This window comes from Streptomyces sp. SGAir0957 (genome assembly GCF_043523415.1).
In genome coordinates this window covers 2,233,936-2,464,621 of the sequence record NZ_CP027293.1, presented here as the reverse complement: position 1 = coordinate 2,464,621, position 230,686 = coordinate 2,233,936, and the positions used below count along the sequence as shown (strand labels likewise).

Genomic DNA, 230,686 nt, shown 5'->3' with positions numbered 1-230,686 from the left:
CGCTGGTTCCACTGGACGGTCGCGGAGTTCGAGTCGCTGTCGAACCCTGGGAACGCCGAGATGCGCATGCTCGTTCTCGGGGAGAACGGAAAGTACGCGATGAACCGGCCATTCGATCAGTGGTGCGACCCCCGGTCCTACGGGGCCACCGGATAGAGTGGCAGGGCGATGACCATTGACTCCTCTCCCGACAGGCGCTTGGACCGCGCCCTGTCCAGTCTGCGCGGGCTGTCCGTGGGAGACGCGCTGGGATCGCAGTTCTTCGTGCCGGTGAACTACCCGCTGCTCAAGCGCCGGGCGGTGCCGGACGGGGTCTGGCAGTGGACCGACGACACCGAGATGGCGTGCTCCGTGGTGGCCGTTCTCGCCGCCCACGGCCGCATCGACCAGGACGCTCTGGCCCGGTCCTTCGCCGAGCACCATGACTTCGACCGTGGCTACGGGCCCGCGGTGAACCGGCTGCTGCGGCAGGTCAGGGAGGGCGGCGACTGGCGGACGCTGGCCTCCGCGCTGTTCAAGGGCCAGGGTTCGTGGGGCAACGGGGCGGCGATGCGGATCGCCCCGCTCGGTGCCTACTACGCCGACGACCCGGAGCAGGCCACGCACCAGGCCGAGATTTCGGCGTACCCGACGCACCAGCACCGGGAGGCCGTCGTCGGCGCGATGGCGGTGGCCGCCGCCGCGGCGCTCGCGGCCGACCCGGCCGGGCCGCCGAGCCCGCAGGCCCTGCTCGACGGCGTCATCGCGCTCGTGCCGCGCAGTGCGGTCGAGGCGGGGCTGCGCCGGGCCAAGGACATGCTCGACTACGGCGACCCGGCTACCGTGGCCGCGGTGCTCGGCTGCGGGCGGCGGACCACGGCGCACGACACCGTGCCGTTCGCCCTGTGGTCGGCCGCGCGCGGACTCCAGGACTTCGAGCAGGCTTTCTGGAGCACCGCCCAGGTGGGCGGCGACATGGACACGACGTGCGCGATCGTGGGCGGCGTCATCACCGGGGGCGGGCGTACCCAGCCGCCGACCGCGTGGCTGGAGCGGACCGAGGCCCTGCCGGACTGGGCACCGGCCGTCACCGTCTGATCGAGCGGTAGCCGGTCCGGCGATGACCGGTCTGGCCTGGCCGTAACCGACCCGGCAGTAGCCGACCCGGCGGTAACCGATCCGGCCCGACCGTCACTGATATGGCTGTCACCGTCGTCTGATCCCGGCGCGAGCAGAGGCGTCGTAAGGGCCGACCGGGCCTCACGATCCGGTCGGCACCCACGTCCCCCGCAGGACGGCCGGGCGTTCCCCGCAGGAAGATCAGCCCGCTGCTGACCCTGCCGCGCTCGCGCCGCAGGGAGATCAGCCCGCCGCCGGCCCCGCCGCGCCCGCGGTGCCGGAAAGTGCCGCGAGGTCGCTCTTGCGGACCCTGATCACCAGCAAGGCGACCGCTAGGGCGAGGACCGCCATCGCCGCTGCAGGGATGAAGGCCGTGGAGATGCCGTGCGCCAGGACCTCATGGCTCCAGGGCGCGGGGAGCTCGTGCGTCTTGGCGAACTCGGCCTTCTGTTCCGGCGTCGCGTGGGCCATGAAGTCGGCCACCTGGTTCTTCGCCTCGTCACGGCTCGCCGTACCGAAGACAGTGGTCAGGATGGACAACCCCAGCGAACCGCCCACCTGCTGGGTCGTGTTGAGCAGCCCGGATGCCGCCCCCGCCTCGTGCGGCGCGACTCCGGAGACCGCGGTGAGCGTCACCGTGACGAAGTTCAGGCCCATTCCGAAGCCGAATATGAGCATCGGCCCGAGCACGCCGCTCACGTAGGAGCTGTCGGGGCTGATGAACGTCTGCCAGACGAGCCCCACCACCACGAGAGCCGAGCCGCCCGCCAGGAACGGCTTCGGTCCGAGCACCGGCAGGAACCGCTGCGACAGGCCCGCGCCGAACGCGATCGCCACCGTGACCGGCAGGAAGGCGAGACCGGCCTTGATCGGCGAGTAGCCCAGCACGTTCTGCACGAACAGCACGATGAAGAAGAACATGCCGAACATGGCCGCGGCGAGGCTCAGCATGATCACGTAGGTCCCCGACCGGTTGCGGTCGGCGAACATCCGCAGGGGAGTGATCGGCTCCTTGGCCCGGCTCTCGATGGACACGAAGGCCAGCAGCAGCACGACCGAGGCGCCGAACGACGCGAGCGTCAGGTTGTCCCGCCACCCCTCCTCGGCGGCGCGTATGAACCCGTACACGAGGGCGGCCATGCCGAGCGTGGACGTGAGCGCGCCGGATATGTCGAAACGTCCCGGATGGCGCTCGGACTCGCTGATGAACCTGGGCGTGAGAACCGCGATCAGGATGCCGATCGGTACGTTCACGAACAGCACCCAGCGCCAGTCCAGCCACTCCGTGAGCATCCCGCCGGCCAGCAGGCCGACGGCGCCGCCGCCCGCCGAGACCGCGGCGAAGACTCCGAAGGCGCGGTTGCGCTCGGGACCTTCCGGGAACGTGGTCGTGATGAGGGCCAGTGACGTGGGTGAGGCGATCGCGCCACCGACCCCCTGAAGGGCGCGCGCGGCCAGCAGCTGCCACGGCTCCTGCGCCAGGCCGCCCAGGAGGGAGGCGAAGGTGAACAGCAAAATGCCGGCCATGAAGACCCGGCGGCGGCCGAGGATGTCACCGGCGCGGCCGCCGAGGAGCAGCAGCCCGCCGAAGGTGAGCGTGTAGGCGCTGACGACCCAGGTGAGGTCGGTCGTAGAGAAGCTGAGGGCGTTCTGGATGTGCGGGAGCGCGATGTTCACAATCGTCGCGTCGAGGACCACCATGAGTTGGCAGGCCGCGATGACCGCGAGTGCGATGCCGGGGTGCCCCTCCCGGCGGGCTCTTCCCGGCTTCTGATCATGCGCTAACTGAGAGGTTGACACTATGGATCCCCCACGAGCGATTTAGTGAACGAGCCCGTTCACTGTCGCGTCAACGGTAGTGACTCCCCTACAGTGAACGCAACCGTTCACTGAAATTGCTGCCGTGCGTCTCGTGCCGCTCGCCCCGCTCAACGGAGAGATGACGATGGTTACTTCGCGCTGGACGGCCGATTCCGCTCAGACGGCCGCCTCCATGCGCAGGCGTGGACCCGTGTTGGAACGGGCCATCCTGGACGCCGCGCTGGACCAGCTCAGTACGGTCGGCTGGAACGGCCTCACGATGGAGGGCGTGGCCGCCGGTGCGCAGACGGGCAAGGCCGCGGTCTACCGGCGGTGGCCCTCCAAGGCGGATCTCGTCGTGGACGCCCTGCAGTCGGGGCTGCCCACCCTGGACGACGCCCCGGATCGCGGAAATGTCCGCGACGATCTGCTGGAGTTGTGCCGTCAGATGCGGGCGGCCATGTATTCGCGCCCCGGCTTCGCCATTCGCTCCGTGCTTCACGAATGCGATGCCTTCACCGCCGAGCGGTTCCACGGCGTGATCATCGAAGGTGTCGTCGAACCCAGTGTGCAGATGATCAAACAGGTCCTGCAGCGCGGTATCGAGCGCGGCGAGGTGCGGTCCGATGCCGTGAGCGACGCGGTGTGCGACGTCATCCCCGCGCTGATGATGTACCGCTCCAAGGTGTGCGGCAGCGAATGGGAAGAGGCGGATCTGGTGGCGATGATCGACCAGGTCATGGTGCCCCTGCTCCGGTGTCACGGAGACTGAGGCCGACCGGGTGTCGTGGCGTGACGGCGGCGGCGTACGCTGTATGCCGCCATGCCGTACGAACCACCCACCCACACCGTCGAGCGCTCATTGCGCGCGCGCACCGGAGCCAAGATCGTCGCCGGTGTCGACGAGGTCGGCCGCGGTGCCTGGGCGGGCCCGGTCACGGTCTGCGCCGCCGTCACAGGACTGCGGCGCCCGCCGGATGGGCTCACCGACTCCAAGCTGATCACTCCCAAGCGCCGCGAGGAACTCGCGGAGGTGCTGGAGAGCTGGGTCACCGCACATGCCCTCGGTCACGCCTCGCACGAGGAGATCGACGCCATGGGCATGACCGCGGCTCTGCGTCTCGCCGCCACCCGCGCCCTCGAGGCGCTCCCGGTGCGGCCCGAAGCGGTGATCCTCGACGGTAAGCACGACTATCTCGGTGCGCCCTGGCAGGTTCATACGGTGATCAAGGGGGACCGTTCCTGCGTCGCTGTGGCCGCGGCGTCGGTGATCGCCAAGGTCCGCCGCGACAAAATGATGGCCGAACTGGGCACCGACCATGCACACTTCGGGTTTGCGGCCAACGCCGGATACCCGTCGCCGGTGCACCGTGCCGCGTTGGAGGAGTGGGGGCCCACCCCGCACCACCGGCTCACGTGGGCGTATCTTGATGCGCTGCCCCAGTGGCGGCACCTCAAGAAAGCCCGCAGTTGGGCGGAGGGAAGCGCTCCGGAAATCGAGGGCCAGCTCGGCTTCGACTTCTGACCATTGCCTTCGCATCGATGTGCCACCCGCTGACGCGAACCGCACCCGCGTTTGATAGATATCAGCTCATGCCTCTCATTCCCGAGGAGCCTCAGATTCACGAGAGTGCCCAGGGTCCCCGCACCGCGCCGACCCCTCGCCCTGTACCCGGCCCGCGTCCCGCGGCGCCGCCGCGACCCGGCCGCCCGGGTCCCGCAAGGCCCACCCCGCCCGTGCAGCGCGCCGCGCGCGAGTCGGTGGCCGCCACGAAGCCGGGGCCGCAGGCCCCCGCCGTTCCCTCGACCTCGGCCTCCCAGCCGCAGGTCCAGCTGATCCCGGCCTCGGCCGAGGGCGCGCTGGACGCCGCGGAGGAAGCCGTCGACCTCCTGCTCGACACGGGCCGCGCGCCCGGCGACGTGCTGGTGATCACCACCGGTGACCCGCACCCGTGGGCCGCGCACGAGCTGTCGTTCGGTGAGGACGCCTACTGGGCGCAGCACGATGCGGGCGACGACGTCTTCTACGCCGACGCCTCCGCCCTGAGCCGTGCCGCCGCACGCCCCGTGGTGGTCGTCGCCGTGAACGGCGGCGCCGACGAGGCGGCCACGAAGGCGCTTCCGCTCGCCCTCGGTCGGGCCGGCGCCCTGCTGGTCGTGTGCGGTGACCCGCAGCGCGTGAACACGCTGCTGGGCGCCGGGGTCTGACGCACCGCCCGCCGGCTGCCCGCACCGTCCGACGGTGTCCGGGGAGTCCGGCAGGTCGGTGCCTGACCGCGCCGTGTCAGCGGGCCGCCGCGCGCCGCAGCGTCTCCGTCGCGGCACCACCGGTCCGCGGCGTCGGCTCCCCGTCGCCGCCGAGCACGTCCGTCACCGAGCCGACGCTCGGGCGACGGCCGCCACGGCCCTCGCCGAGCACCTGCCAGCCGTCGCGCGTCATCGTGATGTACGCGCCACAGCGCAGCCCGTGCAACGTGCAGGCGTCCCGCAGCCCCCACATCCACGCGCCGTCCTCCTCCGTCCAGCGGGTGTCGCCCTCGCGGCAGTACAGCAACACCGCTGTACGGACCGGGGTGCGGCGGCGCAGGTCGTGCGGGATGATCCGGCGCAACTGCGCGAGCAGGGAGTTGCGGAACGTCCAGCCGTCGGTACCGCTGTCACGGCGGGTGAACGAGGCGCTGGCGCTCAGCCGCTCCTCCGGGTCGAGGACCGCCACCACGGCGGTCCTGGGTATCGGCCGGTGCCGCGCGTGCAGCCCGCTCACGACATCACGTGGGTCGCGCAGCAGCGGGATCCCCGCCGCCGCCCACTCCGCGGGCTCGAGCAGCCTGGTGGGTCGGTCGGCGGCAGCGGCGCGCATCAAGGACGCGGACATCGACGCAGCCGAGGACGGAGCGAATCCGAAGGTCATGGTCCTCCCTTCGGCTACACGCCCGTACGCGGGCAGGGTCGGACTGGGGGAGCGCACCGCGGCACAGCCCTGCCGGGTCATGGGGGCCACGCGGGGAGCACTGCCAATTCTTCCCGCCGCGCAGGCGCAGGGCAACGAGCAATCGCGGTTCGGTGCCGGTATCTGACGATGCGTCTTCAATGTTCTTTCCCACCGCCGGGGGCTTCGACGCATGAGTCAGCCCTGTACCGCGAGGACCAGCGGCAACACCCCGGTGGCACCCGCCCGTCGAAGCAGACGGGCGGCCATCGCCAGCGTCCAGCCTGTCTCCGTGCAGTCGTCGACGAGGAGCACCGGACCACCCGCGCGGGCAAGCGCCTCGGCCAGCTCGGCGGGCACCGTCAGAGTGCCTTCCAGGGCCCGCAGACGCTGGGCGCTGTTGCTGCGCGGGATGTGGGCGGTGTCGCTGCCCGGCGCGTACTCGACCCGCCCCAGTAGAGGCATGCGGCCCACCTGCGCGATGCCCGCTCCCAGCGATTCGATGAGCTGGGGCCGCGTGTGGGACGCCATCGTGACCACGCCCGCGGGGCGCGGCTGGGCGTCCGGATCCGCGCTCGCCCATCCGCCGGGCCCCTTGGCCCAGTCGGCCAGGACCTCCACGACGGCCCGGGCCACATCGTCGGGCACGGGCCCGTCGGCGGCCTGGGGCGTGAGCAGCGGGCGCAGCCGGTTGCCCCAGCCGATGTCCGAGAGACGGCCGAGCGCCCGCCCCGTGCCGGCTTGTTCGCCCGCCGGGATGCGCCCCTTGAGATCGATGCCGACGGCCGCGAGCCCGGTGGGCCACATCTTGCGGGGCTCCACCTCGACGCCCGGGCGCCCGAGTTCGCCCCGGGCCGCGTCCAGCGCGTCCGGTGCGACGGTGGCCTCGAAGCGGGCCCCCGCGCAGTTGTCGCAGCGTCCGCACGGCGCCGCCGCGTCGTCGTCCAACTGGCGCCGCAGGAACTCCATACGGCAGCCGGTCGTGGTGACGTAGTCGCGCATGGCCTGCTGTTCGGCCTCGCGCTGTTTCGCGACCCAGGCGTAGCGCTCGGTGTCGTACGTCCACGGCCGGCCCGTGGCGATCCAGCCGCCCTTCACGCGGTGCACCGCGCCGTCCACGTCCAGGACCTTGAGCATGGTCTCCAGGCGGGAGCGCCGCAGCTCCACCAGGGGTTCGAGGGCCGGGAGCGAGAGCGGCCTGTCGGACTGCGCGAGCACGTCCAGGGTGCGCCGCACCTGCTCCTCCGGAGGGAAAGCCAGCGAAGCGAAGTAGCGCCAGATCGCTTCGTCCTCCTTGCCCGGGAGCAGCAGGACCTCCGCGTGCTCGACGCCACGCCCCGCGCGCCCCACCTGCTGGTAGTAGGCGATCGGGGACGAGGGGGAGCCGAGGTGCACGACGAACCCGAGGTCAGGCTTGTCGAAACCCATGCCGAGCGCGGAGGTGGCCACCAGCGCCTTCACCCGGTTGGCCAGGAGATCCTCCTCGGCCTGCTGTCGGTCCGCGTTCTCCGTCTTGCCCGTGTACGAGGTGACGGTGTGCCCGCACTGACGCAGGTACGAGGTGACCTCCTCGGCCGCGGCGACCGTGAGCGTGTAGATGATCCCCGAGCCCGGCAGCTCGTCGAGGTGCCCGGCGAGCCAGGCCAGCCGGTGCGCGGCGTCCGGCAGCTGCAGCACACCGAGGCTCAGGCTCTCGCGGTCGAGCGGGCCGCGCAGTACCAGGGCGTCCGAGCCGCCGCCGGTGCCGAGCTGGTCCGCGACGTCCGCTGTCACCCGCGCGTTGGCCGTCGCCGTCGTGGCCAGGACGGGGACGCCTTGGGGCAACTCGGCCAGCATGGTGCGCAGGCGCCGGTAGTCGGGCCGGAAGTCGTGCCCCCAGTCCGAGATGCAGTGCGCCTCGTCGACCACCAGAAGCCCGGTCGCGGCCGCCAACTGCGGCAGGACGTTGTCCCGGAAGTCCGGGTTGTTCAGCCGCTCGGGGCTGACCAGGAGGACGTCGACGTCACCGGCCGCCACCTCTTCCCGTACGGCGTCCCACTCCTCCACGTTCGACGAGTTGATCGTGCGGGCGCGGATACCGGCGCGCGCCGCCGCCTCCACCTGGTTGCGCATCAGCGCGAGCAGCGGGGAGACGATCACGGTGGGGCCGCTGCCACGCTCGCGCAGCAGCGCCGTCGCGACGAAGTACACCGCGGACTTGCCCCAGCCGGTGCGCTGCACGACGAGGGCGCGTCTGTGCTCCGCGACCAGGGCCTCGATCGCGTGCCACTGGTCCTCGCGCAGGCGGGCCGTCCCGGTCGGGTCGGAGACCAGGCGCGCGAGTACGGCGTCGGCGGCCGTCCGCAGATCTTCGTTGCTCATGCCCCTATGCAACCCGATGGGACTGACATCGCGCGAACGAGGGCGGCGACCTGTGGACAACTCGTGTCGTGTCCCTGATCGAGGTTATCCACAGCCAAAACCGGAGGGAGTCGATCCGCGGCATGGTCGTCCCATGACGAATCACCACCAGCCCGCCGGTGCGACCGGCCAGGCCAAGATCACCCTGAGCACGGCGGGCGAACTCGCCGAGGCGCTTCCGTACTTGCTCGGGTTCCGCCCCGACGACAGCGTCGTCCTCGTCGCCCTGCACAAAGGGCGCTTCGGCGGCCGCGTACGTCTCGGAATTCCCGAACGCCCCGAGGACTGGCCGTCCGTGGCGGAGCAGCTGGCCCACTGCCTGATCGGCGAATGCGAGCGGCGGGACGGGAAGCCGGACAGCGTCGTCGCCTTCCTCTGCCAGGACGCGACGGACGCGGCGCCCGACTCCGCGCAGCGCGTCATGGAGCGGCTGCGCCCCTTCGCGCAGCTCCTGCGGACCACGTGCGGCTGCCTGGACGTGCCCGTCACGGAAGCGCTGTGCCTCACGAACGGCAGGTACTGGTCCTACTGCTGTCCCCGCCCCGAATGCTGCCCGCCGGAGGGCAACCCGATCAGCACGGGCGGGACGTCGGTGATGGCGGCGACGGCGGCGTACGCCGGTATCCACGTCCGCGGATCGGTGCAGGAGGTCCGGGCGCGCCTGGCCCCGTTGCAGACGGCGCTCGTCGCGGAGCAGACGCGGGCGCTGGACGCGGCCGCGATGGTCCTCGTGCCGAGGATCTTCGCCGGTGTACCTCGGGAGGAGGTCGAGGCGGAGACCCTCGATCTCGCCCGCCGCGTCATGCGCCGCCTCCTGGACGCGCCCGCGGGGGACGCGCCCGGCGAGGACGCGGACCTGGAGGCCGATCTCCGGGACGACGAACTGCTGGCCCACGACGAAGCCGCCACCCTCATTCTCGGTCTCCAGGACCGGGAGACCAGGGACCGGGCGGCCGAGTGGATGGAAGGCGCGGAGGCCCACTGCGCCCTGCGTCTGTGGAGGGCACTGGCACGCCGTTGTGTCGGCCCTACGGCGAGCACGCCGCGGCGCCGCTGTCCCTCGCGGGCTGGATCGCCTGGTCACTCGGCGACACCGTCGAAGCGGACCAGGCACTCGAGATGGCCCTCACCGTCGACCCCCGCTATGTCTTCGCCCGGCTGCTCAACGCGGCGAGGGCCGACGGTGTCGACCCGGAACCGGTACGACGTTCGCTGCGCGGACAGCGGGTCGACCGGGAACAGAGCGCTGTCGCGGCCCCGCGCGCGCAGGACCCGGAGCCCGCGCAGGGCGGGGGCGACACCGGGGAGGACGCCGGTGCCGAGCGTTCCGGAGTTGCCGTGGACCCGGGGGCGTCGCGGGCGGCCCGCGGTCTGGAAGCCGCGCTACGGCGTCGCGGTGAGCGCCGCCCAGGCGCGGGGACCCGTCCCGCGCGGGCAGGGGGCCGGGCACCTCGACGCCCTTCCGGCAACCGCCGCGGCACGAGGCAGCGCACCCGGGACGACGGATGAGGAGCGCCGTAGCGCGGGCCCGTCGACCTGAGGGCGGGTGGTTCGCTCCTCTGTGGCGTTACTTGCCACGGGGCGGCTCCGTTCATCCGGGTGTCGGTCACGGCGGCCGGACCTCTTCGGCGCGCCGAGCAGCCCGGCAGGACGCGGACACCACCGGCGACCGCGCGACAAGGGAGGCGCCCCATGCGGGAGTTGAAGCGAAGGCCGGTCGTTGGCCGAGGGATCTTCTGTCGGCGTCGGTGCGGCGGTGGTGTACCAAGCGACCTGGCCAGCCGGACGAGGTGGAGTCCCGCCGCGCGGCACGCGCACGAGTACGGCCTCACGGGCAGGCGGTCGTCGTGACAGCGGACGTCTCAAGGCAACCCATGGCGGGGCCTTCCCAGGAAGGGGCTCCTCCGACGAAGTCGGCCGATCACGGGATCAGCCCTGTGCTGAGTGCTGGGCCGCCCCAGGTGGGCGTGCATTCTGGCGCGGCAGGCCCGCACAAGGAGACCGACCTGTTGCCGTCCCGGCAGGGCAGCTCCCCACCGCAGCCCCTGCGGAGTGCCGAGCCGGGCCGCCGATCAGGTTCCGCCCCTTCCCGGACCGCGTCGAGGCAGCCGGCCCCGACGCCAAGGGCCGCCTCGGAGCTGCCCGCACTCCACCGGACTCTGATCTGCGTAGCCCTGCCGGCGATGGCGATCTCCGCCGAGCACGGGCAACTGACCGGGCAAGGGCTCGAAGGCTTCTACCGACATGGGCGACGACTGCTGTCGCGCTGCCGGGTGCGCGTGGCGGGCCGGGAACCGATCGACGTGCAGGCCCGCATGGTCGCGGCCGACCGCGCCCGCTTCGTGGGCGCCATCCGGGTCGCGCCGGACGCCGGCCCCGACCCGGACGTTCTCGTCGAACGGATCCGGCACGCCGACGGCACGGAACGCATCACGCTGCACAGTTCGGCCCCAAGATCCTTGCGGCTCCCCCTGGAGGTCGCGCTCGGCACGGACCTGGCCGAACTGGGCGCTGTGGCCTCCGGAGACCCGGGCCGAGAGCTGCTCCCGACGGTGCATGACGCGGGGATGCGATGGTCGTCCCCCGCAGGCCAGACCCTGGTGACGGCCGACCCGCCGCCCACGGACGCGCTGGCTTCCGCGGGGTTGCTGCGCTGGGAGTTCGAGCTGCCCCCGGGTGGCACCCGCACCGTGGAGCTGCGGGTACGGGCGGGCGGCGGAGGCATGAGCCGGGCTTCGGGACGCAACACGGTCCAGCCCTTCGCAGCGGCCAGGGCCGAGGGAGACGACCCACGCGTGGGACCGCTGCTGCGCACCTGCACCGACGACCTACAGGCGCTTCTGCTGAGGGACCCCGCACACCCGTCGGACGTGTATCTGGCTGGAGGCGCGCCCTGGCGCTGCGGCATGGCACCGGCCGAGGCGCTGGCAGCCGCCAGAATGGTGCTGCCCCTCGGAACACGGCTCGCCGGAAGCACACTGCGCGCCCTCGCTCGTACACAACAACAAAGCGCGCCAGGACGGGAGTTCGGGCGTCTTCCGGGGCCGCTGCGGCACATGGGTGCGCGACTGCCTCCGAGCTGTACCGGCATCGAGGCCACCCTTCAGTTCCCCGTGCTCCTGGCCGAGGCGCGTCGCTGGGGGCTCGCCGAACGGGAGGTGGCCGAGCTGCTCCCGGCAGCGGAGCGCTGCTTGCGATGGCTGCGCGCCGCGACGGCTGAAAGCACGTACCTGCCCGATCCCGGACCGGGAGCACTCCTGCGCTGCGAGACGCAGGCCCACGCCCACCGCGCCGCCGTCCTCGGCGCCGACCTGCTCGACGCGTACGGCAGACCGGGCGCCGCGGAGCTCCGGCAGTGGTCGAGCGAGTTGCGATCGCGGTTTCGGCAGGACTTCTGGGTCGACGACAGGACCGGCGGCAGACCCGCCGCCGCGCGCACCCCGGACGGTCGCCCGATCACGCACTTGGGCAGCAACTCCGCCCACCTCTTGGATACCGGGCTGCTGGGAGCGGGTGCGTTTGCGCCCGGCCTGCTCGACAAGGTGCAGACCGAACAGCTCGCGCGTCTGCTCGGCTGTCCCGACCTGGATTCCGGCTGGGGGCTGCGGACGCTCGGGGTGAAGGAAGCCTCGTACAACCCGTTCGGCCATCGGGCGGGAGCCGTGCGGGTGCAGGAGACCGCGATCGCCGTGGCGGGTCTGGCCGTGGCCGGGTACGAGAAGGAGGCGTCCTCCCAGCTCGGCGGCGTCCTGGCCGCCGCCGAGGCGTTCACGTACCGGCTGCCGGAGATGTACGCGGGGGAGCGGCGCGCGCCGGGCGGCGCCCCACTGCCGCACCCTGCCGCCTGCAGACCGGCCGCCGTCGCCGCGGCGGCCGGGGTGCACCTTCTGGCCGCGCTCGCGGGCATCCGCCCGGACACCCCCGCCGGAACGGTGACACTGGCCCCGATGAGCAGCGCGCCGATCGGCGAGATCGGCCTGACGGGACTCCGCGTGGCGGGCCATGCCTTCTCCGTACGGGTCAGCCGGCTCGGCCTGGCGATGGTCGAGGAGGCGGCGGACGTTCTGCAGTTGGGCGGATGAGGGCTTGGCGGCGCGGATGAACGGGCGGAACGCCCCGCGCTCCGGGGCGCTGCTCCGCCACAGGCCGCGAAGTGGCCGGCGGGGCGGTTCCGAAACGGCCGCGAAGCGTCCGTAAGGCGCTCTCGAAGCGTCAAAGCAATGAGTGAAGGGAGTGTTTATCGTCAGGCAGACGACTATGATCGTCGCATGTCGCCCTACGACCCGTCGGCCTTCCCGCCCTTCGCTGTCACCGTCGACCTGGTCGTGCTCACGGTGCGCCGGCACGCGCTGTGCGCGCTGGTGGTCCGCCGCGGAGAGCCGCCTTTCCAGGGACGCTGGGCGCTGCCCGGAGGGTTCGTCCGGGACGACGAGGACCTGACCGCGGCGGCCGCGCGTGAGCTGGCCGAGGAGACGGGCCTGTGCGCCCACGACGCGGACGCTCCCGCCCAGGACAACGGGGCGCATCTGGAACAGCTGGGGACCTACGGCCACCCGAAGCGTGACCCCCGTATGCGGGTGGTGAGCGTCGCCCATCTTGCCCTCGCACCCGACCTGCCGGCGCCGCGTGCGGGCGGCGACGCACACAGCGCCCGGTGGGCTCCGGTCGAGGAACTGCTCGACCAGGACAGGTATGGGCGGGACGGCAAGGAGGGCGGACTGACCGTACCGCTCGCCTTCGACCACACGCAGATCTTGTCGGACGGCGTCGAACGGGCCCGATCGAAGATCGAGTACTCGTCGCTCGCCACGGCGTTCTGCCCGCCCGAGTTCACGGTCGGCGAGTTGCGCCGCGTCTACGAAGCCGTCTGGGGCGTCTCCCTGGACCCGCGCAACTTCCACCGCAAGGTGACCGGGACGCCCGGGTTCCTCGTGCCGACCGGGGGCACCACCACGCGCCAGGGCGGTCGGCCCGCGCAGCTTTTCCGTGCGGGTGGCGCCACCTTGCTCAACCCGCCCATGCTGCGCCCGGAAGTCTGACCGGAGCGTCTCGAAGCGGCTCGACTCGCGGGCTTCGCAGGCAGGTTGCGCGGCAGCACGTATCGCACGGCGCGTTCGGCGCGGGACCTGCGCAGACCGGTCACCGGCTTCGTCCGTGCTCGGGGCCGTGCGGTGACCGGTACTCCGTGACGCGCGCGCGACTTTGCGGGCGCCCACGCCCGTTCCCTGCCCGAAAAGCCGGAATTGGCGCGTTATCTTGCTGAAGTACCCACGAGGCTCGCCCTCCACCCGAGCGGAGGGCGGGCTCCGGCCGCCGGGCGGTCGCCCATCCTGTGAGAGAAGCGATGATCCAGGCCATCGGACTGACCAGCAACGCCCGTAAAGGGCGCCCGCCCGCGGTCGACGACGTGTCCTTCGACGCGCAGACGGGCCGCGTCACCGCGCTGCTCGGTGACCGGGGCGCCGGAAAGACGACCGCCGTGCGGCTGATGCTCGAGCTGCAACAAGGCCGTGGCACCACCTACTTCAGGGGCCGCCCTCTGCACCGCCTGCCGCACCCCGTCCGGGAGGTGGGGGTCCTCCTCGGCGATGTGCCCGGCCATCCTGCTCGCACGGTCCGAGGTCACCTGCGCATGTTCTGCGCCGCGGCCGGGGTGCCGGTCCGGCGCGCGGACGAAGTCCTCGAAGTCGTCGGCCTGGTGAGCCTGCGCGACGAGCGCCTTGGCACCCTGTCCCGCGGCATGGACCGGCGGCTCGGCCTCGCCTGTGCCCTGCTCGCGGACCCGCACACACTGGTACTCGACGGCCCCGCCGATGGACTCTCGCTCCGCGAAAATGCTTGGCTGCACGGCATTCTGCGCGCCCACGCGGGACTCGGCGGCACCATCCTCATCACCACGGACGACCCCAAAGAGGCCGCGCGGACCGCCGACCGCGTCGTCACGCTCGTCGATGGCCGTGTGGTCGCGGATCAGGACGCCTCGGATTTCGCCCGCACGCGATTGCGGCCCCGGGTCGCCGTCCGCAGCCCGTACGCCGCGCGCCTCGGCGTCCTGCTGACCAAAGAGGCGCGCACCGCCAGACGCACCGTCGAGGTGGTCGCCGAGGACGGCAGCCACCTTTCCGTGTACGGCAGCACCTGCGCGGAAGTCGGAGAAACGGCGTTCCGGCACGGGATCCTGGTCCACCAGATCGCCGATGAGACGGGGGACACGGGACTGAGGGTGTCGCAGCCGCCTCAGCTACCGCAATCGCTTCAGCTGCCGCAGCCGCCGCAGCTGCCGCAGCCGCTACAGACGCCGGTCGACCCTCGGCCCCCGTCTGTCGATCCGTCGGCACAGTCCACAATGCCGGGGCTGCCCGTCACACGCACTCCAGAGGTCGGGGTCGCCCAGAGGTCGGCGTCCGCCCCACCAGCCACTCCGGGGCAACTCCCGGCGTCTACCTCTACGCCGAGGCTGGAGCCCCCGCAGGCGATCTCGCCCGCGCCGCCCACCGCTCCGGGGCGGCCCCATTCACCTGCGCGGCACCCGGGGCCAGCGCAGGCTCCCGCGCCCGCGCCGCCCACCATGACAAGCGGGTCGGCGACACCAAATCGGCCCACGGCATCTACGCCTACGCCAGGGCCCAAGCTCCCGCAGGCGACCCCGCCCGAGCAGCCCCCCGCACTCCCTGTGGCCAACCCGGGCCCGACCACCCCGACCAGCACATTCGTGCCCCTGATCGACACCACCCCACATCCCGGATCCGCCGACCGCACCCCCAGCACCCCGCGCTCCCCCCGACCCGCCACCCCCCTCTCCCCGCTCCCGCCCCCCATCACCGTCCGCCCGGCGCGCAGCCCTTTGCGCCCCGTCCGCTACGAGCTGCGCCGGGTCACCGGTGTCGCCACCGGATACATCACCGTCGGGCTCGTCCTGGTCGTCTCCGCGGTGCTGTCCGTGCTGCTCGCCCGCGTCGGTCACACGCCGCAACCCCGCCTGCTCGCCGCTTGGCCACGGGAGCTGCCCCTGCCGCCCGCTGCCCTCGGCGCGGGGCTGCTCGGCGCGTTCGCCTTCGGTGACGAGTTCCGTCACCCCGCGCTCGCTGCGGACCGTGGCACCGTTCCCCGGCGTCTGGGACTGCTCGCCGCCAAGCTGCTCGTCAGCGCGGCGACCGCTGTCCTCATGGCCGGCCTTGTGGTCAGCTGCGACGCCGCGTTGCTCCACCTCGTATACGGATCGGAACTCACGGAAGTTCCCGCCGACTTGGCCGCATTGACGGCAAGTTGGCTCGCGCTCCTCATCGCGTGCGGCTGGGCGGGGGTTCTCGCATCCGGAGTCTTCCGTTCCACCGCAGCCGGGCTGGCAGCCGTGGTGGCCGTCCCCATCGTCGTCGTGCCGTTCGTACAAAAGGCCCTTGCAGGTCCTTCTGTGCGAACCGCGACGGGGCTCCCCGCCAGGCTGCGCGACCTCGCCCTGGTGCATTGGCCGTTCGGCGTGGAGCGCATCGCCGCCGGGGCCGTGCGCCTGGTCGCCCAACCCGTGGGCGGCGCCATGGTGTTGTCGCTCGGCGCTCTGCTCTGCGCCTACCTGCTCATGGTTCTGCGCCCAAGGGTGCGATGACGCCGAGCAGTTCCCGGCGACCGCCACCTCGCGGCAGGAACCGGATCGGACGTCGGGCCGACGACCACACCGCGCGGCGAACGCGCAACAGGCCGGACGTCCCTCCGAACGCCTCCAGCGCTCCGCTGTACACAACTCCCCATGTTTCGCCCACTTCTTTCCGATAAGGCGTCAATTGCAGCGAGGGGGGAGATCACCCTTTCGTGTGCTTTTCACCAAAGACCTCAAGGGAGTTGGAGCCAGAGCCGACAACTCATTCCGTGAGTACCCTTGCGCACACCATGATGACCGCCGCCCGCTCCGCCGACTCAGGCCTCGCCGGACCGGGCGAACTCGACCGCTACCCCTACACGGGATCGGGTGCCGACCGCGTCGGCGCCCCCGTCTGGGACGGCCCGGACCAGGATCTCGGCCGTGTGGGCCGACGCGCCGCGGGCAGCCGGGGCCGCGGTCTGCATGGCCAACTAGTTCAGCAACTCGGGCAGATGATCGTTTCCGGCGATCTCGGCGCGGACCGGCCGCTCGTGCCCGAGGAGATCGGCCAGCGCTTCGAGGTGTCCCGCACCGTCGTCCGCGAGTCCTTGCGCGTCCTCGAGGCCAAGGGCCTCGTCAGCGCCCGGCCGAACGTCGGCACGCGTGTGCGTCCCGTCAGTGACTGGAACCTGCTCGACCCCGACATCATCGAGTGGCGCGCCTTCGGGCCGCAGCGCGACGACCAGCGCCGCGAGCTGAGCGAGATGCGCTGGACGATCGAGCCGCTCGCCGCGCGTCTCGCCGCCGGGCACGGCCGCGAGGACGTCCAGCAGCGCCTCGTCGACATGGTCGAGATCATGGGGCACGCGCTGAGCCAGGGGGACTCGATCACGTTCTCCCGCGCCGACGCCGAGTTCCACTCGCTGCTGATCCAGCTCGCCGGGAACCGCATGCTGGAGCACCTCGCCGGCATCGTCTCCGCCGCCCTCCAGGTCTCCGGCGGACCCGTCACCGGCTGTGACCGGCCGAACGAGGCGGCCGTCGCGCACCACGCGCGCATCGCCGACGCGCTCGCCACGGGGGACGGCTCCGGTGCCGAGGCGGCCATGCGCCAGCTGCTCCTCGTCCACCCCGACGTCGAGCGCGTGGTGCCCGCACCGCGTGAGCACTGACCGTCCCGGTCCCGCCGCGGAGCGAGGAGTACGAACCTGGTGTCGCCGGACGGCGCCCGCTGTGCGCCACGCGCGCGTGGACGGGCGCCGTCCGGCTGATGTGCGCCACGCGCGCGGAGAACGGACGCCGTCCGGCTGATCGGCCGTGTGGGTGCGTCGCTCATACCCTGACCTGATCTGTCTGAATCCGTAGGATTTTGACCAAGTACGGGGTGTGACTCGGGCCACGCAGATTGGGCGTAACGCTCCACGGAGCAACGCGATGACCTAAGAGGTGACAGCCGAGGAGGGAATACAGCCGCCGTGCGAGGCGCTGTCCATCTCCCCGGCCCCCGCCCGCGCCGTCGGCCCATCCCCAAGTCGTCGGTCGTCGGCTCCGGTCCACACAGGACGGGGCCGGAAGCCGTTTTCCAACGTTCCGAGAGGTTGTTCGTGTCGGCCAGCACATCCCGTACGCTCCCGCCGGAGATCGCCGAGTCCGTCTCTGTCATGGCGCTCATTGAGCGGGGAAAGGCTGATGGCCAGATCGCAGGCGATGACGTGCGCCGTGCGTTCGAAGCCGACCAGATTCCGGCCACTCAGTGGAAGAACGTTCTGCGCAGCCTCAACCAGATCCTCGAGGAAGAGGGTGTGACGCTGATGGTCAGTGCTGCTGAGCCCAAGCGTCCCCGAAAGAGCGTCGCAGCCAAGAGTCCGGTCAAGCGCACCGCCACCAAGACCGTCGCGGCCAAGACGGTCGCGCCCAAGAAGGTCGCTGCCACGACCGCTCCCGAGCCGACGGCCCCCGAGGCCGGCGCCGAGGAAGCCGAGTCGGTCAAGAAGACCACCGCCAAGAAGACGGTCGCCAAGAAGGCCACCGCGAAGAAGACCGTCGCCAAGAAGGCCACCGCCAAGAAGACGGCCGGCAAGAAGGACGACGAGCTTCTCGAGGACGAGGCCACCGAGGAGACCCCGGGTACGGCCAAGGCCGGCGAGGGCGAGCCCGCCGAGGAGGGCCAGGGCTTCGTCCTGTCCGACGACGACGAGGACGACGCGCCCGCCCAGCAGGTCGCGGCCGCCGGCGCCACCGCCGACCCGGTCAAGGACTACCTCAAGCAGATCGGTAAGGTCCCGCTGCTCAACGCCGAGCAGGAGGTCGAGCTCGCCAAGCGCATCGAGGCCGGTCTGTTCGCCGAGGACAAGCTGGCCAACGCCGACAAGCTCGCCCCCAAGCTCAAGCGCGAGCTGGAGATCATCGCCGAGGACGGCCGCCGCGCCAAGAACCACCTCCTGGAGGCCAACCTCCGCCTGGTGGTCTCCCTGGCCAAGCGCTACACGGGCCGCGGCATGCTCTTCCTGGACCTCATCCAGGAGGGCAACCTCGGTCTGATCCGCGCGGTCGAGAAGTTCGACTACACCAAGGGCTACAAGTTCTCCACGTACGCCACGTGGTGGATCCGCCAGGCCATCACGCGCGCGATGGCCGACCAGGCCCGCACCATCCGTATTCCGGTGCACATGGTCGAGGTCATCAACAAGCTCGCGCGCGTGCAGCGCCAGATGCTCCAGGACCTGGGCCGTGAGCCCACCCCGGAGGAGCTGGCCAAGGAGCTCGACATGACCCCCGAGAAGGTCATCGAGGTCCAGAAGTACGGCCGTGAGCCCATCTCCCTGCACACCCCGCTCGGCGAGGACGGCGACAGCGAATTCGGTGACCTCATCGAGGACTCCGAGGCCGTGGTCCCGGCCGACGCGGTCAGCTTCACGCTCCTCCAGGAGCAGCTGCACTCCGTGCTCGACACGCTCTCCGAGCGTGAGGCGGGCGTCGTCTCCATGCGGTTCGGTCTCACCGACGGTCAGCCGAAGACCCTCGACGAGATCGGCAAGGTCTACGGCGTCACGCGTGAGCGCATCCGCCAGATCGAGTCCAAGACGATGTCGAAGCTGCGCCACCCGTCGCGCTCGCAGGTCCTGCGGGACTACCTCGACTAGTCGAGGACCGGCCGGAAAGCGGCTGTAGGGCTCTCCAGAGGCCTGGCACGCCCCCACTCGAGGGACGTGCCGGGCCTCTGGCGTACGCGGCTCAGGAGCGATCCTCGCGGTGCGGCGAGCACACGGGTCAATCACTCTAGGTGTTTCATAACAACCTAGAGTGAGGAGATTGTATGCGTCGTCCATTCATCAGAGCGCTGACCGTGCCACTGGCCGCGCTGGTCGCAGGGGCCGTGCTGCCCATGGCGTCGCCGGCCACCGCGGTCGCCGACGAGGTGATCATCGGTGGGAGCCCCGTCAAGACGTCCGACCATCCGTGGGTGGTCGCGCTCTCCAGTCGTGACCGGTTCGGAGGAGCGCGCTCGGGGCAGTTCTGCGGAGGTGTGGTCGTCGGCCGCTCGACGGTCGTCACCGCGGCGCACTGCATGAGTGAGGAAGTGCTCGGAGTGCCGCGCATCCGGGTCAGCGACCTCAAGGTGATCGCGGGCCGGACGGACCTGAGCACCTCGGAGGGTGTCGAGATCCCGCTGCGCAGCGAGTACGTCAACCCGGAGTACGACGCGCGCACCAACTCCGGCGATGTGGCGGTCCTCACCCTGTCGAAGCAGTTGCCCGCGGGGGATGTGCTCCCAATGGCCGCTGAGGGCGACCCGGCCTACACGCCGGGGACGGACGCGAGCGTCTACGGGTGGGGCGACACGACCGGGGCCGGTGCCTACTCGGACACGCTGCGTGCCGCCCAGGTGAAGGTGCTAGGGGACGACGTCTGCGAGAAGGCGTATCCCGGCAGCGCGGACGGGAAGTACCTGGCGAAGACGATGCTCTGTGCCGGGGAGTTGGAGGGTGGCAAGGACGCCTGTCAGGGCGACAGTGGCGGCCCGCTGGTCGCCAAGGGCAAGCTCGTCGGCCTGGTGTCCTGGGGGAGCGGCTGTGGGCGCCCCAAGAGCCCTGGGGTCTACACCCGCGTATCGGACGTGGTGAAGGTGATGCAGCAGCACGGCTGACGCGGATACGAGGACGGGCGGCCTCCCCGGGTGGGGGAGACCGCCCGATCACCGGCCTGATGCCGGAGCTGGCTCGTCGTAAGTGCGAGGCGTCAGCGTTCCTCGGTCTCGGCGCTTGCCGGAACGGCGGTGAGCCGCTCCGTCTCGTCCTGTATCTCAGCGGCGATCTTCTTGAGTTCCGGCTCGAACTTGCGACCGTGGTGGGCGCAGAAGAGCAGTTCACCACCGCTGGACAGCACGACGCGCAGGTATGCCTGGGCGCCGCAACGGTCGCAGCGGTCAGCGGCCGTCAGCGGGCTCGCGGGGGTCAGAACAGTAGTCACGTCGCCTCTTCTCTAGCTCGACGAGCTGTCGTACCAGGGTCAACATCCAACCAGGCCGAAAACGTTCCCGCTCGCGGCTTTTCCTCGAAAATTTTCTTCGAGACCGGCTGTTCGTTGCCGGGTGGCGGCGAATGTGCCGTATTGCGTCTCTTGCGTGTACGGGTTCGCGCGTTCTGTCAGGTCGGTCCTCACCGGCTGGCTTGCCGGTTGTTCAAGAGGACGTGCCCGGAGCCTAAATGGTTCATGCCTCGAAGGGAACGTGATGTGAGCGTCACTCCGTCGATGGATCGAACAGGCATACGAGAGTGGATTAGTCTGGGCGGAGGTGAGGGTGGCGTTACAACGGCTCTACCAGGCCTCGGTACCCTCTGACGGGCGACCAGCGCCGGCCCTTTACCCACAAGGGCCCCATCTGAAATTCAGCGAGGAGCGAACCGCGTGACCGCCGACACGTCCGTGCCGTCCACAGCGTTGCTGACCGGAGGAGACCGGGACGGTTCCAACTACACCGCGCGGCACCTTCTCGTCCTCGAGGGGCTCGAAGCCGTACGCAAGCGTCCGGGCATGTACATCGGCTCGACCGACAGCCGCGGTCTGATGCACTGCCTCTGGGAGATCATCGACAACTCGGTCGACGAGGCCCTGGGCGGCTTCTGCGACCACATCGAGGTGATCCTGCACGACGACGGCTCCGTGGAGGTGCGGGACAACGGCCGCGGCATCCCCGTGGACGTCGAGCCCAAAACCGGCCTTTCCGGTGTCGAGGTCGTCATGACCAAGCTCCACGCGGGCGGCAAGTTCGGCGGTGGCTCGTACGCGGCCTCCGGCGGTCTGCACGGCGTCGGCGCCTCCGTCGTGAACGCGCTCTCGGCGCGGCTCGACGTGGAGGTGGACCGGGGCGGGCACACCCACGCCATCAGCTTCCGGCGCGGCGTCCCCGGCGCCTTCTCGAAGCCGGGATCCGACGCGCCGTTCGACCCGTCGGCCCGGCTGAGCAAGACCAAGAAGATCCCGAAGAGCCGCGTCGGCACCCGTGTCCGCTACTGGGCGGACCGGCAGATCTTCCTCAAGGACGCCAAGCTCTCCCTGGAGAACCTGCACCAGCGGGCCCGCCAGACCGCCTTCCTGGTCCCCGGCCTGACCATCGTCGTGCGCGATGAGTACGGGCTCGGCGAGGGCGGCAGCAAGGGCGAGGAGAGCTTCCGCTTCGACGGCGGCATCAGCGAGTTCTGCGAGTACCTGGCCCACGACAAGGCCGTCAACGACGTCCTGCGCGTCACCGGCCAGGGCACCTTCAAGGAGACCGTCCCCGTACTCGACGAGCACGGCCAGATGACGCCGACCGAGGTCACCCGCGAACTCGGCGTCGACATCGCGCTGCGCTGGGGCACCGGCTACGACACGACCATCAAGTCGTTCGTGAACATCATCGCCACGCCCAAGGGCGGCACCCACGTGAGCGGCTTCGAGCGCTCGCTCACCAAGACGATGAACGAGGTGCTGCGCAGCCAGAAGCTGCTCAGGGTCGCCGAGGACGACATCATCAAGGACGACGCCCTGGAAGGCCTCACCGCCGTCGTCACGGTGCGCCTGGCGGAGCCGCAGTTCGAGGGCCAGACCAAGGAGGTCCTCGGCACGTCCGCGGCCAACCGGATCGTGGCCAACGTCGTGGCCAAGGAGCTCAAGGCGTTCCTGACCTCCACCAAGCGCGATGCCAAGGCGCAGGCCCGCGCCATCATGGAGAAGGCCGTCGCCGCCGCCCGCACGCGCATCGCGGCACGTCAGCACAAGGACGCGCAGCGCCGCAAGACGGCCCTGGAGTCCTCGTCCCTGCCCGCCAAGCTCGCCGACTGCCGCAGCGACGACGTGGAGCGCAGCGAGCTCTTCATCGTCGAGGGAGACTCCGCCCTCGGCACCGCCAAGCTCGCCCGGAACTCCGAGTTCCAGGCCCTCCTGCCGATCCGCGGCAAGATCCTCAACGTTCAGAAGTCGTCCGTCTCGGACATGCTGAAGAACGCCGAGTGCGGCGCGATCATCCAGGTGATAGGGGCGGGATCCGGCCGCACCTTCGACCTCGACACGGCGCGGTACGGGAAGATCATCCTGCTCGTCGACGCCGATGTGGACGGCGCCCACATCCGCTGCCTGCTGCTCACACTGTTCCAGCGCTACATGCGGCCCATGGTCGAGGCCGGCCGCGTCTTCGCCGCCGTACCGCCGCTGCACCGCATCGAACTGGTCCAGCCGAAGAAGGGCCAGGACAAGTACGTGTACACGTACTCGGACCGCGAGCTGCGGGAGACACTGCTCGAGTACCAGCGCAAGGGTGTCCGCTACAAGGACTCGATCCAGCGCTACAAGGGTCTGGGCGAGATGGACGCCGACCAGCTGGCCGAGACCACGATGGACCCGCGCCACCGCACGCTGCGCCGGATCAACATCGGTGAGCTGGACGCCGCCGAGCAGGTCTTCGATCTGCTGATGGGCAACGACGTGGCGCCGCGCAAGGAGTTCATCAGCAGCTCCGCGGCCACGCTCGACCGCTCGCGCATCGACGCGTAACCGGCCGCCGCTCGTGCGGCTCCACCCTCGGGTGGAGCCGCACGATCCACCCGGGATCCACCCTGGCTCCGATCCCCTGACCTGCCCCTCTCCGTAGTGTCGAAGGCGTTGCACCACGCCGCTCCCGACCGCTCACGGAGGCCGCCATGTCCGGGATCCCCGAAGTCCTGACGATCGTCGTCGTCGCCGTGCTGGTCCTCGTGCGCCAGTTCAGGACCGCGCGCCTGGCCACGGACCGCAAGTGGTGGCTGCTCCCCGCGATCCTCGGGTTCAGCGCGCTGCACGACGGCTCCCTCACGGACGCGCACCACGTGACGGGATCGGTCGTCCTGCTCGTCGTCGAGCTGCTCGTCAGTCTCGGCATCGGCGTCGGGTGGGCGTTCACGACGCGGATCTGGTCCGACGAGCAGGGTGACGTCTGGACCAAGGGGACGGCGGCGACAGCCGGCACCTGGCTCGGCGGCATAGCCGCACGGGCGGCCGTCGTCGGTGTCGGCCTGGCTCTCGGCATCCACCTCGGCAGCTCCGCGCTCATGCTCGGTTTCGCGCTCTCGCTCCTGGTCCGCTCCGGTGTCCTGATGTGGCGGGCCGGCCTCCTGCGACCCGCGTACGTTGGTCCTCTCGCGCAGCCGGCCTGGGAGGACCACAGGTGAGCCGGGACCACTGGACGACATGGCCGTCGCGGGAGGCGCTCTCCCGCGCGGGACTGACCCGTGCCCGGCGGGCGCTGGCGGGCACGGTCCGCGCGGCGGTGATCGCGACCCTGCTGTGGACCGCCGTCACCCAGCGGGGCGTCCAGGACTGGGCCCTCGTGGCGGCGCCCGTGGCGTTCCTCGCCTGCGCGGTCGCGGCCTGGGCCTTCTACCGCACCACACTCGACCACCGGTTGTGGCCCTCGCTCGGACTGCTCGCCGCGCTCCTGCTGATCGCCACGGGTGCGCAACAAGTCGGGTTCCTCGGCCCGGCCATCGTGCTGTGGTGCGGCTGCGCCGTCTCCGCCCTGGAGCGCATGCCGCTCGCCGCCGGTGTGCCCGCCACAGCGGTCTCGCTCACCGGCTTCGCACTGGTCAACGACGACGCCTGGCTGACGACCGCCGCCATCGCGGCCGGGCTTTGTCTCTCCGGGTACGTATTGCGCCTGGACGCCGAGGCCAGAGGCACCACACAGCGGCTGCTGGTCCAGGAGCGGGCGGCGCGGACCGCCGAGGCCGAGTCGGCGGCGCTCGCCGAGCGGTCCCGGATCGCCCGGGAGATCCATGACGTCCTCGCCCACAGCCTCTCCGCCCAGCTCGTGCACCTGGAAGCGGCCCGACTGCTGATCGAACGCGGAGCCGACCGGGACCAGATCCTGGAGCGCGTGGTGGCGGCCCGCTCCATGGCCCGTGACGGGCTGACCGAGACCCGGCAGGCGCTCTCCGCCCTGCGGGGCGAGATGACGCCGCTCGAGGACTTCCTGCGGGAACTGGTCGCGTCCTGCGACGGCGCCTCCCTGGCCGTCGAGGGCGAGCGCGCGCCCCTGTCCGCCGAGGCCTCCCAGGCGGTGCGCAGAGTGGCACAGGAGGCGCTGACGAACGTACGCAAGCACGCGCCCGGCGCGAAGACCGCCATGCGGCTCGCGTACGACCCTGACGCGGTGACCTTGCAGATACGGGACTCGGGGGCGAGTTGTCCACAGGCTGAACTCGCCGTCAGCGGTTCCGGCTACGGTCTGTTGGGGATGAGGGAGCGCGCCGAGTTGCTGGGCGGTTCGCTGGACGCAGGGCCGTACGAGGAGGGGTTTGTGGTCACGTTGAGGGTTCCCCGGTGAGTGGGGCGGACGCGGAGAGCGCGGCAGGCCGGCCGCCGGCCCGCGTCGTGGTGGTCGACGACCAGACGGTGGTGCGCGAAGGCATCGTGATGCTGCTCGGGCTGCTGCCCGGGATCGAGGTCGTCGGCGCGGGCGGAGACGGTGAGCAGGCGCTCGCACTCGTGGCCGAACTGGCCCCGGACGTCGTACTGATGGACCTGCGTATGCCGCGCTGCGACGGCGCGGAGGCGACGCGCCGCATCCGCGCGGAGTACCCCGGGACGCAGGTCGTCGTCCTGACCACGTACGCCGACGACGAGTCGCTCTTTCCGGCACTCAGAGCGGGAGCGCGCGGCTATCTGACCAAGGACGCCGGGGGCGACGAGATCGTGCGGGCCGTGCAGGACGTGCTCAGCGGGGACGCGGGGCTCTCGCCGCAGATCCAGCGGCGGCTCCTGGAGAGGCTGTCGCAGCCCGAGCCGTGGGCACCCACGGCCGGGAAGCCGCCCGCGTCCAGGGAACTGCCGGACGGTCTGACGGTGCGGGAGGCGCAGGTGCTGGAGCTCATCGCCGACGGCCTGAACAACCAGCAGATCGCCAGAGCGCTGCAGGTCTCGACGGCGACGGTGAAGACGCACATCAACAACCTGTTCGCGAAGACAGGGCTGAAGGACCGGGCGCAGGCGGTCCGTTACGCGTACAGGAACGGACTCGCGAAGCCACCGGAGGCGTCCATCACCTAATGGGGTGAAGGACTTGAGAGGAGAGTCCGGGATCTTCCCGGTCTGTCCATCCTTGGCCACGCGGCCGTGTGGGCCGCGGACAAGGAGAGTTCGGTGGAGAAGCACGACGGGCGCGAGGCGGCGCGGCCCCGGACCGGTGATCGCGGTGGCACGGGCGATCCCTGGAACGACGCGCTTGCCGCGGGGTGGAGCGACTGGGACGGTACAGGGGCACCGGCGCCCTCGGTGCCCCACCAGGCCGCGCACCCGGAGCGGAGCGCGGCGGGGGTCTATCTGGAGGTGCAGCGCAGCGCCGCCTTCCAGGAGGTGCGCGGGCGCTACCGGAGGTTCGTCGTCCCCGCGACAGTGATCTTCTTCGCCTGGTACCTCGCCTACGTCGTGGCCGCCACGAGCGCGCCCGCGTTGATGGCCCGGCCGGTGGCGGGGGCCGTGAACGTGGCGATGGTGGCGGGGCTCGGCCAGTTCGCCAGTACGTTCCTGCTGACGTGGTTGTACGCGCGCCACGCGCGTGTGCGGCGGGATCGCCTCGCGCTCGAACTACGCTGGGATACGCAGGAGTTGACCCGGAGTGTCCGCGATTCCGGGCGGACGGAAGGTTCCCCGCGCATAAACGGTTCCCCGGGCGCGCAGGACACCGCTGGGACGCAGGACGCCGCTGGGACGCATGGCTCCGCTGGGACGCATGACCCCGCAGGAACGGACGGTTCGGTGCGGGGCGAGGGTGGGCGACGGTGAACGGGACGCATCAGACGTTGGCCCTGGTCCTGTTCAGCGCGTTCGTGGCGGTCACGCTTGCCATCACGACCTGGGTGGGGCGCAAACGGCACGGTTCGGCCGAAGAGTTCTACGCCGGCGGCCGCCTCTTCTCGCCGATGGAGAACGGATTCGCCATCGCGGGGGACTACATGTCCGCCGCGTCCTTCCTCGGCATCTCCGGTCTCATCGCGCTCTACGGCTACGACGGCCTGCTCTACTCCGTGGGCTTTCTCGTGGCCTGGCTCGTCGTGCTCTTCCTCGTCGCCGAACTGGTGCGCAACTGCGGGCGTTTCACGATGGCCGACGTCGTGGCGGCCCGGATGCGAGAGCGCCCCGTACGCATCGCGGCGGGAACTTCTTCGGTCACTGTGTCCGTTCTCTATCTGGTGGCGCAGATGGTGGGGGCGGGCAGCCTGGTCGCGCTGCTGCTCGGTGGTGAGAGCGGAGCGGCGCAGGCGTGGACCGTCGTCGGCGTGGGCGCGCTCATGGTGATCTATGTGTCGTTGGGAGGGATGCGGGCCACCACGTGGATCCAGATCGTGAAGGCCGTTCTGCTCATGGGCGGGACGATCACTCTGACCGTGCTCGTCCTGGCGCGCTTCCACGGTGACGTCGACCAGCTGCTGCGCTCGGCCGCGGCGCGCAGCGGGCACGGCTCCGATTTCCTCGTGCCCGGTCTGAAGTACGGCGGCAGCTGGACCGCTCGCCTCGACTTCATCAGCCTGGGCCTCGCGCTCGTCCTGGGCACGGCGGGTCTTCCGCACATCCTGTCGCGCTTCTACACCGTGCCGACCGCGCGGGCAGCGCGTCGCTCGGTCGTCTGGTCCATCGGGCTCATCGGCAGCTTCTACCTGATGACGATCGTGCTCGGGTTCGGCGCGGCGGCGCTCGTGGGCTCCGCCGCCGTACGCGACTCGAACGCGGCGGGGAACACGGCCATTCCGCTGCTCGCTCTGGACCTCGGCGGGGGCGCGGACTCCACGGGTGGCACCGTCCTGTTCGCGATCGTCGCGGCGGTCGCCTTCGCCACCATCCTCGCCGTCGTCGCCGGGATCACGCTCGCCTCCTCGGCGTCCGTGGCGCACGACCTCTACGCCTCGCTGCGGCGTGGGCGTGGGCGTGGGCGCGGGCCTGAGGGTGGGCGGGGCGGGAAGCAGCGCAGCGAGGTCGCGGTGGCGCGGGTCGCCGCGGCCGGTGTCGGCGTGGTCGCGATCGCGCTCGGACTGCTCGCCCGGGATCTGAACGTGGCGTTCCTCGTCGGCCTGGCCTTCGCCGTGGCCGCGTCCGCCAACCTGCCCGTGCTGCTGTACTCGCTGTTCTGGCGCGACTTCACGACACGCGGGGCCGTGTGGTCGGTATACGGAGGGCTCGTGCCGGCGCTCGCTCTCGTCGCACTGTCACCGGTGGTCTCGGGCAGCCCGACGTCCCTCTTCCCGGGGGTCGACTTCCAGTTCTTCCCGTTGGAGAACCCGGGGCTCGTCTCCATCCCGCTCGGCTTCCTGGCGGGCTGGCTGGGCACCATGACCTCCGCCGAGCCACCGGACGAGGCCAAGCACGCGGAGACCGAGGTGCGGTCGCTGACCGGCGCCGGGGCGGTCTGAATCGGCGACGCGCGCGGTGATGTTTACGGCGATGCCCACGGCAATGCGCACGCGGCTGGACCAGGGGCCGGTTCAGCGACCGGCGGCCCACTCGTAGCGGTGCTCGGGCCGCCCCGTGTCGCCGTACTTGAGGCTCAGCCGCACCCGCCCCGTGCGTTCCAGCAGTTTCAGGTAGCGCTGGGCAGTCTGGCGGCTGAGCCGGGTCAGATCGGCCAGCTCCTGCGCGGAGAGCGGCCCCTCGGCGTTCATCATGGCCTTGCGCACGAGTTCGGCCGTGGTGGGGGAGTGCCCCTTCGGGAGTACGGGCGCGGGGGTGGCCGACAGCGCGCCGAACAGCTGGTCGACCTCCGCCTGCTCGGCCTCGCCCCCGCCGTCGAGGGTGCGGCGCAGCGCCGCGTACGCCTCCAGCTTCCCGCGCAGACCCGCGAACGAGAACGGTTTGACGAGGTACTGCAGCGCACCGTGCCGCATCGCCGCCTGGACCGTCGCCACGTCGCGCGCCGCCGTCACCATGATCACGTCGACCTGGTGGCCGCGCTCCCGCACGGCGCGGGCGACGTCGAGCCCCGTCTCGTCCGGCAGATAGTGGTCCAGGAGGACGAGGTCGACGGCGCGGTCCTCGATGCGTTCCAGGGCCTCGGCCGCGCTGTGCGCCTTGGCGGCCACGCGGAAACCGGGCACCTTGGCCACGTAGGCGGCGTTCACGTCGGCGACGCGGGTGTCGTCGTCCACGACCAGAACCTCGATCATCGGACCTCCTCGGCCGCGTTCGGCCCGCTCTCATCGGCGGCCTCGCCGCGAACTCCAGGCCCGCTGATCGCGTCGGCCCGGCCATCGGCCCCACCCGTGACTCCGGTACGGGCGCCGGTCCCACCCGTCGAACCGACGACTCCGGCGCGGGCTCCGGGCCCACCGCCGGCGTCGGCGCGGACACCAGACTCACCGACGACCCCGGTGTGAACACCGGCCCCACCGACGGCCCCGGCGCGAACCGCGTCGACGTCGGTCTCAGGCTCTTCCACAGCCTCGGCGAGAGCCTCCGGCAGGACGACGACGAACTCGGCGCCCCCCGCGGGCGACGCCGTCACCTCGGCCGTACCGCCCTGCCGCTCGGCCAGACGTCGTACGAGGGCGAGCCCGATGCCGCGCTTGCCGTAGGCGGGCGGCTCCTTCGTGGACCAGCCCTCCATGAACACCGCCTCCCGCTGATCGGCGGGGACCCCCGGCCCCGTATCGCGCACCCGCAGCACCGCTGCGCGCCCTTCCGCCCGCAGAACCACCTCCACGCGCGCGTGGCGCCCAGAACCGGCCGCCGCGTCGACGGCGTTGTCGACCAGGTTGCCGACGACGGTGACAAGGCCGCGCGGGTCGACGAGCCGGTCCGGCAGCGCGGTGTCCCGCGAGAGGCCCAGCGCGACCCCGCGCTCCGCGGCGACGGTCGCCTTGCCCACAAGAAGCGCGGCGAGCAACGGGTCCTGGATCTTCTCGGTGATCTGCTCCGCGGTGACCCGGTGCGCGCCCGCCACCTCGCCGACGAACTCCGCCGCCTCCTCGTACATCTCCAGTTCGAGAAGGCCGAGGAGGGTGTGCATCCGGTTGGCATGTTCGTGGTCCTGGGCGCGCAGGGCGTCGATGAGCCCGCGCGTGGAGTCGAGTTCGCGGCCCAGCTGTTCCAGTTCGGTGCGGTCGCGCAGGGTCGCTACGGCGCCGCCGTCGTCGGTGGGCATGCGGTTGGCGACCAGGACGCGTTGACCGCGCACGGTCAGCAGATCGGTGCCGGAGACGTGGCCCGCGAGCACATCCGTCGTACGCCCCGGTCCGAGCGCGTCCTCCAGGAGCTGCCCGGCCGCCTCGGCGCCGACGCCGAGGAGACGCTGTGCCTCGTCGTTCAGGAGCCGGATCCGTCCGGCGCGGTCCAGGGCGACAACGCCCTCGCGGATGCCGTGCAGCATCGCCTCGCGCTCGGCCAGCAGCGCGGAGATGTCGGAGAACGCCAGGTCACGGGTCTGCCGCTGGACACGTCGCGAGATCAGGTAAGCGGCGAGCGCACCCACGGCCAAGGCGCCGCCCGCGTACGCGAACAGGCCCGGGATCGCGTGGATGAGGCGGGCGCGGACGCTGTCGTACTCGATGCCGACCGACACCGCGCCCACGATGGCCCCGTCAGCGCCCCTCAAGGGCACTTTGCCGCGCGCGGAGCGCCCGAGGGTACCGTCGTCGATCTCCATCACCGCGCGGCCCGCGAGAGCGTCGCTGGGGTCCGTCGAGACGACCCGGCCGATCTGGGCGCGGTCGGTGTGCGACCAGCGGACCCCCGCCTTGTTCATGATCACGACGTATTCCGCGCCGCTGGCCCGCCGGATCCGCTCCGCCTCGGCCTGCACGGGACCATCCGCCGTCGGCCGCGAGGACCGCAGGTCGGCGGCGATCTGCGGCTGCGCCGCCGTGGTCTGCGCGATGGCGAGGGCGCGCCGCATCGCCTGGTCGTCGAGCTGATCGCTGAGCGGGGCGAGGAACAACCCCGTAGCCAGCACTGCCACCCCGGCGGCGATCGCCACCTGCATCAACAGGACCTGCGCGAACACCCGCCTCGGCAGACCGAGACGCAGACGGCGGGCGGGGGAGGACGGGCTCATGGTGACGAACGGTACGGGCCCTTCCACCCCCGTTCGAAGCCCTTGTGGCACGGATCTCGTACGACGACGTGCATCTCGTACGACGACGTGCATCTCGTACGACGACGTGCATCTCGTACCGCAACGCGGATCTCGTACGACGACGCCGATGTCGTCAACGTGCGGGTCTTGTACGACGGCGCCGATGCTCAGGGGAGCCGGTCCGCGCGGGCCGCCGCCGTCCTACGGACCTACGGAGTCACTCCTCGTCCTGGCCGGGCGGCGACGGCAAGGGCTGGGGCGGGCGCGGGCCGACATAGTGGCCGGTGGGTCGCATCCGCAGCGGGCGTTCCTTGTACTCCTCCAGGGCGTGCGCGATCCAACCCGCGGTGCGCGCCACGGCGAAGATTGTCTCGCCTGCCTCGGGCGGCATCCCGAACGTGGCGGTGAAGGCGGCGAGGGCGAGGTCCACATTGGCGTGCAGATCGGTGTGGCGGGCGGTCGTCGCCACGATGTCGCGGGCCGCTGCGAGCGCGGAGTGCGCGGCGGGCAGGTCCTCCATGGCGGCGAACAGGGCACGCGCGCGTGGGTCCTCGCCCTTGTAGAGGCGATGGCCGAGGCCGGGTACACGGCGACCCGCCCGCAGCTCGTCGGCGACCACCGGACCGGCGCTGCCGCGGTCCAGCACGTCGAGGAGCATCCGGTGCGCCAGGCCGCTGGCCGCGCCGTGCAGGGGGCTCTCCATGACGCCCAGGCCCGCGGAGACGGCCGCGTAGGTGTGCGCCCTGGCCGAGGCGGCGACGCGAACCGCCAGGGTGGAGGCGGCCAGATCGTGGTCGACCAGCAGGGCGAGCGCCATGTCCAGGACGCGCAGGGACGCCTCGTCGGGCTCCTGGCAGGACAGGCGGCCCCACAGGCGGCGGGCGATCGGCTCGCCGTCCGTGTACGTCGCGCGTTGCAGGGGCTGTGCCGCCGCGAGCGTCGGGATGAGGGAGCGCGCGGCGCCGAGCACGGACTGTTCGGACAGGTCGTAGCGCATGGGGTCGGCGGTGGCGGCGGCGACCGCGGCCACCCGCAGCCGGTCCACCGGGCTGCTGTGCTCGGGCAGACCGTTCACCGCGCGCCGGGCCGACGCCAGGGACTCCTTAGGGGCGACGAAACGGGCGCCGGGACGCAGGGTGCCCGTCCACAGCCACTCCGCGACCTCCTCGTACGAGTGACGGGCCGCCAGCTCCGCCGCGTCGACCCCCCGGAAGAAGTACCGGTCCGCGTCGATGAGCGTGATCCGGGTGCGTACGGACAGTTCGTCGGGGCTCGAACTCGGCGCGCTCTCCCGCCTGTTGCGGTGGGCGAGGGCCTCGACCTCGGCGGCGTCGAAGGTGCTGCCGCGTCTGCCCTGGCCGCGTCGGCTGGTCAGCTGTCCGCGGCTCACGTAGGCGTACACCGTCTCCGGCTTCACGCCGAGCAGTTCGGCGGTCTCCTGAGTGCTGAGTCGGCGGGTGGTCGCCTGGGCCGGGGCGGGTTCTTGATCCCTCATGCGCGTCACCGTATCCGCATCGTCTTGTATTGATTCAATCAATATTGACAGAGATCTAGTCAAGCATGGACAGTCGAATCAAGTTCAGGGAGGAAACATGCCGAAAAACGGGGCCTCGCCCACCGCCGTGACCACCGCCGCCACCGCAGCTACCGCTGCCTCCACCACGGCCACCCCCGCCATCGACGTCCCGCGCGGCCTCGCCGGCGTCGTCGTCACCGACACCGCTCTCGGCGACGTCAGGGGGCGGGAGGGCTTTTACCACTACCGCCAGTACTCGGCCGTCGAACTCGCGCAGACCCGCGGCTTCGAGGACGTCTGGTACCTGATGGTCCACGGCGCACTGCCGGACGCGGCACAGTCCGCCGCCTTCGCGCGCGAGACCGCGCAGCTGCGGGCCCTGCCCGAAGAGGTGCGGGCCGCGCTCCCCGCCATCGCCCGCGCCGGAGCCGTGTCCGGGCCGCTGGCCGGACTGCGGACGGCCCTCTCGCTGTTCGGCGCCTCGCAGGGTTTCCGCCCCGTCTACGATATCGACGCGGACCGGCGCAGGGCGAACACGCTTGCCGCAGCCGCGGTCGTCCCGACGATCCTCACCGCTCTGCACCGGCTCGGCGAAGGACTTGATCCGGTGGAGCCGAGGGTTGATCTGCCGTACGCGGCCAACTACTTGTACATGTTGACGGGGTCGGAGCCGGAACCCGCCCACGCGCGGGCTGTAGAGCAGTACCTCATCTCCACCATTGACCACGGTTTCAATGCGTCCACCTTCACGGCGCGCGTGATCACGTCCACCGGTGCCGACATCGTCGCCTGCCTTGTCGGTGCGGTCGGCGCCCTGTCGGGCCCCCTGCACGGCGGAGCACCCAGCCGCGCGCTCGACACCCTGGACGCCATCGGTACCCCGGACCGCATCGATCCCTGGATCCGTGAACGGGTCCTGGCCGGCGAACGGATCATGGGGTTCGGGCACCCCGTCTACCGCACGGAGGACCCGCGCTCACGGATGCTGCGCGGCATCGCCGAGGGGTTCGGCGGTTCGCTGGTGGAGTTCGCCGTCGAGGTCGAGCGCCGGGTCGAGGCGATCCTGGCGGAGTTGAAGCCCGGCCGTGAGCTGCACACGAACGTGGAGTTCTACGCGGGCGTGGTCATGGAGCTGTGCGGGCTGCCGCGCACGATGTTCACGCCGACGTTCGCCGCGGCCCGCGTGGTCGGGTGGAGCGCCAACATCCTGGAGCAGGCCGAGGACTCGAAGATCATCCGCCCGGCGGCGCGGTACGTGGGGGCGGAGCCGCCGGTGGCCGTGCCCGCTCTGCACTGAGCGGCCGGGACGGCCGACGACGTAAACACTGTCGGCGGCCGTCATGGGGCTCCCAGCGGGTCTAGACGGTCCCCCAGCGAGCCCGGGCGATCCTCAAGCGGGCCCGGGCGATCCTCAAGCGGGCTCGGGCGGTCCCCAGGCGCGACCCGGACGCCCCTCATAAGCGAGCCGGGGTGGCCCCCAAGGGCCCTAACGCCCCGCCCCAAGGCCCCCAAGGACCCTAAAGCCCCCGCCTCAAGGCCCCCTAGGACCCGAAGGACCCCTACGACCCCAACGACCCGAACGACCCAAAGAACCCCGAGGGACCCCCACCAACCGCAGCCGCCCAGAAAGCGCCCATCAGGCGTCGGGAATGTCGCTCTTGGCGCGCAGCAGAGTCTCCCGGTTCACGATCACAATGCGTTCGTACTCGGCGACCCCCGCGTCCGCCGGGAGTTCCTTCTTCAGCTCGGCGGTCGCCTCCGTGCCGATCACGGCGAAGTTCCCGTCGCTGAGTTCGAAGACATCGGGGCAGGTGGCGCCGGAGGCGCTTCCGCGAGCGCTCGGGGGCACCCCGATGCGACGTACGATTTTCAAGGGGACCGGTTCCTTCTGAGGAGAGCGATGCGTCGGGCGCCACAGTAGGGGCCGAACGACGCTGGATGGTACCGATCCCCGTGCGTACAGCGGGAGTTGACCCATATTTTCACTGAGACGGGTGAGCGTCGGGGGAAGCGCTTGATTCAGCGGGGCGGGGGTTCACCCACGACCCACCACTCGTCGGTGTCCGCTTCGTCCCGCTCCTGAAGGAGCGTTTCAGCGATGTGCCCGACCTCCGCCTCCGTGGAGTTCGGGTCGAGTGAGGCTCGGTGGTGGCGGGTGGCCTCCCAGTACTCCCTGATGTAGGCGCTCTGGAAGAGTTCGCGCAGATGCCCCCGGAGCTGGCGCCGGTCCAGGAGGCCGGCCTCGTAGAGGTGGAAGGCGTTCACGTACCAGAGATTGGCGTAAAGATACTGACGCCGTCGCTCCGGTGAGAGGTCCTGTCCGTAGCCGTCGATCACGACGGCCAGGGAGGGGTCGTCGATGGCCTTGCTCAGCAGCTCCCAGTGCATGTGCTGCTGATGGGCGCGGGCCAGTCGGCGTCGCTCCGCCGCCGTCCCCGCGCGGCCGGGGCCGTGCTGCTGCCACAGATGTGCCGTGGCGGTGCCCGCGAGCGCACCCGTGATCATTGCAACGACCACGGGACGCCACGTCCTCAAGTTCTGTGTGGCCATGTCAACCCCCGATTCAGGCGTCCGCCCGCCGGTCGTCGCCGGACGCGGGTCGACGGGCTTGCGGACCGGCGAGCGATGCGATGGGCGGCGCGCTTGCCGTCTCCCCAGGGTGCCGAGCGGCTCCGATCGGCTGGGAGGCGGAGAGGAGGCGCACGGAAGCATGCCCGGGTCGCGAATACCTGCGCCATATCGAACGTCTGCCCAATGGGGGCGCTAACAATCGTTCACTTCGCGGCCCGTCTCCACCTCCCGCCCCGCCTAAGGTGGGGCGGCACAGTAGTCGTACGAGAGCGGGAGAGAGCACGTTGATCAAGACGAGCAACCCGGGCAGTGCGGGTGGGCAGATCCCCGTCGTCGTCCTCGCGGGGTTCCTCGGATCGGGCAAGACCACTCTGCTCAATCACCTCCTGCACCACAGCGGCGGCTCCCGGATCGGGGCGATCGTCAATGACTTCGGGGCAATCGAGATCGACGCCATGGCGGTGGCGGGACAACTGGGCGACTCGACGGTCTCGCTCGGCAACGGGTGTCTGTGCTGCGCTGTGGACGCCGGTGAACTTGATGTCTATCTGGACAAGTTGACCCGACCCGTCAATGACGGTCATCAGATGGATGTCATCGTGATCGAGGCGAGCGGCATCGCGGAACCGCAGGAAATGGTCCGCATGGTGCTCGCCAGCGAGAACCCGCGCATCGTGTACGGCGGGCTGATCGAGGTCGTGGACGCGGCCGAGTACGACGCCACCAGGGAGAAGCATCCCGAGGTGGAACGGCACCTGGGCATCGCGGACCTCGTCGTCGTCAACAAGGCCGACCGGGTCACTGGCGCGGAGTGGGAGCGCGTCCTGGCGGCTGTCCGCGGGGCAGCCGGGCCCTCGGCCGTGGTCCGCGCCTCGTACGGACGCATCGACCCGGAGCTGCTCTTCGACTGCCGTCCCACGGCGGAGCGCGTCGGACAGCTCTCCTTCGACGACCTGCACCGCCACGACGACCTGGACGGCCACGACGACCTGCACCGCCCCGACGACCTGCACCGCCCCGACGAGAGCGACACCGGGGGCGAGGCGCACGCCGCGCACCTGCACTCCGCCTACGACAGCCTTGCCTTCAGCTCCGACGTGCCCATGGACCCGCGGCGGCTGATGGACTTCCTCGACGGGCGTCCCGAGGGGCTGTACCGCATCAAGGGGTATGTCGACTTCGGCGCCGCCGACCCGGCCAACCGCTACGCCGTGCACGCCGTCGGGCGGTTCCTGCGGTTCTACCCGGAGCCCTGGCCCGTCGGCGCCGACCCCGACGGTGAGCCGCGCCTGACCCAGCTCGTCCTCATCGGGGCCGGGATCGACACGGCGGCGCTCCGCGCCGGGCTCGAGAGCGCCAAGGGCACGGAAAACGCCCCGCACACCGTCGACGAGCACGGCATGTGGGGCGTTCTCCGCTACGTACAGGACAAGGGCGAGGACCCCGACGTGCCCGAGGACGCCGGGGTCTGACGGGCTAGACCGGCCCCGCCACCGCCGCGACCGTCTTCGGCAGCGAGATCCCCGAACCGTCGCGGCGCGGGTCCATCTCGGTGAGTTCGGCAGGCATCCCGTTCTTCTGCGCCGCGCGGGCGGGTGCCGGGCCCGCCCAGGCCAGGCTCAGGCAGTCCTCGCCCTTCAGGAAGCGCTGGCAGCGGACGCCACCGGTCGCGCGGCCCTTGCGCGGGTACTGGTCGAACGGGGTCAGCTTGGCCGTCGTCTGGACCGAGTCGTCGAGCGTGCCGCGCGAGCCCGCCACCGTGAAGACGACGGCGTCGGCCGCCGGGTCGACCGCGGTGAACGAGATGACCTTCGCGCCGGTCGCCAGCTTGATGCCGGCCATGCCGCCCGCGGGACGGCCCTGCGGGCGCACCATGGAGGCCTGATAGCGCAGCAGCTGTGCGTCGTCCGTGATGAAGACCAGGTCCTCCTCGCCGGTCCGCAGCTCCATCGCGCCCACGATGCGGTCACCGTCCTTGAGGGTGATGACCTCCAACTCGTCCTTGTTGCTCGGATAGTCGGGTGTCACGCGCTTCACGACGCCTTGCTCGGTGCCGAGGGCGATGCCCGGCGACGACTCGTCGAGGGTCGTCAGGCAGACGACCTTCTCGTCCGCGCCGAGGGTGGAGAGGAACTCGGAGAGCGGGGCGCCGCCGGACAGGTTCGGCGCGGAGGCCGTGTCCGGGAGCTGCGGCAGATCGATCACGTTCATGCGGAGCAGGCGACCCTCGGAGGTGACCGCGCCGATCTCGCCCCGGGCCGTCGCCGGCACCGCCGAGACGATCACGTCGTGCTTGGTGCGCTTGGCGTTCTCGTCCGCGGCGAAGGGCTCGCCGTTGGCCGTACGGGCCAGGAGCCCCGTCGAGGAGAGCAGCACGCGGCACGGGTCGTCGGCGACCTGGAGCGACACCGTGGCCAGGGCAGGGCCGGACGACTCGAGCAGCACGGTGCGCCGGTCGGTGCCGAACTTCTTGGAGACGGCCGCCAGTTCCGCCGAGACGAGCTTGCGTAGTTCGGCGTCGGACTCGAGGATGCCCGTCAGCTCGTCGATCTCGCCGTTGAGCCGGTCGCGCTCCGACTCCAGCTCGATGCGGTCGAACTTGGTCAGGCGGCGCAGCGGCGTGTCCAGGATGTACTGCGTCTGGATCTCGCTCAGGCCGAAACGGCCGATGAGCCGCTCCTTGGCCTGGGCGCTGTTCTCGCTGGAGCGGATGAGGCGGATGACCTCGTCGATGTCGAGCAGGGCGACGAGGAGGCCGTCGACCAGGTGAAGCCGGTCCCGCTTCTTGGTGCGGCGGAACTCGCTGCGGCGGCGCACGACCTCGAAGCGGTGGTCCAGATAGACCTCGAGCAGCTCCTTGAGGCCCAGGGTGAGCGGCTGGCCGTCCACGAGAGCCACATTGTTGATGCCGAAGGACTCCTCCATCGGCGTCAGCTTGTAGAGCTGCTCCAGGACGGCCTCCGGGACGAAGCCGTTCTTGATCTCGATGACCAGGCGCAGGCCGTGCTCGCGGTCGGTGAGGTCCTTGACGTCGGCGATGCCCTGGAGCTTCTTGTTGCCGACGAGCTCCTTGATCTTCGCGACGACCTTCTCGGGGCCCACCGCGAAGGGCAGTTCGGTGACGACGAGGCCCTTGCGGCGCGCCGTGACCGTGTCCACGGCGACCGTGGCCCGGATCTTGAAGGTGCCGCGCCCGGTCTCGTACGCGTCCTTGATGCCGGACAGGCCGACGATCCGGCCGCCCGTGGGCAGGTCGGGGCCCGGCACGTACTTCATGAGCGTCTCGAGGTCGGCGCCCGGGTGCTTGATCAAGTGACGGGCAGCGGCGATCACTTCGCCCAGGTTGTGCGGCGCCATGTTGGTCGCCATGCCGACCGCGATGCCCGACGCCCCGTTCACCAACAGGTTCGGGTACGCCGCCGGGAGGACCAGGGGCTCCTGCTCCTGTCCGTCGTAGTTCGGAGCGAAGTCGACCGTGTTCTCCTCGATCGACTCCGTCATCAGGCCGGCCGCCGGGTCCATGCGGCACTCGGTGTACCGCATGGCGGCCGGGCGGTCGTCGTTGCCCAGTGAACCGAAGTTCCCGTGCCCGTCGACCAGGGGGACGCGCATGGAGAACGGCTGGGCGAGGCGCACCAGGGCGTCGTAGATCGACGCGTCGCCATGGGGGTGCAACTTACCCATGACCTCGCCGACGACGCGGGCGCACTTCACATAGCCGCGTTCGGGGCGCAGGCCCATCTCGTTCATCTGGTAGACGATCCGACGGTGGACGGGCTTCATCCCGTCGCGGGCGTCGGGCAGGGCGCGCGAGTAGATGACCGAGTACGCGTACTCCAGGTAGGAGCCCTGCATTTCGTCGACCACGTCGATGTCGAGGATCCTCTCCTCGAAATCGTCGGGCGGCGGGGTCTTCGTGCTGCGGCGGGCCATCGCTGCTGCGGCTCCTTCACCAACATCTACGGGAACATGTACGGGAACTGTCGCGGACCATTGTGGACCGCCCCACTGACAACGCTGATCGCGACCCGTCCGAACGGGGTCGCCGACGGTCCGCGCCGAAGCCGCCGTGCTCGCTTACGGCGTACCCGGAGCGGGAACTTCGCCAGGTGGCTGCAGGCTTGCATACAGTGGCAGGACCGGCAGCGGTTTCGCCTTCACACAGTGGTCCGCGTCCGCAGTGTTTCTCAGCGTCACCAGCGTTACCAGCGGTATCAGTTTCTCAGCATTTCCGAGGTTCACGGTTCCCACCGCGATCGAAGGGACGTACATGCCCATGGGTCACACGGCCACCGCCGAGGCCGGCTCCGGCGGCCTGACAGCGACCGAGCACCGGCTGGCCAACGGCCTGCGTGTCGTGCTCTCCGAGGATCACCTGACCCCGGTCGCGGCGGTCTGCCTCTGGTACGACGTCGGCTCGCGCCACGAGGTCAAGGGCCGTACGGGCCTCGCTCACCTGTTTGAGCACCTGATGTTCCAGGGCTCCAAGCAGGTGCACGGCAACGGTCACTTCGAACTCGTCCAGGGCGCGGGCGGCTCGCTCAACGGCACCACGAGCTTCGAGCGCACGAACTACTTCGAGACCATGCCCGCCCACCAGCTGGAGCTCGCGCTCTGGCTGGAGGCCGACCGCATGGGCTCGCTCCTGACGGCCCTCGACGAGGAGTCCATGGAGAACCAGCGCGACGTCGTCAAGAACGAGCGCCGCCAGCGCTACGACAACGTGCCCTATGGCACCGCGTTCGAGAAGCTGACCGCCCTCATGTACCCCGAGGGCCACCCGTACCACCACACGCCCATCGGCTCCATGGCCGACCTGGACGCGGCCACCCTCGAGGACGCGCGGGCCTTCTTCCGCACCTACTACGCGCCCAACAACGCGGTGCTCTCCGTGGTCGGCGACATCGACCCCGAGCAGACGCTCGCCTGGGTCGAGAAGTACTTCGGCTCGATCGCGGGACACGACGGCAAGCCCGCCCCGCGCGACGGCTCCCTGCCCGACGTGCTCGGCGAGCAGCGCCGCCAGGTCGTCGAGGAGGAGGTCCCGGCGCGCGCCCTCATGGCGGCCTACCGGCTGCCCGAGGACGGCACGCGCGCGAGCGACGCCGCCGACCTCGCCCTGACCGTCCTCGGCGGCGGCGAGTCGTCCCGGCTCTTCAACCGCCTGGTGCGCCGCGACCGGACCGCCGTGGCGGCCGGGTTCGGCCTCCTCCGGCTGGCCGGCGCGCCGTCCATGGGCTGGCTGGACGTGAAGACCTCCGGCGATGTCGAGGTGCCGGTCATCGAGGCCGCCGTCGACGAGGAGCTCGCCCGGTTCGCCGCGGAGGGCCCCACGCCCGAGGAGATGGAGCGCGCGCAGGCCCAGCTGGAGCGCGAGTGGCTGGACCGGCTCGGCACCGTGGCGGGCCGCGCCGACGAACTGTGCCGCTTCGCCGTCCTCTTCGGCGACCCGCAGCTCGCCCTCACCGCCGTCGGCCGCGTCCTGTCCGTGACCGCGGAGGAGGTCCAGGAGGTCGCCAAGGCCCGCCTGCGCCCCGACAACCGTTCGGTCCTCGTGTACGAGCCGACGGCCCCCGCCGACACCGATGACGAGAGCGACCCGAGCGACGAGGAGGCGGGCGCGTGACCGAGCAGCTCGCGACCATGGACTTCCACCCCCAGCCCCAGGCGGGCACCGCCAAGCCCTGGGCGTTCCCCGCCCCCGAGCGTGGCGAGCTGGCCAACGGCCTGACCGTGCTGCGCTGTCACCGCCCCGGGCAGCAGCTCGTCGCCGTCGAGATCAACCTCGACGCGCCGCTCGACGCCGAGCCCGCGGGCCTCGACGGCGTCGCCACGATCATGGCGCGCGCCTTCACCGAGGGCACCGACAAGCACTCCGCCGAGGAGTTCGCGGCCGAACTGGAACGGTGCGGCGCCACGTTGGACGCCCACGCCGACCACCCCGGCGTCCGGGTCTCCCTCGAGGTGCCCGTCTCGCGCCTCTCCAGGGGCCTCGCGCTGCTCGCCGACGCCCTGCGTGCGCCCGCCTTCGCGGACAGCGAGATCGAGCGCCTGGTGCGCAACCGGCTGGACGAGATCCCGCACGAGAGCGCCAACCCGGCCCGGCGCGCCGCCAAGGAGCTCTCCAAGCAGCTCTTCCCGGCCGACGCGCGCGTGTCGCGCCCGCGCCAGGGCACCGAGGAGACCGTCGCCGCCATCGACGCGGCCGCCGTACGGGCCTTCTACGAGAAGCACGTACGCCCCGCCACCGGCACGGTCGTCGTCGTGGGCGACCTGGCCGACGTCGACCTCGACGCCCTCCTCGAGGACACGCTCGGCGCCTGGACCGGGAACACCGCGGAGCCCCGCCCGGTCCCGGCGGTCACCGCCGACGACACCGGCCGCGTCATCATCGTCGACCGTCCGGGCGCGGTGCAGACACAGCTGCTCATCGGCCGGATCGGCCCCGACCGGCACGACCGCGTGTGGGCCGCGCAGGTTCTCGGCACGTACTGCCTGGGCGGCACGCTCACCTCCCGTCTGGACCGCGTCCTGCGCGAGGAGAAGGGCTACACCTACGGTGTGCGGGCCTTCTCCCAGGTGCTGCTCTCCGCGCCGGACGGTACGGGCGCCGCCATGCTCGCCATCAGCGGCTCCGTCGACACCCCGAACACGGGTCCGGCCCTGAACGACCTGTGGAAGGTGCTGCGGACCCTGGCCGCCGAGGGGCTGACGGACGCCGAGCGGGACACGGCCGTGCAGAACCTGGTGGGCGTGGCGCCACTCAAGTACGAGACGGCCGCGGCCGTCGCGGGCACCCTCGCCGACCAGGTCGAGCAGCACCTCCAGGACGACTTCCAGGCGCAGCTGTACCGCCGGCTCGCCGAGACGGGCACCGTGGAGGCCACCGCGGCCGTCGTGAGCGCCTTCCCGGCGGACCGTTTGGTGACGATCCTCGTGGGCGACGCCGCGCACATTGCGGAGCCCGTCCAGACGCTCGGTATCGGCGAGGTGACCGTCGTCGCGGGCTGACCCCCTCACGACCTCTTCGCTCACGGAAGGAGCCCCGGCAGCCCTCACGGCCGCCGGGGCTTCTTGGTGTGCGTTCGGCATGAACCCCGGCATATGCCCGTTTTGGTATGGAGGTTGCCTGTCTGGCCTGTGGTGTGCGCTACAAAACCCGGGTTCCGTTTGTCGAACAAATGAGGTGCCGCTTAGCGTCGGTGCGGCTGTCCGCCCGTCATGCGTCGCGCCCGCGACACCGGACAGTCATCGCCGAGTCCCCCACGGCGCGAGCCAGGGGAGCCGGGGACCCACCGCAGTCCCTGGGGTGAATCGGGCGCTCTTCCGGCCGTGAGGCAGGGGAGAGGGCCCGTAGGAGACCTTCCTGCTCCGAACCCGTCAGCTAACCCGGTAGGCGAGAGGGAAGGAAAGGATCAGCCACCGCATGGCGTTCACCCGTGCCACCGGGAAGCACCGTCGTCCGAGCCGTCTCACGCGCACCACCGCGCAGGTCGCGGGCGTCGCCGCGCTCACCACGACCGGTGTCGTCGGCGGCCTCGCCGCCCCCGCACTCGCCGCCCCCGCGGCGCCCGAGCAGAACGGCCTCACCCAGGCGATCGCCATCGGCGACTCCATGGCCGCCCAGATCGACGCGCAGGCCACCGCTCAGAAGAAGGCCGCCGACGAGGCGGCCGCCAAGGCGAAGGCCAAGGCGAAGGCCGAGGCCGAGGCCAAGAAGAGGGCCGAGGAGGCCAAGCGCCAGGCCGAGGCGAAGGCCGCCAAGGAGCGCGAGGCCAAGGAGCGCGCCGCCCGCGAGGCCGAGCGCAAGCGCCTCCTCAACAGCTTCGTCGCCCCGATCTCCGGCTCGTACGTCTCCACCGGCTACCAGGCCAGCAGCGGCCTGTGGTCCTCCGGCAGCCACACCGGCATCGACTTCCACGCGGCGAGCGGCACGTCCGTGCACGCCGTCGGCGCGGGAACCGTCGTCGAGGCGGGCTGGGGCGGTGCCTACGGCAACAACATCGTGATCAAGATGAACGACGGTACGTACACCCAGTACGGTCACCTGTCGTCCATCGGCGTCTCCGTCGGTCAGTCGGTCACCCCCGGCCAGCAGATAGCCCTCTCCGGCGCCACCGGCAACGTCACGGGCCCGCACCTGCACTTCGAGGCCCGCACGTCGCCCGAGTACGGCTCCGACATGGACCCCGTCGCGTACCTGCGCTCGCACGGCGTCAACGTCTGACACACGCTTCCGCGTCTGACACACGCTTTCGCGTCCGGCATGCGCCTACGCGTCCGGCGCACGCCTCCGCTCAGCAAGCCCCGGCTCACCGAGCCGGGGCTTTCGCGTGCGATCGCACCGTCCGGCGGACTTCCTGACCTGGCCAAAAAATATCCATGAATTCCGGTCCCCCGTCGGAAATTCGAGAACCGTGGAATAGAGTCGGGACGAAGTTGCAGGGAGCGCGCCCGCACGGGCGTCGGTCGACCGCGTTGCGCGGGGATCAAAAGCGGAGGTCGAATCATGCGGATTCCCGCGCACTCGGTATGCACCGCGATTCGCGATGACATCGTCGCGGGTGTCTACCCGCGCGGCAGCAGGCTCACTGAGGAGCTGCTCGCACGCCGCTACGGTGTCTCGCGCGTGCCCGTGCGCGAGGCGCTGCGCACGCTGGAGGCCGAGGGGTTCGTCGTCACGCGCAGGCACGCGGGCGCGTGCGTGGCCGAACCCACCGGGCAGGAGGCCGCCGACCTCCTTGAGGTCCGGCTGCTGCTCGAACCGCTGGGTGCGGCGCGGGCGGCGCAGCGCCGCACCGAGGCCCATCTGAAAGTCCTGCGCGGCCTGGTCAGGCTGGGTCAGGAGCGCTCCAGGGCGGACCGGAACGAGGATCTGCGCTCCCTGGACGGCTGGTTCCACGAGACCTTGGCGCAGGCCTCCGGCAGCCCCGGCCTGATCGCCCTGCTCACCCAGCTCCGGCACAAGATCGCCTGGATGTACGCCGTGGAGGCCCCGGACCGGCCGGCCGAGTCGTGGGCCGAGCACGGTGCCATCGTCGACGCCGTGGCGCGGGGTGACGCCGAGCGGGCCCGCACGCTGACCGCCCGCCATGCCGAGCGCGTCGCCTCCGCCCACAGGCTGCGCGTCCCGCGCGCGGGCGGCCCGGTGAGGACTTCGCAACATGCCGTAAACACGGCGGGTCTCCGGAATTAACAGAAAGCCCGTATACAAAGCGTTGGGGAATTCCGTGGCATTCGCGGGATTGAATTGACGCTAATCAGGAAACAGTGAAGCCGCGCGCCCCGAAGGGAAACGCGCGGCTTCGCCGTGAGAAACGGATCAGACAGTCTCGGGCAGCTCGTCGAGGCCCTCGGAGACCAGCTTCGCCAGACGGTCGAGCGCGGCGTCCGCACCCTCGGCGTCGGAAGCGAGGACGATCTCCTCGCCGCCCTGGGCGCCCAGGCCGAGCACCGCGAGCATGGAGGCGGCGTTGACGGGGTTGCCGTCGGCCTTGGCGATCGTCACGGGGACGCCGGCCGCGGTGGCCGAGCGGACGAAGATGGAGGCGGGGCGGGCGTGGAGGCCCTCGGCCCAGCCGACGTTGACGCGGCGCTCAGCCATGTGATGCTGCCCTTCAGATGTTCCAAGGTTGTCTAGACCATTCTCACACACCGGGGAGCGGCGATCGACGAGGACCCGGGTCCCGTCGCCGCACCGCCTCCCGGCCATGCATAGCCTGCCTCCCACGCGCGCGGGACGCGACCCGTACGGATGTCGGTGCCTCGCGCGGGACGCGACCCGTACGACTGTCGGTGCCTCGCTCTACCCTTGCGCCATGGAGACCGGTACGGAGACCCCGTCGGACGGGCACGCCTACCCCGCCCACTGGGAGGCGGACGTGGTGCTGCGCGACGGCGCCACCGCCCGCGTCAGGCCCATCACCCCCGCCGACGCCGAGCGCCTGACCAGTTTCTACGAACAGGTCTCGGACGAGTCGAAGTACTACCGCTTCTTCGCGCCCTACCCGCGTCTGTCCGCCAAGGACGTCCACCGTTTCACCCATCACGACTACGTGGACCGCGTCGGGCTCGCCGTCACGGTGGGCGGCGAGTTCATCGCCACCGTCCGCTACGACCGCATCGACGCCACCGGACGCCCCGCCTCCGCCCCCGCCGACGAGGCCGAGGTCGCCTTCCTCGTCCAGGACGCCCACCAGGGCAGGGGAGTGGCGAGCGCCCTCCTGGAGCACATCGCGGCCGTCGCGCGCGAGCGCGGCATCCGCCGGTTCGCCGCCGAGGTCCTGCCCGCCAACACCAAAATGATCAAGGTGTTCCGGGACGCCGGATACGTCCAGAAGCGCAGCTTCGAGGACGGCGTGGTCCGCCTCGAGTTCGGCCTGGAGCCCACCGAGGCGTCCCTGGCGGTGCAGCGCGCGCGTGAGCAGCGTGCCGAGGCCCGCTCCGTGCAGCGCCTCCTCGCGCCCGGCTCCGTGGCCGTGATCGGCGTGGGGCGCGCGCCCGGCGGCGTCGGCCGCGGCGTCCTCGACAACCTCAGGGACGCCGGGTACACCGGCCGCCTGTACGCCGTGAACAAGGCGTTCCCCGAGGACCTGACCGAGATCGACGGCGTCCCCGCCCACCGGCGCGTGCGCGACATCGACCCCGCCGACCGCGTCGACCTGGCCGTCGTCGCCGTCCCCGCGCCGTACGTGCCCGAGGTCGTCGCCGAATGCGGTGAGCGCGGCGTACAGGGCCTGGTCGTCGTCTCCGCCGGCTACGCGGAGAGCGGCGCCGAGGGGCGCGAGCGCCAGCGCGAACTGGTCCGCCAGGCCCGCTCGTACGGCATGCGCCTCATCGGGCCGAACGCGTTCGGGGTCGTCAACACCTCGCCCGACGTCCGCCTCAACGCCTCGCTCGCCCCCGAGATGCCGCGCCCAGGGCGCATCGGCCTGTTCGCCCAGTCCGGCGCCATCGGTATCGCCCTCCTCGCGCGCCTGCACCGCAGGGGCGGCGGCGTCACCGGCGCCACCGGCATCTCCACGTTCGTCTCCGCGGGCAACCGCGCGGACGTCTCCGGCAACGACGTCCTGCAGTACTGGTACGACGACCCGGACACCGACGTCGCCCTCATGTACCTCGAATCCATCGGCAACCCGCGCAAGTTCACCCGCCTCGCCCGCCGCACCGCCGAGGCCAAGCCCCTGGTCGTCGTGCAAGGCGCCCGGCACAGCGGCATCGCCCCCACCGGGCACGCCGTACGGGCCACGCGCCTGCCGTACGCGACGGTCTCCGCGCTGCTGCGCCAGGCGGGCGTCATCCGCGTCGACACCATCACCGAACTCGTCGACACGGGCCTCCTCCTGGCCCGCCAGCCGCTGCCCGCCGGGCCGCGCGTCGCCATCCTCGGCAACTCCGAGTCGCTCGGCCTGCTCACCTACGACGTGTGCCTCTCCGAAGGACTGCGCCCCAAGTCGCCCCGCGACCTGACCACGGCGGCGACCCCGGCGGACTTCCGCGCCGCGCTCGACGCGGCTCTGGCCGACGACAAGACCGACGCCGTCGTCGTCACCGCCATGCCCGCCGTGGGGGAGGACCCGGCCGGGGACGCGGAGCTGGCGGCCGCCCTCAGCGCCGCCGCAGCGGCCGCGCCGGCCAAGCCCGTCCTCGTCGTCCACGTCGAACTGGGCGGCCTGGCCGAGGCGCTCTCCGCCGCGGCCAGCACCGGCCCCAACGCGCCGGACACGACCGGCACGCGCGCGTCCACGCCGACGCCGGCGCCCGACAAGGCAGCCGAGGACACCCCGCGCCTCATCCCCGCCTACCCCGCCGCCGAGCGCGCCGTCCGCGCCCTGGCCGAGGTCGTGCGGTACGCCCAGTGGCGGCGCGAGGCGGCCGAACCCGGCAGGGTGCCCGAGTACGAGGACATCGACGAGGCCGGGGCCGCCGCCCTCATCCGCGAACTGCTCGCCAAGGAGGACGACCCGCGCGGCCTCGAACTCACCACCGAGCAGGCCCGCGAACTCCTCGCGCACTACGGCATCGCCATCCGGCAGACCCTGCCCGCGCCGGACGCGACCGGCGCCGCCGACGCCGCCCGCGCCCTCGGCTACCCCGTCGCCCTCAAGACGACCGCCCCGCACCTGCGCCACCGCGCGGACCTCGGCGGCGTACGCCTGGACCTGGCCGACGAGACGGACCTGCGGCGTGCCTACGAGGAGTTGACCGAGCACCTGGGCAGCCCGGCCGAGCTGCGGCCCGTCGTGCAGTCCATGGCCCCGCGCGGCGTCGACACCGTCGTACGGGCCGTCATCGACCAGGCCGCGGGCGCGGTGCTCTCCTTCGGCCTGGCCGGCGCCCCGTCCGAGCTGCTCGGCGACACCGTGCACCGCCTGGTCCCGGTCACCGACCGGGACGCGCAGTCGATGGTCCGCTCCATCAAGACGGCCCCGATGCTGTTCGGCTGGCGCGGCGCCGCGCCCGTCGACACACCGGCCCTGGAGGAGCTGCTCCAGCGGGTGTCCCGGCTCGTCGACGACCATCCCGAGGTGGTCGGCGTCACGCTCGAACCGGTCGTCGTCGCGCAGCAGGGCCTGACCGTGCTCGGCGCCACGGTCCGCCTCGCCCCGCCCCCGGCCCGGGACGACCTCGGGCCCCGCACCCTGCCCGTCGCCTATTGACACCGGCCCGCGGTGGTTATCCACAGGCGCAACCGCAGTCCCCGTCCGGCCTTAGGATGGACCTCATGGCCAAGACCAGTACGACGACCCAAGGGCTGCGAGCGGCGATCGAGCGCAGCGGCTACTACCCGGCCCTCGTGGCCGAGGCGGTGGAGGCCGCGGTCGGCGGCGAGCCGATCTCGTCGTACCTCGTGCACCAGGAGACCACGTTCGACGCGAACGAGGTCCGCAGGCATGTCACCGTCCTGGTCCTGACCGGCACCCGCTTCATCGTCAGCCACACCGACGAGCAGGCCGCCGACACCACCTCGCCGACGCCGTACGCGACCACGTCCACGGAGTCCGTGAAGCTCGACCGGATCTCCTCCGTCGTGCTCAGCCGCGTCGTCGCCAACCCGGAGAAGTACGTGCCGGGCACGCTCCCGCGCGAGGTCGTGCTCACCATCGGCTGGGGCGCCGTCTCCCGCATCGACCTGGAGCCCGCCGCCTGCGGCGACCCCAACTGCGAGGCGGACCACGGCTACACGGGCAGCTCCACCGCCGACGACCTGAGCCTGCGCGTCAGCGAGGCGGGCGACGGACCCGAGACCGTGCGCCAGGCGCTCGCCTTCGCCCAGGCCCTCTCCGAGGCCACCGTGGACGCGGGACGGCGATGACCCAGGCCGCCTGGGACGACGTAGAGCCGCTGCCCGTCCACACCGCTCCCGTCCCGGCGTACGGCTCCGGATCGCTCGCCGACCTGCTGCCCACCCTCGGCTCCCACCTGGGCGTCCCCGGCTGCGAGGCCGCGATCCCCGAGCTGGCCCCCGCGGACCGCGCCTGCGTCTTCCTGATCGACGGCCTCGGCTGGGAGCAGCTGAAGGCGCACCCGGGCGAGGCCCCGTTCCTCAGTTCGCTAGTCGCCTCCTCGCGCGGCGGCACCGGAACCCCGATCACCGCGGGCTACCCCGCCACCACCGCGACCTCCCTGGCCTCGGTCGGCACGGGCCTGCCGCCCGGCGCCCACGGCCTGCCCGGCTACACGGTGCGCAATCCCGCCACCGGCGAGCTGATGAACCAGCTCCGCTGGACCCCGTGGACGAAGCCGCAGGTCTGGCAGCCGTACCCGACGATCTTCCAGCGCGCCCACGAGGCCGGCGTCCACACGGCCCAGGTCTCCGCACCCGCCTTCCAGTCGACACCCCTCACCAAGATCGCGCTGAGCGGCGGCACCTTCCACGGCCGCCTCTCCGGCGAGGACCGGATGGACCTGGCCGCGGCCCAGCTCGCCGAGGGCGACCGCTCGCTCGTCTACACGTACTACAGCGAGGTCGACGGCAAGGGCCACCGCTTCGGCGTCGACTCCGACCCCTGGCGCGGCCAGCTCGGTTACGTCGACCGGCTCGCCCAGCGCCTCGCCGAGCAACTCCCGCCGCGCAGCGCCCTGTACGTGACTGCCGACCACGGCATGCTCGACATCCCCTTCGACGAACAGTCCCGCATCGACTTCGACGAGGACTGGGAGCTGAGCGCGGGCGTCGCCCTGCTCGGCGGCGAAGGCCGCGCGCGCCATGTGTACGCGGTGCCCGGCGCGCAGGGCGACGTGCTCGCAGTGTGGCACGAAGTCCTCGGGGAGCAGTTCTGGGTCGCGAGCCGCGAGGAGGCGATCGCCGCGGGCTGGTTCGGCCCGCAGGTCGACGTACGGGTCCGCGACCGGCTCGGCGACGTCATCGCCGCCGCCCGCGACGACGTACTGATCACGGCCTCGCGCACCGAGCCGAAGGAGTCCCTGATGGTCGGCAACCACGGCTCCATGACCCCGGCCGAACAGCTCGTACCGCTCCTCGAAGTACGCGCCTGAAGCCCGCTCTCCCTTGTTCTCCGTCCCGCGGTCTTCCGTCCCACGGTTTTCCGTCTCACGCGAAAGGCGCTCGAACCCCCATGCCCGAGCTGGTGTTCTTCTCCGGAACCATGGACTGCGGAAAGAGCACGCTGGCTCTGCAGATCGAGCACAACCGCTCGGCCCGCGGACTGCAGGGGATGATCTTCACCCGTGACGACCGGGCCGGCGAGGGCAAGCTCTCCTCCCGCCTCGGCCTGGTCACCGACGCCGTCGAGGTCGCCGACGACCTCGACGTGTATGCGTACGTCGTGGACCGCCTCTCGCAGGGCGGCAAGGTGGACTACGTGATCGCGGACGAGGCGCAGTTCCTCGCGCCCGGCCAGATCGACCAGCTCGCCCGCGTCGTCGACGATCTCGACCTCGACGTCTTCGCGTTCGGTATCACCACCGACTTCCGCTCCAAGCTGTTCCCCGGCTCGCAGCGCCTGGTCGAACTCGCCGACCGCGTCGAGGTGTTGCAGGTCGAGGCGCTCTGCTGGTGCGGCGCCCGCGCCACGCACAACGCCCGCACCATAAACGGCGAGATGGTCGTCGAGGGCGCCCAGGTCGTCGTCGGCGACGTCAACCACGCCGAGGACGAGATCGGCTACGAGGTGCTGTGCAGGCGCCACCACCGCAAGCGCACGACGAGCGCCACGGCGCACGCGGCGGCCCTGTCGCCCGACGTGCTCCCGGTAGCCTGACATCCCGTTCGGCGAGCCGCCGCGCAGAAACGATCAGGACGGGGCCGACGTCACCAGCGCGAACTCCGCCCCCTCGGGGTCGGCCACCCGCGCGACCCGGCCGAGGGAGCCGTTCCGCGCGGACGTCACGGTGTGGCCGCCGAGGTCGGCGACCTGCTCCACCGCCTCGTCCACGTTCCTGACCTCGAAGTACGTCGTCCAGTGCGATCCGCGATGGCGCGGCAGGGCATGTCCCACGCCTTGCACGGAGGCCACCGGACGCCCCTGCACGAGCAGCGTCAGACAATCGAAGTCGGCGGAGACGACGGCCTCCTCGGTGTAGCCGAAGACCGACTGGTAGAACTTCGAGACGCTGGAGGTCTCCCGCGTCACCAGCTCGTTCCACGCCACCGCGCCGGGCACACCCGTCACCGCCATGCCCAGATGCTCGGCCGCCTGCCAGACGCCGAACACGGCGCCCGACGGGTCCGAGCCGATGGCCATCCGGCCCGCCTCGCCCGCGTCCAAGGGGCCCACGCCGACGGTGCCGCCGCACTGCCGCACCGACGCGGCCGTCTCGTCCACGTCGTCCGAGGCCAGATAGGGGGTCCAGGCGATCGGCAGGTGCCGTCCCGACGGCAGACTGCCGATGCCGGCCACCTCCTTGCCGTCGAGGAGGGCCCGCGCGTACGGGCCGAGCTGCTGGGGGCCGGGCCGGAACTCCCAGCCGAACAAAGCCCCGTAGAACTCCTGGGTCGCGGCCATGTCGTGCACCATCAAGCTCACCCAGCAGGGTGTCCCCGGCGCACGCCTGGCTGCTGCCTCGGTCATCGTCACTCTCTCCTCGGAACGGAACCCGCGGAACGGAACCCTCAAGGCCCGCGGTCGGGAATCCTCGTGTCGTCGCGCCCGTGCTCGATGGTGGCACTCCGTGCCGCGGGGCGCTTCCTGGCCGCGCCGAATCCGCTGGGCTCCGCACAGAGAATGCCCGAAACGTTGTTTCGCCGACGTTTCCGCGCCACGGCCCGGCCGTGTCCGACCGGATGACGCTCGGTAGTCGATCGAGCACGCTATCCGAAGGCGGGCGCTCGGGCCAGACCATGAGCAAGGATGGCCCCCATGAATGCCATCATCACCGCATCCGACCTCGCGAGCGAGCTGGCGGGGGATCACCCGCCCGTGTTGCTCGACGTCCGCTGGCAGCTCAGCACCGCGAAAGCCGCTGGAGAACCGGCGTTCGACGGCCGCGCCGAGTACGGAGCGGGCCACCTCCCCGGCGCGGTCTTCGTCGACCTCGACGCGGAGCTCGCCGGTCACGCGGGCGCGGGCGGCGGCAGGCACCCGCTGCCCGACCTGGCCGACTTCGGCGCGGCGATGCGCGCGGCGGGCGTGTCGGCCGACCGCGACGTCGTCGTGTACGACGGCGGACAGGGCTGGGCTGCGGCACGCGCCTGGTGGCTGCTGCGCTGGACGGGGCACCCCTCCGTACGGGTCCTGGACGGCGGCCTCGCCGCCTGGGACGGCCCGCTGGAGGAGGGGCCCGCGGCACCTCGCGAGCCGGGCACCTTCGAACCTGCACCGGGTGCCACCGGCCTCCTCGACGCGGACGGCGCCGCCGCCCTGGCCCGTTCCGGTCTCCTTCTGGACGCCCGTGCCGCCGAGCGCTACCGGGGCGACGTGGAGCCCATCGACCGCGTCGGCGGCCACATCCCGGGCGCCGTCTCGGCGCCGACCACGGAGAACGTCGGGGCGGACGGCCGGTTCCGCCCGGCCGCCGAACTCGCCGACCGCTTCAAGGCCCTGGGTGCGACCGGGGGAGCGGGCGAGGTCGGCGTCTACTGCGGCTCGGGCGTGTCCGGCGCCCACGAGGTCCTGGCGCTCGCGGTGGCGGGCGTCGACGCGCAGCTGTACGTGGGGTCGTGGTCGGAGTGGTCCGCGGACGAGTCCCGCCCGGTGGCGACGGGCCCGGACCCGCAGTAACGGTCACGCGTACGTCGTAGGGGCCCGCGCCGACCGATCGGCGCGGGCCCCTACGACGTAAGACGTACAGCGGTACGCAGCAGTACTTAATGCCGGCACTCACTGCCAGCACGTACTGTCGGCCGCTTACTTACTCCTGCTTCTTGCGGCGCGTGCCGAAGACGATCTCGTCCCAGCTCGGCACCGCGGCCCGGCGTCCGGGGCGCACCCCGTCGGCCTCGGCCTGGCGGTCCGTGGTGCCGGTCAGGCGGTCCCGGTGGCCCGCGACGCTGCGCGGCATCAGCACGTCCGCGTACGCGGCTCCCGCGCCCGCAGAGGCGGCGGGCGCGGCGGGCTCCTCCAGCTCGACGGCGGCGGGCGGCTCGGGCTCCTCCTGCGGCGGCTCGGGGGCCGTCGTCGGACGCTCGGGCACCACGATGTCGCCGCGGTAGCTGGGCACGGCCTCCAGGAGGCTGGTCAGCGAGTCGCGCTCCGAGGAGGAGGCGATCGCCGGCAGGTTGTCCTCGGCGGCGGGCGGCTCCGGCGGGGCGGGACGCTCCAACTGCCGGTCGAGGGCGCGGTCCAGCGGACGGTCCCTGGGCAGCCGGGCGATCCTCGGCACGAACGGGAACGTGGGTTCGGGCGCGCCGATGTCGTCGGACTCGCCGATCAGCGAACGCGCCTCGTCGTCCACGGCCTGGACGAGCCTGCGGGGCGGGTCGTAGGTCCAGCTCGCCGAGTGCGGTTCGCCCGCGACCCGGTAGACGAGCAGAACCTCCCAGGTGCCGTCGTCGCGGCGCCAGGAGTCCCACTGCACGGTCTCCTTGTCGGCGCCGCGCAGCAGCAGCCGCTCCTGCACCGCCTCGCCGAGCTGCGGTCCGGTGTTCTCACCGGGCCTGCGCACAGGGGTCTTTCTGGCCCGCTCGGCCATGAAGGCGCGCTCCGCGAGCACGGGGCCCTCGAAGCGGCGTACGCGATCCACCGGGATGCCCGCGAACTGGGCGACCTCCTCGGCGGACGCGCCTGCCCGTATACGCGCCTGAATGTCGCGTGGGCGGAGGTGGCTCTCCACCTCGATCTCGATCTGGCCGAGGCGCGGACGATCGCCGCGCACGGCGGCCCGGAGGCGCTCATCGATCGGAAGCGTGTACTCCGTGCTGTCCGCAGCCTTCAGCACCAGCCGTGTGCCGTCGTTAGAGACGGCCACGACACGCAGTTCGGGCATGGGGACCTCCCGGGTGGTGCCTGCCGACGTCACGTGCGTCGCTGCTTCCGCTAGTCGAGTGTGGCCTGCCCGGGTGCAGCCTGCCACAACCTTGCCGAGTTGCCCGGCGTGTCGGGCATCGACCCGAGAGCGCCGTTATGGCACGGTTATCCATTCGCAACGCTAAGTGACCGAAGTCGTCACCCTGTGCAACGAGCCCCCTCCCGGTGGTCCTGGAAGGCCCCGGACACCCTGGCGGGAGACCGGACCCAGGGCTCGCAACAGTACTCCATTCGGGCCACTCGCGTGGATCGGCGCGCCGCCGAAGTTCTCGTGCCGTGCGGGAGTTGGGCCCGGGGCGCCTTGGGGGTGTGCCCGATTCGCGACGGATGCGCGTGGCGTGCTTCACGGAATCTCCAGAAACGGAACTGACGGCTTCGGCCATACGTCCCTTTCTCATGCGGCACAGGAAGTTCGCGTAGCCTCGGGAGCTTCGGTGCGAAAACGGGCGGTATGTCGAGAAAGGCTGGTCGGAACCGGAGATGGGTGTGAGGCCGGACAACTTCCGCGACGAGCAAGGCGGGCAGGGTGTGCCCCAAGGGAAGAAGCGGCTGGATCTGAGCGTGCCTCAGGTGGCGGGCAGTGCCGTCGCCGCGGTCGTGGCCGCCAAGCTCGCCTCCAGTTTCGGCGTCTACGGCACGATCCTCGGCGCCGGTGTGGTCAGCGCCATCGCCACCTGCGGCGGCACCGTCTTCCAGCACTTCTTCCGCCGCACCGGCGAGCAGATACGTGACGTCGCGGTGCAGACGAAGCCCAGGGGGCGGCACATACCGGTCACGGCGCAGGGCCGTCCCGTGCCGCGCACGTTCCGCTCGGACGCCACCATGGACGCCACGATGGACGCTCCGATGGACGCGACGCCGGGTGGCCCTGCTGACGCCACGCAGGCCATGGCGCCGGGTGTCCTGCCGACCACCACGACGTGGGGTACGGGGGCGGAGGTGGCGGCCGCCGAGGGCCCGGAGAGCGAGGCGACCCAGCTCTTGGGCGCGGCCGACCCGGAGCGGACCCGGCTGCTCGGCACCGTGGCATCGGACCCGCAGCTCGGTAAGGCCGGCCCGCAGCTCGGTACGGCCGGCCCGGAGTTCGGTTCGGCCGGTCCGGAGTTCGAGAAGACGCACCTGCTTGGCGCGGCAGGCCAGGACCCCGACAAGACGCAGTTGCTCGGCGCCGCGGATTCCGACAAAACACAATTGCTCGGCGCCGCGGACCCCGACAGGACGCGACTCCTCAGGGTCGGCACGCCCCACATCGACGACGCCACGCGCGCGTTGCGGCCCGCGACGGATATGCCGCCCGCCGACGAGGAGTTCACCGAAGGCACCGTCCACCGGACCCGCGTCAAGAGCTGGAAGCGGCCACTGATCGCCGCCGCCGTCGTCTTCGGCGTCACCATGGGCGGCATCACGACGTACGAGCTGGTCGCGGGGCACAGCTTCAGCGGGGACAGCGGCAGCACCACGTTCCGGGACGCCTTCAGCGGGCACCGGTCGTCCGGGGACGGTGACGGGGGCGGCGACTCCACCCCGGGCACCACGGAGCCGTCCGACGGCAGCAGCAGTGGCTCCGACGGCGGTGTGCGGAAGGGCGACGGCTCGTCCACGGGCGACAGCGGGACGCCGACCCCGACGCCGAGCAGGAGCGGCGGCTCGGACGACGGCTCCGGTACGGGCGCGGACACCGGCTCCGGAACGGGGTCGGACCAGGGCTCGGACAGCGGCTCCGGCTCCGGTGACGGGAACACGACGCCGACCCCGACGCCCACGCCGACCCCATCGCAGAGCGCGGGGCAGGGCGCGGGGCAGGGCGCGGACACGGGATCGGGCACGGGCTCGGAACGGCAGAGCCCGGACCAGTAGCGGACCGTCAGTCGCCGAGGACCCGGCGCAGGTAGGCGTTGCCGAAAAGACGGTCCGGGTCCAGGCGGTCACGCAGCGCGGTGAACTCGGCGAAGCGCGGGTACGCCTGCGCGAAGTACGCCGCGTCGCGCGTGTGCATCTTGCCCCAGTGCGGACGCCCCTCGTGCGCGGTGAAGATCCGCTCGGCGGCCGTGAAGTACCGCTGGTACGGGGTGCCCTTGTACATGTGGACCGCGATGTAGGCGCTCTCGCGGCCGGACGCGGTGGACAGCGCTATGTCGTCGGCGGGCGCGGTGCGCACCTCGACCGGGAAGCTGACCCGCAGGGTCGAGCGGTCCACCATGGTCTTCAGCTCGCGCAGCGTCTCCACGAGCGCCTCGCGCGGAACGGCGTACTCCATCTCCACGAAGCGCACCCGGCGCGGTGATGTGAAGACCTTGTAGGGGATGTCGGTGTAGGTCCTCGCGGAGAGCGCCTTGCTGGAGATCTTGGCGATCGTCGGGATCGTGGCGGGCACCGCGCGGCCGAGCGAGTTGACCACCTGGAAGAGGCTGTTGGAGAGCAGCTCGTCCTCGATGAAGCCGTTGACCCGCGAGACGGGCGCCTCGGGACCGGCGCTGCGGTTGTTGCGCTTGGTGTTGCAGTTGCCGGTGTGCGGGAACCAGTAGAACTCGAAGTGCTCGTTCTCGGCGTGCAGCTCGTCGAAGTCGGCCATGACCCGGTCGAAGGCCATCGGCTCCTCCCGCGCGGTCAGCAGGAAGACCGGCTCCACGGCGAAGGTGATGGCCGTGATGATCCCGAGCGCGCCGAGGCCGATCCGGGCGGCCGCGAAGACCTCCGGGTTCTCCTTCTCGGAACAGGTGAGCAGCTCCCCGCTCGCCGTCACCAGTTCGAGCCCCTTGATCTGCGCGGCGATCGAGGCGGAGTCGCGGCCCGTGCCGTGGGTGCCGGTGCTGGTGGCGCCGGAGACGGTCTGCTCCATGATGTCGCCCATGTTGGTGAGCGACAGGCCCTCACGGGCGAGGGCCAGGTTGAGCCGCTTGAGCGGAGTGCCCGCCTCGACCGTGACCGTCATGTTGGCGCGGTCAATGGTGCGGATACCGGTCAACAGTTGAGGGCGTACCAACACTCCGTCCGTGGCCGCGGTCGCCGTGAAGGAGTGGCCCGTGCCGACGGCCTTCACCTTCAGGCCGTCCCGCGCCGCCCCGCGCACCGCGGCGGACAGCTCCTCCACGGACGCGGGCGTCACCTCCCGTACGGGGCGCGCGGTGACGTTGCCCGCCCAGTTACGCCACGCCGCGCCGCTCTTCGCGCCGCTGCTTCTCTGCGCCGTGCTCATCGGTAGTTCCTCCCCGCCGCGGAACCGGCTGCTTCAGCCGGCGGTAGCCGAGGAACGCGACCAGGACCGCGACGGCGCCGGCGATCCCCGGAACCCCGTACCCGGCCTTCGCACCGGCGGCGTCGATCACCCAGCCGGCCGCGGAGGAGCCGAGCGCGACACCGACCGCGAGCCCGGTGCTCACCCACGTCATGCCCTCGGTCAGTTTCGCGCGTGGTACGTGCTGCTCGACGAGGGCCATCGTCGTGATCATCGTCGGCGCGATGGACAGGCCCGCAACGAAGAGCGCCACGGCCAGAAACGCCAGGTTCCCGACCAGTTGGAGGGGGATCATACTCACGGCCATCGCCACCACCCCAAGGAGCCACCTGCGCGCGGGCGCCCCCTTGAAGTGCAGCAGGCCGAAGACGGCGCCCGCGACACAGGACCCGGCCGCGTACACGGCGAGCACCACACTGGCCAGGGACTTGTGCCCCTGGTCCTCCGCGAAGGCCACCGTGACCACGTCGACCGCGCCGAAGATCGCGCCCGTCGCCACGAACGTGGCCACCAGGACCTGCAGCCCACGCGCGCGGAGCGCCGATCCGCCGCCATGCTGCGCGCGCGGGTGCGGCACCGGCTCCGTGGCGCGCTGCGCCGTCAGCCAGAAGACGCCCGCGGCGAGGAAACAGCCCGCAAGGAGCGGCCCCGCCTCGGGGAACCAGGCCGTGGACAGACCGATCGAGATGATCGGCCCGAAGATGAAGCACACCTCGTCGATCACGGACTCGAAGGAGTACGCCGTGTGCAGCCGGCGCGGGGTGTGCTCGTACAGGACCGCCCACCGGGCGCGGATCATCGAGCCGACGCTCGGGACGCAGCCGATGAAAGCGGCGCACAGGAACAGCGTCCAGTCCGGCGCCTCGTACTTGGCGCACAGCAGCATCCCCGCGACCGCGACGAGCGAGACCAGCGTGGCCGGGCGCAGGACGCGCCGCTGGCCGTGCCGGTCGACCAGGCGCGAGATCTGCGGCCCGATCACCGCGGCGGACAGCGCCACCGTCGCCGACAGGGCGCCCGCGAGGCCGTAGCGCCCGGTCAGCTGCGAGACCATGGTCACGATCCCGATGCCCATCATCGACAGGGGCATCCGGCCCAGGAACCCGGCCAGCGAGAAGCTCTTGGTGCCGGGGAGGTCGAAGATGGCGCGGTAGGGGCTGGGCAAGGGGGTCTCCGGCGAAAAGGTGCAAGGCGCGAAAGGTGCAGGGCGTAAGGGGTGAGCCGCATACGTGGCCGATACAGCTTACGCGTGTCGGGCGCGGGGCGGCATGGCAGTTTTCCGCCTGTCAGTGGCGGGTGGCAGGATCGAAGACATGCCAGACGCGCTCGCTGCCAGCCTTGATGCCCGCCCCTACGACGCTTTGCTGCTGCTCTCGTTCGGTGGCCCCGAGGGCCCCAACGACGTCGTCCCGTTCCTGGAGAACGTGACACGGGGCCGCGGCATCCCCAAGGAGCGGCTCAAGGAAGTGGGCCAGCATTACTTCCTCTTCGGCGGGGTCAGCCCGATCAACGACCAGAACCGGGCGCTGCTCGACGCCCTGCGCAAGGACTTCGCCGAGCACGGCCTCGACCTGCCGGTCTACTGGGGCAACAGGAACTGGGCGCCGTACCTGACCGACACCCTGCGCGAGATGGTCACCGACGGCCACCGCCGCGTCCTGGTGCTCGCCACCAGCGCCTATGCCTCGTACTCGGGGTGCCGCCAGTACCGCGAGAACCTCGCCGAGTCGCTCGCCGCACTGGAGGCCGAGGGCCTGGAGCCGCCGAAGATCGACAAGCTGCGGCACTACTTCAACCACCCCGGCTTCGTGCGGCCCATGGTCGACGGCGTCCTGAAGTCCCTCGCCGACCTGCCCGACGAGGTCCGCGACGGCGCCCACATCGCGTTCAGCACCCACTCCATCCCGAACGCGGCGGCCGACGCGTCCGGCCCGGTCGAGGAGCACGGGGACGGCGGCGCGTACGTGAAGCAGCACTTGGACGTCGCGCGGCTGATCGCCGACGCGGTGCGCGAGGAGACCGGCGTCGACCACCCCTGGCAGCTCGTCTACCAGTCGCGTTCCGGCGCCCCGCACATCCCGTGGCTGGAGCCTGACATCTGCGACCACCTGGAGGAGCGGCACGGCGCGGGCGTACCGGCCGTCGTCATGGCCCCCATCGGGTTCGTCTCGGACCACATGGAGGTCCTGTACGACCTCGACACCGAGGCCACCGCCAAGGCCGCGGAGCTGGGCCTTCCGGTGCGCCGCTCCGCCACCGTGGGCGCCGACCCGCGCTTCGCCGCGGCCGTACGGGAACTGGTCCTGGAGCGGGCCGCGAAGGAGAGCGGGAAAAACGTCACACCGTGCGCCCTCGGCGCGCTCGGCCCCAGCCACGACCTGTGCCCCGTGGGCTGCTGCCCCGCCCGCGCCCCCAAGCCCGCCGCCGCGGGCGCCGACAGCCCGTACGCGTAAGGAACCGCCGTGACCGACCGCAAGGCCGCCGTGACCGACTCCGGGGCCGCCGTGACCGCCCTCAAGGCCGAACTGCTCGACGTCGCCCTGGAGGCGGCCGCTCGCGCCGGGGCCTTCCTGCGGGACGGGCGCCCCGCCGACCTCGGCGTCGCCGCCACCAAGACCAGCGCCGTCGACGTGGTCACCGAGATGGACATCGCCTCCGAGAAGCTGATCACGGACTACCTGGCCGAGCGCCGCCCCGACGACGGCGTCCTCGGCGAGGAGGGCGCCTCCCGGGAGGGCACCAGCGGCGTCCAGTGGGTGATCGACCCGATCGACGGCACCGTCAACTATCTGTACGGGCGTCCCGACTGGTCCGTCTCCATCGCGGCCCGCAAGGACGGCGAGACCCTCGTCGGCGTCGTCGCCGCGCCCCTGCGCGGCGAGACCTACCGCGCCGTCCTGGGGGAGGGCACCTACGTCAACGACCGTGCCGCCCACGCGCGCGTGGCGCCGCCTTTCGCGCAGGCCCTCGTCGGCACCGGATTCGGCTACCTGGAGACGCGCAGGGCCCATCAGGCCGACGTCGTACGGGAGTTGGTCCCCCAGGTGCGGGACATCCGGCGGGGCGGGTCGGCGGCGATCGACCTGTGCGACGTGGCCCTGGGCCGCCTGGACGCGTACTACGAGCGCGGCCTCAACCCCTGGGACTACGCGGCGGGCGACCTCATCGCGCGCGAGGCGGGCGCCCTGACCGGCGGCCGCCCCGGCGAGCCCGTCTCGCCCGAGCTGACGATCGCCGCGCCGCCCGGCCTCTTCGAGCAGCTCAGGGACCGCCTCGAGGAGCTCGGCGCCTGGCACGACTGACCCCGGACACGGCGAAGGGCCCCGGCGCCCGCCTGGATCGATATCAGGCGCCGGGGCCCTTCTGTGCGGCCGTACGGATCGTGCGCCGAGCGCTGGTCAGGCGCTCGCGGCGTGGATCTCCACGCCGTGTTCCGCGGCGAGGCGGTGGAGGTCGTCCAGCTCGCCCTGCTCGACCTCGGCAAGGAAGTCGTCGCCGGTCTCGCGCGCCAGCGTGAGGTCGGACTCGGCCGCCTTTATGCGCTGCAGAAGTCCTGCGGTGAATGCGTCCATGGTTGCGCCCCCTCGTCCTGGGTCGTGGGTCGGTGGCACGGGGGTGTGCCCTGTGGAAGGGGCGATCACGTCCCCAGCCGCCCCGCGGCTGGCAGCTCGTGGCACGCCACATACAAAGCGTGATCGCGGGTGTAAACCCGTCCTCCCCCCCGACCCTTCCGGGGAAACCTCGATGCGCCCAGAAAAACCGGCCCCGCCGGTGCGCCTGGTCGCCTTACAGCCGGTTTATGGCCGAAAGGGGCAGGATGGAGGCCCACACCCCGTGAAACAGATCCGCCCGCGCGCGCCCGAACCCGCCCGCGGGCGGCCAGAGGAAGGACAGCGACGTGCGCGTACTCGTCGTCGAGGACGAGCAACTGCTCGCCGATGCGGTGGCCACCGGACTGCGCCGGGAGGCCATGGCCGTCGACGTCGTGTACGACGGTGCGGCCGCCCTGGAGCGCATCGGCGTCAACGACTACGACGTGGTCGTCCTCGACCGCGACCTCCCGCTCGTGCACGGCGACGACGTCGCCCGCAAACTCGTCGAGCTGGGCATGCCCACCCGCATCCTGATGCTCACCGCGTCCGGCGACGTCAGCGACCGCGTGGAGGGCCTGGAGCTGGGCGCCGACGACTACCTGCCCAAGCCCTTCGCGTTCACCGAGCTGACGGCCCGAGTCCGCGCCCTCGGACGCCGTACGAGCGTGCCGCTGCCGCCCGTCCTGGAGCGCGCGGGGATCAAGCTCGACCCGAACCGGCGCGAGGTGTTCCGCGAGGGCAAGGAGATCCAGCTCGCCCCCAAGGAGTTCGCCGTCCTGGAAGTACTGCTGCGCAGTGAGGGCGCCGTCGTCTCCGCCGAGCAGCTCCTGGAGAAGGCCTGGGACGAGAACACGGACCCGTTCACCAATGTCGTGCGGGTCACCGTCATGACGCTGCGCCGCAAGCTCGGCGAGCCCGCGGTGATCGTCACGGTGCCCGGCTCCGGCTACCGGATCTGATCCCTCCATGGCCGCCGCACCAGCGCCCCCCAGCGCGCCACCGAAGCCCACCTGGAAGCCCGGCACCAAGGTCGACCCGCCCTTCCCCTGGCTCCGCCCCACGATCCGCATACGGCTCACGCTGCTGTACGGCGGCATGTTCCTCATCGCGGGCATCCTGCTGCTCTCGATCATCTACATGCTCGCGGCGCAGGCGCTCAACGTGGGCAGCGAGCTGCCGTTCAAGATCATCAATCACAACCTCGTCAGCTCCGTCTGCACCATCCCTGCCGCCCCGACGGACAACCAGCTCAACGACGCCCTGAACGACTGCGTCAACCAGCAGCGCCAGCACGCCCTGGACGTCCTGCTGAGCCGCTCCCTGATGGCGCTGCTCGGCCTCGCGATCATCGCGTTCGCCTTCGGGTACGCGATGGCGGGCCGGGTCCTGTCCCCGCTCGGCCGCATCACGCGCACCGCGCGCCGCGTGGCCGGCTCGGACCTGACCCGCCGCATCGAGCTGGACGGCCCGGACGACGAGCTGAAGGAGCTGTCGGACACCTTCGACGAGATGCTGGACCGCCTGGAGCGGGCGTTCACCGCACAGCAGCGTTTCGTCGGCAATGCCTCGCACGAGCTGCGCACCCCGCTCGCCATCAACCGCACCCTCCTGGAGGTCCACCTCTCGGACCCGGGCGCCCCGGTCGAGCTCCAGCAACTCGGCAAGACGCTGCTCGCCACGAACGAGCGCAGCGAACAGCTCGTCGAGGGGCTGCTGCTGCTCGCCCGCAGCGACAACCAGATCGTCGAGCGCAAGCCCGTGGACCTCGCGGAGGTGGCCACCCAGGCGATCGATCAGGCCAGATCCGAGGCCGAGGAGAAAGGCGTGGAAATCCGCGGCGAGCGCAAGGAGGCGGTCGTCCAGGGCAACGGCGTCCTCCTCGAGCGCATCGCCATGAACCTCGTGCAGAACGCGATCCGGTACAACGTGGCGGAGGACGGCTGGGTCGAGGTCCACACCGACGCCCAGCACGGTCAGGCCGTCCTGCTCGTCACCAATACGGGGCCCGTGGTCCCCGCGTACGAGATCGACAACCTCTTCGAGCCGTTCCGGCGGCTGCGCACCGAGCGCACGGGCAGCGACAAGGGGGTGGGCCTCGGGCTGTCCATCGCCCGCTCGGTCGCCCGCGCCCACGGTGGCCGGATCAGCGCGGTTCCCCGCGAGGGGGGTGGCCTGGTGATGCGTGTCACGCTGCCGATCTAGCCGGGTTCGACGTGCGACGGGCGGAGGGATCTGACATGCTTCCGCCGACGCGCCGCAGGGGTTCGCTTATAGCGGAATTTTCCGGAGTTGAGTCCGGAGATGCCGTGTGTGATCGATCACAAGGCCGATATTCCCGTACTCCACGCTCCGTGATCGTAAAAGCCGCCTGAAAGCCGGAAAATCCGAGTTTTCGGGCAGCTTGATCACGGGAAGTACACGGGGTGGCGCCCGTGCGGAGCGAAATCGGACGGTGTACGGTCCGGTTCGCCACCCAAGCCGATCACTACAGAGGGGTCCGGTTGGGTGTCGATTGAGTAACAGACCTTGATGTGAGGCAAAATCTCCGCCTCAGGTCGGGCACAAGTCCGGCCTCTCATGCGTTACGTGCGCTGAGACACCGCATACACCCAGAGGGGGAGAGCGCGACATGGCAACGGATTACGACACCCCACGCAAGACCGATGACGACCTCAACGAGGACAGCATCGAAGAACTGAAGTCCCGGCGGAACGACAAGTCGGCGTCCAATGTGGACGTGGACGAGTTCGAGGCGGCCGAGGGCCTGGAGCTCCCGGGCGCCGACCTCTCGAACGAGGAGCTGGCCGTCCGTGTCCTGCCCAAGCAGCAGGACGAGTTCACCTGCATGAGCTGCTTCCTGGTGCACCACCGCAGCCAGCTCGCGCGGGAGAAGAACGGCCAGCCGATCTGCCGCGACTGCGACTGAGGTGGGGTCGGGCATGAGTGGCTCGACCCCGCCCTGGAAGCGCCGCGTCCGGATCAGGCGCTGGAACGCGGCACAAGGCCCGTCAAAGGCCGTGCGTGACGACGACGAGCGAGGCTCTTCCACCGGTGACATCGGTGCGGGCGCCTCGCTCGAAGTGGCTCACGCGCGCGAGAGGACGGGCGAGCCGGCGGCGGCCGGCGTCGTGGACCAGCACGACGCCGACGCGGCCGACGCGATGGACACGGCCGGCCTCGAGGCACGGCCGGCCCGCCGCCGGGCGAACGCCGTGAGGGACGGCGTCCGCAGGACCGGCAGCGTGGCCAGAACGGGGATGGTCAAGGGCGGCAGCGCCGCCAGGACCGGAATGGTCAAGGGCGGCACCGCCGCCAGAGCCGGGATCGGCTACCTCGCCGACCGGATCATCGACATCGCGCCGCGGGTGCCCGTACGGGACCTCGCGACGCTGCGCAAACAGTTCCCGGGGCTCGGCCCCGAAGACCTCGCCGACAAGCTGGTCTCCGGAGCGGCGGCCGCCACCTCCACGGTGGGCGCCGGAGTGGGCGCGGCCGCGATGCTGCCCGTACCGCCCGCGATGCCCGCCGAGCTGGCCGCGGAGATCACGGGCGTCGCCGCGATCGAGCTGAAGCTGATCGCCGAACTGCACGAGGTCTACGGGGTGCGGCCCAAGGGCGGCCTCATGGACCGCAGCGGCGTCTACCTCTCCTCCTGGTCGCAGGAGCGCGGCATCGACATCGCGAAACCCACGACGTTCGACCGTGCGCTCGGCGGTCAGATGAAGCGCGAGCTGCGCCAGCAGATCATGAAACGGATGCTGCGCGACCTGCCGATGCTCATGCCGTTCCTGGTCGGCGCCGCGGTCGGCGGCGCGATGAACCGCCGGGACACCAAGCGCCTTGCGGAGCGGGTGCGCAAGGACCTGCGGCGCTTCCAGGTGCCCTGGGACGCCCTGCCGGAGCTGCCGCCCCTGGCGACCCCCGAGGACGCGCTGGAGATCGACGACTGAGCGGTCTCGCGGCCCGACGGCTGAGCGGTCTCGGGACCCGACGACTGAGCGGTCTCGCGACCAGGCGACGCCTCAGGCGCCCAGAGCCTTTGCCAAAGTTTCAGGTTCGCGCGTCGACAGGTAGACGTACGGCGTCGGGTCCGTCGGATCGGTGATCTCCGCGCGGACCGCCGTGGGGACGTAACTGCGCAGCACCATGAACGCGCGCGGATCCGCCTTGTACGTACGCCAGGCGCGGGCCTCCTCCGCGTCCAGGATCTCCACCGTGCCCAGCGCCGAAAGCGGGATCTTCGCGTCGCCCGCGACCAGCGAACCGGCCACCACACGGATACGGATGGAGCCGTACTGGCTGGTGACGACCGCCGCCACGAGCAGGCCGCCGACGAAGCCGCCGAGCAGCGGGAGCGTGCCGAAGGGCAGCAGCGTCAGACCGCAGGCGACACCCACCAGAAAGGTCACCAGCCACCACGAACGGGGTGCGGTGAGGCGTTCTTCGTAAGGCGTCGTCGAGAGCTCCATGGAGCCAAGCTTGGCACGATGCATGACTGCATAGGGCGCGCGGGTAAGGTCTGCGCCTGTGAGTGGTACTTCAGCAGCTCTGACGCCCCCCGCCGACGCCATAGCGCCCGAGCGGCACCCCGACGCTCCCGCCCCGGGAGAGCTCCTCGGCGCGCACTACGGACACTGTTTCGGCTGCGGCGGCGAGCAGCCGCACGGACTCCACCTGGAGGCGCGCGCCGGTGACGGCGTGAGCGTCACCGCCGAGTTCACCGTGCGCGCCGCCCACCAGGGCGCACCCGGCCTCGCGCACGGCGGCATCCTCGCCACCGCGCTCGACGAGACGCTGGGTTCGCTGAACTGGCTGCTGCGCGTCATCGCCGTCACCGGGCGCCTGGAGACGGACTTCGTGCGCCCCGTGCCCGTGGACACCGTGCTGTTCCTGTCCGCCGAGGTCACCGCGGTCGCCGGGCGCAAGATCTACTCGACCGCCACGGGCCGGATCGGCGGCCCCGACGGGCCCGTCGCGGTCCGCGCCGAGGCCCTCTTCATCGAGGTGAAGGTCGACCACTTCATCGACAACGGCCGCCCGGAGGAGATCCAGGCGGCCATGAGCGACCCGGACCAGGTCCGGCGCGCCCGCGCCTTCGAGGTGAACCCGTGACCCAGCCGTTGGACGTGCTGATCCGGCGCGTCGATGCCGACGTACCGCTGCCCGCGTACGAGCACCCGGGCGACGCGGGCGCGGATCTGCGGACCACCGAGGCGTGCGAACTCGCCCCCGGCGAGCGCGCGATCCTGCCCACCGGGGTGTCTGTCGCGCTCCCCGAGGGGTACGCGGCCTTCGTGCACCCGCGGTCCGGCCTCGCAGCGCGCTGCGGTGTCGCTCTGGTGAATGCCCCAGGGACGGTGGATGCCGGGTACCGTGGGGAGATCAAGGTGATCGTGGTGAATCTCGACCCGCGCGAGAGCGTGCGGTTCGAGCGTTTCGACCGGATTGCCCAACTGGTCGTCCAGCAGGTCGAGAGGGTGCGCTTCCACGAGGTGGCCCAGCTTCCCGACTCCGCTCGGGCCGAGGGGGGCTTCGGGTCCACGGGCGGACATGCCTCCGTGGGCACGGACGGTCAAAAGGGTGGGAATCGATACGCTTCGGTCGTATCCGACCGGGAAGGACAGTGACGTGTTCGGACGTCGCAAGAAGAACAGCTCCGCTGAAGACGCAGTGGACGCGGCGGGCGAGGCCGAGCAGGTCGACGGTGTCGACAGTGCCGACACGGACGCCGAGGGGGAGCCGGAGCGCGTCCGGCTCGAGCCCGAGCCGCGCCCCGACGGCCCCTGGGACTCGACCGAGGTCCGCGAGCCCGGCGAGGGCCGGGTCGACCTGGGCGGGCTCTTCGTGCCCGGCGTCGAGGGCATGGAGCTGCGCGTGGAGGTCGCGGGCGACGCGATCGTGGCCGCGACCGTCGTCCTCCAGGACAGCGCCGTGCAGCTGCAGGCCTTCGCCGCCCCCAAGAAGGAGGGCATCTGGGGCGAGGTCCGCGAGGAGATCGCCTCGGGCATCACGCAGCAGGGCGGTGTGATCGACGAGGTCGAGGGCCCGCTCGGCTGGGAGCTGCGGGCCCAGGTGCCGGTGCAGCTGCCGGACGGCACGGGCGGCTTCCAGGTCGTCCGGTTCATCGGTGTGGACGGCCCGCGCTGGTTCCTGCGCGGTGTGATCTCGGGTCAGGGCGCGGTGCAGCCGCAGGCCGCCGGCCTCCTTGAGCAGATCTTCCGGGACACGGTCGTGGTCCGCGGCGAGGGCCCGATGGCCCCGCGCGACCCGATCGTCCTGAAGCTCCCGGAGGACGCCCAGATGGTCGCCGAGGGCGTCGGGCAGGACACCGGCGAGGGCTCGCGCTTCTCCGGGGGCATGGGGCAGCTGGCCCGTGGCCCGGAGATCACCGAGGTTCGCTGACTGCGTTCATCCGTACGACGGCCGGGGCCGCGCATCCCACAGGGTGCGCGGCCCCGGCCGTTCGTCGTGCGCGCCGTGCCGAGCCCTTCGGGCCCTGTGCGCCTTGCGGGCCGTGCGCGGTGCGCCCCAACTGCGTTTCTTTTCTCAGTACTTGACGGAAGTCTGGTCCGTACCTAGGGTCACCGGCCAACGCCGTGTTCATATCGGCGCCCGACGTTCACATACGAGAACGGATGGCCCCCACCATGCAGGCTCGTCCCACGCAGCACCGCAGAACGCGTCCCGCCCTGCTTGCCACGCTCGTCACCGCCGTCACCGCCCTGGTGGCCGGCGTCGTCACCGGGCCCGGCGCCGAGCGCGCCGACGCCGCGCCCGCCACGTTCGCCCACCCCGGCGTCACCGTCTCCAAGGGGCAGCTCGACTTCACCAAGGCCAAGGTCGACGCCGGGGCGCAGCCCTGGAAGAGCGCCTTCGACCAGATGATGGCGAGCAAGTACGCCGATCTGAACCGCACGCCCAAGCCGCGCGCCACCGTCGAGTGCGGCTCGTACTCCAACCCCAACTACGGCTGCACCGACGAGCGCGAGGACGCGATAGCCGCCTACACCGACGCGCTCGCCTGGTACTTCACGCGCGACGAGCGCTACGCGAAGAAGTCGATCGCGCTCATGGACGCCTGGTCCGCAACGATCAAGGACCACACCAACAGCAACGCGCCGCTGCAGACCGGCTGGGCCGGCTCCTCCTGGCCCAAGGCCGCCGAGATCATCAAGTACACGTACAGCGGCGGCTGGGCCAACGAGAGCCGCTTCCGGACCATGCTGCGCGACGTGTACCTGCCCAAGGTGATCAACGGCTCCAACTCCAACGGCAACTGGGAGCTGTCGATGATGGAGGCGGCCGTCGGCATCTCCGTCTTCCTCGAGGACAAGACGTCGTACGACAAGGCGATGGCGAAGTTCCGCACGCGGACGGCCGCGTACGTCTACCTGGAGTCGGACGGCGCGCTGCCCAAGACGGTGCCGAGCCAGAACCTGGATACCAAGGCGAAGATCGTCAACTATTGGCAAGGCCAGTCAACCTTCATGACCGGGTTGACGCAGGAGACGTGTCGCGACTTCACCCACACCGGATACGGCATCTCCGCCATCTCGCACATCGCCGAGACCAGCCGCATCCAGGGCCAGGACCTGTACGGCACCGACGTCGGCGAGCGGCTTCGGCAGGCGCTCGGCTTCCAGGCCAAGTACGAACTCGGCACCGCTGTCCCGAGCACACTGTGCAACGGCAGCGTCAACCGCGGCCTCGGCCCCGTCACCGAGGTGGGCTACAACGCGCTGCACACCCGCCTCGGCACGGCCATGACCAACACCCAGAAGCTGACCGAGCAGCAGCGGCCCGCGGGCTCCAACAACCTCTTCGTCGCCTGGGAGACCCTGACCCACGCCGAGAACCCGAGCTAGGCCGGCCTTTTCGCGAGCCCCTTCGCGACCGGCTGCGACCATTGCCCGGCCGGGCGCCGCGTGACCATACTGACGCCCGGCCGGGAACGTACGTACGGGGGAGCAAGGCGCATGAGCGAGAGCACCGAGGCGGGGACCGCCGTCCTCGACCAGGACGGCCGCGGGCCGATGGTCGTCGTGCGGGACCTGCACCGCTCCTACGGCAGCGGCGCCGCCGCGGTGCACGCCCTGCGCGGCGTCTCCTTCGAGGTGCCGCGCGGCGAACTCGTCGCCCTCAAGGGCCGCTCCGGCTCCGGCAAGACCACCCTGCTCAACCTCGTCGGCGGCCTCGACGAGCCCGACAGCGGGCGCATCGAGGTCGACGGGCGCAGCCTCGCCGACCTCGGCGAGAACGGGCTCCTGGAGCTGCGCCGGGACCGTATCGGCTTCATCTTCCAGTCCTTCGGGCTCATCCCGATCCTCACCGCCGCCGAGAACGTCGGCGTGCCCATGCGGCTGCGCAAGGCGCCGGCGCGCGAGCGCGAGGAACGCGTCGAGCTGCTCCTCGGCCTCGTCGGCCTGGCGGACCACGCCAAGCAGCGGCCCGGCGAACTCTCCGGCGGCCAGCAGCAGCGCGTCGCCATCGCCCGCGCCCTCGCCAACAAGCCGGCCCTCCTCATCGCCGACGAACCGACCGGGCAGCTCGACGCCGAGACCGGTCTCGCCGTCATGGAGCTGCTGCGCGCCGTCGTGCGCAGCGAGCACGTGACCGCGCTCGTCGCCACCCACGACGCGGCCCTGCTCGACCTCGCCGACCGCGTCCTGGAGCTGAGCGACGGCGAGATCGTCGAGCGCTGAACCCGCCGCCGTGCGGCCCGCGCGGCATCAGGGTTGTGTCAAAGACACCCGCCCACCAGGCATCCGTCCCGTTTTACCGGCGCGCTGACCGTAAGGTCGTGACGTAGCGAGCAGGAAGACGAAGAGGCCATGGGACGCGGCAAGCTCCGGATCTATCTCGGTTCCGCACCGGGCGTCGGCAAGACGTACGCGATGCTGTCCGAGGCGCACCGCCGTATCGAGCGCGGCACCGACTGCGTGGTGGCGTTCGTCGAGCACCACCGGCGGCCACGGACCGAGGTCATGCTGCACGGCCTCGAACAGGTCGCGCGCAGGGAGATCGAGTACCGCGGCTCCGTCTTCGAGGAGATGGACGTGGACGCGGTCCTCACCCGCGCCCCTGCCGTCGCCCTCGTCGACGAACTGGCGCACACCAATGTGCCGGGCTCCCGCAACGCCAAGCGCTGGCAGGACGTACGTGTACTGCTTGACGCGGGCATTGACGTCGTCTCGACAGTCAACATCCAGCACCTCGAATCACTGGGTGACGTGGTCGAGGCGATCACCGGCGTACGGCAGCGCGAGACCGTCCCCGACGAGATCGTGCGCCGCGCCGACCAGATCGAGCTGGTCGACATGTCGCCCCAGGCGCTGCGCCGCCGCATGGCCCACGGCAACATCTACAAGCCGGACAAGGTCGACGCGGCCCTCTCCAACTACTTCCGCCCCGGCAACCTCACCGCCCTGCGCGAACTCGCCCTCCTGTGGGTCGCCGACCGCGCGGACGAGTACCTGCAGCAATACCGCGGCGAACACGACATCCGCTCCACCTGGCAGGCCCGCGAACGCATCGTGGTCGGCCTGACCGGCGGCCCCGAGGGCCGGACGCTGATCAGGCGCGCGGCGCGGCTCGCCGAGAAGGGGGCCGGGGGCGAGGTCCTCGCCGTCTACATCGCCCGCAGCGACGGCCTCACCGCCGCCTCGCCCAAGGAGCTGGCCGTCCAGCGCACCCTGGTCGAGGACCTCGGCGGCACCTTCCACCACGTCATCGGCGACGACATCCCCGCCGCGCTCCTGGCGTTCGCCCGCGGCGTCAACGCCACCCAGATCGTCCTCGGCTCCTCGCGCCGCAAGGCCTGGCAGTACATGTTCGGGCCCGGCGTCGGCGCGACCGTCGCCCGCGAGTCGGGGCCCGACCTCGACGTCCACATCGTCACGCACGAGGAGGCGGCCAAGGGGCGCGGACTGCCCGTCGCGCGCGGCGCCCGGCTCGGCCGCTCCCGCATCATCGGCGGCTGGCTCATCGGCGTCGGCGGCCCCGCGCTGCTCGCGCTCGTGCTCACCCATGTCGACGCCGACCTGGGCCTCGCCAACGACATGCTGCTGTTCCTGTCGCTCACCGTGGCGGCGGCGCTGATCGGCGGGCTCCTGCCGGCCCTGGCCTCGGCGGCGTTCGGCTCGCTGCTCCTGAACTACTTCTTCACGCCGCCGCTGCACCTGTTCACGGTCGCAGACCCGAAGAACCTCGTCGCCATCGTGATCTTCTTCAGCGTCGCCGTCTCCGTCGCCTCCGTCGTCGACCTGGCCGCCCGCCGCACCCACCAGGCCGCCAGGCTGCGCGCCGAGTCCGAGATCCTCTCCTTCCTCGCGGGCAGCGTGCTGCGCGGCGACACCAGCCTGGAGGCGCTGCTCGAACGCGTACGGGAGACCTTCGCCATGGAGTCCGTGGCCCTCCTGGAGCGCGAGAGCGACACCGCGCCATGGACCTGCGCGGGCAGTGCGGGACCGCGCCCGGACGGCCGCCCCGAGGACGCCGACGTCGACGTCCCCGTGGGCGACCACATGGCGCTCGCCCTGTCCGGACGCGTCCTGCCTGCCGAGGACCGCCGGGTCCTGGCCGCGTTCGCCGCCCAGGCTGCCGTCGTCGTGGACCGGCGCAGGCTCCAGTCCGAGGCCGAGCAGGCCCGCACCCTCGCCGAGGGCAACCGCATCCGCACCGCCCTGCTCGCCGCCGTCAGCCACGACCTGCGCACCCCGCTCGCCGGGATCAAGGCCGCCGTCTCCTCTCTGCGCTCCGAGGACGTCGACTGGTCGCCCGAGGACCAGGCGGAGCTGCTGGAGGGGATCGAGGCGGGCGCCGACCGCCTGGACCACCTCGTCGGCAACCTGCTCGACATGTCCCGCCTCCAGACCGGCACCGTCACCCCGCTCATCCGCGAGGTCGACCTCGACGAGGTGGTGCCGATGGCGCTGGTCGGTGTGCCGGACCCGGAGCGCAGTGTCGACCTCGACATCCCCGAGTCGCTGCCCATGGTCAAGGTGGACAAGGGGTTGCTGGAGCGGGCCGTCGCCAACATCGTCGAGAACGCCGTCAAGTACAGTCCACCCGATCAACCCGTCCTCGTCTCCGCCAGCACCCTCGGCGAACGGCTCGAACTCCGCGTGGTCGACCGCGGACCCGGCGTCCCGGACGAGGCCAAGGAGCGCATCTTCGCCCCGTTCCAGCGCTACGGGGACGCTCCGCGCGGCGCGGGCGTGGGGCTCGGGCTCGCCGTGGCACGCGGCTTCGCCGAAGCCATGGGCGGCACGCTCGGCGCGGAGGACACTCCAGGAGGCGGCCTCACCATGGTGCTCACCTTGCGGGCCGCGGGCCGCGCATCCGAACCGCAGGACCAGACGTTGACCCCTACGGCGGCTCCGGGGGCACCGGTGACCCCGGCGGCCGCCATCGAAGGGCCGCAAGACCCGTACGGGCCGCAAGGGCAGCAGGACCCGTACGGGCCGCAAGGACAGCAGGACCCGTACGGGCCGCAAGGACAGTAAGACCCGTACGGGCCGCAAGGACAGCAAGAAACGCAGAGAGGCAGGCACGCATGACCCGGGTGCTCGTGGTCGACGACGAACCGCAGATCGTGCGCGCCCTCGTCATCAACCTGAAAGCGCGCAAGTACGAGGTGGACGCCGCGTCCGACGGCGCGGGCGCCCTCCAGCTCGCCGCCGCCCGCCACCCCGACGTGGTCGTCCTCGACCTCGGGCTGCCCGACATGGACGGCGTCGAGGTCATCAAGGGGCTGCGCGGCTGGACCCGCGTACCGATCCTGGTGCTCTCCGCACGCCACTCCTCCGACGAGAAGGTGGAGGCGCTCGACGCGGGCGCCGACGACTACGTCACCAAGCCGTTCGGCATGGACGAGCTGCTGGCCCGGCTGCGGGCCGCCGTGCGCCGCGCGGAGCCCACCGGCGGCCCCGAGGACGGCGGCATCGTCGAGACCGACGACTTCACCGTCGACATGGCCGCGAAAAAGGTCCACCGGGACGGCCGCGACGTACGCCTCACCCCCACGGAGTGGCACCTGCTCGAAGTGCTCGTGCGCAATACCGGCCGCCTTGTCAGCCAGAAGCAGCTGCTCCAGGAGGTCTGGGGGCCCTCCTACGGCACGGAGACCAATTACCTGCGCGTGTACATGGCGCAGCTGCGCCGCAAGCTGGAGACCGACCCCTCGCACCCGCGGCACTTCATCACCGAACCCGGGATGGGCTACCGGTTCGAGAAGTAGGTGCCGCCCCCGAGTGGCGGGGGCCCGGAAACCGGGTACACCAGCGAGTACGACCGTGTCAGCGGCCCCGGGTACGCTTCCTGTATGAGTGCTGTTCCTCGTTCCGACAGGGCGTCCGAGAAGCCGGCGGGCCGTTTCCGGCGCATGCTCGACCGACTGTCCACCTCGCAGGAGGATCTGGAGTCGGAGGAGCTGCGCGAGGACTCGGAGACCACGGGCTGCACACGCATCGGTGACTGCCATGACCGCCAAGTCGTCTCGGTAACTGGTACGTTGCGCACGGTGACCCTGCGACCACGCGCCGGAGTTCCGGCCCTGGAAGCGGAGTTGTTCGACGGCTCGGCCGCGCTCGACGTGGTCTGGCTCGGGCGACGCTCGATCGTGGGCATCGAACCCGGCCGCAAGCTGATCGCTTCGGGACGGATCTCGATGAGCCGGGGCCGTAGGGTGCTGTTCAACCCGAAGTACGAACTCAGACCGCTCGGACGGGAGTAGCCGGTGACGTCCCTCGACAAGCCGACCGACCGCGAACAAGAAGCCGATCGAACTGTTGACGGCTCCACCGCCTCCAAGGCGGTGACCGAAGCCGCGCTCTTCGAGGCGTTCGGCGGCGTGCGGGGCATGGTGGAGACGGTCGTCCCCGGCCTCCTCTTCGTGACCATCTTCACGATCAACAAGGACCTGCACATGTCGGCCATCGCGGCCCTCGCGGTGTCCCTGGTCCTGGTCGTGGTCCGCCTGGTCATGAAGGACACCGTCAAGCACGCCTTCAGCGGCGTCTTCGGTGTCGCGTTCGGCGTCGTCTTCGCGATGATGACCGGCAATGCCAAGGACTTCTACCTGCCCGGCATGCTCTACACGCTGGGGCTCGCGCTCGCCTACATCATCACCACGCTGTGCGGTGTTCCTCTGATCGGGCTCATTCTCGGGCCGGTGTTCAAGGAGAACCTGTCGTGGCGTACGCGCAACCCCGGGCGCAAGAAGGCGTACGCCAAGGCGAGTTGGGCCTGGGGGCTCATCCTGCTCGCCAAGTGCGCGGTGCTCTTCCCTCTGTACTGGTGGGGCGACACGACGCAGTTCGGCTGGGTCCTCATCGCGCTGAAGATTCCGCCGTTCCTGCTTGCGGTGTGGCTGACCTGGGTGTTCCTGGCGAAGGCGCCCGCGCCTATTGATGTGTTCGCCGAGATGGAGGCCGCGGAGGCTGCCGAGAAGGCGGAGAAGGCGGCCCGTGCGGAAGGCGGGGCCCCGCGGCACCGTCGTGAGGCCTGAGGCCGTCTTGCGGGTGCGGACCGTGCGTGGTTGCTCGCGCCGTTCCCCGCGCCCCTGAAATGCAAAAGGATGGCCCGGCGAGCTTTCGCTCGCCGGGCCATCCTTTTGCATTTCTTTACGCGTCCTCGCGGCGGACCGACAGCAGGTCTTCCAGCTGCTCCTCGCGCGCCTGGGCCGCCACGAACAGCAGTTCGTCGCCGGCCTCCAGGGAGTCCTCCTGGCTGGGGGCCAGGACGCGGGTGCCGCGGATGATCGTCACCAGGGACGTGTCCTGGGGCCACTGGACGTCGCCCACGCGCGTGCCCGCCAGGGCGGACTCCGGCGGGAGCGTCAGTTCGACCAGGTTCGCGTCGCCGTGGCTGAAGCGGAGCAGGCGGACCAGGTCGCCGACGCTCACCGCCTCCTCGACCAGGGCCGACATGAGGCGCGGGGTGGAGACGGCGACGTCGACGCCCCACGACTCGTTGAACAGCCACTCGTTCTTCGGGTTGTTCACGCGGGCGACGACCCGCGGAACCCCGTACTCGGTCTTCGCGAGCAGGGAGACGACGAGGTTGACCTTGTCGTCGCCGGTGGCCGCGATGACCACGTTGCAGCGCTGGAGCGCCGCCTCGTCCAGGGACGTGATCTCGCAGGCGTCGGCGAGCAGCCACTCCGCCTGCGGGACGCGCTCGACCGAGATGGCCGTCGGTGCCTTGTCGACGAGGAGGACCTCGTGGCCGTTCTCCAGGAGCTCGCCCGCGATCGAGCGGCCGACCGCTCCGGCTCCGGCAATGGCGACCCTCATCAGTGACCGCCTTCCTCGGGGCCTTCGGCGAACGCCGCCTCGACCTTCTCGACCTCGTCCGTGCGCATCATCACGTGCACGAGGTCGCCCTCCTGCAGCACCGTCTGCGACGTGGGCAGGATCGCCTCGCCGAGCCGGGTGAGAAACGCCACGCGCACGCCCGTCTCCTCCTGGAGGCGGCTGATCTTGTGCCCGACCCAGGAGTCGGAGGCGTGCACCTCGGCGAGCTGCACCCCGCCGGTCGGGTCGCGCCACAGCGGCTCCGCGCCCGACGGCAGCAGGCGGCGCAGCATCTGGTCGGCGGTCCAGCGGACCGTGGCGACCGTGGGGATGCCGAGGCGCTGGTAGACCTCGGCGCGGCGGGGGTCGTAGATCCGCGCCGCCACGTTCTCGATGCCGAACATCTCGCGGGCCACCCGGGCGGCGATGATGTTCGAGTTGTCACCGCTGGAGACGGCGGCGAAGGCGCCCGCCTCCTCGATACCGGCCTCGCGCAGGGTGTCCTGGTCGAAGCCGACCCCCGTGACGCGGCGCCCGCCGAACCCGGAGCCCAGACGGCGGAAGGCCGTCGGGTCCTGGTCGACGACGGCGACCGTGTGGCCCTGTTGCTCCAGGGTCTGGGCGAGCTGGGACCCCACTCGGCCACAGCCCATGATCACGATATGCACGGACCTACCCCGCACTCCTCATAGGCCTACTGACCTGCGTAAAAACCCTGCTCATGACTCTCTCTCGCGGCTCGGTCCGACCGGTGCGGCTCGATCTCGGGCGCGACGCCGGATTTATTCCCCGTCGCGCGCTCGGCACCACCGTAGCGGCAATGCGGGCGAAGTCCTCCTTCGCGTCGGGCGCTAGATCGTCGGGGCTTTCCGGGCCGGTGGCGTGCCCGGTACGAGGGGGCGCGGTGCCGATTCGGGGTGGTGGGTGGGCGGCCCCCCTTTCGAACGCTTACGATCCTCTGCGTGTCCAAACTGACCGACGTGCCCAAACGGATCTTGATCGGGCGCGCACTGCGCAGTGATCGGCTCGGGGAAACGCTCCTGCCGAAGCGCATCGCTCTCCCCGTCTTCGCTTCCGACCCGCTGTCCTCCGTGGCGTACGCGCCGGGCGAGGTCCTGCTGGTCCTCTCCATCGCGGGCGTGTCGGCCTATCACTTCAGCCCCTGGATCGCCGTCGCGGTCGTCGTGCTGATGTTCACGGTCGTCGCCTCCTACCGGCAGAACGTGCACGCCTACCCGAGCGGCGGCGGCGACTACGAGGTGGCCAACACCAACCTCGGCCCGAAAGCCGGGCTCACAGTCGCCAGCGCCCTGCTCGTCGACTACGTCCTCACCGTCGCCGTCTCCATCGCCTCCGGCATCGAGAACCTCGGCTCGGCGATCCCCTTCGTGGTCGAGCACAAGGTGCTGTGCGCCTGCGCCGTGATCGTCCTGCTGACGTTGATGAACCTGCGCGGCGTCAAGGAGTCCGGGAAGCTCTTCGCGATCCCGACGTACGTGTTCGTCGCCGGCGTCTTCATCATGATCGCGTGGGGTGCCTTCCGCGGCATCGTCCTCGACGACTCCATGCGGGCACCCACCGCCGACTACCACATCAAGGCCGAGCACCAGGGGCTCGCGGGCTTCGCGCTCGTCTTCCTGCTCCTGCGCGCCTTCTCGTCCGGCTGTGCTGCGCTCACCGGTGTCGAGGCGATCTCCAACGGCGTCCCCGCGTTCCGCAAGCCCAAGTCGAAGAACGCGGCGTCCACGCTCGCGCTCATGGGCGCGCTCGCGGTCACCATGTTCTGCGGCATCATCGCGCTCGCCATGGCCACCAAGGTCCGGATGGCCGAGCACCCCGCCACGGATCTGATCCACAACGGCATCGCGGTCGGCTCCGACTACGTGCAGAACCCGGTGATCAGCCAGGTTGCCGAGGCCGTCTTCGGCAAGGGCAGCTTCCTGTTCATCGTCCTTGCGGCGGCCACGGCCCTCGTCCTCTTCCTTGCCGCCAACACGGCGTACAACGGCTTCCCGCTGCTCGGCTCGATCCTCGCCCAGGACCGTTACCTGCCGCGCCAGCTGCACACCCGTGGTGACCGCCTCGCGTTCTCCAACGGCATCGTGCTGCTCGCGGGCGCGGCCATGCTGCTCGTCGTCATCTACGGCGCGGACTCGACCCGGCTGATCCAGCTCTACATCGTCGGCGTGTTCGTCTCCTTCACGCTCAGCCAGACGGGCATGGTCCGGCACTGGAACCGCCACCTGGCGACCGAGCGCGACGCCGACAAGCGCCGCCACATGATCCGCTCCCGGGCGATCAACGCGTTCGGCGCCTTCTTCACCGGCCTCGTCCTCGTCGTCGTCCTGGTCACGAAGTTCACGCACGGTGCCTGGGTCGCGCTGCTCGGCATGTGCATCTTCTACGCGACGATGACCGCGATCCGTAAGCACTACGACCGGGTCGCCGAGGAGATCGCCGCGCCGGAGACGCCGTCCGACGACAGCGTCCGCCCGTCCCGCGTGCACTCCATCGTCCTGGTGTCGAAGATCCACCGGCCGACGCTGCGCGCACTGGCCTACGCGAAGTTGATGCGTACGGACACTCTTGAGGCTTTGAGCGTCAATGTTGATCCGGCCGAGACGAAGGCATTGAGGGAGGAGTGGGAGCGTCGAGGTATTGACGTGCCGCTCAAGGTCCTTGACTCGCCCTACCGGGAGATCACCCGGCCGATCATCGAGTACGTCAAGAGCCTGCGCCGGGAGTCGCCGCGCGACGCCGTCAGCGTGATCATCCCCGAGTACGTGGTCGGCCACTGGTACGAGCACCTGCTGCACAACCAGAGCGCGCTCCGGCTCAAGGGGCGTCTCCTCTTCACACCGGGGATCATGGTGACGTCCGTCCCCTACCAGCTGGAGTCCTCCGAGGCGGCCAAGAAGCGGGCCCGCAGGCGCTCCGAGTGGAACGCGCCGGGTGCGGTGCGCCGGGGGCCGGTGGAGAAGCGGCCCAAGGAGCCGAGCGGCAAGTAGCGGCGCCCTGACCGGGGCCCTGGACTCATGGTGAAGGGCCGGGTGACAGCCACGTAGACTGGACGGCTGTTGTCCGGCCGCTTCCATGTGGTCACGTTCCCCCCTTACGTACTGGAGCCCCCGCCATGCAGGCAGAAGAGAAGACGTCACTGGTGGGGGAGGAGTACGAGGTCGAGATCGGGCCCGTCGCGCACGGCGGGCACTGCATCGCGCGTACGGCCGAGGGCCAGGTCCTCTTCGTCCGGCACACGCTGCCCGGCGAGCGGGTCGTCGCCCGGGTGACCTCCGGCGACGAGGGCGACCGGTTCCTGCGCGCCGACGCCGTACAGGTGCTCGACGCGTCCAAGGACCGCATCGAGGCGCCGTGCCCGTACGCGGGCCCCGGCCGCTGCGGCGGCTGTGACTGGCAGCACGCGAAGCCGGGCGCGCAGCGCCGCCTGAAGGGCGAGGTCGTCGCCGAGCAGCTGCAGCGGCTCGCGGGGCTGACCCCCGAGGAGGCCGGCTGGGACGGCACGGTGATGCCGGCCGAGGGCGACAAGGTTCCGGCGGGCCAGGTGCCGCAGTGGCGCACGCGCGTCCAGTACGCGGTGACGGAGGACGGCCACGCCGGTCTGCGCCGCCACCGTTCGCACGAGGTCGAGCCCATCGAGCACTGCATGATCGCGGCCGAGGGCGTCTCCGAGCTGGGCATCGAGCAGCGGAACTGGACCGGCATGGAGTCCGTCGACGCCATCGCCGCCACCGGCTCCCAGGACCGCATGGTCATCCTGGAGCCGAAGCCCGGCGCCCGGCTGCCCCTCGTCGAGCTCGACAAGCCCGTCTCCGTGATGCGCGTCGGCGAGAAGGACGGCGGGGTGCACCGCGTGCACGGCCGCGCCTTCGTGCGCGAGCGCGCGGACGACCGTACGTACCGGGTCGGGAGCGGCGGCTTCTGGCAGGTGCACCCGCAGGCGGCGAACACGCTGATGCGTGCGGTGATGCAGGGCCTGCTACCCCGCAAGGGCGACACGGCGCTCGACCTGTACTGCGGCGTCGGCCTCTTCGCGGGCGCCCTCGCGGACCGCGTCGGCGAGAAGGGCGCGGTGCTCGGCATCGAGTCCGGCAAGCGCGCGGTCGAGGACGCCCGCCACAACCTGGCCTCCTTCGACCGGGTCCGCATCGAGCAGGGCAAGGTCGACGTGGCCCTGCCCCGCACCGGCATCACCGAGGCCGACCTCATCGTCCTCGACCCGCCGCGCGCGGGCGCCGGAAAGAAGACGGTCGCCCACCTCACAACGCTCGGCGCCCGCCGCATCGCCTATGTGGCCTGCGACCCGGCCGCGCTGGCCCGGGACCTCGGGTACTTCCGGGAGGGCGGGTACAAGGTGCGGACGCTGCGGGTTTTCGATCTGTTCCCGATGACGCATCACGTGGAGTGCGTGGCGATTCTGGAGCCGGTCGGGAAGTAGCCGCTGTCGCGGGGGCCGTTATCTGGGGTGTCTGCTGCGGGCGTTCGCCACGGCGAGGAGGGCGCTCAGTAGTTCGTGCGACGTGAGAACGCGGATGTGGTCGGGGGTGGCGTCCCATTCACGGCCACCGGCGAGCGGGCGGAGCTGGATGTACGGCCCCTCGTGGCCCATGACGCGGCCGACGCGGTCGCGGGCGGTGTCGTGGACGACCTTGCCGGTGGTGACGACGACGGGGCAGCGGCCGGGGCGTCGTCGGCTGCGTCCGTCACCCCGCGGTTCCCTTGGTGATCACGTCCGCGAGCAGCAGGGCGACGGAGGCCGAGCACACGCCCAAGTGGACGAGCGCGTACCGGGCTTCGTCCTTGCGGTCGTCCGCCCAAGGAGTGCGGATGTCCATCGCGGGGAGCTGGATACCCGCCCTGGAGAGCGCGGTGGCGAGGGCGTCGCGGGCTGCGACGGCTTCCGCGATCTTGGGTTCGGTGGTGACGCTGCGCGGCGTGGGGGTCATGTGGTCCTCGTCCTTGGGGTTGCGTGTGCGGGTTCCGCTGACTTCATCACCTGGCTGTCCTGCGTGAATTACGCTGCGTAGCCTGGCCGTCACCAGGGTGTCGCCGGGGGCCAGCGACCGCGTTGTGGAGGGGGCGATGGTGCCCCCGTCCGATCACGTGGTTCCACGCGTTCCACATCGTTCATGCGCACGTCCCGGAGGGAGCGGTATGTCGCAACGGCGCGTCATCACCGGCCGCAGTCAGGAGCCACGTCAGCGGTTCGCGGAGGAGTTGCGGCGGTTGCGGGCCGCTAGCGGGACAAGTCTGCGGGCCCTCGGTGAACGGCTGGGCTGGGACTACTCGCTCTTCGGCAAGATGGAGAAGGGCGAGACGATCGGCAGCCCGGAGGTCGTCCAAGCGCTGGACACGCACTACGGGACGCCGGGGCTGTTGCTCGCACTGTGGGAGCTTGCCGCCGGGGACCATACGCAGTTCCGTGAGCGGTACCGGCGATACATGGCGCTGGAGGCGGAGGCGGGGAGCCTGTGGCACTTCGCGGTGAGCGTGCTGCCGGGCCTTTTGCAGACGCCCGGGTATGCGCGGGAGGTTCTCGCGGCCGGCGGGCTCAAGGGGCGGGAGCTTGAGCAGCAGGTCGAGGCTCGGATGGGGCGGCGAGAGTTGTTGGCGGGGGAGGACGCGCCCCCGTTCCGCTCGATTCTGTCGGAAGCGGTCCTGCGGATGCCGTTGCGCGATGTGGGGGCTTGGCGGGGGCAGTTGGAGTATCTGGCGGAAGTGGTCGAGCGGCCGAACGTGAAGATGCAGGTGCTTCCGTTGAACGCGGGGCCGCACGGCTTGATGAACGCCACCGTGATGTTTCTGCGGCTGGCGAGCGGACGTACGGTGGCGTACACGGAGAACGGCTACCGGGGCGATCTCATCGAGGAGAACGCTCCGGTCGAGCGATTGCAACGTGCGTACGATGAGATGCGTGACCTGGCGTTGTCTCCGGCCGAGTCGCGCAAGTTCGTCTTGGCCACGTTGGAGGAAGTGCTGTGCGACCCGTCGACTTGAGTGCCGCAGCTTGGCGTAAGAGCAGCTACAGCAATCAGGACGGGGGCGAGTGCGTCGAAATCTCCGACGATTTCGCTGCCGCCGTTCCGGTGCGGGACAGCAAGGTTCCGCATGGCTCGGTCCTCGTGTTCCCGGCTACCGGCTGGTCCCTTTTCGTGTCGGCGCTCAAACGCGGGCGCTTGGGCGACTGATCAGGCCGCCGTCATCGTTGATCGGCGCGCGGGCGCGCGTGTACGGTGCCGTCCAGTAACGGGTGGGGCAGGTCGGTGATCGTGCGCGTACGGCGTGCTGCCCGGCCGGTCATATACGGGGGCATACATGACGTTCGAGCAGGAATGGGCCGGACTGCGGGCGGCGGCGGCCGAGCGTAGTGCCATGCGGCTCAACGGGATTCCGGCCGACGGCGGCGGCGGAGGTGGCGGCGGGGGTGATCTCGTCGTTCACCGGGACGACCTCGGTGCCATCGGCAGCGACGCCTATGAGTTGCTGGGGCGGGTGCGGAAGGACGGTGACATCGCCCGTGTCTCCACGTCCGACGCGGCAACAGCGCTGACCAACGGGAACTTCGCGAGCGGCGCGGCCGTGCAGAAGGTGCACGACTTCTGGCAGACGCATCTGAAGACGTTGACGGAGTCCTGCGCGCAGATCTCGAACCACCTCGACTACAGCAAGGCCCAGCACGCCAAGGACGAGGCGAAGGTCGAGGGCGATCTCACGCGGATATCCGCCCTCTCGGAATACATGAAGTAAGGCTCGGGGGAGCGCGACACCATGCTGAAGTACGAGGACATCATCGACGCCCCGGTGGGCAAGCTGAAGGCCGCCGCCGACGACTGGTCCGAGATGGCGGGGAAGCTGGACAAGCTCGCCACCGAGGCCGGTGACGGAATGAAGGCCAAGGCGGACAAAGCGGCCTGGGAAGGCGTCAACGCCGGGGTCACCAAGGCGTTCATCGGAAAGACCGTCAAGGAGTTCGCGGACGCCGCCGCCGAGGCCAAGGGCGTGAAGCTGATCCTGGAGGACGGTTACTCGGCCATCAAGAAGGCCAAGGACGACCTCGAGAGCATCCGGGACCACGAGGGGCCCGACGCCGGAATCTCCGTGGACGGCAAGGGCAAGGTCACCGCGCGGCACCCGCTGTCCGAGCAGCCCGGGGCGCGGCACGACCCCGACTACAGCGACCTCCTTCAGCAGGAGCGGAAGAACATCGAGTCGTGGCAGAAGCGGATCGACCAGATCGTCGACGACTGCAACGACACCGACGTCGCCCTCAAGAACAGCCTTGAGGCCAACGTCACCGACCGCAAGGACTTCAGCGCTCCCACATACACGAAGCTGGACCAGGAGGAGGCCGCCCGCGCCGCCGCCCTCGCGTCCAAGGGCCGGGACATCACCCACGCCGAACTTCAGCAGCTCAATGAGTTGTTGGCGGACAACAGCAAGTCGGCGGAGTTCTCCAAGGGGTTCTACGAGAAGCTCGGGCCCGAGAAGTCCCTCGCCTTCTTCGGCCAGCTCTCCACGGACACGTACGAATACGGCAAGGTCGACGCCGAGCGGCTCAAGGACGTTCAGGAACTTCAGCGGAACCTCGGGCTCAACCTGGCCACCGCCTCCCACGACAAGGAATTCAGCGACAAGTGGGGGCCTGAGCTTCGTAAACTGGGTACGGAGCGCATTCCGCTCGCCAAGAACGACTACGGCGGGCCGTTCGGGTACCAGCTGCTCGGCGGGATCATGCGGTACGGGAACTATGACGCGAAGTTCCTCAATCCGATCGCGGAGCATGTGGCGCAGCTGCATGCGAAGGACCCGTACATGTTCGCCGACAACAAGGTGGTGAACAGTCCGTTCAAGGATCCGTTCAACCCTTCCGGGAAGAATGGTGCCGGGTACGACCCGACCACCGCCATGCTCGAAGCGCTCGGCAACAGTCCGGAAGCGGCGAAGAAGTTTTTCACCGACCCGCCGACCGCTTACAACGAGGACGGCACGGTCAACAACGGGGCCACGGCCAACCTCGGGAAGGGCAAGGACGGCCAGGCCTTCGACAACTACCTCGACTTCTTCACCAACGAGGACTGGGAGTCCTTCGGCGACGTCAACTCGCTCGACGAGAAGGAGCTCAAGGGGTCGCTCGACCACATGCCCGACGCCCTCGGACACGCCCTGGAGGCCGCGACCCTCGGCTACCCGGCCGGGCATCCGGACGCCGGTGTGGCGCGGGACGACGACAACGCCGCGATCATGCAGAAGGTCATCGAGAAGTACGGGGCCGATCCGGGGCTGCTCAAGGAGCATCACGAGGCGATGGCCGACAGCCTGGGCACCATGGGCGCCGGTTACATCGACGACATCAACTGGGCGCTGGACAAGAACGATCCGCAGAGTGTGTTCGCGCCGAAGAACGGCGAAGGGCATCTCGACTTCTCGGACACCACGGACGGGAACGGGCGGAGCGCCATCCGCGGCTTTCTCAGCACCATGGGCCAGCACCCGGACGCCTACGCGACGCTCTCGACCGCGGAGCAGGTCTACACCCGCAGCGCGCTGGAGCAGACCGTGGGCGCCGACGGACAGCCGAACGAGGGTGCCGCCAGGGCGACCGTGCGCGTGGGCGGCGAGGTGCAGGGCATGCTCGACCAGTCCCGCGCCGACCAGGTCGAGGCGACGAACCTCAAGACCCACGAGGACTACGAGAAGGCGGTCGCCAAGCGGGCGGGCTGGGTCGAGTTCGGCGCCACCGCGGGCATCGCGGCGGGCGTCGCCTTCCTGCCCGCGACCGCGGCCGTGGGCACGGCGGCGGTACTCATCCCGCTGGCGACCGACACCGCCAGCGGCGCCGCCGAACAGCTCATCGGCCAGATGGTCGGCGACGGTGCCGACAATTCGGTGGACGAGCACAAGGAGAAGGTGGAGGAGCTGACCAGAGAAGAGAAGACCAAGATCTACTCCTCTGGCGAGAGCATGGCCGAGGCCCCGATGGAGGCCTTCCTGCTGAACAACGGCATCGACCCGAACAGCAAGTTCGGCCAGGACCTGAAGGAGTCCATGCTGCTTGGCTACGGGGTCGGCAACGACCGGGAGAACCAGCAGGGCAACGACCCGGAGACCGGCTGAGACCGGTGGTCGGCCGAGGACACATAAGGATGCGGACATTGATCGGTCGTGGGTCGGTACGCGGGGGACTGCTCCTCCCCATGGCCACGTGCGGCGCCCTGTTCCTCGGGGCCACCGGGTGCGGAGGGGACGGGGCGGACGACGGGCTTCCCGACGACTACAAGGTGGTCTCGGCGACGAAACTCTGCGGCGGCCATGCCGTGTCCGCCGAGGCGGCCAAGGCGCTGAAGGTGATCACGGGGGCGTCGCGGTTCGAGGCGTCGGGTGAGAAGAACAACGTTCAGGCGGCCGCGGTGAATCTTGCCGAGGCGGCCCCGCTCGCTTCCCGCACCGAGGACGTCTGCCGCATCTTCACGCCCCTCAAGACACCGCATTTCGAGCTCGGGATCACCTGGGAGTTGGCGGACGACGCCCCGTCGGGCCCCTCGGCCCCCGAGTTCACCGTGCTGAAGATGGGGGAGCGGGCCGTGACGGCGCCGAACAAGTCCTACGTCTTCTTCGCGTGCAACAGCGACAAGCTGCCCGGCCCGTCGAACGCGGCCCACGTCGTCATCGGTGTACGGCCCGGCGGCAAGCCCACGGAACCCGAAGGCGACGACGGCGAGCTCAAGGCCCTCAAAGACGCCTACGCCACCGTCGCCCACTCCTTCTCCCTCGCCATGGCCAAGGAACTGGGCTGTGCGAAGAACGGCGGGTTGCCCGCTCGGGCCGTCCTTAATCCCGTTTGAGCCTCACCCTCCGTCACTCACTCCAATGCACCGCGTCGCCGGGCCCCCGGCAGTCGCCTGGCTGACGCTGGGCGAGCGACACGCCGTCGCCGTGTACCGGAGGAGACCAGCATGATCGCGGAACGGATACCGAGCTGGGGGCATGACTGGGGGCACGCCGTCGTCACCGGCGGCGGGGGGTTCGTGGGGTCGCACCTGTGCACCGCGTTGCTGGCCGGGGGAACCGCGGTGACCTGCGTGGACGACTTCAGTACGGGGCGCCCCGAGAATGTGGAGCCGCTGCTCGACCAGCCCGGGTTCACGCTCGTACGGGCGAACGTGGCCGAGGGGATCGGTGTCGAGCGGCCCCCCGACCTGGTGCTGCACTTCGCCTCGCCGGCGTCCCCCGCCGACTATCTCCGGCTGCCCCTGCACACCCTGGAGACCGGCAGCCTGGGCACGCGTAACGCCCTGCGGCTCGCGCACCGCAGCGGTGCCCGGTTCCTGCTGGCCTCGACGTCCGAGGTGTACGGCGACCCGGAGCAGAACCCGCAGGACGAGCGGTACTGGGGGCATGTGAACCCGGTCGGGCCCCGGAGCGTCTACGACGAGGCCAAGCGGTTCGGCGAGGCGTTCACCACCGCCCACGCCGAGGCCGAGGGCACCGACACCGGCATCGTCCGGCTGTTCAACACCTACGGTCCGCGGATGCGCGGCCACGACGGGCGCGCCGTGCCCACCTTCATCCGGCAGGCGCTCGCGGGCGAGCCGCTGACCGTCACGGGTGACGGGCGCCAGACGCGTTCGCTGTGCTACGTCGACGACACCGTGTCCGGCATCCTCGCGGCGGCCGCCCACGGTATGCGCGGCCCCGTCAACATCGGCAACCCCGGCGAGCTGACCATGCTCGAACTGGCGCGTCTCATCATTGAGTTGACCGGTTCGTCCTCGGACATCCGGTTCATCGACCGGCCCACCGACGACCCCGCCGTCCGCTGCCCCGACATCACCCTCGCCGGTGACAAGCTCGGCTGGCAGCCGCAGGTCGGCGCCGAGGAAGGGCTGCGGCGCACCATCGACTGGTTCCGCGCCACCGAGAGCCGTACGAAGAACTCCGGCCGCTGACTCCAGAGCCCCACCCGCCGACCTCTGTCGCAGCGGCGATGACGCCCCTGACCCCGCGCGTCGTCCGACCGGTGAGCGCCGGTGAGCGCCTGTGCGGCCCACCGCCTCCTCCGACGACGTGTCCCGTGAGCAACACCGAAAGAGACACGGACACACCTCATGCGCATCCTCGGAATCAACGCACTGTTCCACGACCCCGCCGCCGCCCTCGTCATCGACGGGCACACCGTCGCCGCCGCGGAGGAGGAGCGGTTCTCGCGGCGCAAGCACGGCAAGCGGCCGTTGCCGTTCTCCGCCTGGGAGTTGCCCGAGAAGGCCGCCGCCTGGTGTCTGAGCCGGGCCGGACTGCGCCCCGAGGACCTGGACGCCGTCGCGTACTCCTATGATCCTCAACTCGCCCGGCCTGCCGACGTGCTGGGGCTCGACGACCCCTGGGACCATCTCCGGCAGACGTACGCCCGTGAGGCGCCGAACTTCCTCAAGGCGGCGCTGCCCGGACTCGACCCCGGCATCGTCCGCTTCGTACCGCACCACATGGCGCACGCCGCCTCCAGTGCCTTCGCCGCGCCCGACGCCGAGGACTCCTCCGTGCTCGTGCTCGACGGGCGGGGCGAGCGGGCCTCGCACCTCGCCGCGCGCCGCGTCCGCGACACGCTGGAGCCGCTGTACGCGCAGGACCTCCCGCACTCCCTCGGCCTGGTCTACGAGGAGCTGACCGAGCACCTCGGATTCCTGCGCTCCTCCGACGAGTTCAAGGTGATGGCGCTCGCCTCCCACGGCACCCCGCGCATGCTGGAGGAGCTGCGCCGCCACGTGTATCCGACCGGGGACGGCGGGTTCCGGGCCAGTGCGGTGCCGTGGCACGAGCTGTGCCCGCCGCGCGGCGCCGACGAGCCGTGGACCCAGGACCACGCGGACGTGGCGGCGAGCGCCCAGGCCGTCCTCGAGGAGACGATCCTCGATCTCGCACGGTGGCTGCACGGAAAGACCCATCACAGTGTGCTGACGCTTGCCGGGGGCGTCGCCCTGAACTGCGTCGCCAACTCCCGTATCGCCAGGGAGGGTCCGTTCTCCCGCGTGTGGGTGCAGCCCGCGGCGGGGGATGCGGGGACCGCCCTCGGCGGGGCGCTTCTCCTGACCGCCGGGGAAGGGATCCAGCCGGAACCCATGGCCGGGGCCGACCTGGGCCGCGACTGGTCCGACGCCGAACTCGGCGCCTGGCTGAAGACGGCCGCCGTCTCCTTCGAACGGCCGCCGGACATCGCCGAGACCGTCGCCCGGGCCCTCGCCGACAACCGGATCGTCGCCTGGTTCCAGGGCCGCTCCGAGTACGGGCCCCGGGCGCTCGGGCACCGCTCCCTCATGGCCCACCCCGGCCACGCCGGCAACCTGGAACGGCTCAACGACGTGAAGGGGCGCGAGCAGTTCAGGCCCGTCGCCCCGATGGTGCTCGCCGAGCGCGCCCCCGCGATCTTCGACGGGCCGATGCCGAGCCCGTACATGCTTTTCGTGCACGACGTGGCCGAACCCTGGCGGGACCGGATCCCGGCCGTCGTCCATGTCGACGGCACGGCGCGGATCCAGACCGTCGACCGGGGTCAGGAGCCGCTCGTCGCCCGCATGCTGGAGCACTTCGAGCGGTTCACCGGGTTGCCCGTCGTCGTCAACACCAGCCTGAACACGGCCGGCCGGCCCATGGTCGACGATCCGCGTGACGCCCTGGAGTGCTTCGGCTCCTCGCCGGTCGACCTCCTTGCCATCGGCCCGTACGCGATCCGGCGCCAGGACCTCTTCGGGGGCGCAGAGGCGGAGGCGCTGTGATGGCCGGGTACGACGCCGACGACTCCCCGACCACGTACGCGGTCGTGATCCCCACTCTCGGGCGGCCCAGTCTGGAGACGACCCTGCGCGCGCTCGCCGGGGCCGCCGGGCCGAAGCCGGACCGGCTCGTCCTCGTCGACGACCGGCCGCCTGCGCAGGCCGCGTCGCCGCTGCCGGTGGAGGTTCCCGAACCGCTCACCTCCCGCACCACCGTGATCAGCGGCGGCGGGCACGGGCCCGCCGCCGCCCGCAACGCCGGGTGGCGGGCGGCCGGGGACGCGCCCTGGATCGTCTTCCTCGACGACGACGTCGTACCGGGGCCCACCTGGTGCGACGACCTCGCGCTCGACCTCGCCGCCGCGACCTCCGGCGAAGGCGCCGTCACCGCCCGCATCGACGTGCCGCTCCCCGCCGACCGGCGGCCGACGGACTGGGAACGCAGCACGGCAGGGCTCGCGACCGCCCAGTGGATCACCGCCGACATGGCGTACCGCCGCGCGGCCCTCGCGGAGGCGGGAGGGTTCGACGAACGGTTCCGGCGCGCGTTCCGCGAGGACGCGGATCTCGCGCTGCGGGTGATCGGGCTCGGCTGGACGGTCGCCGAGGGCACCCGCTCCACGACGCATCCGGTACGGCCAGCGAGCCGCTGGATCTCCGTGCGGCTCCAGGCGGGCAACGCCGACGACGTCCTCATGACGCGGCTGCACGGCCGAGACTGGTGGGGCCGCGCCGCCGCCCCGCGCGGACGCCTGCCGCGCCACGCGGGGCTGACGGCGGCGGCCACCGGGGCCCTGCTGTGCGCGGCGGCCCGCAAACCCGTCGCCGCCGCGGCCTGCGCCGCGCTGTGGCTGGCCGGCACCGCCGAGTTCGCCCTGGCCCGTATCGCTCCGGGCCCCCGCAGCCGCGACGAAGTGACGGCGATGGCCGTGACCAGCGTGCTCATCCCGCCCGCCGCCACCTGGCACTGGCTACGGGGTCAGCTGCTGCACCGCGACGTGACCCCGGCGGCCCGCTACGGGCAGGGCCCCGGCTCCGACGCCGCGTCCTGCGCGCCGCCGGTACCGGGCGACGAGGAACGGGTGCGGCCGTGACCAGAGACCCGATCGGCCCCGGACCCTGGCTGTTCGACGGCCCGCGCCCCGCGCCGCGCGGGGCCTCTAGGGCCCCCTCGGCCTCCTGCCCGGCCCCTCCCCGCGCCGTCCTCTTCGACCGGGACGGGACGCTCGTCGAGGACGTCCCCTACAACGGGGACCCGGCGCGCGTACGCCTCATGCCCACCGCGCGCGCCGCCGTCGAGGCGGCACGGGCGGCCGGTGTCCCCGTCGGCGTCGTGAGCAACCAGTCGGGCGTCGCGCGCGGGCTCCTGACATGCCATCAGGTCGACGCGGTGCGGCGGCGCGTGGACGCGCTCCTCGGCCCGTTCGCCGTCTGGGCCGTGTGCCCGCACGGCCCGGACGACGGCTGCGCCTGCCGCAAACCGCGGCCAGGGCTCGTACTCGCCGCCTGCGAACGCCTCGGCGTCCCGCCCGGCCGCGCCGTCGTCATCGGCGACATCGGCGCGGACGTGGCGGCGGCCCGCGCGGCGGGCGCCCGCGGCGTACTGGTCCCCACGCCGGTCACCCGCGCCGAGGAGACCGACGCGGCCCCGGCCGTCGCGCCCGACCTGCTGAGCGCGGTCCGGCTCGCGCTGGGCCGCACGGCTCCGGTGGGCTCCGGGGCCCCGGCCGAGGGGGTGGAGCGGTGGTGACCAAGCCCCGCACCCTCGTCGTCCGCCTCGACAGCGCCGGTGACGTGCTGCTCGCCGGGCCCGCCGTGCGCGCCGTCGCCGCCGGGTCCTCGTACACCGCCCTGCTGTGCGGGCCGCAAGGGGCCGACGCGGGGCTGCTGCTGCCCGGTGTCGACGACGTCCTCGTGCACGACGCCCCCTGGGTCGGGCTGGCGCCGGCGCCCGTGTCGCGGGCGGCGACGCGGGAGATCGTCGACGCGGTCGCGGCGGGGCGGTTCGACCGGGCCCTCGTCCTGGTCTCCTTCCACCAGAGCCCGCTGCCCGTCGCCCTGCTGCTGAAGCTCGCCGGGATCGGATGGATCGGCGCCGACTGCGAGGACTACCCCGGCGCCCTCCTCGACCTGCGCCATCACCGCAGGGAGCGGCGCCACGAGGCGACGGCCGCCCTCGACCTCGCCCGCGCCGCCGGATGCGCGCTCCCCGACGGGGACGACGGCGCGCTGCGCGTGACGACACCCCCCGACACCACCGCGCTCACCGGGCCCGGCCCCTACGTCGTGCTGCACCCCGGCGCCGCCGTCCCCGCCCGCGCCTGGAGCCCCGGACGGGCCGCCCGCGCCGCCGCCGCGCTCGCCGCCGACGGGCACCGGGTCGTCGTCACCGGCGGACCGGGGGAGCGGGAGCTGACCGCGAAGGTCGCCGGACGCCACGCCCTCGACCTCGGCGGCGCCACCGACCTGCGCCACCTGGCGGGCGTACTCGCCGGGGCACGGGCCGCCGTGGTCGGCAACACCGGGCCCGGCCATCTCGCCGCCGCCGTCGGGACACCCGTCGCGTGTCTCTTCGCGCCGGTGGTGCCCGCCGAGCGCTGGGGACCCTACGGCGTCCCGCACGTCCTGCTCGGCGACCAGCGCGCCCCGTGCGCGGACAGCCGCGCGCGCCACTGCCCCCTGCCGGGCCACCCCTGTCTCGACGGGGTCGGTGACGCGGAGGTGCTGAAGGCCGTGGCGGCGCTCGCCGACGGCGTCCCCTGCCGGACAACGGAACGAGGAGCGACCGTATGAACATCCTGTTGTGGCACGTGCACGGGTCCTGGACGACCGCGTTCGTCCAAGGGCCGCACACCTACCTCGTTCCCGTGACACCGGACCGCGGTCCGGACGGGCTCGGGCGGGCCGAGACATTCTCCTGGCCCGCGTCGGTGCGCGAGGTCACGCCCGAACAACTGCGGGACGAGGAGGTGGACCTGGTGCTGCTCCAGCGGCCGCACGAGATCGACCTCGCCGAGCGCTGGCTGGGCGGTCGCCGCCCCGGACGCGACGTGCCCGCCGTCTACCTGGAGCACAACACGCCCGACGGCGACGTACCCGACACCCGGCACCCCTGCGCGGACCGCGCCGACCTGACGCTCGTCCACGTCACCCACTTCAACCGGCTGTTCTGGGAGTGCGGCACCACCCGTACGGAGGTGATCGAGCACGGCATCGTCGACCCCGGCCACCTGTACACCGGGCGGATCGCCCGCGCCGCCGTCGTCGTCAACGAACCGGTGCGGCGCGGCCGTTACACCGGCACCGACCTGCTGCCCGCCCTCAGCGAAGCGGCCCCGCTCGACGTGTTCGGCATGCGCACCGACGGGCTCGCCGCACACCTGGGCCTCACCGAGGAGCGGTGCCGCACCGCCGACCTGCCGCAGAGCGAGCTGCACGCGGCCCTCGCCGAGCGCCGTCTGTACCTCCACCCGGTGCGCTGGACCTCGCTCGGCCTCTCGCTGCTCGAAGCGATGCACCTGGGGATGCCCGTCGTGGCGCTCGCCACCACGGAAGCGGTGGAGGCGGTACCGGCCGGCACGGGCACGCTCTCCACCCGCCCCGAGGTCCTCGCCCGCGCCGCCCGCCACTATCTGGAAGAACCGGAGGCGGCGGCCGCCGACGGCGCCCGCGCCCGGCAGGCCGCCCTCGAACGGTACGGACTCAAGCGCTTCCTCGCCGACTGGGAGCGCGTGCTCACGGAGGCGTGCTCATGACCCCGTTCCCCGGCCCCGTCCCCTTCGACAGCGGCTCGTTCGGAGCGTCGCCCGCCGCGAGCGGGGCGCTGTCCATCGCCCTCGTCTCCGAGCACGCGAGCCCCCTCGCCGCGCTCGGCGGCGTCGACGCCGGCGGCCAGAACGTGCACGTCGCCGCCCTCGCGGGCGCCCTCGCCGACCGCGGCCACCGGGTCACCGTCTACACCCGCCGCGACGCGCGCGACCTCCCCGAGGAGACGTCGCTGCGCGCCGGGGTACGCGTCCACCACGTGCCCGCAGGGCCGCCCGAACAGATACCCAAGGACGAACTCCTGCCCCACATGGACGAGTTCGGCCGCTACCTGACCCGCGTCTGGCGCGACCGGCCCCCCGACGTGGTGCACGCACACTTCTGGATGTCCGGGCTCGCCGCCCTGCGCGCCACCCGGCGGCTCGGCCTCCCGCTGCTGCACACGTACCACGCGCTCGGCACCGTGAAGCGGCGCCACCAGCGGCACGCCGACCCCAGCCCGCCCCAGCGCATCGCCCTGGAGACCGAGGTCGGGCTCGGCTGCGAACGGATCATCGCCACCTGCCGCGACGAGGTCGCCGAACTGGTCCGCATGGGCATCCCGGCCGGCAAGATCGGCATCGTGCCCTGCGGCGTCGACACCGACCTGTTCAGCCCGCGCGGACCCGTCGCCCGCCGCGGCACCCAGCGCCACCTGCTGCTCCAGCTGGGGCGGCTCGTGCCCCGCAAGGGCGCGGCGGTGTCGGTCGCCGCGCTCGCCCGGCTGCCCGAGACGGAGCTGATCGTCGTCGGCGGGCCGCCCGCCGAGCGGCTCGGCCACGACCCCGAGGTCCGCCGCCTGCGCGCCCTCGCCCGCCGGGCCGGGGTCGCCGACCGGGTCCGCTTCACGGGCGGCGTGCCCAGCGCCGACGTGCCGTCGCTGCTGCGCGCCGCCGACGTGGTGGTGTGCCCCGCCGACTACGAACCGTTCGGCATCGTGCCGCTGGAGGCCATGGCCTGCGGCAGGCCCGTCGTCGCCAGCGCCGTCGGCGGACAGCTCGACACGGTCGCCGACCCGGCGACCGGCCGCCTCGTCCCGCCCCGCGACCCCGAGGCGCTCGCCCGCGCCGTCGCCGCGCTCCTCGCCGACCCCGTGGCCCGCGAGGCCAGCGGCGCGGCGGGCCGCCGCAGGACCCTGCGGCGCTTCGGCTGGGACCGGGTGGCCGCCGCCACGGAGGCGGCGTACTGCGATGTCCTCGACGCCCTGCCGGTGGTCAGCGGGGTGGGGGCGGTGTGAGCCGGTGACCCCGGGGCGCCCCGCCCCGGCCCCCGTCCGATCTGATCGCCCCCTCGCCCTCTCGAAGGAGGTGCGGGCCCGCCGACGCCCCCGGGCGCGGTACGCCCGACCCGATATGAGCGAATCCCCCGCACTCGACGCCGCCCACACCCACTGCCGGTCGCTGGAGCAGGCCCTCGGCCGGCTGCGGCGGGAGAGCCTCGGCCGGATCGCGGAGTGGGGCGGCCGGCTCGCCGCCGCGCTGCCCGCGGGCAGCCGCCTCCTCGCCGCGGGCAACGGCGGCAGCGCCGCGCAGGCGCAGCACCTGACCGCGGAGCTGGTGGGCCGCTACCGGCACGAGCGCCCCGCGTACTCGGCGATCTCGCTGCACGCCGAGACCTCCGCGATGACCGCGATCGGCAACGACTACGGCTTCGACCACGTCTTCGCCCGGCAGGTCACCGCGCACGGCAGGCCCGGCGACATCCTGCTGCTGCTCTCCACGTCGGGCCGCAGCGCCAACCTGATCACCGCGGCCGTCGCGGGCCGGGCCGCCGGACTGCGCGTCTGGGCGCTCACCGGGGCGGGCCCGAACCCCCTCGGCGAGGCCGCCGACGAGGCGCTCCACATCGACGGCGACACCACGGCCACCGTGCAGGAGACCCACCTCGTCGCCGTCCACCTGCTGTGCGAGGCCTTCGACGCCGCGCTCACCGGTTCCGTCGCGGCCACCGCCCGCAGGGCCGCGCCCCGCGTGGTCCCCGTCCCCGGGACCCTGTCGTGACGCCCCCGAAGCCGCTCGTCGTCGTCGGGGACGTCCTGCTCGACGAGGACATCGAGGGCGTCGCCACCCGCCTCGCCCCGGACGCCCCCGCCCCCGTCGTCGACGTCACCGCCGACCGGCGCCACCCCGGCGGCGCGGGCCTCGCCGCCGCGCTCGCCGCCCGCGGCGGACGCGAGGTGGTGCTCGTCACCGCGCTCGGCGACGACGACGCCAGCGAGGCCGTACGCCGCGCACTCGCGGGCCGCGTCCGCCTCGTGGAGCTGCCCCTCGACGGCACCCTGCCCGTGAAGACCCGGGTCCTCGCGGCCGGCCGGCCCCTGGTGCGCATCGACCGGGGCGGCGGCACCCCGGGCGCCCCCGACGCCGCCGTGCGCGACGCGCTCGACGTGGCCCACGCCGTCCTCGTCGCCGACTACGGGCGCGGCACGGCGAGCGCCGTACGGGACCACCTCGCGGCGGTCGCCGCCCGGACCCCGCTGGTCTGGGACCCGCACCCCAAGGGCGACGCCCCCGTGCCCGGCGCGCGGCTCGTCACCCCGAACGCGGCGGAGAGCCGCGCCCTGTGCCCCGGCGGCGACGAGACCCTCGCCGCGTACGCCGCGCGCGGCACCGAACTCGCCGCCCGCTGGCAGGCCGCCGGTGTCGCGGTGACCCTCGGCGAGCGCGGAGTCCTCCTGACCCGCCCCGGCTCCGGCACGCCGATGCTCGTACCGCCGCCGTACCGCGCGTCCGGCGATCCGTGCGGCGCAGGGGACTGCTTCGCCGCGACGACGGCCGCCGCCCTCGCCGACGGCGCGCTGCCCGAGGAGGCGCTGCAAAGGGCCGTCGCGGAGGCCGCCGCGTTCGTGTCGGCGGGCGGCGCGGGCAACCCGGAGCTGTGGCGTTCGGCGCCCGTGCCCCGCGCCGAGGAGACGCCGGTGACCGACGCCTTCGCCCTCGCCGAACGGGTGCGGGCGCGCGGCGGCACGGTCGTCGCCACCGGCGGCTGCTTCGACCTCCTGCACGCGGGCCACGTCGGTCTCCTGGAGAGCGCCCGGCGGATCGGCGACTGCCTGATCGTGTGCCTCAACTCCGACGCCTCACTGGCCCGCCGCAAGGGCCCGGGGCGCCCCCTCAACCAGGAGGCGGACCGGGTCCGCGTCCTGGAAGCGCTGGGCAGCGTCGACGCCGTCGCCGTCTTCGAGGAGGACACCCCGCAGAAACTCCTCGCGCGGCTGCGGCCCGACGTCTGGGTCAAGGGCGGCGACTACTCCGTCCAGGATCTGCCGGAAGCCCGCACCCTGCGGTCCTGGGGCGGCCAGGCCGTCGTCCTGCCCTACCTCGACGGCCGCTCCACCACCCAACTGGCCCGCCGCGCGGCGGCCGCCACGGTGCCGCCGGGGGCGGCGTCATGAGGACGGCGCGGGCCGGCCGGGACGGGCTCGCGCACCGGCCCCCCGACCACCCCCGCATCCTCGTCCTGCGCGCCCTCGGGCTCGGGGATCTGCTGGTCGTCGTGCCGGCGTTGCGTGCGCTGCGGCGGCGGTGGCCGGGGCACGAGATCGTGCTCGCGGCACCCGCGCGGCTGGCCGCCCCCGCCGCCGCGACGGGGCTCGTGGACCGGCTGCTGCCCACCTCGGCCACCGGCCGCGCGGTCCCCGCCGAACTGCCCTGGAGCGGGCCGCCGCCCGAACTCGCCGTGGACCTGCACGGCAACGGGCCGCCCAGCCACCTCCTGCTCCAGCGCCTGCGCCCCCGGCGGCTCTTCGCGTACGCCCACCCCGGAACCCCCGGCATTGAGGGGCCCGTCTGGCGGGACGACGAGCACGAGCGGGAGCGGTGGTGCCGCCTGCTGTCCTGGTACGGAATCGACGCGGACCCGGCGGATCTGCGGATTCCGCCGCCCGTCACGCCGTCCCCCGCGCCCGGCGCGGTCGTCGTGCACCCCGGCGCGGACGCCGCCGCCCGCCGCTGGCCGCCGGACCGGTTCGCGGCCGTGGCCGCCGCGCTGCACGCCGACGGGCACGAGGTCGTCGTGACGGCGGGGGCGGGGGAGGAGGCGCTCGCGCGGGGTGTCGCGGCGGCGGCCGGGCTGCCGGACGGCGCCGTCCTGGGCGGCGCGGCGGACGTGCCGTTCGACCGGCTGGCGGCGCTCGTCGCGCGCGCCCGCTGCGTGATCGTCGGCGACACCGGTCTCGCCCACCTCGCGACCGCGCTCGCCGCGCCCTCGGCCGTCCTGTTCGGGCCCGTCGCCCCGCGCCTGTGGGGACCACCGCCGGACCCGCGCCACCACGTGCTGTGGCACCCCGGCCCCGACGACGCGCCACGCCCCGGCGACGCCCACGGCGACCGCCCGGACGCCCGTCTCCTGCGCATCACGCCCGCCGAGGTCGTCGACGCCGTACGCGGTCTGCCGGTGCGACAGACCCAGCCGACCAAGACGAGGACGGGGACGAGGACTTCTTAGGCGGCCGTGCCCATCGCGGGCCGCACCGCCGCCTCGTGCTCCTCCGCGCGCAGGGCGACCGGCGCGGTGACCCGGCGCCTGCGCAGCAGGTGGCCCGCCGCGACCGAGACCGCGATGATCAGGCCGCCGGAGACCAGGGCGCCCCGGGCCCCGGCCACCTCCATGAGCAGACCGAGCGCGGGCGGGCCCGCGAGGCCCCAGGCGGTGCTGATGCTGCCCCACACGCCGAGGACGCGGCCCCGCAGGTGCGCGGGCGGGTCCGTCTGCAGGACGGTCGTGCCCGCGGTGTCCGAGACGGTCTCCACGACCGCCATCGGCAGGACGAGGACCAGCAGGACGGCGAAGGAGGGGGAGAACCCCGCCACCGCCTGCAGCAGGCCGCCCGCGGCGGCCAGCGTGCCCACGAGCCGCACCGAGGGGCGCCGCAGCCGCGCGCCGAGGACCGCGCCGAGGATGCCGCCGACGGCGAGGACGGTCGAGACCGTGCCGAACGATCCGGCGCCCCCGGCGAGCGGCCCCGTGACCAGCACGGCGAGGGTCAGGCTGTAGTTCCGGCCGAAGATCGCGCTGATGCCGGTGACACCGGCGAGGGCCACGAGCCGGGGCCGCCGCAGGAAGAACATCAAGCCCTGCCGCACGGTCATGTCCTGCCCGTCCGGTTCCGCGTCGCGGCCCTTCCTCGGAGCGGACACGGCGGCGCGCACCGCCCCGTACGCGGGGCGCAGGAACGGGATCACCGCGGTGACGAAGAGGAACGACACCCCGTTGGCGGCGTACGCGGCGGCCGTGCCGAGGAACCCGACGGTGACGCCGCCGAGCGCCGCACCGGCGAGCCGGCCCGCGCTGTGGACGAGGGAGCCCACCCCGATGGCGGAGGGCACGTCCTGCGGCGGCACGAGGTCGTTGCCGAGCAGCGCGCACGCGGGCCCGTCGACCGTGGCGACGACGCCGGTGACGGCGGCCAGCACCATGAGCAGGGTCAGATCCAGCCGCCCGGTCGCCACGAGCGCGGCCGTCGTGAAGGCGATCGCGCCGAGCAGGGCCTGGCTGACGGCGGCGGTCAGCTTGCGGGGCAGCCGGTCGACGGCCGCGCCGCCCGCCACGCTCATAAGGAGCGCGGGCGCCGCCTGCACCGACATGGACAGGCCGGTCGCGGCGGCGGACCCGGTGATCTGCAGGACCAGCAGGTTCTGCACGGTCAGCTGCATCCACGTACCGGCGTTGGACACGAAGTTGGCCACCGACCACCAGCGCATGCTGCGGTACTTCAGGGACCGCCACGGGGAGGTGCCGGACGGCGCGGCGACGGCGCGCGGGAAGCGCGGGAGACGCGGGAGACGCGACAAGGGAGAAAAAGACACAGGAGCACTCGGGAGACGAGAGGAGACGAGGGGACGAGTCGCGGAGGACTCGGGGAGGGGCGTGCGCCGTGTGCTCGGGGGGCATCACGTGCGGCTCGTCTTTGCGCGGCGGCGGATGCTCGGGAGCACGGCGATGACCATGGTGGCAGACGCACGAGAAGCGCTTCTGGACGGCTCGGGCCCGAGCGGCCCGCAGGGGCCTCCGAACATCCTCAACCAGCCTCCCTGGCAACGGATTTCGCGCTTCTGGTGTGCTTGCTCACACGCTCCCGAAGCGGCTCTCGCCGCCCCTCCCCGCGCCGTATTCCGTGAACGCCGTCACAGCCGCCGACCCCCTCCCGCGGCCCCGCGCCCGACATGCCGTGCGGCGCACCCCGCGTCACAGTGGGAGAGAGAGCGGTCACGGAGCGTGCGCCGCGGTGAGCGGCGCGACGAAAGGCACACAGTCATGGGCGACGCAGCACGGGTCGACCTCCGCGGCAAACAGGCCCTCGTGACCGGCGCGGCCCGGGGCCTGGGCGCCTCGATCGCCCGGCGCCTGGCCGGGGCCGGAGCGGCCGTCCTCGTCGCCGACGTACGGGCGGATCTGGCCCGGGCGCTCTGCGACGAGCTGAGCGGCCAGGGGCAGGACGCCCGGTTCGTGGAGATGGACGTACGGGACCCGGCGGCGGTCGCCGCCGTCTTCACGGGCCTGGAGGAGGCGGGGCGCCATGTCGACATCCTCGTCAACAACGCCGCCGTCGACGTCTCCAAGCCCATCGAGCACCTGACGGCCGACGAGGTGACGCGGGTCATCGGGACCAATCTCCTCGGGCCCATGTACCTGTGTCTGGAGACCTACCGCCGCATGATCGCCCGGGGCGGCGGCCACATCGTCAACATCCTGTCCACCGCCGCCAACCGGACCTGGACCGAGGCGGGGCCGTACGCGGCGGGCAAGTCGGGGCTGCGCGCCTTCACCCACACGCTGTTCCAGGAGGCGCAGCGCGACTGCGTGGGCATCGGGGTCACCGGCATCATCGCGGGCGGCATGGAGACCCCGTTCATCCTGGAGCGCTTCCCGGACGCCGACGTCAGCATGTTGCAGAGCCCCGACATCGTCGCCGACACCGTCCTGTACGCGCTGTCGGTCCCGGCGGGCAGTGTGGTGGGCGAGCTGGTCGTCGTGCCGCGCAGGGAACCGTCCTGGCCCTGATCCGCCTGTCCTCACACCGGCCTCCCCGGAAGGAAGGGTGAGCCATGACGACGCCCGCACTGTTCTCCCTGGCACCGGTCGCCCCGCCGCCCTGGAGCAGGGCCCTGGTGACGGCGGGCACCGGTTTCCTCGGCTCCCACCTGTGCGAGCGGCTGCTCGACGCGGGCGTCGAGGTCGACTGCCTGGCCGGCCCGGCCGCCCTGAGCGGCGACGTCGCGCACCTGGTGGACGGCCCCGGCTTCCGGCTCCTGGAGCACGACCTCGCGCGGTCCGACCGCCCCGCCTCCCCCGCCGGGCCCTACGACCTCGTGCTGCACGTCCCGCCTCCCGGCGCCGACGCGGTGGGCACCCGGACCGCCCTCGCCCTCGCGGAGCGCGACGACGCGCGGTTCCTGCTCGTCTCCCCCTGCGCCCCGCACGCCCCCGAGCGGCTCGCCGAGGCGCTGACCACCGCCCACGCGGCCGACAAGGGGGCCGACGCGGGCATCGTGCGCGCCTTCCCCGCCTACGGCCCGCGCATGGGCCCGCGCGACGGCGGCGGACTGATCCCCGCGCTGATCCGGCAGGCCCTGGCCGGCGGACCCGTGACCGTCCCGGGCGACGGCACCGCCACCCCCTCGCTCTGCTACGTGGACGACCTCGTCGACGGCGTCCTCCTGGTCGCCGCCAGCCGCTCCGTGCGCCCGGTCGACATCGGCGGCGACCCCGGGGCGAGCGTCGAGCGGATCGCCCGCCGGGTGATCGAGCTGACCGGCTCCCGCGCACGCCTGGAGTTCGGCGGCCCGCCCGCCGACGACCCCGAACCGCCCCGCCCCGAGACGGGCTTCGCGCACGAGCTGTACGGCTGGACGCCCAGGATCCTCTGGGAGGACGGGCTCAAGCGCACCCTCGCCGCCTTCCAGGACCGAGGGGACCGAGGGGACCGGGTGGGCCGGGTGGGCCTGGGGGAGGACGGGCCGTGAAGGCGCTCGTCGTGTGCCTCGACGGCATGACCGGGGTCCTCCTGTCCGGCCCCGCGGTCCGCGCCGTCGCCGCGGGGGCCGACCACGTGACCCTCCTGTGCGGCCCGCGCGGCGAGGCCGCCGCCGCACTGCTGCCCGGCGTCGACGACGTCCTGGTCTGGGACGCGCCGTGGGAGGGCGCCCGCCCGCCGACCGTCGACGAGGCCGACGTCGACGGGCTGCTGCGCCGCCTGCGGGACGCGGCGTACGACGTCGCGCTCGTCCTGCCCGTCTCCGCGCGCGGCCCCCTGCCGATCGCGCTCCTGCTGCGCATGGCCCGCGTGCACCGCATCGGGGCCGAGGGCGCCGACCACCCCGCCACCCTCGTCGACGTAGGCCATCCGCGCCTGCCCGGACGCCATGACGCCGAGGCGGGGCTCGACCTCGCCGCCGCCCTGGGCTTCGCCCCGAGGGCCGGGGACGACGGCCGCCCGCGCGTCCTCCCGGCCCCCGACACGAGCGGCCTGACCGGCAATGGCCCCTACGTCGTCCTGCACCCGGGCGCCGGTGCGCCGGAGCGCCGCTGGGACGCCGGGCGCGCGGCCGAGACGGTGGCGCTGCTCGCCGACGCCGGACACCGGGTCGTCGTCACCGGCGGGCCCGAGGAGAGCGGGCTGTGCCACGCGGCGGGCGGCGGCACGGCCGTCGACCTCGGCGGCCGCACCGACCTGCGGACCCTGGCCGGGGTGGTGCGCGCGGCCGACGTCGTCGTCGCGGGCGACACCGGCCCCGCCCACCTCGCCGCGGCGACCGGCACCCCGGTCGTCTCCGTCTGCTCCCCGGACCTGCCGGCCGAGCGCCGGGGCCCCTACGGCGTACCGTCCGTCGTCCTCGGGGACCCGGGCGAGGCCACGGCGCGGGACGTGCTGCGCGCGGTGCAGAAGCTGCACATGGGCGGTGCGGCGTGAGCGCGGCGGGCCCGCCGCGCACCACCGTCGCGGTGATCACGCGCAACCGCCGGGCGAGCCTCGTGCGCGCCCTGGACGAGCTGGCGGCGCTGCCGGAGCGGCCGCCCGTCATCGTCGTGGACAACGGCTCCACCGACGCCACCGTCGAGGCGGTCCGCGCCCATCACGGGGGCGCGCGCGTGGTCGTGGCCGGGCGCAACACCGGGGCCCTCGGCCGCAACCTCGCCGTCCGCCACGCCACCACGCCGTACGTGGCCTTCAGCGACGACGACTCCTGGTGGGCGCCGGGTGCCCTGGACAGCGCCGCGGACCTCTTCGACGCGCACCCGCGCCTCGGCCTGCTGGCCGCCCGCACCCTCGTCGGCCCCGACAGGACCGAGGACCCGCTGAACCATGTGCTCGCCGGCTCACCGCTGCCCGCCGCCGACGATCTGCCCGGCCGCCCCGTCCTCGGGTTCCTCGCCTGCGCGGCGGTCACGAGACGCCGGGCCTTCCTCGACGCGGGCGGCTACCACCGGGTGCTGTTCTTCGGCGGCGAGGAGACCCTGCTCGCCTACGATCTCGCGGCGTGCGGCTGGGGCGTGACCTACGACCCGTCGGTGACGGCCCACCACCACCCCGACCCCGGCGGGCGGCCCGGCCGCACCGTGGTCCAGCGGCGCAACGCCCTGCTCACCGCCTGGCTCCGGCGGCCCCTGACGGTGGCCCTGCGCGGTACCGCACAGCTCGCCTCGGCGGCCGCGCGGGGCGAGCGGGACGCCGCGGGCGCGCTGCGGGGGGTGCTGGCCCGGCTCCCCGCCGCGCTGCGGGACCGCAGCCCGCTGCCCGCCCGGGTCGAGCACGCGGCCCGGCTCCTGGACCGGCCCGTGTCCGGCGTGCGAGGGCGGCGGTGACGACCGGCGCGGCGGGGCCCGACCCCCGTACGGCCGTCGTCGTGATCACCCAGGACCGCCGCCCGGAGCTGCTCCGCACTCTGCGCGTCCTGCGCGCGCTCCCCGAACGGCCGCACGTGGTCGTCACCGACAACGGGTCGCGCGACGGCACGGCGGAGGCGGTCGCCCGGCTCTTCCCCGAGGTCGAACTGGTGCGCCCCGGCCGGAATCTGGGCGCCGTCGGCCGCAATCTGGCCGTCCGCCGGGTCCGGGCGCCCTACGTGGCGTTCTGCGACGACGACACCTGGTGGGACCCCGGCTCGCTGCGGCACGCCGCGGACCTCCTTGACGCGCACCAGGACCTGGCCGCCGTCACGGCCCGGATCGTCGTCGAGCCGTCGGGCAAGGAGGACCCCGTGGTCGCGGAGTTGCGCGACTCGCCCCTGACCGGGCCCGCCTGGCTGCCGGGGCCCGCGCTCGGCTCGTTCCTCGCCGCCGCCACGGTGATCCGCGTCGACGCCTTCCTGGCCGCGGGCGGCTTCCACCCCGGCCTGTTCCTCGGCGGCGAGGAGGAGCTCCTGGCCACCGACCTCCTCACCCGGGGCCACTGGCTGGCCTACGTACCCGAGCTGACGATCCATCACGCCGCCTCACCCGTCCGCGACAGCACCCGGCGGCGCGTCCTCGGCATCCGCAACACCCTGTGGTTCACCTGGCTGCGCCGCCCCTGGCCCGCGGCCCTGCGCCGTACGGGGCACCTGGCGCGCACCGTGCCGCGTGACGCGGCGTCGGCGCGGGCCTTCGCCGAGGCGCTCGCGGGACTGCCCTGGGTGCTCCGGCAGCGGGCGCCCGTCCCCGCGCACATCGAGGCGCGGCTCGTCGCCCTGGAGGAGGCGCGCCGCCATTCGACGGCCCGTCGCTACGTCGGCTGACAGGCGCGCCCGAGAGCCGTTTGCCCGAGCAAAAATGGGCATAGCTTAATAAAACCGAATGAACCGTACCTAACAGAACAGTACCTAACCGAACGGTACCCAAAGGTCGAAGGAGTCGACGCACGTGACGGACACAGCGAGCAAGGGGCCCACCCCGGACGACGGCCGGGAGACGCTCACCAACCGGCAGGGCCACCCGGTCCACGACAACCAGAACCAGCGCACCGTCGGCTCCCGCGGCCCCGCGACGCTGGAGAACTACCAGTTCCTGGAGAAGATCAGCCACTTCGACCGCGAACGCGTCCCCGAGCGCGTCGTCCACGCGCGCGGCGTGACCGCCTACGGGTACTTCGAGTCGTACGGCACCTTCGGCGACGAGCCGCTCTCCCGCTTCACCCGCGCCAAGCTGTTCCAGGAGCGCGGCAAGCGCACCGACGTCGCCGTCCGGTTCTCCACCGTCATCGGCGGCCGCGACTCCTCCGAGGCCGCCCGCGACCCCCGCGGCTTCGCCGTCAAGTTCTACACCGAGGACGGCAACTGGGACCTCGTCGGCAACAACCTGGCCGTCTTCTTCATCCGGGACGCCATCAAGTTCCCCGACGTCATCCACGCGCTCAAGCCGGACCCCGTCACCTTCGAGCAGCAGCCGCGCCGCATCTTCGACTTCATGTCGCAGACCCCCGAGTCCATGCACATGTTGATCAATCTGTTCAGCCCGCGCGGCATCCCCGCCGACTACCGCCACATGCAGGGCTTCGGCGTCAACACGTACAAGTGGGTCAACCAGGACGGCGAGAGCGTCCTCGTGAAATACCACTGGATGCCCAAGCAGGGCGTCCGCTCCATGACCGAGGAGGACGCGGCCAACGTGCAGGCCGACGGGCTCGGCCACGCCACCAAGGACCTGTACGAGTCGGTCGCCCGCGGCGAGCACCCCGAGTGGGAGCTGCTCGTCCAGATGATGGCCGACCACGACCACCCCGAGCTGGACTTCGACCCGCTCGACGACACGAAGGTCTGGCCGGAGCAGGACTTCCCGCCGCGGCCCGTCGGCCGGATGGTCCTGGACCGGATGCCGGAGAACTACTTCGCCGAGAACGAGCAGATCTCCTTCGGCACCGGCGTCCTCGTCGACGGCCTCGACTTCTCCGACGACAAGATGCTGGTCGGCCGCACCTTCTCCTACAGCGACACCCAGCGCTACCGGGTCGGCGCCAACTACCTCCAGCTCCCCGTCAACCAGGCCAAGAACACCGAGGTGCGCACCAACCAGCGCGACGGCCAAATGGCCTACCACGTCGACGGCGGCGGCGGGAACCCGATCGTCAACTACGAGCCGTCCATCACCGGCGGCCTGCGCGAGGCGGAGCACTTCACGCCCGACGAGGTCGGCCCCGAGATCACCGGCAGGCTCACCCGCAGGCGCATCGCCCGCACCAACGACTACCTCCAGGCGGGCCAGCGCTACTGCCTCATGGAGGACTGGGAGCGCGACGACCTCGTCAAGAACTTCACCGACCTGCTGTCCCAGTGCGACCGGCCCGTCCAGGAGCGGATGGTCTGGCACTTCCTCCTCGTCGAGAACGACCTCGGCCTCCGGGTCGGCGAGGGCATCGGGATCTCCCCGCAGGACGTCGCGCACCTCCGGCCGCTGGACGGCCAGGACCTGACCGACGAGGACCGCGCCCGCCTCGCCCGCCTCGGCGACAACCCGCCGCGCGACGTCAGCGGCCTGACGATGACGCACTCCGTCCCCGACGAGCGGCACGTCGTCACCCGCTGACACCGTCGTTCCCCCGACCGGAAGGTAGCAGTGATCATGACGGACATCCCCGAAGCGGAACTGGACGAGCTGTGGAACGAGTTCCACGCGGTGGTCAACATGAACGCCCGCGAACTCGGTGACTGGCTCAGGACCCGCTTCGCCGACGAGACGACGGAGCAGCTTCCCGACCAGGCGGGCACCCAGAACGGCCGCCGTGTCCTCGAGATCCTCGGCAAGCGCCGCAAGGACCTGACCCCGGACGACATCCGCGTCATGCGCAAGGTCGTCGACACGGTCACCGCCGAGCGGGGCGCCGACATGGAGCTCACCGCGGGTGAGCCGCACTGGCGCCACCGCCTGATGTCGCTCGGCCACGATCCGCTCAAGCCGCTCGCCTCCGAGCACGGCGGCGACCGGAACCGGTGACCGGGGGCGCCGGTGGCGGTCCGCTCCCGGGGGTTTGGGGAACGGGCCGCCTCGGCGCGGGCCAGGGGGCATGCTTGAGGGGCGCGTCGGAGCGGAGCGGGGCGCACAGGCTCTAGGGGGAGGCACCGGATTCATGGCTGGCCCGACGGTCGGACGAAGCGGCGGACGTGTGACCCACCGGCCGGAGCCCGCCGTGCTCCCGCCGGCCCCGCGCGCGTGGCTCGGCCTCGTCGCCGTGTGCGCGGCGCTGGTGGTCGTGGTGCTCGGCATCCTGTACGCGGGGCACAGCCGGCCCGGCACGGTGGACCGGTGGTTCGTCGACCCGACGGACGACAGTGTGGGACCGCCTTGGCGCCCCGTCGCCCTCACCGTCGACTTCCTGGCGGAGCCCGCGGGCTCCGTGCTCGTGATGGCGGCTGTCGTGGCCGTCCTCCTGTGGCGCGGGCGTCCGCGCGCCGCCGTGTTCGCCGTCGTCGCGGTCGGCCTCACGGTGGTCGTCGCCACGCTGGTCAAATCCTTCGTGGGGCGCACCATCCACGGCCCGGAGAACCTGTCCTACCCGAGCGGGCACACCGCCTTCCTCACGGCGGTCGCGCTCGTGCTGACCATGGCCCTGGCGCGCCGCCTCGCGTACGTCCTGCTCCTGGCGCTGGCCGCCGGGTCCGTCATGGGCTGGGCGCAGGTCGCGCTGAGCGCGCACTACCCGACCGACGTGCTCGCCGGATGGTGCACGGCCCTCACGGTCGTACCGGTGACCGCGTGGGGCGCGGCCCGGGTGACCGCCCGGCGCACCGGGCGGGCCACCCCGCGCTGACCTGCCGTCAGCTCACACCCGGCGCCGGAACACCGGCTTCACCGGGCGCCCGCCCGTCCAGGCCGTCGGGTCCTGCGCGTCCAGCGCCTTGCGGTAGACCGCGCACGCCTGGGCCACGACCTCCACCGTGCGGTCGATGTCGGCGTCGTCGAGGGCGCTGCTGACGACGAACGACGGGGCCAGGACGCCGCCCGCGAGGAGCTGGCGCAGGAAGAGCGTGCGGTACGGCTGCGACGGCCGCCCGGCCTCGTCGAGGGTGGCGAAGACCAGGTTGCTGGCGCGCCCCCGGACCTGGACGTGGTCGGCGACCCCCATGCTGGCCGCCGCCGCCCGCACCCCTGCCGCCAACCGCTCGCCGAGCGCGTGCAGGCGGGCCGTGATGCCCTCCTCGACGTACGTGGTGAGGACGGCCATCGCCGCCGCCAGGGAGTGCGTCTCCGCGCCGTGGGTGGTCGACAGGAGGAAGACCCGGTCGTCCGCGTGGCGCAGGCCGCCCCGCTCCATCAGCTCGCGGCGGCCCGCGAGTGCCGAGACCGCGAAGCCGTTGCCCAGCGCCTTGCCGAAGGTGGAGAGGTCGGGCGTGACCCCGTACAGGCCCTGCGCGCCCGCCTCCGACCAGCGCAGACCTGTGATCATCTCGTCGAAGACCAGGACGCAGCCGTGCCGGTCGGCGAGTTCGCGCAGGCCCGCCAGATAGCCCGGCGGCGGCTCGACGTGCCCGGCCGGTTCCAGGATCAGGCAGGCGATCTCGCCCTCGTACCGGGTGAGGAGTTCCTCGGTGGCGGGCAGGTCCCCGTACGGGAAACCGACCGTCAACTCGCCGGTCTGCGCGGGGATTCCCGCGGACATGGGCGTCGTCGTGATGAACCAGTCGTCCGTCGAGAAGAACGGGTGGTCGCCGCAGATCGCCACGCGGGGGCGGCCGGTGACGGCGCGCGCGAGGCGGACGGCGGCGGTCGTGACGTCCGAGCCGTTCTTCGCGAACTTGACCATCTCGGCGCTCGGCACGGTCGCGAGGAACCGCTCCGCCGCCTCGACCTCCAGGATGGAGGGGCGGACGAAGTTGCTGCCCCGGTCCAGTTCGCGGCGGACGGCCTCGGTGACGCGCGGGTGGGCGTGGCCGAGGCTGACCGAGCGCAGCCCGGACCCGTACTCGATGTAGCGGTTGCCGTCGACGTCCCACACGTGGGCGCCGCTGCCGTGGCTGATGACGGGGGCCAGGTGTTCGGGGTACTGGTCGTCGCCCTTGGCGTAGGTGTGGGCGCCGCCGGGGATCAGGGCGTGCAGGCGCTCGTTGGCCTGCGCGGAGCGGGGGAGTTCGAACGCGTCCACGTCGGCCTCAGCTCTCTGTGTTCTCGATGTGCTTCAGGACCTCGGCGAGGCTCGGCGCCCGCCGGTCCCGCTCCGAGACGAAGGCGGCCGGGAGCGGCCACGGGATCGCCAGGTCGGGGTCGTCGAACGCGATCGTCACGTCCTCGGCGGGGTCGTGCGCGCGGTCGATGCGGTACGAGGTGTCGGCCGTCCCGGTGAGCGCCTGGAAGCCGTGCGCGCACCCCGCCGGGATGTAGACCGTCTTCTGCGTCTCGCCGGACAGTTCGAACGTGGCCCGGCCCAGATAGGTCGGCGAGCCCGGCCGCAGGTCGACGACCACGTCGAAGATCCGCCCGTACGAGCAGCGCACCAGCTTCGCCTCCCCGGCGCCGGAGCGCAGGTGCATGCCGCGCAGCACGCCCTGCACGGAGCGGGACACGCTGTCCTGGAGGAAGGCGTGCGGGTCGATCCCCACGGAGCGGACCACGTCGGCGTCGAAGGTGCGGCAGAAGAAGCCGCGCTCGTCGGCGTGCGGCGTGGGCTCGAACAGGTACGCCCCGTCGATCTCCGGGACTGCGGTGGCCTTCATCGTGTCTCCTGCGGGGCATGTGCGGGGTCTTCGTGCGGGAACAGAGCGCGGGTCAGGGCTCTGAACTGGTGTTTCAGGCGGTCGCTCGCCGCCGCGTTCCGTTCCTCCAGCGTCTGCCGCAGCTCGGCCGCCCCCTTCTCCAGGGACCGGAACTGTTCGAGCAGGCGGTCCGCGTCGACCTCGCGCGCCGGATGGCAGTAGGCGCCGAGCCCCATGTCGGCCATGAGCGCGTCGCTCTTGGCGGCGTAGCTGAGCGCGAGGGTGGGCGTGCCGGTCTTCAGGGCGCAGACGAGGTTGTGGTAGCGGGTCGCCACCACCGCGTCGGCGGCCGCCGTCTCCGCCATCAGCTCGGCGAGCGAGGCCGCTGCGGAGGCCGTGACCAGCGGGGAGTCCACCGCGGCGAGGATCGACTCGACCACCGGTACGTCGACGCCGTCACCGGTGAGCAGCCGCACCTCGCGGCCCTCCCCGGCCAGCGTCCGGACGAACCGGGTGACGCCGTCCAGGTAGCGCCCGTAGATCGCGTCGGCGCGGTCGCGGTCGTCGTTGGAGCCGTGGAAGGCCATGACGCCGACACAGACGCGGCCCCGCGTCTCCTGGCTCACGCCGGGTGTCGGCAGGGAGAACGCGAGGTCCGGGTAGACCTCGTCGCGCGACGTGTCCACGCCCATGTCCCGCAGCGCGTCACGGGAGAGCGCGTCGCGGTACGAGCGGTACGTGGCGCACCGCGCCGACCAGCGGACGAGGGTCCGTGTCGCCCGCACCCCGATCGGCCCCGCGCCCACGCTGACCAGAGCCACCCGCGTCCGCGTAAGGCGCCCGCCCGCGCACAGCAGGAACAGGGAGTACGGGAAACCCCACGGCCGCAGCGGCAGCGTGGCCTCCAGGACGCCCATGCCGGGGACGATGACGACGTCGTGCCCGCGCACCCAGGCGGCGGTGCGGAACACGTCGACGACCTTGCCGATCCCCTTGCCCGCGATCGCGCCCGCCCGCGACGCGGTCCGGTACTCCCCGCGGTACCAGTGCAGCCGCGTCGCCGGTATCCCGTACCGGGCGCTCACCGTCTCGGGGCCGCCGCACAGCGCGTCCACGACGGCGTCGGGGTGGGCCTCGCGGAGGTGGCCGAGCACGGCTTCCAGCGAACCGTCGTTGCCGAGGTTCCCCGAGCCGAGCAGGCCGAACACCCCCACGCGGACCGGGGGCTTGGTGCCCGCTCTCATGCCTGCCTGCCCTCGCGGCCCGCCACGATCGCGTCGAGGTCGACCGTGAGCAGCGCCGGGTCGACCGGCGCCCGGTCCTCGACGCGCTCGCCCGCGCCGCCAGGCCGGGCCCGGGTCGTCGCCCAGGCCGCCAGGTGGCGGTAGCAGGCGCGGCGGTCGGCGGCGGAGAGCGGGGCGCGCCGGATCGCCGAGACGAAGCCGAGCACGTACTCCGCGAGCAGCCGGGGCGTCGGGTGGAGGACGCCCGCGCGGCGCGGGTCGAGGTTGACGCAGCGGGAGCGCTTGGAGGGGTTCGCGCGCTCGGCGCGGGTGGGGTGGTCGCGGCGGAAGTACAGCAGCTCGGGCACCTGGTGGAAGGGCCCGTGCAGGGCGATCTCGGCGACGAACGTGCGGTCCGCGTGGTGGTAGCTGTCGTGCGGCTTCACGCGGCGCAGCACATCGGCGCGCATGACCCCGTAGAAGTCGTCGCCGCCGGGCTCCATCAGCATGCTGCGGAACCGCTCGGGCGCGCTGGGCGACGCCGTGTTGAGCGTGTACGCGTAGGGGACCGTGATCCGGCCGTCGCCGTCGATGACCGCCTGGTCGGCGTGGGCGAGGACGACGTCGGGGCGTTCGTCGAGCGCGTCGACGCACCGCTGCAACAGGTCGCGGGCGTAGAGGTCGTCGTGCGAGGCCCACTTGAACAGTTCGCCCCTGCACTGCGTGAACACGTAGTTGTGGTTGGGCGCCGCGCCGATGTTGCGGTGCAGCCGGATGTACCGGATACGGGAGTCCTGCGCCTCGTACTTGCGGCAGATGTCCTGGGTGCCGTCGGTCGAGGCGTTGTCGGTGATGACCAGCTCGAAGTCCTCGTACGTCTGGCCGAGCAGCGCGTCGAGCGCCTCGGCCAGATACTCCTCGCCGTTGTAGACGGGCAGGCCGATGCTCAGCCGGGGTTGGGTGGTCAAGGGGTCCTCACTTCGGGGGTGGGGTTCTGGTGGTGCTCACGCAGGCCGGACCGCAGTTGCAGCCACCACACGGCCGAGCCGCACAGGAGCGCGCCGGCGACGCCCCAGGCCGAGCCGGACGTGCCGCCGGCGACCGCCCCGCCGAGGCCGCCCGCGACGTAGAACGCCGAGGCGCAGAGCTGGCTGCGCAGGCTGCGCCGGGCCGCGCCGAGCGCGCGCAGTCCGGCGGCGGCGCCGGTGCCGAGCCCGGCGCCGGCGACGCCGAGCGTGACCGGCACGATGAGCTGGGAGGCGCCACTCCAGACGTCGCCGAGGATGAACTCGCCGAGCCTGTCCGGCATCAGGAGCAGCAGGCCGCCCCAGGCCAGCGCGGCGACGGCCTGGCCGCCGCCGAGGACGAGGCAGAACGCGCCGAGGCGGTGCGGGGCGCGGCGCAGCACCCGGGCCGCCTCGGCGACGGTGACGAGGGACAGCCCCATGAGCACGGCCATGAACGGGCCGAGCAGCAGCTCCGCGCCCCGGACCACGCCGACGGCGCTGACGCCGACGATCGCGCCGAGCCCGTACGCCCGCAGCTGGCTGGCGCCGCTGTTGGTGACGTTCTCCACGAGGTAGCGGTAGCCGAGGTCGCGGTGGGCGCGCAGCCAGGCGCGGGCCTGTGTCGCCCGGGGCCGGATGCCGGACTGGAACCAGCCGTAGAGCGCGGCGACCGCGGCGGAGCCGCCCCAGGCCAGGACGAACGCGGCCACGCTGCCCTGGCGCGCCGCGAGGAACAGGGCGGGGACGAGCGCGACGCCCCACACCAGGTCGTTGACGAACGCCTTGCGGCCGGCCCCCGCGGCGAAGAACGCGAACCGCCACGCGTCCTGGACGAGGAGCCCCGGCAGGACGACGCCGAGGCAGGCGAAGGCGGGCCCGACGCGCCCGCCGACGGCGAGCCCGACCACGAGCGACACCGCGCCGAGCGCGCCGCCGACGGCGAGCGCGGTGCCCGAGGCGCGCGCCGTCGCCGCCCGCCAGGAGCCCTCCGGTACACCGCTGAAACGCACCATGAGCGGGTCGGTGGCCACCCCGCGCGAGACGTTGAGCACCACGCCGTACGTCACCCAGGCCAGGCTGAACACGCCGAACGCGGTCAGGCCGAGGGAGCGGGCCACGTAGATGCCCACCGCGAAGTTGGAGATGCTGGAGGCCGCCTGGTCCGCGAGGCCCCAGGACAGGCGGCCCGCGACGGCGCGGCGGGCCGAGCGGCCCGGTCGCGCCGTCTCCGGCGCCTTCTCCTCGTCGGTGGTCACCGGCGTCATGCCTTGATCAGTCCGGCGCCGTGCAGGGCGTCGGCCGCGGCGGCGACGGTGTCGAACGGCAGCTCGGCCCGCTCGGCGACGTCGAGCAGGCTGTGTTCGCCGTCGGAGAGGCTGAGCACCCACAACATCGCCATCTGCGCCTCCTTGGCGTCGCTGCGCCCGCCGATCGCGTCGTACAGCCCGCGCCGCCCGAGCTGCGGTTCGCCGTACGGGCTGAGGTTCACGTAGGCCCGGTTCCGGTCGAGGACCGCGAACGCCTCCCGGCACACCGTGAGGGTGTCCGCCATCGCCTCCGGGGAGACGAAGTCCGGGTTGTCCGCCGACGTGTGGTACTCGGGGTAGCCCGCGTACGGGGTCCGGCTGAGCGAGCCCACGCCGAGGTCGAACCCGGGCGAGCAGTACTGCCGCTCGTCGTACCCGTACGGAGTGAACTCCCTAATGGTGTGCGGCCGTTCGGAGGTGCTGAGGACGTGCCGCAGCACCCGGTCGATCTCCGCGTTCCCGCGCCGGCTCTGCTTGTACGTGAGCTGCCCGCGGTCGCCCGCGCAGGCGAGCACGAGCCCGTGCTTCACCTGCTCGATGCGCTCCGCGTTGCGTGCCAGCCACGTGATCGCGCCGATGGTGCCGGGCGCGAAGATGAACCGGTAGGTGTAGTACGGCCGGTGCTCCTGCCCGGCGAGGGCCCGCGCCAGGTACGTCGCCACCGCGACGCCCGCCAGGTTGTCGTTGGCGAGCGACGGGTGGCAGACGTGGCAGGAGACGATGACCTCCTCGGGGACCTGCCCCGGGATCACGTGCTCGGCGTAGGTGAGGTGCCCGTCGGCGAGCGTCGAGTCCACCCTCACCTCGTACTCGCCCTCCGGCAGCGCGTCCAGGGTCTCCTGCGCCAGACAGAAGCCCCACTCCGGCTTGTAGTAGCTGGTGCGGTACGGCACCCAGGACGGCTGGTCGGGCAGCGTGTACAGGTGCGGGCGCAGCTCGGACAGCGGCATCGTCGCCGCCATGGGCACGCTGTAGCCGAGGACGTGCAGGCTGGACTCCTGGAAGTCGACGACCCGCCTCCCCGAGGCGTCGGCGACGTAGGCGTCGCGGATGTTCCACTCCTGCGGCACCGTCCAGTCGAGCACCTGCGTGCCCGTCGGTACCTCGTGCACCTGGAGCGGGAGGTACTCGCCGACGATCTCCAGGGTGGCGCGCACGCCGTCCCCGGTGATGCTCCGGCAGAGCGGGTAGAGCCGCTCCACCAGGGCGTGCATCTCCTCGCCCGCGCTCGTCATCGGCGCCACCGCAGGGTGTCGTCGACGGCCCCGGCGTCGGACGCCGCGCGCAGCACGGCGAGCCGGGTGAAGCGCTGGTCGAAGGCGTCCTTGGTCAGGCCGTGCGCCCGGTAGGCGTCGGCGAGTTCGAGCGCGCCCCGCTTGACCGACCACTCGCAGTCGAAGCCGGGGATCGCGGCGCGGAAGCGGGCGAAGTCGACGCGGTAGGAGCGCGGGTCGGCGCCGTTCTCACCGGTGATGTTGACCTTCGCGCCCGGCACCGCGTCGGCGACCTGCTCGGCGATCTCGGCGACGGTGACGTTGTTGGCCTCCGTCCCGATGTTGAACGCCTTGTCGTGCACGGCCTCGCGCGGCGCGTCGAGCGCGGCGGTGAAGGCGCGCGCGATGTCGGCGGCGTGCACGAGCGGACGCCAGGGCGTGCCGTCGGAGAGGACCAGCACCTCGCCGGAGAGCAGCGCGTGACCCACCAGGTTGTTGAGCACGATGTCGGCGCGGAGCCTGGGGGAGTAGCCGAACGCCGTCGCGTTGCGCATGTAGACCGGCGTGAAGTCGTCGTCGGCCAGCGCGTGCAGGTCGTCCTCGACCCGCACCTTCGACTCGGCGTACGGGGTGACCGGGCGCAGCGGGGCGTCCTCGCCGACCAGTTCGTCGCCGCCCGCCGCGCCGTAGACGGAGCAGGTGGAGGCGTACAGGAAGCGGCGCACCCCGGCCTCGCGGGCGAGGCGGGCCAGGCGCACCGAGGCGTGGTGGTTGATGTCGTAGGTGAGCTGCGGCGCGAGCGCGCCCAGGGGGTCGTTGGAGAGCGCGGCCAGGTGGATCACTGCGTCCACCCCGGCGACGTGCTCCGCCGTGACGTCGCGCAGGTCGACCCGCTGCCCCGGCGGGTCGTCGGGGGTGGGGCCGAGGACACAGTCCGCGAACAGGCCGGCGTCCAGGCCGACGACGTCGTGTCCGGCGGCCTTCAGGACCGGGGCCATGACGGTGCCCAGGTAGCCCTGGTGTCCGGTGAGCAAAACGCGCAAGGTTCAATCCCCCAGGTCGAGAGTGAGTTTGGTGACGGCGAAGGCTTCGGCGTAGCGGGCGTGGCACTCGATCCCGCGGATCCGGGCGAGGCCGAGGAAGGCCTCGCGGTCGTACCAGGGGCGGTGGCGCTGGGAGGCGTAGTGCTCCTGGAGGAGGCGCACCTTCCGCTCGGCGGTCTCGTCCGGCAGCGGCTGGTACGCCGCCATCCTGCCGAGATCGCCGTCCCACTTGACGATCTCGTAGCCGAGGACGAGGTGGTCGCGGAAGGCGGTGGTCATCAGCTGCGCCAGGCCCCGGTGGTCCTGGTGCGCGTCGTCGGTGCGGGGCGCGAGCACGAGGTCGGGCTCGGTGCGCGCACGCAACTCCTCGACGGCCGCCTTCGCCTCCTCCCACTGCGCGGGCAGCCGTCCGTCGGCCAGCTTGAGCACGGTCAGGCGCAGGTCCGCGCCGGGGCAGAAGGCGGCAAGGGCTGTCTGCTCCTCCTGCTCCCGCTCGGTGCCGCCGCCGCTGAGGACGAGGGCGTCGACTCTCAGGCCGGGCTGTCTTTCGCACAGGGCGAGCAGGGTGCCGCCCGCGCCGATCGCGATGTCGTCGCAGTGGGCGCCCACCGCGACGACCCCGGCGAGCGGGCGCCCGGCGCCGAGCCGGATCACGCGCGCACCCCGGCGTGCTCCTGCTCCCACACGGCCCACGGGCGGTCGCCGCGCGCGTAGGCGGCATCCAGCGCGGCCCGCTCCTTGACCGTGTCGGTCGGCTTCCAGAACCCGCGGTGCTTGTACGCCACCGCCCGCCCCTGCTTGGCCAGTTGGGCGCAGCCGTCGGCGACCAGGTCACCGTTCTCGGGGATGTGGTCGAAGACCTCCTGGCGGAGCACGAAGTAGCCGCCGTTCTCCCATAGCGGCATGTCGCTGACCGCCGTGATGCCGCCGACCAGGTTGTCCTCGCCGAGGTCCACGCAGTGGAACGAGGACTGCGGCGGGACCACCATCATCGAGGCGCCCGCGTCGCGCTGGGCGAAGTGGTCGATCATCTGCGGCAGCGGCGCGTCGGTGAGCACGTCGGCGTAGTTGGCGAGGAACATCTCGTCGCCGTCCAGGTGGTCGCGGACCCGGCGCAGGCGCTCACCGATCGGCGACTCGATGCCGGTCTGCGCGAACGTGATCGTCCAGTCGGCTATGTCCGTGGAGAGCAGCTCCGTCTTCCCGCCCCGGAGCACGAAGTCGTTGGACGTCGTCTCCTCGTAGTTGAGGAAGAAGTTCTTGATGTGGTGCGCGCCGTAGCCCAGGCACAGGATGAACTCCTTGTGCCCGTAGTGCGCGTAGTAGCGCATGACGTGCCAGATCAGCGGGCGCGGCCCGACCATCGCCATCGGCTTGGGCATGTCGTCGGAGGCGCCGGCGCGCATCCGCAGTCCGTAACCGCCGCAGAACAGGACGACCTTCATGCTGTGACCTCTTTCGCGACGGACTCGACGGACTCGACGGATTCGACGGATTCGACGGGCTCGACGATGCTCAGTTCCGGGATGGGGAAGACCAGGCGGCCGCCCCACTCGTGCACGAAGGAGAGCTGTTCGGTCAGCTCCGCCCGCAGGTTCCAGGGCAGGACCAGGACGTAGTCCGGCCGGTCGGCCTCGATCTGCTCGGGCGCCAGGATCGGGATGCGGGTGCCCGGCGTGTACCTGCCGTGCTTGTAGGGGTTGCGGTCGACCGTGTACGCGAGCAGGTCGGGCCGGATGCCGCAGTGGTTGAGCAGCGTGTTGCCCTTGCCGGGGGCGCCGTAGCCGACGACCGTCCTGCCGTCCTCGGCCGCCTGAACGAGGAACTTGAGGAGGTCGCGGCGGACCTTGGCCACGCGCGCGGAGAACTCCGTGTACCCGGACAGCTCCTGGAGCCCGGCGGCCTTCTCCTTGGCGAGCACGTCGGAGACGCGGCGGCTCGGCTCACCGGCCACCTCGGCGGGGCGCGCCCACAGCCGGATGGAGCCGCCGTGCGTCGGCAGCAGCTCGACGTCCACGAGGGCGAGTCCGCCGCTGGCGAGCGCCCGGATCGCGGAGGCGACCGTGTAGTACTGGAAGTGCTCGTGGTAGATCGTGTCGTACTGGTTCTCCTCGATCAGCGTCAGCAGGTGCTGCACCTCGATGGAGACCCAGCCGTCGTCGGCGACCAGGGCGCGCAGCCCCTGCGTGAAGCCGACCACGTCGGGGATGTGCGCGTACACGTTGTTGGCCACGACCAGGTTCGCCGGGCCGTTCTCGGCGCGGACCTTCGCCCCGGTCTCCGGGCTCAGGAACTCCGTGAGGGTCGGCACCCCCGCGTCCCGCGCGGCGCCGCCGACGTTCACCGACGGCTCGATGCCCAGGCAGCGGATCCCCCGGTCCACCACATGCTTGAGCAGATAGCCGTCATTGCTCGCGACCTCGACCACGAAGGAGTCCTCGCCGAGGCCCACCCGCTGTGCGGCGTCCGCGACGAACGTCCGCGCGTGCTCGACCCAGCTGGTCGAGAAGGAGGAGAAGTACGCGTACTCGCTGAACGTCTCCTCGGGCGTGATCAGCGGCGGGATCTGCGCGAGCCAGCAGTCGGTGCAGACCCGCAGATGCAGCGGGTACGCGGGCTCCGGCGCGTCCAGTTGGTCCGCGGCGAGAAAGCTCTCGCACGGTGGCGTCGCCCCCAGGTCGACGACGCTGGTCAGCGCCGCCGAGCCGCAAAGTCGGCATCTCGTCATCTCGTTCCCCCCATTGCTCTCGACCGGTCCGCGATCACGGCCCGGTACCCCTCCTCCAGGCGTGCGAGGCCGACGGCAGGGCTGAAGCCCTCCTCGTACCGGCGTCGGGCCGCCCGGCCCATCTCCTGGTTGCGTCCCCGCTCCGCCGCGATCCGGCGGATGCCGTCCGCGAGCGAGGCGCTGTCGCCGGGCGTGTGGAGCGAACCCGTCACGCCGTCGTCGACCAGCTCGACAAAGGAGCCGTGCGCGGCGGCGACGACCGGGACCCCGGCCGCCATCGCCTCCACGACCACCAGGCCGAACGTCTCCTGGTACACCGAGGGCGCGAGCACCGCGACCGACCGCGCGACGGCCTCCTGGCACTGCGCGGGGTCGTACAGCCCCGCGTAGCGCACGTCGTCGCGGCCCGCCGCCCAGGCGGCCACCTCGTCCCGCAGCGGTCCCGCCCCGGCGACGACGAGCGGCACGCCTGCCCCGCCGTCCGCCCGGAGCTCGTCCCACGCGGCCATGAGCAGCCGCACCCCCTTGGCCTCGGTCAGGCGGCCGAAGTAGAGGACGTGCTCACCGGTGCCGTTCTCCCGCCGGACGCCGGGCTCATCGACGAAGTTGTGCTTCACCGCGAGCCGTTCGGCGGGCATCCCCGCGCCGACGAGGATGTCGCGCTGCGCGGCGGAGATGCAGAAGAACCGGTCCACCCCTGACCACCAGCGCCGCCGGTTGACCGCGACGCTCACCGCGAGCGGCACCGTCGCGAGCCGCGAGTTCCGGTAGCAGCCGTGCCGGACACCCGCCAGCGGCACCCGCGTGCCGACGCACTCGGTGCACGGCCTGCCGCCGCGCTCCAGCGTCCCCGGCGGGCAGACCTGGTAGTAGTTGTGCAGCGTCGTGACGACCGGCACCCCGGCGTCGGCGCAGGCGGCGATCACCGCGGGCGAAAGCAGCGGAAAGACGTTGTGGACATGGACCACGTCCGGCCGCTCGGCCCGTAACTTCGCCGCCAGCTCCTTGCGGACGCCCGCGTTCCACGGCACCTGGAGCGGCACCGCGACCTTGCCGGGCAGGGAGCGGCCCGCGATGTCGTCGCTGCGCCGCGCGAACACCTCGACCCGGTGGCCCGCCTCGCGCAGCAGCCGCACCTCCTGCTCCACGACCTTGTTCTCACCGCTCGGCTGCGCCGAGACATAGAAGTTGTGCACCACGAGGATGTGCATGGTCAGGTCACCTCCGAGGTCCGGGCCCAGCGCGGGACACGCCGGCGCGGATCCGCGGGCGCCACAAGGGGCGCGGCAGGCGCGGGCGACGCGAGCAGCGACGCGGCCAGCGCCAGGTGCAGCAGGTACGGGGAGGCGTCGCCGAGCCCCGCCTCGGTGTACGACGACATCACCACGTACGTGACGAGGAAGATCGCGCAGGCCCGCGAGAGCGACGGCGGCCGAAGGAGCGCCACGCCGAACAGGACGAGCAGCATCGACGCGACGAGGCCGACGCCGGTCAGGCCCTGCTCGTTGTAGACGGCCAGCCAGCTGTTGTCGATCGGCAGCCCGTTGAACGACTTGTCGCCGAGGCCCGTGCCGAACAGCTGCTCCGCCGTCGACCGGGGCGCCGCGAGCAGCGCGTCCCAGACCTTGGCCCGGCCGGTCAGGCTGGTGAAGTACTCCTTGGTCTGGCCGCGCAGGAACCACGCCTGCACCGCGCCCGCGAACCCCACCGCGGCGACCGTGACGATCACCACCGACCAGGCGAAGAACCGCCGCGCCGCCGCGCTGGTCAGCACGAGCGAGCAGATCGCGACGGCGAGGCCGACGAGCATCCCGACCGTCGCCGTACGGGTGTGGGTCAGCGCGAGCAGGACGAAGGACGGCACGATGATGAACGCCGCGGTCCGCCCGTCGGTCTGCCGGCCGAGCAGCAGCAGTGTCGTCAACCCGATGATCACCGCCGCGTACTGGCCGATCTGCGGCGGCGTCAGCGGCCACAGCGCGCCGACCAGACGCCCGCCGTACAGCTCGGGCATGGCCGCGCCCGGCGAGATCGCGAGCCCGGCGGCGGCCGTCCCGATCGCCGCGAAGTAGAACCGGATGTGGTAGCGGACGAACGTCGTGTCCCCGTTCCACCAGCGGCTGAGCAGCCACAGCGTGGCCACGAAGAGCCCGAGCCGGAAGCAGCGGAACAGCGCCCCGAACCCGGCCTCCAGATGCACGCTGGAGAGGATGCTCGGCACCAGCAGGAACGTCAGGAGCAGCAGGAACGCGCTGGCCCTGATCCGCAGCCGCAGATTGACCGCGAGCGCGAGGGTGAACGCGGCGACCAGCGCGCCCATCGTGACCAGCTGGATGAGGGAGCGGGGCAGCGGAACGATCGTCTTCGCGCCCGCCGAGCCGAGCGTGTTGAGGCCGAGCAGCGCCCAGACGACGCCCACGCTCCTCGGCGTACGCCCCGGCAACAGGTCCTGGACCATCTCAACCACCGGCCTGGACGTCGAAGGTGCTGCCCGCGTCCTGCTCGTACGGCATCGCCTGCCACTGCCCGTTGTCGAGCACCTTGCCCATGTCCTGGGCGACGAAGTGCCACGACCCGACGTAGACGTTGTCGTGCCAGCGGTTGTGCTGCTGGTCGGTGATGGACTTCTGGACCTTGTCGCCCTTGTACGGCGACCAGTTGGGGAAGGTGCCGTAGTTGGACAGCAGCGCCATCCGGTCGCACCGCGACGAGCAGTCGATCTTCGCCTTGTCCAGCACGAACCGGTTGTCGTGGATGTCGACCCGCTGGGTCTTCCACCGGCAGTCGGCGTACAGCGGCTCCGTCGTGATCGCGGGCCGCTTGCAGCGGTCGGTGTCCTTCACGAGCAGCGTGCAGTCGCCGGAGGAGGTGTTGGCGGGGCTGTTGCAGAACCGGTCGGCGCTCTCCCACAGGGTGATGCCGTTCCAGTTGTTCTCCAGCCGGTTGCGGTAGATCTCCACCTTGTCCGTACGGGCGTCGACGCGGGGTTCGCCGCCCGACTCGGAGATGTAGACGCTGCCGTAGGGGAAGGCGTCGCCGCGCTCGGCGGCCCTGCCCCCCTCGACGAGGTTGTTGCGCCGGATCGTGTTGTCCCGGACGACCGCGTTGTAGCTGATCTCGTAGATCAGCGCGGCGCCGTCGTTGGCCTCGATCAGGTTGTCCTCGATGCGGAAGTCGTTGTTGTTGGTGTCCGCCCACAGGCCGGTGCCCCGGTTGTCGTGGACCCAGTTGCCGCGGATGTCGGCCCGGTCGACGGCCCAGAACTTGATGCCGCCGGTGCAGCCGCAGCCCTTCTGCCGCTTCTCCCAGTCGCCGGTGTTGTTGCCGGTGATCTCGTTGCCCTCGACCACGAGGTCGCGGATGGAGTCGCCGTCCTTGTAGGCGTTCATGCCGTACTGCCCGTTGCCGCGCAGGCAGTTGCCGCGGACCTGCTGGCGGGCGCCCGCCATGAGCCCGGCGCCCGAGTTGTACTGGATCGTGGAGTGCTCGACGACCCAGCCGTCGGCCGAGCCCTTGTTGACGACGCCCTCGTTCTGCGGCGGGACGAACCCCTGCACGGTGAGGTGGCTGATGGTGACGCTGGGGGCGTCGCCGCCGAACGCGTACTGGTTCTTCTTCCGCCCGTCGAGGACCGCGCCCGGCGCGCCGATGTAGCGGTCCCCCTTCTTCGGGATGACCTGCGCGTAGCGCTCCGCGGGGAGCCGGTGCCTGCCGGGGCGCAGCCAGAACGTGGTGCCCGGCGGGCTCTCGGCGGTCTTCGCGGCGAGGTCGCCGACCTTGCCGGGGTCGACCTCCACCGCGCCCGCGGGCGGCTTCTCCGGTCCGGCCTGCGGCGCGGCGCACACCCGCGCCACCTGCTGCCGGACACCGGACGTGGACGGTGAGGCGCCCGGCTTCGCCGAGGAGCCCGACGTGCCCGGGCCCGTGCAGCCGGCCGTCGCCAGCAGGGCGAGGGCGAGCGCCAGCGGGGCGGCGGGCCATGCCCGGTGGTGCCACTTCGTCCTCACGCGTCCTCCTCTCTGAACTCTGGCTCCGCGTCGCCGCGGGTACGGGTCGTCCGGCTATGCGAACGTGAGCACGGTCGTGAACGTGTGGGCGTCGCCGACGGAGCCGGGGCCGGTGCCGATCAGCGTGGTGGCCGGCACCTTGCGGCCGAAGCCGGGCGAGTACCAGCCGAGCGGGGGCTCGCTCTCGCCGCGGTGCGCCTGCCAGGTCAGCTCGCCGGGCAGGGCGAGCACCGCCGTCCGGTCCTCGCCGTCCCTGCTCCAGGTGAGCGTCGCCCGGTTCCCCGCCAGGTCGGCCGTGACCGCCGGGCCGAGATGGAACGCGATCCGCACCTGCCCGTGCGGTCCGCGCACCTCGTCCACGATACGCAACTCCCGCCCCACAGAGGCGAGTTCGGCCCTACGGCGGTGAATCGCGGGCCGGTACCCGTCGTGCTCGGCGGACCAGCGGGCCACCTTCGGGTCGGAGGTGTCGGCGACCAGGACGCGGGTGCGGGCGTGCCGGGTCCACAGAAACGGTCCGCCGGAGACGGACTGATCGGTGCCGCCGAGCTCCACGGTGTTGTGGCCGAGCGTGGAGCGGAAGTACCGCCGCCACTCGGGCTGCCCGTGGTAGCAGAACGTGCCCGGGTCGGCGAGCACGTCCACGCCGTCCCGCCGGACCTCCACCGACAGCGCGTCCGCGTGGGCGTGCGCGGCGATCGACAGGAACCCGTGCGGGCCGCCGTCGAGCCGGCACCAGATCCCGTCCGGGCCGCGCAGGACGGTCATGCCCGCGTCGGGGAAGTGGACGGGCCTGCGCGCCGGGCGCCTCGGGGCCGCCGCGTACGGCTTGACCAGCGCGGCGAGCAGCGGCGTACGGACATCCGTACGCGGCACCTCCGGCCACCAGTCGAGGCGGCCGAACACGGCGTCCCCGGTGGCGAGGAGCGAGCCCCAGCGGTCGGTGCCCGCGCCGTCCACGACGAGGCCGTGCCCGTCGTCCGCGTCGCCCTGGCGCGGCGGCCGGAGCCGGTCGTCGACGACGGCGGCGAGCGCGTCGGTCATCCGCAGCAGCACGAGCCGGACGGTCGCCGGGACCTCCACACCCGCCGCGTCCGCCTCCGCGAGCGCGGCGAGCCCCAGTTCGAGGACGAGCCCGTGGTACTCGGAGGCCAGTTCGCGGTTGAGCCCGGAGAGGTAGGTGTTGGCGCGCAGGTTGCGGTCGAGGGAGCGCAGCGCGTCGCTCCGCCAGCGCGCGGAGGACGGGAACCAGCCGAAGGCGCAGGCCGCCGCGAACTGACCGGCCGCCTCCGCGATGACGTGGTTGTTCGCCGACGAGCCCCGGCTCGGGAAGGCGGCCAGCCAGCGCTGGTGGTGCCAGATCTGCTCGACTGCCGCGGGGTTCTCCTCGAACAGCGCGGGCGCGCCCCGCCAGCCGTCGAGCAGCCGGCGCACCCACACCCACGACAGGAGCCGGATGCCCAGCTCGATGCCGCTGACCCAGTGCACCCCGCGCAGCGGCGGGTTGGCCGCCCACCATGACTGGAGGTGCGCGGCGACGCGCTCGGCGTACCGCTCGTCGCCGCTGACCGCGTAGGCGGCGGCGAGCACGGTCAGGTACTGGTGGCGCGAGGGCTCCCAGATCTGCTTGATGTCGCCGACCGTGTCCTCGCTGCGGTAGGGCACGTCGAAGGCGTAGCCGTCGGGGGCCCTGCGCCCGGTCTTCGGGTCGTAATGCCAGTCCGGGTCCACGAGGTCGTCGCGGACCACGCCGAAGAACTCGGCCTGCCCGACCATCAGCCGGTCGGCCTCGGCGAGCAGGCGCTTCACGGCGTCCGGCGCCACGGCGTCGAGGGCGCCCGCGGGCAGCCCGGAGGTGAACCGGACGCCGGTCACGGCCGGGCTGTGCGGCGGCGCGGTCCGCCACTGCCGCCTGCGGACGGCGTCGGCGGCCCGCCCGCCGACCTCCCGCGGGCCCATCCGCGACAGGCGCCGCAGATACCAGGTGGGGCTCATCGTCATCGCGGCGACCTCGCAAGCGTCACGGGCGCACCGCCCGCGAGCCCGGCCCGCACGGCGAGCGTCGCCGCGGTGGTGGCCGCGAGCGACTCCAGCGGTACGGGCATCGGTCCGCCGGTCCGCACCGCCCTGACGAACGCGGCGAGTTCGGCGTTCTGCCCCTTGTCGCGGGCCTTGGGCAGCCGCGAGCTGACCCACTTCTTGCGGCCGTAGACCGAGGCCCGTACGAAGTCGTCGAGGCGCAGCACCTTGCCGTCCGCGATCAGGTCCAGGGTCTCCTTGGGGAACCCGGCGGAGCCGGTGGTGACGTAGCTGATCGTGGCGGTGGACCCGTCGGGGTAGCGGAGCTGGACCTGCAGGTCCTCGCCGCCGGGCGCGGCCGTCGCGTACACCGACTCCGGGTCCGCGCCGAGCAGCCAGCTCGCCGTGTCGATGAAGTGCCCGCCCTCGCCCGCGAACCGGGAGCCCTCGGTGGACTGGCGCAGATACCAGCTGCCGTGGTCGAGCCGCCCCGCGTTGACCAGGTAGCGCAGGCTGGCCGGGCCGGTCCGGGCGCCGAACTCCTGCTTCGCCTCCTGGAGCAGGGGAGCGAAGCGGCGGTTGAAGCCGACCTGGAGCCGGTCGTTGCCGGTCTCCTCGACCGTCGCGAGGACGCTCGCCAGCTCGTCCTCGGTGAGCGCGAGGGGCTTCTCCACGAAGACGGTCTTGCCTGCGCGCAGGGCCTGCTTGGTCAGCTCGGCGTGCGAGCTGTGCCGGGTGACCACGAAGACGGCGTCGATCGACTTGTCGCCGAGCACGGCGTCGAGATCGGTGGTCGCCTCGGCGAAGCCGAACTTGCGCTGCGCGTTGGCGCCGGACAGCGCCGTCGTGGTGACGACGGTCGAGAGCACCACGCCGTCGCGCCCGCTCAGGTGCGGAAGCAGCATCGAGGACGCGTAGTTGCCCGCGCCGATGAACGCGCAGCGCACCGGGGACCCGGTGGCCCGCGCCTGCGCGGGCACGGAGCCGCTCCGCCGCACGGCGGGCACGGCGATCTCGACCGCCTGCGGCTCCACCGCCTCCGCCGGCTGACCCGGGTAGCGGAACAGGACCGCCACCGCCTTCAACTCGCCGTCCTTCAGGCTCTGGTACGTCTCCACGGCGTCGTCGAAGTCGGCGATGTGGGAGATGAGGGGCTCCACGTCGACGCGGCCCCGGGCGACCAGGTCGAGGAAGCACGCCAGGTTGCGCCGCTCGGTCCAGCGCACGTAGCCGATCGGGTAGTCGCGCCCCTCCAGCTCGTACGAGGGGTCGTAGCGCCCGGGGCCGTAGGAGCGCGAGAAGCGGACGTCCAGCTCCTTCTCGTAGTACGCGTTCCACGGGAGGTCGAGGCGGCACTTGCCGATGTCGACGACGCGGCCGCGGTCCCGCGCCAACTCGGCGGCCAGCTCGACAGGTTGGTTGCTGGAGCCACCGGCGGCCAGATACACCTGGTCCACGCCGTGGCCGTCGGTCAGGTCCGCGACGGCGGCCTTCACGGCATCGGAGCCGGGGTCGCCGCAGGCGGCGGCGCCCGCGCGCTCGGCGAGCGCGCACCGCTCCGGGTCCGGGTCGGCGCCGACGACGCGGACGCCCGCGGCGGACAGGAGCTGCACCACCAGCTGGCCGATGAGGCCGAGACCGATGACCAGCGCCACCTCGCCGAGCTGGGGCTCGCCCTGCCGTACCCCCTGCATCGCGATCGAGCCGACCGTGCCGAAGGCGGCGTGCCGGGGCGCGAGGCGCTCAGGCACCGGGACGTACAGGTTCTTCGGGACCCAGTTCACCTCGGCGTGCAGCGCGTGCTCGTTGCCCGCGCACGCCACCACGTCGCCGACCTTCACGTCGTCGACGCCCGCGCCGACCTGCTCGACGATCCCGCACAGCGAGTAGCCGAGCGGCGTGTACGAGTCGAGCTTGCCCATCACCTTGCGGTACGTGGCGGGCACCCCGTTGGCGGCCACGCTCTGCATGACCTTGGCGACCTGGTCGGGGCGCGAGCGGGCCTTGCCCACCATCGACATGCCCGCCTCGGACACCTTCATGAGCTCGGTACCGGTGGATATCAGCGAGAAGGCGCTGCGTACAAGGACGCCGCCCGGCTTGCACCCCGGCGCGGGGACGTCGAGCAGCGCCAGTTCGCCGCTCTTGTAGTTCTGCACAACCTGTTTCACCCGAGCTCCTCTTGTGTTCACGCTTTTCTCAGGCCGCCCGGCTCCGGCCGGAGCCGGAGGTCGCGCCGCGATACCAGTACTCGAGGGTCAGCACATGCCATAGGTGCTTGGAGAAGTCCCGCTGCCCCGAGGCGTCCTCGGCGACCATCCGGGCCAGCGCGTCACGGCGCAGGAACCCGGAGTTGACCAGCACGCCGTCATTGATCACCTCGCGCACGAGGGGTGCCAGGTCCCGGCTCATCCAGGCCCGCAGCGGCGCGCTGAACAGCCCCTTGGGCCGGTACACGATCTCGTCCGGCAGGACGGTCGCGGCCGCCTCCTTGAGCACGGCCTTGCCCTGCCGCCCGGCGATCTTGCGGTCGCCGGGGAACGTAAAGGCCGCCTTGACCACCTCGACGTCCACGTACGGCACCCGGACCTCGGTCGAGGCGGCCATGCTGGAGCGGTCCGTGTAGGTGAGGTTCAGTCCCGGCAGGAACATCCGGGCGTCGCCCAGGCACATCCGGTTGACGAAGTCGTCGAGCTGGTTGTCCTCGTAGACGTCCGCGTGCTCGGTCAGCACGTCGTCGACCGTCCCGGCCAGATCGGGATCGATCAGGGCGAGCAGCTCGTCCTGGTCGTACATGGTGTAGCTGCGCCGGAACGCGGTCTCCTCCGGCAGGTCCGCGAAGGACAGGAACCGCTTGGCGAACCGCACCGAGCGGTACCCGCGCTTGGCCGACGCCACCGGCAGCCGGTCCACCGCCGCCGACACCCCGCGCCGCAGCGGCCCGGGGACGCGCTGGTAGCGCAGCGCCAACGTGTTGGCCAGGTGCTTGCGGTACCCGGCGAACAACTCGTCGGCGCCCATCCCCGACAGCATCACCTTGACCCCGGCCTCACGGGCCGCCGAACAGATCAGGAACGTGTTGATCGCCGCCGGATCACCGATCGGCTCGTCCAGGTGGTACGTCATCTCCGGCAGCAGGTCGAGCACGTTCGGCGCGATCTCGATCTCGTGCAGATCCACCCCGAACCGCTCCGCGACCTGCCGCGCGTAGCGCAGATCGTCCGGCATCGCCTCGAACTTGGCATCCTCCGCGCGGAACCCGATCGTGTACGCCGAGATCCCCGGCCGGTCGCGCGCCGCGAGCGCCGTCAGATAGCTGGAGTCCAGCCCGCCCGACAGGAACGTCGCCACCGGCACGTCGGACAGCAGGTGCTGCCGCGTCGACTCCTCGACGATGGCCGCCAGATCCGGGATCTCCCCGGCCCGCGCCCGCTCCTGCCCCTCCGCCGCGACGTCCCGCAGATGCCAGAACCGGCCCCGCTCCACCCGGCCGTCCGCCCGGCACGTCAGCCAGCTCCCCGGGGGCAGCTTCTCCGCTTCCCGGTACGCGCACCGCGAGTCCGGCACCCAGTAGTAGAGGAGGGAGGCGACGAGCGCCGCCGGGTCCACGTCGAGCGTGCCGCCGGTCGCGGTGGCCAGCGCCTTCAGCTCCGAGGCGAAGACCAGGCCCTCACCGCGGCGCAGGAAGAACAGCGGCTTGATGCCCAACTGGTCCCGGACGAGCGTCAGATCACCCGTGCGCTCGTCGAAGACCCCGAACGCGAACATGCCGCGAAGCCGGGGCAGACAGTCCGTGCCCCAGCGCCGCCACGCCTCCAGGAGCACCTCGGTGTCGGAGGTGCCGCGGAAGCGGACGCCGGACGCGGCCAGCTCGGCCCGCAGCTCCGGCGCGTTGTACAGCTCGCCGTTGTACGTCAGGGCGAGCCCGTCCGAGATCATCGGCTGCGCGCCGGTCTCCGACAGGTCGATGATCGACAGCCGGCGATGCCCGAGGTGCACCTCACCGTCGCCGAGGGAGTGGCGGTAGCGCCCCGCCCCGTCCGGGCCCCGGTGGGCGAGGATGTCGGTGAGCCGGTCGGTGACGGCCTTCCCGTCCGGCCACCGGTACGTGCCTGCGATGCCACACATGTCCTACCGCGCCTCCTGGTCGCTGTCCGGGACCCGCGCGGCCCACATGGGAACGCGCTCGGCGCGCCGCTGCCCCGTCTTGTTCTGCCGGGCGAGGCGCTCGCTCTGCCCGCGCAGCGCAGTGTGCAGGCCGTCCCAGAGCGTGCCGTCGGTCCGGTCCCGCGGATCGGGGTCGATCAGGACGACACCGAGCACCGGGATGTGCTGGTCGGCGAGTTGCCGCGCCACCGTGTGCAGCCACGCGGCACTGGCGTGCCCGGCCCGTACGACGAGCACGGTCTGGCTGCCGAGGTACTGCAGATCGGTCCAGGCGGTGCCCGGCGCGACCGAGCCGACGCCGATCCGGCGGTCCTGCGGCGAGAGCGCCGCCGCCTGCGCGCCGGTGATCACGTTCGGCCCGCCCTGCCGCTCCCGCGCCTTGGCGAGCTGATTCCCGGGCAGCCCGTCGATGATCACCAACGGCCCGTCCGCCGCGAGGGCACCGGCCAGGTTCAGCGCGATGACGCTCGTGGCGCGGGCGCTGCCCAGTTCGAGCAGCGACAGCGGTTCCGCGGAGCCGCGCACGGTCCGCGTGAGCGTCGTCGTCAGCCGGTCACGGGCCGCCCGGACCCGCTTGAGCTGCCACAGCCGGCCCGAACCGGGCGGCAGTTCGGCGATGACCGAGGCGCCCAGGTTCATGGCGACCTCCCGGCGCAGCACCGGCCGGTCGGCCACCACCACACCGACCGCCGAGATCGCGAGCCCGAGGACCAGCCCGAGGACGAGACCGATCGCGGCATTGGTCGCGACCGTCTTCGGCAGCGAGTGCGCCACCGCGCGCGGATCGTCCACGATCTGCGTCCCCGCGAGGAGGCGGGGCGTGCCGACCCGTGCCTCCTCCGCACGCTGGTTGAAGTCCGCGATACGGGAGTTGAGCTCGGCGCGGCGGGCGAAGAGCGACTCGATGCTCGCCGAGTCCGCCGGGTTGGTCTCCGGGGACCGGCCGCCGATCTCGTCGTTGACCTCGGCCAGCTCCTTCTGCATCCGGTCACGCTGCTGGATCAGCGCCTCGGCCTCCGCCTTCGCCGTCTCCTGCATCCGCCGCACGTGGTCCGCGACGAACGCGTCGGCCAGCGCCCGCGCACGGGCCACCGCCTGCGCGTCGGTGTCACCGGTCACGTCGATCTGCATCACGTTGTTGGTCAGGCCCCGGCCCCGGTACTCCTTCATGAAGTCCTCGGGCTTCTGGGACGACTTGAGCGTCTTCAGGGCCCGGTCGGCGATCCGCGTGGTGCCGAGGACCTCGACATCGGTACGGATCAGCGTGCCGGTGTCGTTCGGCTGGTCCTCCGCGTGCGCGACGAGCAGCTTCGTCGTCGCGCTCGGCGCCGGCGGCATCAGCACCGCGAACGCCGCGCCCGCGAGGAGACCGAGCACCGCGAGGGAGCACCACAGGCGACGGCGTCTGCGCACCGCCACCACGAGGGCGTGCAGGTCGAGAAGCGGAGGCGTCGTCGACATTTCCGCGGTCGTGCTGGTCATCACACGGGACCTCCCGTCGCGTGGCCGCGCACGGCGAGCGCGAGCGTGGCGCTCTCCGGAGGCTGGTCGGCGGTCCGCGCCGGCCGGGCACGGACCGCGCCCGCCACGACGACACCGACGACCTCGTGGCCGCCGTCCGCGCACGCCGAGGCGATGCCGCCCAGCTCGTCCGCGGTCCAGCTGCCCGCACTGAGCACGACCAGGACACCGGACTCGGCCTCCCGGTCGGGCACCATCGGATGGGCCACCGAGACCTCCACGACCCGCAGCAGCGGATCGTTCTTCGCCTCGGTGACGAGCTGCTGCGCGGCCCGGCGGGCGATGGTGTCGTCCTCCGGGACGACGATCAACAGCCGCCTGGGCACCGGCAGCTGATGCCGCAGCCGCATGCACACACGCCGGTAACGGACCCGTCTGCTGGTCTCGTCGCCCGACCGGTGCGGGGTGGGGGTGTCCCAGCGCGCGTCGACCCCGAGGAAGCGGCGGACCCTCGCCCGCGCACCCCCCGCCCGCACCGGCTCGGCGCTGCGGCCGTCCGGCACGTCGACCGTCCCGATCGCCGTCGAGCCCAATGCGGCGGCGATCTCCGCCTCACCGCGCAGCCGCCGGTTCATCCGGGCCGCCGTGAGGTGCGCGATGATCGCCACGAGCAGGAAGAGCAGCGCCCCGCCCGCGATGAGCTGGATCCGCGTCGGCGGCGCCTCGCTCGTCGGCTTCGCCGCCGGACCCATCACGACCATGCTGTTCTTGCTGCCGATGGCCGGATCGGCCTCCTCCAGCTGCTTCATGGAGTCCTGCAGCGCCGTCCGCAGCTTCTCCAGCTCCGTCCTGGCCTGCACGCTCTCCACGGTCTGCCCCGGATCCGCCGCGTCGGCGAGATCGCTGATGCGCCGGTTGGTCTGCGCGACCTGCTTGCGCAGCGCCTCGGGGCCGTTCTCCGCGTCGTCGGAGTCGGTCTCGTCGCTCCCGATCCGGGAGGCGAAGCCGACGAACTGCTGCGCCACCTGGTCGGAGAGGCGCTGCGCCTTCTCCGGGGTGTCGGCCGTGCCCGTGATCTTGATGATGTTCCCGTCCGCCGCCTTGGCGGTCACCTGGTCCTGGAGCTCGGTGCCGTCGACACCGGGCCACTTCAGCGCGGCGGCCGAGCGGTCGACCACGGCCGAACTGGTCGCGACCTCCACCTGGGTCAGCAGCTCGCGCTCCTCCCACTGCCCCGCCATGAGGACCGACGCCGACGTGGTCCAGCTCGGCGGGAACAGCAGGGACGCGCCGAGGCCGACGACCGCACCCGCCAGTGTCAGCAGGGTGAGGAGCCGCCAGCGCCGGCGGAGAATCCGTCCGATCGTCGCCAGACGTATCGTGTCCTCGCTCAACGGCGCGGCCTCCTCCCTGTCCGGCCGCGGCAGGCAGCGTCGTAGGCGGCCAGCAGCGCCTGCTGCGAGTTCCGCCAGGACAGCCGCCCGCTGATCCGCTCCTGTCCGATCTTGCCCATCTCGGCGCGCCGCTCGGGGTCGTCCATGAGCTGCGCCGTGAGCCGGGCGAACTCCGCCTCGTCGTTCGCGGGCGCGTACAGCGCGGCGTCCCCCGCGGAGACGCGCGCCTCCCGCAGCTCGAACGAGACGATCGGCCGGCCCATCGCCATGTACTCCAGGACCTTGTTCATCGTCGACACGTCGTTGAGCGGATTGAGCGGGTCCGGCGACAGGCACACGTCCGCCGTCGACAGGTAGCGCACCAGATCGGCGTCCGGTATCCGCCCCGTGAACTGCACCTGGTCCGAGAGCCCCAGCCGCTCCGACAGCTCCACCATCGCGTCGAAGGCGTCCCCGCCGCCGACGAACACCGCGTGCCAGTCGGTCCGGCCGAGCTCGTCGCGGAGCTTCGCCAGCGCCCGCAGCGCGTAGTCCACCCCGTCCTGCGGGCCCATCACCCCGAGGTAGCACAGCAGATGGGGCTTGCCGCGCTTCAGCTCCGGCTCCGGCGGCACCGGCTGGAACCGCTCGATCTGCGGCGCGCTGCGCACCACGAACACGTCCTCGGGACGCTTGCCGCCACGGCGCACCGCGACGTCCTTGTAGCTCTCGTTCGTCGCGAGCACGATGTCCGCCGTCCGGTAGGTGAACCGCTCCAGGCGGCGCACGGCCCGGTAGAGCAGGTCCTCGCCCCGGTCGAAGCGGGACAGGTACAGCTCGGGCACCAGGTCGTGCTGGTCGAAGACGAACCGCGCGCCGAGCCGCTTGAGCCGCATGACGGGCAGGAACAGCAGGTCGGGCGGGTTGCAGGCGTGCACGACATGGACCGGTCCGACCTTGCGGGCCAGCCGGGCCGTATGCCACAGCGCCGTCCCGTACTCGCGCAGATAACCGGCGGGACCGCCGGTGGCGGCGGTGAGCGGGTAGCGGTGGATCCGCACCCCGTCGATCTCCGCCTCCGCCTCGGTGTCCCGCTTGGTGCCCCGCGGGCAGATGACGTGCACCTCCCACCCCGCGTCGCGCAGGGTCAGGCACTCCTGCCACACCCGTCGGTCGAACGGCACCGACAGGTTCTCGACCAGGATCAGCGCACGCCGACCCCGGCCCTCGTCGCCACTTGCACGTGCTGTGTCACCAAGCAAGGCCCACGTACCCCGGTTCGGTCCGGCGCGTGTCCGCGTCGGGAAGGCGGATGAGATCGACGATCACCGGGCCGCCACCGCCGTGCGGCAGCGCCGAGAGAACGTCCGGGTCCTTCGTGCCGACCAGGCACACGTCCGCGTGGTCGAGGACCTCGTCGACGGAGTCCGCGAGCAGCTGCGCGAGGTGCGGAAGGCGGGTCTCGATGTACTCGCGGTTCGCGCCGAGCAGCCGGGACAGGCTCACGTTGGCGTCGTAGATCTTCAGGTCGTAGCCCTTGCCGTAGAGCCGCTCCGCCAGTTCGACGAGCGGGCTCTCGCGCAGGTCGTCGGTGCCCGGCTTGAAGGAGAGCCCGAACAGGCCCGCCTTGCGCCTGCCGGTGCGCTCCACCAGCTCCACCGCGCGCTGCAGGTGGTCCTCGTTGGACGGCAGCACGTGCGACAGGATCGGCACCGACACATCGGCGCGCCGCGCCGCGTGGACCAGGCTGCGCAGGTCCTTGGGCAGGCAGGAGCCGCCGAAGGCGAAGCCGGGCCGCAGATAGGCGGGGCTGATATTCAGCTTGCGGTCGGCCAGGAAGACGTCGATGACCTGGTGCGAGTCGACGCCGAGGGCCTGGCACACCGCGCCCAGCTCGTTGGCGAAACCGATCTTCAGGCCGTGGAAGGCGTTGTCCGCGTACTTGATCGCCTCGGCCGTCGGGACCGGCACCCGGAACACCTCGCCGGGCAGCCCGTCGTAGAGCGCGGCGACCACGTCACCGCTGGCCTCGTCGATCTGGCCGATGACGGTCTTCGGCGGGTCGAAGAAGTCCCGCACACTCGTGCCCTCGCGCAGGAACTCCGGGTTGACCGCGACCCCGAAGTCCACCCCGGCGGTACCGGCGTGCTTCTCCAGGATCGGCACGAGCAGGTTCAGGCAGGTGCCCGGCAGCATCGTGGAGCGGAACACGACGGTGTGCCGGCCCTCGCGCTCCGCGAGCGCCGCGCCGATCTGCTCGGCGACCCGCTCCAAGTAGGTCGTGCACAGGCTGCCGTTGGGCTCGGAGGGCGTCCCCACGCAGACCAGCGACACATCACTGTTCAGGATCGCGTCGCGCACGTCGTCGGTCGCGCGCAGCCTGCCGCCGCGCACCGCCTCGGCGACGTAGTCGCCGATCCGCTCCTCGACCACCGGCGCCTTGCCGTCGTTGACGAGGTCGACCTTGACCTTGCTGACATCGACGCCGATGACCTCGTGGCCCGACGCGGCCAGGCACGCCGCCGACACGCACCCCACGTAACCCAGACCTAAGACGCTGACTCTCATGACTGTTCCTCCCCCCTCGCAGACCCTCGTGGCCTGCTCTGTCGTGCACCGTCCGGACAGTTGTGCCGCAGCCCCCCTGCGGTCTCAGTACGCTCCCTGTCCTCGGAGCACCGCGCGCAGCGTCTTCCACAAGATCACTGAGTCCAGTGCGAGCGACCAGTCCTCCACGTACCGCAGGTCGAGGCGGACCGCCTCCTCCCACGGCAGGTCACTGCGCCCGCTGATCTGCCACAGGCCGGTCAGACCTGGCTTCACGAGCAGCCGCCGCCGGATGTCGGGCCCGTACGCGGCCGACTCCTCCGGCAACGGCGGGCGCGGGCCCACGAGCGACATCGACCCGGTCACCACGTTGAACAACTGCGGGAGTTCGTCGAGCGAGTACTTGCGCAGGACGCTGCCGACCCGGGTCACCCGCGGGTCCCGGCGCATCTTGAACAGCAGGCCCGCGCCCTCGTTCTGGTCGGCGAGCGCGGCGCGCACCCGGTCGGCGTCGGCGACCATCGTGCGGAACTTGAAGATCGTGAACTCCTGGCCGTCCTTGCCGACCCGGCGCTGGCGGTAGACCGCACCGCCCCGGCTGTCGGCGACTACGAGCAGCGCGACCAGGACCATCACCGGCGCGAACAGCAGGATGAGGGCCGCGGCGCCGAGCCGGTCCACGACGCCCTTGATGACCCGGCGGCCTCCGGTGAAGGCGGGCATGCTGACCCGCAGGAGCGGGATGCCGAGCACCGCGTCGACGTGCAGGCGCGGCCCGGCGACCTCCATCAGGACCGGGGCGACGACCATCTCGGCGTCGCTGCCCTCCAGGTTCCAGGCGAGCCGCTGCAGACTGTCGGGCGACCAGTGCGCGTCGGGGGTGACGGCGACGACGCGGTAGCCGTCGCGGTGGACATGGCCCGCGACGTCGGAGAGGCGGCCGACGACCGGCACCCCGTCCAACTGGTCGCTGTCGGGCCCGAGTCCGTCGGGCGTGCACACCGCCTCCACACGCCAGCCGAGGTGCGGGAACTTACGGGTGCGGGTGATCAGGTCGTGCACGGTCTCCGGGCTGCCGGCCGCGAGAACCGGTCTGAGGCAGCGCCCCTCCTTGCGCTGCTTGTGCAGCCACAGGCGGAGCAGATACCGGGCGGTCATGGTGGTGATCGCGATCGCGGGGATCGCGACGAATATCCAGAGCTTGATGTTGCGCGAGGTCAGGGCTATCCCGCCGAGCGCGAGGACGACCGTCGCCGTGAACAGGGAGCGCCCGAACCGGCGGAACTCCTCGGCGCCCTGGCCGAGCACCGCGGGCGCCCATGCCCGGCTCAGCGCCAGGGACGCGAGCACCAGTAACTCGGTGCAGAAGGCGAGAATGCCCCACTTCTCATGCCAGTTGGCCGCGTCACGCGCGCCGAAGAACTGGCCGATCGACGTCACCACCACGGCCGTCGCCACGGTGTCCGCGATGATCACGGTGCGCCGGTACCGCTGCTCCCAGTCGGTCGCGGGCTGACTGAGTGTCCCACTCCCCAGACGCCCGCGGGACGGCGGTAACGGGCTTACTAATTCCCCCTGTTGCACGGACCCCCCCAGGTCACCTGCGGGCTCGACGTGTTCGCTCCACACGGTTCCTCCCCCCCAGGAGGCGCCCCCGCCCCCCGGCACTGTGTTCTCCCCCCGGGAGGCTCCGCCCCCCGTGCCGCACTGTTCTCCTCAGCGGAAGGCCCCCGCCCTCCGCGTCGCACAGTTCTTCCCCCCGGGAGGTTTTCGGCCTCCCGCGCATGACATTTCGGCTGAGCAGCGTCGTTTGAACACCTCGCCCGGGCGGCAGTGGTCTCTTACGGCCCGCCAGGGCATCACGGTGTGCGGAACCCGCCGAAACCCCGGATGCTCCCCACACCCAGGGCCCTGGTCCGGGCCCGAAGAATCGATCACCCCCACGCCTGGCACCGGGGTCCCAGCCACTGGCTGTCCCCGGCGCCCGACTTATAGATCGTCATTTGTCGCCTCGTGTCCACATGTGGAGCACGGTCAATCTAGACCATCATCGGCGCCGTGTAGAGGGGATGTGTGGAACTCGTGCGCATGCTTTCAGACTTGATCCAGATGTCGAACGTGCGTGCTGGGAGGACAGCGCTTTCCCGGTGAGCGATATCAGCCACGTCCACGCTTCGGAACATCGTTCGGCATATCGAACGAATCCGGCGGAATCCGGCGGACGCCGCTATCTGCCGGAATCCGGCGGACGTCGCTATCCGCCGGAATGCGGCGGACGCCGAAGGACGGGAGAGTGAAGGGCATGGCGAAGAAGAAGAATCTCGGCAAGGGCGACAAAGTCAGCTGGAGCAGCCACGGGCAGGACGTCCCGGGAAAGGTGGAGAAGAAGATCACGAAGAATACGGAAGCGGCCGGCCGCACCGTCAAGGCGTCCAAGGAAGAGCCGCAGTACGAAGTCACCAGCGACAAGTCCGGCAAGAACGCCGTGCACAAGCCGGAATCCCTGCGCAAGAAGAACAGCGGCTGATGAGCGGGAAAAGCGACGACGACCGCCAGGACACCATCAAGGAGTTCGACGACGTCGTCAACATGACCCCCGCCGCCCTCAAGAAGTGGCTGGACACCGACGAGTCCAAGAGCGTCGGCCAGTCGGACGGCGGCGGCGAAAGCGTCGGCCACGCCTCCGGGCGCCGCATCATCGAACTGCGGGAGAAGAAGAAGGGCGACCTCACCGACGACGACGTAGCCCATATGCGCAAAGTCGTCGGCTATGTGCACCGCCATATCAAGCAGCGCCCCTCCGGAGACGTCACGGACACCCGCTGGCGCTACTCCCTGATGAACTGGGGCCACGATCCGAAAAAGTGACGAGAGCGAGGACGCCGGCACCCCGCACTGGCTCTTCGGCGACCAGCTCGGACCCCATTTCGTCCCGCACCGCGACAGCCCGCTCCTCATGATCGAGGCGCGCGGTGTCTTCCGGCGCCGCCGCTTCCACCGCGCCAAGGCACACCTGATCCTCTCCGCCATGCGGCACCGGGCCGCCGAGCTCGGAGACCGCGTGCGCTACGTCAAGGCGGACAGCTACCGCGCGGGCCTGCGCGAAGCCGTCGGGGCCGACACCCCGGTCACGGTCCACCACCCGACCTCCCACGCGGCCCGCGCCTTCGTCGACGCGCTGCCCTCCGTACGGGTCCTGCCCGCCCGCGGCTTCCTCGTCCCGCACGACGCCTTCACGGCCTGGGCGGACGGACACGGCACGACCCACCTGCGCCAGGAGGACTTCTACCGCTGGGTCCGCCACACCCACGACCTCCTCATGGACGGCGACCAGCCCGCCGGCGGCCGGTGGAACCTCGACCACGACAACCGCGAACCCCCGCCCAAAGGCGCCGGAACGCTGGACGTACCCCCGCCCTACCGCCCCCGCGAGAGCGACATCGACGCCGAGGTGCGGGCCGACCTCGACCGCTGGGCCAGGGACGGGGACGTGGAGTTCGTCGGCGAGGACGGCCCGCGCCAGTTCCCCGCTACCCGCCGCGAGGCGCTCGCCGCGCTCCGCCGCTTCACCGCGCACCGGCTCGCCACGTTCGGCGCGTACGAGGACGCCGTCCTCGCCGACGACGCGACCATGAGCCACAGCCGGCTCTCCTCCTCCCTCAACCTCGGCCTGCTCGACCCCGCCGAATGCGTGGAACGGGCCGAGGCGTGCTGGCGGTCCGGCGACGCCCCCCTCAACAGCGTCGAGGGCTTCGTCCGGCAGATCGCCGGATGGCGCGAATTCGTCTGGCACCTCTACTGGCACTTCGGCACGGGCTACCGCGACAGCAACGAACTGCGCCACCGCGCGCCGCTGCCCGACTGGTTCACCGAACTGTCCTCGGCGCGGACCGACGCGAACTGCCTGACCCACGCCCTCGACCAGGTCCGCACGACCGGCTGGACCCACCACATCCCCCGCCTCATGATCCTCGGCAGCTACGCGCTGCAACGCGGCTGGGAGCCGCACGCCGTCACCGACTGGTTCCACCGCAGCTTCGTCGACGGCTACGACTGGGTGATGGTGCCGAACGTGGTCGGCATGTCCCAGTACGCGGACGGCGGCCGCATGACGACCAAGCCGTACACGTCGGGCGGCGCCTACATCGACCGGATGAGCGACCTGTGCGGGCCCTGCCGCTACAAGCCGTCCGTACGCGTCGGCGACGACGCCTGCCCCTTCACCGCCGGCTACTGGGCCTTCCTCCACCGCCACCGCGACCGGTTCGAGCACAACGCCCGCATGTCCCAGCCGGTCCGCGGCCTGGACCGCCTCCGTGACCTCGACGCACTCCTGAAGCAGGAGCGCGGGCGGCGGGACTGAGGAGCCTGGAGCGCTGCTCGACCCGGTCACGAACGAAGAAGCTCCGGGGCGCCCGGCCCGTACATACTGCTCCCAGCCGGGCCGCCCGACGTAGGGAGACATGATGACCGCCAAGGCCGAGAAGACCGCTGCGCCGCAGGCCGGAGGGTCCGCGCAGCACGTGGCCGACAGTCACGACCTGATCCGGGTGTACGGGGCGCGCGAGAACAACCTCAAGGACGTCAGCGTCGAGCTGCCCAAGCGGCGGCTGACCGTGTTCACCGGGGTCTCCGGATCGGGCAAGAGCTCCCTGGTGTTCCACACGATCGCCGCCGAGTCGCAACGGTTGATCAACGAGACGTACAGCGCGTTCGTCCAGGGCTTCATGCCGACGCTCGCCCGCCCCGAGGTCGACGTCCTCGACGGGTTGACCACAGTGATCACCGTTGATCAACAGCGGCTCGGCGCCGACCCGCGCTCCACCGTCGGCACCGCGACCGACGCCAACGCCGTACTGCGCATCCTCTTCAGCCGGCTCGGCGAGCCGCACATCGGCTCGCCCAAGGCGTTCTCCTTCAACGTCGCCTCGATCAGCGGCGCGGGCGCGGTGACCGTCAAGCGCGGCGGCCAGGACGTGAAGGAGCGGCGCAGCTTCAGCATCACCGGCGGCATGTGCCCGCGCTGCGAGGGCCGCGGCTCGGTTTCCGACATCGACCTGACCGCCCTGTACGACGACAGCAAGTCCCTCGCCGAGGGCGCGCTCACCATCCCCGGCTACAGCATGGACGGCTGGTACGGCCGCATCTTCACCGGCTGCGGCTTCTTCCCGCCGGACAAGCCGATCGCCCGCTTCACCAAGCGCCAGCTGCACGACCTGCTCCACAAGGAGCCCACGAAGATCAAGGTTGACGGGATCAACCTGACGTACGAGGGGTTGATCCCGCGCATCCAGAAGTCGATGCTCTCCAAGGACGTCGACGCGCTCCAGCCGCACATCCGGGCCTTCGTCGAGCGGGCCGTCACCTTCGCCGTCTGCCCCGAGTGCGAGGGCACACGGCTCAGCGAAGGCGCCCGTTCCTCGAAGATCAAGGGCATCAGCATCGCCGACGCCTGCGCCATGGAGATCCGCGACCTCGCCGCCTGGGTGCGCGAACTGAAGGAGCCCTCGGTCGCCCCGCTCCTTGAGACGCTCCAGCAGACCCTGGAGTCGTTCGTGGAGATCGGCCTCGGCTACCTCTCCCTCGACCGGCCCTCCGGCACCCTGTCCGGCGGCGAGGCCCAGCGCGTCAAGATGATCCGCCACCTCGGCTCGTCCCTGACCGACACCACGTACGTCTTCGACGAGCCGACGACCGGACTGCACCCGCACGACATCCAGCGGATGAACGAGCTGCTGCTGCGCCTGCGCGACAAGGGCAACACCGTGCTCGTCGTGGAGCACAAGCCCGAAATGATCGCGATCGCGGACCACGTCGTGGACCTCGGGCCCGGCGCGGGGGCGGGCGGCGGCAGCGTCTGCTTCGAGGGGACCGTGGACGGGCTGCGGGCCGCCGACACCGTCACCGGACGCCACTTCGACGACCGCGCGACCCTCAAGGACACCGTCCGCGAGCCGACCGGCGCCCTGAAGATCCGCGGCGCCCGCGTCCACAACCTCCAGGACGTCGACGTCGACATCCCGCTCGGCGTGCTGACCGTCGTGACCGGTGTCGCCGGATCCGGCAAGAGCTCCCTCGTGCACGGGTCGATCCCGAAGGGGGAGGGCGTCGTCTCCGTCGACCAGGGCGCCATCCGCGGCTCGCGGCGCTCCAACCCGGCCACGTACAGCGGGGTCCTCGACCCGATCCGCAAGGCGTTCGCCAAGGCCAACGGCGTCAAGCCCGCCCTCTTCAGCGCCAACTCCGAGGGCGCCTGCCCCACCTGCAAGGGCGTCGGCGTCGTCTACACCGACCTGGCGATGATGGCCGGGACCTCCACGACCTGCGAGGAATGCGACGGCAAGCGGTTCGACGCCTCCGTCCTCGATTACCACCTCGGCGGCCGCGACATCAGCGAGATCCTCGCGATGCCGGTGGCCGAGGCCGAGGAGTTCTTCCGCGCGGGCGACGCCCGCACCCCCGCCGCCCACAAGATCCTGGAGCGGCTCGACGACGTCGGCCTCGGCTACCTCACGCTCGGCCAGCCGCTGACCACCCTCTCCGGCGGTGAGCGGCAGCGGCTCAAGCTGGCCGTGCACCTGGGAGAGAGGGGCGGCGGCGGTGTCTACGTCCTCGACGAGCCGACCGCCGGGCTCCACCTGGCCGACGTCGAGCAGCTGCTCGCCCTGCTCGACCGGCTCGTCGACGCCGGGAAGACCGTCATCGTCGTCGAGCACCACCAGGCCGTCATGGCGCACGCCGACTGGATCATCGACCTCGGCCCCGGCGCCGGGCACGACGGCGGCAAGGTCGTCTTCGAGGGCACCCCGGCGGACCTGGTCGCCCGGCGCGAGACGCTCACGGGGCGCCACTTGGCGGAGTACGTGCGCGCCTGACCCCCGGTGACGGTGGCGGTGACGTAAGGGAGGCGTCAAGGGCGCGCACGTCCCCGTATGAGAGGCGTCAACAAGGGCCGGAACCGGTCACGACCGGATGTTTGCTCTAAGCGATCCGGCCGGTTCGGTTCGGTTCCGTCCCTGTCCCTCTCGCACCCATCCGGGAGCCCACGATGGCCGACGTGGCCTTCGTCGTCACCACGGTCGCGGTCTTCGCGCTGGTGGCCCTCGTCGCCAAGGGGGTGACCAAGCTGTGACCGCCGAGACCGTCTTCCACCTGGAGATGGGCGTCGGCCTCGTCGTGGCCGTCGCCCTCCTGGGCTATCTCGTCCTCGCCCTCCTGTACCCGGAGAGGTTCTGAGCGCCGACATGAGCCCCGTACTCGCCGGAGCGCTGCAGTTCCTCGCCCTCTGCGTGGCGCTCGCCCTGGCCTACCGTCCGCTCGGCGACCACATGGCCCGGGTTTACTCCTCCGAGAAGCACCTCCGGGTGGAGAAGTGGATCTACAAGGGCATCGGCGCCGACCCCACCACGCAGATGCGCTGGACCGCCTACCTGCGCGGCGTCCTCGCGTTCTCCGCCGTGAGCGTCCTGTTCCTCTACCTCCTCCAGCGGCTCCAGGGCTCGCTGCCCGGCTCGCTCGGCTTCACGTCGATCGACCCGGACCAGGCGTTCAACACGGCCGCGTCCTTCGTCGCCAACACCAACTGGCAGTCCTACTACGGCGAACAGGCCATGGGCCACGTCGTGCAGACCGGCGGTCTGACCGTGCAGAACTTCGTCTCGGCGGCCGTGGGCATCGCCGTGGCCGTCGCCCTCGTGCGCGGCTTCGCCCGCACCCGCACCGGTGAACTGGGCAACTTCTGGACCGACCTGGTGCGCGGCACCGTCCGCGTCCTGATCCCGATCGCGGTCCTCGGCGCGCTCGTCCTGGTCGCCTGCGGCGCGATCCAGAACTTCTCGGGGATCCACGGGGTCGGCCAGTTCATGGGCGGCTCCCAGCAGTGGAACGGCGGCGCCGTCGCCTCCCAGGAAGCCATCAAGGAGCTGGGCACCAACGGCGGCGGCTACTTCAACGCCAACTCCGCCCACCCCTTCGAGAACCCGAACGGCTTCACCAACCTCTTCGAGGTCTTCCTCATCCTGGTCATCCCGTTCGCGCTGACCCGCACCTTCGGCGTCATGGTCGGCTCGGTCCGGCAGGGCTACGCGATCCTCGCCACCATGGCGACGATCTGGGTCGCCTTCACCGGCCTCATGATGTGGACCGAGTTCGCCCACCACGGACCCGCCTTCGACCTCGCGGGCGGCGCCATGGAAGGCAAGGAGAACCGCTTCGGCATCGGCGGATCGTCGATCTTCGCCGTCGCCACGACGCTGACCTCGACCGGTGCGGTCGACTCCTTCCACTCCTCCTTCACCGGCCTCGGCGGCGGCATCACCATGCTGGGCATGCAGCTCGGCGAGATCGCTCCCGGCGGTACGGGCTCCGGCCTCTACGGCATGTTGATCATGGCGATCATCGCGGTGTTCATCGCCGGCCTGATGGTCGGCCGCACGCCCGAGTACCTCGGCAAGAAGATCGGCACCCGCGAGATCAAGCTCGCCGCCTGCTACATCCTGATCACCCCGGCGCTCGTACTGCTCTTCACGGCCTTCTCCATGGCCCTGCCGACCCCGAAGAACTCCATGCTCAACGGCGGCGCGCACGGGTTCTCCGAGATCCTCTACGCGTTCACCTCCGGCGCCAACAACAACGGCTCCGCCTTCGCGGGCCTGAGCGCCGACACCACCTGGTTCAACACCACGATCGGGCTCGCCATGCTGCTCGGCCGCTTCCTGCCGATGGTGTTTGTGCTCGCGCTCGCCGGTTCGCTGGCCGGGCAACGGCCCGTCCCGGCCACCTCGGGCACCCTGCGCACCGAAAAACCCCTGTTCACCGGCCTGCTCGTCGGCACGGTCGCCATCGTCGCCGGGCTGACCTACTTTCCCGCCCTGGCGCTCGGCCCGCTCGCGGAAGGGCTCGCCTCATGACCGTACGTACGGAGAAAGCCGAGACGACCGAGGCCGTCATGGACACCGCCACAACTCCTAGCCCCTCTGCGACGGGCGGCAAGGTCGGCGCCGGCCTCTTCGACGCCCGGCAGCTGCTCAGGTCGCTCCCCGACGCCTGCCGCAAGCTCGACCCCCGGGTGATGATCAAGTCCCCGGTGATGTTCGTGGTGCTCGTCGGCTCGGTGCTGACCACCGTGTTCTCGTTCACGCACCCCGCCGACTGGTTCGGCTGGGCCATCAGCGCCTGGCTCTGGCTGACGGTGATCTTCGCCAACCTCGCGGAGGCCGTCGCCGAGGGCCGCGGCAAGGCGCAGGCCGACACCTTGCGCAAGGCCAAGACCGACACGGTGGCGCGCAGGCTCACCGGGGCGGCCGAGGAGCGGGTGCCCGGCACCGGGCTGCGCGTCGGCGACCTCGTGGTCTGCGAGGCGGGCGACGTCATACCCGGCGACGGTGACGTCGTCGAGGGCGTCGCCTCCGTCGACGAGTCCGCGATCACCGGCGAGTCCGCGCCCGTCATCCGCGAGTCCGGCGGCGACCGCTCGGCCGTCACGGGCGGGACGAAGGTCCTCTCCGACCGCGTCGTCATCAAGATCACGACGAAGCCCGGCGAGACGTTCATCGACCGCATGATCAACCTGGTCGAGGGCGCCGCCCGGCAGAAGACGCCCAACGAGATCGCGCTCAACATCCTGCTCGCCTCGCTGAGCGTCGTCTTCCTCCTCGCCGTCGCCACGCTGCCGCCGTTCGCGCACTACGCGGGCAAGAACCTCGACATGGTCGTCCTGGTGGCGCTGCTCGTCTGCCTCATCCCGACCACGATCGGCGCCCTGCTCTCCGCCATCGGCATCGCGGGCATGGACCGCCTCGTCCAGCGCAACGTCCTCGCCCTGTCCGGACGCGCCGTCGAAGCCGCCGGTGACGTGTCGACCCTGCTGCTCGACAAGACCGGCACCATCACCTTCGGCAACCGCCGGGCCGCCGAGTTCGTCCCCGTCGAGGGCGTCACCGAGGCCGAACTCGCCGACGCCGCCCAGCTGTCGTCGCTGGCCGACGAGACCCCCGAGGGCCGCTCGGTCGTCGTCCTCGCCAAGGAGAGGTACGGGCTGCGCGAGCGCGGCCAGGGCGAGCTGACCGGGGCCGACTGGATCGAGTTCACCGCCCAGACCCGCATGTCGGGCGTGGACGTCGACGGACGCGCCATCCGCAAGGGCGCGGCCGGGTCGGTTTTGGCGTGGGTCGCGGAGCGCGGCGGTCAGGTGCGGGGCACCACGGGGGAGACCGGGGGCGCCTGGGGCGCCGACCGACTCGTCACGGCCATCTCGGAGGCGGGCGGCACCCCGCTGCTCGTCGCGGTGGAGGACGGCGACGGTGCCCGCGTCCTCGGCGTCATCCACCTCAAGGACGTCGTCAAGGACGGCATGCGGGAACGGTTCGGCGAACTGCGCCGCATGGGCATCAGGACCGTCATGATCACCGGCGACAACCCGCTGACGGCGAAGGCCATCGCCGACGAGGCGGGCGTCGACGACTTCCTCGCCGAGGCCACGCCCGAGGACAAGATGGCGCTGATCAAACGGGAGCAGGCCGGCGGCAAGCTCGTCGCGATGACCGGAGACGGCACCAACGACGCCCCGGCCCTCGCCCAGGCGGACGTCGGCGTCGCCATGAACACCGGCACGTCGGCCGCCAAGGAGGCCGGCAACATGGTCGACCTCGACTCGAACCCGACCAAGCTCATCGAGATCGTCGAGATCGGCAAGCAACTGTTGATCACACGGGGCGCATTGACGACCTTCTCCATAGCCAACGATGTCGCGAAGTACTTCGCGATCATCCCGGCCCTGTTCGCCGCGGTCTACCCGGGCCTCGACAAGCTCAACATCATGCGCCTGTCCAGCCCGGACTCCGCGATCCTGGCCGCGGTCGTCTTCAACGCGCTGATCATCGTCGCGCTCGTCCCGCTCGCCCTGAAGGGCGTCCGGTACCGGCCCGTCAGCGCCGACCGGCTGCTCCGCCGCAACCTCGGCGTGTACGGGCTCGGCGGCCTCGTCGCCCCCTTCATCGGGATCAAGATCATCGACCTGCTTCTCTCCCTCATCCCCGGCCTGTGACTCTCGGAAAGCGTGCTGATCGGCTATGAACACCTCCGTACGAAGCACCGGCCGGCTCCTCGGTGCGGGCCTGCGCGCCCTGCTCCTGCTCACCGTCGTGTGCGGCGTCCTGTACCCGCTCGCCGTGACCGGTGTCGCCCAGGCCGCGTTCCCGCACCAGGCCAACGGTTCCGAGATCAAGGCCGACGGGAAGGTCGTCGGCTCGTCCCTCATCGGCCAGACCTACCTCACGAAAGACGGCAAGCCCGACCTGCGCTGGTTCCAGCCCCGCCCGTCGAACGGACTCGGCACCAACAGCGTCAACACCCAGTACACATTGATCCTGTCCGGCGCCACCAACCTCGCCGGTGACAACCCCGACTTGATCAAGCAGGTCAAGGACGCCCGGGCCGCCGTCGTCGCGGACAACTCCACGGCCACGTACACGGTGCGCGCCTCGGACGTCCCGCCCGACGCCGTCACCTCGTCCGGCTCGGGCCTCGACCCGCACATCTCGCCGGACTACGCCGACCTCCAGGTCCACCGGGTCGCGGAGCGCAACCACCTGCCGGTGGCGCGGGTCCGCGAACTGGTCGACGAGCACACGGACGGCCGGGTGCTCGGCTTCATGGGGGAGCCGGGGGTGAACGTCCTCGAACTCAACGTGGCTCTCCGCGAGTTGACCACCGCCAGGTGAGCGTCACTCCTGGCCGGCCGGTTCGAGGAGCCCGCGCTCCATCGCCACCACGACCGCCCGCGTCCGGTCGCTGACGTCCAGCTTCGCGAAGACCCGCAGCAGATGCGTCTTCACTGTCGCCTCGCCGATGACCAGGCGCTTGCCGATGTCCGCGTTGGAGAGGCCGTCGGCCACCGCCCGCAGGACGTCCACCTCGCGGGCGGTGAGCGCCGCCTGGGCCGGGCGGCGCATCTTCGCCACGAGCTTCTGCGCGACGCGCGGCGCGAGCACCGTCTCCCCGCGCGCCGCCGCCCGGATCGCGTCGACGAGCTGCTCCCGCGACGTGTCCTTGAGCAGATAGCCGATCGCCCCCGCCTCCACCGCGCGCTCGATCTCCGTGTCCGTGTCGTACGTCGTCAGGATCAGCACACGGGTGTCGCTCGGCCCCGCGACGATCCGCTGCGTGGCCGCGACCCCGTCCAGGACCGGCATCCGCAGGTCCAACAGGGCCAGATCGGGGCGCAGTTCCTCGACGAGCGCCACCCCCGCCCGCCCGTCGTCCGCCTCCCCGACCACCTCGATCCCGGGCTCGGGCGCGAGCAGCGCGACGACCCCGGCGCGCATCACGGTGTGGTCGTCGACCACGACGACCCGCAGCGGCCGTGCGGCCTGGTCTTCCGGGGTCATACGAGCTCCTCGCGGCCGGAGGCGGCAGTGGAAGTGGAGGTGGGGGTGGAAGTGGAGATGGGTGTGGGTGTGGTGGGGGGTGCGCTGGTGAGTGCGGTGGTGCTCGGCAGGGAGGCGAGGATCCGGGTGCCGTCCCCGACGGAACTGGTGACGGTCAGCTCCCCGCCCAGTTCGGCGAGCCGCTTGCGCATGCCGTCGAGGCCGAAACCGCGCGCCGCGCCCACGTCGAAACCCCGCCCGTCGTCGGTGATCTCCAGCTCGATGCCGTACGGGTGCGGGGCGAGGACCACGAACACCGTCGAGGCGCCCGCGTGCTTGCGGACGTTGGCGAGCGACTCCTGGGTACAGCGCAGCAGCGCGATCCGGGTCTGCTGATCGCAGTCGGCATCGGCGAGGTCCGCGTCCACCGCGACGCCGGTGTCCTCGGCGAACCGGTCGAGGATGCGGCGCAGGGTCGCGGCGACGGGGCCCTGAACGGCGCCGCCGGGCGGCGGAGTCGCCCCGACGAGGGCGCGGGCCTCCGCCAGGTTCTCCCGCGCGGTCTGCTCAATGGAGGTCAACTGTTGAGCGGCTCGCTCAAGTTGTGGACTCGGTTGTGTATCCAGACGCGCATTCTGGTGCGCATCCCGCTGCGTATCGCCATGCGCACCAAGACCCGCACGGGCGGCCTCCGCGAGCACGATGATCGAGGCGAAGCCCTGCGCGAGCGTGTCGTGGATCTCGCGCGCCAGCCGCTCCCGCTCGTCCGCCGCGCCTTGCCGCCGATGCGCCTCCGCCAACGCGGCCTGCGCGTCGACGAGTTGATCCGCCAACTGTTGAGCCCGAGCCTCGCCCTGCGTACTGATCCGGTGCACGAGAAGGCCGACCCCCGCGCCCACGACGTACCCGAGCGCGACGAAGGCCGTGTCCCCGGTGAGGAGCGCGGGCCCGGGATCGCGTCCGGCGGCGCCCGCCAGCGCGGTGAGGACCGCCGCCGCGCCGCTGAAGGAGAGGGCAGCGGCGGGCCCGGACGCGTAGATCCAGAAGTGCGGCAGCGCCACGATGAACAAGGCGGCCCCGCCGCCCATCACGTAGGCGACGGCGCCGAGCCCGGCGGTCAGGACGGTGAGGTACACCGGCGGTCGCAGGACCGGTTTCGAGGGGAACATCGCCACGGCCGCGTAGGCGAAGGTGAGCGCGGACAGCACCCCGTACACCAGGAGCTTCGGCCCGGCCGCCGCGTCCGAGACGGCGATGGCGGGCGGTACGAGCCCGCACAGCACCCACAGCACGGCGTTCCAGCGGTGCGCGGCGGGGATCTCGGGAGAGCCCGGGACGCTGAGGGCGGCCGGCGGCCGACTGGGGTCCATGGCGGTCAGCCTACGTACGCGGGTGGCGCCGCGACCGGTGCTTCGTGCTCCTGCCGCACCCCGCGACCGTGGCGGCTGCCCGTCCACGACTCGGACGCGGACGCGGATAAATGCGGCGTACAGCTAGTCTCGCCTCCGGTACGCGACGGAGCGGGAGGCGCCATGAACGGAACGGACGAGACGAACGCGCAGGTCGGCGAGGTGCCCGGCGCGCAGGACGGCCGTGTCGTCGCCGCCCTCGACGGTGTGGACATGCGCCGCCTCACCACCGGCCAGGTCATCCTCGACGGCATCGACTGGACCGTCCGCTCCGGCGAGCACTGGGCGCTGCTCGGCCCGAACGGCGCGGGCAAGACCAGCATCCTGCGCCTCGTCGGCGCCACCGCGTTCCCCACCACCGGCACGGTCGAGGTCCTCGGCCACCGGCTCGGCCGCGTCGACGTCCGTGAGCTGCGCGCACTCATCGGCCATGTCTCCACCTCCCAGCGCGTCCCGCAGGACCTCACCGGCCACACCGTCGTCCTCACCGGCCACACCGGCACCGTCCAGCCGCTGTGGAAGTCGTACGACGACGAGGTGCGTGAACGCGCCCACGCGCTCCTCGCCGAGCTGCAGATCAAGGACCTCGCCGACCGCCCGTACGGCGTCTGCTCGGGCGGCCAGCGCGCCCGCGTCCTCATCGCCCGCGCCCTCATGGCCGACCCGGCGCTGCTCCTGCTCGACGAACCGTTCAACGCGCTCGACCTGCCCTCCCGCGAGGACCTCATCGACACCATGCGTCAACTGGCCGTCAACAGGCCCGGGTTGGCGACCGTGACCGTCACCCACCACCTGGAGGAGCTGTCCCCGGCGATCAGCCACGCACTGCTCCTGCGCGAGGGCCGCGTCCTCGCCCGCGGCCCGGTCGAGGAGGTCCTGACGGCCGACCGCATGACCGCCTGCTTCGGCCGCCCCATCGAGGTCACCCGGCACGCGGGCCGCTGGCTGGCCCGCTCGGGCGGCCACCTGTAGAACTCCGTGCGCGGGCTGCCCGCAGGTGCCGGGTGTACCCAGCACCACCCCCGGTCCGGGCCGTACGCCCAATGTGTCGCGCGGCCGTCCTCCCTAGCGTCGAGGGCGAGGCGCACAGGGCGCCGGACGAGGGGATCGGCGACATGCGAAAGCGTCATCAGCACGGGCAGACGACATCCGCGTACGGCCGCGGCGAGGCACTCCGCCTGGTCAGGGTCAGCAAGACGTACGGCGCGACGACACGGGACGGGGACAGGGACGGCGCCAGCGTCGGCGCACCGGGCGGCGGCACCCAGGTCAAGGCGCTCGACGACGTCACCCTGACCCTGCCGACCGGCAGCTTCACGGCCGTGATGGGGCCCTCCGGCTCCGGAAAGTCGACGCTGCTGCACTGCGCGGCCGGGCTCGACCGCCCCGACAGCGGCCTGGTCGTGGTCGACGGCGAGGAGATGACCGGCGGCCCGGGCCCGGCCCGCGGCGAGGCCGCGCTCACCAAGTTCCGCCGCACCCGCATCGGCTTCGTGTTCCAGCAGTACAACCTGTTGCCGACGCTCACCGTCGCGCAGAACACGGTCCTGCCGCTCCGCCTCGCCGGGCGGCGCGTGCACCGGGCACGGGTCGAGCGGATCCTCGCCGACGTCGGCCTCGGCGACCGGCTCGGGCACACCCCCGACCAGCTCTCCGGCGGCCAGCGCCAGCGCGTCGCGATCGCCCGGGCCCTGGTCACCGAACCCTCCGTGATCTTCGCGGACGAGCCGACGGGCGCCCTGGACACCCGCAGCGCCCGCGACGTGCTGCGGCTGCTCCAGGAAACCGTCCGGGTGCACGGCAGGACGGTGGTGATGGTGACGCACGACCCCGTCGCGGCGTCCTACGCGGACTCCGTGCAGTTTCTCGCCGACGGCCGGCTCGCCGGACAGACGCAGGCGCCGACCGTCGACCAGATCGCCGAACGCCTCGCGCACCTCGGCGACGACACCCGTCACGGCGACACGTCCAACGGCAGCCGTCACGGCGACACGTCCAACGGCAGCCGTCACGGCGACACGTCCGACGACACCACCCGCCTGGAGGTGTGAACCATGTTCACCATGCTCGGCCTTGCCATGCGCTCCGTACGGCAGCGCCCCGGCCGCTTCCTGGCGACCCTCCTGTCCGCGTTTCTCGGCGCGGCCATCATCATGACCTTCAACTCCCTGCACGACACGGCGAACGCGAACGACGTCGACAAGGTCAGCGCGGACACGCTGCGGACCGCGGCGAGCGTCGTCGGCGGCTACGGCACGCTCCTGGTCTTCTTCGCGATCGCCTCGACGCTGACGGTCAACGTCCGTCAACGCATGGACGAGATCAACCTGTTGCGCGCCACCGGAGCCACCCCCGCGCAGATCAAGCGCATGGTCGTCGGCGAAGCCACGGTCGTCGCCCTCGTGGCCGCATTGCTCGCCGTCGGCCCTGCCATGCTCGGCGGCACCGTCCTGCTCTCCGTGTTCAAGGACAGCGGCCAGGTCGCCGACTCGGTCGACCCCGCCTTCGGCTCCATCGCCCTGCTGTCGGGTGTCCTCGTCTCGCTCCTCGCGTCGGCGGGCGCGGCCTTCCTGGCGGTGCGCCGCGCCACCAAGGCGACGACGGCCATGCGGACCACGGTCACCCGGCGCAAGCGGAAGGGAAGGTCCGGCGGGGCGCGAAAGGCGGGCGGGGGACGGACGTTCGCGGCATGGGCGGCGCTCGGCGGCGGAGCGCTCACGGCGAGCGCCACCTTTGCCATGGACGCCCGGAACGCCGCTCTGATGGCGGCCCCCGCCTACGGCGCGATCCTGCTCTCCGTGGGCTTCGCCCTCGTCTCCCCGAGCCTGCTGCGAGCCGTGCTGGGCCGCGTCGAGCCACTCCTGACGGCGCTCACGGGCGCGAGCGGATATCTGACTGTGCGCACCATGCGACGCCGGGCCGCCGAACTGTCCGGCATCTTGATGCCATTGATCCTCTTCACCGGCATGGCCACGGCGACGCTGTACATGCAGGCCGTCGAGAATGACGCGATCAAGGCGTCGGGGTTGACCAAGTCAATCGACGACAAGAACCTCGAGACGCTCAACTTCACCGTGGTCGGCATCATCGTCGTGTTCGCCTGCATCATGTTGATCAATTCTCTGTACGCGGCTACGGCCTACCGCGTCCGCGAGTTCGGGCAGCAGCGGCTGGCCGGCGCGACCCCCGCCCAGGTGCTGACGACCGTGGCCGTCGAGGGTGTCGTCCTGACCGTCACCGGAGTGTTCTTCGGCACACTCGCCGCACTCGCCGGCATCGTCCCCTTCACGCTCGTACGCACCGACGACGTGCTGCCCGACCGCGGCCTCGGCATCTGGTGCGGGGTGGTGGCCCTCGCCACCGCCGCCACGCTGCTGACCAGCCTGGTCACCGCCCGCCGTGGCGTGCGGGTACCGGCGGTGGAGGCCGTGACCCTGGCCGCGTAGGGGCGCGTGCGGGGGAAGCTCGCACGCGCGGGACTCCGGTCCGTGTCGGTGTTGGGCTGAACGGGTGACATGGCGTAAGAATTGTTCGGTGCAGACAACAGTGCGAGCCCGGACGGGGTGGGGGCAGTGAACGGCCACGACGTCACCGACGAACAGTGGGAAGGGCTCGCCCAGGTCGTACCGCTGCGCAGCCGCAACGAGTGGCCGTCGGCGGTCGGCCACCGGGCGATCCCCGAACCCGAGACCGAACCGCGCCGCCGCTTCGTCGTCCTGCGGGTCAACATCTTCGGCGACGCGCGCGACGTCGCCGAGACCGTCATGTCCGGCATCCCGGTCCTGCTCGACCTCTCCGGCGCCGAGACCGAAGTGGCCAAGCGGGTCCTGGACTTCAGCAGCGGCGTCGTCATGGGCCTGGGCTGCGGCATGCACCGCGTCGACCGCAACGTCTTCCTGCTCGCGCCTCCCGGCACCGAGGTACAGGGACTGGTGGCGGGAGCGGGCGCCCTCTCCTGACCCCCGACCCGGCGACGCGCCGGGACGGGGCGGGACGGGGCGGACCGGGCCGGGCCACCGTGGAGCAGCGGCGGCCCTGCGGTGGCTCCACGGCGGCCGCACCGTACTTCCAGGGTGGCCCCACACCGCCCCCTGCGATGGCCTTACGCGGCCCCAGTGATGGCAAGCCCGAAAGGCATAGTCCCCCGATCGTAGGAAGGTCCGGCGGATGAACGATTCTCCGGACCCGGGCCCCCCTACTTTCACCGCATGACAGTGCTCCACCGGGGCACGCCCCCCACGCCCCAGGCCCCGTCCCCGGACTCGTCCACGAACCGCCCCCACGTGACCGAACTGCGGCTCTCCGCCTTCGGCCGCCATCGCGCCGCCACCCTTCCCCTCGGCCCGTTCACCGTGCTGACCGGCCCCAGCGGCAGCGGAAAGTCCAGCGCGCTGCGGGCCCTCGAAGCCCTCGCCAGACTCGGCGGCGGAGCCTGCCTGGCCGACGTCTTCCCCGAGCCGAGGCGCTACGTCCCCGAACGCGCCAAGCCCGACGCGCAGCAACGCCGGGGCTTCCGCATCGGCTGCACCGTCGAAGGACCGGCCGGCCCCGTCCACCTCGACCTCGCCGTCCAGGCCGAACCCGAACTCCGCATCGTCGGCGAGCGCCTGACAGGCCCCGACGTCCGCTACCTGGAGACGGCACTGCGCGACCCGGGCCGCCGCGACGTCCAGGCCGCCTGGCACACCGCCGGCTCGGTGCCCGTCACCAGGGGCCCGCTCCCCGACGACTTCCTCGGCACCGCCCTGCTCCCGCTGCGCGTCGCGGGCCGCACCGAGGGCCAGCGCCAGGTCCTGGCGGCGGCCGAACAGGCCGTGGTCGGGCTGCGCTCGGTCTTCCCCTGCGACCCGGTACCGGCCCGGATGCGCACCCCGGCCAGGAGCCGCGCCGACCGGCTGCTCGGCGGCTGCGACAACCTCGCGACCGTGCTGCGCCGCACGCGCACCGAGTGCGCCACCCGGCACTCCCTGCTCGTCGCCGCCGCCCGCGAGGGCCTCGCGGGACCGGTCGCCGACGTGCTCGCCGAACCCACCCCCGAAGGCGCCGTGCGCGCCGTCGTCGACCGCGGCGACGGGACGCTCAGCCCGGTCGAACGGCTGGCGGACGGCGAGTTGCGCTATCTGGCGCTCGCCCTCGTCCTGCTCACCGGGCCCCGCGTCCTCGCCGTGGACCCGGCGGCCGAGGTGCCGGAGGCCTATCAGAGCCTCACCGTCCTCGCGGACCATCTGGACCGCGGCCTCGACCCCGTCCAGTGCGCCCAACTCATCGCGCTGGCCGCCCGCATGTGCGCCCGCGGGCACATCCGCCTCGTCGCGGCGACGGGGGAGAACGGCCCCGCGGTGCAGGAGGCCAGGGCCCAGGGCGCGACGGTGGTAGACCTGAGGGCGTGACAGACAAGATCGATGTGAGGGCGCTGCAGACCAGGCTCGCCCACTTCGCCGCCGCCCGGGACTGGGAACGCTTCCACACGCCGAAGAACCTGGTCGCGGCGTTGAGTGTGGAGGCGTCCGAACTGGTCGAGATCTTCCAGTGGCTGACGCCCGAGCAGTCCGCCCGGATCATGGACGACCCCGAGTCGGCGCACCGCGTCGAGGACGAGGTCGCCGACGTCCTCGCCTACCTCCTCCAACTCTGCGAGGTCCTCGGCGTCGACCCGCTCGCGGCGCTCTCCGCGAAGATCGACCGCAACGAGAGCCGGTTCCCGGTGCCGGGCGCGATCATGCCCGATCGTCACTCTCCGGAGTCATAGAAATATCCAAAGTGGCCTTGTTCTCCACAGATTTCGGGCGACCTCTGGCTTTTCGACTCGGAGGCCCTCACTCTGGGTAGTGAAACAGGGAGAGCGAGACGCGGGACGGGACGGGGAATCGGATGGATGCGGTGCGGCTCATCGGGGTCGGCCGACGGGCCCTGGCGACGAGCCAGGACGCGCCGGACATCATGAGGGAGGCTTGGCAGGCACAAGCGTTGGCACAGGCGATAGGCAGCCGCCTCGCGCTGCTCGGACCCCCGGAATTACGGGGCGACGCGCGGGCGCTAACGGAGGCGGGGACCCGGGGCAGTGGTGGCTCGGTGATCCCGGTGGTGGGCGCGGGCGGCATACGCGCGGCGCAGCTGACCGAACTGGGCGATGTGTACGAGGCGTTGCGCGGCCTCGGCGCACTGCTCGGTGATGTCGGCATCGCGCTCGTGGCGGTGGCGAGCGCCTCGTTCGAAGAGGGGGCCTACTGGCAATGCATGGAAGCGATCGACGCGGCCGACGAGTCCCGGGACCGGGCGCTGGAGATACTGCGCCGGCTCCCTGACTGGGACAGCCGCCCGAGCAGGACGGACCCGGCGCCGGGTTCGGACTCGGCGGCCTGACGCTGCGACCTGATACGGCAGCGCGACGCTGCGACCTGACACGGCAGCCCGATGCTGCCACCTGACACGGCAGCCTGACGCTGCCACCTGACACGACAGCCCGACGCTACGACCTGACGCGGCAGCCTGCCCAGGCGGCCTGTCGCGGCAGTCTGCCCAGGCGGCCTGACGCTGCGGACTGACAAGGCGCACGGCGCCGGGCCGCCCGAAGGGCCCGCGCGGGTCATCCGAAGGGCCCGCGCGAGGGTCCGCGCGGGTCACCCGGAGGGTCCGCGCGACGGTCCGCACGCCGGGCCGTTCCACCGTGCAGGATGGAGGTATGGATCTTCGAATCTTCACCGAGCCCCAGCAAGGGGCCACCTACGACACGCTTCTGACCGTGGCCAAGGCGACGGAGGACCTCGGGTTCGACGCCTTCTTCCGCTCGGACCACTACCTGCGGATGGGTACGTCCGACGGGCTGCCCGGCCCGACCGACGCCTGGATCACGCTGGCCGGTCTCGCCCGGGAGACCAAGCGGATCAGGCTCGGCACGCTGATGACCGCCGGCACGTTCCGGCTGCCGGGCGTGCTCGCGATCCAGGTGGCGCAGGTCGACCAGATGTCGGGCGGCCGCGTCGAACTCGGTCTCGGCGCGGGCTGGTTCGAGGAGGAGCACAAGGCGTACGGCATCCCGTTCCCGAAGGAGAAGTTCGCCCGCCTCGAAGAACAGCTCGCGATCGTCACCGGTCTCTGGGCCACCGAGACCGGCTCCACCTTCACCTACGACGGCACCTACTACCAGCTGACCGACTCCCCGGCCCTGCCGAAGCCCGCGCAGGCCAAGGTGCCCGTGCTGATCGGCGGACACGGGGCGACGCGCACGCCGCGGCTCGCCGGGCGGTACGCGGACGAGTTCAACATCCCGTTCGCGTCGATCGAGGACAGCGAGCGGCAGTTCGGCCGGGTCCGGGCCGCCGCCGAGCAGGCCGGGCGCGCGAGCGGCGACCTGGTGTACTCGAACGCGCTGGTGGTGTGTGTCGGCAAGGACGACGAGGAGGTCAAGCGCAGGGCGGAGAGGATCGGCCGTGATGTCGAGGACCTGAAGGCCAACGGGCTCGCGGGCTCGCCCGCCGAGGTGGTCGACAAGCTGGGCCGCTACGCGGCGATCGGTTCGGAGCGCGTCTATCTCCAGGTCCTGGACCTGGACGACCTGGACCACTTGGAGCTGATCTCCGCACAGGTGCAGTCACAGCTCTAGCGCACCCCGCCCCACCAGGGAAAATCGTTGGCTCGCGGGGCGCTTCGCAAGGGAGACTCGGGTGGTGTTCTTGACGATCAGTACCACCGGCTCCCCGGAACGCCCCGCGACCGACCTTGGGTTCCTGCTGCACAAGCATCCCGAGAGCGCGCAGGCGTTCTCGACCTCCTACGGCACCGCGCACGTCTTCTACCCCGAGGCGAGCGCGGAGCGGTGCACGGCCGCGCTGCTGCTGGAGGTCGATCCCGTGGCACTGGTCAGGCGCGGCAAGGGGAAGGGGCGCGGCGGCGCTCCGGACGCGGCGCTCGCGCAGTATGTGAACGACCGGCCGTACGCCGCGTCGTCGCTGCTCGCGGTGGCGCTGAGCGGTGTGTTCTCCAGCGCGTTGCGCGGGGTGTGCAAGGCGCGGCCCGAGCGCGCGCAGGAGACGTTGCCGCTGCGTGTGGAGGTGCCCGCGCTGCCCGCGCGGGGCGGGCCCGACCTCGTACGGAAGCTGTTCGAGCCGCTCGGCTGGGCGGTGGAGGCCGAGGCGGTGGCGCTGGACGAGAACTTCCCGGAGTGGGGGGCCTCGCGGTACGTGCGGCTCGTGCTGGCCGGGGAGGTGCGCCTCGCGGAGGCGTTGCGGCATCTGTATGTGCTGCTGCCGGTCCTCGACGACGCGAAGCACTACTGGGTGTCGGCGGACGAGGTCGACAAGTTGCTGCGCGCGGGGGAGGGGTGGCTGGCGGAGCACCCCGAGCAGAAGTTGATCACCAGCCGGTATCTGTCGCGGCGCTGGGCGTTGACGCGGCAGGCCGTGGAGCGGCTCGAACTCGTGCGGCTCGCGGACGCCGACGACACGGTCGTGGAGAACCTCGACAATGCGGTGGACGCGGTGGACGCGGTGGACGCGGAGGGCGCCGATGGCGCCGTCGACACCGTTGCATCCGCCGACACCGTTGAATCGGTCGAGGGGCCGAATGAGAGCGGGGAGCGGGGCCTGCCGTTGGCGGTGCGGCGGCGTGAGGCGGTCCTCGCCGAGCTGCGCACGGCCGGGGCGGCGCGCGTTCTCGACCTCGGGTGCGGGCAGGGCCAGTTGGTGCAGGCGCTGCTCAAGGATGTGCGGTTCAGCGAGATCGTGGGCGTCGACGTGTCCGTGCGGGCGCTCACCATCGCCGCCCGGCGGCTCAAGCTGGACCGGCTGGGGGAGCGGCAGGCCGCGCGCGTGCAGCTGTTCCAGGGGTCGCTCGCCTACACGGACAAGCGGCTCAAGGGGTACGACGCGGCGGTGCTGAGCGAGGTCGTCGAACACCTCGACCTGCCCCGGCTGCCCGCGCTCGAGTACGCGGTGTTCGGCGCGGCGCGGCCCCGCACCGTCCTCGTGACCACGCCGAACGTGGAGTACAACGTGCGCTGGGAGACGCTGCCCGCCGGGCAGGTCCGCCACAACGACCACCGGTTCGAGTGGACGCGGGCGGAGTTCCGCGAGTGGGCGGAGCGCGTCGCCGGGCGCCACGGATACCGGTGCGGTACGTGCCCGTCGGGCCCGACGACCCCGAGGTGGGGCCGCCCACGCAGATGGCCGTGTTCAGCCTGGCCGACGACGACCACAGCGCTACGACGAAGAAGGAGGCAGCAGCGTGAGCGCGAGCAGTAGCGACAACAGCGACAGCGACAGCAACCGCACCAGCGACAACCGCACCAGCGACAACCGCACCAACGACCACCGCACCAACGACCACCGCATCGGACAGAGCGGGGGGCGGGCGCTCGCCGTCACCGATCTCTCCCTCGTCGTGCTGGTCGGGGCGTCGGGCTCGGGCAAGTCCACGTTCGCGCGGACGCACTTCGCGCCGACCGAGGTGATATCCAGCGACTTCTGCCGCGGCCTGGTCGCCGACGACGAGAACGACCAGGGGGCGAGCCGGGACGCGTTCGACGTGCTGCACTACATCGCGGGCAAGCGGCTCGCCGCGGGGCGCCTCACCGTCGTCGACGCGACCAACGTGCAGCAGGACGGCCGCCGCCAGCTCGTCGAACTGGCCCGCGCGTACGACGTGCTGCCGATCGCGGTCGTCCTCGACGTACCGGAGGACGTGTGCGCCGCGCGGAACGCCACGCGCACCGACCGCGCCGACATGAAGCGCCACGTCATCGCCCGGCACACCCGCGAACTCCGGCGCTCGCTGCGCCACCTGGAGCGTGAGGGCTTCCGCAAGGTGCACGTCTTGCGCGGGGTCGCCGAGGTCGAGGGCGCGAGCGTCGTGCGCGAGAAGCGGTTCAACGACCTGCGGCACCTCACCGGCCCCTTCGACATCGTCGGCGACATCCACGGCTGTGCGTCCGAACTGGAGTCTCTGCTCTGCGAGTTGGGGTACGTGGACGGGGTGCACCCCGAAGGGCGTACCGCCGTGTTCGTCGGTGACCTCGTCGACCGCGGGCCCGACACGCCCGGCGTGCTGCGCCGCGTCATGGGCATGGTCAAGGCGGGCACCGCGCTGTGCGTGCCCGGCAACCACGAGAACAAGCTCGGGCGCTGGCTCGCGGGCCGGACCGTGCAGCACACGCACGGCCTCGCCGAGACCGTCGAGCAGCTGGAGGTGGAGAGCGAGGAGTTCCGCGCCGAGGTGCGGGAGTTCGTGCGCGGCCTCGTCTCCCACTACGTCCTCGACGGCGGAAAGCTCGTCGTCTGCCACGCCGGGCTGCCCGAGAAGTACCACGGGCGGACCTCCGGCCGGGTGCGGTCGCACGCGCTCTACGGGGACACGACCGGGGAGACCGACGCGTTCGGGCTGCCGGTGCGCTACCCGTGGGCCGAGGACTACCGGGGCAAGGCGGCCGTCGTCTACGGGCACACGCCGGTGCCGACCGCGACCTGGCTCAACAACACCATCTGCCTCGACACCGGCGCCGTGTTCGGCGGCAAGCTGACCGCGCTGCGCTGGCCCGAGCGGGAGCTCGTCGAGGTGCCCGCCGAGCGCGTCTGGTACGAGCCGGCCCGGCCGCTGGCCACCGAGGCGCCCGGCGGGCACGAGGGCCGGCCGCTCGACCTGGCCGACGTGCACGGGCGCCGCACCGTCGAGACCCGGCACACCGGCCGGATCACCGTACGGGAGGAGAACGCGGCGGCGGCCCTGGAGGTCATGAGCCGGTTCGCGGTCGACCCGCGCCTCGTGCCGTACCTGCCGCCGACCATGGCGCCGACGGCGACGTCCGAGGTGCCCGGGTTCCTGGAGCACCCGGCCGAGGCGTTCGCGCAGTACGCCGCCGACGGGGTGGAGCGCGTCGTGTGCGAGGAGAAGCACATGGGGTCGCGGGCGGTCGTCCTCGTCTGCAAGGACGCGGAGGCCGCGCGCGCCCGGTTCGGGGTGGAGGACACCCGGGACACGGCCGTTACCGGCACGGCCGTCAGCGGCACGGCCGTCACCGGGTCGCTGTACACCCGGACCGGGCGGCCCTTCTTCGACAGCCGCGAGATGACCGAGGAGGTGCTCGGACGGGTCCGGGACGCGGCCGGCGCCGCCGGGCTCTGGGACGAACTCGGCACCGACTGGCTGCTGCTCGACGCCGAGCTGATGCCCTGGTCGCTCAAGGCGTCCGGGCTGCTGCGCTCGCAGTACGCGGCGGTCGGCGCGGCCTCCGGTGCCGTGTTCCCGCCCGCGCTCGGCGCGCTGGAGACGGCCGCCGCGCGCGGGATCGACGTCGGCGGGCTGCTCACGCGCCAGCGGGGGCGGGCCGCGGACGCCGCCGCGTTCACCGACGCGTACCGGCGCTACTGCTGGAGCACGGACGGGCTCGAGGGCGTGCGGCTCGCGCCGTTCCAGGTCCTTGCCGCCCAGGGGCGGTCGATGGCCGGCGTGCCGCACGACCAGCAGCTCGCGCTCATCGACCGGATGGTCGAGCACGACGTCAGCGGGCTGCTGCGGACCACGCGGCGGCTGTACGTCGACACGGGGGACCCGGAGTCCGTGCGGGCCGGGGTCGACTGGTGGCTGGAGATGACCGGGCGCGGCGGCGAGGGCATGGTCGTCAAGCCGGTCGGGGCGCTGGTCAGGGACGCGAAGGGGCGGCTCGTGCAGCCCGGCGTGAAGTGCCGGGGGCGGGAGTACCTGCGGATCATCTACGGGGCCGAGTACACGCGGCCGGAGAATCTGGCGGTGCTGCGCCGGCGCTCCCTCGGGCACAAGCGGTCGCTCGCGGTGCGGGAGTACGGGCTCGGCCTCGAGGCGCTGGAGCGGTTGGGGGAGGGGGAGCCGTTGTGGCGGGTGCATGAGGCGGTGTTCGGGGTGTTGGCGCTCGAATCCGAACCGGTCGATCCCCGGTTGTAGCGGGCGTGCGGCGGGGTTCGGCCGGTCGCGCCGTCGTGGCTGCTCGCGCCGTTCCCCGCGCCCCCTTTCGGCGCCGGTTCGCCGTGGTGGCGCGGGTCGTGTGCGGGTGCCGCGCCGTCGTGGTTGCTCGCGCCGTTCCCCGCGCCTCTGATGGGGCAAAGATGTGCTCATGGGATTTCACGTCGACTCCGAAGCCGGGCGGTTGCGCCGCGTCATATTGCATCGGCCCGATCTGGAGCTGAAACGGCTCACGCCGAGCAACAAGGATCAGCTCCTCTTCGACGACGTACTGTGGGTGCGGCGCGCGCGGCAGGAGCACGACGGGTTCGCCGATGTGCTGCGGGACCGCGGTGTCACCGTGCACCTGTTCGGCGATCTGCTCACCGAGACGCTGGAGGGCGACGCCGCCCGGCGGCTCGTCCTGGACCGGGTCTTCGACGAGAAGGAGTACGGGCCGCTCGCGACCGGCGCGCTGCGGGACGCCTTCGAGACGCTGAGCGCGCCGGAGCTGGCCGAGGCGCTCATCGGGGGGATGACGAAGCGGGAGTTCCTGGAGCGGCACGCCGAGCCGACGTCCGTACGGTTCCATGTGATGGAGCTGGACGACTTCCTGCTCGGACCGCTGCCCAACCACCTCTTCACCCGCGACACCTCCGCCTGGATCTACGACGGCGTGTCCATCAACGCCATGCGGTGGCCGGCCAGGCAGCGCGAGACCGTGCACTTCGAGGCGATCTACCGGCACCATCCGCTCTTCCGCGACGAGAGCTTCCACGTCTGGTCGGAGGGGCAGGCCGACTACCCGAGCACGATCGAGGGCGGTGACGTCCTCGTCATCGGGCAGGGCGCCGTGCTCATCGGGATGAGCGAGCGGACGACACCGCAGGCCGTCGAGATGCTCGCGCACAAGCTGTTCGCGGCGGGCTCCGCGCGGACGATCGTCGCCCTCGACCTGCCGAAGCGGCGCGCCCTGATGCATCTGGACACCGTGATGACGATGGTCGACGGCGATACGTTCACCCAGTACGCGGGGCTCGGCATGTTGCGCTCGTACACCATCGAGCCGGGCAGCTCGGCCCGCGAGCTGAAGGTCACCGACCATCCGCCGGAGCACATGCACCGCGCCATCGCCGCCGCGCTGGGGCTCAGCTCGATCCGGGTCCTGAGCGCCAGCCAGGACGTGCACGCCGCCGAGCGCGAGCAGTGGGACGACGGCTGCAACGTGCTGGCCGTCGAGCCGGGCGTCGTGGTCGCCTACGAGCGGAACGCGACCACCAACACCTATCTGCGCAAGCAGGGCATCGAAGTGATCGAGATCCCCGGCAGCGAGCTGGGGCGGGGGCGGGGCGGCCCGCGGTGCATGAGCTGCCCCGTCGAGCGCGCGGCCGTATAGAATTGCGGGACAGCGTATATACTTCCATCTGTCCCGCAAGCAGTTCCCCCGTCGTACCCCAGGAGCGCCCCCATGGCGACTGACCAGCGTCCCGACCTCACCGGCCGCCACTTCCTCAAGGAGGTGGACTTCACCGCCGAGGAGTTCCGCGGGCTGGTCGAGCTCGCCGCGGAGCTGAAGGCCGCGAAGAAAGCGGGCACCGAGCAGCAGTATCTACGCGGGAAGAACATCGCGCTGGTCTTCGAGAAGTCGTCGACCCGCACCCGCTGCTCCTTCGAGGTGGCCGCCGCCGACCAAGGTGCCGCCACGACCTACCTCGACCCTTCCGGCTCGCACATAGGCAAGAAGGAGTCGAGCAAGGACACGGCGCGGGTGCTCGGCCGGATGTTCGACGCCATCGAGTTCCGCGGGGACGCGCAGGAGACCGTCGAGACGCTCGCGGAGCACTCCGGCGTCCCCGTCTACAACGGGCTGACCGACGACTGGCACCCGACCCAGATGCTCGCCGACGTGCTCACCATGACCGAGCACAGCGACAAGCCGCTCACGGACATGGTCTTCGCCTACCTCGGCGACGCCCGTTTCAACATGGGCAACTCCTACCTCGTCACCGGCGCCCTGCTCGGCATGGACGTGCGGATCGTCGCCCCGAAGTCGTACTGGCCCGCCGAGCCGGTCGTCGCCCGGGCACGGGAGCTGGCCGCCCGCAGCGGCGCCCGGATCACGCTCACCGAGTCGGTCGAGGAAGGCGTCGTGGGCGCCGACTTCGTCGTCACCGACGTCTGGGTGTCGATGGGGGAGCCGGAGGAGGTGTGGGACGAGCGGATCGCCTCGCTCACGCCGTACGCGGTGACCATGGACGTCCTGCGGGCGACGGGCAACGTGGACGTGAAGTTCATGCACTGCCTGCCCGCCTTCCACGATCTGGGCACCAAGGTCGGCCGCGAGATCCACGCCAAGTACGGTCTGGAGTCCCTGGAGGTCACCGACGAGGTCTTCGAGTCGGCGCACTCCGTCGTCTTCGACGAGGCCGAGAACCGTATGCACACGATCAAGGCCGTCATGGTCGCCACGCTCGGCGGCAAGTAACCCGGCCCGCACCCCACGAACCACCACACCGGTGGGGCGGAACACCTTCCCGCCCCGCCGGTCCGCGGCCCACCCCCGCCGCGCCGCACCACAGGAAAAGAGCACCACCCCATGTCGCCGTCGCCGACCCCCACCGGCCTGCGCATCAAGTCACCCGAGTCCCTCCTCGCCGAGTCCGGCGCCGATCTGGAGGGGCACGGCCTCCACCGCACCATGGGGCTCTTCCAGCTCGTGTGCTTCGGCGTCGGCGCGATCGTCGGCACCGGCATCTTCGTCGGCCTGTCCGACACGGTCGCCGAGGCCGGTCCCGCCGTCCTCGTCTCCTTCGTGCTTGCCGCGCTGACCTGCGTCTTCACTGCGTTCTCGTTCGCGGAGCTGGGCAGCGCGATCCCGGTCTCCGGGTCCTCGTACTCGTTCGCCTACGCGAGCCTCGGCGAACGCGTCGCCTTCCTCGCCGGCTGGTGTCTGCTCCTGGAGTACGGCGTCTCGGTCTCGGCCGTCGCCGTCGGCTGGAGCCAGTACCTGAACGAACTCCTGCACAGCCTCGTCGGCTGGCGGCTGCCGGACGCCCTGTCGGCCGGACCCGGTGACGGCGGCGTGGTCAATCTGCCCGCCGTGCTCGTCATCCTGATGGCCGCGACGCTCCTGGTGCGGGGCGTCCGCGAGAGCGCGCGGGCCACCGCCGCCATGGCGGTGCTCAAGATCGGCATTCTGGTCGCGTTCTGTGTGATCGGCTTCAGCGCGTTCAAGGCGGGCCATCTGGCGCCGTTCATGTCGGCCGGCGTCGGCGGCGTCACCTCGGGCGCCTCGCTCGCCTTCTTCTCGTACATCGGCTTCGACGCGATCACCACGGCCGGCGAGGAGGTCAAGAACCCGCGGCGGAACATCCCGATCGCCATCCTGATCTGCATCGGCGTCGTCACGCTGCTGTACTGCGCCGTCGCCGTGGCGGCCATCGGCGCGCTCGGCGCGGACGCCGTCGGCGACAAGCCCGCCGCGCTCTCCCTCGTCGTCAACAAGGTCACCGACTCGACCGTCGGCGGCGGCATCATCGCGTTCGGCGCGGTCGTCGCCATCGCGTCCGTCGTCCTCGCGGTGATGTACGGGCAGACGCGCATCCTGCTGTCGATGTCGCGGGACGGGCTGATCCCGCGCGTCTTCGAGAGGGTCTCGCCGAGGACGGCGACGCCCGTCGCCAACACCTGGATCGTCGCGCTCGTCTTCGCGGTCCCGGCCGCCTTCTCGTCGCTCGACGCCGTGGTCGACCTGACCACCATCGGCACGCTCGCCACCATGGCCGTCGTCAACGTGGCCGTGGTCGCCCTGCGCCGTTCGCACCCCGGCCTGACGCGCTCGTTCCGGGTGCCGCTGTACCCGCTGAGCCCGGTCCTCGGCGTCGCGATGTGCCTGTACCTGATCTGGGGGACGGGCTGGACGACGTGGGTCCAGTTCGCCGTGTTCCTCGTGGTCGGAGCGCTGGTCTACGCGTTCTACGGGCGCCGGCACTCGCGGCTCGGCGCCACCGGACCGGCTACTTCTCCGCGGCCCGGCGCTGGCGCGGGATCGCGGGAAGGGTGAACCAGACGGCCTTGCCGGTCGCGGTGGGGCGGTGCCCGCACGACGCGCTCAGCGTCCGGATCAGCAGCAGGCCGCGGCCGTGCTCCTGCCACGGGTCGGGCATCTCGGCGTCGTCCGGGTTGGTGAGATCCGTGGGCGGCGACGGGTCCGGGTCGTGCACCTCGACCTGGCAGCAGGTCTCGAGCAGCTCCACCACCAGCTCGATCGGGGTCTCCCCGGTCGTGTGCTCCACCGCGTTCGCCACCAGCTCGGCGGTGAGCAGCTCGGCGGTGTCCGTATCGGCCGCCGGTGCGTCGATTTCCGCGAGCGCGGTACGGACGAGGGCGCGCGCCACCGGCACGGCGGCGGCCGTGTGCGGCAGGGCCAGACGCCATGAGGTCGGGGTGGGAGGGCCGGTGGGGGAGCCGGATGAAGGAGGCAAGGCGAGTCCTGAGTGGGTGGCTCGGGGACGGGCTGGGGGGGAGCGGACGGGCGACGCGCGGACCAGGACGCCCCACGTCGTCGGAGTGCCGTCCTGACTTCAACTTTATGAATGGTACGGCGTGCGTCGATAGAGGCTCCCGGTGGTGTTCCTCGGGACATTGGGCTCTATGGGCTGATGTGCCCCTTATCTCCCCTGTGGACGGCGGCGGCCGACAGCGGGCAGCGGTGGCCGACAGCGGGTGGCGGCGGCCGACGGCGGCGGAACAACCACGGTTATTGCGTAGTACTGACGCCCGTCACAAAGCGGTGATAGCTTCGAGAGGTATGAGGCCCTTCACCGGCTCCACCGCGCGCACCGAGACCTGGCACCACCTCTCCTACGCCGTGGACGCGACCGGAGTCGCGACGGTCACGCTCGCCCGGCCCGAGAAACTCAACGCCCTCACCTTCGGCGCCTACGCCGACCTCCGCGACCTCCTCGCCGAGCTGTCCCGCGAGAAGACGGTGCGCGCCCTCGTCCTCACCGGGCGGGGGCGCGGCTTCTGCTCCGGCGGCGACGTCGACGAGATCATCGGCGCCACCCTCGCCATGGACACCGCCCGGCTGCTCGACTTCAACCGGATGACGGGCCAGGTGGTGCGGGCGATCAGGGAGGCGCCGTTCCCGGTGGTCGCGGCCGTGCACGGGGTCGCGGCGGGCGCCGGCGCCGTCCTCGCGCTCGCCGCCGACTTCCGGATCGCGGACCCCAGCGCGCGCTTCGCCTTCCTCTTCACCAAGGTCGGCCTCTCCGGCGGCGACATGGGCGCCGCCTATCTGCTGCCGCGCGTCGTCGGCCTCGGCCACGCCACCCGGCTCCTGATGCTCGGCGACACGGTCCGCGCCCCCGAGGCCGAACGGATCGGGCTGATCAGCCGGCTCACGGAGGAAGGCGGCGCCGACGAGGCGGCGCTCGCCCTCGCCCGGCGCCTCGCCGAAGGCCCCGCCCTCGCCCACGCCCAGACCAAGGCGCTGCTCACCGCCGAACTCGACATGCCCCTCGCCGCGGCGGTCGAGCTGGACGCGGCGACGCAGGCGCTGCTCATGCACGGCGAGGACTACGCCGAGTTCCACGCCGCCTTCACCGAGAAGCGGGCGCCCAAATGGCAGGGGAGGTGACGCCGGCATGACCCCGCGCGCGCAGCGCGTCGCCGTCGTCGGCGGCGGTCCCGGCGGCCTGTACGCGGCCGCGCTCCTCAAACGCCTCGACCCGGACCGCGAGATCACGGTCTGGGAGCGCAATGCCCCGCACGACACGTTCGGCTTCGGCGTCGTCCTCTCCGACGAGACCCTCGGCGGCATCGAACACGCCGACCCGGTGATCTACGCGTCCCTGCGGGACGAGTTCGTGCGCTGGGACGACATCGACATCGTCCACCGGGGTGTGCGCCACACCTCCGGCGGCCACGGCTTCGCCGCGCTCGGCCGCCGCCGTCTCCTCCAGATCCTGGAGGACCGCTGCCGCGACCTCGGCGTCACGCTGCGCTTCCGCGCCGAGGCGCCGCCCGTCGCCGAGCTGTGTGCCGCGTACGACCTGGTCGTCGCCGCCGACGGGGTGCGCAGCCGGACCCGGGAGACGTACGCCGACGCGTTCCGCCCGCGCGTCGAGGAGCACCGCAACCGGTACATCTGGCTCGCCGCCGACTTCGCGTTCGACGCGTTCCGCTTCGAGATCGCGGAGACCGAGCACGGCGTGATGCAACTGCACGGCTACCCGTACAGCGGCGACGCGTCCACCGTCATCGTCGAGATGCGCGAGGAGGTGTGGCGGGCGGCGGGCTTCGCGGACCTGGACGTGCGCGAGTCGGTCGAGCGCGCGGCGAAGGTGTTCGCGGACGCGCTGGACGGACGCGGCCTGCGCGCGAACAACTCGTCGTGGGCGCGCTTTCGCACCGTGGTCAACGAGACGTGGTCGCACGGCACATGCGTCCTCATCGGCGACGCGGCGCACACCGCGCACTTCTCCATCGGCTCCGGGACGAAACTCGCCGTCGAGGACGCGCTCGCGCTCGCCGCGTCGCTCCACGAACAGCCCACCGTCGAGGCGGCGCTCACCGCGTACGAGGCCGAGCGCAGGCCCGTCGTCGCCTCCACGCAGCGGGCCGCGCGGGCCAGCCTCGGATGGTTCGAGGACCTCGCGCGCCATCTCGGGCAGCCACCACGGCAGTTCGCGTTCAACCTGCTCACGCGCAGCCGCCGGGTCACGCACGACAATCTGCGGCTGCGGGACGCGGCGTTCACGGCGTCGGTGGAGGAGGAGTTCGGCTGCCCGCCGGGCACGCCGCCGATGTTCACGCCCTTCCGGCTGCGCGGGCTGCGGCTGCGCAACCGGGTCGTCGTCTCCCCGATGGACATGTACTCGGCGGTCGAGGGCGTCCCCGGCGACTTCCACCTCGTCCACCTCGGGGCGCGGGCGCTCGGCGGGGCGGGCCTCGTCATGACGGAGATGGTGTGCGTCAGCCCCGAGGGCCGCATCACACCGGGCTGCGCCGGTCTCTACACCCCCGAGCAGGGCGCGGCATGGCGCCGCGTCACCGACTTCGTCCACACCCGGGCACCCGGCACGGCGATCGGCGTCCAGCTGGGCCACTCCGGCCGCAAAGGCTCCACCCGGCTCATGTGGGAGGGCATGGACGAGCCGCTCCCGGTGCCGGAGGAGAACTGGCCGCTGGGGGCGGCGTCGGCGATTCCGTACCGGGAGGGCGGCCAGGTGCCGCGCGAGCTGACGCGGAGCGAACTCGGCGCCATACGCGCGGAGTTCGTGACGTCGGCGCGTCGAGCGGCGGAGGCCGGCTTCGACCTCCTCGAACTGCACTGCGCGCACGGCTACCTGCTGTCCGGCTTCTTGTCGCCCCTGACGAATCGACGCACGGACGCGTACGGGGGCGCGCTTGCGGGGCGGATGCGGTTCCCGCTGGAGGTGTTCGACGCGGTACGGGAGGTGTGGCCCCGGGACCGCCCGATGACCGTGCGGATCTCGGCGACGGACTGGGCGGACGGGGGGACGGGGCCGGACGACGCGGTGGCCATGGCACGGGCGTTCGCCGCGCACGGGGCCGACGCGATCGACGTCTCCACCGGCCAGGTCGTCTCCGACGAACACCCGGAGTTCGGCCGCTCCTACCAGGTCCCCTACGCGGACCGCATCCGCGGCGAGACGGGGATCCCGGTGATCTCGGTGGGAGCGATCTCGTCCTGGGACGACGTGAACTCCCTGATCCTGGCGGGCCGCACCGACCTGTGCGCCCTCGCCCGCCCCCACCTGTACGACCCGAACTGGACGCTGCACGCGGCGGCGGAGCAAGGGTATGCGGGGGCGGGGGTGGTGTGGCCCGAGCCGTATCGTGCGGGGAGCCGACGGCCGCAGACGGGGCGCTCGGACGCCCCGAAGCCGAGGCTTTCCCTGCCGGGTTGAGCCGGCGTCTGCCCTCTGTTGCCGCGTTGGCGGCTGTCCCGCCACGACGAAACCGTCGATGGCGTCCGGGGTCACCCCACGAACCGCGCCCCCGCCTCCCGCAACCGCGCGTGCAGCCCCCGGAACACCGCTGCCGACCGCACCCCCGGCCACCCCTCGGGGAGCAGCCGCGCGGGGAGTCCCGGGTCGGCGTAGGGGAGGTGGCGCCATGAGTCGAGGGCGAGGAGGTAGTCGCGGTAGGCCTCGCGGGGCGGGGTGTCGGTGCGGGTCTCCCAGGCGCGGAGCACCGGCTCGTGCTCGTCGAGGAACGCCTCGTGCAGCTTGGCCAGGGCTGTCAGGTCCCACCAGCGGGCCACCGCGTCGGCGGTCGCCGCGAACCCGAGGTGCTCCCCGCGGAACAGGTCGACGTACGCGGCGCAGCCGGCCCGCTCCAGGGTGTGCCGCGTCTCCTCGTACAGCTGGGCGGGGGCGAGCCAGACGCCGGGCGCGGCCGTGCCGAAGCCGAGCCCGGTCAGCGTGGAGCGCAGGACGTGCCGCTTGGCGCGCTGCGCCTCGGGCACGGAGAACACGGCGAGCACCCAGCCGCCCCCGCCACCGTCGTCGGGCGCCCCGTACACGCGCCGGTCACCGTCGGCGAGGAGCTGGCGCGCGTCGTCCGACAGGGCGTACCCGGCGGCGCCCGACGCGCTGCGCGCGGCAAGGAGCAGCCCGCGCCGCTTGAGGCGGGACACGGCGGACCGGACGGAGGGCGCGTCCACCCCGGCGGCGCCGAGCAGCCGGATCAGTTCGGCGACCGGTACGGGCCCGGGGAGCCCGCGCCCGTAGGCGCCGTAGAGGGTGACGATGAGGGAGCGAGGGGTGTGCGCCTGCGCCTGGCCGGGGGTGCTGGGGGTCTGCTGCTCGGACACGCGATCACTGTACGGTTCCGGGCCCGTGCCCCGGCCGTGCGGGCTCGCGCAACCTGAACCGCTGCAGCTTTCCCGTGGCCGTGCGCGGCAGCGCGTCGAGGAACACGAACTCCCGCGGGCACTTGTACGGCACGAGTTCGGCCCGGACGAACGCGCGCAGGACGTCCGGGTCCTGCCGTGCCCCGGGCCGCGTCACCACGTAGGCGACGGCTATCTGCCCGCGCGTCGCGTCGGCGCGGCCCACGACCGCCGCCTCCGTCACGTCCGGGTGGCGCAGCAGCGCGTCCTCGACCTCGGGGCCCGCGATGTTGTACCCGGCGCTGATGATCATGTCGTCGGCGCGGGCGACGTAGCGGAAGTAGCCGTCGGGCTCGCGGACGTAGGTGTCCCCGGTGATGTTCCAGCCGTGCCGTACGTACGTGGTCTGCCGCTCGTCGGCGAGGTAGCGGCAGCCGACGGGCCCGCGCACGGCGAGCGACCCCGGTTCGCCGTCCGGAAGTTCGTGCCCCTCGTCGTCCACGACGCGCGCCTGCCAGCCCGGCACCGGACGGCCCGTGGTCCCCGGCCGGATCTCCTCGTCGGCGGCGGAGATGAAGATGTGGAGCAGCTCGGTCGCCCCGATGCCGTTGATGATCCGCAGGCCCGTCGCGTCGTGCCAGGCGTGCCAGGTGGCGGCGGGCAGGTTCTCCCCGGCGGAGACGCAGCGCCGCAGACCGCTCACGTCGTACGTGGACCAGTCCGGGTCCGCGAGCATCGCCCGGTACGCCGTCGGCGCCGTGAACAGGACCGACACCCGGTGCGCGGCGACGGCGGGCAACAGCTGGCGCGGGCCCGCCTGTTCGAGCAGCAGCGCCGAGGCGCCGGCGCGCAGCGGGAAGACGACGAGCCCGCCGAGCCCGAACGTGAAGCCGAGGGGCGGGCTGCCCGCGAACACGTCGTCCGGCGTCGCCCGCACCACGTGGCGCGCGAAGGTGTCGGCGACGGCGAGCACGTCCCGGTGGAAGTGCATGCAGCCCTTGGGCCGCCCGGTGGTTCCCGAGGTGAAGGCGATGAGGGCGACGTCGTCGGCGGAGGTCGCCACGGCCTCGTACGACGCGGGTTTGGCGGGCGTCCGGTGCGAGAGGTCGTCGGGCCCGTCGCCGCCGAACGTCGTGATCCGCAGGCCCGGCACCTCCGCCTTGACCAGGTCGTCGACCGTCCGGGCGTCGCACAGCGCGTGCCGCACCCGCGCGATCGCGCACATCGTCGCCAGCTCGGCGGAGCGCTGCCGCGCCAGCACGGTCACGGCGACGCCGCCCGCCTTCATCACGGCGAGCCAGCACGCGACGAGGCCGGGGGTGGTGGGCCCGCGCAGCAGCACCCGGTTGCCCGGCACGACCCCGAGGTCCTCGGTCAGCACGTGCGCGATGCGGTCGACGCGCTCCCGCAACTCCCCGTACGTGCACGTCGGCCTGCCGGGGGAGTGGAAGGCGGGCCGGTCCGGGCCGAACCGGCGCACGGTCGCGTCGAGCAGTTCGGCGCCGCAGTTCAGCCGCTCCGGATAGCGCAGTTCCGGCAGGTCGAAGGTGAGGCCGGGCCAGAGCGCGGCGGGCGGCAGATGGTCGCGCGCGAACGTGTCGGTGTGGCCGGACGGGTGCAGGGAGAGGGATGGCTGGGTCATGAGGGGCGCCCCCTTGCCATGGCGTGGTCGCGCGGCGAGCCGTGACGGTGCGTCGAACATGTCGAGTCGCGTCGGGGCCCCGGGCAGCCGGAGCCGCGTCGGCGCCCCGGGCAGCTCGAACCGCGTCGGCGCTTCGAGCACGTCGAGTCCGTATCGGCGCTTCGAGCGTATCGTGATGGTGACGACAGTCAACGGCACGCGATACGGTGCGCGGGGACGCCACGGACCCCGGCGTCCCTCCGTCTTGGGAGGAGCTCCGGCGTATGGGCACGTTCTCGCTCGCACCCGACCAACTCGCCTGGTGCGCCGAGCTGCGCGAACTGGCGGAGCGCCGGCTCGCCCCGGTCGCGGAGAAGGGTGAACCGGGCCGCGTCAACCGCCCCCTCGTCGCCGAACTCGGCCAACTCGGCCTGCTGAACCGGCTGTTCACCTCCACCGCGCTCGACCTGTGCCTGATGCGCGAGTCCCTCGCCCAGGTCTGCACCGAGGCGGAGACGGCTCTCGCCCTGCAAGGTCTCGGCGCGCACCCCGTGCACGCGTACGGCACGAAGGAGCAGCGCGAGCGCTGGCTGCCCGAGGTGAGCGCGGGGCGCGCGGTCGCCGCGTTCGCGCTGAGCGAGCCGGGCGCGGGCTCCGACGCGGCGGCCCTCGCGCTCCGCGCCGAGCCCCAGGGGGCCCAGGCAGCCCAAAAAGCTGAGGGCGACCAGGGCGACCAGGGCGACGGCTGGCGGCTGACCGGCGAGAAGTGCTGGATCTCCAACGCCCCAGAGGCCGACCTCTACACCGTCTTCGCCCGCACCGGCGCCCCGGCGGAGGGCGCCCGCGGCGTCACCGCGTTCCTCGTCCCCGCCGACCGGCCGGGGCTGACCGGCGACCACCTCGACATGCTCTCCCAGCACCCCATCGGCCTGCTCACCTTCGCCGGGGTGCCGGTAGGCCCGGACGACGTGCTCGGCGAGGTCGGCGACGGCTTCCGGGTCGCGATGAACACCCTGAACCTGTTCCGGCCCAGCGTCGGCGCCTTCGCCGTCGGCATGGCGCAGGCGGCGCTCGACGCGACGCTCGCCCACACCGCCCGGCGCCAGGCGTTCGGCGGCCCGTTGAAGGACCTGCAGACCGTCGCCCACCAGGTCGCCGACATGGCCCTGCGCGTCGAGTCGGCCCGGCTCCTCGTGTACGCGGCGGCGTCGGCGTACGACGAGGGGGCGGACGGGGTGCCCCGGCGGGCGGCGATGGCGAAACTCCTCGCGACGGAGACGGCGCAGCAGGTCGTCGACGCGGCGGTGCAGTTGCACGGCGCGCGGGCGCTGCACCGCGGCCACCTCCTGGAGCACCTGTACCGCGAGGTGCGGGCGCCGCGCATCTACGAGGGCGCGACCGAGATCCAGCGGGCGATCATCGCCCGGGACCTGTACCGCGAGTCGGCGGAGGCGCGATGACCCTCGAACGCCACAACCCGGCGGAACTCTCCCCGCCCACCGGTTTCTCCCACGCCGTCGTCGCCACCGGGACCCGCCTGGTCATGCTGGCGGGTCAGACCGCCCTGGACGCGGACGGCAAGGTCACCGGCGCGACGCTCCCGGAACAGTTCGAGCGGGCTCTGTCCAACCTCCTCACGGCCCTGCGCCACGCGGGCGGCACCCCGGCCGACCTGGCCCGCGTCACGGTCTACACGACGGACGTACCGGACTACCGCGCCCACGCCCGCGAACTCGGCCTCATCTGGCGGGAGTTGGCAGGCCGCGACTACCCGGCGATGGCGGTCATCGGCGTCGCCCGCCTCTGGGACGAACAGGCCCTGGTCGAGATCGACGGCACGGCCGTACTTCCCTGAGGGCCGGGCCGCCTCAGGGCGCCGGCGGCACCCGGAAGCGCCGCCGGTACTCCGTCGGCGTCGTGTTCAGCCGCCGGCGGAAGGCCCGTACGAGCGTGTCCGTCGTTCCGAACCCGCACAGGGTCGCCACCCGCTCCAGGGTGGCGTCGGAGGACTCCAGCTCATGGCGGGCCTTCTCCACCCGTACCGACTCGATGTAGGCGTGCGGGGTCGTGCCGAGTTCGGTCTTGAAGAGCCGGGTCAGGTGCCGGTCGCTGACGTGGGCGTACGCGGCGAGATCGACGACGGTGAGCGGTTCGCCGATGTGCCGCAGGATGTGATGGCGCAGGTCCTCGATGCGCCGTGTCGTCGACACCTGTTCCAGGGGCACGCTGAACTGGCTCTGCCCGCTGGGCCGCTTCAGGTACATCACGAGCTGCCGCGCGACCCGCAGGGCGACCGCCTCGCCGAGGTCGTCGGCGATCAGCGCGAGCGAGAGGTCGAGGCAGGCGCTGATTCCCGCCCCCGTCCACACGTTGCCCTCGCGGATGAAGATCGGGTCGGCGTCGACCTCGACCGCCGGATGGTCGGCGGCGAGCTGCTGCGCGGTGGACCAGTGGGTCGTGGCGCGCTTGCCGTCGAGCAGACCGGCGGCGGCGAGCAGATGCGCCCCGACGCACACGGACGTGATCCGGTGCGTCCGCTCAGCCAATACCCGCACCCATTCCACGAGCCCGGGTTCGACGAGCGGATGCACACGCCGCTCCTCGTCGAACTCCACCGCGCCCGGCACGATGAGCGTGTCGATGGTGCCCGCGGCGGCCTGCGCGAAGGTGAGATCCGGCAGGATGCGCACGCCCGCGCCCGTGGTGACCGGGTCCATGGTCTCGGCGGCGAGCAGCACTTGGTACCCGGCGGCCTCCTCGGTCTCGCGCAGGGCGAGCGAGAACACCTCCGGCGGCCCGGTGACGTCGAGCAGGTCGACGCCCTCGAAGAGCACGATCACGATGAGCCGTCTGACGCGGTCCGGCACGGAGCCCCCTTCGGACGCATGCCTCTCCCCGGCATGTCGGTATCTGCATGTTAGACGTCATTGCCGACGTCACAGCGGGCTCATAGCGTGATGGACGTGGCCCGGTGACCATCCCGGACCGCGGCTCCCACCCGTATTCCTAAGGCGGTACACCCATGTCCCGAACCACGCTGCGCGAGCTCAACGGCTTCGACGAGACCCCCGCGACCCTGGCCGGCTCGACGCTGATCCTCATCGACTTCCAGAACACCTACACCCGGGGCGTGATGGAGCTCGACGGCTGGGAGGAGTCCCTCGACGCCGCGGCCCAGCTCCTCACCCGGGCACGGGAGGCGGGCACCAAGGTCGTCCACGTCATCAACGACGGCGGCGAGGGCACCCCGTACGACATCCGCGCGGAGATCGGTCGGATCCACTCGAAGCTGACGCCCGCCGACGGTGAGGAGGTCGTGGTCAAGCAGGTCCCGAACGCCTTCGTCGGCACGGACCTCGCCACGCACCTCACCGAGGGCCAGGACGTGATCATCGCGGGCTGGATGACACACATGTGCGTGGCGTTCACCGCGCAGGGCGCCTTCCTCAACGGCAACCGCCCGACCGTCGTCGCCGAGGCCACCGCCACCCGCTCGCTCCCGGTCGCGGGCGTCGACGTCCCCGCCGGGCAGGTGCACCAGTCGGCCCTCGCCACCATCGCCGACCTGTACGGCGTCGTCGTCCCGACCCAGAAGGAGATCGTCTGATGCAGACGGCCAAGAAGCCGAAGCTGTTCCGCACCGCCGCCGCGCTCGGCGCCGCCGCCGTCCTCGCCGCGACCATGACGGCGTGCGGGGGCGACTCGGAGGCGGCGACGCGTACGGACAAGGGCAGTCAGCGGCACGAGAAGAACGACGCGAAGAACTATGCGAAGGACACCACCACCCTCCGCAGCTTGATGAAGCTGGACGAGACCCCGGCGAAGCTCTCGAACGCCACCCTCGTCCTCGTCGACTACCAGAACGTCTACACCGGCGGCGCGATGGAACTGACCGGCTGGCGGCAGGCGGTCGACAACACCAAGGCGCTCCTCGACCGCGCCCGCAAGGCGCACACCCCGGTCGTCCACATCGTCGAGAAGGGCTACGACCTCGACTCGAAGGCCGGCCAGATCATCCCGGCGCTCAAGCCCGCCAAGGGCGAGACCGTCGTCGAGAAGGCCGTCCCCAACGGCTTCCACGACACGAACCTCGACGCCGTGCTGAAGAAGACGGGCCGCGAGAACGTCATCATCTCCGGCTTCATGACGCACATGTGCACCCTGTTCACCACCGAGGGCGCGGTCTACAACGGCTACCACCCCACGGTCGTCGGCGACGCGTCCGCCACCCGCCCGCTGCCCGTGAAGGGCAACCCGCGGGGCATCCCGGCGCAGCAGGTGCACGAGTCGGCGCTGGCCACGATCCAGGACCGGTTCGGCGTCGTCGTCCCGAAGCAGCGCGACATCAAGTGACGTAACGCTTCCCCTCTCCACCCCCCCCACCCCCCACTTCCCCCCATCCCCCCCAACCAAAGGTTTCCCCCCATGCACAAGCACCGGAAATTGAACCCCAAGTCCTCAGGGAGAAAACGAAGATGGCTACGCGCAGAGGCTTCATAGGCGGCGCCACCGGCATCAGCACCGCCGCCCTCATCGGCTACTCCGCGGCCCCGAGCGTCGCGGACGCCGGTGACAGCGCGGCGGCCGCGGTCACCCAGACCCAGGCCCGCGAGTCGCTGTTCGCGGTGAACGCGGGCATGCGCGCCAACTACGCCACGCTCAAGGCGGAGTTGATAAAGCACCTCTCACCGGTCGTCGTCGTCCAGAACGACGCCAAGGGCGGCCGGTTCACCCTCGTGACGAAGGACGGACAGGAGTCCGTCAACCCCGTGTCGCAGACGTTCGAGCTGGCGAAGTCCATCGCCCACGTCCCGCTCGGCATCTTCTCGGTGATCGCCAGCTACCTGGCGGACAAGATCCCGAACCTGCCCAACGCCAACCGGATCGACCCGCACGACCTGGTCATGGTCGCCTTCAACGACGAGTCGTCCACGGCCTGGATCGAGCCGCTGAAGGCGTACGCGGCCAAGCTCGCCACCGCCCGCGCCAACCTGCCCGCCGCCGGTCTGCCGTCCACCCTCGCCACGTCCTGCGCGACGATCCTCGACGGCGGCGTGAAGTTCATCAACGCGTCGATCGCGGCGAAGCACTTCGACATGAAGTCCTTCGAGGACTTCTCCGGCAGCGTCTACCCGGCGATCCGCACCAACATGGAGCACGCCTCGCAGGCCCAGATCAAGGGTGTGCAGGACATCATGAAGACCTGGCGCGCCAAGGTCGGCGAGACGGCGTGGGCCGACCTGTACTGCGTGGTGCTCTCGCAGTGGACGACGAGCGTCCTCAACCAGAACACCATCATCCTCAAGGACTGCATGAACGCGGCGAAGGTGTCCACGCACCTCATCGACCTGCCCGGTCTGGAGCCCCCGGCCGACCCGATCTTCACCGCGCTCGACAACCTCGCCCGCATCGTGCAGGACAACATCGCCGCCGAGATGGTCTTCCCGAAGGACACGACGGTCGCCGACGCCCTCAAGGGCCAGCAGGACCTGCTCTCCGACGAGATCCTCAAGCAGCTCGGCAGCAATTCGGTGACGACGCTGTCCGCGCCGTCCTACAACACGGTCGCCTCGGCCTCCGCCGCCGGGGTGTGCCCGGTCCCGCACTGAAGGGGAAGCGGGCCCACCCCTCGCCGGATCAGATGTCCCGGAACGTCTCGATCTGCGCGCCGACGGAGTTGAGCCGCTCCGCCAGATCCTCGTAGCCGCGGTTGATGACGTACACGTTGCGCAGCACGGACGTGCCCTCGGCCGCCATCATCGCGAGGAGGACGACGACGGCGGGGCGCAGCGCGGGCGGGCACATCATCTCGGCGGCGCGCCAGCGGGTGGGGCCCTCGACGAGCACGCGGTGCGGGTCGAGGAGCTGGAGGCGGCCGCCGAGGCGGTTGAGGTCGGTGAGGTAGATCGCGCGGTTGTCGTAGACCCAGTCGTGGATGAGGGTCTGGCCCTGGGCGGCCGCCGCGATCGCCGCGAAGAACGGCACGTTGTCGATGTTCAGGCCGGGGAACGGCATCGGGTGGATCTTGTCGATCGGCGCCTCCAGCTTGGAGGGCCGGACGGTGAGGTCCACCAGGCGTGTCCGCCCGTTGTCGGCGGTGTACTCGGCGGTGCGGTCGTGGTCGAGGCCCATCTCCTCCAGGACCGCCAGCTCGATCTCCAGGAACTCGATCGGCACGCGGCGCACCGTCAGCTCGGACTCGGTGACGACGGCGGCGGCGAGCAGGCTCATCGCCTCGACCGGGTCCTCGGACGGCGAGTAGTCCACGTCGACGTCGATCGTGGCGAGGCCGTGCACGGTGAGGGTCGTCGTGCCGATGCCGTCGACGCGGACGCCGAGCGCCTCCAGGAAGAAGCACAGGTCCTGGACCATGTAGTTGGAGGAGGCGTTGCGGATGACGGTCGTGCCCTCGTGGCGGGCGGCGGCGAGCAGCGCGTTCTCCGTCACCGTGTCGCCGCGCTCGGTCAGCACGATCGGGCGGTCGGGGGCGACCTCCGGCTGCACCTCGGCGTGGTAGAGCCCCTCGGTCGCGGTGATGTCCAGGCCGAAGCGGCGCAGGGCGATCATGTGCGGCTCGATGGTGCGGGTGCCGAGGTCGCAGCCGCCCGCGTAGGGGAGCGTGAAGCGGTCCATGCGGTGCAGCAGCGGGCCGAGGAACATGATGATCGAGCGGGTGCGGCGGGCCGCCTGCGCGTCGATCGCCTCCATGTCGAGGCGGGCGGGCGGGACGATCTCCAGGTCGACGCCGTCGTTGATCCAGCGGGTGCGTACGCCGATCGAGTTCAGCACCTCCAGGAGGCGGTAGACCTCCTCGATGCGGGCGACGCGGCGCAGCACGGTGCGGCCGTCGTTCAGGAGGGACGCGCAGAGCAGCGCCACGCACGCGTTCTTGCTCGTCTTCACGTCGATCGCGCCCGACAGCCGACGGCCGCCGACCACGCGCAGATGCATCGGTCCGGCGTAGCCCAAGGAGACGATCTCGCTGTCGAGAGCTTCGCCGATTCGGGCGATCATCTCAAGGCTGATGTTTTGATTGCCGCGCTCGATGCGGTTCACAGCGCTCTGGCTGGTGCCGAGCGCCTCGGCAAGCTGACTCTGTGTCCAGCCCCGATGCTGACGGGCGTCACGGATGAGCTTGCCGATACGTACGAGGTAATCGTCTGCCATGGCGGCAGGCTATCTCAGATATGAGATGATGCATCCCGAGGGGGCCGACCGAGTCCCCTACGCGTCAGTGGCGCTTGGCGGAGCGCTTGGCGGTAGTCGTCTTGCGCCAGCCGAACGGGCCCGGCAGGTCCATCGACGTCGTACGCCGGCCGGTGCTGCTGTGCGTGTGGCGCGGGCCGTGCGAGCCGCCGCCGGTCGTGATCGACCAGGACTTGCGGTTGATGTTGAGGCGCACCCCCGGCAGGATCCGGAAGCTCTTGCGGAACGTCAGCGGCATGACAACCCATTCCCCTCCGTCGAGGACCGCGCGGCGTGGACCGTTCGGTGTGGTCCGTTGCGGTCGTCCGTGGAGCCCGCTTACCCGCGCGCGCGGGTATCAGTCGAGCCCTCCGGAGGGCGGGTGTTAGAGTTATCTCGACATCGAGATATCTGCCGAGGCGCCCCGCGGCCGCCCGGCGCCGCCGACTCGGGCGTAAGGGTAGTGAGGTTACCGGTAAGGGTTACCTAACTTAGCCTTACCTCACCGAATCGGCAACGTGGCGTGGCGGCAGGATTGCGGTGGAACGCGCACATCAATGAAGGAGACTGTCGTGTCGGCGAACAGCTTCGACGCCCGCAGCACGCTGCGCGTGGGCGACGAGTCGTACGAGATCTTCAGGCTGGACAAGGTCGAGGGCTCCGCTCGCCTTCCCTACAGCCTCAAGGTTCTGCTGGAGAACCTGCTCCGCACCGAGGACGGCGCGAACATCACCGCCGACCACATCCGTGCGCTCGGCGGCTGGGACTCCCAGGCCCAGCCCTCGCAGGAGATCCAGTTCACGCCGGCTCGCGTGATCATGCAGGACTTCACCGGCGTGCCCTGCGTCGTCGACCTCGCCACCATGCGTGAGGCCGTCAAGGAGCTGGGCGGCGACGCCGACAAGGTCAACCCGCTCTCCCCGGCCGAGCTGGTCATCGACCACTCCGTCATCGCCGACAAGTTCGGCACGAAGGACGCCTTCGGCCAGAACGTCGAGCTGGAGTACGGCCGCAACAAGGAGCGCTACCAGTTCCTGCGCTGGGGCCAGACCGCCTTCGACGACTTCAAGGTCGTCCCCCCGGGCACCGGCATCGTCCACCAGGTCAACATCGAGCACCTGGCGCGCACGGTCATGGTCCGAGGCGGCCAGGCGTACCCCGACACCCTCGTCGGCACCGACTCGCACACCACGATGGTCAACGGCCTGGGCGTGCTCGGCTGGGGCGTCGGCGGCATCGAGGCCGAGGCCGCGATGCTCGGCCAGCCGGTCTCCATGCTGATCCCGCGCGTCGTCGGCTTCAAGCTGACGGGCGAGCTGAAGCCGGGCACGACCGCCACCGACCTGGTCCTCACGATCACCGAGATGCTGCGCAAGCACGGCGTCGTCGGCAAGTTCGTCGAGTTCTACGGTGAGGGCGTCGCCGCGACCTCCCTCGCGAACCGCGCGACCATCGGCAACATGTCGCCGGAGTTCGGTTCGACGGCCGCGATCTTCCCGATCGACGGCGAGACCCTGAACTACCTCAAGCTCACCGGCCGCTCCGAGCAGCAGGTCGCGCTCGTCGAGGCGTACGCCAAGGAGCAGGGCCTCTGGCTCCACCCGGCCGCCGAGCCCGACTTCTCCGAGAAGCTGGAGCTGGACCTCGCGACGGTCGTCCCGTCGATCGCCGGTCCCAAGCGCCCGCAGGACCGCATCGTCCTCGCGAACGCCGCCGAGCAGTTCAAGACGGACGTCCGCAACTACGTCGACTCGGTCGACGAGGCGGGCAAGGAGTCCTTCCCGGCCTCCGACGCCCCGGCCGCCTCGAACGGCGTCCCGTCGAACCCGGTCACCGTGACCGCCCCCGACGGCACCACGTACGAGCTGGACCACGGCGCGGTGACGGTCGCGGCCATCACCTCCTGCACCAACACCTCGAACCCGTACGTCATGGTCGCCGCCGCGCTGGTGGCCAAGAAGGCGGTCGAGAAGGGCCTGACCCGCAAGCCCTGGGTCAAGACCACCCTCGCCCCGGGCTCGAAGGTCGTCACCGACTACTTCGACAAGGCGGGGCTCACCCCCTACCTCGACAAGGTCGGCTTCAACCTCGTCGGCTACGGCTGCACCACCTGCATCGGCAACTCGGGCCCGCTGCCCGAGGAGGTCTCGAAGGCCGTCAACGACCACGACCTCGCCGTCACCTCGGTCCTCTCCGGCAACCGGAACTTCGAGGGCCGCATCAACCCCGACGTCAAGATGAACTACCTGGCGTCCCCGCCGCTGGTCGTCGCGTACGCCATCGCCGGTTCGATGAAGGTCGACATCACCAAGGACGCGCTCGGCGTCGACCAGGACGGCAACGCCGTGCACCTGGCCGACATCTGGCCGACCGAGGCCGAGGTCAACGACGTCGTCGCCAACTCCATCGGCGAGGACATGTTCAACAAGTCCTACTCCGACGTCTTCGCGGGCGACGCCCAGTGGCAGGCGCTGCCGATCCCGACCGGCAACACCTTCGAGTGGGACAGCGAGTCCACCTACGTCCGCAAGCCCCCGTACTTCGAGGGCATGACGATGGAGACGACCCCGGTCTCCGACATCACGGGCGCCCGCGTCCTCGCCAAGCTCGGCGACTCGGTGACGACGGACCACATCTCGCCCGCCGGTGCCATCAAGGCCGACACCCCGGCCGGCAAGTACCTCACGGAGCACGGCGTCGAGCGCCGCGACTTCAACTCCTACGGCTCGCGCCGTGGCAACCACGAGGTCATGATCCGCGGCACGTTCGCCAACATCCGCCTGCGCAACCAGCTCGCGCCGGGCACCGAGGGCGGCTACACCCGCGACTTCACGAAGGAGGACGCCCCCGTTTCCTTCATCTACGACGCCTCGCGCAACTACATCGAGCAGGGCACCCCGCTCGTCATCCTGGGCGGCAAGGAGTACGGCTCCGGCTCGTCCCGCGACTGGGCGGCCAAGGGCACCGCGCTCCTCGGCGTCAAGGTCGTCATCACCGAGTCGTACGAGCGCATCCACCGCTCGAACCTCATCGGCATGGGCGTCCTCCCGCTCCAGTTCCCCGAGGGCCAGAACGCGTCGTCGCTCGGCCTCACCGGCGAGGAGACCTTCTCCTTCACGGGCATCGAGGAGCTGAACAACGGCACCACCCCGCGCACGGTCAAGGTCACGACCGACACGGGCGTGGAGTTCGACGCGGTCGTCCGCATCGACACCCCCGGCGAGGCGGACTACTACCGCAACGGCGGCATCATGCAGTACGTGCTGCGCAACCTGATCCGCAAGTAAGCGATCCGGTAACGCAGTTCAGGGCCGCATCCCCGGTGAACGGGGGTGCGGCCCTGTCGTCGTTGTCGTCGTCGCGTTCTTCATGAGCCCCCGGGCCACTGAGCTCTGGTGGCCTCTCGGCCTTCACTGGACTTCCGAATACGTTCCGAATGAATATTGTGGACGCATGACCATAGCGGCAGACCTCCCCGTGGCGACTCGGCGCTCCTCGGACCTGAGCAAGCACTCCGCCGAGGTCTTCGCCGAGGCCGAGGACCACCCCGTGACGGTGACCCGGCGCGACGGCGAGGCTCTGGTCCTGATGTCGCAGCGCGAGGCCGAGGGCCGTGCCCGCTTGCTGAACTTTGCCGCACAGCTCATCACCGTCACCCTCGACGACCACGGCTCTCTCGCTGAGCGGATGTCCAAGGCCTTCCCTTGGATGCTTGCACTGTCGCCGGCCGACCGGGAGTCCTGTGCGCAGGACCTCGTCGATGCGGCGCGCGCCTCGTTCTCCACCAACCAGCCGCACCTCGCGATCGCGGAGCTGACCTCCTGGAGGGAGACGGCCACCGCCGTTGCAGCCGGGCTCAGCAGCGGCAGCGCCGATTTGGAGTGGCTCGACGACGACGATGAGAGAAGGGATGGCGCGACCTCGTCGCGACGATCCGTAACTCCATGACGGAGGCCTGGGACTTCCTCACGCGGACGCCACTGTCCACGACGCCGACGAACTATCGGCTCAAGGGAGAACTCGGCGTCATCGAGCGTGGCGGCGCGACCCATGAGCGGTGGCAGCACAAACCGACTGCGAAGGGCACCGCGCGCATCTGGTTCTACGTCCACGAGCGCACGGTCTTCTTGGAGCAGGTGCACACGAGCCACCCGAACGAAACGAAGTAGGCGGGCTTCGCAGCCGGGACGACTGGTCTGTCGTAGCGTTCTTTATGCGGCCCATCTTTTCCGGTGCTCGGTGCGGACGTGGTCCCACAGGCGCGCTCGCTCGGCCGCGCCCACGTCATCCAGGTTCAGGTGGAACACGTCGGCGAGTGCGTCGTACCAGTCCTCGGCGACATCGATCACCCGCTCCTCCGTGCCCCCGGCCTCGATCCTGCGCAGCACGCAGCCGCGCAGCATGACGACGCCCTTTGATTCGCGCAGTTGCGCCTGAAAGACCCGGACGAACCCGGACTCGGGCGACGTCGACAGCTCTACGTGCTTCGCCTCGAACGCAGCGATGCCGACGGGCTCCGGGTCGAAGACCATCGTGTCGAACGCGCCGCGCGGGTCGTGCGTGAACCGCCACCCTCCGGGGACCACCGTGGAAGGTGCCATCCCGTACGTGAACGGGCCCTGTGTGTACGTGCCTTGGCGGAGCGGGAGGGGTTCGTGGATGCCGCCTGCGAGTCCGACATCGACCAGCCAGCGTTCGCCGTCCAGGCCGACCGTCAGCGCGAGGTGGTCGCCGCCGGGGCCGTCCGGGTCCTCGACCTCGTCCTGCACCCCGGCCACGTGCAACGTCACGTCATAGCCGAGGGCTTGGAGGAGCGCGGCGAAACCGCCGTTGAGCGTGAAGCAATAGCCGCCGCGTCCTCGGAGGAACCGAGCTGCGGATTCGGCGGGGTCGATGTTCGTGCGCCGACCGAGCTGGTTGTCGAGCGTCTCGTACGGGATGCGCTCTACGTGGGCGCGGTGCAAGGCCCAGAGGGCGTCGGCGGTAGGAGCGGCTGGCCGTGCTGCTCCGAGCACGGCCAGGTATCTGTCTACGTCGATCACGCAGCAGCGCCGCTCAGGAAACCGGCCCAGGCGCCCGGGGTGACGGTGAAGTGGGGGCCGTCCGGGTCCTTGGAGTCGCGGATGTGGATGGCGGTGGGGTGGGCGGATACTTCTACGCACTGACCGCCTTCGTCGCTGCTGTGGCTCGACTTCTGCCAGTCGTGAGCGACTTCGACGCAGGCGCCGCCTTCACTGCCGCTGTGGCTCGACTTCCGCCAGGCGTAGGCGACTTCGAGGCAAGCGCCGCCTTCGTCGCTGCTGTAACTCGACTTGAACCAGTTCAGTGCGGTGCTCATTGCTCTCCTACCAGCCGGTCCAACAGGCCTCTGGTCTCCTTGGGGCTGAGGGCCTGTGACCGCAGCATCGCATATTTGCGTTCCAGGATGGACACCTCGCCCGCGTTGGAAACCCACTGGCTTCCGCGCTGAGATTCGGTATAAGCCAGGCGCTGATGCTCTGCCGTTTCTAGAAGGATGAAGGGCCCCGCAGTACCGGCGTTCTCCTGTGCATCGAGTGCCAGGACCTGCAAGGAAACGCTCGGCAGGTCCGCGCACGCCCGCAGGTGACGCAACTGCTCCGCCCGCACCACCGGTTCCGCGATGCCCATTCTTAGTGCGGGCTCCCACACAACAAAGCTCAGCGTCGGCGGACACTTGCGGCGCAGTATGGCCTGCCGCTCGACACGCCCCGCCGTCCTCGACTCGATCTCGTCCGCGTCGTACGCGGGCACGCGCTGCCCCAGCAGGGTGCGGGCGTAGTCCTCGGTCTGGAGCAGGCCCGGCACGACCAGGGTGTCGTACCAGCACAAGGCGATGGCCTCGCGCTCGTGCTGGATGTACGACTCGGCCCACATGGGGAACTGGTCCACCTCGGGCAGGGCGGCCACCGCGACGGCCAACACCCCCGGCGTCCCGAACAGTTCATCCATCGCGGCGGCCAGTTCGGGTACCAACGGCCGCCGAGCCTGCTCAATCGCAGCGATGGTCGACTCAGCCACCCCCAGCCGTTCCCCTAGCTCAGCCTGGGTGAGCCCGGCGGATCTCCGGAACAGGGCGACAAGGTCGGCAACCATCCTCATCGCCGATGGACTCTTCAGCGGACGCTTCATAGTGCGCACTGCCCCCACCTTCAGGCTCGACCGACCCCGCGCGCACCCCGACGAATAATCCGTCGGGGTGCGCGCACTGTGACAGTCAATCACTCTGCGCAACCATCGCTCGCGTGAACCACGAATCCCGCGAGCGCACGTACCGCCGCGAACGCCAATCCGTCCCCGCAGCCCGCGATTTCACCCGGGCCGCGCTACACGACTGGGGCGTCAAGGACCGCGCGGACGACATCCTGCTCTGCGTCAGCGAACTCGCCACAAACGCGTTGCTGCACGGCGTCCCGCCCGGCCGGGGCTTCCTCCTCCGGGTGCAGCCATTCGCGTACGGGGTCCGCTTGGAGGTCCACGACAGCGGCGACGGCGCCCCCGCCGTGCCGAGCCCGGCGGCCGACGCCGAAGGGGGCCGGGGCCTGCTCCTGGTGACGGCGCTGGCCGACAGGTGGGGCGTAGGGGAGCGGGACCCCGGCAAGGTGGTGTGGTGCGAGATCGAGACCCGCTCACTCCGGAACGCGGCGGACCGACTCGCCGCCTGGCAGGCCACGCGGACGGGCGTCTCCGACGATCTGCGCGACCTGACCTTCGACGTGCTCGACGCGGTTACCGGTACCGGTAGATGATCCGGCCCCGAGTCAGGTCATACGGGCTCAGCTCCACGCGCACGCGGTCGAACGGCAGAACCTTGATGTAGTTTTTCCGGATCTTCCCGCTGATGTGCGCGAGCACTTTGTGGCCGTTCTCCAGTTCCACCTGGAACGTGGCGTTGCGCAGGCACTCCACGACGGTGCCCTCGATCTCGATTCCGGGGTTGGTCTTGGGCATCAGGTGAGTACGACCTCCAGGTTGCTGCCGACGCGCTCCGCGCCGACGCTGTCGAAAAGCGCGGCGGCGGCCGCGTTGGAATGGCTGACCTCGGCGGTGGCGGCGCGAACTCCCGCCCAATGCAAAGGATTCAGCACCTCGGCGAGCAGCGCCCGCCCGATGCCCCGCCGCTGCCGGTCGGCAAGGACGGCGATGAGGCCGATGCGCGGCTGCCGGGGGACCGGCGCCACCCGCACGAGCCCCACGTACCGGCCGCCGTCCTCCTCAGCCACCGCGTACTTGGTCGGGTCGACCACAGTCGCGTCGTCGAGGCGGGGCAGCACCTCGGCCGGCATCTCCTGCCAGCCCACGGTCGCCCCCACTTCGTCCCTGACGGCGCGGTCCAGCACCCGCAGTGGGTCCTTCTCCGCCGCCCCGAGGGGGAGGACGGTCACGCCCGCCGGGGCTTGCGCCGAGCCAAGGCCCGTGATCTCCGGGTCGGTGGGCGCCCGGTACACCCATTCACCGCGCCCGGCCGTGAAGCCGAGCCGTTCCCACCGTGCCCTCAGGGCGATATCGGCCGCGTCGACCATCGTGTGGAGCGGCCTGGGAAGGTCGGCGAGCATGGTGTCGGCGAGCTGGTCGAAGGTCGCGTCGCGCCAGGAGTCGATGCTGACGAAAAGACGGCCGTCGTGCCGCTTCCACGCCTGGGCCCGGCCGACCACCCGGCCGTCCTCCAGCGCCTGCCACTCATTGTTGTCCGTTGGATCCATAGGTCTCTGCCTTTCAGGAGTGCCGTGTTCCAGGCGCTCCCGGCGACCTATGTCATCCGCCCCACCGTGAAGAAGAGGAGAGCACCCACGTGCGTACTGCGTTCATGGGTCCCACCTCCTAGGTCAGTTCACGGTTCAGGCCAGACAGTAAACGCTGGGACGGCGCCCGTCCACCGAATTAAGCGGGCGGGACCCCTGTCCGGGACACGCGGCTGACCTGCCCGGACGTTCGCGGACTGTCCGGGACTGCGGTGAACCATTGCCGGTACTCACGGCGGCTCGCAAAGCTCTGGTCCAGCCCCGACAGACCGCCGGAGCCACACGCTCACCAGTGCAGATCGGAGCACCCATGAACACCCGAACACGTCTCGCCCCCGTACTCCTCGCCGCCACCATCGTCGGCGGACTCGCGACCACGGCGACGGCGCCCGCCCAGGCGCAACCGGCCGCGGCCTCGTCCTACTACCTGAAGTTCAACAAGAGCACCAACACCAACTCCACGCTGTCGCTGATGAAGAGCGTCTCCGGGCCGGACAAGGTGATCAAGAAGTACCGCGCCGGCTCCGGCGTCTCCAGGGACGAGTGCGCCAGCCTGCGGGGCTGGCTGCCCACCAAGACCTACAAGATCAACAAGTGGTACAAGACACTCGACCGCGACAAGATCAAGGGGTACGCGTTCCACCTCAACAACGCCACGTGCAAGAACGGCCGGACGGTCAGGACCGACCTGTTCATCCACAGCGAGATGACGAAGAACGGCGGAGAGGACCGCCGCGACGAGCGCTGGCGCTGGGACGGCAACAGCGACTACAAGTCCGCCGGCTGCATCAAGCTGAAGCCCTCGGACATCAAGGACCTCTACAAGCGCGGCAAGGCCCTCGGGTTCCCGAAGAAGCTCGTGGTGACGAACTGACGCCCCACTCCGACCAACCGCCGCGGGCGGACGTGAACCCTCCACGTCCGCCCGCGACTTCGGTCACCTCACCGCACTACGACAGCAGCTCGACCTCCGCCACCGTCGCGGCCCCGCCCGTGAACACGAGCCGGTACTGCTTGTACGAGCCCGGCTTCGGCACCGTAAAGGCTCGCGTCTGCTTGTCCCAGCTGAAGGACTCGCCGGACCGCTGGTCCACCGTCTTCCAGGACGTGCCGTCCACCGACGCCTCAAGCTTCCAGGCCGTCGGGGCGGACGCCTTGTCGGCCGAAGTCAGCGTGTACTGAACCGCCTTCGTGCCCTCGGCGCCGACCGGCAGATCGACCGACTCCGCACTCGCACTCGTAGCCGACGAGTTGTCGAACAGCGCGCCAGAACCGGTGATGGCGTCCTTGCGCGGCGACGGCACCTTGTCGTCCTGCGTGATCGAGACGGGCGCCGCGTCCTTGCCGGTGCCCCAACTCGACGGCTTCGAGCCCATCGCGAACTCGATCGTGCCGCCCTTGGCGACGACCGAGTGCGGCAGCGACGTCTTGTTCCACGCCTTGCCGTTGACCTTGACGCCCTGCACGTAGATGTTCTGCGCGCTGTTCTTGGGCGCCTTGATGACGAGCTTCTTGCCGTGGTCCAGGTGCAGCGTCATCTTCGTGAACTGCGGGGAGCCGATGGCGTATTCGCCGCTGCCCATGACGAGCGGGTAGAAGCCCATCGAGGAGAAGAGGTACCAGGCCGACTGCTCGCCGTTGTCCTCGTCGCCGTGGTAGCCCTGGCCGATCTCGCTGCCGGTGTAGAGGCGGGAGAGGACCTCGCGGACCTTCTCCTGCGTCTTCCACGGCTGGCCCGCCGCGTCGTACATGTACGTGACGTGGTGCGCGACCTGGTTGGAGTGGCCGTACATGCCCATGCGGACATCACGCGCTTCCGTCATCTCGTGGATGACACCGCCGTACGAGCCCGCCACGTCCGCCGCGCCGGTCTCGGTGGTGTTGAAGTACGTGTCGAGCTTGTTCGCCAGGCCGTTCTTGCCTCCGTAGAGGTTCGCGAGGCCCTTGCTGTCCTGGACGGCCGTGAAGGCGTAGCCCCAGGCGTTGGTCTCCGTGTAGTCGTAGCCCCAGATCGCGGGGTTGAACTTGTCGGAGGCCACGCGCCAGTCGCCCTTGGCGGTCTTGCCCTGGAAGAAGCCGGTGCCCGCCGCCTTGTCGTCGAACATGTTGACGTAGTCGCGGGCGCGGTTGAGGAAGTACTCGGACTCCTCCTTGTACTGCTTCTTCCCGGTCTTCTTGTAGAGCGCCTGGCCCATCTGCGCGATGCCGTAGTCGTTGAGGTAGCCCTCAAGCGCCCAGGAGAGGCCCTCGTGCGTGTCGGTGCTGGTGTAGCCGAGGAAGGGCGAGGTCTCCATGCCCTTGCGGCCCACACCCGACTGCGGCGGCACCACGGTCGCGTTCTTCACGGCCGCCTTGTACGCGTCCTCGGCGTCGAAGTCGACACCCTTGACGTACGCGTCGGCGAACGCGACGTCCGACGACGTACCCGTCATCAGGTCCGCGTAGCCGGGCGAGGACCAGCGGGAGATCCAGCCGCCGTCCTTGTACTGCTGCACGAACCCGTCGACCAGCTCACCGGCCTTCTCCGGCGTGAGCAGCGAGTACGCGGGCCACGTCGTCCGGTAGGTGTCCCAGAAGCCGTTGTTGACGTACGGCTTGCCCTCGACGATCTTCGCGCCCGTGTGGGTCGGGGTGTCGGGGCCGGTCATCGCGGTGAACGGCGAGGCGTACAGGTACTTCTTGCCGACCTTCTCGAAGCCCGAGTTCGGGTACAGGTACAGGCGGTAGAGGGACGAGTAGAGCGAGGTGCGCTGGTCCTCCGTCGCGCCCTCCACCTCCACCTTGTTCATCAGCGTGTCCCACTGCGCACGCGCCGCGTTGCGCACCGAGGTGAAGGACTTCTTCTGCGGAAGCTCCTGCGCCAGGTTGTCCTTGGCCTGGTCGATGCTGATGAGCGAGGTCGCCAGGCGCAGCGTCACCGTGCGGTCCTTGCCCGCGTCGAAGGTGAAGTGGCCCTTCACGCCGGAGGACGCCGCGTCCTTGACGGGCTTGTCGAAGACGCCGTAGACGAACAGGCGGGTGGCGCCCGTCGACAGGCCCGACTTCACGTCCGAGTAGCCGGTGACGACCCCGTTGTCCTTGTCGAGGGTCAGACCGCCCTGCTCGGAGGCGTTGTCGAAGACGACGCTCGCGTCCTTGCCGGGGTAGCTGAAGCGCAGCGCGGCGGCGTGGTCGGTCGGCGCCATCTCCGCCTTGACGCCGTTCTCGAACGTGACGCCGTAGTAGTACGGCTTCGCCGTCTCGTTCTCGTGCTTGAAGGGGAGCGCGCGGCCGGTGCGGGACGTGTCCACCGTGGCGGCGGCCGACGGCATCATCTGGAACGTCTGGCGGTCACCCATCCACGGGCTCGGCTCGTGGCTCGCGGCCAGCGCCTCCATGGTCGGGAGGTTGTCGGCGTTGTTGTCCCGCGCGTAGTCGTACAGCCAGCTGAGCGAGCCGGCGTTGGTCACCGGCGTCCAGAAGTTGAAGCCGTGCGGGACGGCCGTCGCCGGGAAGGTGTTGCCCCGGGAGAAGCCGCCGCTGGAGTTCGTGCCGCGGGTCGTGGACGCGTAGTCGCTCAGATGCGCCTTGGGGCGGACCGGTTCGGCGCGCGCGACGCTGATGTCGTCGACCCAGCCGCGGAACTTCGCCGGGCCCTTCGGCGAGTCGTACGCGACCAGGATGCGGTCGATCGTCTTGCCCGCGGCGACCGAGCCGATGGAGGACTTCACCGCGTTCCACTGGTTCACGTAGAGCCGCTTGGCGGCGCCCTGGCCCTGCGGCGTCATGAGCCCGCCGTAGGAGTCGACCGCCTTGAGGCCGCTCAGGTAGGTGCCGTCGGTGAAGGCGAGGTCGACGGAGACGTTCGTGGCGTCGTAGTCGAGGTCCTTGTCCGCCATCTGCGGGAAGACCTTGTACGACAGCTCGGTGTCGCGCTGCACCGCCACGTCGACGTCGAAGACCTTGTTGTACGAGTACGCGCGCCCGTCGGCCTTGTGCGTACCGGCGTAGCGCAGCGCGCGCTTGCCGGTGAAGCCCGCGCCGGCCTTGGCGGTCGGGGAGCCGCTGGGGCCGCGGTCCACGAGCGAGAGCATGTCCTCGGGCGTGGGGGCCTGGTCGTCGCCGGTCGAGAGCTGGAGGTCGGCGAGCTGGGTGGCGTCGCCCGCACCGTTGTTCTTCGTGAACTCGATCCGGAAATGCGCGTACGCGGCCGGGTCGGCTATCGCGTACGTCTTCGTCTGGAACCGCTCGCCGAACGTCTCACCGGAGCGTGTGTCGAGGGTCGTCCACTCCTTGCCGTCGGCGGAGCCCTTGAGCGTCCAGTCCTTCGGGTCCCGCTCGGCGTGGTCGTTGGCGGAGGTCAGCGCGTACTTGGTGACCTTGGCCGGCTCGTCGAGGTCGTACTCGACCCAGGCGGTCGGCGTGAACGCCAGCCACTTGCTGGTCGACTCGCCGTCGACGAGGTTCTCCTTGGTCTCACCGCCGCCGGAGTTCTCGCCGCTGGCGCGGACCTCGGTGACATGGGCGTTGACATTGCCCGGGATGCCGCCGCTGTAGCCGCCGTCGACACCGCTGGAGCGCTTGGAGCCGTCCTTGGCGGTGTCGACCGTGTTCAGCCAGTCCGGGGCCGGCTGGCCGTCCTCGAAGGAGGAGCTGAACTCCTTGGCGGGACGGGGCTTGTGGGCCTGTGCGGCCGACGCGGCCCCCTGGCCGACCGCCGTCAGTACGAGCGTGGCCGCCCCCAGGGCCGCGGTCGCGGCGTATCTGTGTCTGGCCCGGCTGGACCGGATCGATCTGCCCTGCATGGATGTGCACCCTCCCGGCGCTGTCGACAACGTTGTCAGTTCGCTGCGCAACGTCCAGTAGGGAGCTAAGTGGCAAGCGGTGTCAAGGGTGTTGCGTGTGTCGTCGTATCAGGTGGGGCCAGGTAGGCCCAGGTGGGGCGGGTCATCGCGGCGGCCAGGCGGGGTGGGTGGTCACAGTCACCAGGCGGGGCGGGTGGTCGCGGGCGGCCAGGCGGGAGGGGTGGTCACAGCGGCCAGGCGGGACCGGTGGTCGCGGCGGCCGGGCGGGACGGGTCGTCACAGTCGCCAGGCGGGACCGGTGGTCACATTCGCCAGGCGGGACCGGTGGTCACAGCGGCCAGGCGGTGGGTGGTGGTCACAGCGGCCAGGCGGGACGGGTGGCGGTCACAGTCGCCAGGCGGGACCGGTGGTCACAGCGGCCAGGCGGGACGGGTGGCGGTCACAGTCGCCAGGCGGGACCGGTGGTCACAGCGGCCAGGCGGGACGGGTGGCGGTCACAGTCGCCAGGCGGGGCAGGTGGTCACACCCGGACCACCCAGAGCGTGTCGATCTGGTCCCAGCCCTCCGCGGCGAGCCGCTCCTGCACGCGCAGCCCCGGACAGGTCAGGACGCGCAGCCGCTGCGGCGGGGTGAGGCTGCGGGCTAGCGCGACGAGCGTTTCGAGGGCGCCGTTGGCCAGGTAGTTCACCTGGGTCAGGTCCACCGTGACCTCGTCGTGGGTGCGGCTGTGCTCGGCCACGGCGACCGCGAGGGACGCCTTGTGGGCGCCGACCACCTGGCCGAACAGACGGACGCCGGCCTGCTTGTGGAGGGGAGTGATGAGGAGGAGTTCGTCGACGAAGTAGTTGTTGCGCATGGCGAGTCCCAGTGGCAATGCGCCGTCCGGCGGGAGGCGGGAGCCCGGTGAAGGATGAGCACGGCGGCGCTTATGGAGCGGGAGCGAATTCCCCGCGAAGACAGCCGCTGGCGTAGGGGCATCCTCGGGCCCGAGTGATCGCCGGACGCGCGGCACCGCGCTCACGGCGACGCTCTGTCCACGGACTGACACGAAGCGTACGCCCATGGCGCCGCCCGCGAACAGCCCCGGCGGGGGCGCAACGGTTGCGCTTGGCATAGGCCGGGCGCACGGGACCGGGCGCGTGCCGGACCGGGAAGTGGCCGAAAGGCGCGCCCCGCTCCGGGTGTTCGTTCACATTCCGAACGCAGGGCACCGCACATCGCCCGACTCACGCGCTTTCGCGCCCCTCCTCCCCGCCTGGACGCGTTCACGGCTTCGGGCCGGGGGCGTACCGCTACATCCTTTGTAGGCAAGGGAGTTGAGAAGATCGACTTCTACCGGCCTGCGGCTTATTTCCGGGAGGTCTCAACTCGGAAAAGACCGACGCCCAAACCTGCATTCGATCTTGCCCAGCTCACAGAGAGTGGACTATACCTGTCGGCGTCCGCCCCGGCCGTTCACGGCTCGGTCCCGGAACTTTCCGCACCATCCAGCTCCAATTGCGTTCCCTCGGGACGGAGTATTTCCGGACGCGTTCGTTCCGGAGACGCTTTTACCGCCCCGGGGCCCGGGATTCGGTCCCGGCACGACACAGCACATCACCGCGGTGCCGGGGAGGATCCGGTTCACCGCCTGAGTCCTGGAGAAGGCGAGGACTTGAGCATGGGATCCACTTCCGACGCGAACAACACCGGTGCCGGCACCAACCGTCGCGATCTGATCAAGCGGTCCGCGGCGCTCGGCCTGATCGCCGTCCCGTCGATGGGCTTCCTCTCGGCGTGCGCGAGCGGCGACAGCGGCTCCGACGACAAGGTCGAGAAGGGTACGAAGTCCAAGGCCAACCCGCTGGCGGTCAACGAGAGCGCGGGTCTGTCCGTCGTCATCTTCGACGGCGGCTTCGGCACGAAGTACGCGACCGACGCCAACGCCGCCTACACGAAGGCGTTCCCGAAGGCCAAGGTCACCTTCCACTCGACCCAGAAGATCCAGTCCGAGCTGCAGCCCAAGTTCAACGGCGGCACCCCGCCGGACCTGATCGACAACTCCGGCGCCGAGCAGATGGACATGGGCGTCCTCGTCGGCAAGAAGCAGCTCGCCGACCTGACGCCGCTGCTCGACGCGCCCTCGGTCGACGACCCGAACAAGAAGGTCCGCGACACGCTGCGCCCGGGCATCGTCGAGATGGGCCAGTTCGACGGCGACCCGGTCTGGATCATGTACTACGCGTACACGGTCTACGGCGTCTGGTACTCCGAGACCAACCTGGCGAAGCTCGACGCGACGTACCCGGAGACCTGGGACGACATGCTCGCGCTGTGCGCCAAGGCGAAGAAGAAGGGCATCGCCGGCTGGACGTACGCGGGCAAGTACCCGTACTACCTGCCGTTCTCGCTCTACCCGTTCATCGCGAAGATCGGTGGTCGCGACGTCCTCGACGCGATCGACAACCTGGAGCCGAACGCCTGGAAGCACCCGGCCGTCAAGGCCGCCTTCGACGCGTACTACGAGCTGTACGCCAAGGGCTACATCCTCAAGGGCACGCCCGGCATCGACCACATCCAGTCGCAGACCGAGTGGGCCAAGGGCAAGGCGCTGTTCATCCCGAACGGTTCGTGGGTGGAGAACGAGTCGGCGAAGGTCATCCCCGCCGACTTCAAGCTCTCCGTCGGCGCCCCGTCCGGCCTCGACAAGAGCGACAAGATGCCCTTCGGTACCATCTGGGCCTCCGGCGGCGAGCCCTACATCGTGCCCGCCAAGGCGGCCAACGTCGAGGGCGGCATGGAGCAGCTGCGCATCATGCTCAGCGAGGCCTCGTCGAAGAACTTCACCAGCCAGGTCAAGTCGCTGTCGGCCTTCAACGGCGGCACCGACGGCATCGAGCTGACCCCCGGCCTCAAGTCCGGTGTGGCGGCCCTGGAGAAGGCCGGCGACAACGTCGTCAACCCGCGGATGCAGGACTGGTACGTCAAGCTCCAGAAGGAGCAGATCGGTGTCGCCGGTCTCGGCGAGATGATGGCGGGGCGCCTCACCCCGGCCGAGGCCATCAAGAAGATCCAGGGCTTCGCCGACGCGGCGGCCAAGGACCAGTCGATCAAGCACTACAAGCACCAGTAAGCGACAAGCGGAAGAGCGGCACGTGCGCACACGTCATCAACGGCGGCACCCGCACAGCGATCGGGGTCGGTAACCATGCAACACGGCAAGTACCGCTTCATAGTGGGTTTTTTGGTGGCCCCGCTGGCTTTGTACGCCATCTTCGTCATCTGGCCGTTCATCCAGTCGATCTACTACTCGTTCACCGACTGGACCGGTCTGAGCCCCGACTTCAAGATGGTCGGCTTCGACAACTACTCGCGCATGCTGCACGACGACATCTTCTGGAAATCGCTGCAGCACAGTGTGATGTTCGTTCTGCTGTTGCCGTTGGTGACGCTGAGCCTCGCGTTGTTCTTCTCGTTCATGCTCAACGTCGGCGGGCGGCGCCGTAAAGGCGCCGCCATCGCCGGAGTGCGCGGTTCCGGTTTCTACAAGATCGCGTACTTCTTCCCGCAGGTGCTCTCGATCGCCATCGTCGCCCTGCTGTTCCGCTTCATCTACAACCCCAACGGCGGCGCGCTGAACTCGGCGCTCAAAGCCGTCGGGCTCGGCGGTTTCCAGCCGGAATGGCTGGGCGACCCGACCTGGGCGCTGTGGGCCGTCATGGCGGTCCTCGTCTGGGGCACGACCGGCTTCTTCGTCGTCCTCTTCTCGGCGGGCATGGCCTCGATCCCCAAGGACTTCTACGAGGCGGCCCTGCTCGACGGCGCCAGCCGCGTCACCACGTTCTTCCGGATCACGCTGCCGCTGCTCTGGGACACCATCCAGTCCGGCTGGGTCTACATGGGCATCCTCGCCCTCGGCGCCGAGGCGTTCGCCGCGGTGCAGATCATGACGGTGGGCCCCGGCGGTCCCGACTACTCGACGACCGTCCTCCCGCTGTACGTCTACCAGTCGGCGTTCCGTGACGCGAACGCCGCCTACGCGACCACCATCGGTGTCGCCCTTCTCATCGTCACGCTGCTGTTCGCGGCGATCGTGATGCGTCTTGGCCGGCGCGAGCGGCTGGAGTACTGATGAAGACCACTGACACCCCGCCCCCCGTCGAGCCGCAGGGCGGGCCCGCCGGGCGCGTGCCGGGCCCGCGCGTGGCCAAGCACGACGCCGCGCCGGGTCCGGAGAGGGACGTCACCGGCACCACCCTGAACGTCTTCTCGCACGGCGTCCTGATCATCTGGGCGATCCTGGTGGTGCTGCCGCTGCTCTGGGCGGTCATGACGTCGTTCAAGGACGACAACTCGATCCTCAGCTCCCCATGGTCGCTGCCCGACAAGCTGCACTTCGAGAACTGGTCCCGGGCCTGGTCGCAGGCCCACATGAGCGACTACTTCGCCAACACCCTCATCGTGGTCGGCTGCTCGCTCGTCGGCACGCTGGTGCTCGGCTCGATGGCCGCCTACGTCCTCGCGCGCTTCGAGTTCCCCGGCAACCGGTTCATCTACTTCCTCTTCGTCGCGGGCATGAGCTTCCCGATCATGCTGGCCCTGGTGCCGCTGTTCTATGTGATGAACAACATGGCGCTGCTGAACACGCTGCCCGGACTGATCCTGGCGTACATCGCCTACTCGCTGCCGTTCACGGTGTTCTTCCTGACGTCGTTCTTCCGGACGCTGCCGACCTCGATCGCGGAGGCCGCCTTCGTCGACGGCGCCTCGCACACCCGGACCTTCTTCCAGATCATGCTGCCGATGGCCAAGCCCGGCCTGATCAGCGTGGGCATCTTCAACTTCCTCGGCCAGTGGAACCAGTACATGCTGCCGACGGTCCTGAACACGGACCCCGACAAGCGGGTCCTTGCCCAGGGCCTCGTCGAACTGGCCACCAGCCAGGGGTACAAGGGCGACTGGTCCGGGCTCTTCGCCGGTCTGGTCATGGCGATGCTCCCGGTGCTCGCCGCGTACATCATCTTCCAGCGGCAGGTCGTGCAGGGCCTGACGGCGGGGGCGCTGAAGTAGCACCGAGCGCGACCGCCCGTACGCGTACGGTCCGGCCCCGGGGGGACGCCCTCCGGGGCCGGACCCGTGCGCACGCCCGTTGGAACCGATTTCTGTCAAGGGCTTGACGGCAGATAGCACTTCAGCGGAGCTTGGAGTTCATAACTTGTACAAGGGTCGGTCACCCGTTGTGACGTCATGCGGTGTGATCCGGGCCAGGGGCAGAGGTGGAGAGAGTCAATGGAGACTCCGGGGTCGCAGTCGTCGCTGCACCGGGCCAATCTGGAGCGGGTCGTACGCGCCGTACGGCTCGCCGGTTCGCTCACGCAGGCGGAGATCGCGAGGACGACGGGTCTGTCCGCGGCCACGGTCTCCAACATCGTCCGGGAACTCAAGGACGGCGGGACCGTCGAGGTCACGCCCACCTCGGCCGGGGGGCGCCGGGCCCGCAGCGTCTCGCTCAGCGGTGACGCCGGCATCGTGATCGGCGTCGACTTCGGCCACACGCACCTGCGCGTGGCGATCGGCAACCTGGCCCACCAGGTGCTCGCCGAGGAGTCCGAGCCGCTCGACGTGGACGCCAGCGCCGCGCAGGGCTTCGACCGCGCCGAGGAGCTGGTGGAGCGGCTCGTCGCGGCGACCGGCGTGGACCGCGCCAAGGTGGCCGGGGTCGGGCTCGGCGTGCCGGGCCCCATCGACGTGGAGAGCGGCACGCTCGGCTCCACCTCGATCCTGCCGGGCTGGTCCGGGACGCGCCCCGCGGAGGAGCTGGGCCGCCGCCTGGGCGTCCCCGTGCACGTCGACAACGACGCCAACCTGGGCGCCCTCGGCGAGCTGGTCTGGGGCAGCGGGCGGGGCGTCAAGGACCTGGCCTACATCAAGGTCGCCAGCGGCGTCGGCGCCGGGCTCGTGATCGACGGGAAGATCTACCGGGGGCCCGGCGGCACCGCCGGCGAGATCGGGCACATCACCCTGGACGAGTCGGGCCCGGTCTGCCGCTGCGGCAACCGGGGCTGCCTGGAGACCTTCACCGCCGCCCGGTACGTCCTGCCGCTGCTCCAGTCGAGCCACGGCACCGATCTGACCCTGGAGGGCGTGGTCCGCCTCGCCCGCGACGGGGACCCGGGCTGCCGCCGCGTGATCGCGGACGTGGGCCGGCACATCGGCTCCGGGGTGGCGAACCTCTGCAACTTGCTCAACCCGAGCCGGGTCGTCCTCGGCGGTGATCTGGCCGAGGCCGGGGAGCTGGTCCTGGGGCCCATAAGGGAGTCCGTGGGGCGCTACGCGATCCCCAGCGCCGCCCGCCAACTCTCCGTCCTTCCCGGGGCGTTGGGCGGCCGTGCGGAGGTGCTCGGGGCGCTCGCCCTGGCCCTCAGCGAGATGGGCGATTCGACCCTTTTGGACGGCTCTGTTCCCGCAGTGGCACCTGCCTTCACTTAGAGAACGCATGACACCGTTGCCATCTCGTTAAGGATTTACTCCTTGACGCTGGGGTTGCGGCCGAGTTGACTTCCAGCCACCTCGGCCGCAACGTCGCGGCCTCGTCAGGGAGGTTTCTGAAGTGAACACGCGTATGCGTCGTGCCGCCGTTGCGTTCTGTGCCACTGCCATGGCCGTCTCGCTCGCCGCCTGTGGCTCCGCCAAGGAGTCCAAGGGCGACGACAGCGGCGACAAGGCCTCGACCGGCAAGAAGGGCGACGACATCACCGTCGGCCTGCTCCTGCCGGAGAACCAGACCGCGCGCTACGAGAAGTTCGACAAGCCGATCATTGAGAAGCAGATATCCGAGCTGACCAATGGCAAGGGCAAGCTCGAGTACCTCAACGCCAAGCAGGACGCGACCCTCCAGTCGCAGCAGATCGACACGATGATCACCAAGAAGGTCGACGTGCTGATCCTGGACGCGGTCGACTACAAGGCCGTCGCCAGCGGCGTCAAGAAGGCCAAGGACGCGAACATCCCCGTCGTCGCGTACGACCGCCTGGCCGAGGGCCCGATCTCCGCCTACACCTCGTTCGACAACGAGGAGGTCGGCAAGACCCAGGGCGAGGCGCTCCTGAAGGCCATGGGCTCCAAGGCCACCAAGAGCAGCAAGATCGTCATGATGAACGGCGCGGTCACCGACCCGAACGCCGCCCAGTTCAAGAAGGGCGCCCACTCCGTCCTCGACGGCAAGGTGACGATCGCCAAGGAGTACGACACCAAGGAGTGGAAGCCGGAGAACGCCAACGCCAACATGGAAGGCGCCATCTCCGCGGTCGGCAAGGACAAGATCGCCGGCGTCTACTCCGCGAACGACGGCATGGCGGGCGGCTCCATCACCGCCCTGAAGTCCGCGGGCCTCTCCAAGCTCCCGCCGGTCACCGGCCAGGACGCCGAGCTCGCCGGTGTGCAGCGCATCATCACCGGTGACCAGTACATGAGCGTCTTCAAGTCGTACCCGCAGGAGGCCGAGACCGTCGCCAAGATGGCCGTCTCGATCGCCAAGGACGGCAAGCTGGACAGCTCCATCGCCACCGGCACCGTCGACAGCGGCACCGAGAAGGGTGTCCCCGCGGTCATCGTCCCGGTCGTCTCGCTGACCCAGGACAACATCAAGGACACGGTCATCAAGGAGGGTTACTACACCCTCGACGAGATCTGCACCGCCAAGTACAAGGCGGCCTGCGAGAAGATCGGTCTGAAGTAAACCCCCTGTCCCGCACGGGACTTGCGCGCCCCTTCCGGTAGCGCTCCTGTGTGAGTACGTCCGGCGCCCCGCCGCAAACAGCCCCGCAAGCTCGACGGCGGGGCGCCGGACGGAAACACCCCCCTCAGTCTTCACTTCTGTTCAACCTCCCGCCGGGTCAGGCCTTTGGCGGCGAAGGAGATGGTTCACGTGTCCGCTACGCCCGTGCTGGCGTTGCGCGGGGTCTCCAAGCGATTCGGTGCCGTCCAGGCGCTCACCGACGTAGAGCTTGAGGTCCACGCCGGTGAGGTGGTCGCCCTGGTCGGCGACAACGGTGCCGGAAAGTCCACCCTGGTCAAGACGATCGCCGGGGTGCACCCGATCGACGAGGGCCGCATCGAGTGGGACGGCAAGGCCGTCGCGGTCAACAAGCCCCACGACGCCCAGAACCTGGGCATCGCGACCGTCTACCAGGACCTCGCGCTCTGCGACAACATCGATGTCGTCGGCAACCTGTTCCTGGGCCGCGAGATCAAGCGCCGCGGCGTCCTCGACGAGATCGAGATGGAGCGCCGCTCGCGCGAGCTCCTGGAGACCCTCTCGATCCGCATCCCGAGCGTGCGCATCCCGATCGCCTCCCTCTCCGGCGGTCAGCGCCAGGTGGTGGCCATCGCCCGCTCCATGCTCGGCGAGCCCAAGCTGGTCATCCTCGACGAGCCGACGGCCGCCCTGGGCGTCGAGCAGACCGCCCAGGTCCTCGACCTCGTCGAGCGCCTTCGCGAGCGCGGCCACGCGGTCATCCTCATCAGCCACAACATGGCCGATGTGAAGGCCGTCGCCGACAAGGTCGCCGTGCTGCGGCTCGGCCGCAACAACGGTGTGTTCGAGGTCAAGACGACCTCGCAGGAAGAGATCATCTCCGCCATCACCGGCGCCACGGACAACGCCGTGACCCGTCGTGCGGCGCGCAGCAACGCGGAGGCTCAGAAGTGAGCATCGACAAGACCACCAAGGTCACCAAGGCCCCTGTGGACGCCGCCCCCGCGGCGGCCGGCGCCACCGTGGCCGCCGTCGACCCCCGCCTCCTCGTGCGCGAGCAGGGCTTCGCGGGGTACGTCGGCGAGTTCAAGCGCAAGCTGCGCGGCGGTGACCTCGGCGCGATACCCGTCGTCATCGGCCTCATCGTCATCTGCGTCATCTTCCAGAGCCTGAACTCGGCGTTCCTGGGCGCGCAGAACCTGAACAACATCTTCGTCGCCATGGTCGCGACGGGCATGATGTCGGTCGGCATCATCTTCGTGCTGCTGCTCGGCGAGATCGACCTGTCGGTCGGCTCCGTCTCCGGTGTCTCCTCGGCGATCATGGCCGTGATGAGCGTCACCCACGGGGTCAACGAGTGGCTGGCCGTGCTCACCGCCCTCGCGGCCGGCGCCGTCATCGGAGCCATCCACGGCTTCTTCTTCGCCCGGATCGGCGCCCCCGCCTTCGCCGTGACGCTGGCGGGCCTGCTGTTCTGGAACGGCTTCATGCTCCAGGTGCTCGGCTCCAACGGCACGATCAACATCGACAGCGAAGGCGTCGTCGGCAACCTCACGAACTACTACTTCTCCGACGTCGCCGCCGCCTACGGCCTGGCCGTCGTCGCGGTCGCCGGGTACTTCGTGCCGACGTTCCTCTCCAACCGCCGCCGCGAGGCCGCGGGCATCCCGTCCCGGCCGCTCAGCGACATCGTGCTGCGCACGGTGCTGCTCGCCATCGCCGCGTTCGGCGTCGCGATCATCTTCAACCAGTACAAGGGCCTGCCCCTCGCGGTGCTGCTCTTCGCGATCGTCCTGGTCGGCTCCGACTTCGTGCTGCGCCGCACCTCCTACGGCCGAAAGGTCTTCGCGCTCGGCGGCAGCGTCGAGGCGTCGCGCCGTGCCGGTATCAACGTCACCGCGGTGCGGATCTCGGTCTTCGCCATCGCGGGCCTGTTCGCCTCGGTCGGCGGCCTCTTCTGGGCCTCCAAGATCGCGGCGGCCAACCAGAGCGCCGGCGCCGGTGACCTCCTGATGAACGTCATCGCCGCGGCCGTCATCGGCGGCACCAGCCTCTTCGGCGGCCGGGGCCGCACCTGGAACGCGCTGCTCGGTGTGCTCGTCATCACCTCGATCCAGTACGGCCTGGCCCTGCAGGGCATCGAGACCCCGATCCAGTACATGATCACCGGTGGTGTGCTCCTCGCCACGGTCGTCATCGACTCGATCAGCCGCAAGACCCAGAAGTCGGCCGGCCGCGCCTGACCGCTTCCGACCCGGTTCACCCGGTTCACCAGGGCTGACAGCGCCCGGCGTCAAGGACGACGCCGGGCGCTGTCCTGTGCGCCGGGGCGCCGGTCGGCGCAACGTGCGGCGGTGAACGCCCGGCCCGCCCGCCAGGATCGGGAGCGGAACATTAGACTCGACAAGCCCGGCAAACTCGAACAGCTCAACCAGCTACTCACAGCTCTATCGCAAGGAGGCACGGGTGCCGCTGCTGACCCGCATCACGGGACCGCGCGATCTGGACCGGCTCAGCCTGGAGCAGCTGGACCAGCTGGCAGGAGAGATCCGGACCTTCCTCGTCGACGCGGTTTCCAAGACCGGCGGCCACCTCGGCCCCAACCTCGGCGTCGTCGAGCTGACCATCGCCCTGCACCGCGTCTTCGAGTCCCCCAAGGACAAGGTGCTGTGGGACACCGGCCACCAGTCCTACGTGCACAAGCTGCTCACGGGGCGCCAGGACTTCTCCAAGCTGAAGATGAAGGGCGGCCTCTCCGGCTACCCCTCGCAGGCCGAGTCCGAGCACGACGTCATCGAGAACTCGCACGCCTCCACCGTCCTCGGCTGGGCCGACGGCATCGCCAAGGCCAACGAGGTTCTGGACAGGGACGACCACGTCGTCGCCGTCATCGGTGACGGAGCCCTCACCGGCGGCATGGCCTGGGAGGCGCTGAACAACATCGCCGCAGCCAAGGACCGCCCCCTCGTCATCGTGGTGAACGACAACGAGCGCTCCTACGCGCCCACCATCGGCGGCCTCGCCAACCACCTGGCGACCCTGCGCACCACCGACGGCTACGAGCGCTTCCTGGCCCGCGGCAAGGACCTCCTGGAGCGCACCCCGGTCGTCGGCCGCCCGCTCTACGAGACCCTGCACGGCGCCAAGAAGGGCCTCAAGGACTTCATCGCCCCGCAGGGCATGTTCGAGGACCTCGGCCTGAAGTACGTCGGCCCGATCGACGGCCACGACATCGAGGCCCTGGAGTCGGCGCTGACCCGCGCCAAGCGCTTCGGCGGCCCCGTCATCGTGCACTGCCTCACCGAGAAGGGCCGCGGCTACACGCCCGCCCTCCAGGACGAGGCGGACCGCTTCCACGGCATCGGCCCCATCCACCCCGACACCGGCCTGCCGGTCAAGGCGTCCGGCGCCGACTGGACCTCCGTCTTCGGCGACGAGATGGTCGAGCTGGGCGAGGAGCGCGAGGACATCGTCGCCATCACCGCGGCCATGCTCCAGCCGGTCGGCCTGAAGAAGTTCGCGGACAGGTTCCCCGACCGGGTCTACGACGTCGGCATCGCCGAGCAGCACGGCGCGACCAGCGCGGCGGGGCTCGCCGCCGGTGGCCTGCACCCCGTCTTCGCCGTCTACGCGACCTTCCTCAACCGCGCCTTCGACCAGCTCCTGATGGACGTGGCCCTGCACAAGTGCGGCGTCACCTTCGTCCTGGACCGGGCCGGTGTCACCGGCACCGACGGCGCCTCGCACAACGGCATGTGGGACATGTCGATCCTCCAGGTCGTCCCCGGCCTGCGCATCGCCGCGCCGCGCGACGCCGACCAGGTCCGCGCCCAGCTGCGGGAGGCCGTGCAGGTCTCCGACGCCCCGACCGTCGTGCGGTACTCCAAGGGCGCCGTCGGACCCGCCGTCGAGGCCGTCGGCACGGTGGGCGGCATGGACGTCCTGCGCGAGCCGGGCAGCGACCGGCCCGACGTGCTCCTCGTCTCCGTCGGCGCGCTCGCCCCGATGTGCCTGGAGATCGCCGGCCTCCTCGACAAGCAGGGCATCACGACGACCGTCGTCGACCCGCGCTGGGTCAAGCCCGTCGACGAGGCGATGGCTCCGCTCGCGGAGCGCCACCGGGTCGTCGTGACCGTCGAGGACAACTCGCGCGTCGGCGGGGTCGGCTCGGCGATCGCGCAGGCGCTGCGGGATGCGGGCGTCGACGTGCCGCTGCGGGACTTCGGGATTCCGCCGCGGTTCCTCGACCACGCCTCCCGCAAGGAGATCATGGCCGAGATCGGGCTCACCGCGCCTGATATCGCCCGGCAGGTCACGGGGCTGGTGGCGAAGCTCGACGGCCGCAACGAGCGCGACCACTCCGCGCAGGAGGAGATGGAACCGGCCAGGGACTGAGCCCCGTCAGGGGCGCGGGGAACTGCGCGACCAGCCACGACGACGGGTCAGCCGCGAACATTGGGCCGGATCACCCAAAGGGGGGTCCGGCCCGGCGCTCTTTCGCGTGAACGCGCAGGACTGATCAGCCGGTCGGCGGTTACTTGTCCGAATCATGTCGGAGACGACAGACGACGGAGGTAGCCGGTGAGCACCAACCCAGACGCGCCACGCGCACGCAGCGGGCTGTTCAGAACGAAGTCGATCGAGCAGTCCATCCAGGACACCGAGGAGCCCGAGCACAAGCTCAACAAATCGCTGTCCGCTCTTGACCTCACGGTCTTCGGTGTCGGCGTCGTCATCGGCGCGGGCATCTTCGTCACCACCGGCACCGTCGCCAAGGACTACGCGGGCCCCGCCGTCGCCCTCGCCTTCGTCGTCGCGGGCATCGTGTGCGCGCTCGCCGCGCTCTGCTACGCCGAGTTCGCCTCCACCGTCCCGGTGGCCGGATCCGCGTACACCTTCGCCTACGCCTCGCTCGGCGAGTTCGTCGCCTGGATCATCGGCTGGGACCTCGTCCTGGAGCTGGCGCTCGGCGCCGCCACCGTCGCCGTCGGCTGGGCGGGCTACGTGCAGTCGCTCCTGGACAGCTGGGGCATCCCGCTGCCCGCCTTCCTCGTCGGCCCCCAGGACGGCAAGTTCGGCTTCAACCTCGCCGCCGCGCTGCTCATCCTCGTGATGACCGGTGTCCTGGTCGCGGGCGTCAAGCTCTCCGCGCACGTCACGTCGTTGGTCGTCGCCGTCAAGGTCCTCGTCGTCCTGATCATCATCGCGGTCGGCAGCTTCCACATCGTCGGCGACAACTACAAGCCGTTCATCCCGCCGAAGGAGGAGGTCGCGGGCGGTTCCGGGCTCAGTGCGACGCTCCTCGAATCGATCTTCGGCTACACCCCGTCGGCCTTCGGCGTCATGGGCATCTTCACGGCCGCCGCGATCGTCTTCTTCGCGTACATCGGCTTCGACGTCGTCGCCACCGCCGCCGAGGAGACCGTCGACCCGGCCAAGGACGTGCCGCGCGGCATCATCGGCTCCCTCGCGATCTGCACGGCCCTGTACGTGGGCGTCTCGATCGTCGTCACCGGCATGCAGAAGTACAGCTCCCTCAGCGCGGACGCCCCGCTCGCCGACGCGTTCAAGGCGATCGACCAGCCCTTCTGGGCCGGGCTCATCAACTTCGGCGCGATCATCGGCCTCGTCACCGTCGTCATGATCCTGCTGCTCGGCCAGGGCCGCGTCTTCTTCGCCATGAGCCGCGACGGACTCCTGCCGATGGTGTTCAGCGACGTCCACCCCAAGTTCCGTACGCCGTACCGCTCGACGATCATCCTGGGCATCGCCTCCGCGCTGCTCGCCGGGTTCGTCTCCCTCGAAGAGCTGTCGAAGCTGGTCAACATCGGCACCCTCTTCGCCTTCGTCGTCGTCGCCCTCGGCGTGATCATCCTGCGCCGCACCCGCCCCGACCTGCCCCGCGCCTTCCGCGCACCCTGGGTGCCCGTCCTGCCCATCGCCTCGGTCGCCGCGTCCGTGTGGCTGATGCTCAACCTCTCCGTGGAGACCTGGCTGCGGTTCCTGGCCTGGATGGTGCTCGGCCTGATCCTCTACTTCGTGTACGGCCGCTCGCACAGCAAGCTGGGCGCCGGCACCCCGAAGTGACCTCCGACCCTCCCTCCACCGTGCTCACCGGGGCGCGGGCCTCGCCACCCTCCGTGGCCGGGGCCCGCGCCCCCGGTTCGTGGCGGCGGCTCGCCCCGCTGCTCGCCCTCCTCGCCTGCGCCACCCGCCTCCCGTCCTTCGCGCACCCGCTGTGGAACCCCGACGAGGGCTACCTGGCCGTCCAGGCCCGCCTCCTCGCCGACGGCGGCGCCCTCTACGAGACGGTCGTCGACCGCAAACCCCCGCTCGTGCCGTGGCTCTACGAGGCCGTGTTCGCGGTCTTCGGCTCCGGCTCGCTCACCTGGGTGCGGATCTGCGCGGTCGCGGCCCAGTTCACCACCGCCGTGCTGCTCGCGTCGATCGCCCGCCGCCGCTGGGGCGCCGCCGCCGGGCGCACGGCGGGCGTGCTGTACCTGCTGATCTCCGTCGGACTCAACCCGGAGGACGCGCAGGCGGCGACGTTCGAGGTGTTCATGCTGCCGTGCACGGCGGCGGCCGTGTGGTGCGCGGACCGGCGCCGCTGGGGCGCGGCCGGTACCGCCGTGGCCTGCGCCTTCCTGGCCAAGCAGACCGGGGGAGCGGTGCTCGTGCCGGTCGCCCTGATGCTGTGGAAGGCCGGGGCGCCGCGCGCGGGAGTGCTGCGCTGCGCGGCCGGGGCGGTGCTGCCGGTCCTCGCGGCCGCGCTGGTGACGAACCCGGCGGGCTTCCTGTTCTGGACGGTCACCGGCTCGGGCTCGTACGCGACGCTCACCGGCTCCGGGCTGCACGCGCTGGGCCGGGGCCTCGCGAACGCGGCGATCCTCGCGGTGGCCTGCGCCGGATTCCTGCCCGCGCTCGTCCGGGCCCGGACGAGCGCCCCCGACCTGTGGCTCTGGCTGGCCTCGTCCGGCGTGGCGGTGGTCTGCGGCCTCCACTTCTTCGGCCACTACTACCTGCAACTCACCCCCGCCCTGGCCCTGCTGGGGACGGCGGCCCTGCACACCCTGTCCCGCGAACGCCGCGCCAGGGCGCTGCTCACCTGCGCGTGCGCCTGCGTCCTGTTCCTGACGTGGGGCGCCCTGGCACCCCGCCCCGAACTGGCCCACGCCGAGGCGGTCGCCCGGGACGTACGCGCCCGCACGGCCCCGGACGCCCCGGTGCTCATCTGGGGCATACACCCGGAGACGTACTGGCTGGCCGGCCGCGCCCCCGCGAGCCGCTACCTGACGGCGGGCCTCCTGACGAACTACAGCGGCGGGCGGGACGGCACAGGGGTGGGCGAGGAGTACGCCGTGGAAGGCGCCTGGGCGACCTTCCGCCGCGAGTTCGCCTCCCGCCCCCCGGCGCTGGTCGTGGACGACGCGCGCGGCGCCCCGTACGCAGCCGAGGACCTGCGCTCCCTGCGCGGCCTCCTGGGCCCGTACGAGGTGGCCGCGGAGGTGGACGGGGCGGTCGTGTACGTGCGGCGCGGATGAAGGGCCTGAGGGGCTGTGGGGGGGGGACCTGAGGGGCTGTGAGGGACGCGTGGGGTACGCGAGCGGCTGTGGGGGACGCGAGGGACTACGGGTAGACCGTGCGCGGGCCCACGCACCGCGCCCCCGTCTCCTCCACCCGCCGGCGCAGCTCCCGGTCGGCCGTGACCACCACGCAGGGGCCCTCGGCGGCTGCCGCCACCGCCACGATGTGGTCGTCGCCCTCACCGGGCGCCTCCTCGACCCGGACCCCCGCGACGGGCTCGACGCCCCGGGCACGGCCCTCGACGACCAGGACGACGTCCTCGTCCTCGTGGTCCCGGGCGTAGTCCGCGAGGCGGTCCCGCAGGCGTACGGCGGCGGCGCGGCGGTCGCGCCACCAGCCGTCGGGGACCGAACCGACGACGTTCGCGCCGTCCACCACCACAAGAGTCCTCATGCGCGAACCGTACGTGCCAGGGGCGGCGGCGAAGGCACGCCCCCGCGCCACTTAAAGTGGAACGGTGAACGGTGACTGGCTGATACGCGGACGCGACGGCGGGCTCTGCGCCTACGCGTTCACCCCCGACGGCGACGCGGTCCTCTGCCGCACCGAGCGCACCCCGGGCGGCGCCTGGAGCGACCCCCGCAGGGTCGGCGGCGACCAGCGGCTGCACCCGGTCCTCGCCCTGGCCCGGGCGCAGGCGGGCTACGTCCACCTGGTGTCGTGGCGCCCCACGACCCCGGGCGAGTCGGGCCTCGTCCACTCCACGCACTTCCAGCCGCACCTCGCCGCGCTCGACTGGTCCTCCATCGGCCACCCGAACCGGACCGGCGACCGCACGGGACCGCCCGCCGTGGCCGTCGACGCGCAGGGCCGCGCCCACGTCTTCGTCCGCAACCGGGGCGGCGGCGTCAGCATGAGGGGCCAGCAGGAGAAGGGCGGCTGGGGCCCCTGGCGCGACCTCAAGGGCAAGGGCGTCCGCGGTGAACTCGCCGCCGTCGCCGGGGAGTCGGGCCTGGTCACCCTGTACGCGGCCACCGGCGAATCCATCCTGCGCTGGCGCCAGGAGAAGCCCGGCGCCGTGCCCGTCCTGGACGAGAAGCCGTGCCCGGCGACCGCCCGCCCCGACACCCTGCACGCCCTGGCCACCTCGCCCGAGCACACCACCCTCTTCTACACGGACGAGGACGGCGGCCTGTACGCCTGGCGCGGCGACGACGCCCCCGTACGCCTCGTGGACGCGGCGGGCCCCGGCACCGTCACGGCGATCCGCTGCCTCCTGGACGGCGTCGACTGCACGCTGCTCGCCCAGCGCGCCGACAGCGGCCGTGTCGCCTTCGCCGCGTACCCGACGGAGATGGAGTCGGCCGGCGCCTGGTGGTCGGAGTCGGGCCCGGCGCTGCCCCCGGACACCCGGATCGCCCTGGCGAAGGACGCGACGGACCGCGTGGTCGCGGCCACCTACGTCCCCGGCAACCCGCCCCGGATGCACCTGACCCGCCGCAAGGACGAGCCGGGCCTGGCGATGGAGGCGTGGAACCAGCTGTTCTGACGCCCGCCGCGTCCCCCGGGGACGGCCTCCGCGTCCCCCGGGGACGCCCGCCGCGTCCCTTGGGACCCGGGCGCCGGAAAAGGCGGCGGCCGCCCCCGCGGCGCAGAGCTGCGCGCGGGGACGGCCGCCGGTTTCGAGCGGAGCGGTTACGCGGGGACGGACGCGACGCCCGGCTCCAGGAACCGCTTGCCGGTCACACGCTCCGAGACGCCCTCGCGGTCCAGGTACGGCGTGATGCCGCCCAGGTGGAAGGGCCAGCCCGCGCCGGTGATCAGGCACAGGTCGATGTCCTGCGCCTCGGCGACGACGCCCTCGTCGAGCATGAGCCCGATCTCCTGGGCGACGGCGTCGAGCACGCGGTCGCGGACCTGCTCCTCGGTGAGGACGGTGTCGCCCTGCTTCAGGAGCGCGGCGACCTCGGGGTCCAGCTCCGGCTTACCGGAGTCGTAGACGTAGAAGCCGCGCTTGCCCGCCTTGACGACGGCCGCGAGGTTCGGGGAGACGGTGAAGCGCTCCGGGAAGGCGCGGTGCAGGGTCTCCGAGACGTGCAGACCGATCGCCGGGCCGACCAGCTCCAGGAGGACCAGCGGCGACATCGGCAGGCCGAGCGGCTCGACGGCCTTCTCGGCGACCTCGACGGGGGTGCCCTCGTCGATGACGTTCTGGATCTCGCCCATGAAGCGGGTCAGGATGCGGTTCACGACGAACGCCGGGGCGTCCTTGACGAGGACCGCGGTCTTCTTCAGCTTCTTGGCGACACCGAACGCCGTGGCGAGCGCCGCGTCGTCGGTCTTCTCGCCGCGCACGATCTCCAGGAGCGGGAGGATCGCGACCGGGTTGAAGAAGTGGAAGCCGACGACCCGCTCGGGGTGCTTCAGCTTCGACGCCATCTCGGAGACCGAGAGGGACGAGGTGTTGGTCGCCAGGATCGCGTGGGCCGGGGCGACCGCCTCGACCTCGGCGAACACCTGCTGCTTGACGCCGATCTCCTCGAAGACGGCCTCGATGATGAAGTCCGCGTCGGCGAAGCCCTCGGCCTTGTCGAGCACACCGGAGACGAGGCCCTTGAGGCGGTTGGCCTTGTCCTGGTTGACGCGGCCCTTGCCGAGCAGCTTGTCGATCTCGGCGTGGACGTAGCCCACACCCTTGTCGACGCGCTCCTGGTCGATGTCGGTCAGGACGACCGGCACCTCCAGGCGGCGCAGGAACAGCAGGGCGAGCTGCGAGGCCATGAGGCCCGCGCCCACGACGCCGACCTTCGTCACCGGGCGCGCGAGGCTCTTGTCCGGGGCGCCCGCGGGGCGCTTGGCGCGCTTCTGGACGAGGTTGAACGAGTAGATGCCGGCTCGGAGTTCGCCGCCCATGATGAGGTCGGCGAGCGCCTTGTCCTCGGCGTCGAACCCGGCCTGGAGGTCCCCGCTCTTCGCGGCGGCGATGATCTCCAGCGCGCGGTACGCGGCCGGGGCCGCCCCGTGCACCTTGGAGTCGGCGATGAACCGGCCGCGCGCGACGGCCTGGTCCCAGGCCTCGCCGCGGTCGACGTCGGGCCGCTCGACCTTGACGTCGCCCTTGAGGACCTGCGCGGTCCAGAGCAGCGACTGCTCCAGGAAGTCCGCGCCCTCGAAGAGCGCGTCGGCGATGCCGAGTTCGTAGACCTGCGCGCCCTTGAGCTGCTTGTTCTGGTTCAGCGAGTTCTCGATGATGACCGAGACGGCCTTGTCGGCGCCGATCAGGTTCGGCAGCAGCGCGCAGCCGCCCCAGCCGGGGACCAGGCCGAGGAAGACCTCGGGGAGGGAGAAGGCGGGGAGCGCCTTCGACACCGTGCGGTACTTGCAGTGCAGACCGACCTCGACGCCGCCGCCCATCGCGGCGCCGTTGTAGTACGCGAACGTCGGCACGGCCAGGCCCGAGAGGCGCTTGAAGACCTCGTGGCCGCCCTTGCCGATGGCGAGCGCGTCGTCGTGGTTCTTCAGCAGCTCGACGCCCTTGAGGTCGGCGCCGACGGCGAAGATGAACGGCTTGCCGGTGATGCCGACGCCGACGATGTCGCCCGCCGCGGCCTCCGCCTCGACCTGGTCGATCGCGGTGTTGAGGTTCGCGAGCGAGCCGGGCCCGAAGGTGGTCGGCTTGGTGTGGTCGAAGCCGTTGTCGAGCGTGATGAGCGCGAAGCGCCCGGCCCCGTACGGCAGGTCGAGGTGGCGTACGTGCGCCGAGGTGACGACCTCGCCGGGGAACAGCTCGGCCGCGCCCTTCAGGAGCTCAGCGGTGGTGGTGCTCACTTGTCGCCTCCGGCGTCCTTGTGGTGCGGGTTCTCCCAGATCACCGTGGCGCCCATGCCGAAGCCGACGCACATGGTGGTGAGGCCGTAGCGGACCTCCGGCTGCTCCTCGAACTGGCGGGCCAGCTGCGTCATCAGACGGACGCCGGAGGAGGCGAGCGGGTGGCCGTAGGCGATGGCGCCGCCGTACTGGTTGACGCGCGCGTCGTCGTCGGCGATGCCGTAGTGGTCCAGGAACGCGAGGACCTGGACGGCGAACGCCTCGTTGATCTCGAAGAGGTTGATGTCCTCGATGGACAGGCCCGCCTTGGCGAGCGCCTTCTCCGTGGCCGGGATCGGGCCGTAGCCCATGACCTCGGGCTCCACGCCCGCGAAGGCGTAGGAGACGAGCCGCATCTTGACCGGGAGGTTGTTCTCCCGGGCGAACTCCTCGGACGCGATGATCGAGGCGGTGGCGCCGTCGTTCAGGCCCGCCGCGTTGCCCGCGGTGACGCGGCCGTGCGTACGGAACGGCGTCTTCAGGCCCGCGAGGTTCTCCAGGGTCGTGCCCGGACGCATCGGCTCGTCGGCCGTCACGAGGCCCCAGCCGACCTCGCCCACCTCGGCGTTGGTGTTGCGCACGGAGATCGGCACGAGGTCCTGCTGGATCTTGCCGTTCGCGTACGCCTTCGCCGCCTTCTCCTGGGAGGCGACGGCGTACTTGTCGGCGCGCTCCTTGGTGATCTGCGGGTAGCGGTCGTGCAGGTTCTCCGCGGTCATGCCCATGAACAGGGCGGACTCGTCGACCAGCTTCTCGGAGACGAACCGCGGGTTCGGGTCGACGCCCTCGCCCATCGGGTGGCGGCCCATGTGCTCGACGCCACCGGCGATCACGGCGTCGTACGCGCCGAACGCGACGGAACCGGCGGCGGTCGTCACAGCGGTCAGCGCGCCCGCGCACATGCGGTCGATGGAGTAGCCGGGGACCGACTGCGGCAGCCCGGCGAGGATGCCCGCCGTGCGGCCGAGGGTGAGGCCCTGGTCGCCGATCTGGGTGGTCGCGGCGATGGCGACCTCGTCGATCTTGGCGGGGTCGAGGTTCGGGTTGCGCCGCAGCAGCTCCCGGATGGCCTTCACGACGAGGTCGTCGGCGCGGGTCTCGTGGTAGATGCCCTTCGGGCCCGCCTTGCCGAACGGGGTGCGGACGCCGTCGACGAAGACGACGTCCCTGACGGTACGAGGCACGATGGCTCTCCTCCAAGATGCGGGACGGCACTGCCACGGCGCGCGCCTGAGCGCGCGCTCATGCCCTCATGCTACTTGCGGGTAACCATGCTGCCCAGCCCCCTCGCCCCAAGCGGTGAACGTCACATTGCCGCTCGCGATCATGACAGCCATCGGCGCGGACGAGGAGACGACCTCCCGGACGAAGGCGCGCCGGGTCACCCCGCACCGCCGCAGGGCCGCGCCGTGGTCCGCCGCGACCACCACGGCCGCGCCCGCGAGCAGCGCCCGCCAGGCCGTGGTGACGGCGCGCCGGGCCGGCCGCGGAAGCCGGGCGAAACCCTCGCGCAGGCGGCGGCAGTGGAAGGGGACATGGCGCCGCTCGTCGTCGAGGATGCGCCCGGCCACCTCGGCGAGCAGCGGGTCGGGGGCGCCGTCGCGCAGCGCCCTGTAGTACCTGAGCGCCACGACCTCGGCGACCAGCAGGACGAGCAGCTCCATCCGGAGCCCGAGCAGGCGCCGCAGCCGGACGAACGCGGCGTCGCTCCAGTGCGCACCCAGGGTCTCCGCCCCGGCCGCCGCCAGGACGTGCGCGAGCACGCGCGCGTGGTTCTGCTCCTCGGCGATGAAGAGGCGGGCCGCCGCGGTGTAGGTGGGATCGCCCGCGCGGGCCGCCTTGGCGAGCAGTTCGCCGCCGTCCCCGTCCTCGCCGACCTGGAAGCGCTGCACGCTGCGGACGAGCGCGGCGGGCAGGCGTGCGCCGCGCGACCAGTCCGGGTCGCCTTGCCGCGCGCGGTCGTCGCGGGCGGCTTCGAAGTTCTGGATCCAGTCGCCGTATCCGGGTGCCGGTGCCGGTGCCGGTGCCGGTATCGGTGCCGCGCTGGGCCGTCTGTTTTTGAACACGCTCAAGAACATGTTCAGAACCTAGTGAGTTCTGAACATGTTCAACAGCCTGGTGATGTCCGGATTCGGCAACAGACCGGCGATGCCTGGATGCGGCGACGGCCTTGTGGGCCGCCGGATCAGCTCCCCGCGGAAAGGGCCCGCACCAGGACCGGCGTCACCTGCTCGACCTGCCAGCGCCGCGCCCCGTGCGCGGCGAGCGCCTCCGCCACCGACTCCGGGGTGACCGGCTTCGGCGGCTCCCAGCAGACCCGGCGCACCGTGTCCGGCGTGATCAGGTTCTCCTGCGGCATGTTCAGCGTCTCCGCCAGCGCGGACACCGCCGACCGCGCCGCGGACAGGCGGGCCGCCGCGGCCGGGTCCTTGTCCGCCCACGCGCGGGGCGGCGGCGGCCCGGCCACCTGCTGGCCCGGCTGCGGCAGTTCGGAGTCCGGCAGCGCCCTGGCCCGGTCCACGGCCGCCTGCCACTGCTCCAGCTGACGGCGGCCCATGCGGTGCCCGAAGCCGGGCAGGGTGGCGAGGGCGTGCACATTGACGGGCAGCGCGAGGGCCGCCTCGACGATCGCGGTGTCCCCGAGCACCTTGCCCGGCGACACGTCACGGCGCTGCGCGACCCGGTCCCGCGCGGTCCACAGCTCGCGCACGACCGCCATCTGACGGCGCCGCCGCACCTTGTGCATCCCGGACGTGCGCCGCCAGGGGTCCTTGCGGGGCGGCGCGGGCGGCGCCGCCGCGATCGCCTCGAACTCCTGGTGGGCCCAGTCGAGCTTGCCCTGCCGGTCCAGCTCCTTCTCCAGGGCGTCGCGCAGGTCGACGAGGAGCTCCACGTCGAGCGCGGCGTAGCGCAGCCAGGGCTCGGGGAGCGGGCGCGTCGACCAGTCGACCGCCGAGTGCCCCTTCTCCAGGACGTAGCCCAGGACGTTCTCCACCATCGCGCCGAGGCCGACCCGGGGGAAGCCCGCGAGGCGCCCCGCCAGCTCGGTGTCGAACAGCTCGGTGGGCACCATGCCTATTTCGCGCAGGCACGGCAGGTCCTGCGTCGCGGCGTGCAGCACCCACTCGGCGTCCGCGATCGCCGCGCCGAAACCGGAGAGGTCGGGGCAGGCGACCGGGTCGATCAGCGCGCTGCCCGCGCCCTCGCGGCGCAGCTGCACGAGATAGGCGCGCTGCCCGTAGCGGTAACCGGAAGCGCGCTCGGCGTCGACGGCGACGGGCCCGGTGCCCGCGGCGAAGGCCGCGACCACCTCGGCGAGCGCGGCCTCGTCGGCGATCACCGGTGGAATGCCCTCGCGTGGTTCGAGCAGGGGGATCGGCGCCGTCTCGACGTCGTCCGGAGGAGCGCCTCCGGTGGTGCGCAGTGAACTGTCTGCTGCGGTCTCTTGGGCGTCGGTCACCTGTCAAGGGTATCTGTGAACGGACGGCGCCCGTCGACGGAACGTTCCGTCGACGGGCGCCGAAGAGATGCGAACCGGAAAGATCCGGCCAGAGGTGATCGAAGGGGAGCCGCGCCCGGGTTCAGTGGATGATGCCGGTGCGCAGGGCGACCGCCACCATTCCGGCGCGGTCGCCCGTACCGAGCTTGCGGGCGATCCGGGCGAGGTGGCTCTTGACGGTCAGGGCGGACAGGCCCATCGAGACGCCGATGGCCTTGTTGGACTGTCCCTCGGCGACGAGGCGGAGCACCTCCACCTCGCGTCCGGACAGTTCGCGGTAGCCGCCCGGGTGGCTCGGGGCACCCGGGGGGCGGCGGTGCATACGGGCGGCGGCGGCACCGATCGGGGCGGCGCCGGGCCGGGAGGGGAGTCCTACGTTGGTGCGGGTGCCGGTGACGACGTAGCCCTTCACACCGCCCGCGAGGGCGTTGCGCACGGCGCCGATGTCGTCGGCGGCGGAGAGGGCGAGGCCGTTGGGCCAGCCCGCGGCTCGGGTTTCGGAGAGGAGCGTCAGACCGGATCCGTCGGGGAGGTGGACGTCGGCGACGCAGATGTCACGGGGGTTGCCGATGCGGGGACGAGCCTCCGCGACGGACGAGGCCTCGATCACGTCGCGCACACCGAGCGCCCACAGATGGCGGGTCACGGTGGAGCGGACGCGGGGGTCGGCCACGACCACCATCGCGGTCGGCTTGTTCGGGCGGTAGGCGACCAGGCTTGAGGGCTGCTCGAGGAGAACGGACACCAGGCCTCCTGGGGGTGCGGACTGTGCCGGCTCGGGGATGAAGCCGGGACGAACCGTGCTTTCAAGGTCACAGAGGTCTTCGGCACCAAACCCGCCCGCCTTTAGAGAAAGATCACGATTTGGTGAGTAACAATTCACGCAATTCAGACACAGTATCGATCATCCGAAGATCGAACCGAATCTGAAGCGGAACCTCGGGGGACCGGCCTGTCCCCCGAACGAGCGACGGCCGCGCCGGGCACTCGCCGACGCGGCCGAAAACTTTCCCTGAAAAGGGGTCAGAAGGGGCGGGATGGTGATCAGGAGGGGCGGGTGTCCGGTCAGAGGGGACGCGGGCCCCGGCGCTGGGGCAGCGTGACCACCGCGCCGTCCGCACCGTGCGGACCGTCCGGGCCGGGCCCGCCGGCCACCACCGGCGGCAGACCCGCGACCTGGCAGAGCAGCTCGCACCACGCCGCCAGGTGCGCGGCCGTGTCCGGCACCCCGCCCCGGCCCTCGCGCGGGGTCCAGGACGCGCGGATCTCGATCTGGGAGGCGGCGGGCCGGTCGCCGATGCCGCCGAAGTAGTGCGAACTCGCGCGCGTGACCGTGCCCGACGGCTCCCCGTAGGCGAGGCCGCGCGTGGCCAGGGCGCCCGTCAGCCACGACCAGCAGACGTCGGGCAGCAGCGGATCGGCGGCCATCTCGGCCTCCAGCTCCGCCCGCACCAGGGTCACCAGGCGGAACGTGCCGTGCCACGCCTCGTGCCCGGACGGGTCGTGCAGCAGGACGAGACGCCCGTCCGCCAGCACGTCGTCGTCCGGGTCGGCGTCCTCGGCGGTGTCGACGACCGTGGCCTCCAACGCATAGGAGAAGGGGGCCAGGCGCTGCGGTGGGCGCGTCGGGTCGATCTCGATCTCCGGGCGCAGCCGCGCGGAGCGCAAGGCGTCGACCGCCGTCCGGAAGGGCAGGGGGGTCGACGGAGCCGTACCGTCCTCATGTGCAGCGTTCATGTCCCGAGCGTTCTGCCCCTCCCGCACCGATTCACTCATCCCGTCCGAGTCGCCGTCGTGTCTTCCTGGCCGCTGGCCGGCGTCACCGGGCCGCGGCCATGCGGGGAAGGTTAAGGGGAACAGGGCCCGCGCGGGCAAGGACACCCGCCCGCGACGCCGTAACCGTGCCACTCGCCGCTCGTGCGAGACTTTCGGGTGTGAGTGTCAACACCGAGGCCACGGGCCAGCAGCCGTCAGCGACGCACGACGCCGTCAAGGATTCCGCCTTCCTCAAGGCGTGCAGGCGCGAGCCCGTGCCGCACACGCCGGTGTGGTTCATGCGGCAGGCGGGACGCTCACTGCCCGAGTACCTCAAGGTGCGCGAGGGCATCCCGATGCTGGAGTCGTGCATGCGGCCCGAGCTGGTCGCCGAGATCACGATGCAGCCGGTGCGCCGCCACAAGGTCGACGCGGCGATCTACTTCAGCGACATCGTCGTCCCGCTCAAGGCCATCGGCATCGACCTCGACATCAAGCCGGGCGTCGGCCCGGTCGTCGCGAACCCGATCCGCGGCCGCGCCGACCTCGACCAGCTCCGCGACCTCACCCCTGACGACGTCTGGTACGTCACCGAGGCCATGGGCCTGCTCACCGCCGAGCTCGGCGCCACGCCGCTCATCGGGTTCGCGGGCGCGCCGTTCACCCTCGCCAGCTACCTCATCGAGGGCGGCCCGTCGCGCAACCACGAGCGCACCAAGGCCCTCATGTACGGGGACCCGCAGCTCTGGGCGGACCTGCTCGACCGGCTCGCCGACATCACCGCGGCCTTCCTGAAGGTGCAGATCGAGGCGGGCGCGAGCGCCGTCCAGCTCTTCGACTCCTGGGTCGGCGCCCTGTCGCCCGCCGACTACCGCCGCTCCGTCATGGCCGCCTCGGAGAAGGTCTTCCGGGCCGTCGAGCCGTACGGGGTGCCCCGCATCCACTTCGGTGTCGGCACCGGCGAACTCCTCGGCCTGATGGGCGAGGCCGGCGCGGACGTCGTCGGCGTCGACTGGCGCGTCCCGCTCGACGAGGCGGCCCGCCGCGTCGGCCCCGGCAAGGCGCTCCAGGGCAACATCGACCCGGCGGTCCTCTTCTCCACCCAGGAGGCCGTCGAGACGAAGGCCCGCGAGGTCCTCGACGCGGCGTCCTCCCTCGAGGGCCATGTCTTCAACCTCGGCCACGGCGTCCTTCCGACGACCGACCCGGACGCGCTGACCCGCCTCGTGGAGTACGTGCACACGCAGACGGCCCGCTAGGCACCGGCGCGGGCGGTCACCCGGCCGCCCGCACCGCCGCCACCGCCTTCCTGGCCGCCACCAGGACCGGGTCCCACACCGGGGAGAACGGGGGCGCGTAGCCCAGGTCCAGGGCGGTCATCTCGTCCACCGTCATGCCCGCCGTCAGGGCGACCGCCGCCACGTCGACGCGTTTCGCGGCGCCCTCGCGGCCGACGATCTGGACGCCGAGCAGGCGCCCTGTGCGGCGTTCGGCCAGCATCTTCACGGTCATGGGGGCCGCGTCGGGGTAGTAGCCCGCGCGGCTCGTCGACTCGATCGTGGCCGTCACGAAGCGCAGCCCGGCGCGGTGCGCGTCCTTCTCGCGCAGACCCGTGCGGGCGATCTCCAGGTCGCAGACCTTGCTGACCGCCGTGCCGACGACGCCCGGGAAGGTGGCATAGCCGCCGCCGACGTTGGACCCGATGACCTGGCCGTGCTTGTTCGCGTGCGTGCCGAGCGCGATGTGCCGGTTCCGGCCCGCGACCAGGTCGAGGACCTCCACGCAGTCGCCGCCCGCCCAGATGTCCTCGTGGCCCCGTACGCGCATGGAGAGGTCCGTGAGCAGACCGCCGGAGGCACCGAGGGGCAGGCCCGCCTCCCGGGCGAGCGCCGTCTCGGGCCGTACCCCTATGCCGAGGACGACGACGTCGGCGGGGTACTCGGCGTCCGCCGTGACCACGGCACGGGCCCGCCCGTCGGCCCCCGTGCGGACCTCCGTCACCTCGGCGTCGTCGACCAGGGTGATGCCCATGCCCGTCATCGCCTTGTGGACCAGGCGGCCCATGTCCGGGTCCAGGGTGGACATGGGTTCGGCGCCCCGGTTGACGACCGTCACCTCGTAGCCGCGGTGCAGCAGCGCCTCGGCCATCTCCACGCCAATGTAACCGGCGCCCACCACGACGGCCTTGCGTCCCTCGGTCGCGCGCAGGGTGTCGAGCAGCGCCTGCCCGTCGCCGAGCGTCTGCACGCCGTGGACGCCGGGCGCGTCCATGCCGGGCAGTTCGGGGCGGAGCGGACGCGCCCCCGTCGCGATGACGAGCTTGTCGTACGTGACCCAGGACTCGGCCCCGCTGTCGCGCGCGCGGGCGCGCACCCGCCGCCCCGCGACATCGATCTCCGTGACCTCGGTCCGCATCCGCAGGTCGATGGCGCGTTCCCGGTGCTCCTCCGGCGAGCGCGCGATCAGCTCGTCCCGGCTGTCCACCAGGCCGCCCACCCAGTACGGGATGCCGCACGCCGAGAACGAGGTGAAGTCCCCGCGCTCGAAGGCGACGATCTCCAGCTCGTCGGGGCCGCGCAGCCGGCGCGCCTGCGACGCGGCGGACATGCCCGCCGCGTCGCCACCGATGACCACAAGCCGTTCCCGCGCGGGGGTGTCAGTACTCATGCGCCCACGCTACGACGCCGCTGCCTGCGGGGCCGCAGCCACCGCAGCCACCAGAAGACCAGCAGCGCCAGGACCACCGCGAACGGCAGCACGGCCGCGACCGCGATCACCACCCACCGCAGCGCGGTCACGAAGGCGCTCCAGCCGCCCGCCAGCGCGTCGAGGAACCCGGGGCCGTCATCGTCGTCGTCCGCCGCCTTCGGGGCCGTCTCGGACAGCGTCAGCGTGATCGTCGCGAGCGTCGTGCGGTCCTTCAGGGACGCCTGTTGCGCGAGCAGCGCCTCCAGCTCCGACTGGCGGCTGCTCAGCTCGCCCTCCAGGGTCACCACGTCGCTCAACTTCGTGGCCCGGTCCATGAGTTCCCTGACCCGCGCGACGCTGGCCCGCTGCGTCGCAATGCGGCTGTTCACGTCGACGACCTGGTCGGTGACGTCCTTCGCGCTCTCGGTGCGCCGCAACAGACGCCCCGAGCCGGACAGTTGGCCGAGGACCTCCGCGTACGCGTCCTGCGGCACCCGCAGTGTGAGGCGTGAGCGCTCGCGGCCGTGCGGGTCGCGGTCCGTCGTCTCATTGCCGACCATGCCGCCCGCGTCCTCGGCGGCCGTGCGCGCCTTGTCGATCGCGTCCGGCACGTCCTTGACGCGCACGGAGAGGCTCGCCGTGCGGATGACATGGACACCGGTGAGCCTGGGCGGCTTCCTTGGGCTCGACGAGGCGCCTGATGCGGCGCTCGACTTGCCGCTGTCGCGCCCGCTGTCTGCGGCGTCGCCCGCGTCCTGCCGTGACGCGGCACCGAGATCGCTCTTCGAGCCGGAGTCGTCGTCCCCGCCCGACGAGCAGCCCGCGAGCGCGAGCACCGCGGTGAGCAGCAGCGCGGCGAGCGCCCGCGGACGGGATGGATGGGTGAGGTGCATCGTGGTGGCCCCCGGAGGACGTCGTGGTCGTCTGACGCCCCTACGACGCCGGAGTGGTCCTTCCGGTGGTTGCCGGGCGGTTCCGAACGGGTCACGGTCGGGACTCGGCGGGACGAGGGCCCGGCTCTGAGAGAGTGGGGGTATGCGCGAAACGGACACAGGTACGGGAACAGCAGGGGGCAGGAAAGTCCTCGTCATCGGCGGCGGCATCGCGGGCCTCGCGGCCGCGCACCGGTTGCTCGACACCAGCGGCGACACCCGCTTCGACACCGCCGCGGGCACCGGCGACGGCAGCGGCTCCGACGGCGGCGAACGGGTCGAGGTGACCGTCCTGGAGGCCTCGGAGCGGCTCGGCGGCAAGCTGCTCGCGGGCGAGATCGCGGGCGCCCGCGTCGACTTCGGCGCCGAGTCCATGCTGGCGCGCCGTCCGGAGGCGGTGGGCCTGGCCCGCGCGGTCGGCCTCGCGGACCGTATCCAGCCGCCGTCCACCGCGACCGCCTCGATCTGGACCCGCGACGCCCTGCGCCCCATGCCCAAGGGCCACGTCATGGGCGTCCCCGGCACCGCCGACGCGCTCGCCGGTGTCCTCTCCGACGAGGGCCTGCGCCGCATCGCCGAGGACGCCGAGCTGCCGCCCACGGAGATCGTCGACGACATCGCGGTCGGCGAGTACGTCGCGGCCCGCCTCGGCCGCGAGGTCGTCGACCGCCTCGTCGAACCGCTCCTCGGCGGCGTCTACGCGGGCGACGCCTACCGCATCTCGATGCGCAGCGCCGTGCCCCAGCTGTTCGAGGAGGCCCGCCGCCACCCGTCCCTGACGGCGGCCGTCCGGGCGATCCAGGAGCGCGCCGCGCGGAACCAGCAGACGGGCCCGGTCTTCGCGGGCATCGAGGGCGGCGTCGGCACCCTGCCCGGCGCGGTCGCCGACGCGGTGCGCGCCAAGGGCGGCACGATCCTGACGGGGGAGCGGGCCAGCACCCTGCGGGCCAACGGCACGCCGTCCCCGGCCGAGCCGCTGTGGCGCGTGGTCACCGAGCACGGCCGCACCTTCACCGCCGACCAGGTGATCATCGCGCTCCCGGCCCCCGCCGCCGCCAGCCTCCTGCGCACCGCGTCCCCGCTCGCCTCCCAGGAGCTGCGCGGCATCGACTACGCCTCCATGGCGCTGATCTCCATGGCGTTCCGCAGGAGCGAGACCAGCCTCCCCGAGGGCAGCGGCTTCCTCGTACCGCCGGTCGACGGCCACACCATCAAGGCCGCCACGTTCGCCTCGCACAAGTGGGGCTGGATCGGCGAGCAGAACCCGGACCTCTTCGTCGTCCGCACCTCGGTCGGCCGCTACGGCGACGAGAAGGACCTCGCCCGCGACGACGCGGAGCTCGTCGAGGTGTCCCGGCGCGACCTGCGCGCCGCCACCGGCCTCGCGGCCGCCCCGGTCGCCGCCCACGTCACCCGCTGGCAGGACGGCCTGCCCCAGTACCCCGTCGGCCACACCGCGCGCGTGGCCCGCATCCGCGAGCACATCGCGCAGCTGCCGGGCCTGACCGTGTGCGGCGCCGCGTACGACGGCGTCGGCATCCCCGCCTGCATCGCGAGCGCCCACGCCGCCGCCGACGAGCTGCGCGGCGACTCACGCGCGCGCGGCGAGCTGAAGGCCAACCCGGTGCAGAGCCTGCACGGCGGAGCGGGAGAATGAGGACATGAGCGACGACACCCCCACCACCGACCCGGCACGGATCCCCAACAAGGGCAAGCTGGCCAAGGACCTCAACGAGGTCATCCGCTACACCCTGTGGTCGGTCTTCAAGCTGAAGGACGTCCTGCCGGAGGACCGGACGGGCTACGCCGACGAGGTCCAGGAGCTGTTCGACCAGCTCGCCGCGAAGGACGTGACGATCCGGGGCACCTACGACGTGTCCGGTCTTCGCGCCGACGCGGACCTCATGATCTGGTGGCACGCCGAGACCGCGGACGAGCTCCAGGAGGCGTACAACCTGTTCCGCCGCACCAAGCTGGGCCGCGCCCTGGAGCCGGTCTGGTCGAACATGGCGCTGCACCGCCCCGCCGAGTTCAACCGCTCGCACATCCCGGCGTTCCTGGCCGACGAGACGCCGCGCAACTACGTCTCGGTCTACCCGTTCGTCCGCTCCTACGAGTGGTACCTGCTGCCCGACGACGAGCGCCGCAAGATGCTCGCCGACCACGGCAAGATGGCTCGCGGCTACCCGGACGTGCGCGCCAACACGGTCGCCTCGTTCTCGCTCGGCGACTACGAGTGGATCCTCGCCTTCGAGGCCGACGAGCTGTACCGCATCGTCGACCTCATGCGTCACCTGCGCGCCTCCGAGGCGCGCCGCCACGTGCGCGAGGAGGTCCCGTTCTACACGGGCCGCCGCAAGAGCGTCGCCGAGCTCGTGGCGGGCCTGGCCTAGAGCCTCACCGACGGGACCTCACGGCTTGACCGGTGCCGGTTCGGCATGTGGCGCGCACGTCGCCGCGCGCCGGGCCGGCACCGTGCCGTGCAGCAGGTAGGCGTCCAGATGCCCGTTCACGCACGCGTTGGGGCCGCCCGCCACGCCGTGCGTGCCCGCGTCCCGCTCCGTCACCAGGGCCGAGCCGCCGATACGGTCGCGCAGCTCGCGCGCGCCCGCGATCGGCGTCGCCGCGTCCCGCTCGGCGGCCAGGATCAGCGTGGGCGGCAGCAGGCCGGGCACGGTCCGCACGTCGACCGGTGTCTGACGGGGCGTGGACCAGTACGCGCACGGCAGGTTCATCCACGTGTTGTCCCACGTCTCGAACGGGGCGGTGCGCGCCACGCGCGTGGTGTCGCGGTCCCAGACGCGGAAGTCCGTCGGCCAGGGCGCGTCGTTGCACTCGATCGCCGTGTAGACGGCGGCGCTGTTCTCGCTCTCCACGGCGGCCTTCGGGCCCGGCGGCGCGGCCTGCGTGATCAGCGGCTCCGGGTCGCCCTTCAGATAGGCGGAGAGCGCGGCGGCCCGCCTCGGCCAGTAGTCGTCGTAGTACCCGGCCTGGAGGAACGCCGACTGCAGCTCGCCGGGGCCGACCTTGCCGCCGGCCGGCTTGCGCGTGAGTGCCGCGCGTACGCGCGCGTAGGACCGCGCCACCTTCCCGGGCGTCCTGCCGAGGTGGTACGTGGCGTCGTGCTTGGCGACCCAGGCACGGAAGTCGGCCCAGCGGCGCTCGAAAGCGGCCGACTGCGCCAGGTTGCTGCGGTACCAGATCTTCTGCGGGTCCGGGTCGACCGCCGAGTCGAACACCATGCGCCGCACATGCGTGGGGAACAGGTGCGCGTAGACGGCCCCGATGTACGTCCCGTACGAGCCGCCCATGTAGGTCAGCTTCTTCTCGCCGAGCGCGGCCCGCAGCACGTCCAGGTCGCGGGCGTTGTTCAGCGTCGTGTAGTGCCGCAGCCCCGGATTGCGCTCCGCGCACCCGCGCGCGTACGCCGTCGCCTGCGCGATCCGCTTCTTCTTGTACGCCTCGGAGGGGTGCGTCGGCGCCTGCGTGGGGCCCTTGCCGAAGTTCTTCGGGTCCTTGCAGGACAGCGGCGCCGAGCGGCCGACGCCGCGCGGCGCGTAGCCCACGAGGTCGTAGGCGGCGCCGATGCGCTTCCACTCGGGGATCATGCGGACGAGCGGGAAGTACATGCCGTTGCCGCCGGGCCCGCCCGGGTTGAAGACGAGCGCGCCCTGCCGGGCGATCCGCTGCTTGCCGAGCTTCTTGGTCGCCTTGGCGCGGCTGACGGTCAGCTTGATCTTCTTGCCGTCGGGGTGCGCGTAGTCCAGCGGGACGGAGACCGTGCCGCAGGCGATGGGGGAGGGCAGCTCCTCGGCGGCGGGGCACGTGCCGAACGTGACGCCGGCCGCGGCGGCGCGCTGCGCGGCGACCGCGGTGCCCCGCGCCTCCGGTGCGCCGGGCCACGCCGTGTCGGCGCTCGCGCCGCCCGCCGGGACCGCGACAAGGAGGGACAGGACGAGCGATCCCACGGCGGCGTGGACGGCGGACACTGTTCTCACTCCTTGACGCATGGGCGCATCCCTTTCGTGGTGCTCAGGACCGCCCCGTCGCGGATCGCGGTCAAAGGGATACTTTGTCGGCTCGACGACCGTGGATCAACGACCCCGGATCAACGGCTCCTGCGCGTGGCGGGCGGCAGCGTCAGGGTCGGCGCCGGCGTGAGCGGGGTCGCCGCGGGCGGGGACGGGGTGGGCCCCGGCGGGGCGGGGGAGCGGGTCGCCGGCGGCGGGCTCGCGGTGGCCGCGTCGCGGGCGAGCCCGTCGAAGTCGACGAGCCCGGTCGCCTCCAGGACCTTGATGTGGTCCAGGACGGTGGTGTTGGCGTCGTCGGCGAGCTCCCGCACGAGCGCGTTGCGGGTCGCGGCCCGCACCTGCGCGACCAGCGCGAAGACCCGGCCGTGCGCGCGGCGCAGGATGTTGGCGAACTTCCGCTGGTAGTCGTCGCCCTTCGCCGCGGTCAACGTCCGCAGCCAGCCCCGCTGTTGCGGGTTCGGCTGGTTCGGCAGCTCCAGGCCGAGCCGCGCCGCGACCTCGCGCACCCGGGCGTCCAGGAACGTGTGCCCCTCGACGAGATGCCGGCCCGCCGTCACCACGGCCCGGCTCGGCGCCCGCTCCTCGGCCTGCTGTCCCGCCGGGAGCTCCCAGAGCCCGGCGAGGCGGACCTTCGTGACGAAGAGCCGGTCGGTGGCCGAGAGCGGGCCGTACCTGGTCGCCACCGTCCCGGAGTCGAGCGTGTCGAGCCCGGTGCCGGAGCGGTCGGCGAAGGACCAGACGGGGAAGACGAGCGCGGCGAGGGTCGCCACGAGTCCGGTGACGATGAGCGCGGTGCCGTTGACGCGTAACGATCGCATGGTGCCTCCTGGTGCGGCACCGCACGCTAGTGCGCCGTGGGCGCGGGCCGCCGCGGATCGGCGGCGACTACGCCAGCTGAGGTACGGAGCCTTTTCGGCGCCGCGCGTTCACCCCCGCCGCCGCGCGTTCAGCCCCGGCGCAGCGCGAACCGGGCGGCGCGCAGCGCCCGCGCCATCGGCCGGCCCTTCAGCGACGAGGGGCCGGAGCGCTCCAGCCACCAGTCGGTCAACTGCTTCCGCCTGAACGGTTCTTCGACGCGCTGTCCAAGGAGCAGGTCCTCGGCGAAGTCGAGCGCGTCGCGCCGGTACCCGCCCGTCATGGGCCGCTCCTGCGCGTACGCCAGGAACGCGGTGCGGTACGCGAGGCGGCCCAGGATGCCCGGCAGCTCCGGCGCCACCTTGGCGACGACGTCGGCCCGCTTGGACGCCAGGGCCCGGCTCTGCACGGCGAGCCGCGCCCGGTCGAACCCCTCGGGCACGGGGGTGCCCGCCACGAGGGAGGAGAGCAGCGCGGCCTGAGCGAGCGCGACCCGCTCGCGTACACCGTCCGCGACGGGCGCGACCTGCGGCGCGGACGGCTCGGGCGTGGCGGGCGGCTCGGGCGGCGCGGCGGCGGCCACCGTCTCCCTGATCTTCGTCACCTCCCGCTCCAGCTCCGTCTCGTCGTAGGGGAAGTTCTCGTCCCGCTCAAGCAGCACGCCCGGCGGCGCCACCCGGGAAGCCAGGTCGGCGAGGATGTCGAGCACGGCCCGCGGCACCGGGTGGGCGTGGCTGTCGTGCCAGACGCCGTCCCGCTTGAAGCCGCCCGCGACATGGACGTACGCGATGGCCTCGACCGGCATCTCGCCCAGCGCCCGGCCCGGGTCCTCACCGCGGTTGACGTAGTTGGTGTACAGATTCGCCACGTCGATCAGGAGCCGTACGCCGGTGCGCTCGACCAGCTCGTACAGGAACTGCCCCTCCGACATCTCCTCGCCCGGCCAGCCGAACAGCGCCGCGATGTTCTCCACGGCCAGCGGGACGGGCAGCGCGTCCTGCGCGACGCGGATGTTCTCGCAGAGCACGTCGAGCGCGTCCTTGGTGCGCGGCACGGGCAGCAGGTGCCCGGCTTCGAGCAGCGGCGACGCCGTGCGCTCGCCGCCCGCCCGTACGAACGCGATGTGCTCGGTGACCAGCGGTGCGCCGAGCGCCTCCGCGCGGGCGGCGAGGTCCGCGAGCCGGTGCTCGTCCGGGCGTTCGGCGCCGCCGAGGCCCAGCGAGACGCCGTGCGGGACGACGGTGACCCCGCGCGCGCGAAGCCGCGTGAGCGAGTCGGGCAGATGGCCGGGGCAGACGTTCTCCGCGACGGCCTCCACCCAGTCGATGCCGGGCATGGCCTCGACGATGTCGGCGATCTCCGGCCGCCAGCCGATCCCCGTCCCCAGCCGTGTCAGTCGCTGCATGGCAGTCCCCCTCCTGTGCCGTGCCCGTGCGCTGCCGCGTGCTGGTGTCCTCGCCCGCGACGGGCCGGGCGAACCCTGGAGGGGGCTCGTTCAGAGCAACATTTGAGGTTGCGGACGACTGAGGGTGCGTATGGCGGCGTCCGCGTACGACGGAAGAGGCGCGATGGAAAAGGGAGCGGCCGCCGCCGGCGGCTGTGCCGGCATCGGCGGCGGCCCGTGAGCACGCGAGGACGCGTCTCCCCCGGCGCGGTTCGCGTGCTCATCGCCCTCATCGGCCCGGCGGCGTGCGGGAGTTCGCCCCGGATGTCGGGAGGGCGGGGGCCGGGGCGTGCGTCGGCGAGAACGTCCCGGCCGCCTGTGGCGCTGTGCGCGGTGCGGTCCCGGGGTCTCGGGGGAGTGTGACGGTTCCGGTCGGTGCCGGAGCCGGACCGTCCGTCTGTGAAAGCCCGAACGCTCCGATGCTAGGCCGCCGCACGGTCACTGGCCAGAGCACGAACCTGTCTCTTTCGACGCCGCTTCCGACGCTCGTGCGGCCCCGTCCGCCAGCAGGTGGAGCGGTGACGACGGGGGTGACAGAGGTCGTTGAACGGGGCCCGACCGGACCCCGCCGGTTCAGTGGCGGCCGAGCCCCGACAGCAGGCCGCCGTCCCGGGCGCCCTCCGCCACCACCGTGCACGACCCCGGGGCGATCTCCGTGAACCCGGCGTCCCGCACCACGGGGAGCCCCGCGCGGGTCAGCGAGGGCCAGCGGGCCGGGTCCGCCGGCCGCACCGACAGCGGGAAGCCCGCCTCGCGCCACTCCTTGCGCTGCGCCTCCGACAGCTCCCACCAGGCCAGCTGGGCGCCGTGCCCGGCCTGCGCCATGGCCTTGCCCGCCGTCATGTCCAGGTCGGGGTTGAGCCACAGCACCGGGGCGGCGGGGTCCGGGGCGGACGGCGGCTCCGGGTCGTCGAGATCCGTGCCGGAAACCTGCAACCTGGCCAGGTCCTTGGGCCAGCCGTCTAGCGGGACCGGCGGGAAGACCCGCACCTCGGCGCCGCCGTGACCGGTGACGGTGATGCCGTCGAGCGCTTCCGCGCGGCGCCACTCGGCGCCCCGTGCCCGCCGCACCACCTTGCGGATCCGCGCGTCCTGCCAGTCCCGCATCGCCGCCGCCCACTCGCCGTCGCCGAGCGCGCGCTCGTCGGACAGGATCGTCAGCACGGCACGCGCCGCCGTCTCCAGGGCGTCCGTACGGGCCGGGGGCGCCGCCCGCTCGATACGGACGACGAGCGGCAGCACGAACTGCGGCGCCTCGTCACGCGCGGTGCGCTCGTCGCGGAACGGGCTGTCCGAGGGGCCGGAGGGGGCGGTGGTGGTGGTGTCTTCGCTGCTCACCCCTCCAGTCTGCCAGCAGCCCGGGACGCCTCCCGTCCCGATACAGCGCTAGCCGGAGCAGGCCGTGCGCTGGGCCTCCTGCCATTCACAGGCGGGGCAGAGCGTCGCCCCCTTGGTCGACTCCGGGTACTCGGTGGGTTCCCGGCACAGCACGCACTCGGCGACCGCGGCGTTCTCGGGGGGCTTCTCCATGACGTCAGCGTACGGTCACGCCTTTCGGTCCGCCCCGAGCAGTTCGGAGACGCGCACGAAGCGGTAGCCCTTCGCCCGCAGCGCCGGGACCACGGACCGCACCACCCGCTCCGTCGTCGGCGCCGCGCTGCGCGTGCAGTGCAGGACGACGACCGAACCGGGCCGCACCCCGTCGAGCACCTGCCGCTCCACCGCCCCCGCGTTCGTCGCGAACGCGTCGCCGCTCACCACGTCCCACTGCACGGCGGTGACCCCGGCGGGGGCCAGGGCGCGCAGTGCCGCGCGGTCGTAACAGCCGCCGGGGAAGCGGAAGTACGGCACGACGTGCCCGACGCCCGCCGCGCGGAACGCGGCGAAGGCCCGTTCCACGTCCGCGCGCATCCGCCCGGCGGGCACCCTCGGCAGCCCGTAGCAGTCAGCGGTGAAGGCGTAGTGGCTGTACGAGTGGTTGGCGACCTCGAAGAGCGGGTCGCCGCCGATGTCCTTGGCCTGCGCCGGGTACTGCTCGGCCCAGCGGCCCGTCATGAAGACGGTCGCGGGGACGCGCAGCGCCCGCAGCGCGGCGATGAGGCGCGGGTTGTCGAAGTGCTCCCCGGCGGCGGCGCGGGTGCCCTGGTCCGCGGTCATGTCGGCGTCGAAGGTGAGCGCGACGGTGCGCCGCCCGGGGCGGGCCGCGCTCGCGAAGACCCGGGTCAGGCCCGCCGGGCCGGGGGCGAGGGTGGGCGCGGAGGTGGGCGCGGAGGTGGGCGTCGCTGTGTGCGGCTCCGGGTGCGACGGGCTCGCGGCGGGCCGGGCCGAGCGTGCCGGATGCGGGGCCTCGGTGCCCTCGCCCGAGCAGGCGGCGGCACCCAGGACGACGGCGCCGAGGACACAGGCCAGCGCGGTGCGGCGCAGTGCTGTGCGGCCCAGCGCGGTGCGGCTCAGTACCGTGCGGCGCAGTGCGGTGTGGCGCGGTGCGGTAGGTCGGGGGGTGCTGATCACCCGGCGACGGTAACGCCGATAAACGTACTAATCGGGCACATCTGCGACGGTCCGCCCGCCCCGCCGCGCGACCACGCCCGAACGGCTCAACCCCGCAGCGCGCGGGCCACCTGCTCGAAGAACGCCGTGTGCGCCGCCGCGCTGGCCGCGATCTCGGGGTTCCACGGCAGCACCCTGGCCCGCTCCGTCATCGCCGCCCAGTGCGCGTCCCCCGCGTACTCCTCGCGCGGTGCCGCGTTGGCGCGGGCGTCGACGAGGATCACGTCCGGCGCCAGTTCCGCGGCGTCGGCCCAGGAGCCCGTGTGCCAGTTGGCCCCGGGCCCCTCGGGCGGCTCCACGGTGTGCACCCCGAGGCCCGTCAGCGCGCTCAGGTCCGGCCACTTGCCGGGCCGCGCGAGGTGCACGCCGTCCGGCCCCGCGGGGGAGAGGGCGAGGACTCCGACAGGCCCGGCGTCCCGCGCCGCGAGCGTCAACTCCCGCTCGGCCTGCGCCAGTTCCTCGTACGCCACGGCGCCCTCCGCCACCTGGAGCGAGCGGCCGAGCTCCGCGAACCGCTGCCGTACGGCGCCGAGGCCGCGGCCCTGTCCCACGTCGAGCACGGCGAGCGGGACGTGTTCCTCCAGGTGTTTCGCGACGTCCGGTTCGATCCCGTACACCTGCCCGCCGCCGTATGTCAGCGCGACGACGAGGTCCGGCCGTACCGCGAGCACGTCGTCGAGGCCGAGTCCGGCCCCCGCGCCCAGGTACGCGACCTCGTGGAGCGGCAGGCTGCCGGACTTGGCGCGGTCCGGTCCGTCCCCGTCGTGGTGGGAGCCGAAGACGCCCACCGGGCGTATCCCCAGGTCCCACAGGCTCGCGCCGGCCTGTATGTACGCGACGACACGTTCCGGCGCTTCTGGCGCCACGGCGACGTGCCCCCGGTCGTCGGTGAACTCCCATGCGGTGATCGGTCGTTCGTTCATGCTGGGACCTTGCCCAGGGCCTTCGCGCGCCACGCCGCCCGAAACCGGTCAGGGTGGCAAGAAAGCCTCTCCTGACCGGGGACGGGCGGCACCCCTGTGCGGGCCCCTGATCAATCCTCCGGGCGGGTCCCCCGCGTCACTTGTGCCACGGGCCCGTCACGGCGAACGTCGTGCCCGGCGTGTAGCAGTTGACGTACATCGTGGCCCCGTCCGGCGCGAACGTGACCCCGGCGAACTCGCCCCACGCGGGGGCCTGCGCCGTCCCGATGTTCTGGCGCCCGCGCGCCATCGCGTAGACCTCGCCCTTGCGCGTCACGCCGAAGACGTGCTGCGCGCCCTCGCCGTCCTCGCAGACCATGAGGCCGCCGCTGGGCGCGAGGCAGATGTTGTCGGGTTCCTCGCCGGGCAACTGCACGTCGGTGTCCGGGCCGAAGACGATGACCAGGGTGAGGCGGCGCGCGGCCGGGTCGTAGCGCCAGATCTGCCCGAAGTGGTCGGCGGCGGACCCCTCCCGGCTCCTGGCGTAGGACGACACGAAGTACACGCAGGTGCCGCCCCAATAGCAGCCCTCCAGCTTCTGGGCGTGGGTGATGCCCTTGGGGCCGAAGTCCTGGTTGCGGATGGGGGTGGTGGCGGCCAGCGGGTCCGGTACGTCGACCCACTCGATGCCCTTGAAGCTCGCCCCGGTCTCTTGGATCGCCGACAGGTCGGGCACCCCCGGCACCCGCATGGCCTGCAGCCGGCCGCCCGCGCGGAGCGAGCCGAGCCCGCCGTGCGGCCGCTCGGGCAGGAAGCGGTAGAAGAGGCCGAACGGTTTGTCGAACGCGTCCTCGGTCTCGTACACGACACCGCGCTTCGGGTCGACGGCGATCGCCTCGTGCTGGAAGCGGCCCATCGCGGTGAGCGGGACGGCGCCCGAGCGGTGCGGGTCCACGGGGTCGACCTCGAAGATGAAGCCGTGGTCCTTGGTGTAGCCGTTGGTGCCGGCCCTGTCCTCGGTCTCCTCGCAGGTCAGCCAGGTGCCCCAGGGGGTGGGGCCGCCCGCGCAGTTCACGGCCGTACCGGCGACGGCGACCCGTTCGGACAGCACGTTGTTGTGCCGGTCGAGCGCGAGCGCCGTACAGCCGCCCTTGCCCATCGGGTCGTAGGTGAGCCCGTCGACGGTCGGTACGCCGATCTTGCCGGTGACCCGGTTCTCGTGATTGCGCACGAGGTGGACGCGGCCGTGTCTGCCGGCGAAGGCGGCCATGCCGTCGTGGTTGCTGGGGACCCGGCCCTCGCCGGAGCGGAGCGGGTCGCCCTCGCGGGAGAGGACCCGGTAGCGGAAACCTTTCGGCAGGTCGAGGAAGCCGTCCGGATCGGGCACCAGCGGGCCGTAGCCCGCGCGTCCGTGGGCGGCGGCCGATCCGGCGAACAGTTCGGAGAGGGACCCGGCGAAGGCGATACCCACGCCCAGCGCGCCGGTACGGGCGAGGACGTGGCGTCGTGTTGCGGACAGTCGTGTCTCGGACATGGGGCAACCTCCTGCTGGCGGACAGGAACCGTGACCCGGCGTGTTTATCACGCAGGCGGCGGCGCGGGAACTACGCGCGTATCACCGTTTACTCCCCGTGCACGCCCACTGCGTACTACCCGCGTACGCCTACCGCGGAACGAGCCCCTTCGCATCCCGTGCCAGCGCGGTGAGCCGGGAGATCGCCCGGAAGTACTTCTTCCGGTAGCCGCCGTTCAGCATGTCCTCGCTGAACAGGCGGTCGAACGGCTGACCGGAGGCGAGCACCGGTATCTCCCGGTCGTAGAGCCGGTCGGCGAGCACCACGAGCCGCAGCGCCGTCGACTGGTCGGGGACGGGGGAGACGTCGGTGAGGCAGACCGCCTTCAGATCGTCCGTCAGCGCGCCGTACCGGCTGGGGTGCACCCGCGCCAGATGCTCCAGGAGCTGCGGGAACGCGTCGAGCGTCGCGCCCCCGGTGGCGTACGCGGCCTTCGTGACCTGCTCCTCGGAGAACGGCGCCGGGGCCTCGGGCAGCCCGCGGTGGCGGTAGTCCTCGCCGTCGATGCGCAGCGGCCGGAAATGCGCGGACAGGCCCTGGATCTCGCGCAGGAAGTCGGCGGCGGCGAACCGGCCCTCGCCGAGCTTGCCGGGCAGCGTGTTCGAGGTGGCGGCGAGCGCGACCCCCGCGTCGACCAGCTTGCCGAGCAGGGTGGAGACGAGGACGGTGTCGCCCGGGTCGTCGAGCTCGAACTCGTCGATGCAGAGCAGCCGGTGCCCGCTCAGGGTGCGCACGGTCTGCTGGAAGCCGAGGGCGCCGACCAGGTTGGTCAGCTCGACGAAGGTGCCGAACGCCTTCTGCTCGGGCGCGGCCGCGGTGGCGTGCCACAAGGAGGCCAGGAGGTGGGTCTTGCCGACGCCGTACCCGCCGTCGAGGTAGACGCCGCGCGGCCCCGCCGGAGCGGCGGCCGCCTTCTTGCCGAAGCCGAACAGGCCGCGCTTCCTGCCGCCGCCCGCGCCCTGCCCGCCGCCGAGCCCGGCGGCGAACGCGCTGAGCACCTGGACGGCCTCGGTCTGGCTCGGCCGGTCCGGGTCGGGGATGTACGTCTCGAAGCGGGCCGAGCTGAACCGGGGCGGCGGCACCATCTCGGCGACCAGGCGCTCCGCGGGAACATGCGGCTCACGGGCGCACAAGGACGGGGGTGCCGCGTCGGCTATGGGAGGAATGCCCCGCTGAGGGGCGCCGGCGGCTTCGGAGGAGGACGACACAGCTCCCAAGACTAATCGCCGTGCCACACTGCACGTCATGCGACGCCTGTTCCCTGTGACGTACGAAACAGCAGATCACGCGGGTGGGGAGGGACGCGCGGGTTCCGCCGGGCCCGGCCGTGCGGACGCCCGGGAGCGGGACCTCGACGCACTCGCCGACGCCTACGCCTACCCGGAGCGGGCGGCGGGGGAGGTGTGGCTGCGCGCCAACATGGTCTCCACGCTCGACGGCGCCGCCCAGCACGACGGCCGCTCCCAGCCCATCTCCTGCCCCGCCGACATGCGGATCTTCGGCACGCTGCGCGGTCTCGCGGACGCCGTGGTCGTCGGCGCCCAGACGGTCCGCCAGGAGGGGTACCGGCCCGCACGCGCGCGTGACGCGTTCCTCACGCGCCGCAAGGCGGCCGGACAGGGCCCCGCCCCCGCCATCGCCGTCATCAGCGCGAGCCTCGACCTGGACTTCGGCCTTCCGCTTTTCACCGAGCCACTGGTGCCGACGTACGTGATCACCGGCGCGGCCGCGCCCGCGGACCGGTTGGCGGCGGCGCGCGCGGCCGGGGCCGAGGTCCTGGTCGCGGGCGACGGCGCCGGGGCCGAACCGGAGCGGGCGGTGCGGGCGCTCGCCGAGCGGGGCCTGACCCGGCTGCTCACCGAGGGCGGGCCCAGGCTGCTCGGGCAGTTCGTGGCCGCGCGGGTGCTCGACGAGCTCTGCCTCACGGTGTCGCCGATGCTCACGGCGGGCGGCGCCCAGCGGATCGCCGGAGGGCCCGAGCTGGCCCTGCCGGAACGTTTCGAGCTGGCATCTCTCCTGGAGGAGGACGGATTCCTGTTCTCCCGGTACCGACGGAATCGACACACGGCGGAATGACTCGTTCCGTTTTGCCTCCACTGGGCACACTAAAACTCGCAGCCCCCGTGCGGCCACGGGGCAGGATGGTTTCCGCATGTCCCCCAGGGCCGGTCGCAGGACGGCCCGCGGCAGGAGAAGAAGGGCGCCCGTCGTGTTCACGAGCGTATTGATGATCGAGAAGGCCCTGACGTCCGCCGACGTGGAGTTCGTCACCACTTTGCACGGCGACGAGGAAGTCTCTTTCCATGTGCTGCTCCAGCCCCGCGGCGACCAGGCGGACCGCCTGCTGCGGGCCATCGACGACGTAGCGATGGGAGAGCTGGACGAGGCGGCCCGGGAGGACGAGGTGCCCGAGGGCGACGCGGCCAAGGCCCCCGGCGAGCAGGCGCTGAGCGTCTCCCTCACCGCGCTGCACCAGGCCGGCTGCGCCGCCGAGGGGCGGCTGATCGAGGACCACCCGCTCGACGCGCTCAAGGCACGCGTCGACGAGGTCAAGGCCGACGAGGTGATCGTCCTGACCGACCCGCACTATGTCGAGGAGTTCTTCCACCGCGACTGGGCCTCGCGGGCGCGGCACAAGGTGGGGGTGCCGGTGCTGAAGCTGTTCTCGTACAGCAAGCGTGAGGCGTAGGGCTCGGGGCGCGGTGCCGGGCGTGACGCCGGGCTCGGATGAGGGACGGGGCGGGCCGAGGCAATAGGCTTGGCCCGATTCGTAGTCACTTCGTCTACGGATCGGGTCACGCAGCACTCAGGAACCCCAGGGGAGACACACGTATGGCACCCGGCCTGCCCACGTCCACCGCCGCCATGGACCGACCGCACTTCATCGGCATCGGTGGGGCCGGCATGTCGGGCATCGCCAAGATCCTCGCCCAGCGCGGCGCCAAGGTCGCGGGCAGCGACGCGCGCGAGTCCGCGACGGCGCAGGCGCTGCGCGCGCTCGGCGTCACGGTCCACATCGGGCACGACGCCGCGCACCTCGCGTCCGACGCCACCTGCGTCGTCGTCTCCTCCGCGATCCGCGAGGACAACCCGGAGCTGGCGCGCGCCGCCGAGCTCTCCATCCCCGTCGTGCACCGCTCCGACGCGCTCGCCTCCCTCATGGACGGCCTGCGCCCGATCGCGGTGGCGGGCACCCACGGCAAGACGACCACGACGTCGATGCTGGCCGTGGCGCTGTCCTCGATCGGCCTCGACCCGTCCTACGCGATCGGCGGCGACCTCGACGCCCCCGGCTCGAACGCGCTGCACGGTGAGGGCGACATCTTCGTCGCCGAGGCCGACGAGTCGGACCGCAGCTTCCACAAGTACACGCCGGAAGTCGCGATCATCCTCAACGTCGAACTCGACCACCACGCGAACTACGCGTCGATGGACGAGATCTACGACTCCTTCGAGATCTTCACCTCGAAGATCGTCCCCGGCGGCACCCTCGTCATCGCCGCCGACCACCCCGGCGCCGTCGAACTGACCCGCCGCATCCGCGACACCACGTCGCTCAAGGTCGTCACCTACGGCGAGTCCGAGTCGGCGGACATCCGCATCCACAAGGTCACGCCGCGCGGTCTGACCAGCGAGGTCACCGTCCTCCTCGACGGCAAGCTGCTCACCTTCACCGTCTCCGTCCCCGGCCGCCACTACGCGCACAACGCGGTCGCCGCCCTCGCCGCGGGCGTCGCGCTCGGCATCCCGAGCCGGAACCTGGCCGCCGCCCTGAAGTCCTACACCGGCGTCAAGCGCCGCCTCCAGCTCAAGGGCGAGGCAGGCGGCGTCCAGGTCATCGACTCCTACGCCCACCACCCCACCGAGATGACGGCCGACCTGGAGGCCATGCGTGGCGCCGCGTCCGACGCCCGCCTCCTCGTCCTCTTCCAGCCCCACCTGTTCTCCCGCACCCAGGAGCTCGGCAAGGAGATGGGCGAGGCCCTCGCCCTGGCGGACGCCTCCGTCGTCCTGGACATCTACCCGGCCCGCGAGGACCCGATCCCCGGCGTCACCAGCGCCCTGATCGTCGACGCCGCGCGCACGGCGGGCGCGGACGTCCGGCAAGCCGCGGACAAGGACGAGGCCGTCGCGGCCGTGGCGGGAATGGCGAAGCCCGGCGATCTCGTTCTCACCATGGGAGCGGGCGACGTCACCGACCTCGGCCCGCGCATCCTGGACCACCTCGCACAGCGCTGAAGGGAAGTGTCTCCATGTCGTACGACGTCGAGAAGCCGGACGAGCAGTGGCGCGCGGAGCTGAGCCCGGCGGAGTACGCGGTACTGCGCCAGGCCGGCACCGAGCCCGCCTTCACCGGTGAGTACACGGACACCAAGACGAAGGGCGTCTACGGCTGCCGGGCCTGCGGCGCCGAGCTGTTCACCTCGACCGAGAAGTTCGAGTCCCACTGCGGCTGGCCCTCCTTCTACGACCCGAAGGACTCCGCCGCCGTCGAACTGATCGAGGACCGCTCCCACGGCATGGTCCGCACCGAGGTCCGCTGCGCCCGCTGCGGCTCCCACCTGGGCCACGTCTTCGAGGGCGAGGGCTACCCGACCCCGACGGACCAGCGGTACTGCATCAACTCGGTGTCGCTGCGGCTGGAGCCGGTCGAGAGCTGAAACGGTTAGCCACCGGGGCTGCGCCGAAACGGTCGGCCACCGGTGCCGCACCGCCTTGGACGGGGCGGCGTCCCTGACGCCGCCCCGTCCCGCACGTCAGCCCCGCCCCGCCCGATCCGCCCGCAGGAAATCCTCCACCACCCGTATCAGCGCCAGCGGAGCCTCGTCCATCGCGTAGTGGCCGCAGACCGGCAGGTCGACGAGTTCGCCGCGGGTGAAGTAGTGGAGCCAGGTCGCGCGGATCAGTTCCGCGGGGAGGGACGGGTCGAGCTGGCCGGTGACCGCCAGGGCCGGGGTCGGGCAGTCCTCCAGGTCGTGGTGGAAGTCGTCGTGGGTCCATGAGTCGAGCCAGGCGCGGAACGCCTTGGCGTCGCTGCGGGCCACGGACCGCGCCGTCATCCGGTCCAGCCAGGCGGCGGGGCGGACGCCGCCCGTGGTGAGGTCGATGATGGTGCGGCGGTGCGCCGGTTCGTTGTCCG

Annotated in this window: 194 protein-coding genes, 5 pseudogenes and 1 riboswitch (2 of these 200 running past the window's edge); of the genes and pseudogenes, 122 read left to right on the top strand and 77 right to left on the bottom strand. The window is 71.6% G+C overall.

The annotated features are described in order from the left end of the window. Both C1N81_RS15945 and C1N81_RS15940 read left to right on the top strand, forming a co-directional pair. Positions 1 to 156, top strand: partial view of a histidine phosphatase family protein gene (locus C1N81_RS15945; RefSeq protein WP_394429627.1) — the final stretch only. 504 nt of this gene lie to the left of the window's left edge; 156 of the gene's 660 nt are visible here — the last part of the coding sequence; its start codon lies beyond the left edge, outside the window; it ends in the stop codon at positions 154 to 156. 12 nt (positions 157 to 168) lie between these two features. Further along, on the top strand, positions 169 to 1,077 hold the full coding sequence (locus tag C1N81_RS15940) for an ADP-ribosylglycohydrolase family protein (protein ID WP_394429625.1): 909 nt from the start codon (positions 169 to 171) through the stop codon (positions 1,075 to 1,077). Between the two features lie 264 nt (positions 1,078 to 1,341). On the opposite strand, the gene C1N81_RS15935 is transcribed toward C1N81_RS15940, so the two are convergent. Next, complete coding sequence (locus C1N81_RS15935; RefSeq protein WP_394429623.1) at positions 1,342 to 2,898, bottom strand: MFS transporter; 1,557 nt, start codon at positions 2,896 to 2,898, stop codon at positions 1,342 to 1,344. A 145-nt stretch (positions 2,899 to 3,043) separates the two neighbouring features. On the opposite strand from C1N81_RS15935, the gene C1N81_RS15930 reads away from it, so the two are divergent. The 3 genes from C1N81_RS15930 (at position 3,044) to C1N81_RS15920 (ending at position 5,106) form a co-directional block, all read left to right on the top strand. Further along, entirely contained in the window at positions 3,044 to 3,670 is a 627-nt protein-coding gene (locus tag C1N81_RS15930; RefSeq protein ID WP_394437983.1) for a TetR/AcrR family transcriptional regulator, read from the top strand. Between the two features lie 51 nt (positions 3,671 to 3,721). Next, on the top strand, positions 3,722 to 4,423 hold the full coding sequence (locus tag C1N81_RS15925; protein ID WP_394429621.1) for a ribonuclease HII: 702 nt from the start codon (positions 3,722 to 3,724) through the stop codon (positions 4,421 to 4,423). A gap of 68 nt (positions 4,424 to 4,491) precedes the next feature. Further along, positions 4,492 to 5,106 carry a hypothetical protein gene (locus C1N81_RS15920; RefSeq protein WP_394429619.1) on the top strand — a complete coding sequence of 205 codons (615 nt, stop codon included), beginning with the start codon at positions 4,492 to 4,494 and terminating at the stop codon, positions 5,104 to 5,106. Between the two features lie 76 nt (positions 5,107 to 5,182). On the opposite strand, the gene C1N81_RS15915 is transcribed toward C1N81_RS15920, so the two are convergent. Both C1N81_RS15915 and C1N81_RS15910 read right to left on the bottom strand, forming a co-directional pair. Continuing rightward, positions 5,183 to 5,809 carry a hypothetical protein gene (locus C1N81_RS15915; protein WP_394429617.1) on the bottom strand — a complete coding sequence of 209 codons (627 nt, stop codon included), beginning with the start codon at positions 5,807 to 5,809 and terminating at the stop codon, positions 5,183 to 5,185. A gap of 216 nt (positions 5,810 to 6,025) precedes the next feature. After that, positions 6,026 to 8,188 carry a RecQ family ATP-dependent DNA helicase gene (locus C1N81_RS15910; protein ID WP_394429615.1) on the bottom strand — a complete coding sequence of 721 codons (2,163 nt, stop codon included), beginning with the start codon at positions 8,186 to 8,188 and terminating at the stop codon, positions 6,026 to 6,028. Between C1N81_RS15910 and C1N81_RS15905 the strand changes: the two are divergent. The 8 genes and pseudogenes from C1N81_RS15905 to C1N81_RS15870 all read left to right on the top strand — a co-directional run. Next, positions 8,187 to 9,212, top strand: a pseudogene (locus C1N81_RS15905) (DUF4192 domain-containing protein); the annotation flags it as partial. The gene C1N81_RS15910 and the pseudogene C1N81_RS15905 overlap by 2 nt on opposite strands. After that, on the top strand, positions 9,185 to 9,736 hold the full coding sequence (locus C1N81_RS15900; protein ID WP_394429613.1) for a DUF4192 family protein: 552 nt from the start codon (positions 9,185 to 9,187) through the stop codon (positions 9,734 to 9,736). The pseudogene C1N81_RS15905 and the gene C1N81_RS15900, both read left to right, overlap by 28 nt. A 674-nt stretch (positions 9,737 to 10,410) precedes the next feature. Beyond that, positions 10,411 to 12,309, top strand: coding sequence for a glycogen debranching N-terminal domain-containing protein (locus tag C1N81_RS15895; protein ID WP_394429611.1), 1,899 nt, complete (start codon positions 10,411 to 10,413; stop codon positions 12,307 to 12,309). Between the two features lie 186 nt (positions 12,310 to 12,495). After that, positions 12,496 to 13,266, top strand: coding sequence for an NUDIX hydrolase (locus C1N81_RS15890; RefSeq protein ID WP_394429609.1), 771 nt, complete (start codon positions 12,496 to 12,498; stop codon positions 13,264 to 13,266). A gap of 305 nt (positions 13,267 to 13,571) precedes the next feature. Continuing rightward, complete coding sequence (locus C1N81_RS15885; protein WP_394429607.1) at positions 13,572 to 15,830, top strand: ABC transporter ATP-binding protein; 2,259 nt, start codon at positions 13,572 to 13,574, stop codon at positions 15,828 to 15,830. A gap of 260 nt (positions 15,831 to 16,090) precedes the next feature. Beyond that, positions 16,091 to 16,975 carry a FadR/GntR family transcriptional regulator gene (locus C1N81_RS15880; protein WP_394429605.1) on the top strand — a complete coding sequence of 295 codons (885 nt, stop codon included), beginning with the start codon at positions 16,091 to 16,093 and terminating at the stop codon, positions 16,973 to 16,975. A 426-nt stretch (positions 16,976 to 17,401) separates the two neighbouring features. Further along, positions 17,402 to 18,946 (top strand): RNA polymerase sigma factor, encoded by a 1,545-nt coding sequence (locus C1N81_RS15875; protein ID WP_394429603.1) that lies wholly within the window; start codon positions 17,402 to 17,404, stop codon positions 18,944 to 18,946. Between the two features lie 173 nt (positions 18,947 to 19,119). Continuing rightward, entirely contained in the window at positions 19,120 to 19,950 is an 831-nt protein-coding gene (locus C1N81_RS15870) for a S1 family peptidase (RefSeq protein WP_394429601.1), read from the top strand. 92 nt (positions 19,951 to 20,042) lie between these two features. Here the strand turns inward: C1N81_RS15870 and C1N81_RS15865 are convergent, their stop codons facing one another. Continuing rightward, positions 20,043 to 20,273 carry a DUF7455 domain-containing protein gene (locus tag C1N81_RS15865; protein ID WP_361077104.1) on the bottom strand — a complete coding sequence of 77 codons (231 nt, stop codon included), beginning with the start codon at positions 20,271 to 20,273 and terminating at the stop codon, positions 20,043 to 20,045. A 438-nt stretch (positions 20,274 to 20,711) separates the two neighbouring features. Between C1N81_RS15865 and C1N81_RS15860 the strand changes: the two genes are divergently transcribed. From C1N81_RS15860 to C1N81_RS15835, 6 genes and pseudogenes are all read left to right on the top strand, one after another. Beyond that, positions 20,712 to 22,835 (top strand): DNA gyrase/topoisomerase IV subunit B, encoded by a 2,124-nt coding sequence (locus C1N81_RS15860; RefSeq protein WP_394429599.1) that lies wholly within the window; start codon positions 20,712 to 20,714, stop codon positions 22,833 to 22,835. A 146-nt stretch (positions 22,836 to 22,981) separates the two neighbouring features. After that, positions 22,982 to 23,488 (top strand): DUF1453 domain-containing protein, encoded by a 507-nt coding sequence (locus C1N81_RS15855; protein ID WP_394429597.1) that lies wholly within the window; start codon positions 22,982 to 22,984, stop codon positions 23,486 to 23,488. Then, positions 23,485 to 24,642, top strand: coding sequence for a sensor histidine kinase (locus C1N81_RS15850; RefSeq protein ID WP_394429595.1), 1,158 nt, complete (start codon positions 23,485 to 23,487; stop codon positions 24,640 to 24,642). Before C1N81_RS15855 ends, C1N81_RS15850 begins: the two co-directional genes overlap by 4 nt. After that, positions 24,639 to 25,364: a response regulator gene (locus C1N81_RS15845; RefSeq protein ID WP_394429593.1), complete on the top strand. Its 726-nt coding sequence runs from the start codon at positions 24,639 to 24,641 to the stop codon at positions 25,362 to 25,364. The genes C1N81_RS15850 and C1N81_RS15845 overlap by 4 nt, the downstream gene beginning before the upstream one ends. A 48-nt stretch (positions 25,365 to 25,412) precedes the next feature. Further along, a pseudogene (locus C1N81_RS15840) lies at positions 25,413 to 25,940 on the top strand (DUF485 domain-containing protein); the annotation flags it as partial. A 155-nt stretch (positions 25,941 to 26,095) separates the two neighbouring features. Then, complete coding sequence (locus tag C1N81_RS15835; protein ID WP_394429591.1) at positions 26,096 to 27,721, top strand: solute symporter family protein; 1,626 nt, start codon at positions 26,096 to 26,098, stop codon at positions 27,719 to 27,721. A gap of 72 nt (positions 27,722 to 27,793) precedes the next feature. Here C1N81_RS15835 and C1N81_RS15830 read toward each other — a convergent pair whose 3' ends face one another. The 3 genes from C1N81_RS15830 to C1N81_RS15820 all read right to left on the bottom strand — a co-directional run bounded on the left by C1N81_RS15830 (position 27,794) and on the right by C1N81_RS15820 (position 31,873). Continuing rightward, the gene (locus tag C1N81_RS15830) at positions 27,794 to 28,471 is read right to left on the bottom strand and encodes a response regulator (protein WP_394429589.1); all 678 of its coding nucleotides are present in this window, start codon (positions 28,469 to 28,471) and stop codon (positions 27,794 to 27,796) included. After that, a complete protein-coding gene (locus C1N81_RS15825; RefSeq protein WP_394429587.1) occupies positions 28,468 to 30,357 on the bottom strand; it encodes a sensor histidine kinase in 1,890 nt (629 codons plus the stop codon). The genes C1N81_RS15830 and C1N81_RS15825 overlap by 4 nt, the downstream gene beginning before the upstream one ends. A 238-nt stretch (positions 30,358 to 30,595) precedes the next feature. After that, positions 30,596 to 31,873 carry a citrate synthase gene (locus C1N81_RS15820; protein WP_394429585.1) on the bottom strand — a complete coding sequence of 426 codons (1,278 nt, stop codon included), beginning with the start codon at positions 31,871 to 31,873 and terminating at the stop codon, positions 30,596 to 30,598. Between the two features lie 97 nt (positions 31,874 to 31,970). Here C1N81_RS15820 and C1N81_RS15815 point away from each other — a divergent pair, with 97 nt between their 5' ends. Further along, positions 31,971 to 33,191 carry a citrate synthase gene (locus C1N81_RS15815; RefSeq protein ID WP_394429583.1) on the top strand — a complete coding sequence of 407 codons (1,221 nt, stop codon included), beginning with the start codon at positions 31,971 to 31,973 and terminating at the stop codon, positions 33,189 to 33,191. 339 nt (positions 33,192 to 33,530) lie between these two features. Here the strand turns inward: C1N81_RS15815 and C1N81_RS15810 are convergent, their stop codons facing one another. Continuing rightward, positions 33,531 to 33,767, bottom strand: coding sequence for a hypothetical protein (locus tag C1N81_RS15810; protein WP_394429582.1), 237 nt, complete (start codon positions 33,765 to 33,767; stop codon positions 33,531 to 33,533). A gap of 146 nt (positions 33,768 to 33,913) precedes the next feature. Further along, entirely contained in the window at positions 33,914 to 34,411 is a 498-nt protein-coding gene (locus C1N81_RS15805) for a DUF6082 family protein (protein ID WP_394429580.1), read from the bottom strand. Positions 34,412 to 34,749: 338 nt separating this feature from the next. On the opposite strand from C1N81_RS15805, the gene C1N81_RS15800 reads away from it, so the two are divergent. Next, on the top strand, positions 34,750 to 35,937 hold the full coding sequence (locus C1N81_RS15800; RefSeq protein WP_394429579.1) for a CobW family GTP-binding protein: 1,188 nt from the start codon (positions 34,750 to 34,752) through the stop codon (positions 35,935 to 35,937). Between the two features lie 4 nt (positions 35,938 to 35,941). Here C1N81_RS15800 and C1N81_RS15795 read toward each other — a convergent pair whose 3' ends face one another. Next, a complete protein-coding gene (locus C1N81_RS15795) occupies positions 35,942 to 38,398 on the bottom strand; it encodes a DNA gyrase/topoisomerase IV subunit A (protein ID WP_394429577.1) in 2,457 nt (818 codons plus the stop codon). A gap of 337 nt (positions 38,399 to 38,735) precedes the next feature. On the opposite strand from C1N81_RS15795, the gene C1N81_RS15790 reads away from it, so the two are divergent. The 4 genes from C1N81_RS15790 to C1N81_RS15775 all read left to right on the top strand — a co-directional run bounded on the left by C1N81_RS15790 (position 38,736) and on the right by C1N81_RS15775 (position 43,661). Beyond that, entirely contained in the window at positions 38,736 to 40,091 is a 1,356-nt protein-coding gene (locus C1N81_RS15790; RefSeq protein ID WP_394429575.1) for a M16 family metallopeptidase, read from the top strand. Positions 40,092 to 40,108: 17 nt separating this feature from the next. Beyond that, on the top strand, positions 40,109 to 41,476 hold the full coding sequence (locus C1N81_RS15785; protein ID WP_394437981.1) for a M16 family metallopeptidase: 1,368 nt from the start codon (positions 40,109 to 40,111) through the stop codon (positions 41,474 to 41,476). Between the two features lie 231 nt (positions 41,477 to 41,707). Then, positions 41,708 to 41,879: riboswitch (cyclic di-AMP (ydaO/yuaA leader) on the top strand. A 12-nt stretch (positions 41,880 to 41,891) separates the two neighbouring features. Continuing rightward, positions 41,892 to 42,692 (top strand): M23 family metallopeptidase, encoded by an 801-nt coding sequence (locus C1N81_RS15780; protein ID WP_394429573.1) that lies wholly within the window; start codon positions 41,892 to 41,894, stop codon positions 42,690 to 42,692. Between the two features lie 282 nt (positions 42,693 to 42,974). Beyond that, entirely contained in the window at positions 42,975 to 43,661 is a 687-nt protein-coding gene (locus C1N81_RS15775; RefSeq protein ID WP_394429571.1) for a GntR family transcriptional regulator, read from the top strand. 126 nt (positions 43,662 to 43,787) lie between these two features. On the opposite strand, the gene C1N81_RS15770 is transcribed toward C1N81_RS15775, so the two are convergent. After that, complete coding sequence (locus C1N81_RS15770; RefSeq protein WP_394429569.1) at positions 43,788 to 44,069, bottom strand: HPr family phosphocarrier protein; 282 nt, start codon at positions 44,067 to 44,069, stop codon at positions 43,788 to 43,790. 214 nt (positions 44,070 to 44,283) lie between these two features. Here C1N81_RS15770 and C1N81_RS15765 point away from each other — a divergent pair, with 214 nt between their 5' ends. The 4 genes from C1N81_RS15765 to C1N81_RS15750 all read left to right on the top strand — a co-directional run bounded on the left by C1N81_RS15765 (position 44,284) and on the right by C1N81_RS15750 (position 49,689). Then, the gene (locus tag C1N81_RS15765) at positions 44,284 to 47,124 is read left to right on the top strand and encodes a bifunctional acetate--CoA ligase family protein/GNAT family N-acetyltransferase (protein ID WP_394429567.1); all 2,841 of its coding nucleotides are present in this window, start codon (positions 44,284 to 44,286) and stop codon (positions 47,122 to 47,124) included. Positions 47,125 to 47,180: 56 nt separating this feature from the next. Beyond that, positions 47,181 to 47,780, top strand: coding sequence for a DUF5998 family protein (locus tag C1N81_RS15760; protein WP_394429565.1), 600 nt, complete (start codon positions 47,181 to 47,183; stop codon positions 47,778 to 47,780). Beyond that, entirely contained in the window at positions 47,777 to 48,964 is a 1,188-nt protein-coding gene (locus C1N81_RS15755) for an alkaline phosphatase family protein (RefSeq protein WP_394429563.1), read from the top strand. Before C1N81_RS15760 ends, C1N81_RS15755 begins: the two co-directional genes overlap by 4 nt. 80 nt (positions 48,965 to 49,044) lie before the next feature. Then, on the top strand, positions 49,045 to 49,689 hold the full coding sequence (locus tag C1N81_RS15750) for a thymidine kinase (RefSeq protein ID WP_394429561.1): 645 nt from the start codon (positions 49,045 to 49,047) through the stop codon (positions 49,687 to 49,689). Positions 49,690 to 49,722: 33 nt separating this feature from the next. Here the strand turns inward: C1N81_RS15750 and C1N81_RS15745 are convergent, their stop codons facing one another. Next, positions 49,723 to 50,499 carry a VOC family protein gene (locus C1N81_RS15745; RefSeq protein ID WP_394429559.1) on the bottom strand — a complete coding sequence of 259 codons (777 nt, stop codon included), beginning with the start codon at positions 50,497 to 50,499 and terminating at the stop codon, positions 49,723 to 49,725. A gap of 288 nt (positions 50,500 to 50,787) precedes the next feature. Here C1N81_RS15745 and C1N81_RS15740 point away from each other — a divergent pair, with 288 nt between their 5' ends. Beyond that, positions 50,788 to 51,648 (top strand): sulfurtransferase, encoded by an 861-nt coding sequence (locus C1N81_RS15740; RefSeq protein ID WP_394429557.1) that lies wholly within the window; start codon positions 50,788 to 50,790, stop codon positions 51,646 to 51,648. 130 nt (positions 51,649 to 51,778) lie between these two features. On the opposite strand, the gene sepH is transcribed toward C1N81_RS15740, so the two are convergent. Next, positions 51,779 to 52,852 carry a septation protein SepH gene (gene sepH / locus C1N81_RS15735; protein ID WP_394429555.1) on the bottom strand — a complete coding sequence of 358 codons (1,074 nt, stop codon included), beginning with the start codon at positions 52,850 to 52,852 and terminating at the stop codon, positions 51,779 to 51,781. 527 nt (positions 52,853 to 53,379) lie between these two features. On the opposite strand from sepH, the gene C1N81_RS15730 reads away from it, so the two are divergent. Further along, entirely contained in the window at positions 53,380 to 54,750 is a 1,371-nt protein-coding gene (locus tag C1N81_RS15730) for a hypothetical protein (RefSeq protein ID WP_394429553.1), read from the top strand. A 7-nt stretch (positions 54,751 to 54,757) separates the two neighbouring features. Here the strand turns inward: C1N81_RS15730 and C1N81_RS15725 are convergent, their stop codons facing one another. Together C1N81_RS15725 and C1N81_RS15720 are read right to left on the bottom strand one after the other, a co-directional pair. Then, positions 54,758 to 56,089 carry a D-arabinono-1,4-lactone oxidase gene (locus C1N81_RS15725; protein WP_394429551.1) on the bottom strand — a complete coding sequence of 444 codons (1,332 nt, stop codon included), beginning with the start codon at positions 56,087 to 56,089 and terminating at the stop codon, positions 54,758 to 54,760. Then, complete coding sequence (locus tag C1N81_RS15720) at positions 56,037 to 57,293, bottom strand: MFS transporter (protein WP_394429549.1); 1,257 nt, start codon at positions 57,291 to 57,293, stop codon at positions 56,037 to 56,039. Before C1N81_RS15720 ends, C1N81_RS15725 begins: the two co-directional genes overlap by 53 nt. A gap of 148 nt (positions 57,294 to 57,441) precedes the next feature. On the opposite strand from C1N81_RS15720, the gene C1N81_RS15715 reads away from it, so the two are divergent. Further along, a complete protein-coding gene (locus tag C1N81_RS15715; RefSeq protein WP_394429547.1) occupies positions 57,442 to 58,581 on the top strand; it encodes a ferrochelatase in 1,140 nt (379 codons plus the stop codon). A gap of 51 nt (positions 58,582 to 58,632) precedes the next feature. Beyond that, positions 58,633 to 59,430, top strand: a complete 798-nt coding sequence (locus tag C1N81_RS15710) for an inositol monophosphatase family protein (protein ID WP_394437979.1) — start codon at positions 58,633 to 58,635, stop codon at positions 59,428 to 59,430. Between the two features lie 96 nt (positions 59,431 to 59,526). Here C1N81_RS15710 and C1N81_RS15705 read toward each other — a convergent pair whose 3' ends face one another. Beyond that, entirely contained in the window at positions 59,527 to 59,700 is a 174-nt protein-coding gene (locus tag C1N81_RS15705; protein WP_356491039.1) for a hypothetical protein, read from the bottom strand. A gap of 326 nt (positions 59,701 to 60,026) precedes the next feature. Here C1N81_RS15705 and C1N81_RS15700 point away from each other — a divergent pair, with 326 nt between their 5' ends. The 4 genes from C1N81_RS15700 (at position 60,027) to C1N81_RS15685 (ending at position 63,671) form a co-directional block, all read left to right on the top strand. Further along, positions 60,027 to 60,680 carry a response regulator transcription factor gene (locus tag C1N81_RS15700; protein WP_394429545.1) on the top strand — a complete coding sequence of 218 codons (654 nt, stop codon included), beginning with the start codon at positions 60,027 to 60,029 and terminating at the stop codon, positions 60,678 to 60,680. 7 nt (positions 60,681 to 60,687) lie between these two features. Continuing rightward, positions 60,688 to 61,923, top strand: coding sequence for a sensor histidine kinase (locus tag C1N81_RS15695; RefSeq protein ID WP_394429543.1), 1,236 nt, complete (start codon positions 60,688 to 60,690; stop codon positions 61,921 to 61,923). A 427-nt stretch (positions 61,924 to 62,350) separates the two neighbouring features. Then, the gene (locus C1N81_RS15690) at positions 62,351 to 62,647 is read left to right on the top strand and encodes a DUF4193 domain-containing protein (RefSeq protein ID WP_018535993.1); all 297 of its coding nucleotides are present in this window, start codon (positions 62,351 to 62,353) and stop codon (positions 62,645 to 62,647) included. A gap of 13 nt (positions 62,648 to 62,660) precedes the next feature. Next, positions 62,661 to 63,671, top strand: a complete 1,011-nt coding sequence (locus C1N81_RS15685; protein ID WP_394429540.1) for a hypothetical protein — start codon at positions 62,661 to 62,663, stop codon at positions 63,669 to 63,671. A gap of 72 nt (positions 63,672 to 63,743) precedes the next feature. Here C1N81_RS15685 and C1N81_RS15680 read toward each other — a convergent pair whose 3' ends face one another. Continuing rightward, a complete protein-coding gene (locus C1N81_RS15680) occupies positions 63,744 to 64,190 on the bottom strand; it encodes a DUF3093 domain-containing protein (protein WP_394429538.1) in 447 nt (148 codons plus the stop codon). Positions 64,191 to 64,248: 58 nt separating this feature from the next. Here C1N81_RS15680 and C1N81_RS15675 point away from each other — a divergent pair, with 58 nt between their 5' ends. From C1N81_RS15675 to C1N81_RS15635, 9 genes are all read left to right on the top strand, one after another. After that, positions 64,249 to 64,833, top strand: a complete 585-nt coding sequence (locus C1N81_RS15675; protein WP_394429536.1) for a PaaI family thioesterase — start codon at positions 64,249 to 64,251, stop codon at positions 64,831 to 64,833. Next, positions 64,830 to 65,348, top strand: a complete 519-nt coding sequence (gene dut, locus C1N81_RS15670) for a dUTP diphosphatase (RefSeq protein WP_394429534.1) — start codon at positions 64,830 to 64,832, stop codon at positions 65,346 to 65,348. The genes C1N81_RS15675 and dut overlap by 4 nt, the downstream gene beginning before the upstream one ends. 1 nt (position 65,349) lies before the next feature. Continuing rightward, positions 65,350 to 66,123, top strand: a complete 774-nt coding sequence (locus C1N81_RS15665) for a DUF3710 domain-containing protein (protein ID WP_394429532.1) — start codon at positions 65,350 to 65,352, stop codon at positions 66,121 to 66,123. Between the two features lie 245 nt (positions 66,124 to 66,368). Continuing rightward, complete coding sequence (locus C1N81_RS15660) at positions 66,369 to 67,586, top strand: alginate lyase family protein (RefSeq protein WP_394429530.1); 1,218 nt, start codon at positions 66,369 to 66,371, stop codon at positions 67,584 to 67,586. 111 nt (positions 67,587 to 67,697) lie between these two features. Then, on the top strand, positions 67,698 to 68,423 hold the full coding sequence (locus tag C1N81_RS15655) for an ABC transporter ATP-binding protein (RefSeq protein ID WP_394429528.1): 726 nt from the start codon (positions 67,698 to 67,700) through the stop codon (positions 68,421 to 68,423). A 129-nt stretch (positions 68,424 to 68,552) separates the two neighbouring features. Next, positions 68,553 to 71,225: an ATP-binding protein gene (locus C1N81_RS15650; RefSeq protein WP_394429526.1), complete on the top strand. Its 2,673-nt coding sequence runs from the start codon at positions 68,553 to 68,555 to the stop codon at positions 71,223 to 71,225. 50 nt (positions 71,226 to 71,275) lie between these two features. Then, positions 71,276 to 71,959, top strand: a complete 684-nt coding sequence (locus C1N81_RS15645; protein WP_394429524.1) for a response regulator — start codon at positions 71,276 to 71,278, stop codon at positions 71,957 to 71,959. A gap of 84 nt (positions 71,960 to 72,043) precedes the next feature. Continuing rightward, positions 72,044 to 72,454 carry an OB-fold nucleic acid binding domain-containing protein gene (locus C1N81_RS15640; RefSeq protein WP_361076334.1) on the top strand — a complete coding sequence of 137 codons (411 nt, stop codon included), beginning with the start codon at positions 72,044 to 72,046 and terminating at the stop codon, positions 72,452 to 72,454. Positions 72,455 to 72,457: 3 nt separating this feature from the next. After that, on the top strand, positions 72,458 to 73,228 hold the full coding sequence (locus C1N81_RS15635) for a DUF3159 domain-containing protein (protein ID WP_394429521.1): 771 nt from the start codon (positions 72,458 to 72,460) through the stop codon (positions 73,226 to 73,228). Positions 73,229 to 73,343: 115 nt separating this feature from the next. On the opposite strand, the gene C1N81_RS15630 is transcribed toward C1N81_RS15635, so the two are convergent. Together C1N81_RS15630 and C1N81_RS15625 are read right to left on the bottom strand one after the other, a co-directional pair. Continuing rightward, a complete protein-coding gene (locus tag C1N81_RS15630) occupies positions 73,344 to 74,015 on the bottom strand; it encodes a potassium channel family protein (protein WP_164558793.1) in 672 nt (223 codons plus the stop codon). Continuing rightward, positions 74,015 to 74,683 (bottom strand): potassium channel family protein, encoded by a 669-nt coding sequence (locus C1N81_RS15625; protein WP_394429519.1) that lies wholly within the window; start codon positions 74,681 to 74,683, stop codon positions 74,015 to 74,017. Before C1N81_RS15625 ends, C1N81_RS15630 begins: the two co-directional genes overlap by 1 nt. Before the next feature lie 294 nt (positions 74,684 to 74,977). Here C1N81_RS15625 and C1N81_RS15620 point away from each other — a divergent pair, with 294 nt between their 5' ends. Both C1N81_RS15620 and C1N81_RS15615 read left to right on the top strand, forming a co-directional pair. Next, the gene (locus tag C1N81_RS15620; protein WP_394429518.1) at positions 74,978 to 77,023 is read left to right on the top strand and encodes an APC family permease; all 2,046 of its coding nucleotides are present in this window, start codon (positions 74,978 to 74,980) and stop codon (positions 77,021 to 77,023) included. 125 nt (positions 77,024 to 77,148) lie between these two features. Next, on the top strand, positions 77,149 to 78,471 hold the full coding sequence (locus tag C1N81_RS15615; RefSeq protein ID WP_394429516.1) for a class I SAM-dependent RNA methyltransferase: 1,323 nt from the start codon (positions 77,149 to 77,151) through the stop codon (positions 78,469 to 78,471). Positions 78,472 to 78,489: 18 nt separating this feature from the next. On the opposite strand, the pseudogene C1N81_RS15610 reads toward C1N81_RS15615, so the two are convergent. After that, a pseudogene (locus tag C1N81_RS15610) lies at positions 78,490 to 78,687 on the bottom strand (hypothetical protein); the annotation flags it as partial. 49 nt (positions 78,688 to 78,736) lie between these two features. Next, a complete protein-coding gene (locus C1N81_RS15605; protein ID WP_394429514.1) occupies positions 78,737 to 78,979 on the bottom strand; it encodes a hypothetical protein in 243 nt (80 codons plus the stop codon). Between the two features lie 208 nt (positions 78,980 to 79,187). On the opposite strand from C1N81_RS15605, the gene C1N81_RS15600 reads away from it, so the two are divergent. The 15 genes from C1N81_RS15600 to C1N81_RS15530 all read left to right on the top strand — a co-directional run bounded on the left by C1N81_RS15600 (position 79,188) and on the right by C1N81_RS15530 (position 95,047). Next, positions 79,188 to 80,030 carry a helix-turn-helix domain-containing protein gene (locus C1N81_RS15600; protein WP_394429512.1) on the top strand — a complete coding sequence of 281 codons (843 nt, stop codon included), beginning with the start codon at positions 79,188 to 79,190 and terminating at the stop codon, positions 80,028 to 80,030. Next, positions 80,012 to 80,221, top strand: a complete 210-nt coding sequence (locus C1N81_RS15595; protein ID WP_394429510.1) for a DUF397 domain-containing protein — start codon at positions 80,012 to 80,014, stop codon at positions 80,219 to 80,221. Before C1N81_RS15600 ends, C1N81_RS15595 begins: the two co-directional genes overlap by 19 nt. A 127-nt stretch (positions 80,222 to 80,348) precedes the next feature. Then, positions 80,349 to 80,780 carry a hypothetical protein gene (locus tag C1N81_RS15590; protein WP_394429508.1) on the top strand — a complete coding sequence of 144 codons (432 nt, stop codon included), beginning with the start codon at positions 80,349 to 80,351 and terminating at the stop codon, positions 80,778 to 80,780. 21 nt (positions 80,781 to 80,801) lie between these two features. Further along, positions 80,802 to 83,147: a hypothetical protein gene (locus C1N81_RS15585; RefSeq protein WP_394429506.1), complete on the top strand. Its 2,346-nt coding sequence runs from the start codon at positions 80,802 to 80,804 to the stop codon at positions 83,145 to 83,147. A gap of 80 nt (positions 83,148 to 83,227) precedes the next feature. Next, positions 83,228 to 83,875, top strand: coding sequence for a hypothetical protein (locus tag C1N81_RS15580; RefSeq protein WP_394429504.1), 648 nt, complete (start codon positions 83,228 to 83,230; stop codon positions 83,873 to 83,875). A gap of 111 nt (positions 83,876 to 83,986) precedes the next feature. Continuing rightward, positions 83,987 to 84,979 carry an NAD-dependent epimerase/dehydratase family protein gene (locus C1N81_RS15575; protein WP_394429503.1) on the top strand — a complete coding sequence of 331 codons (993 nt, stop codon included), beginning with the start codon at positions 83,987 to 83,989 and terminating at the stop codon, positions 84,977 to 84,979. A 159-nt stretch (positions 84,980 to 85,138) separates the two neighbouring features. After that, positions 85,139 to 86,800 carry a carbamoyltransferase family protein gene (locus tag C1N81_RS15570; protein ID WP_394429501.1) on the top strand — a complete coding sequence of 554 codons (1,662 nt, stop codon included), beginning with the start codon at positions 85,139 to 85,141 and terminating at the stop codon, positions 86,798 to 86,800. Next, complete coding sequence (locus C1N81_RS15565; RefSeq protein WP_394429499.1) at positions 86,800 to 87,891, top strand: glycosyltransferase family 2 protein; 1,092 nt, start codon at positions 86,800 to 86,802, stop codon at positions 87,889 to 87,891. The genes C1N81_RS15570 and C1N81_RS15565 overlap by 1 nt, the downstream gene beginning before the upstream one ends. Then, entirely contained in the window at positions 87,888 to 88,547 is a 660-nt protein-coding gene (locus tag C1N81_RS15560) for an HAD-IIIA family hydrolase (protein WP_394429497.1), read from the top strand. Before C1N81_RS15565 ends, C1N81_RS15560 begins: the two co-directional genes overlap by 4 nt. Beyond that, positions 88,544 to 89,590, top strand: coding sequence for a glycosyltransferase family 9 protein (locus C1N81_RS15555; protein ID WP_394429495.1), 1,047 nt, complete (start codon positions 88,544 to 88,546; stop codon positions 89,588 to 89,590). Before C1N81_RS15560 ends, C1N81_RS15555 begins: the two co-directional genes overlap by 4 nt. Next, positions 89,587 to 90,552: a glycosyltransferase gene (locus tag C1N81_RS15550; protein ID WP_394429494.1), complete on the top strand. Its 966-nt coding sequence runs from the start codon at positions 89,587 to 89,589 to the stop codon at positions 90,550 to 90,552. Before C1N81_RS15555 ends, C1N81_RS15550 begins: the two co-directional genes overlap by 4 nt. Continuing rightward, positions 90,549 to 91,838, top strand: a complete 1,290-nt coding sequence (locus C1N81_RS15545) for a glycosyltransferase (protein WP_394429492.1) — start codon at positions 90,549 to 90,551, stop codon at positions 91,836 to 91,838. Before C1N81_RS15550 ends, C1N81_RS15545 begins: the two co-directional genes overlap by 4 nt. 115 nt (positions 91,839 to 91,953) lie before the next feature. Then, positions 91,954 to 92,601 carry a D-sedoheptulose-7-phosphate isomerase gene (locus C1N81_RS15540; RefSeq protein WP_394429490.1) on the top strand — a complete coding sequence of 216 codons (648 nt, stop codon included), beginning with the start codon at positions 91,954 to 91,956 and terminating at the stop codon, positions 92,599 to 92,601. After that, positions 92,598 to 93,995: a D-glycero-beta-D-manno-heptose 1-phosphate adenylyltransferase gene (gene rfaE2 / locus C1N81_RS15535; RefSeq protein ID WP_394429489.1), complete on the top strand. Its 1,398-nt coding sequence runs from the start codon at positions 92,598 to 92,600 to the stop codon at positions 93,993 to 93,995. The genes C1N81_RS15540 and rfaE2 overlap by 4 nt, the downstream gene beginning before the upstream one ends. Then, the gene (locus tag C1N81_RS15530; protein ID WP_394429487.1) at positions 93,992 to 95,047 is read left to right on the top strand and encodes a glycosyltransferase family 9 protein; all 1,056 of its coding nucleotides are present in this window, start codon (positions 93,992 to 93,994) and stop codon (positions 95,045 to 95,047) included. Before rfaE2 ends, C1N81_RS15530 begins: the two co-directional genes overlap by 4 nt. On the opposite strand, the gene C1N81_RS15525 is transcribed toward C1N81_RS15530, so the two are convergent. Further along, positions 95,044 to 96,303, bottom strand: a complete 1,260-nt coding sequence (locus C1N81_RS15525) for an MFS transporter (protein ID WP_394437977.1) — start codon at positions 96,301 to 96,303, stop codon at positions 95,044 to 95,046. The two genes, C1N81_RS15530 and C1N81_RS15525, sit on opposite strands and share 4 nt — an antisense overlap. Positions 96,304 to 96,856: 553 nt before the next feature. Here C1N81_RS15525 and C1N81_RS15520 point away from each other — a divergent pair. The 8 genes from C1N81_RS15520 (at position 96,857) to C1N81_RS15485 (ending at position 104,321) form a co-directional block, all read left to right on the top strand. Then, complete coding sequence (locus C1N81_RS15520) at positions 96,857 to 97,603, top strand: SDR family oxidoreductase (RefSeq protein WP_394429485.1); 747 nt, start codon at positions 96,857 to 96,859, stop codon at positions 97,601 to 97,603. Positions 97,604 to 97,647: 44 nt separating this feature from the next. After that, the gene (locus C1N81_RS15515; protein WP_394429483.1) at positions 97,648 to 98,565 is read left to right on the top strand and encodes an NAD-dependent epimerase/dehydratase family protein; all 918 of its coding nucleotides are present in this window, start codon (positions 97,648 to 97,650) and stop codon (positions 98,563 to 98,565) included. Further along, complete coding sequence (locus tag C1N81_RS15510) at positions 98,562 to 99,512, top strand: glycosyltransferase family 9 protein (protein ID WP_394429481.1); 951 nt, start codon at positions 98,562 to 98,564, stop codon at positions 99,510 to 99,512. Before C1N81_RS15515 ends, C1N81_RS15510 begins: the two co-directional genes overlap by 4 nt. Beyond that, on the top strand, positions 99,509 to 100,405 hold the full coding sequence (locus C1N81_RS15505) for a glycosyltransferase family 2 protein (RefSeq protein ID WP_394429480.1): 897 nt from the start codon (positions 99,509 to 99,511) through the stop codon (positions 100,403 to 100,405). The genes C1N81_RS15510 and C1N81_RS15505 overlap by 4 nt, the downstream gene beginning before the upstream one ends. Further along, positions 100,402 to 101,316, top strand: a complete 915-nt coding sequence (locus C1N81_RS15500) for a glycosyltransferase family 2 protein (RefSeq protein WP_394429478.1) — start codon at positions 100,402 to 100,404, stop codon at positions 101,314 to 101,316. Before C1N81_RS15505 ends, C1N81_RS15500 begins: the two co-directional genes overlap by 4 nt. A gap of 124 nt (positions 101,317 to 101,440) precedes the next feature. Then, complete coding sequence (locus tag C1N81_RS15495; protein ID WP_394429476.1) at positions 101,441 to 103,099, top strand: catalase; 1,659 nt, start codon at positions 101,441 to 101,443, stop codon at positions 103,097 to 103,099. A gap of 36 nt (positions 103,100 to 103,135) precedes the next feature. After that, complete coding sequence (locus C1N81_RS15490; protein ID WP_394429474.1) at positions 103,136 to 103,507, top strand: DUF3140 domain-containing protein; 372 nt, start codon at positions 103,136 to 103,138, stop codon at positions 103,505 to 103,507. A gap of 133 nt (positions 103,508 to 103,640) precedes the next feature. Then, entirely contained in the window at positions 103,641 to 104,321 is a 681-nt protein-coding gene (locus tag C1N81_RS15485) for a phosphatase PAP2 family protein (RefSeq protein ID WP_394429472.1), read from the top strand. Between the two features lie 12 nt (positions 104,322 to 104,333). Here the strand turns inward: C1N81_RS15485 and C1N81_RS15480 are convergent, their stop codons facing one another. The 21 genes from C1N81_RS15480 to C1N81_RS15380 all read right to left on the bottom strand — a co-directional run bounded on the left by C1N81_RS15480 (position 104,334) and on the right by C1N81_RS15380 (position 131,880). Continuing rightward, a complete protein-coding gene (locus C1N81_RS15480) occupies positions 104,334 to 105,653 on the bottom strand; it encodes a glutamate-1-semialdehyde 2,1-aminomutase (RefSeq protein ID WP_394429470.1) in 1,320 nt (439 codons plus the stop codon). A gap of 7 nt (positions 105,654 to 105,660) precedes the next feature. Next, positions 105,661 to 106,221, bottom strand: coding sequence for a dTDP-4-dehydrorhamnose 3,5-epimerase family protein (locus tag C1N81_RS15475; protein ID WP_394429468.1), 561 nt, complete (start codon positions 106,219 to 106,221; stop codon positions 105,661 to 105,663). After that, complete coding sequence (locus C1N81_RS15470) at positions 106,218 to 107,444, bottom strand: polysaccharide pyruvyl transferase family protein (protein ID WP_394429467.1); 1,227 nt, start codon at positions 107,442 to 107,444, stop codon at positions 106,218 to 106,220. The genes C1N81_RS15475 and C1N81_RS15470 overlap by 4 nt, the downstream gene beginning before the upstream one ends. Then, the gene (locus C1N81_RS15465) at positions 107,441 to 108,391 is read right to left on the bottom strand and encodes a glycosyltransferase family 2 protein (RefSeq protein ID WP_394429465.1); all 951 of its coding nucleotides are present in this window, start codon (positions 108,389 to 108,391) and stop codon (positions 107,441 to 107,443) included. The genes C1N81_RS15470 and C1N81_RS15465 overlap by 4 nt, the downstream gene beginning before the upstream one ends. Continuing rightward, a complete protein-coding gene (locus C1N81_RS15460; protein ID WP_394429463.1) occupies positions 108,388 to 109,695 on the bottom strand; it encodes an MATE family efflux transporter in 1,308 nt (435 codons plus the stop codon). Before C1N81_RS15460 ends, C1N81_RS15465 begins: the two co-directional genes overlap by 4 nt. Further along, on the bottom strand, positions 109,692 to 110,981 hold the full coding sequence (locus C1N81_RS15455) for a DUF4910 domain-containing protein (protein ID WP_394429461.1): 1,290 nt from the start codon (positions 110,979 to 110,981) through the stop codon (positions 109,692 to 109,694). Before C1N81_RS15455 ends, C1N81_RS15460 begins: the two co-directional genes overlap by 4 nt. Then, on the bottom strand, positions 110,969 to 111,994 hold the full coding sequence (locus tag C1N81_RS15450; protein WP_394429459.1) for an NAD-dependent epimerase/dehydratase family protein: 1,026 nt from the start codon (positions 111,992 to 111,994) through the stop codon (positions 110,969 to 110,971). The genes C1N81_RS15455 and C1N81_RS15450 overlap by 13 nt, the downstream gene beginning before the upstream one ends. Before the next feature lie 3 nt (positions 111,995 to 111,997). Beyond that, on the bottom strand, positions 111,998 to 112,648 hold the full coding sequence (locus tag C1N81_RS15445; RefSeq protein WP_394429457.1) for a PIG-L deacetylase family protein: 651 nt from the start codon (positions 112,646 to 112,648) through the stop codon (positions 111,998 to 112,000). Further along, positions 112,645 to 113,439, bottom strand: coding sequence for a glycosyltransferase family protein (locus tag C1N81_RS15440; RefSeq protein WP_394429455.1), 795 nt, complete (start codon positions 113,437 to 113,439; stop codon positions 112,645 to 112,647). Before C1N81_RS15440 ends, C1N81_RS15445 begins: the two co-directional genes overlap by 4 nt. Then, positions 113,436 to 114,722 carry a class I SAM-dependent methyltransferase gene (locus C1N81_RS15435; protein WP_394429454.1) on the bottom strand — a complete coding sequence of 429 codons (1,287 nt, stop codon included), beginning with the start codon at positions 114,720 to 114,722 and terminating at the stop codon, positions 113,436 to 113,438. The genes C1N81_RS15440 and C1N81_RS15435 overlap by 4 nt, the downstream gene beginning before the upstream one ends. After that, on the bottom strand, positions 114,719 to 115,933 hold the full coding sequence (locus C1N81_RS15430) for a glycosyltransferase family 4 protein (RefSeq protein WP_394429452.1): 1,215 nt from the start codon (positions 115,931 to 115,933) through the stop codon (positions 114,719 to 114,721). The genes C1N81_RS15435 and C1N81_RS15430 overlap by 4 nt, the downstream gene beginning before the upstream one ends. 2 nt (positions 115,934 to 115,935) lie before the next feature. After that, the gene (locus C1N81_RS15425; RefSeq protein ID WP_394429450.1) at positions 115,936 to 117,180 is read right to left on the bottom strand and encodes an O-antigen ligase domain-containing protein; all 1,245 of its coding nucleotides are present in this window, start codon (positions 117,178 to 117,180) and stop codon (positions 115,936 to 115,938) included. A 1-nt stretch (position 117,181) separates the two neighbouring features. Then, positions 117,182 to 118,729, bottom strand: coding sequence for a right-handed parallel beta-helix repeat-containing protein (locus C1N81_RS15420; RefSeq protein ID WP_394429448.1), 1,548 nt, complete (start codon positions 118,727 to 118,729; stop codon positions 117,182 to 117,184). 54 nt (positions 118,730 to 118,783) lie between these two features. Beyond that, positions 118,784 to 120,730, bottom strand: coding sequence for an alginate lyase family protein (locus tag C1N81_RS15415; protein ID WP_394429446.1), 1,947 nt, complete (start codon positions 120,728 to 120,730; stop codon positions 118,784 to 118,786). Beyond that, on the bottom strand, positions 120,727 to 122,919 hold the full coding sequence (locus tag C1N81_RS15410) for a bi-domain-containing oxidoreductase (protein WP_394429444.1): 2,193 nt from the start codon (positions 122,917 to 122,919) through the stop codon (positions 120,727 to 120,729). The genes C1N81_RS15415 and C1N81_RS15410 overlap by 4 nt, the downstream gene beginning before the upstream one ends. A gap of 28 nt (positions 122,920 to 122,947) precedes the next feature. Continuing rightward, complete coding sequence (gene asnB / locus C1N81_RS15405; RefSeq protein WP_394429442.1) at positions 122,948 to 124,876, bottom strand: asparagine synthase (glutamine-hydrolyzing); 1,929 nt, start codon at positions 124,874 to 124,876, stop codon at positions 122,948 to 122,950. A 3-nt stretch (positions 124,877 to 124,879) separates the two neighbouring features. After that, on the bottom strand, positions 124,880 to 126,400 hold the full coding sequence (locus C1N81_RS15400) for a Wzz/FepE/Etk N-terminal domain-containing protein (protein WP_394429440.1): 1,521 nt from the start codon (positions 126,398 to 126,400) through the stop codon (positions 124,880 to 124,882). Further along, the gene (locus C1N81_RS15395) at positions 126,397 to 127,770 is read right to left on the bottom strand and encodes a Wzz/FepE/Etk N-terminal domain-containing protein (protein ID WP_394429438.1); all 1,374 of its coding nucleotides are present in this window, start codon (positions 127,768 to 127,770) and stop codon (positions 126,397 to 126,399) included. Before C1N81_RS15395 ends, C1N81_RS15400 begins: the two co-directional genes overlap by 4 nt. Further along, positions 127,767 to 129,011, bottom strand: coding sequence for a glycosyltransferase family 4 protein (locus C1N81_RS15390; protein WP_394429436.1), 1,245 nt, complete (start codon positions 129,009 to 129,011; stop codon positions 127,767 to 127,769). The genes C1N81_RS15395 and C1N81_RS15390 overlap by 4 nt, the downstream gene beginning before the upstream one ends. After that, positions 129,001 to 130,317: a nucleotide sugar dehydrogenase gene (locus C1N81_RS15385; protein WP_394429434.1), complete on the bottom strand. Its 1,317-nt coding sequence runs from the start codon at positions 130,315 to 130,317 to the stop codon at positions 129,001 to 129,003. The genes C1N81_RS15390 and C1N81_RS15385 overlap by 11 nt, the downstream gene beginning before the upstream one ends. 84 nt (positions 130,318 to 130,401) lie before the next feature. After that, on the bottom strand, positions 130,402 to 131,880 hold the full coding sequence (locus tag C1N81_RS15380) for a sugar transferase (RefSeq protein ID WP_394437976.1): 1,479 nt from the start codon (positions 131,878 to 131,880) through the stop codon (positions 130,402 to 130,404). Between the two features lie 718 nt (positions 131,881 to 132,598). On the opposite strand from C1N81_RS15380, the gene C1N81_RS15375 reads away from it, so the two are divergent. The 8 genes from C1N81_RS15375 (at position 132,599) to C1N81_RS15340 (ending at position 142,016) form a co-directional block, all read left to right on the top strand. Beyond that, on the top strand, positions 132,599 to 132,823 hold the full coding sequence (locus C1N81_RS15375) for a hypervirulence associated TUDOR domain-containing protein (protein WP_394429432.1): 225 nt from the start codon (positions 132,599 to 132,601) through the stop codon (positions 132,821 to 132,823). Further along, a complete protein-coding gene (locus C1N81_RS15370; RefSeq protein ID WP_394429430.1) occupies positions 132,823 to 133,164 on the top strand; it encodes a DUF3140 domain-containing protein in 342 nt (113 codons plus the stop codon). Before C1N81_RS15375 ends, C1N81_RS15370 begins: the two co-directional genes overlap by 1 nt. Next, positions 133,151 to 134,659 carry a cryptochrome/photolyase family protein gene (locus C1N81_RS15365; protein ID WP_394437974.1) on the top strand — a complete coding sequence of 503 codons (1,509 nt, stop codon included), beginning with the start codon at positions 133,151 to 133,153 and terminating at the stop codon, positions 134,657 to 134,659. Before C1N81_RS15370 ends, C1N81_RS15365 begins: the two co-directional genes overlap by 14 nt. Before the next feature lie 100 nt (positions 134,660 to 134,759). Further along, positions 134,760 to 137,171, top strand: coding sequence for an ATP-binding cassette domain-containing protein (locus C1N81_RS15360; protein ID WP_394429428.1), 2,412 nt, complete (start codon positions 134,760 to 134,762; stop codon positions 137,169 to 137,171). Positions 137,172 to 137,454: 283 nt separating this feature from the next. Continuing rightward, positions 137,455 to 137,532 carry a K(+)-transporting ATPase subunit F gene (gene kdpF / locus C1N81_RS15355; RefSeq protein WP_394437972.1) on the top strand — a complete coding sequence of 26 codons (78 nt, stop codon included), beginning with the start codon at positions 137,455 to 137,457 and terminating at the stop codon, positions 137,530 to 137,532. A gap of 8 nt (positions 137,533 to 137,540) precedes the next feature. After that, the gene (gene kdpA / locus C1N81_RS15350; protein WP_394429426.1) at positions 137,541 to 139,205 is read left to right on the top strand and encodes a potassium-transporting ATPase subunit KdpA; all 1,665 of its coding nucleotides are present in this window, start codon (positions 137,541 to 137,543) and stop codon (positions 139,203 to 139,205) included. After that, a complete protein-coding gene (gene kdpB / locus C1N81_RS15345) occupies positions 139,202 to 141,340 on the top strand; it encodes a potassium-transporting ATPase subunit KdpB (RefSeq protein ID WP_394429424.1) in 2,139 nt (712 codons plus the stop codon). Before kdpA ends, kdpB begins: the two co-directional genes overlap by 4 nt. Before the next feature lie 25 nt (positions 141,341 to 141,365). Further along, positions 141,366 to 142,016 (top strand): potassium-transporting ATPase subunit C, encoded by a 651-nt coding sequence (locus tag C1N81_RS15340; protein WP_394429422.1) that lies wholly within the window; start codon positions 141,366 to 141,368, stop codon positions 142,014 to 142,016. A 3-nt stretch (positions 142,017 to 142,019) separates the two neighbouring features. On the opposite strand, the gene C1N81_RS15335 is transcribed toward C1N81_RS15340, so the two are convergent. Next, a complete protein-coding gene (locus tag C1N81_RS15335) occupies positions 142,020 to 142,682 on the bottom strand; it encodes a response regulator (protein ID WP_394429420.1) in 663 nt (220 codons plus the stop codon). After that, positions 142,679 to 144,031 (bottom strand): sensor histidine kinase, encoded by a 1,353-nt coding sequence (locus C1N81_RS15330; RefSeq protein ID WP_394429418.1) that lies wholly within the window; start codon positions 144,029 to 144,031, stop codon positions 142,679 to 142,681. The genes C1N81_RS15335 and C1N81_RS15330 overlap by 4 nt, the downstream gene beginning before the upstream one ends. A 162-nt stretch (positions 144,032 to 144,193) precedes the next feature. Between C1N81_RS15330 and C1N81_RS15325 the strand changes: the two genes are divergently transcribed. From C1N81_RS15325 to C1N81_RS15265, 13 genes and pseudogenes are all read left to right on the top strand, one after another. Continuing rightward, the gene (locus tag C1N81_RS15325; RefSeq protein WP_394429416.1) at positions 144,194 to 145,042 is read left to right on the top strand and encodes an ABC transporter ATP-binding protein; all 849 of its coding nucleotides are present in this window, start codon (positions 144,194 to 144,196) and stop codon (positions 145,040 to 145,042) included. Positions 145,043 to 145,185: 143 nt separating this feature from the next. After that, positions 145,186 to 146,121 carry an ABC transporter ATP-binding protein gene (locus C1N81_RS15320; RefSeq protein WP_394429414.1) on the top strand — a complete coding sequence of 312 codons (936 nt, stop codon included), beginning with the start codon at positions 145,186 to 145,188 and terminating at the stop codon, positions 146,119 to 146,121. A gap of 12 nt (positions 146,122 to 146,133) precedes the next feature. After that, positions 146,134 to 147,516 (top strand): FtsX-like permease family protein, encoded by a 1,383-nt coding sequence (locus C1N81_RS15315; protein WP_394437970.1) that lies wholly within the window; start codon positions 146,134 to 146,136, stop codon positions 147,514 to 147,516. A gap of 126 nt (positions 147,517 to 147,642) precedes the next feature. Next, complete coding sequence (locus C1N81_RS15310) at positions 147,643 to 148,029, top strand: cell division protein SepF (RefSeq protein WP_394429412.1); 387 nt, start codon at positions 147,643 to 147,645, stop codon at positions 148,027 to 148,029. Between the two features lie 249 nt (positions 148,030 to 148,278). Beyond that, a complete protein-coding gene (locus C1N81_RS15305; protein WP_394429410.1) occupies positions 148,279 to 149,460 on the top strand; it encodes an AAA family ATPase in 1,182 nt (393 codons plus the stop codon). After that, positions 149,457 to 149,819: a nucleotide pyrophosphohydrolase gene (locus C1N81_RS15300; protein ID WP_394429408.1), complete on the top strand. Its 363-nt coding sequence runs from the start codon at positions 149,457 to 149,459 to the stop codon at positions 149,817 to 149,819. The genes C1N81_RS15305 and C1N81_RS15300 overlap by 4 nt, the downstream gene beginning before the upstream one ends. Positions 149,820 to 149,941: 122 nt before the next feature. Beyond that, complete coding sequence (locus C1N81_RS15295) at positions 149,942 to 150,433, top strand: DUF6099 family protein (protein WP_394429406.1); 492 nt, start codon at positions 149,942 to 149,944, stop codon at positions 150,431 to 150,433. A 319-nt stretch (positions 150,434 to 150,752) separates the two neighbouring features. Continuing rightward, positions 150,753 to 151,673, top strand: a complete 921-nt coding sequence (locus tag C1N81_RS15290) for an LLM class F420-dependent oxidoreductase (RefSeq protein ID WP_394429404.1) — start codon at positions 150,753 to 150,755, stop codon at positions 151,671 to 151,673. A 64-nt stretch (positions 151,674 to 151,737) separates the two neighbouring features. Beyond that, positions 151,738 to 153,296, top strand: a pseudogene (locus tag C1N81_RS15285) (3' terminal RNA ribose 2'-O-methyltransferase Hen1). A gap of 101 nt (positions 153,297 to 153,397) precedes the next feature. Next, on the top strand, positions 153,398 to 155,980 hold the full coding sequence (locus C1N81_RS15280) for a polynucleotide kinase-phosphatase (protein ID WP_394437968.1): 2,583 nt from the start codon (positions 153,398 to 153,400) through the stop codon (positions 155,978 to 155,980). 169 nt (positions 155,981 to 156,149) lie between these two features. Further along, positions 156,150 to 157,373, top strand: coding sequence for an arginine deiminase (locus C1N81_RS15275; protein ID WP_394429402.1), 1,224 nt, complete (start codon positions 156,150 to 156,152; stop codon positions 157,371 to 157,373). A gap of 72 nt (positions 157,374 to 157,445) precedes the next feature. Next, positions 157,446 to 158,462: an ornithine carbamoyltransferase gene (gene argF, locus C1N81_RS15270; RefSeq protein WP_394429400.1), complete on the top strand. Its 1,017-nt coding sequence runs from the start codon at positions 157,446 to 157,448 to the stop codon at positions 158,460 to 158,462. Positions 158,463 to 158,573: 111 nt separating this feature from the next. Next, positions 158,574 to 160,040: an amino acid permease gene (locus tag C1N81_RS15265; protein ID WP_394429398.1), complete on the top strand. Its 1,467-nt coding sequence runs from the start codon at positions 158,574 to 158,576 to the stop codon at positions 160,038 to 160,040. Here the strand turns inward: C1N81_RS15265 and C1N81_RS15260 are convergent. After that, a complete protein-coding gene (locus C1N81_RS15260) occupies positions 159,994 to 160,461 on the bottom strand; it encodes an ATP-binding protein (protein WP_394429396.1) in 468 nt (155 codons plus the stop codon). The genes C1N81_RS15265 and C1N81_RS15260 overlap by 47 nt on opposite strands. Positions 160,462 to 160,787: 326 nt before the next feature. Here C1N81_RS15260 and C1N81_RS15255 point away from each other — a divergent pair, with 326 nt between their 5' ends. Both C1N81_RS15255 and C1N81_RS15250 read left to right on the top strand, forming a co-directional pair. Further along, complete coding sequence (locus C1N81_RS15255) at positions 160,788 to 161,618, top strand: enoyl-CoA hydratase family protein (protein ID WP_394429394.1); 831 nt, start codon at positions 160,788 to 160,790, stop codon at positions 161,616 to 161,618. 7 nt (positions 161,619 to 161,625) lie between these two features. Further along, positions 161,626 to 163,914 carry a bifunctional salicylyl-CoA 5-hydroxylase/oxidoreductase gene (locus C1N81_RS15250; RefSeq protein WP_394429392.1) on the top strand — a complete coding sequence of 763 codons (2,289 nt, stop codon included), beginning with the start codon at positions 161,626 to 161,628 and terminating at the stop codon, positions 163,912 to 163,914. Positions 163,915 to 163,985: 71 nt separating this feature from the next. Here C1N81_RS15250 and C1N81_RS15245 read toward each other — a convergent pair whose 3' ends face one another. Both C1N81_RS15245 and C1N81_RS15240 read right to left on the bottom strand, forming a co-directional pair. Further along, positions 163,986 to 164,822, bottom strand: coding sequence for a PaaX family transcriptional regulator (locus C1N81_RS15245; RefSeq protein WP_394429390.1), 837 nt, complete (start codon positions 164,820 to 164,822; stop codon positions 163,986 to 163,988). A gap of 4 nt (positions 164,823 to 164,826) precedes the next feature. After that, on the bottom strand, positions 164,827 to 166,482 hold the full coding sequence (locus tag C1N81_RS15240) for an AMP-binding protein (RefSeq protein ID WP_394429388.1): 1,656 nt from the start codon (positions 166,480 to 166,482) through the stop codon (positions 164,827 to 164,829). 263 nt (positions 166,483 to 166,745) lie between these two features. Between C1N81_RS15240 and C1N81_RS15235 the strand changes: the two genes are divergently transcribed. Together C1N81_RS15235 and C1N81_RS15230 are read left to right on the top strand one after the other, a co-directional pair. Further along, on the top strand, positions 166,746 to 167,921 hold the full coding sequence (locus C1N81_RS15235; protein WP_394429386.1) for an acyl-CoA dehydrogenase family protein: 1,176 nt from the start codon (positions 166,746 to 166,748) through the stop codon (positions 167,919 to 167,921). Then, entirely contained in the window at positions 167,918 to 168,316 is a 399-nt protein-coding gene (locus C1N81_RS15230) for a RidA family protein (protein ID WP_394429384.1), read from the top strand. Before C1N81_RS15235 ends, C1N81_RS15230 begins: the two co-directional genes overlap by 4 nt. Before the next feature lie 13 nt (positions 168,317 to 168,329). Here the strand turns inward: C1N81_RS15230 and C1N81_RS15225 are convergent, their stop codons facing one another. Next, entirely contained in the window at positions 168,330 to 169,328 is a 999-nt protein-coding gene (locus tag C1N81_RS15225; RefSeq protein ID WP_394429382.1) for a GlxA family transcriptional regulator, read from the bottom strand. 155 nt (positions 169,329 to 169,483) lie between these two features. On the opposite strand from C1N81_RS15225, the gene C1N81_RS15220 reads away from it, so the two are divergent. From C1N81_RS15220 to C1N81_RS15210, 3 genes are all read left to right on the top strand, one after another. Continuing rightward, the gene (locus tag C1N81_RS15220; protein WP_394429380.1) at positions 169,484 to 170,068 is read left to right on the top strand and encodes a cysteine hydrolase family protein; all 585 of its coding nucleotides are present in this window, start codon (positions 169,484 to 169,486) and stop codon (positions 170,066 to 170,068) included. Next, positions 170,068 to 170,814: a cysteine hydrolase family protein gene (locus C1N81_RS15215; RefSeq protein WP_394429378.1), complete on the top strand. Its 747-nt coding sequence runs from the start codon at positions 170,068 to 170,070 to the stop codon at positions 170,812 to 170,814. Before C1N81_RS15220 ends, C1N81_RS15215 begins: the two co-directional genes overlap by 1 nt. Positions 170,815 to 170,936: 122 nt before the next feature. Further along, positions 170,937 to 172,070 (top strand): hypothetical protein, encoded by a 1,134-nt coding sequence (locus C1N81_RS15210; RefSeq protein ID WP_394429376.1) that lies wholly within the window; start codon positions 170,937 to 170,939, stop codon positions 172,068 to 172,070. A 28-nt stretch (positions 172,071 to 172,098) separates the two neighbouring features. Here the strand turns inward: C1N81_RS15210 and C1N81_RS15205 are convergent, their stop codons facing one another. Beyond that, a complete protein-coding gene (locus C1N81_RS15205) occupies positions 172,099 to 173,628 on the bottom strand; it encodes a helix-turn-helix domain-containing protein (protein WP_394429374.1) in 1,530 nt (509 codons plus the stop codon). 64 nt (positions 173,629 to 173,692) lie between these two features. Further along, positions 173,693 to 173,905: a DUF4236 domain-containing protein gene (locus tag C1N81_RS15200; RefSeq protein WP_394429372.1), complete on the bottom strand. Its 213-nt coding sequence runs from the start codon at positions 173,903 to 173,905 to the stop codon at positions 173,693 to 173,695. Positions 173,906 to 174,218: 313 nt separating this feature from the next. Between C1N81_RS15200 and acnA the strand changes: the two genes are divergently transcribed. The 3 genes from acnA to C1N81_RS15185 all read left to right on the top strand — a co-directional run bounded on the left by acnA (position 174,219) and on the right by C1N81_RS15185 (position 177,815). Further along, a complete protein-coding gene (acnA, locus tag C1N81_RS15195; RefSeq protein ID WP_394429370.1) occupies positions 174,219 to 176,933 on the top strand; it encodes an aconitate hydratase AcnA in 2,715 nt (904 codons plus the stop codon). A 166-nt stretch (positions 176,934 to 177,099) separates the two neighbouring features. Further along, the gene (locus C1N81_RS15190) at positions 177,100 to 177,594 is read left to right on the top strand and encodes a prevent-host-death protein (protein ID WP_394429369.1); all 495 of its coding nucleotides are present in this window, start codon (positions 177,100 to 177,102) and stop codon (positions 177,592 to 177,594) included. Then, positions 177,591 to 177,815, top strand: coding sequence for a hypothetical protein (locus tag C1N81_RS15185; RefSeq protein WP_394429367.1), 225 nt, complete (start codon positions 177,591 to 177,593; stop codon positions 177,813 to 177,815). The genes C1N81_RS15190 and C1N81_RS15185 overlap by 4 nt, the downstream gene beginning before the upstream one ends. A gap of 42 nt (positions 177,816 to 177,857) precedes the next feature. On the opposite strand, the gene C1N81_RS15180 is transcribed toward C1N81_RS15185, so the two are convergent. The 3 genes from C1N81_RS15180 to C1N81_RS15170 are packed head-to-tail and all read right to left on the bottom strand — an operon-like array spanning position 177,858 to position 179,760. Next, positions 177,858 to 178,688 carry an arylamine N-acetyltransferase family protein gene (locus C1N81_RS15180; RefSeq protein WP_394429365.1) on the bottom strand — a complete coding sequence of 277 codons (831 nt, stop codon included), beginning with the start codon at positions 178,686 to 178,688 and terminating at the stop codon, positions 177,858 to 177,860. Further along, on the bottom strand, positions 178,685 to 178,984 hold the full coding sequence (locus tag C1N81_RS15175; protein ID WP_394429363.1) for a DUF397 domain-containing protein: 300 nt from the start codon (positions 178,982 to 178,984) through the stop codon (positions 178,685 to 178,687). The genes C1N81_RS15180 and C1N81_RS15175 overlap by 4 nt, the downstream gene beginning before the upstream one ends. After that, the gene (locus C1N81_RS15170; RefSeq protein ID WP_394437966.1) at positions 178,981 to 179,760 is read right to left on the bottom strand and encodes a helix-turn-helix domain-containing protein; all 780 of its coding nucleotides are present in this window, start codon (positions 179,758 to 179,760) and stop codon (positions 178,981 to 178,983) included. The genes C1N81_RS15175 and C1N81_RS15170 overlap by 4 nt, the downstream gene beginning before the upstream one ends. A gap of 140 nt (positions 179,761 to 179,900) precedes the next feature. Here C1N81_RS15170 and C1N81_RS15165 point away from each other — a divergent pair. Then, positions 179,901 to 180,278 (top strand): annotated as a pseudogene (locus tag C1N81_RS15165) (ATP-binding protein); the annotation flags it as partial. A 115-nt stretch (positions 180,279 to 180,393) separates the two neighbouring features. Here the strand turns inward: C1N81_RS15165 and infA are convergent. Together infA and C1N81_RS15155 are read right to left on the bottom strand one after the other, a co-directional pair. After that, a complete protein-coding gene (infA, locus tag C1N81_RS15160) occupies positions 180,394 to 180,615 on the bottom strand; it encodes a translation initiation factor IF-1 (protein WP_394429361.1) in 222 nt (73 codons plus the stop codon). After that, positions 180,615 to 181,367: a GNAT family N-acetyltransferase gene (locus tag C1N81_RS15155; RefSeq protein WP_394429359.1), complete on the bottom strand. Its 753-nt coding sequence runs from the start codon at positions 181,365 to 181,367 to the stop codon at positions 180,615 to 180,617. The genes infA and C1N81_RS15155 overlap by 1 nt, the downstream gene beginning before the upstream one ends. Positions 181,368 to 181,716: 349 nt before the next feature. Here C1N81_RS15155 and C1N81_RS15150 point away from each other — a divergent pair, with 349 nt between their 5' ends. Then, a complete protein-coding gene (locus C1N81_RS15150) occupies positions 181,717 to 182,280 on the top strand; it encodes a L,D-transpeptidase family protein (protein ID WP_394429357.1) in 564 nt (187 codons plus the stop codon). A 76-nt stretch (positions 182,281 to 182,356) separates the two neighbouring features. On the opposite strand, the gene C1N81_RS15145 is transcribed toward C1N81_RS15150, so the two are convergent. Next, complete coding sequence (locus C1N81_RS15145) at positions 182,357 to 186,190, bottom strand: GH92 family glycosyl hydrolase (RefSeq protein WP_394429356.1); 3,834 nt, start codon at positions 186,188 to 186,190, stop codon at positions 182,357 to 182,359. Positions 186,191 to 186,710: 520 nt separating this feature from the next. Then, positions 186,711 to 187,046: a hypothetical protein gene (locus C1N81_RS15140; protein WP_394429354.1), complete on the bottom strand. Its 336-nt coding sequence runs from the start codon at positions 187,044 to 187,046 to the stop codon at positions 186,711 to 186,713. Positions 187,047 to 187,850: 804 nt separating this feature from the next. Between C1N81_RS15140 and ngcE the strand changes: the two genes are divergently transcribed. The 10 genes from ngcE to C1N81_RS15090 all read left to right on the top strand — a co-directional run bounded on the left by ngcE (position 187,851) and on the right by C1N81_RS15090 (position 201,466). Next, positions 187,851 to 189,302 carry an N-acetylglucosamine/diacetylchitobiose ABC transporter substrate-binding protein gene (ngcE, locus tag C1N81_RS15135; protein WP_394429352.1) on the top strand — a complete coding sequence of 484 codons (1,452 nt, stop codon included), beginning with the start codon at positions 187,851 to 187,853 and terminating at the stop codon, positions 189,300 to 189,302. Positions 189,303 to 189,377: 75 nt separating this feature from the next. Then, on the top strand, positions 189,378 to 190,301 hold the full coding sequence (locus tag C1N81_RS15130; RefSeq protein WP_394429350.1) for a carbohydrate ABC transporter permease: 924 nt from the start codon (positions 189,378 to 189,380) through the stop codon (positions 190,299 to 190,301). Next, positions 190,301 to 191,239 (top strand): carbohydrate ABC transporter permease, encoded by a 939-nt coding sequence (locus tag C1N81_RS15125; protein ID WP_394429348.1) that lies wholly within the window; start codon positions 190,301 to 190,303, stop codon positions 191,237 to 191,239. The genes C1N81_RS15130 and C1N81_RS15125 overlap by 1 nt, the downstream gene beginning before the upstream one ends. A gap of 219 nt (positions 191,240 to 191,458) precedes the next feature. Next, complete coding sequence (locus C1N81_RS15120; protein ID WP_394429346.1) at positions 191,459 to 192,658, top strand: ROK family transcriptional regulator; 1,200 nt, start codon at positions 191,459 to 191,461, stop codon at positions 192,656 to 192,658. A 121-nt stretch (positions 192,659 to 192,779) separates the two neighbouring features. Beyond that, on the top strand, positions 192,780 to 193,907 hold the full coding sequence (locus C1N81_RS15115; RefSeq protein WP_394429344.1) for a sugar ABC transporter substrate-binding protein: 1,128 nt from the start codon (positions 192,780 to 192,782) through the stop codon (positions 193,905 to 193,907). A 180-nt stretch (positions 193,908 to 194,087) separates the two neighbouring features. Beyond that, entirely contained in the window at positions 194,088 to 194,879 is a 792-nt protein-coding gene (locus C1N81_RS15110; RefSeq protein WP_394429342.1) for an ATP-binding cassette domain-containing protein, read from the top strand. Then, positions 194,876 to 196,168: a sugar ABC transporter permease gene (locus C1N81_RS15105; RefSeq protein ID WP_394429340.1), complete on the top strand. Its 1,293-nt coding sequence runs from the start codon at positions 194,876 to 194,878 to the stop codon at positions 196,166 to 196,168. Before C1N81_RS15110 ends, C1N81_RS15105 begins: the two co-directional genes overlap by 4 nt. A gap of 223 nt (positions 196,169 to 196,391) precedes the next feature. Next, positions 196,392 to 198,320, top strand: coding sequence for a 1-deoxy-D-xylulose-5-phosphate synthase (gene dxs, locus C1N81_RS15100; RefSeq protein ID WP_394429338.1), 1,929 nt, complete (start codon positions 196,392 to 196,394; stop codon positions 198,318 to 198,320). Positions 198,321 to 198,506: 186 nt separating this feature from the next. Then, entirely contained in the window at positions 198,507 to 200,012 is a 1,506-nt protein-coding gene (locus C1N81_RS15095) for an amino acid permease (RefSeq protein ID WP_394429337.1), read from the top strand. Continuing rightward, positions 200,009 to 201,466, top strand: a complete 1,458-nt coding sequence (locus C1N81_RS15090) for an ArnT family glycosyltransferase (protein WP_394429336.1) — start codon at positions 200,009 to 200,011, stop codon at positions 201,464 to 201,466. Before C1N81_RS15095 ends, C1N81_RS15090 begins: the two co-directional genes overlap by 4 nt. Before the next feature lie 85 nt (positions 201,467 to 201,551). On the opposite strand, the gene C1N81_RS15085 is transcribed toward C1N81_RS15090, so the two are convergent. Further along, positions 201,552 to 201,902: a PIN domain-containing protein gene (locus C1N81_RS15085; RefSeq protein ID WP_394429335.1), complete on the bottom strand. Its 351-nt coding sequence runs from the start codon at positions 201,900 to 201,902 to the stop codon at positions 201,552 to 201,554. A gap of 64 nt (positions 201,903 to 201,966) precedes the next feature. On the opposite strand from C1N81_RS15085, the gene C1N81_RS15080 reads away from it, so the two are divergent. Next, the gene (locus C1N81_RS15080; protein WP_394429334.1) at positions 201,967 to 202,998 is read left to right on the top strand and encodes a hypothetical protein; all 1,032 of its coding nucleotides are present in this window, start codon (positions 201,967 to 201,969) and stop codon (positions 202,996 to 202,998) included. Between the two features lie 146 nt (positions 202,999 to 203,144). Here the strand turns inward: C1N81_RS15080 and C1N81_RS15075 are convergent, their stop codons facing one another. From C1N81_RS15075 to C1N81_RS15050, 6 genes are all read right to left on the bottom strand, one after another. Beyond that, the gene (locus C1N81_RS15075) at positions 203,145 to 205,277 is read right to left on the bottom strand and encodes a 3-hydroxyacyl-CoA dehydrogenase NAD-binding domain-containing protein (protein WP_394429333.1); all 2,133 of its coding nucleotides are present in this window, start codon (positions 205,275 to 205,277) and stop codon (positions 203,145 to 203,147) included. Next, positions 205,274 to 206,500 (bottom strand): thiolase family protein, encoded by a 1,227-nt coding sequence (locus C1N81_RS15070; RefSeq protein WP_394429332.1) that lies wholly within the window; start codon positions 206,498 to 206,500, stop codon positions 205,274 to 205,276. Before C1N81_RS15070 ends, C1N81_RS15075 begins: the two co-directional genes overlap by 4 nt. A gap of 66 nt (positions 206,501 to 206,566) precedes the next feature. Continuing rightward, the gene (locus tag C1N81_RS15065) at positions 206,567 to 207,349 is read right to left on the bottom strand and encodes a ferritin-like domain-containing protein (RefSeq protein ID WP_394437964.1); all 783 of its coding nucleotides are present in this window, start codon (positions 207,347 to 207,349) and stop codon (positions 206,567 to 206,569) included. 152 nt (positions 207,350 to 207,501) lie between these two features. Continuing rightward, positions 207,502 to 208,776 (bottom strand): HRDC domain-containing protein, encoded by a 1,275-nt coding sequence (locus tag C1N81_RS15060; protein WP_394429331.1) that lies wholly within the window; start codon positions 208,774 to 208,776, stop codon positions 207,502 to 207,504. Between the two features lie 121 nt (positions 208,777 to 208,897). Next, positions 208,898 to 209,560 (bottom strand): response regulator transcription factor, encoded by a 663-nt coding sequence (locus C1N81_RS15055; RefSeq protein WP_361071171.1) that lies wholly within the window; start codon positions 209,558 to 209,560, stop codon positions 208,898 to 208,900. Positions 209,561 to 209,880: 320 nt separating this feature from the next. Then, entirely contained in the window at positions 209,881 to 210,552 is a 672-nt protein-coding gene (locus tag C1N81_RS15050; RefSeq protein ID WP_394429330.1) for a DUF3000 domain-containing protein, read from the bottom strand. Positions 210,553 to 210,749: 197 nt separating this feature from the next. On the opposite strand from C1N81_RS15050, the gene hemE reads away from it, so the two are divergent. Next, the gene (hemE, locus tag C1N81_RS15045) at positions 210,750 to 211,829 is read left to right on the top strand and encodes a uroporphyrinogen decarboxylase (protein WP_394429329.1); all 1,080 of its coding nucleotides are present in this window, start codon (positions 210,750 to 210,752) and stop codon (positions 211,827 to 211,829) included. Positions 211,830 to 211,845: 16 nt separating this feature from the next. On the opposite strand, the gene C1N81_RS15040 is transcribed toward hemE, so the two are convergent. Then, the gene (locus C1N81_RS15040; protein WP_394429328.1) at positions 211,846 to 213,237 is read right to left on the bottom strand and encodes an FAD-dependent oxidoreductase; all 1,392 of its coding nucleotides are present in this window, start codon (positions 213,235 to 213,237) and stop codon (positions 211,846 to 211,848) included. Next, positions 213,234 to 214,151 (bottom strand): DUF4349 domain-containing protein, encoded by a 918-nt coding sequence (locus tag C1N81_RS15035; protein WP_394429327.1) that lies wholly within the window; start codon positions 214,149 to 214,151, stop codon positions 213,234 to 213,236. Before C1N81_RS15035 ends, C1N81_RS15040 begins: the two co-directional genes overlap by 4 nt. A gap of 142 nt (positions 214,152 to 214,293) precedes the next feature. Between C1N81_RS15035 and hemG the strand changes: the two genes are divergently transcribed. Both hemG and hemQ read left to right on the top strand, forming a co-directional pair. Next, complete coding sequence (gene hemG / locus C1N81_RS15030) at positions 214,294 to 215,847, top strand: protoporphyrinogen oxidase (RefSeq protein ID WP_394429326.1); 1,554 nt, start codon at positions 214,294 to 214,296, stop codon at positions 215,845 to 215,847. A 4-nt stretch (positions 215,848 to 215,851) separates the two neighbouring features. Next, complete coding sequence (gene hemQ / locus C1N81_RS15025; RefSeq protein ID WP_394429325.1) at positions 215,852 to 216,583, top strand: hydrogen peroxide-dependent heme synthase; 732 nt, start codon at positions 215,852 to 215,854, stop codon at positions 216,581 to 216,583. An 18-nt stretch (positions 216,584 to 216,601) separates the two neighbouring features. Here hemQ and C1N81_RS15020 read toward each other — a convergent pair whose 3' ends face one another. From C1N81_RS15020 to zapE, 9 genes are all read right to left on the bottom strand, one after another. Next, entirely contained in the window at positions 216,602 to 218,200 is a 1,599-nt protein-coding gene (locus tag C1N81_RS15020; RefSeq protein ID WP_394429324.1) for an alpha/beta hydrolase, read from the bottom strand. A gap of 98 nt (positions 218,201 to 218,298) precedes the next feature. Next, entirely contained in the window at positions 218,299 to 219,039 is a 741-nt protein-coding gene (locus C1N81_RS15015; RefSeq protein WP_394429323.1) for a DUF4142 domain-containing protein, read from the bottom strand. Between the two features lie 128 nt (positions 219,040 to 219,167). After that, positions 219,168 to 220,481, bottom strand: a complete 1,314-nt coding sequence (locus C1N81_RS15010; protein ID WP_394429322.1) for a DUF692 domain-containing protein — start codon at positions 220,479 to 220,481, stop codon at positions 219,168 to 219,170. Positions 220,482 to 221,093: 612 nt separating this feature from the next. Continuing rightward, a complete protein-coding gene (locus tag C1N81_RS15005) occupies positions 221,094 to 221,858 on the bottom strand; it encodes a peptidyl-tRNA hydrolase (RefSeq protein WP_394429321.1) in 765 nt (254 codons plus the stop codon). 48 nt (positions 221,859 to 221,906) lie between these two features. Further along, positions 221,907 to 222,050, bottom strand: coding sequence for a hypothetical protein (locus C1N81_RS15000; RefSeq protein ID WP_394429320.1), 144 nt, complete (start codon positions 222,048 to 222,050; stop codon positions 221,907 to 221,909). Positions 222,051 to 222,065: 15 nt separating this feature from the next. Next, complete coding sequence (locus C1N81_RS14995) at positions 222,066 to 222,959, bottom strand: polysaccharide deacetylase family protein (protein ID WP_394437962.1); 894 nt, start codon at positions 222,957 to 222,959, stop codon at positions 222,066 to 222,068. Positions 222,960 to 223,117: 158 nt separating this feature from the next. Further along, positions 223,118 to 223,993 (bottom strand): TroA family protein, encoded by an 876-nt coding sequence (locus C1N81_RS14990; protein WP_394429319.1) that lies wholly within the window; start codon positions 223,991 to 223,993, stop codon positions 223,118 to 223,120. A gap of 136 nt (positions 223,994 to 224,129) precedes the next feature. Next, positions 224,130 to 225,506, bottom strand: coding sequence for an alkaline phosphatase PhoX (locus C1N81_RS14985; protein ID WP_394429318.1), 1,377 nt, complete (start codon positions 225,504 to 225,506; stop codon positions 224,130 to 224,132). A gap of 129 nt (positions 225,507 to 225,635) precedes the next feature. Beyond that, positions 225,636 to 226,754: a cell division protein ZapE gene (gene zapE, locus C1N81_RS14980; RefSeq protein WP_394429317.1), complete on the bottom strand. Its 1,119-nt coding sequence runs from the start codon at positions 226,752 to 226,754 to the stop codon at positions 225,636 to 225,638. 37 nt (positions 226,755 to 226,791) lie between these two features. Between zapE and C1N81_RS14975 the strand changes: the two genes are divergently transcribed. From C1N81_RS14975 to msrB, 4 genes are all read left to right on the top strand, one after another. Beyond that, positions 226,792 to 227,622, top strand: coding sequence for a pyrimidine reductase family protein (locus C1N81_RS14975; protein ID WP_394429316.1), 831 nt, complete (start codon positions 226,792 to 226,794; stop codon positions 227,620 to 227,622). A 133-nt stretch (positions 227,623 to 227,755) separates the two neighbouring features. Next, positions 227,756 to 228,235 (top strand): indole-3-glycerol phosphate synthase, encoded by a 480-nt coding sequence (locus C1N81_RS14970; protein WP_394429315.1) that lies wholly within the window; start codon positions 227,756 to 227,758, stop codon positions 228,233 to 228,235. 143 nt (positions 228,236 to 228,378) lie between these two features. Further along, positions 228,379 to 229,785 carry a UDP-N-acetylmuramate--L-alanine ligase gene (murC, locus tag C1N81_RS14965; RefSeq protein WP_394429314.1) on the top strand — a complete coding sequence of 469 codons (1,407 nt, stop codon included), beginning with the start codon at positions 228,379 to 228,381 and terminating at the stop codon, positions 229,783 to 229,785. A gap of 14 nt (positions 229,786 to 229,799) precedes the next feature. Beyond that, positions 229,800 to 230,207, top strand: coding sequence for a peptide-methionine (R)-S-oxide reductase MsrB (msrB, locus tag C1N81_RS14960; RefSeq protein ID WP_394429313.1), 408 nt, complete (start codon positions 229,800 to 229,802; stop codon positions 230,205 to 230,207). A gap of 96 nt (positions 230,208 to 230,303) precedes the next feature. Here msrB and C1N81_RS14955 read toward each other — a convergent pair whose 3' ends face one another. Continuing rightward, positions 230,304 to 230,686: the 3' portion of an alpha/beta fold hydrolase gene (locus tag C1N81_RS14955; protein WP_394429312.1), read on the bottom strand. The gene runs 403 nt beyond the window's last position; only the last 383 of its 786 coding nucleotides appear in the window; its start codon lies off the right edge, out of view — the gene reads right to left on this strand; it ends in the stop codon at positions 230,304 to 230,306.

Bases quoted from the DNA above. Each gene is read 5' to 3' on its own strand.
- C1N81_RS15940 (WP_394429625.1), top strand. From the start codon at position 169: ATGACCATTGACTCCTCTCCCGACAGGCGCTTGGACCGCGCCCTGTCC.
- C1N81_RS15930 (WP_394437983.1), top strand. From the start codon at position 3,044: ATGGTTACTTCGCGCTGGACGGCCGATTCCGCTCAGACGGCCGCCTCC.
- C1N81_RS15925 (WP_394429621.1), top strand. From the start codon at position 3,722: ATGCCGTACGAACCACCCACCCACACCGTCGAGCGCTCATTGCGCGCG.
- C1N81_RS15920 (WP_394429619.1), top strand. From the start codon at position 4,492: ATGCCTCTCATTCCCGAGGAGCCTCAGATTCACGAGAGTGCCCAGGGT.
- C1N81_RS15915 (WP_394429617.1), bottom strand. From the start codon at position 5,809: ATGACCTTCGGATTCGCTCCGTCCTCGGCTGCGTCGATGTCCGCGTCC.
- C1N81_RS15910 (WP_394429615.1), bottom strand. From the start codon at position 8,188: ATGAGCAACGAAGATCTGCGGACGGCCGCCGACGCCGTACTCGCGCGC.
- C1N81_RS15895 (WP_394429611.1), top strand. From the start codon at position 10,411: ATGGCGATCTCCGCCGAGCACGGGCAACTGACCGGGCAAGGGCTCGAA.
- C1N81_RS15890 (WP_394429609.1), top strand. From the start codon at position 12,496: ATGTCGCCCTACGACCCGTCGGCCTTCCCGCCCTTCGCTGTCACCGTC.
- C1N81_RS15885 (WP_394429607.1), top strand. From the start codon at position 13,572: ATGATCCAGGCCATCGGACTGACCAGCAACGCCCGTAAAGGGCGCCCG.
- C1N81_RS15870 (WP_394429601.1), top strand. From the start codon at position 19,120: ATGCGTCGTCCATTCATCAGAGCGCTGACCGTGCCACTGGCCGCGCTG.
- C1N81_RS15855 (WP_394429597.1), top strand. From the start codon at position 22,982: ATGTCCGGGATCCCCGAAGTCCTGACGATCGTCGTCGTCGCCGTGCTG.
- C1N81_RS15830 (WP_394429589.1), bottom strand. From the start codon at position 28,471: ATGATCGAGGTTCTGGTCGTGGACGACGACACCCGCGTCGCCGACGTG.
- C1N81_RS15825 (WP_394429587.1), bottom strand. From the start codon at position 30,357: ATGAGCCCGTCCTCCCCCGCCCGCCGTCTGCGTCTCGGTCTGCCGAGG.
- C1N81_RS15820 (WP_394429585.1), bottom strand. From the start codon at position 31,873: ATGAGGGATCAAGAACCCGCCCCGGCCCAGGCGACCACCCGCCGACTC.
- C1N81_RS15815 (WP_394429583.1), top strand. From the start codon at position 31,971: ATGCCGAAAAACGGGGCCTCGCCCACCGCCGTGACCACCGCCGCCACC.
- C1N81_RS15795 (WP_394429577.1), bottom strand. From the start codon at position 38,398: ATGGCCCGCCGCAGCACGAAGACCCCGCCGCCCGACGATTTCGAGGAG.
- C1N81_RS15790 (WP_394429575.1), top strand. From the start codon at position 38,736: ATGCCCATGGGTCACACGGCCACCGCCGAGGCCGGCTCCGGCGGCCTG.
- C1N81_RS15785 (WP_394437981.1), top strand. From the start codon at position 40,109: ATGGACTTCCACCCCCAGCCCCAGGCGGGCACCGCCAAGCCCTGGGCG.
- C1N81_RS15780 (WP_394429573.1), top strand. From the start codon at position 41,892: ATGGCGTTCACCCGTGCCACCGGGAAGCACCGTCGTCCGAGCCGTCTC.
- C1N81_RS15775 (WP_394429571.1), top strand. From the start codon at position 42,975: ATGCGGATTCCCGCGCACTCGGTATGCACCGCGATTCGCGATGACATC.
- C1N81_RS15770 (WP_394429569.1), bottom strand. From the start codon at position 44,069: ATGGCTGAGCGCCGCGTCAACGTCGGCTGGGCCGAGGGCCTCCACGCC.
- C1N81_RS15765 (WP_394429567.1), top strand. From the start codon at position 44,284: ATGGAGACCGGTACGGAGACCCCGTCGGACGGGCACGCCTACCCCGCC.
- C1N81_RS15760 (WP_394429565.1), top strand. From the start codon at position 47,181: ATGGACCTCATGGCCAAGACCAGTACGACGACCCAAGGGCTGCGAGCG.
- C1N81_RS15755 (WP_394429563.1), top strand. From the start codon at position 47,777: ATGACCCAGGCCGCCTGGGACGACGTAGAGCCGCTGCCCGTCCACACC.
- C1N81_RS15750 (WP_394429561.1), top strand. From the start codon at position 49,045: ATGCCCGAGCTGGTGTTCTTCTCCGGAACCATGGACTGCGGAAAGAGC.
- C1N81_RS15745 (WP_394429559.1), bottom strand. From the start codon at position 50,499: ATGACCGAGGCAGCAGCCAGGCGTGCGCCGGGGACACCCTGCTGGGTG.
- C1N81_RS15740 (WP_394429557.1), top strand. From the start codon at position 50,788: ATGAATGCCATCATCACCGCATCCGACCTCGCGAGCGAGCTGGCGGGG.
- sepH (WP_394429555.1), bottom strand. From the start codon at position 52,852: ATGCCCGAACTGCGTGTCGTGGCCGTCTCTAACGACGGCACACGGCTG.
- C1N81_RS15725 (WP_394429551.1), bottom strand. From the start codon at position 56,089: ATGAGCACGGCGCAGAGAAGCAGCGGCGCGAAGAGCGGCGCGGCGTGG.
- C1N81_RS15715 (WP_394429547.1), top strand. From the start codon at position 57,442: ATGCCAGACGCGCTCGCTGCCAGCCTTGATGCCCGCCCCTACGACGCT.
- C1N81_RS15705 (WP_356491039.1), bottom strand. From the start codon at position 59,700: ATGGACGCATTCACCGCAGGACTTCTGCAGCGCATAAAGGCGGCCGAG.
- C1N81_RS15695 (WP_394429543.1), top strand. From the start codon at position 60,688: ATGGCCGCCGCACCAGCGCCCCCCAGCGCGCCACCGAAGCCCACCTGG.
- C1N81_RS15690 (WP_018535993.1), top strand. From the start codon at position 62,351: ATGGCAACGGATTACGACACCCCACGCAAGACCGATGACGACCTCAAC.
- C1N81_RS15685 (WP_394429540.1), top strand. From the start codon at position 62,661: ATGAGTGGCTCGACCCCGCCCTGGAAGCGCCGCGTCCGGATCAGGCGC.
- C1N81_RS15680 (WP_394429538.1), bottom strand. From the start codon at position 64,190: ATGGAGCTCTCGACGACGCCTTACGAAGAACGCCTCACCGCACCCCGT.
- C1N81_RS15660 (WP_394429530.1), top strand. From the start codon at position 66,369: ATGCAGGCTCGTCCCACGCAGCACCGCAGAACGCGTCCCGCCCTGCTT.
- C1N81_RS15655 (WP_394429528.1), top strand. From the start codon at position 67,698: ATGAGCGAGAGCACCGAGGCGGGGACCGCCGTCCTCGACCAGGACGGC.
- C1N81_RS15650 (WP_394429526.1), top strand. From the start codon at position 68,553: ATGGGACGCGGCAAGCTCCGGATCTATCTCGGTTCCGCACCGGGCGTC.
- C1N81_RS15645 (WP_394429524.1), top strand. From the start codon at position 71,276: ATGACCCGGGTGCTCGTGGTCGACGACGAACCGCAGATCGTGCGCGCC.
- C1N81_RS15640 (WP_361076334.1), top strand. From the start codon at position 72,044: ATGAGTGCTGTTCCTCGTTCCGACAGGGCGTCCGAGAAGCCGGCGGGC.
- C1N81_RS15630 (WP_164558793.1), bottom strand. From the start codon at position 74,015: ATGAGGGTCGCCATTGCCGGAGCCGGAGCGGTCGGCCGCTCGATCGCG.
- C1N81_RS15615 (WP_394429516.1), top strand. From the start codon at position 77,149: ATGCAGGCAGAAGAGAAGACGTCACTGGTGGGGGAGGAGTACGAGGTC.
- C1N81_RS15605 (WP_394429514.1), bottom strand. From the start codon at position 78,979: ATGACCCCCACGCCGCGCAGCGTCACCACCGAACCCAAGATCGCGGAA.
- C1N81_RS15600 (WP_394429512.1), top strand. From the start codon at position 79,188: ATGTCGCAACGGCGCGTCATCACCGGCCGCAGTCAGGAGCCACGTCAG.
- C1N81_RS15590 (WP_394429508.1), top strand. From the start codon at position 80,349: ATGACGTTCGAGCAGGAATGGGCCGGACTGCGGGCGGCGGCGGCCGAG.
- C1N81_RS15585 (WP_394429506.1), top strand. From the start codon at position 80,802: ATGCTGAAGTACGAGGACATCATCGACGCCCCGGTGGGCAAGCTGAAG.
- C1N81_RS15580 (WP_394429504.1), top strand. From the start codon at position 83,228: ATGGCCACGTGCGGCGCCCTGTTCCTCGGGGCCACCGGGTGCGGAGGG.
- C1N81_RS15575 (WP_394429503.1), top strand. From the start codon at position 83,987: ATGATCGCGGAACGGATACCGAGCTGGGGGCATGACTGGGGGCACGCC.
- C1N81_RS15570 (WP_394429501.1), top strand. From the start codon at position 85,139: ATGCGCATCCTCGGAATCAACGCACTGTTCCACGACCCCGCCGCCGCC.
- C1N81_RS15565 (WP_394429499.1), top strand. From the start codon at position 86,800: ATGGCCGGGTACGACGCCGACGACTCCCCGACCACGTACGCGGTCGTG.
- C1N81_RS15550 (WP_394429494.1), top strand. From the start codon at position 89,587: ATGAACATCCTGTTGTGGCACGTGCACGGGTCCTGGACGACCGCGTTC.
- C1N81_RS15545 (WP_394429492.1), top strand. From the start codon at position 90,549: ATGACCCCGTTCCCCGGCCCCGTCCCCTTCGACAGCGGCTCGTTCGGA.
- C1N81_RS15540 (WP_394429490.1), top strand. From the start codon at position 91,954: ATGAGCGAATCCCCCGCACTCGACGCCGCCCACACCCACTGCCGGTCG.
- C1N81_RS15530 (WP_394429487.1), top strand. From the start codon at position 93,992: ATGAGGACGGCGCGGGCCGGCCGGGACGGGCTCGCGCACCGGCCCCCC.
- C1N81_RS15525 (WP_394437977.1), bottom strand. From the start codon at position 96,303: ATGCGCTGGTGGTCGGTGGCCAACTTCGTGTCCAACGCCGGTACGTGG.
- C1N81_RS15520 (WP_394429485.1), top strand. From the start codon at position 96,857: ATGGGCGACGCAGCACGGGTCGACCTCCGCGGCAAACAGGCCCTCGTG.
- C1N81_RS15515 (WP_394429483.1), top strand. From the start codon at position 97,648: ATGACGACGCCCGCACTGTTCTCCCTGGCACCGGTCGCCCCGCCGCCC.
- C1N81_RS15490 (WP_394429474.1), top strand. From the start codon at position 103,136: ATGACGGACATCCCCGAAGCGGAACTGGACGAGCTGTGGAACGAGTTC.
- C1N81_RS15485 (WP_394429472.1), top strand. From the start codon at position 103,641: ATGGCTGGCCCGACGGTCGGACGAAGCGGCGGACGTGTGACCCACCGG.
- C1N81_RS15475 (WP_394429468.1), bottom strand. From the start codon at position 106,221: ATGAAGGCCACCGCAGTCCCGGAGATCGACGGGGCGTACCTGTTCGAG.
- C1N81_RS15470 (WP_394429467.1), bottom strand. From the start codon at position 107,444: ATGAGAGCGGGCACCAAGCCCCCGGTCCGCGTGGGGGTGTTCGGCCTG.
- C1N81_RS15460 (WP_394429463.1), bottom strand. From the start codon at position 109,695: ATGACGCCGGTGACCACCGACGAGGAGAAGGCGCCGGAGACGGCGCGA.
- C1N81_RS15440 (WP_394429455.1), bottom strand. From the start codon at position 113,439: ATGAAGGTCGTCCTGTTCTGCGGCGGTTACGGACTGCGGATGCGCGCC.
- C1N81_RS15435 (WP_394429454.1), bottom strand. From the start codon at position 114,722: ATGACGAGATGCCGACTTTGCGGCTCGGCGGCGCTGACCAGCGTCGTC.
- C1N81_RS15430 (WP_394429452.1), bottom strand. From the start codon at position 115,933: ATGCACATCCTCGTGGTGCACAACTTCTATGTCTCGGCGCAGCCGAGC.
- C1N81_RS15425 (WP_394429450.1), bottom strand. From the start codon at position 117,180: ATGGTCCAGGACCTGTTGCCGGGGCGTACGCCGAGGAGCGTGGGCGTC.
- C1N81_RS15415 (WP_394429446.1), bottom strand. From the start codon at position 120,730: ATGACGATGAGCCCCACCTGGTATCTGCGGCGCCTGTCGCGGATGGGC.
- asnB (WP_394429442.1), bottom strand. From the start codon at position 124,876: ATGTGTGGCATCGCAGGCACGTACCGGTGGCCGGACGGGAAGGCCGTC.
- C1N81_RS15385 (WP_394429434.1), bottom strand. From the start codon at position 130,317: ATGAGAGTCAGCGTCTTAGGTCTGGGTTACGTGGGGTGCGTGTCGGCG.
- C1N81_RS15375 (WP_394429432.1), top strand. From the start codon at position 132,599: ATGGCGAAGAAGAAGAATCTCGGCAAGGGCGACAAAGTCAGCTGGAGC.
- C1N81_RS15370 (WP_394429430.1), top strand. From the start codon at position 132,823: ATGAGCGGGAAAAGCGACGACGACCGCCAGGACACCATCAAGGAGTTC.
- C1N81_RS15360 (WP_394429428.1), top strand. From the start codon at position 134,760: ATGATGACCGCCAAGGCCGAGAAGACCGCTGCGCCGCAGGCCGGAGGG.
- kdpF (WP_394437972.1), top strand. From the start codon at position 137,455: ATGGGCGTCGGCCTCGTCGTGGCCGTCGCCCTCCTGGGCTATCTCGTC.
- kdpA (WP_394429426.1), top strand. From the start codon at position 137,541: ATGAGCCCCGTACTCGCCGGAGCGCTGCAGTTCCTCGCCCTCTGCGTG.
- kdpB (WP_394429424.1), top strand. From the start codon at position 139,202: ATGACCGTACGTACGGAGAAAGCCGAGACGACCGAGGCCGTCATGGAC.
- C1N81_RS15340 (WP_394429422.1), top strand. From the start codon at position 141,366: ATGAACACCTCCGTACGAAGCACCGGCCGGCTCCTCGGTGCGGGCCTG.
- C1N81_RS15335 (WP_394429420.1), bottom strand. From the start codon at position 142,682: ATGACCCCGGAAGACCAGGCCGCACGGCCGCTGCGGGTCGTCGTGGTC.
- C1N81_RS15330 (WP_394429418.1), bottom strand. From the start codon at position 144,031: ATGGACCCCAGTCGGCCGCCGGCCGCCCTCAGCGTCCCGGGCTCTCCC.
- C1N81_RS15325 (WP_394429416.1), top strand. From the start codon at position 144,194: ATGAACGGAACGGACGAGACGAACGCGCAGGTCGGCGAGGTGCCCGGC.
- C1N81_RS15320 (WP_394429414.1), top strand. From the start codon at position 145,186: ATGCGAAAGCGTCATCAGCACGGGCAGACGACATCCGCGTACGGCCGC.
- C1N81_RS15315 (WP_394437970.1), top strand. From the start codon at position 146,134: ATGCTCGGCCTTGCCATGCGCTCCGTACGGCAGCGCCCCGGCCGCTTC.
- C1N81_RS15305 (WP_394429410.1), top strand. From the start codon at position 148,279: ATGACAGTGCTCCACCGGGGCACGCCCCCCACGCCCCAGGCCCCGTCC.
- C1N81_RS15295 (WP_394429406.1), top strand. From the start codon at position 149,942: ATGGATGCGGTGCGGCTCATCGGGGTCGGCCGACGGGCCCTGGCGACG.
- C1N81_RS15290 (WP_394429404.1), top strand. From the start codon at position 150,753: ATGGATCTTCGAATCTTCACCGAGCCCCAGCAAGGGGCCACCTACGAC.
- C1N81_RS15275 (WP_394429402.1), top strand. From the start codon at position 156,150: ATGGGATTTCACGTCGACTCCGAAGCCGGGCGGTTGCGCCGCGTCATA.
- argF (WP_394429400.1), top strand. From the start codon at position 157,446: ATGGCGACTGACCAGCGTCCCGACCTCACCGGCCGCCACTTCCTCAAG.
- C1N81_RS15265 (WP_394429398.1), top strand. From the start codon at position 158,574: ATGTCGCCGTCGCCGACCCCCACCGGCCTGCGCATCAAGTCACCCGAG.
- C1N81_RS15255 (WP_394429394.1), top strand. From the start codon at position 160,788: ATGAGGCCCTTCACCGGCTCCACCGCGCGCACCGAGACCTGGCACCAC.
- C1N81_RS15250 (WP_394429392.1), top strand. From the start codon at position 161,626: ATGACCCCGCGCGCGCAGCGCGTCGCCGTCGTCGGCGGCGGTCCCGGC.
- C1N81_RS15240 (WP_394429388.1), bottom strand. From the start codon at position 166,482: ATGACCCAGCCATCCCTCTCCCTGCACCCGTCCGGCCACACCGACACG.
- C1N81_RS15235 (WP_394429386.1), top strand. From the start codon at position 166,746: ATGGGCACGTTCTCGCTCGCACCCGACCAACTCGCCTGGTGCGCCGAG.
- C1N81_RS15230 (WP_394429384.1), top strand. From the start codon at position 167,918: ATGACCCTCGAACGCCACAACCCGGCGGAACTCTCCCCGCCCACCGGT.
- C1N81_RS15220 (WP_394429380.1), top strand. From the start codon at position 169,484: ATGTCCCGAACCACGCTGCGCGAGCTCAACGGCTTCGACGAGACCCCC.
- C1N81_RS15215 (WP_394429378.1), top strand. From the start codon at position 170,068: ATGCAGACGGCCAAGAAGCCGAAGCTGTTCCGCACCGCCGCCGCGCTC.
- C1N81_RS15210 (WP_394429376.1), top strand. From the start codon at position 170,937: ATGGCTACGCGCAGAGGCTTCATAGGCGGCGCCACCGGCATCAGCACC.
- C1N81_RS15205 (WP_394429374.1), bottom strand. From the start codon at position 173,628: ATGGCAGACGATTACCTCGTACGTATCGGCAAGCTCATCCGTGACGCC.
- C1N81_RS15200 (WP_394429372.1), bottom strand. From the start codon at position 173,905: ATGCCGCTGACGTTCCGCAAGAGCTTCCGGATCCTGCCGGGGGTGCGC.
- C1N81_RS15190 (WP_394429369.1), top strand. From the start codon at position 177,100: ATGACCATAGCGGCAGACCTCCCCGTGGCGACTCGGCGCTCCTCGGAC.
- C1N81_RS15185 (WP_394429367.1), top strand. From the start codon at position 177,591: ATGACGGAGGCCTGGGACTTCCTCACGCGGACGCCACTGTCCACGACG.
- C1N81_RS15175 (WP_394429363.1), bottom strand. From the start codon at position 178,984: ATGAGCACCGCACTGAACTGGTTCAAGTCGAGTTACAGCAGCGACGAA.
- C1N81_RS15170 (WP_394437966.1), bottom strand. From the start codon at position 179,760: ATGGTTGCCGACCTTGTCGCCCTGTTCCGGAGATCCGCCGGGCTCACC.
- infA (WP_394429361.1), bottom strand. From the start codon at position 180,615: ATGCCCAAGACCAACCCCGGAATCGAGATCGAGGGCACCGTCGTGGAG.
- C1N81_RS15155 (WP_394429359.1), bottom strand. From the start codon at position 181,367: ATGGATCCAACGGACAACAATGAGTGGCAGGCGCTGGAGGACGGCCGG.
- C1N81_RS15150 (WP_394429357.1), top strand. From the start codon at position 181,717: ATGAACACCCGAACACGTCTCGCCCCCGTACTCCTCGCCGCCACCATC.
- C1N81_RS15145 (WP_394429356.1), bottom strand. From the start codon at position 186,190: ATGCAGGGCAGATCGATCCGGTCCAGCCGGGCCAGACACAGATACGCC.
- C1N81_RS15140 (WP_394429354.1), bottom strand. From the start codon at position 187,046: ATGCGCAACAACTACTTCGTCGACGAACTCCTCCTCATCACTCCCCTC.
- ngcE (WP_394429352.1), top strand. From the start codon at position 187,851: ATGGGATCCACTTCCGACGCGAACAACACCGGTGCCGGCACCAACCGT.
- C1N81_RS15130 (WP_394429350.1), top strand. From the start codon at position 189,378: ATGCAACACGGCAAGTACCGCTTCATAGTGGGTTTTTTGGTGGCCCCG.
- C1N81_RS15125 (WP_394429348.1), top strand. From the start codon at position 190,301: ATGAAGACCACTGACACCCCGCCCCCCGTCGAGCCGCAGGGCGGGCCC.
- C1N81_RS15120 (WP_394429346.1), top strand. From the start codon at position 191,459: ATGGAGACTCCGGGGTCGCAGTCGTCGCTGCACCGGGCCAATCTGGAG.
- C1N81_RS15110 (WP_394429342.1), top strand. From the start codon at position 194,088: ATGGTTCACGTGTCCGCTACGCCCGTGCTGGCGTTGCGCGGGGTCTCC.
- C1N81_RS15085 (WP_394429335.1), bottom strand. From the start codon at position 201,902: ATGAGGACTCTTGTGGTGGTGGACGGCGCGAACGTCGTCGGTTCGGTC.
- C1N81_RS15050 (WP_394429330.1), bottom strand. From the start codon at position 210,552: ATGAACGCTGCACATGAGGACGGTACGGCTCCGTCGACCCCCCTGCCC.
- C1N81_RS15040 (WP_394429328.1), bottom strand. From the start codon at position 213,237: ATGAGTACTGACACCCCCGCGCGGGAACGGCTTGTGGTCATCGGTGGC.
- C1N81_RS15035 (WP_394429327.1), bottom strand. From the start codon at position 214,151: ATGCACCTCACCCATCCATCCCGTCCGCGGGCGCTCGCCGCGCTGCTG.
- hemG (WP_394429326.1), top strand. From the start codon at position 214,294: ATGCGCGAAACGGACACAGGTACGGGAACAGCAGGGGGCAGGAAAGTC.
- hemQ (WP_394429325.1), top strand. From the start codon at position 215,852: ATGAGCGACGACACCCCCACCACCGACCCGGCACGGATCCCCAACAAG.
- C1N81_RS15020 (WP_394429324.1), bottom strand. From the start codon at position 218,200: ATGCGTCAAGGAGTGAGAACAGTGTCCGCCGTCCACGCCGCCGTGGGA.
- C1N81_RS15015 (WP_394429323.1), bottom strand. From the start codon at position 219,039: ATGCGATCGTTACGCGTCAACGGCACCGCGCTCATCGTCACCGGACTC.
- C1N81_RS15010 (WP_394429322.1), bottom strand. From the start codon at position 220,481: ATGCAGCGACTGACACGGCTGGGGACGGGGATCGGCTGGCGGCCGGAG.
- C1N81_RS15000 (WP_394429320.1), bottom strand. From the start codon at position 222,050: ATGGAGAAGCCCCCCGAGAACGCCGCGGTCGCCGAGTGCGTGCTGTGC.
- C1N81_RS14990 (WP_394429319.1), bottom strand. From the start codon at position 223,993: ATGAACGAACGACCGATCACCGCATGGGAGTTCACCGACGACCGGGGG.
- C1N81_RS14985 (WP_394429318.1), bottom strand. From the start codon at position 225,506: ATGTCCGAGACACGACTGTCCGCAACACGACGCCACGTCCTCGCCCGT.
- C1N81_RS14975 (WP_394429316.1), top strand. From the start codon at position 226,792: ATGCGACGCCTGTTCCCTGTGACGTACGAAACAGCAGATCACGCGGGT.
- murC (WP_394429314.1), top strand. From the start codon at position 228,379: ATGGCACCCGGCCTGCCCACGTCCACCGCCGCCATGGACCGACCGCAC.
- msrB (WP_394429313.1), top strand. From the start codon at position 229,800: ATGTCGTACGACGTCGAGAAGCCGGACGAGCAGTGGCGCGCGGAGCTG.